We start from the raw sequence: 230,686 nt of genomic DNA, 5'->3' as shown, positions 1-230,686 counted from the left end.
ATTGCGCCTCACCAAAACTTCCGCTTACACCGCGCACTTCAGCGCTGTTACGTTGCTCAATTTCAATATCGGCACCGCATGCCGTATTTACATCAAGGGTAGTAAGCGGGGCCACCACATAAAAAGGGATGTTATGAAAATGCGCCAACACGGCTAAATTATAAGTGCCCACTTTATTTGCAAAGTCGCCGTTAGCTGCGATACGGTCAGCGCCAACAAATATTTTATCAACTTTGCCTGCGGCCATTAAGCTTGCTGCCATATTGTCACAAATAAGCGTATACGGTATCTGCCAGCGCTCGAGTTCAAACGCGGTTAAACGACCGCCTTGTAGCAATGGCCGTGTTTCATCAACCCAGACATGAATATCACCATATTGCTGCTGCGCTTTGTAAATAACCCCCAAAGCAGTACCAATACCTGCAGTCGCTAACGCCCCTGTATTACAATGGGTAAGAATATTATCACCACGGTTAACCAGTGCTGCGCCATGATTTGCCATGCTTTCACACAAGGCGATATCTTCATTAAACAAAGTTACCGCAGCAGTTACAATTGCCGTTACATAATCATCTTGTTGTAACGCAATGCGTAACTTTGCCATGCAATGCATTAAGTTTACTGCGGTTGGTCGGGTGGCTTCTAGATCATCAATTGCCTTGGCTAATGTGGCTTTTGCTGTGCCCTGCTCAGCCAAATGAGCAACCAGTAAACTCGCTCCTAAACCAATCAGCGGTGCACCGCGTATTTTTAAACTTAAAATTAAATCCCGCATAGTGTCGACATCATCACATTCGTGCCATACCTGTTGATGCGGCAGTAGGTATTGGTCTAACACGCTGAGTGTATTGTTTTGATATTTTAAACTGCTTGCGATGAGGTCTTGCATGGTTGGTCCTGAATTATCTTAAGGCTGAGGTTATTTTACAGTAGTTTTTAAAACGCACAACCCAGAAGTGTAGACATCTAAACGGTTGAAGGTATAGAATGCTATCGTTTATCATTTTCTGAGAGTACGCCGATGGCCGAATACGTTGCCTTTAATGCACAGCATGCGATTGATTATATTAAAAATCTTGTAACTAAAGATGGATATGATTTGTTTGATCCTGACCAAACGTTATCGGCGTATGAGTTTGGAGATGGCAATTTAAATCTCGTTTTTAGAATAAGCGACGAGCAAAGTAATAGCGTTATTTTAAAGCAAGCCTTGCCTTATGCGCGCTGTGTGGGTGAATCATGGCCATTAACGCTCGACCGAGCACGCATTGAAGCTGAGGTTTTACTCAATCACGGCGCATTAAGCCCTGACTACACAGCAAAAGTATTGCATCATAATCCAGAGCAAGCACTGACCATTTTAGAAGATCTTGGTCACTTACAAATTTTGCGTAGCGCACAAATAAACGCAGAGCAATTTCCGCTATTAGGTCAACATGTGGCTCACTACTTAAGCCATACCGGTTTTTATAACTCAGACTTTTACCTAACCGCGCAAGATAAAAAAGCCAAAGTCAGTCAGTTTACCAATCCAGAATTGTGCCAAATTACTGAAGACTTATTTTTTAACGATATTCTGCGTGAACATGAGCGCAATAACTACCCAAGCGAACTACAAAGCACAGTTAGTAAATTGCAAAATAATGCCGCACTGCATTTAGCGATTGCAAAACTTAAAGCCAAGTTTTTATCGTGCCCGCAAACCTTGCTACATGGCGATATGCATAGCGGCAGCATTTTTGTGGATCAAAACACGACCAAGATGATCGACCCTGAGTTTGGTTTTTTTGGCCCTATAGGTTTTGATATTGGCTCATTTATCGGCAACTTATTATTAAACTATTGCGCCCAAAATGCCCGTATTAGTGAATTTGTTACGCGCCGTAACTATCACACCCATTTACTGACTTGCCTGCAAGAGAGTTATTCTTTGTTTGAACAACAGTGGCTAAGGCTAATTGCAGAGCAAACAACTGATAACAATTTAAAAGCCGCCGGATACGGTGAGTATTTTATGCAACAAGTACTGCAAGATGCGATTGGTTACTGCGGGACCGAGCTGATTCGCCGTACTATTGGCTTAGCACACGTTGCTGATATAGATGCCATTGAAGATGCGCAGGCGCGTTTAGACGTGCAACGCCATACCTTAGCGCTGGGCGAGCAGTTAGTGCTTAACGCCCATACCTGCAATAGCAAAGAGGCGTTTTTCTCTTTATTGATCAGCCAACTAAATTAGTTTTTATAAAATACAATAAAAAGGCACTTTATTGAGTGCCTTTTATTAATTTATTTTGGTCAGGCCCTATAACCTAGCCGCTTTAAGTCACTGATAATTTTCATACATTTTATCAAGCGGCTCTGACAAGCCGTTTTCTTGCACAACGCGTACATGCTGGCGGCCAAGCTCTCGGGCACTAAATACGCCACATGAGTGGGCAATTAAACCCGCACCATAATGAATATACTTATTATAGTTGGCGACTCGCTGTGCTTTATCATTCACATCTAAGCCACGCTGTAGGCGCTCATTATGCGTAGTAATACCCGTTGGACAAGTATCTTTATTGCACTGCAGTGCTTGAATACATCCTAAAGCAAACATATGACCACGAGCTGATACAACAAAGTCAGCGCCCAATGCGAGTGCCCACGCAACCTTTGACGGCACAATCAGTTTACCTGACGCAATAACTTTAATACGCTCTCGCAATCCATGCTTTTCCAACATATTGACGACTAAAGGTAAGCTTTCTCTTAGCGGTAATCCTACTGAATCCATCAATGGCTGTGGTGCAGCACCGGTACCGCCATCAGCACTATCGATGGTAATAAAATCAGGTGCTGATTCAATACCCCGATGATTGATTTCAGCAAATAGCGTTTCTAGCCACGCATAAGCACCAATCACCGCTTTAAAACCAGTCGGTTTGCCAGTGGTCTCACGCACGGATGCAATCATATCCAGTAAATCGGCAGGCTTTTTAACTTCAGGATGCCCATTTGGGCTGATTGAATCATGGCCTTCAGGGATACCACGGATCGCAGCAATTTCAGCAGTCACTTTTTTGCCTGGTAACATGCCGCCTTTGCCAGGTTTTGCCCCTTGGCTCATTTTAATTTCAAACATTTTTACTTGTTCATGGGCAGCTATTTTTTTAAGCTTCTCATGGCTTAGTTTGCCTTGCTCATCACGCACCCCATATTTCGCCGTGCCTATTTGAAATACGATATCAGCACCACCTTCTAAGTGATAAGGACTTAGCCCCCCTTCACCGGTATTCATCCAGCAACCAGCCAGCTTGGCACCTCTTGATAACGCACGCACGGCCGGTTTTGATAATGCCCCGAAACTCATTCCAGAAATATTGAACAGTGATTTAGTCATATAGGGGTTTGCACAATAAGGCCCTAAGGTAACGGCACTAGGCTCAAGCGCTTCTTCATCTAAGGTAGGAAATGCACAGTTCATAAACATCACTGTACCAGTGACTTCTAGACTTTGGGTTGAGCCAAACGCAGTGGTGCGATCCACATTTTTAGCTGCTTTATAAACCCAACTCCGATCGGCGCGGTTAAATGGCATTTCCTCACGGTCCATTGCAAAAAAATACTGGCGGAAAAACTCGCCTTGGCGTTCAAAAAAATACCTAAACCGGCCAATTACCGGGTAATTACGCCTAATTGCTTGTTTTGATTGAGTAACATCACTAATGTAAAAATAAATCACCAGTAAAACTAAGCAGCCCAATACCACAATAAATAAACTGGCAAACACATCAATACTAAAGACTATAAAATTACTCATGCAACACCCCTTGCTGATTATTATTACAGTAGAGAGCATATAAGCAGATTAAATTTCAAGCAAAGAGTTTTAATGGATCACTGCAGTTATAGCAGTGATCCACCGATGTGAAGGCTAGCTTTTTTGTTTAGCTAACTCTGTTTGAATATATTGATGAATTTGATCTTCTAATACAGACATCGGCACAGAGCCATGACGAAGTATCTGATGATGAAACTCGCGCACATCAAAATCTTGCCCTAATGCTTGCTCAGTTTCTTTGCGTAACCGCTTAATCGTTAGCTCACCAATTTTATACGACAGTGCTTGTGCAGGCCATGAAATATAGCGATCGGTTTCAGTTTTTACGTTGTGTAATGAAAGCGCGGTGTTTTCGCTCATAAACTTCATCGCGCGATCTCGGCTCCAACCATACATATGCATGCCAGTATCAACCACTAAACGGGCTGCTCGCCACATTTCATAAGTTAAACGACCAAAGTCACTGTATGGGTCTTGATAAAAGCCAGCCTCAATCCCTAAGTACTCAGAATATAACCCCCAACCTTCACCAAAAGCAGATAAATAAGCATCTTGGCGGTAACTTGGCAGGTTTTCTAATTCCGCGTTAAGTGAAATTTGTAAATGATGCCCTGGCACCGCTTCATGAAATGTGAGTGCTTCTAACACATATAAAGGGCGTTTATCTAATGCGTAGGTATTAACCCAGTAATAACCCGCTTGGTCATCACGACTTGAACCAGAGTAACGACCCGTAGTGTATTTAGGCGCTATGCTTGCAGGCACAGGCGCTACGCCATAAGGCATGCGTGGTAAGGTATGAAATAGTTTCGGAAGTTGGGCATCCATTTTTTTAGCTATGTAAGAGGCTTCTTTTAAAAGCTCCTCAGGTGTTTTGGCGTAAAATTGTGGATCGGTACGCAAAAAGTGCACAAATTCAGCAAATGTGCCTTTAAATCCAACCTTTTTAATAATTTCATCCATTTCCGCGCGAATACGTGCCACTTCTTGCAAACCCAGTTCATGAATTTCTTTCGGGGTCATATCTGTGGTGGTGTAATACTTAGCGCGATTAGCGTAAAAAGCCTCGCCATTAGGTGTAGAAGAAATACCTATGTCAGTACGTGCACCTGGTTGGTATTCGTCATTAAAAAACGTTAAATAGCCTTGATAAGCAGGGATAACTTGCTCTTTAATCACTTTTTTAGCTTGCTGCTGTAACGCAAAAAACTCACTGTCAGTTAAACCAGCAGTATTATTTAAAAATGGCTTATAAAACTCAGATTTAGTGACATCATCAACAATATAGGCACTGATCGAATCTTGATAACCCACAAGCACTGCTTTAGGTTGCGTTAAACCAACCTCTAACCCTTTGCGCATCCAGCCAATATTTTGCTGAAAAAAGCGGGGAACTTGCTGCAAACGTTGAAGATAAAGCTGATAGTCTGCTGGCTTCTTATAATCTGAACGCGACACCATAAACGATAAGCTTGAGTGAAAGCCATATTCTGAAGTCAATGGCATGTAATGACTATTAAATACATACTCATCGACACTATTTTGTACTTGGCCGCGAATTATAGTGAGATTAATGCGGTTTTCATCGCTGAGCTTATCTTGATCAATTGCGTCTAACTGCGCCAATAATTCGGTGTTATGTTGGTATTTTTTTTCAAGAAATTCAGCAGATAAATTCGTGAGTAAATAGCCATCAACACCTTCAGGGTGGCTATACGGGCTGATACTTTCTCGATAATCAACGATTGATTGCGCAACCTGCGTAAACTGTTGATCGCTATCTACCGTGGTCATTTGGCAAGCTGTTAATGTACATGCCAAGGCAATACTTAATAAAGAATGTCGCACAACTAATGTGGCTGATTTTTTCATAATATAAGGAGTCTGCTACAGAAAACATGATATTTAACCTAACCTAGCTAGCTAAAATAACCAAAAAAATGCGACCAAGGACAGTAAATGCAAGGTTAAATTAACGGCTGTTATCGTCTAGTAGTTAGTCAGCCTCAAAATGATTGAACGAGATTGCCGAGAAAACCAGCGATTGAACAAGAAAATTAGAGTTTTCGACGCCAAATTACATCTTTTTACTTTTAAATATCACCGATACAGATTAATGTAAGCTTATATCAAACGCTAGGATTGCGTAATAATCTCATGGAGGGAGTTCTTTAATTTCACTGTTACGTATATTTAATTGGTGTATACAATGATGTTCCATGATTCCATGGCTATTGCTCAAGAAAAAATGACCAAGGTATGTATCTTTTTAGAGCATCACATATTACCACCGACCCCACTTAATTATCACGTCGTTTATACCTACGTTAGTCAAGCTAATACGAATTTAAACGCCACCCTTGATCGCGCTATTGCTCAAGGCCAAGAAATTGACTGTGTCTACATTGAGCAATTGTATTTCGATTATATGGATCACGCTCACAAAGCCGAAACAAGTATGGTGCGCAATGTGGACGGTATTATCAATTCATTGTCGCGTAGCGCGCATTCAACCGAAAAAGATATTATCCGTTTTGCTAGTCAAGTCAGTGACTGTGTACATTCGCTCGATGAAAATAATGTTTCCCAAAGTCGTCAAGCGCTTGAGACATTAAATAAACAAACAGCCCACTTACTCACCCAACATAAACAATTTAAACAAGAGCTGATCAAAGCAAAGCGATTACAAGAAAAAACCCAACAGCAACTTGTGCAATTACGCAAAAAACATATTACCGACCAGCAAACCGGCTTATTCAAACGCCACTATTTAAATCAACAAACCCAATTATGGTTAGACCAAAATAAATCGGTGTGTGCCATTGCCATCCAAATCGATAATTTAGATCATTTTATTGATAACTATGGTGATGTAATTGGTGAAGTGATTTTAAGTAAGGTCGCTAAGCAGATTCAAAAATATGTCTTTGAAAGTGGCCTACCTGGGCGAACTAGCAAAGATGCTTTTACCATATTATTAGCTGATATTGACCCAGATACAGCCAACGTGATTGCCGAGAAAGTCCGTAATGGTGTAGAAAAACTGCGTTTTGTCAGTTCTAAAAATGGTATTAAACTACCCGCAATCAACCTGTCATTAGGTATTGCTAAACATCAAGATGAAAAAGATTTTAATAACCTTGCCCGCAAAGCATCCAACGCCGCACATAAAGCAAGATCACTTGGTCAAAGCAGCTTTATTGCCGGTCAATAATCGTTAATCAGTTTGATCCACAAGCAATTTAACCAGATTCAAATTGCACCTCACAGGCACAATCAAGTACACTAGTCTTTATTACCACGATAGAGATTAATCATGAACGAGAATCCAGAAAAGACCACACATTTTGGTTATAAAACCGTTGCCGAAACCGAAAAAGCTTCCATGGTTGCCGATGTGTTTCACTCTGTGGCAACTAAATATGATGTAATGAATGATCTCATGTCGTTTGGTATTCACCGCTTATGGAAACGCCAAACCATTGCTAGCTCAGGTGTTCGTAAAGGTCACCATGTACTTGATTTAGCAGGTGGTACCGGCGACTTAACCGCTAAATTCAGCCAACTTGTTGGCGATACCGGGCAAGTTGTTTTAGGTGATATCAATTCATCAATGTTGAAAGTAGGCCGTGAAAAACTGCATAACTTAGGACTAGTTGGTAACATCGACTACGTGCAAATGAATGCCGAAGCACTGCCTTTCCCTGACAACAGCTTTGATTTGATTACCATTGCCTTTGGTCTGCGTAATGTTACAGATCAAAACAAAGCGCTGCGTTCAATGTACCGTATTTTAAAGCCTGGTGGCCGTTTGCTGGTATTGGAGTTCTCTAAGCCAGAACATGAAGTACTCAGTAAAGCCTATGACTTTTACTCATTTAACTTATTACCGAAAATGGGTGAGCTGGTTGCAAATGATGGTGAATCATACAAATATTTAGCTGAATCTATTCGTATGCATCCAGATCAAGAAACACTAAAAGCAATGATGAATGACGCTGGTTTTGAGCAAACGACTTATCAAAATCTCACTGGTGGGATTGTGGCATTACACCGCGGCTTTAAATATTAACAGCCGCCAAGCTCATAACATTTATTGCTAAGGTATTGGTATGTTAAATAATTTTATTGTCGCACTAGTAGAACGTATTTTAAATACAGCGCTTAAGCTCGACCCAACCCTTAGCGATAGACTCGCCCCAATTGCTCAACAACGCCTATTAATTGATATACGCGATTGGCAGCAACAGTTTTTAGTGGTATTTACAGGCCAGCAACTGCATCTTTATAACACCACTGAGCAGCAATTTGATTGCATGATCAGTGCTGATATTCAGACCTTAATGGCACTTAAAAATCCGGCCATGCTCACTCAGTTAATTCGCCAAGATAAACTTGATTTACAAGGCGACTTACATATAGCACAGGGGTTTAGCAATGCTTTTGCAGCACTTGATATCGACTGGCCAGAACATTTATCAACTTATCTAGGTGATGCGCCAGCCCAGCAATTATGGCAGTTGCTTAAGCAAGCAAAGCAACAAGGCAAAAAAACCAACAAACAGCTGGCGACAACGCTAACAACATTATGTCAAGACGAGCTCAAAGTAACTATTCACCCTTTAGAGCTTGAACAATTTAAGCAACACACACGTCAACTGAAAAGTCATACTGCGCAACTTGAGTTGCGAATTAACCAATTACTTCAAGCTAAATAAAATCAGTAAGGATTATTTGTGTCAGCTGCTCGGCTTTATAACATCACTAAAACCCTTCTTAACTATGGTTTAGATGAGTTAATACCACCACAAAAAATACCTTGGTATGGCAAAGTGAGTCGTGCATGTTTGTTTTGGCTAAAGAACAAGCATCCAGAAAAGCCTGCTGGTTTAAGGCTGCGCTTAGCATTGCAACAATTAGGGCCCGTATGGATCAAGTTTGGCCAAATGTTATCTACTCGGCGTGATTTATTACCACTGGATATCGCACTAGAGCTGGCCTTATTACAAGATCAAGTACAGCCGTTTGATGGCGTGTTAGCGCAAAAGTTAATTGAAAACGCGCTTGAGATAAATGACATTAGCGAATACTTTAGCGACTTTGAACAAACGCCTTTAGCATCAGCATCCATTGCGCAAGTGCATACTGCAACCTTAATCGATGAACACAATCAACCACAAAAAGTGGTTATCAAAGTCATTCGCCCTGATATCAGAGAACAAATTGACGCTGATTTGGCATTAATGGAACAATTTGCCAAAGTCGTGGCAAAATTGATCAACGAAGCAAAAAGATTACGCCCTGTTGAGGTTGTTAAAGAGTATAAAAAAACCTTACTTGATGAATTGGATTTACTGCGTGAAGGCGCCAATGCAATTCAGTTAAAACGTAATTTCGAAGGCTCTGAATCCCTTTATATTCCTTTTGTTTATAGCGACTACAGCCGTGTAAATGTACTGGTTATGGAACGAATTTATGGTATTCCAGTGTCTGATACAGATGCATTAGTTGCACAAAACACCAATATGAAATTACTCGCTGAGCGTGGTGTGGAGGTGTTTTTTACCCAAGTTTTTCGAGATAGCTTTTTTCATGCTGACATGCACCCTGGTAATGTGTTTGTCTCTTACGATACCCCTGAAAATCCCAAATTCATCGGTATCGACTGCGGTATTGTTGGCACGTTAAATAAAGAAGATAAACGCTATTTAGCGGAAAACTTTATCGCCTTTTTTAATCGCGACTATCGTCAAGTCGCACAATTGCACGTTGATTCAGGGTGGGTTCCAAAAGATACCAGCGTCGAAGAGTTTGAATTTGCCATTCGCACTGTCTGTGAGCCAATCTTTAATAAACCGCTCGCTGAGATCTCATTTGGTCATGTGCTAGTTAATCTATTTAATACCGCTCGTCGCTTTAATATGCAGGTTCAACCGCAATTAGTTCTACTACAAAAAACCTTACTGTATGTTGAAGGTCTAGGGCGGCAGCTATATCCACAATTAGATTTATGGAAAACAGCAAAACCGTTTTTAGAAGATTGGGTAAAACAGCAGGTAGGTCCTTGGTCGGTGTTTAAGCAAGTGTATGCAAACTTACCATTTTGGGCTGAAAAGATGCCTGAGCTGCCTGATTTAATTTATCAGAACCTAAAGCAGCAACAACAGCACAACAACCAAGCACCATTGCCGCAGCCATCACATAAGCCGTTGTTACTTGGCGTATTTGCAGGCGCAGCAATGATAGTCTCGGGATTATGTTACTTACAGCATGATTTTATCGCGGCAAGTGTTGCTGCAAGCTGTTCAATAATTGGCTTTATTTTAGCGTGGCGAAACGCATAAACTAAGTGCTATTTACATTCTGCTGAGTATAATCAGCGTAAACATACAATAAAATTTGGAGTAAACCATGGGTTTTGGCGGTATTAGTATTTGGCAATTATTAATTGTATTAGCAATCATTGTGTTGCTTTTTGGCACTAAGAAGTTGCGTGGAATTGGCGGTGATTTAGGCAATGCTGTTAAAGGGTTTAAAAAAGCGGTCTCTGAAGATGAGCAAAATAAACCTGCAGAACCTATAGAGCAAGCAAACAACCCAATACAAAATAAAGAATCTGTTGATAAAAGCAAAGAAGACCATAAGGCTTAATTAGCATGGGTATGTGGGAACTGGTTGTAGTTTTAATCGTCGGCTTAGTGGTGCTTGGTCCTGAGCGCTTGCCTGTTGCGATCCGCACGGTAAGCCGCTGGATAAAGACGATAAAGTCTTTGGCAAACTCGGTGAAAGCCGAGGTCAACGAAGAATTAAGAGTGCATGAGTTGCATCAAAATTTAAAAAAAGCTGAACAGCAAGGCATGCAAGATCTCAACCCCGCAATAAAAGACTCAGTTGACGAGCTGCAAAAAGCCGCCGACTCCGTCACCCATAGTTATAAAAAAACCGCCTCGGATCTAACCAAAAAAGCGAATATTGATGAACAAAAATGAAATTATTTTTGTTAGCTGTGGTCTATATATCGGTAACGAGTTAAATTATGACTGAACAAGTAAAATCAGGCTTTGTAAGTCATTTAATTGAATTGCGAAACAGGCTAATGAAAGCCTTACTAACTATTTTGCTTTTTTTTATTGCATTAGTTTATTTCGCAAACGATATATACGGTTTTGTTGCAGCGCCTTTAGTTGCGCACTTACCAAGCACCGCAACTATGATTGCCACAGATGTAACGGCACCCTTTTTTGCACCATTTAAGTTAACCTTATTTGTCGCTTTATTTGCAGCGTTTCCGTTTATATTACACCAAATATGGGGCTTTATTGCACCTGGGTTATACCAGCATGAAAAACGCATGCTAATGCCGATTTTGGCATCAAGTGTTATATTGTTTTATAGTGGTATCGCATTTTGTTACTTTGTAGTACTACCAATCATTCTTGGTTTTTTTACCAGTGTTGGTCCAGAAATGATGACCTTGGCGCCAGATATTAGTAGCTACTTAAGCTTCGCCTTAAAGCTGTTTTTTGCTTTTGGGGTCGCCTTTGAAATTCCGGTGGCTATTATGCTGTTGTGTTTTAGTGGGGCTACGACTACGCAGAGTTTAAAAGAAAAGCGTCCATATATTGTGGTCGGTGTTTTTGTAGTCGCGATGTTTTTGACACCACCCGACGTACTTTCGCAATCATTATTAGCATTTCCCATGCTACTGTTATTTGAATTGGGGTTAATTTTAGCATCCTTTTATAGCGCTAAGCCTCAGCAAAATGAGTCAGAGGAATAAATGAAAAAACAATTACTACCAATACTTGCTTTGCTAAGCATTCCAATGGTACATGCCAGTGAAGTGAATCTACAGGCGTTACAGGCTTGTACGTTTGTTGAAAATGACTTTAACCGCCTGCTTTGTTATGACAACACTATGGCAGGTAAATCGTTAAGCAAACCCACCACCTCGCAAACCTTAACGCCACCGGCAAATAGTGCAGCGCCAGCGGTTGCTGCAGCAACAGGCACAGTTGCTGCGGGCGAGCAGATCGTTAAAACTAAAAACGAAGACTTTGGCCTTGAACACAAAGAAGTCAGCAAAGATAACGACGATGAAATTTCTGCCGTGGTAACCAATGTGGAAGAAGCGCCTTATGGCGAGTTAATTATCACCTTAGACAATGGTCAGCAATGGCGTCAAGTTGGCTCTGATCGTTTACGTTTGACAAATAATGATACCGTTGTGATTGAACGAGGTATGTTCAACTCCTTTTTATTGAAAAAAGCAGGCCAGAATCGTTCGATCCGCGTAAAGCGCACTAATTAATGACCACTCACCTCATTGATGCTGGCGTAAACCTCACCAATCATCAATTTGATGATCAACATTTGGCTATCATAACGCGTGCAAAAGCACACAATGTTAGCCAAATGCTGTTAATTGGCTGCGATATCGATTCCAGCCAACAAGCTTTAAATTTAGCAAAACAGTTCACGTTACTCGCCACCGCAGGTGTTCATCCGCATGATGCCAAGTCAGTCAATGAGCAACTTGAAGAGCAATTACGCTTACTTGCAACAGCCCCAGAAGTGGTCGCTATCGGCGAGTGTGGATTAGATTATAATCGTGACTTTTCCCCCCGTGAAACCCAACGTTCTGTATTACACCGACAGTTAGCTTTAGCGGTAGCATTAAATCTGCCCGTCTATTTACATGAACGCGATGCCAGTGAAGATATGCTAGCAATTTTACAGCAATACTCTGTTCGTGGTGTCTTACATTGTTTCACTGGCGATCAACACGCACTTGAAAAATATTTAGCGTTAGGCTTATACATTGGTATTACTGGCTGGGTATGTGATGAACGCCGTGGCAAACAGTTGCAACAGCTTATCCCAAGCATTCCTCTAGAGCGACTATTAATCGAAACAGATGCGCCATTTTTGATCCCTCGTACGTTAACGCCAAAACCAAAGTCTCGCCGCAATGAACCAAGTTATTTACCACATATCTGCGAAACTATTGCGGCTTTAAAAGGGTTAGAATTTGCAACAGTTGCAAAGCAAACTACACTTAACTTCCAACAGTTATTCAACCACAAGGGCTGATAATGAAGCGTGTTTGGTTGCTGCTATGTAGCTTGTTATTGATTACATTTACCTCTCATGCCACTAATATTGCCTTAGATAACCACTTTAAACACTTACAGGATATTCCTTTTCAGTATTCCCTGCAGTCCTTAACACTGGAGCAAGCTAAACAAGCAACGGGTCCGCAGTGGCAACAGCTTACAGATCAAGCACTCAATTTAGGACTAACCAACCAGGCCGTCTGGTTACGCCTGCAACTGGTTAATACAGAAGATTCAGAGCTAGCTGTTTTATTGTCTATTGATAATCCATTATTAGATAAAGTCGCAGTACATCACTACGTTAAACAGCGCACTTTATTGACTAAAGAAATTGGTGATGCCTTACCCCTAAACAATCGGCAAATTGCAACAGAATCGTTACTAATCAAGCTCACGCTACCACCATCCAGTAATTCCACTGTATTGCTTCATGTTGCAAGTTTAGATGGTGTCAGAGTACCACTGAGCCTATGGCAGCAAGACGAGTATTTAAAAGATAAAAGTAAGTTTAATTTACTGTATGGCTTATTAGTCGGGTTTATTTTATCGTTGGCAATCACAAGCTTAGTTATGTTTAGTTTTTCTAGAAAACGTTACTTTGCTCTGTGCGGCACTATTTTAATCACTTTATGGTTATTGTTAATTTATTTATATGGCTTTGGCTATCGCTATTTCAACCCATCTTTGCCTGCTCTACAGCAATTGACAGTGCCAAGTTTACTCGTATTGGCAACTTGCTTATTCAAACCATTATTTGAACAGTTACGTCAATCAGGAACAACATTATTACAACCCTTATATACATGGGGTAATAGGTTACTGCTTATCAGCCTGTTTTTTATTTGGTTACTGCCGACCAATATCATGTTGAGTTATTGCCTGTTTATACCTCCTATTATTATGCTCTTGCATATAACAGCATTAGTAATCGATATTCGCCAGCAGCAAACACAGCCCCTAAATGCACTTTTATGTGGCATGTTGGTACTCTTTACTGCGCAGCTATATTTGATAACTGTGGTATTTGATATTTATGATTTTAATACCCGTGGCTTGCCGTTTGTATTCTTTAGTTTTTTAATTTGCTCACTCAGTCTGAGCTTTGCCACCATAAAACATTTTTTAATCGAACGTGACGCGCAAGTCGCAGCCCAACAAAGTAAAATAGCTCAAAGTGAAGCGCATGATGCATTACTACAAGAGCGTTTAGCACTACAAGAACAAGCGAGATCAGACCTCGAAGCAAATATTGAAGAGCGCACCTTTGAGCTACAAGTTACCTTACGCGAGCTTGAAGAAAAAAACCGCGCGCTTGAGCAAATTAATATGGAAGACCCACTAACAAAAATCAAAAATCGTCGCTACTTTGATAAAAAGCTAGTCATGGACTTACGTCGCTCACGTAGAGAGCAAACTCCTTTGAGTATAATAATGCTCGATATTGATCACTTTAAAAGTATTAACGATACTTACGGGCACTTAATTGGCGACCAAACGATTCGTGCGGTAGCTGACATTATAAAAAACCGCCTAAAGCGCCCACTCGACGAAGTGGCCCGTTATGGGGGGGAAGAATTTGTAGTTTTATTGCCCAATACAGTGCTCAGCGGTGCCATTGAATTAGCAGAGCAAATACGTCAAGAAATCTTAGATGCTACAATTACCGTAGCAAATACTGAAATTACGTTTACCATTAGTGCTGGTGTGTATAGCGCCATCGCTGAAGACATTAATAACCCAGGATTATTCACAGGCTGCGCCGACAAAGCACTTTATCATGCCAAACAAAGTGGTCGTAATCGTGTAGTTAGCTTTCCAATTTTAGACTAGGAGCAAATAATGGCCCAATCAGGTCTCGACCTTTTCCCTTACACTCGTATGCGTCGTATGCGCCGTAATGATTTCTCTCGCCGTTTGATGGCCGAAAACCAACTGAGTGTGAATGACTTAATTTATCCTGTATTTGTGCTTGAAGGCAATAATCGCCGCGAAGCGATTGAGTCAATGCCAGGTATCGAGCGCTTATCAATTGACTTACTATTACTTGAAGCGAAAGAGCTGGTCGATTTAGGCATTCCTGCTATCGCACTTTTTCCAGTAACACCAAGCGACAAAAAATCATTGCTTGCCGAAGAAGCTTATAACGAAGATGGTTTAGTGCAACGAACTGTCCGCGCTCTTAAAGAAGCCTTCCCTGAGTTGGGAGTGATTACTGATGGTGCTCTTGATCCTTTTACAACACATGGGCAAGACGGCATTATTGATGATGAAGGCTATGTAATTAACGATGTCACTACTGAGATTTTAGTAAAACAAGCACTCTCTCACGCAGAGGCTGGCGCAGACGTTATTGCGCCTTCCGATATGATGGATGGCCGCATTGGCGCAATTCGCGAAGCCCTTGAAGCTGATGGCTTTGTTCATACTCGCATCATGGCTTACTCAGCTAAATACGCCTCTAGTTACTATGGCCCATTTCGAGATGCGATTGGCTCAGCAGGAAATCTAAAAGGCGCGGATAAAAAAACCTACCAAATGGATCCAGCAAACTCTGATGAAGCATTGCGTGAAGTAGCCTTAGACTTACAAGAAGGTGCCGACATGGTGATGGTAAAACCAGGCATGCCGTATTTGGATATCGTCCGCCGGGTTAAAGACGAGTTTGGTGTGCCAACGTTTGCTTACCAAGTCAGCGGTGAATACGCCATGCATAAAGCGGCGATTGATAATGGCTGGCTCGCTGAAGAAGCAACCATTATGGAATCACTACTCGCATTTAAGCGTGCAGGCGCCGATGGTATTTTGACTTACTTCGCTAAACAAGCCGCTCAATTGCTTAAAAAGTAATAATTTCACTATAATTGAAAAAGAGTGCTAACGCGCTCTTTTTATTTTCATCTCATTAACTTTTTGTATTTTATTTGTCATAAATTTTCCTTACACTAACTGTCCCATTCGGGACACAATACACGGGAAAAATAAAAATGTTTAATACAAAAATAACGCCATTGGCGCTTGTTATTGCAAGCCTCAGTGCACCAGCCTCCGCTAATTTAATAATTTCAGAATATGTTGAAGGCGGCGGTTACAATAAAGCGATTGAAATCTATAACACCTCATCAGCAGCTATATCTCTAGACGGTTATACACTTAATTTATTTTCAAATAAAAATGTATCAGCGACATCAAGCGAGGACCTAACGGGTTCTATAGCCGCAAACAGCACATATGTAATTGTTACTTCTGATAGTAGGGCTGTAGATGAATTAAAGAATAAAGCAGATCTATTCAGTAGCGCAGTAAACTTTAATGGTGATGATGCTTTAACCCTTACCTTGGACAACAATGTAGTTGATAGCTTTGGTCAAATAGGAGCTGATGGGGTTTGGAGCAATGGTGGTGTAACAACTAAAGATAAAACTCTACGCCGTAAATCTGATATAACATCAGGCCGCACTGATGCAACTAGCGCGTTTGATCCCAGTGAGCAATGGCTACAATTCGATAAAGATGATTTCAGTGGTCTTGGTTTTCATGGTGAAAACAATCAACCTGAGCCAGAGCCGGAACCAGAACCGGTTACACCACTTGAATGTGGCGCAGCGAAAACCCTTATCAACGCAATTCAAGGTGAAGGTGGTGATAGTCCAGTATTGAATACTGAAGTTGAGCTGGAAGGTGTTGTAACTGCTGATTTTCAAGGTGCAGAGCAATTAAGTGGCTTCTTTATTACATCACTTGATGCAGATGTTGATACAAACCCACTTACTTCTGAAGGGGTCTTTGTGTACTTTGCTGATACCGATGTCAATGTAGGTGACCACGTGCGCGTTAAAGGCAGTGTCGCAGAGTACTTTAATGCCACCCAAATTGGCGATGTCAGCCAAGTTGAAGTCTGTGCTACAGGCCTTACAACCACAGCAACTAAAATATCATTGCCTGTTACCGATGTCGCTGATTTAGAAGCCTATGAAGGCATGCTAGTTACTTTAGAGCAGCCTCTTGTTGTTACCAATAACTATGGCCTAGGTCGTTACGGTGAAGTTGATCTAGCAACAGAGCGCTTATACCAAGGTACACAAATTGCGCTCCCAGGTGATGCTGCTAATGCCGTAGAAGCCGAAAACAGCAAAAAACAAATCTTACTTGATGATGGCTCAACAAAGCAGAATCTTGATCCAATCGCTTACCCAGGCACTGGCTTAGATGCATACAATACGCTGCGCCTAGGCGATACTGTAAATACCGTTACTGGTGTTCTAGGATACAGCTTTGATCGCTATCGTATTCACCCAACCGTACAACCAACTTTTGTTGCAACTAACCCCCGTACTGAGGCACCAGAACTTCATGCTGATGCTGACTTACGTATCGCTAGCTTTAACGTTCTAAACTACTTTAACGGTGATGGTCAAGGTGCAGGCTTCCCAACCAGCCGTGGTGCAGACAGTGAAGCTGAATTTATTCGCCAACAAGCAAAAATTGTCAGTGCAATTGTTGCATTAGAAGCCGATGTTATCGGTTTAATGGAAATCGAAAATGATGGTTTTGACGAGTTTAGCGCGATTGCCAGCTTAGTCACTGCGCTTAATGACGAAGATTCTGTAAATGACTACGCATTTGTTGATTTTAACGTAAATCAAATAGGTACTGATCAAATCACCACGGCATTAATCTACCGTGCAAATAAAGTCGTCGAAGTTGGCAACGCTGCGATTACTACACAAGCACCGTTTGATTACAGTAACCGCGCACCTATTGCGCAAAGCTTTAAGTCATTAACAACTGATGAAGTGTTTACTGTTGCAGTTGCGCACTTAAAATCAAAAGGCAGCTGTGGCAGCGCCGATGGCAATAATGCTGATTTAGGCGATGGCCAAGCATGTTGGAATGAAATTCGAGTGGCTGGTGCCAATGCTTACGCTGACTGGCTAAACACTGCTCCGACTGGTGTCGATGATGAAGATATCATCTTAGTCGGCGACATGAACGCCTACGCAATGGAAGATCCAATCCGCGCGTTTGCTGATAAAGGGTTCAAGAATGTTGTTGCAGAATTAGACGGCAATACCCTTGGCTATTCATATAGCTTCTCAGGCCGACTGGGTAGCCTAGATCACGCTGTAGCTAGCCCAAGCTTGCTAACCAAAGTAGTGGCTGCAACAGACTGGCATATCAATGCCGATGAGCCAATCAGCTTAGACTATAATGTTGAGTTTAAATCAGCTGCACAACAAGTAAGTTTATATGCAAGCGATGCATATAGAGCCTCGGATCATGATCCTGTGATAGTTGATATAAAGTCTGCTGTTGCTGAACAACCAATACCAGAGCCACAAGCGCCTGTACTAACGCCAGAGCAAAGCTTCAGCGTATTAGAAAATAGCGCTATCGGTACTGTTATTGGTCAATTGGAATTCACCGATGCCGATGCCCAATACACGCCAGTTGTTGAATTTATAGTCCAAGGACATAATGCCATCACTATTAACCAACAAGGACAGTTAATTGTGGCGGGCGATTTGGATTTCGAATTTGAAAGAAAAATCACATTGATGGTACAAGCTAAAGACAGTGCTGGTAACTTATCAAATGCACAACTTGTCTATATTAATATCAATAATGATAAATCAGATGATGATGATGATTCTGGCTCACTGTTTTGGCTAACATTACTAGCGTTACCGCTAACCCTGTTACGTCGTAAAAAAGCATAGTAGTAAAATAGAAAAAGGCCGCTAAACAGCGGCCTTCTTTTTATGCATTACACGGTGTTTGTTGTAACTTATTACAACTTGTTTTCTTTTTTCTATACCAACACTTAATTGACTGCTGGGCTTGAGCATCAAACTGCCAGTTATAAAAGCGAACTACCTTTTGGTCTTCTAACGCTACTACAAGCACGGTCAATAGCTTTAATGAATGAAAGTGAATATCAACTATTTCGTCTGCGTTGATATATTTCTTTCCTATACCTTGAGAATAATAGATCCCCGCTTTATAACAGTGCAAAAACCGCAGATTAATTATATTCACAATGGAGATCATAAATACAATCACAGCGATAGTTAAAGCTAAAACAGTTTGATCAACAGTAAAGATAAGTGTTGATGATAAAGCCACCATAGCAACAATGAGTATTATTACTAGCTGTAACAACCAATTTGGGCTCAATTTAATTGCGTTCATATAAACGTCCTAAACAGTACATGTATATGTCTCTTTCTTAGAGAGACTTCCGTTTCTCCTCTATGACCATACAGATGGCCACAGGCTGCTATCTTACCCGTTTTAGCTACCCTCATTCAAGTATTTGTACTACTTTTTCCCTAGTAACAAACAATTAGTTTTTATTTTCTGGATAATCAACATTGAAGCTACTACTTATGAACTGCTGATATTTTTAGAGTAAGTAATAAATGATTAGGTACGTGTGAATGAGGCTACAAAAGGCGTACAGCGGAAAATCACATAGAGCAAAGTCGTCATAACTAAGTAATTAAACGAATCAATTTTTGTGCTGCTTGTTCAAATTATAGCAACAAAAAACCCGCAACAAGTGCGGGTTTTTTAAGAGGTAAAGAGCTAATTACTTAGCTGCTTTTTTCTCTTTTTCTGCAGCGATTACAGTTTCAGCTACGTTTTGTGGACATGGTGCGTAGTGTGAGAACTCCATAGAGAACTGACCACGACCTGATGTCATTGTACGTAATGAACCGATGTAACCGAACATTTCTGATAACGGCACGTCTGCTTTAATACGAACGCCTGTTAAACCAGCTTCTTGGTCTTTCATCATACCACGACGACGGTTAAGGTCACCGATTACGTCACCAACGTGATCTTCTGGAGTGAACACGTCAACTTTCATGATTGGCTCAAGAAGTTGTGCGCCCGCTTTAGGGATCGATTGGCGGAAAGCGCCTTTAGCAGCGATTTCGAATGCGATTGCTGATGAATCCACGGCGTGGAAGCCACCGTCGAAAAGTTCAACTTCAACGTCAAGCACAGGGAAGCCAGCTAGCACACCTTCGCTCATCATTGACTTAAAGCCTTTCTCAACTGCAGGCCAGAATTCTTTAGGTACGTTACCACCAACAACTGTTGATTTAAACGTGAAGCCTGAAGCAACTTCGCCTGGCTTGATACGGTAGTCGATTTTACCGAACTGACCAGAACCACCAGATTGTTTCTTGTGCGTGTAGCTATCTTCGATTTCACGAGTGATAGTTTCACGGTAAGCAACCTGCGGTTGACCAACGATAAGGTCTACGCCGTAAGTACGCTTAAGAATATCTACTTTGATATCTAAGTGCAGCTCACCCATACCTTTAAGGATAGTCTCGCCTGAATCTTCATCAGTCTCAACTTGGAAAGATGGATCTTCTGCAACCATTTTACCGATAGCAACACCCATTTTCTCATTACCGCCTTTATCTTTAGGCTGTACAGCAATCGAGATTACTGGAGTTGGGAATACCATTGGCTCAAGTGTTACTGGGTGCTTAGGATCACAAAGTGTGTGACCAGTTTGCACGTTTTTCATACCTACGATTGCAATGATGTCACCAGCTTGTGCGCTAGTTAATTCGTTACGGTCGTCTGCTTGCATCTCAACCATACGGCCAACACGCTCAGTTTTACCAGTAAACGCGTTAAGGATAGTGTCACCCTTGTTAAGTTTACCTGAGTAGATACGTACGAATGTTAATGCACCAAAACGGTCATCCATGATTTTGAATGCTAGCGCTTTGAAAGGTTCGTCAGCAGATACGATTGCGTATTCACCGTTTTCGTTACCTTCTTCATCCATAAGAGGTTGAGGATCAACTTCTGTAGGAGCCGGCAAGTAATCAACAACAGCGTCAAGCACTAACTGCATACCTTTGTTCTTGAACGCAGAACCACAGTATGTAGGGAAGAAAGCAAGGTCACGAGTACCTTTACGGATACAACGCTTGATATCTTCTAAAGAAGGTGCTTCACCTTCCATGTACGCTTCCATTAGGTCGTCGTCTTGCTCTACAGCAGTTTCAACAAGCATTTCATAGTATTCGTCTACTTTGTCTACCATGTCTGCAGGAACGTCTGTGATTTCATAGTTTTCAGGAAGACCAGTTTCATCCCAGATGTATGCTTTTTTGGTTAAAACATCAACAACACCACAGAATTCATCTTCAATACCGATTGGAAGAGTCATGATTAGTGGGTTTGCGCCAAGTACTTTACGTACTTGCTCAGTTACACGGTAAAAATCAGCACCCATACGGTCTAATTTATTTACGAAAATAACACGTGCAACTTCTGATTCGTTAGCATAACGCCAGTTAGTTTCTGATTGTGGCTCAACACCACCAGAACCACAGAATACACCGATGCCGCCATCAAGTACTTTAAGTGAACGGTAAACTTCAACAGTGAAGTCAACGTGTCCAGGAGTATCGATAACGTTAAAACGGTGATCTTTCCAGAAACAGCTTACAGCCGCAGACTGGATAGTAATACCGCGCTCAGCTTCTTGTTCCATGAAGTCAGTTGTTGATTCACCATCATGAACCTCACCAGTTTTATGGATTTGACCAGTAAGCTTTAGGATACGCTCAGTAGTCGTGGTCTTACCCGCATCAACGTGCGCGAAAATACCAATGTTTCTGTACTTCGATAAATCTGCCATTATTTTACTCTTAATAAAGTCGAAAAATTATTCGGCGGGAGTATAGCATTACTTAATGCGAACATCACCATAGAAGTCGCTTAAAATGCAATCAATTTTATAATATTTTACTTTCCATGCTCTTTAACGCTGATGACTTAACACTTTAGCCCTCATTCGCGCTTCTTAAAAAGCACCTTTGGCCTTTTACATAGGTCGCTTGAATAGTAAAATTACTATCTAAAATAGCAAAGTTTGCTTGTTTCGTAGCTGCTAAAGAGCCCACTTGATCGGCAATATTTAAAAATTGCGCGGGCACAATACTGGCCATATTTATAGCATCGAGTAACGAAACACTGCCTAGTTGATGCATGTTTTTTACGGCCAACTCAAGGGTTAAGGTGCTGCCAGCTAACGAGCCTGAGGCAGTTCTCGCGACCCCATGTTCAACATACACATCCATTTTTCCCAGCTTGTATTGGCCATCATTTAGGCCACCAGCATTAATACAATCACTGATCAAAGCAATTTTTTGCGGGCCTTTTAGCTTATAAATTAACTGTAAAATCGCAGGGTGAAGATGCACACCATCGGCAATCACTTCAACCAGTGCGTCATCATTCATCAATACCGCACCAGCGCAGCCCGGGTCACGATGATGAATACCACGCATGCCATTAAAAACATGCACTCCACCGCATGCACCATGCTCAAGCGCGCTTTGAGTTTGTTCATAATTGGCATCACAATGCCCCAACATCACTCTAATACCTTGCTCGGTAAGAAACTTGATTAACGCATTGGCTCCGGGCTTTTCTGGCGCCAACGCAACCACTTTTAAGCTGCCATTGGCTGCATTAATCATCGCTTCTAAATGCGACTGCGATAGCTCTAAAAAGTAATCTTGATTGTGCGCACCTTTATGAACTTCACTGAAAAACAACCCTTCGCTATAACCACCAAGCACTTGCGCACCGCTGGGTTGTTGTACATATGCCTGGCCAATTACACTCATAGCATTAAGTGTTTGTTGCCAATCGGTGGTGACTGTCGTTGCTAAAAAACCCGTTACGCCATGCTCTGCAAGTGAGCAAGAGATAGTTTCGATACTACTCACTTTACAATCAATCACATCACAGCCTTCACGACCATGAATATGTAAATCAATTAAGCCGGGAATAATTGCAGCATCGCCATAATCATAAATAGGTAGATCTGCTTGCGGGGTTTGCGTAAAGGCACTGATGCGGCCCTTTTCTACCAGCATTACGTGCTCCTTGAGCACACGATCTTGGCAATAAATAGCTGCAGCTTTGACATAATATGCTGATTCACTCACGACAATGCCCCAACCTGTTCTTTTGCTAAAATAGCAGCACCACGGGCACCACTGGCATCACCAAACTCAGCAAGTACAATTTTTGGCACCCGAATACCTGTAAAAACATAGGGTGTGATTGCTTGCTCAAGCTTATCCATTAGCTCGCTTACCAACGACATACCACCACCAACCACGATCACCTCTGGATCGTAGGCCATAATAATTGCTGCAAACGTACTGCCGAGCAAATCGACATAACAGGCAAAACTTTGCTGGCATAACACATCACCTTTTCTGAGCCCTTCAACGATTTCGAACGTAGTTAAAACGTCGCCAGAAAAATGCTGATAAATTTTTGCTAAACCAGGGCCTGCGATATAGCTTTCAACACAGCCCGTTAAGCCACAGCCGCACTTTAAAATTGGCAATTGGTATTTTTGCTGTAACACAGCCGACAGTGCATAGTGGCCATACTCACCTGCAATACCTTGAGCACTTTTATAGAGCTTACCGTCAATACATAATCCACCACCAGCGCCAGTGCCTATAATTGCACCAAACACTCGTGTATGTTGTATGCCTATGTGGCTTTGCGACTCTGATAATGCAAAGCATCGGCAATCATTTTCAATAGCTACAGGGCGATTTATTAACTGAGCTAAATCTTGCGCGGCATTATGTCCGGTTGCATGGGGTACATTCGCCGATAACACTTGCTGGTTTGCGTTAATAATTCCTGGCATACCAATGCCGACCGCACCTTGGCATTGATATTTATGATCTGCACTTAAAATCATACCTACTAACGCATTTAGAAAGTCTTGATAACTAGTTTGTGGAGTCGCAATACGTGATGATTCAAGCTGCTTTAAGGTGGCGTCAAACACCGCAAGTTCAATTTTGCTGCCACCAATATCAATGCCATAAATATACTGCTTAGTCATTAATATCACCTTGTTTAAGCGGGTAAATTGTCACCCCTTGCACTACTCGGTTTACTTCACCGGTTGGGCATGGGTTATCTACTGTAATGCCTAATTGCCATGCTTTATAGAACGACATTATTTGCGCGCAGACCATATAATATAAGCCATTAAATACATCGTCTAATTGCTGCATCACTGCGTCATTTGGAAGCGCTAAGGCATGCACATCAATAGCCTTATTATCGCTACGTAACTCATTCAACAAATCACTATCGTACTGCTTGGTATAGGTATTAGTTGAGCCAAATAAAACAATTAAGGTTTTATCATCAACCAATGATTTGGGGCCGTGACGAAAACCCAGTGGCGATTCAAAATATCCCATAACTTGGCCCGCACTTAATTCCAATAATTTTAACGCTGATTCTTGTGCATAACCCTTTAACGATCCTGCACCTAAATACACCAAACGATGCATAGGTAGTTCAGCCAATGCTTTTAGTTCAGCCAATTTAGCAGGGATATTTTTTTCCACCGTCTCTGCAATGCTTAAAATAGCGTCATCCGCATCACTAAACACTGCAATACTTGCGATCAGCATCGAAGTAAAACTACTGGTCATTGCAAAGCTTTGATCGAGCGTTTGCGCTGGCATTAACAGCGAAAAGCAATTTTCATGCTGTGCCGCTTGCTGATTCAGCGCGCCATCTGGATTACAAGTAATAAACAGGTGAGCGCAGTGCTTCACATAGTTATTTACCACATCAACCGCAGCAACACTTTCAGGGCTATTACCCGAGCGTGCAAACGACACTAATAAAGTTGGCCTGTTTGGCTGTAAATACTGCTCTGGGCAGGCAACAAGCTCTGTGCTGCTAACACTTCGACAAGTAATATCCAATTGTTGATTTAAGTAACCAACCACCACCTCTCCAACATACGCAGAAGTACCGGCACCGGTAAAAATGATTTGCGCATTTGGCTTATCTAATACACCCGCAAGCCAACTATCTAGCTGGGTTCGTGCTGCTTTGACTATCGCCAGTGTTGCTCGCCAACAATCGGGCTGCTGCATAATTTCTTTTGCAGTCCATAAACTATTTTTAGCTTCTAAAAGGGTTTCATCAATTGCTAAATAACTAGACATTACTACCTCACTTACGTCTATTGTTGTTTGAAACACGCATCTGCGTAGCGACTGGTTACTTGCATGATGTGATGAAGTACCAAAGATTTGGGGCTGTTTTCTAAACCATTATTACGTACAGCCAGATACTGCAATGGCATGTATTGGCTTAATAGCGGTAGCGGGATCGGCTGTTTTTGCAGATTGTTGAATAAGGTTTCAACCGCGTTTTGATTTCCTTGCTGTCCCCAGTAATAACGAATGCGATCGCTAAAACTAAAGCGTCGATATAGCTTCTGCAATGAACTATCAACTTGATAAAAACGCTGCCAATTTTTTGGGAATTGCTGCATATCCGCATCAATAACAGTACGTAAATGCGAGCATTGCTCAGGATCAATAAGGGCATCTTCAATATGACTTAACGCAAATAACGCTTCGCGCAAAGCAAAGGTAAGCTCAGGACCCACTTTTAAAATCGCAAAATGGTCGTTGATTAATTGCTTATAGGCTATTGGGGTTTGGTAATCTGTTGAGTGTGCTTCAAAAGCAATGCCATCAACGGTCTTTATATATTGCTTTAGCTGCTGCGCTTTACTGCTGTCGTAATCAAATACTTGTGTATTATCAAATTCAACGCCCGGCTGTACAACTAGGCCAACTACGCGCTGCCAAGCAGCGGATAATCCAAGTTGTAAAAAGGCATCGTGATGCAGCGCCAATGTACTCGCAACATGCTTAGTTTCTGTGACTGCAAGCGTATCAATATGCTCATCGGCCCCGCCTGGTGGCGGTACCTCGGTACCAATAACATAAACTAAGTCACTGTGACCAAACCTAGCTAATGCGGTTTTTTCAGCCACCGCACACAGCTGCGCCGCACGCGTTGCAACTGTTTCATCGGCTAAAATAAGCTCATCATCGGCGCAGCGCATACTGGTATCTAAGTGAATTTTTTTGAACCCTGCCGCTACATAACTGGCAATTAACTGCTCAGCCTTTTGCATCGCAGGTTCTGCGTCCTCATCACACCAACACACTGGTCCTAAATGGTCACCGCCAAGGATCAACTTATCAATTGCAAATTCTTGTTTTGTCGCTAGCTGCTCAATAAATGCCATAAAATCCGCAGGCAACATACCCGTATAACCACCAAACTGATTGACCTGATTAGCGGTTGCTTCGATTAATAAATAACTATTATCTTGCTTGGCTTGCAATATGGCGGCTTCGAGCACCAATGGATGCGCCGAACAAACGGCATAAATCCCCTGTTTTTCGCCGCGTTTATTCGCTGCGATTAATTGCTGTAATATCGTCATTGCAAGCCTCTATATTGATTAGTCTTTGTATAATTACTATGGAAAATTAAAGGTCAATTATGTGTAGCTGAACACCGGCATTTTCGAGGGCGGTTTTAATATCGGCTGGAATGCCGCTGTCCGTCACTACTGTATTTACTTCACTGGCTGAAATAATTTTATGTACCCCTTTACGATTAAATTTACTCGAATCGGTGACAACAATGATCTCTCGTGACACTTCGCACATCACTCGATTTAACAAGGCTTCAAGCTCAAAATGCGTAGTAATGCCAATATCTTTCTCAAAACCATCAACGCCTAAAATCAACTTATCAAAGTGATATTGCTGCAAATGTTGTTCTGCTTGACGACCATAAAAAGACAGTGATTTTTTACGTAATGTGCCCCCCGTCATTAGCACTTCAACAGAGGAGGCATTGAGTAACGAGTGCGCGACATTCAAGCCATTGGTCATCACCACAACACCATGATGATTGGTTAAGTTTTTAGCGACTTCTTCGGTCGTAGTGCCAGAATCTAAAATGATCGATTCACCATCCTTAATTAGACTCGCTGCAAATTTACCTAAACGCTCTTTAATACCGCGATTGGCATCGTGTTTTTCTTTTAGTGACAGCTCTTGAGTTAGCCGATTACTGGCAACCGCTCCACCACGGGACCGTACCAACAAGCCCTTTTCATCCAGCTCATTTAAGTCATTCCGGATTGTCACCGTTGAAACACCAAACAACTGAGCAAGCTCAGGAACCTGTACACGCTCTTGCTTGAAAACCAATTGCACAATTTCATGTCGTCTTTCGATAGTGTTAAGCATGCCCGCTCTCTTTCATAATTAACTTTCATTCATTGTACGCAGCTTTCGTTTACTTTCAATTCAATTTTTTTACATTTCACCTCAAATTGCCAATTAGATAAATAACCAATTGAAATAAAACAATTTAAAATATAAAAATAATTAAACACAAAAACAAATGAAAGCAAATGAAAGATTTTTATCTTGCATTGCTATTTCCTTGCGTGTACAAATAAAAGCCTGTGAAAACAAGTTTACAAATAATCAACACATAAGGGCACTATCATGGGCGATCTAAACCGCAGACGTTTTCTTCAATCTATGGCCGCAATTGCAGCAACCAGCGCGGCGTTAGGTTGTACCTCCACAACCAATGCCAACTCAATGCTAAAAACCGCAACCCAAGGGCGTTCAACACTTGGCTTAACCGTACCTAAAATGGACGTAGTCAGAGTCGGCTTTATTGGCGTGGGTGAGCGTGGTGTTGGCGCTGTTAAACATTTTTGTCATTTAGATGGCGTTGAAATCAAAGCAATTTGTGATACTCATCAGGCCGTTGTAGACAGAGCGGTGAAGATTGTTGTCGATAAAGGTTTTAAAAAACCAGATACCTACGGCAAGAACGACCATGATTATCGCCGTATGCTAGAACGCCAAGATATTGATATTGTAATAATTTCAACACCATGGAAATGGCATACACCAATGGCCGTGGATACCATGGAAAGTGGTAAGCATGCTTTTGTTGAAGTGCCTGCAGCAGTGACCGTTGAAGAAGCATGGCAACTTGTTAATACCTCCGAGCGAACGCAGAAAAACTGCATGATGTTAGAGAATGTCTGCTATGGCCGCGATGAGCTAATGGTGTTGAATATGGTTCGCCAAGGTATTTTTGGTGAATTACTGCACGGTGAAGCAGCATATATCCATGAATTACGCTGGCAAATGAAAGAAATTGACCATAAAACCGGCTCTTGGCGTACTCCTTGGCACGCGGCGGTTGATGGTAATTTATACCCGACTCATGGTTTAGGGCCCGTTTCACAGTATATGAATATCAATCGTGGTGATCGGTTTGATTACATAACATCAATGAGCTCGCCGTCATTAGGCCGTGCAGCGTACGCTAAAAAAGAATTCCCCGCAGATCATGGTCGCAACAAGCTCAACTACATTGCCGGTGATATGAATACCAGCATCATTAAAACGGTGAAAGGCCGTAGCATTATGGTGCAACACGATACAACCACGCCACGCCCTTACTCTCGCCATAACTTAATTCAAGGTACTAATGGCGTATTTGCTGGTTTCCCTAACCGTATAGCCCTTGAACAAGGTGGCAGCAAAAGTTACCACGAATGGGACTACGATATGGCTGATTGGTATAACAAATATGACCACCCACTTTGGCAAAAAATGGGCGCAGAGGCTGAGCGTAACGGCGGCCATGGCGGCATGGATTTTTTAATGTTTTGGCGCATTGTGTTTTGTCTACGTAATGGCGAACCACTTGATCAGGATGTGTATGACGCAGCCGCATGGTCAGCTGTTTTCCCACTATCTGTAGATTCTGTTGCCGATAGGAGTAACAGCAAAGACTTTCCTGACTTCACCCGCGGTCTTTGGCAGCAAGCAAAACCACTTGGCATTATTTCGTAATTAACCTCACGCGTGTTGGAGAAAAACACACCTAACACGCGTGGCTATAACTCAATAAAAAACAACCATCAACAAGTAAAATACAGGTAATTATTATGAAAGCACAACTAAAACTGTCTACCCTGTTTTTGTCCATGAGTGCCATCTTCAGTGGCACTTCGCTGGCTGCTGAAGAAGACAAAAAAACAGAACAAGAAGCTGAAACAGAGCAAGTCGAAGTAATCGAAGTTAGAGGTGTTCGCTCAAGTATTAAAGAATCCCTGTATTTAAAACAGCAAGCTGTGGGGGTTATGGATGCCATTGTAGCGGAAGATATTGGTAAGTTCCCAGATCAGAATATTGCCGAGGCGCTGCAACGTATGACAGGTATCGCCATTACCCGTAACGGTGGCGAGGGCCAAAACGTCACTGTGCGTGGCTTAGGCGGCGACTACAACGTGACCACAGTGAATGGCCGCCGCATGGCCTCTGAGCATTCTAGCCGTAACTTTAACTTTGACTTAATTGCCCCAGAAATAGTGCAATCCCTTGAAGTCTATAAATCTCCTCAAAGTAAAACCCAAGAAGGCGGCATTGGCTCTGTCATTAATATCAAAACCCGTAAGCCCCTCGATTTAGATGGCTTTACCTTATCTGGTAGTGCCAAAGGCATTTATGAAGAACGTACTGGCGACACAAACCCACAAGCTTCGTTTTTAATTAGCGACACCTTTTTTGATGATACTTTTGGTGCGCTCTTCACTGCCGTTTATTCTGAGCGAACACAGCGTGCTGATTCATATGAAGGCGAAGGTTTTTATGATCCTGACGAGAATGTGGATGTACGTATTCCCATTGATAGTAATGGTAACGGTACTTTGGAAGATAACGAGCAATCATATCCGTCGGTTATTCCAGGCTACGTACGCTATTCAAACTGGCAAGATACTCGTGAACGACTTGGTGCAAGCTTAGCATTGCAATGGCGACCTTCAGATAGTGTAGATGTAAACTTTGACAGCATGTATTCACAGTACGAGACCAATGGCGAGCAATATCAAATTTCATTTGTTACTTTTGATGAATCGCATACTCCAGGGATCCCAGCGATAGGCGAAGTAAAGTTCAATGACGATGGTAATGTAAATTATGTAGAGCTAGTTGATGGTGCCATGGCTGAGCTACTTAATGTATCAGTGCCACGTAATACAGATACTTGGCAATGGGGCTTTAATACCGTTTGGTATGCCACAGAAACCCTCACATTTGACTTAGATATTTCACAGTCACAAGCTAAAAATGTCAGCAATGGTAATAATCGCTTTATTGTAGCGCGCGGTTTTGTTGATGGCATTACAATCGACCAAACAGGTAGTAATATGCTGCCCGATGTAACCATGACTCCAGCTCTTAGTGCCGAGCAACCTTTTGGTGCGCATTATAGCTACAACTACGGCACCGATGTAAAAGACAAAATCGAAGAAATACGCCTAGCGGCAACTTACATTCCTACTTTTGAGTTGGTGAAAGATGTGCAATTTGGTCTGCACTACGGCAAACAAATCAAAGAGCGTAGCGTATTTAAATCCAAAAATGCCTCAATGTTCAGTAATGGCGGGGCGTATTTTAAAAACTCAGAATACCCTAGTTTTGATGACTCTAGTGTTGAAGAGCTTGGCGGCTTAAATTTATTTCGCTTGCCTGCGGATGTATTAGTGCCAGCAAACTTTGATAACTTCCTTGACGGGGAGCCTGGTAAACACCCAGATCCATGGGCAAGTTTTGATTATGACAAACTCTATGCTTTTTATGAGTCAATTAATCCACAAGCTGCACAAGATAAGATCGTCGCTAAAAATAGCCCAAATGATTCTTTTGCCCTAACAGAGCAAACCTTAGCCGCTTTTATTGAAACGAATCTACAAGGTGACTTAGGCAAGCTGCCTTTCGCACTTAACATGGGCGTAAGAGTGATTCAAACCGATGTTTCTTCTGATGGCTATACGTTTGATGTTGATAATGTTCGCTACAATGTAACCGAAAAAGATGGTGCGTTGAGCTACCGTGTTGATGGTGAAATTGAAGATTACTACACCCGCGCAACCACAGAAGAAAGTTACACCGACGTTTTACCAAGTTTAAATTTTAAGCTGAATTTACGTGATGATTTACTTTATCGCTTTAGTGCCGCCAAAGTGATCACTCGGCCCAATTTAGATTACCTCTCTCCATACAGTTATCTAGATTTCAATAGCTCTGAATATCATGCATCTAACCCCGGCATTAAGCCACTAAGAGCCAATCAAGTAGATACAACGATTGAATGGTATTTCTCTGATTATGGTGCACTGACCTTCGCTGCTTACTATAAAGATATTGAGTCTGTAATTGCTCGTGGCCGTGTTGGTACTACGCAAGTAGGTAACTATTTTAAAGATGGTGTTGAAATTGAAGGTCCTACATTCACGAAGATTTCACCAACTTCAGAAAGTGGCGCAGAAATTTTAGGCTTTGAAACCGCCTATCAACAATCATTTGATGACATTTTACCTGCGCCATTTGATGGTTTAGGTGTGCAAATAAATTACACCTTCACAGACAGTAGCTATGACGATGAAGAACTAAATGACCTCCCGTTTGTTGGTATGTCTGAGCACTCGTATAACGCCGTTATTTACTATGAAAAAGAAGCATTTCAAACGCGTATAGCCTATAACTGGCGCGATGATTATTTAGTTTATCCTGATGCTTGGGGTGGTCCTGAATGGGCAGCTGATTATGGTCAGTATGATTTTAGTGCCAGCTACAATATTAGCGAAAAAATACGTTTAGACTTAAGCGTCACTAATTTAACTAATGAAAGACAATGGTCATATGTGAAAAACGAAGAACAGATCCGTCGTTTAGCACGCTATGGTCGCTCGTTAAGCCTTGGTTTTTCAGCTTCATTTTAACTATCCCCCTCCTGCTTGCGCCGTTTAACGGCGCTTTTTTATTAGAGTGAATAATGAAATTATTACTAATCACCAACCTCTTTATCTGGCTACTTTTTGCCCCTTTAACTAGTGCCAATACTCATACTGAGTATTTCATTGCCAGCTACGGCAATAGCGCAACACTAACTAGTATTAAAGAAAATAAAACCCTGATAACCGACTCAGGCATTCAAAACTGGCACAGTGCAAGCACACCAATTAGCCACTATTTTTACTTACCTAGCAATAGCTCATTTAATGTAAAGCTACGTGCTAAAGTCGCAACTGGTAGTAGCAAAATTAGAGTTGATTACCACCAGCAAAGCCAAATAATCACGCTTAAAAACCAACAGTTTCAAGATATTGATCTTGGCACATTTAAACCTAGTAAAGCAGGCTATCAACAATTAAAGCTCACCGGAATAACTAAAACCGCCACGACCTTTGCTGATATCCAAGGGATAGTACTCAAAATCGATAAAGAGTCTGCAGCTCCTTTATACGTAAAGGACGACATTTATTGGGGCCGACGTGGGCCGTCAGTACATTTAAATTACCCAATTGCTGATACCAGCAAGGACTACCAATGGTTTTACTCAGAACTCACCGTGCCAAAAGGCTATGATCATCAAGGCTCATATTTTATGGCCAATGGCTTTGCTGAAGGTTATTTTGGTATGCAAGTAAACTCTGCCACTGAACGTCGAGTTTTATTTTCAGTTTGGAGTCCGTTTCAAACCGATGATCCTGCTGCTATCCCTGTGGAAATGAGGATTCAACAATTAGCGAAAGGTAACAATGTATACACGGGCAAGTTTGGTAATGAAGGTTCGGGTGGCCAAAGCTACTTAGTCTTCCCATGGCAAGCAGAGCAACGCTATCGCTTTTTGCTTAAGGTAAATCCCGCTGAGCAAGTCGCTAATCATACCGATTACAGTGCTTATTTTTATGATCCTATCGCCGCAAAGTGGTTGTTCATTGCCTCATTTAGACGCCCAACCACCAGTACCTATGTAGCAAGGCCGCATAGTTTTTTAGAGAACTTTATCCCTGATGCAGGTCAATATGAACGCAAGGCGTTATACAGTAATCAGTGGCTCAGAGACACTCAAGGGCAGTGGCATGCGCTTAACACAGCCGTATTTAGCTATGATGCAACTGCAGCTAAGCAGGCGAGAATGGACTATCAAGGTGGTAGTGAAGGTAGCGGGTTTTACTTACGCAACACTGGCTTTTTTACTGGTCCAACAAAACTACATAGCGAGTTTGAACGCCCAGTTAGTCAAGCGCCGGAGATAAACTTAAGCGCTTTGCCAAATAACTAGCTCATTTTATAACAACGTTCTGGCCGACCTATGCTGCCATAGCTTTGGTCGGCACTTACTTGCTCTGCCTCTAGTAAATACTCTAGATAACGTCGCGCCGTCGAGCGACTTACCCCAACTAAATCGCCCATTTGCTGGGCAGTAAAAGGCGTTTTTTTATGCTCTTTAAAGGCATCAATGATTTTTTTTAAAGTCAGCTGATCAACCCCTTTCGGCAGTCTAACCGGTGCTTTTGTTTGTTCACTTGAGCCAAATAAGGTATCCACCATAGATTGTGTTACTTCATTGGCATCCGATAAGCACTGCTGGCGAGACTCAAAACGAGCTAACGCTTGATCAAGCCGATTAAGCATTAACGGTTTTACCAAAAAGTCGCAAGCGCCCAATTGCATTGCTTTTTCGAGAGTTTCGACTTCTTTGGCAGCAGTCAGTAGCATCACTTCACTTTTAATCGAGCGGCGACGTAAATCAGTCAATAAATCCAGACCGTTACCATCAGGTAGGTGGATATCAAGCAAGATCAAATCGGGCTCTATCGCCTGTAACAACCCGGTAGCAGTGCTGAGATTTGCAGCAATACCAACTACTTGGTACTGACCTTGTCGCAAGCTTTGCCGCGCAGTTTGGTTTCCCGCAACGCCATTAGGTAAAAGCAGGTATTGAGCAAGAAGTTGTGCAACTTCGAGTTCATCTTCGATAATAACTACTGAATATGTCATTTTCTATTACTCATGTTAGGTTAGCGTTGTAATGTCATTGCATTTACTTTTATTGTTGTTGCTTCACTACTGCTGTTCACCCAAATTTAGGGGGTTATTTCGGAATATAGACGCTTAGCCGCGCCCCTTTTAAATCTGATTCTCCGATCTCTAAACTACCCCCACAAGAATCCAAATTGGTTTTCACTAAATATAAACCAATACCGTGTTCGGCACCGCTTTTAGAGCTATATTGGGGCGTAAAAATCACTTCATGATCACTGCCTAAACCAAAACCACTGTCTTCAACATCAAACAATAATGTCTGGCTAGTTTCATCCACCGTTACTCGTACATAAGGCGTGCGCTCTCTACTGGCTCTGATCGCTGCATCTATCGCGTTATCAATTAAGTTACCCAGTATTGATACCACTCGCTCTAACATGTCGGTGCGCTCTATGGCACCGAGCAAACTATCTGGGTTAAGTTCCAGCACCACATTTAACTCACGCGCTTTGTGATATTTCCCTACTAATAACCCTGCTAAAACAGGGTCTTGAATACGTTCTAACAAGTGATGTATTTGTGCTTGCGAGCCTTGGCTTTCTTGGCCAATTAACTCTATTGCTTGCTCATTTTTACCCATTTGAATAAGCGCACCAATTAAGTTGAGCTTATTTGAATAGTCATGCGTTTGCACTCTTAAAAGCTCTGCAAAGGCTTGCACTTTGGTTAACTGCTGACTTAGGTACTCAAGTTCATCAGCGGGACGAAGGGTAAGTAAAATACCATCAGCCTGCCCTTGTACTTGCAATGAAAAGCGCGAGAGTACCAAGCGTTTATCCGCAGCAAACAGCTCAAAGCCGACCATTTTACGGCGCTGGTTGCGCAGTAAAAACTCAGCATGCTCTGGTAGTAAATCTTTCAGCGTGAGTGACTGATTAATACAAGCGGCTGGTTTATCTAAAATTTCACAAGCACGCTGAGTTAGCTTGCGTACTCGGCCATCTGGGTCAAGGGCGATTACGCCACTGCGCATAGTATTTAAAATAGCGTCCTGCTCTGAAAACAACCGTGCAATTTCATCGGGCTGCAAGCCAAAAATAGCATTTCTTACTCGCTGACCAATAAAAATAGCGGCTACAATACTCAAAGCAACTAACAGCAGACCCCAGATCATAATTTCTACAATACGCGCTCTGATCAAGGGCTCAATCGATTGCACTAAAAAGCCCACCGAGACTAAACCTATTATATTTTGTTGTTCATCATAAACCGGCACTTTACCGCGAATAGATTCGCCTAAACTACCCTGTGCTACAGAGATGTAACGCTCACCTCGCAGCGCTGCTTGGCTATCACCACCAACCATTCTTTTGCCCAATTTATTACGATCTGGGTGGGCAATTCGATGGGCATTTTTATCGCCAATAACAATAAAATCTGCGTCAGTAAGCTGGCGCAGATTTTCTATTTCTTGGTTAATTGCTACCAAGTCACTGGGATTTTTTAATGCTTTAACAACCTCATCGCTTGATGCAATACTGGTTGCCACAGCCAGTGCTTTATCACCTATGTGGTTATGCAAACTTTGCGCGGTAATTTGATACACCAAGCCGCCAAATAACACTGCTTGTAATACACATAGCCCCGTTACCCAAATTATTAACCGCGTTTCTAAACGCTTGGGCTTTTTAACTATGTGTTGCAACGGATTTTGCTTCTTGGTGTCAATCATTAGTTACCTCAGCTTTAAGCTCAATTACGCATGCTCTTGCTTCGCTTTAACTGCAGCTTTATCAGCACGGCGCTGAGTTATAAAGTCTTTTAATGGAAATAACAACACTAATAATGAGATAACAAAAATACTCAGTGTTAGTGGGCGTTCCCATAAGAAACTTAATGAACCATCAGAGATCATCATTGAGCGACGGAAATTACGTTCAATCATGTCACCTAAAATAAAGCCTAGTAGTAACGGTGCCATTGGGAAAGCCAACAATCGCAATACCAATGCAACGAGAGCAAATCCAACCATCATAAATAAATCAAAAGTATTAAAGGAGACTAAATACACGCCAATTAAGCTGAAGAACAAAATCATAATGGTTAACACTGATTTTGGCATCGCTAATACTTTTGCAAAATACGGTATCAAAGGTAGATTTAAAATAAGTAATACGATGTTACCAAAATACATACTTACAATAACAGACCAAAATACACTGGGATTTTCTTGCATTAACATTGGACCTGGCTGAATGCCATAGGCAATTAACGCGCCTAACATAATGGCGGTAGTGCCAGAACCGGGGATACCTAAGGTTAATAATGGTACAAACGAGCCAGTACACGCCGCATTATTAGCTGACTCTGGCGCTGCTAAACCACGTAATGATCCTTTACCAAATTTATCTTTTAACGCTTTAGGCGCTAAATTGCGCTCAGTTGCATACGCCATGAAGCTGGCAATCGTTGCACCGGCACCAGGTAATACGCCAATGATAAAACCAAGAATCGATGAACGGCCTACTGTTGGTGCCATCTCTTTTATTTCTGCTTTGGTCAATTTTGTTGAGCCAATTTGCGGGGTATCTGAATCATTGATGCTTTTGATTTCTTTCTTCTCTGGACGTACTACATTGATTAGCGCCTCTGCTAATGCAAAGGTTGCCATTGCCACTAATAAGAAACTAATACCATCAAGTAAATCTGCTTGGCCAAAGGTAAAACGCTCTGTGCCTGATGATGGATCAATACCAACAGTGGCGAGCATTAAGCCGAACACTGTCATCATCATCGCTTTTAAAAATTGCCCTTTATTCGAAAAAGCAGCAATTGCGGTTAGACCTAAAAACATCAGCACTACATAGTCAGGAGATTGAAAGCTCAATGACACTTTTGCCAATAAAGGCGCTGCAACCATCAACAAAATAGCGCCGACCGTTCCGCCTATAAAGGAGGAGTAAGCAGCAATCGCCAATGCTTTACCGGCATGACCTTGTTTTGCCAACGGGTAGCCATCAAAGGAAGAGGCTACCGTGCCGGCAACCCCAGGGGCATTGATCAATATAGATGATGTTGAACCGCCAAAAATGGCCCCATAATAAACCCCGGCCATTAAGATCATGCCGGAATCAGCACCGATGCTATAAGTAATTGGGATCATTAACGCGATTGCAGTAATAGGGCCAAGGCCCGGTAGCATGCCGATAAAGGTACCGACAAAACAACCTACAATCACATAGAGCAAATTGTTCCAGTCGAGTACGGTCGACAAACCCAGCATAATTCCATCAAACATAACTTAACTCCACAGGTTGCCAGGAACCAAATAAATACCGAGTACTTGGGTCATTAAAAACCAAAACACCACAGCAACAGGAATAGATGCCAGCAATAAAATCTTCTTGCGACGCTCTCCCATAACAAAAAAGCCAACTAATAAAAACACACTGGTTGATATTAAAAAGCCAATTGGCTCAAGCGCTGCGCTATAAACCACCATCAATATCAGCAAGCCAAATGTTCTTAGTACATTTGATTTTTCAAGTACATCATCACTATCTGTTTTTTCGGTTGGTTTAAGTAACGTCGCCCCGATTGAAAGTAAGCAAACAATAATGCCAAATGCTGCATAGACCTTAGGTAAAGTAGCAGAGGTGACTGTTTCATACTCTTCAAATGGGAGTAATGGAATTTGCCATGCAACAATGGCGTATAGGGTAAATAGCGCCAAGAATAAACTTGGCCCTAGTAATTCGCGATTCAACATCAGAGCCTCGATTAACGTAACGTACGAATAAAGCCGAGTTCTTCCATAACAACTTTGAGCTGGGCTTCTTGCTGCTCAAGTGACTTTATAAATTGATCTTTTTCTTGAAATAAATTTAACCAACCATTACGTGCACGTACCACTTCCCACTCTGGAGTCGTTTGTAGTTTACGTAGTTTCTCGGTGTATTCTGCAAGTTTGTCGGCTGGTAAATTAGGTGCAGCAAAAAAGCCACGCCAGTTAACAAACTCCATGTCATAACCTAATGATTTTAGCGTTGGAATTTCTGGGTAATCTGGTAATGCATCCCCTGAGGTCACCGCTAAAATGCGTGCCTGACCACCGTTGGCAACTTCAAGCGCTTCGCTTAAACCGGTTGAAAGTAAGTTAACTTCACCAGATAACAAGCCCGCTTTTGCTTTACCGCCGGCATCATAAGGAATATAGCGAAGACGACGGCCATCAATACCCGCCGCTTTAACAGCTTGCGCTGCCACTAAGTGATCCATGCTGCCACGTGCTGAGCCACCAGCCACTTTTACAGAGCTAGGATCTTCTTTCATTGCAGCAATCACATCTTGCCAGCTTTTAAACGGTGAATCATTACGCACCACAAATGCACCATAATCAGCGATCATGCTGGCAACAGGGGTTAAATCACGGTAGCTGTAAGGGATTTTACCGGTTAATGCACGCAACACGATAGGTGTTGAGTTAACCATTAAAATGTCACCTTTCTTGGTACCCGACTCAATTAAATAAGCAATCGCACGACCGCCACCGCCGCCCGACATGTTTTGAAATGACGCATTGTCCTCAATACCTGATTTCACTAAGCCCTCGCCAACACCACGCGCGGTAGTATCCCAACCGCCACCGGGGCCACCCGGTACTAAAAAGTGAATATCAGCCATTGCGAACGGGCTACTTAGTACAAGCGATGCCGCCAGTACTGTAGTTTTAAAAGATTTAAATGATTTTTTAAGTAAATTCATAACGATTTAATCCTAAAATAAGTACTGAATACGCGCAGCTAAGCCAAGGCCATCATCTTCATCACCCACCAAGTCATTAGCACCAGGGCCATCAACTTCAGAGTAAATTACATTGGCCATAAACTTCACGTTTGCCGAGTAGTAGTAGTTTGCACCAGCGGTATAGGTAGTTACTTCAGTACCTTGAAAATCACTGGTTGCATCAGCAGCACTTAAACGCGCCACTAATTCCCACGCATTTTTAATACCTTTAGGTTGAGAGAATACCGCACTGCCTTTTGAGTAACTTCTTTGCGAACCATCTAGGAAATAACTTGCCGTTAATGAGTAGGCATCAAAACGTTCGCCATCGAGTACCGAAGCGCTGTCGAGAGTATCTAGTTCACGTGTTGCATATTCAGCTTCAACACTAAAACCTTTATTTTGGTATGCAGCTTCAAGACCCATTTGCTCAAAACTGTTTAAACGAACTAGCTCACCACCGGCTGCGTAATTAAGTAAGCGTGTATTAGTGCTACGCACTTCACCACGCGCAAGAGCGCCAGTTAATACTCGTCCGCCCATATCACGCTTTGAGTACCAGCTACCTAAGTGCAATACACCGTTATCAAGATCTTTTTGCCACGTTAAGCGACCAGTCAATGATAATGCCAGCGAACCATCGTCATTGTTGTTACCGTTAGCGCCAAACGCTTCATTTTTATAAACACCAACCGCATAACGCAAACCGGTATCTTTAAAGTATTGGTATACCGACGTACCCCATTGGAAATAAGGCGATACGTTATCAGCCAATGAACTACGTTCAATGGTGGTAATGTGCTTAGAGCTGGTTAACGCATTTAATGAGATATCTTCGCGCAACTTACCGACTTGCACTTTTAAACCGTTACCAAAGCCGCTATAACGTAGGCGCGCCATAACAATTTCACCACTGTTATCGGCAAAATCTAATAATAATTTGTTATCCCAATCACCATGCTCACTTTCAACGTATAAACGCGCACGACGCACAAAAAAGTCACTGGCATCTTCGCCTGAGCGGTTAGGACCCGCGTTGTAAGCACCATCAAAGTGGTTATAGTCCACTTGTAAACGGCCGCCAAATTCAAGGTTAAAGGCTTTATTGCCTTTCATTGAGTCGACTTCTTTTTGTAGCTCATCCAGTTGCTGTTGTAATTTTTCAGTATCGGTGGCAGCTAATGCTGAGGTACTTGCTAGAGCTGCTGCAATGGCCAAAGCCAATTGTGTGTTACTTGCTTTCATTATTTTCTCCACACCTGTGTATGATTTTGTTGTCGTTAGATGAGCTACTGCAATCTGCTATCTATCATCGAGCATAGTGTTAACGCTTGATTAACGAAATGTTTAGAAGTTAAGTTTCATTGATGTTTGTTTCGCTCTTTTTACCCATAAAAATCACGAACAAAATGAACAAAACAAGAGGTTGATATAAATAGCATTATTTTATTTATGTGGTGTTTTCTCAGTCTCAGCTAATAAAAACTGATCAAATTGTTGGCGTTGCTCCTCTGTTAAAATTGGATTATTACAACTAAAAATATAAAGCGGGCTCCCATTGCGCTAAATCAAGAGGCATTAGGGTGATGGTTAATTTTCCCGTTTGTGTGGCAACTTCCCATTAATGGGAAGTTTCACTTAGAACAAAGAAAAAATATTGATTAATATCAATACATTAAATATGGCACATTACTGGCTTTAGTCCCCATAACTATTTTACAAGCCAAAGATCAACATATGGATATTGATAGCACCTTAAAACGCAGCACCAAACCGAGTCAGCGTAAAAAACTCATATTTGGCATCTTACTTATTAGCATAGCGTTTATTATTTGGCTGATTTACTCATGGCTAGCCCCTACCACATTGGCGGCTAATCAACTGCAAATAGCCACCGTAACTCAAGCTGATTTTGTAATAAAAATACGTGGCTTTGGCCGTTTAAAATCAAAGTATCAGCGTTATTTAACCAATACCGATAGCGCCATGGTAGAAGCTATTCATGTTTACCCCGGCACCCGCGTCAATAAAGACACCGTTATTTTAACTTTGGTAAATCCACTACAAGCGCAGCGTTTATCAGTCGCACGGCTCGAATTAGCGAGACAAAAAGCCAGCGCTAACGAACAAATAATCAATCAAAAAAGTCAGCTATTAGAGCGCCAAGCAAGCCTGACTATTTTAAAAAGCGAGCTTGAAAGTGCCCAACTGCGTGCACAGGCCGAAAGTAAATTAATCGAGCAAGGCATTGTTTCAAGCCTTGATTACAAGCGCAGTTTATTAACCGTGAAGCAGTTAGAGCAACGTGTCGAAATTGAACAACAGCGCTTAGTCCAATTAGCCGATATGCACCATCAGCGCAGTAAAATTCAACAAGAGCTATTAAGCCAATTTGAATTGAACTATCAAGTACAACAGCAAGCCTTTGATGACTTACAGGTCACCGCCGGCATTGACGGCATGCTGCAAGAGCTTAATGTTGAGCTTGGTCAAAACCTTACATCAGGTACACGGCTCGCCATAGTAGGCTCAGATACCGCTCTCAAGGCTGAGCTTAGTGTGCAACAAAGCGATGCAGAAAAAATAGCTTTAAATATGCCAGCAAGAGTAAACACGTTTAGCGCGGGTAAGAGTAGCGAAGTAATCGCAACTGTCAGCCGTATTGACCCTATCGTCACTGATGGCCGCGTGATGATTGAACTTGATTTAACAGGTTCGTTGCCAGCTAATGCACGCCCCGATTTAAGTATTGAAGGCTATGTAATAAGCCACGTTATACCCAATGCACTCACCATTAACTTACCCAGCAAAGCGCAAGCTGATACTGACGCTACGCTTTTTAAACTCAACCCGACTACCCATTTAGCACACCCCACGCAAATTGAATTTGGTACACTCAGTGATAACAAAATTCAACTGCTGAGCGGCGCTAAGGTGGGTGAACAGCTGATCATTTCAGATCTCTCTAAATGGCAGCATTTGGCAACTATAAAAATAGCACAGGAAAGTTTATGAACACCAATACACTTATCTCATTAAACAATATCGCCAAGGTTTATCGCAGCCAAAATGTTGAAACCTACGCCCTCAAAAATATCGACCTTGAAATAAATCAAAGCGATTATATTTGCATTAGTGGCCCATCAGGTTGTGGTAAATCAACGCTGTTATCTTTACTTGGTTTGCTAGACAGCCCTACCGAGGGGCAATATTTTATTAAAAACGTCGATACCAACACCCTCGACATGGACCAACAGGCAGAGCTGCGTAATTTACATATTGGCTTTATTTTTCAGTCATTTAATTTAATAGATGAACTTTCGGTGTTTGATAACGTAGCATTGCCGCTGACCTATCGTGAGCCTGCTATGAGCCAAGCTGATATTCAGAGCGCAGTAAAGCATGCTCTTGATGAGGTTGAAATGGGGCACCGCGCCCAACATAAACCTAATCAGCTCTCTGGTGGGCAACAACAACGTATTGCTATTGCCCGCGCCCTTGCCGGTAAACCCAGTATTTTATTGGTTGATGAGCCAACCGGTAACCTTGACTCTAAAAATGGTGATGCAGTGATGGACTTGCTCGACGCACTGAATCAAAAAGGCACTACCATTTGTATGGTAACCCATGATTTACGTTACGCAGGACGCGCAAAAACTCAGCTAAAACTACTCGATGGCGAAATTATCTCGTATTCGCAAGCACGCCAAGATACGCACACTGAAAATACCAGCGCTGTATCCGCTGATACTGCCGAGGTGATTTAACATGAGCCGTTTAACTAAAACACGTAGTCAACTGCGCTTGGCGTGGGCATCACTGATGAACGCACCGGGGTTTGTTACCGCCGTTGTAGCCACCTTGGCGCTCACTCTCGCGACGTTATTTGTAGTGCTAAGCCTAGTAAATAGTTACTTTTTAAAACCCCTTGATGTATTTGACGAAACCCGCATGGTGGTGGTTGAGCAAAGCCTAACCTATGACGACTACGATGCGGTTGGCTTTCAAAGTTATCAATCGATGGTGCACTGGCTTAAAAACAATCAAAGCTTTGAGCAAGCTTTTATGATGAATGCCGCTGAAAATGTTTTTTTATACTTAGACGGCCAACCAAAAAAGGATGTGCTGTATGTCGGTGGTGAATATTTTGAGCTCCTACATACTCCTTTTTTACTCGGACATGGCTTTAAAAAGGGCGGAACTTTAGAAGAAGCTGATAATAGCGCGGTCATTTCAGAGAAGTTCTGGAAAGAACATTTTAATAGTGACCCTGATGTAATTGGTAAGCCCTTAAAAACAGCCAGTGAGATTGAAGGTGATGGGCATATAATAACGGGGGTTGTAGCGGCTAATTTCAGCCCACCTTACATGATTAAAGCGGGCTCTGTTGATGTGTGGTATCCAACCAGTTCTGACCGTCGATTTTTCCATAATGATGACTGGCAAAGCCCGTGGACCAACACGTTTAGAAACTTAAAACTGATTGCAGTATTAAAGCCTGGCGTCACTAACGAGCAAGTAAAAACCGACTTAAAAGCCCAAATTGATAACATTAAATCTGAGTGGCTCAATAATGGCGGCATTACTGATGTAAAGCCCGTTGTAACACCGTATCGTGAAGTTGAGCTTGGCAATAACGATCAACTTAGTTTAATGATGCTTGCAGGCGCGGTGGGGCTATTGGTCATCGCTGTACTAAACGTCAGCACCTTGTTTTTTTCACGCGCGTTAGCACAGCATAAAACCTTAGCGCTGCAAGCTGTACTGGGCGCAAAACGTAAAACTTTATTTAGCAGCATTTTACTGCAATCACTCATTTTAATGAGTATATCGGTCAGCATTGCACTGTTTTTATCTATTTGGGGTATTCGGTTATTCAAAGTACTTGCAGAAGGACGCTTGCCACTGGTGAACAGCTTGGCTGTTGACCTTAATTTGGTGCTGATAGCGATAGTTATGTGTATTGCTTTAGCGTACATATTCTCAGTGATCACTGCACGTTTAGTTAACTACAAAACCTTAAATAGCCAAATGCAAAACAGTGGCAAAGGCGGCGTGTCGCAAGTATCTGGTCGTACTGTGCGTATACTAATTGCCACACAAATGTTTGTGGCAGCCTTATTAGTTAGCTTTTCAATTATGATTGTTAGCAAAGCACTCGACACCATTAATCGCCCACTGGGTAGCGACACTGAAAACCTGTACTTTGCACAGTTATTTCAAACCAATAACAATGCAACACTGGCTGAGCGCTACGAGCAAATTAAGCAGTATCAAAAAGTATTACAAAATAGCGAAGGCATTAAAAATGTTGCTCTTGGGCAAAGCCCAGTATCCGCAAGGCAAAATGCCAATACTCTGACCGATGTTGCAGGTAAAAGCTCAATCTTCTTTCCAAGCCAGTGGGTCGGGCCTGATTACTTCGATTTAGTGGGCACAAAAATACTCGCTGGGCGTACTTTTAGTGAGCAAGCTATGCGCGGTGAAACTAACGAGTTATTGGTATCTATCAGTGTCGCTAAATGGCTATTACCCGATCAGGAATACACTAATATTATCGGTAAAAGCTACAAAGGCCTTGAAGATAAAATGTTTGAAATTGTCGGCATAACAGAGGACTTTAACCATCCTAAATACTACGACGAATCATTTGGTCGGCACATGTGGTGGCCCGCACAGCCTTGGAGCTATATGTTTGTTATTGAAACAGAGCAAGGTGTTGAGCTGACTAGCAAGCAAGTTTTAAGTTTATTAAGAAAAGCCAATAGTCACTTAACTTTATGGCAATTTAGAGACTTACAACAAGAGTACGATGATTTATTGTATATGAGTCACCTAACAGTAGCACTGTGTAGTACCTTAGCATTATTTACTCTATTATTAGCAGCAATAGGTATCTTTGGGGTGCTGAGCTACAACTTAGGCTTGCGCCGTTATGAGTTTGGTATTCGCATGGCTCTGGGCGCTAAAAAAGTACGCTTATTTAAACTCATGAGTAAAGAAGCTGTTATCCCTGTACTCATTGGCTTTATTCTGGCCATAGCAACCGTATTGGCGGGTTACTTTATGCTACAAGAACAGCTTATTTCGTGGTTAATTTTAGACGTACGCTTACAATTAATAGCATGGTTTATCACCTTGATTATTGCCATGTTCGCCTGCTTTAGGCCACTATTGCTATTAATTAAAGCCAAACCTATGGCCGCGCTTCGTAACGACTAAGCGAATATTGTTTACCCACCAAGCAAAAGCAAAGGCAATTTGCTTTTGCTTGAAAACAAGAAGAACAAAATGGACACAATTTTAGTTATCGACGACCAAGCCGATGTTCGCATGGCCGCCATCGTTGCATTAAATCAAATTGGCTATCAATGCATTGAAGCACAAGGCCCAGAGCAAGCGCTGGAAATAATCAACAACAGTGCTATTAGCCTGATACTGTTAGATATGAACTTTAGGCTCGATACGACCTCGGGTGAAGAGGGGTTACGATTTTTAAAACAGTTGCAGTCGCTTAGCTCAACTATTCCTGTTATCGTAATGACGGCATGGGCAAGCGTGGATGTTGCCGTAAAAGCGATGCAATTAGGTGCGCTTGATTTTGTTGAAAAACCGTGGAATAACCTGCGCTTAACAGCGGTGGTACAGCAGCAGCTTAAACTAAGCAAAAGCAACCACGACAATGCCTGTTTAAAAGCCTTAAACACCACTCAAAATGCCGATTATATTGCCAACTCCCCCACTATGCAGCAACTACTTGCACGCGCTAAACGCGCAGCAAAAACCGATGCCAGCATTTTAATCACCGGCGAAAATGGCACCGGCAAAAGCTTATTAGCGCAATATATTCATCAGCATTCTAATCGCTGTGAGCAACGTTACGTGAGCGTCAATATCGGCGCTATTGCGCCATCTTTATTTGAAAGTGAATTATTTGGTCATAAAAAAGGCGCGTTTACTGATGCCAAAGAAGACCGCTTAGGCCGCTTTGAAATAGCTAATGGCGGTACCTTATTTTTAGATGAAATAGCCACGCTCCCCCTTGAGCTACAAAGTAAAATGTTGCGCGTACTCGAAAGCCAAGAGTTTGAAGTATTAGGCTCTAGTCAAACCCAAATTGCCGATGTGCGGATCATTGCTGCAACCAATGCCGAACTTGCTAAAGCAATTGAAGAGGGAGAATTTCGCCGCGATTTGCTGTTCAGGCTTAACACCATTGAACTACACATTCCGCCCCTGCGCGAACGCCCGGAAGATATCGTTGAGCTGGCTAATCACTTGTTGGCAACACACAGTAAAAAATATCAGCGCAGCGGCATGACACTGACTGGCGAAGCGACGCTGGCGCTTACCCAGTACCATTGGCCTGGTAATGTAAGAGAGCTTAGCCATTGTGTTGAGCGAGCCGTGATCATGAGCGATAACGACAATATTGACGCCAGTGATTTAACTCTTGAACAACCCAGTAGTGAAGTCAGCAATAGCGCAACAGATAAGCAATCGCTGCCGCTATTACCGTTGGAAGAGCTTGAAAAACAAATGATCCAAAAAGCACTGGCTGAATTTAATGGCAATGTTATTGCTGCTGGAGAATTTTTAGGATTAAGTAAATCAGCTATTTACAGGCGCATCGATAAGCATCAGCTTGATTTAAAAGAAGCAGACAGTTAATGCCAAAAACCACGTCATTTGAACAATACCTAAAGCGTTATCTTTATTTAGTGACCTTTATATTGCTGGTAATATGTATCCTACTCGCAATAAGCTGGGATTTAGATTGGTTTGCCAGTGCTAGTTTAATACTACCAATATTTGCAGTTAGTACTTTTGCTTTAATAAAATGCTATCGGCTCATTACAGATGTGTTAGAGCGTTTTGGTTTACAACTTGATGGTCTCGCTAACGACGAGAATAACAGCTGGCATCTTGCAAAATACCAAAGTGGCCGTATTGCCGGGCTTAAAAGTGATTTTAATAAACTGAGCAGTAAGATTGCCAAAAATAAACGTCATTACATGCAAACCGAAGAATTCGTGTTTGAATTTGCTCGTATGCTTGATTTACCTATTGTTATTTTAGACCCACATGGGCTCATTTACTTTACAAACAAGGCCTTTATTAGCACTTTAGTAACACCAAATGTTGAGGGGTTAAGCTATGCTGACTTAGGGTTAATTTATAACGACGGTAGTTGGCAGATAAAAAAAGAATCTCGTTTTAACCGCCGCTATATCGCCTCTTCGCAAACATTTTGGCGCACAGGGCGAAATTACGAACTCATTACTCTGTTCTCTATTGAGCAACAGCTACGTGCGAATGAACAAGACATTTGGCAGCGCTTAATTCGCGTGCTCAACCATGAAGTACGAAACTCCCTAACGCCGATTTACTCAATGAGCCAATCATTACAAGCCATGAAACAGCAAGGGCAAATAACGACTCAGCCCGACCTTGCCCAAGACATGCTGCAAGTAATTGAAAAACGTGCGCAACATTTGCTTGATTTTGTAAGTAGCTACAGTTCATTTTCAAAACTGCCTACGCCAAACAAACAGCTCATCAATACTGAACAAGTGAACTTACGGCTACAAGCTATCTATCCTGAATTAGTGATTCACTCACCTCAGCCTGTGAATTTTACGGTCGATTTAGGTCAGCTAGAACAAGCACTAATCAACCTCATAAAAAATGCCTTTGAAGCTGGCGGCAACTCACCTCCTATACTCAATTGGCAGCAAAAAGATAACAAAGTAATTATTGAGCTGCTCGATAACGGCACTGGTATTGCGAATCCCGAAAACCTGTTCGTGCCATTTTATTCAACCAAAGCACAAGGTGCAGGTATAGGTTTAGTGATCAGCCGCGAACTCATTCGTAATCAAGGCGGTAAGTTACAGCTACTTACTAACCCACACGCTCAAGGCACGCTCGCCGTAATTACTTTACCAATATATAAAACAAACTAACGCACAAACGTTGCTTTAACACGTTCAGAAATTAGCATATAGGGCACCCAAATAACGACCGTAAGCACCCCGCGAATAATTTCTAATCTAGTTTCGCCATCAAAAACAGGTGCATCTGGGATTATCATTCTTATTGCAAAGGCATCTGCAACAATAAAAACTAAACTCGATACGGCAATGCCAATATACCATTTAGGGAACTGGGCCTTTTTCTTAAAGAACAACACAATTAAATATAAAGATGCGAGGGTGATTAAAGTATTAAACACCATTTCACTCAATAGTAGCGGCTCCCAGTAGGGGTGATAATAATCCCCAAACTGCGAGGTAAGTGACTGCCAAGTACCTGTTGTAAATAACTCAGGGTAAGTATTTAGCATAAATGCAATTAATCGAAATGGTGCTATAACCACACCGATAGCCACCAATATAAGCCAACCTTTAATGCCAACCATATCGTCTGCGATGCCACTTTCAAGCGCTGGTGAAGCTTTCGTTTCTTCCATGATTTTCTCCTGTTTTTTGTTTAACATCGCAGATTTACGTATTATTTACTAGTTTTTAATTTAGCAATAAACCTTATACCTAATTGGCTTATAGCTCTTTGCTTGGTAATCTAATAACAAGAAGGATATCCAGACTTTACCAACAAGAAGAACAATAATGAAATGGACTCAATTAGCAACTCGCATGTTTTGTGCTTTTTTACTCACGATCAGTTTTTTAAGTAGCAGCCAAGAATATCAAATACAGCCAGCCGATGACTGGGTAAAACAGCAGCAATTGATTGCAACTGAAATTCCAACAAACAAAATTTTAGATGGCACATATTATCTACTACTCGATACTCAAATAAAGGTCTCAGCCCAGCAACCTTCACAGCGCTATACTCGCACCGTTATGCAAGCGGTAAATCAAACCGGTATCGACTACATAAGCCAGTTAAATTTAGATTTCGATCCTAGCTATCAAACCCTTACACTAAACGGCTTAGGCGTTATTCGTGACGGGCAATACATAGATAAGTTAGCCAGTGCGCAGTTTAAAGTATTACAGCGTGAAACCGAGTTAGCTAATCGCATTTACAACGGCAGTTTAAGTTTAAATATTATTGTTGATGATATGCGCATTAACGATCAGCTCGACTACAGCTACACTATTACTGGCCGTAATCCTATTTATCAACATTTTGCTGCATCGCGCACTTTGAATTGGTCGGTACCAGTGGCACAACAGTTTATGCGGGTGTTATGGCAAAAGGATACGCCTTTATACATCAATACTGTCAATGGCGAAGTTGAAATAACCGACACCCCACTAGAGCTTGGGCATGACTATCAAATTAGTTTGCAAAACCAACCCACCGTTGCATCCTCAAGCCAAGTACCACAGTGGTATAGCCCTTATAAACAAGTGTTTTTCTCTGAGTTAAAATCATGGCAGGAAGTAGCAAACTGGGCGGCGCCGTTATACCAATCAGCAATAGAAGTAACACCATCCGTCAGCCAGATTGCCGATGAAATAGCACTAAGCAATCCAAAAGTTTCCGATCGCATTGCTGCTGCATTAAAGTTTAGCCAAGACGAAGTGCGCTACTTAGGTCTTGAAATGGGCACTAACTCCCATCAGCCCACCTCAGCTTCGGAAACACTGGCGCTTCGCTATGGTGATTGCAAAGACAAAACTGTACTGCTAATTTCATTACTTAAAGCAATGGGCATTTCAGCTTACCCTGCATTAGTAAACACAGCTGAAGGTAAGCGATTGATTGAGCTTCCTGCCTCTGCACAGCTGTTTGATCATGTGATCGTCACACTTGAGCATGCAGGGCAACGTTATTGGTTAGACCCAACCATAAACTATCAAACTGGCACTCTCGCGCATTTAGCACAACCCAATTATGGTTATGCGCTCATTGTTAAACCTTTTCAACAAAGCCTTACCGCAATGACTCCCGCAGTCGATGCTATTGCCATTAAATCTCAAGATAACTACAGCATTGCGCTTAAACCAGAGCAACCTGCAACATTTCAAACTCGCTACATTTATAGTCAGTTTGAAGCTATCAATAGACGTAGTTCGTTAGCCCGTAATGGGCTTGATCAAATAGCGAAAGATTACCACGAATATTATCAAGGTTACTTTCAAGGTATTACCATTGATAAGCCGATGACGGTGACTGAAAATAAAAATAACGGCGAATTCACAAGCGATGAGTTTTACCTTATTAATGACTTTTGGCAACCCGACGATGAAGGGCTAAGAGCCGACTTTTATGCCTCTGATATACAAAATAGTGTTTACGAACCCGATCAAATTAATCGCACTGCGCCGCTGTATTTTAAGTACCCTAATAATATTAAAACAACCATTAAGGTCAAATTTGAAGAGCCAAATTGGCACTTTGATGATGAACAAAATGAAATTGATAATGCGTTCTTTAATTTCAAAAAAAATATCCACTTTGTAGACAACACTTTAACACTCGATTTTTCATTTAGCGCCAAGCAAGATCATATTCCAGCGGATCAGATTAAACTGTACCTGAGCGAACGGGCCAAATTAATCGACAATTCACAGTTTGGCATTGTTAAATATGTAAGTGCGGATACCACTGACGGCTTTGCGCTAGAAGATGATTGGATCATTTTAGTGTTACTTGTTTATCTGCTTGCTATGCTCTTTTTTATTGTCGCATGGCGTATTGAATCAGCAAAACGCCCGACATTTAGTGATGCGCAGTTTTACCCAGTTACGAATACTAAGTTTATTCTTTATAGTATTTTTACCTTAGGGTTATTTATTAACTACTGGAGTTATCGCAACTGGAAAGCAATTAAAATACAGCAAAATAGTCATATCATGCCGATTGCTCGCGGGATTTTTTCGCTGTTCTTTTTCTATCCTTTATTTTTGGAGCTCCTTGCACACAGTCAAGAGCACCATAAAAAGAACAAAATAATGCCTAATGCGCTAGCTATTGTGGCATGGCTACTCCTTTTAGTACTTACAGTAACAACACGGTTTGACGATTACTCAACTTTTGCGCTGTGTATAATTCCTTTTATTTGGCTGCCATTAGTTAACTACATTCAACACCTAAACCAATCATCTGACGCACTTGCATACAACTCTAAATGGCGAGTAAGAAATATTGTGATCGCCATAATTTGGGCTCCCATTTTATTTTTAAGCTTGCTCGAAGAGGTTTACTTGTTACCGAGTACCGCGATCGTTAAGGGCGATAAATTATGGTCATTTCAAATGCAATTTTTGAAACGTCATCAATTAGTGCCTATTGATGAAGATGTGCTATTTTTTTACAGCGATGCATGGGTAGATTTTCGTAACGACGGCAATGGTATAAGCGACAACTATATTTTTAGTTATTGGAAAAATGAACAAGATCAACTTGAATCAAACTTAAAACACTTTCAGGATATAGCTAGCGTAGAAGTAACTTATGGTAAAACACAACTTGAAAATACGGTTATCAAAGTGATTGATAAGCAAGGCGATCACTTTTTACTTATCGTCGATAGCGAAGGAAGCAAAGATAAAGAGTTAATGGCACAAATAAATCGCAGAGTGAATAACCAGAAAACACCATAATTATAAAGCCCAACACTAGTTTAAATGCCAATACATTGCTTTTATTGAGCTTTTTACAAAGCCACAAATAAATGAGAATTATTTTCAATTGGGTGTTGACAGTTCGACAAATCTAACTGATAATCAATATCAACAAGACGGTAAAGCATCACCACTTGTACAGAATAAACAGTTTGTTTCTCGACCCTGAAACACGTGTGGCGCACGTAAACCGCTAAGGTTTCCTGTTACTAACCGCAACGCCCCTTGATGTTGATAACAGGTAACCGCCCTACTATTTTACTTGCTACATTGCTCATATCGGTGACGGTAGATATGAAACTAAAAAAGCCCTTACGGGCTTTTTTTATGCCTAAAATTCCAGCAACAAAAACTCCACGTAAAATTATTTTTTAACTAACAATATGTATTTTATATATAAATACAAAACCAAACACGGTAATGAGAATTATTTTCAAATAGGTGTTGACACATATTAAGATCTAACTGATAATCAATATCAACAAGGCGATAACGCATTACGGCTTGTACGGAATAAACTGTTTTGTTTCTCGACCCTGAAACACGTGTAGCCCACGTTAAAGCTTGGTTACCTGTTATTAATCGCAACGCCCCTTGATATTGATAACGGGTAACCGCCCTACATTTTACTTGCTACATTGCTCATATCGGTGACGGTAGATATGAAACTAAAAAAGCCCTTACGGGCTTTTTTTATGTCTGTTATTTAGTGAGCTACCTAATGTAAAAACAATTAACGGCGATTTTTACGTGCTCGCGCTCTGCGTTGTTTTTTCTCTTCTTCTTTAGCGGCTTTTTTAGCCTCCGCCGCAGCACGAAGCTCAGCAACCATCACTTCTTCTTCCTCACGCATAGCTGGCGTTTCCATGGTAATACGGCCAATAATGCCATCGCGTAATTCATTGATTAGAATTTCCGACATTTTATAGGTATCAATTTGGTTGCCACCACGAATACAACCACGCTTTTTACCCGCCATTTCAACAAATTCCCAATCATTTTCTGGTAATTCATCAATTTTATAACGGGCTTTTAAAAGCTCAGGATACGCACGTAACAAATATTCAGCGGTATAACTTGCCACTTCTTCATATTCGAGTGCAGTATCACGTATCGCACCTGTAGCACCTAAACGGTAGCCTGAGTTTTCGTTTTCAACTTTTGGCCACAACATACCCGGTGTGTCGTACAGCATGATGCCGTCTTCAAGCTTAATACGTTGCTGTGCTTTAGTAACCGCCGGCTCGTTGCCTGTTTTCGCAACAATACGACCCGCCAACACATTAATTAGCGTTGATTTACCCACGTTTGGAATACCCATGATCATGGCTTTAATTTGCTTATCAGCACCTACTTTGTGTGGCACCAGCTTTTTACACAGCTCATTAATACGATGAACCTCAGCCGCTTTATCATTACCAAACGCAATCGCCTTAACGCCATTTTCTTGCTCAAAGTAATCCTTCCACGCTTGGGTCATTTTAGGATCGGCTAAATCCGCTTTATTCAAAATTTTGATGACCGGCTTACCTTCACGCAAAGTAGCCACCATCGGATTTTCGCTACTGTAAGGAATGCGCGCATCAAGCACTTCAATGATCACATCCATTTGTGGCATGATTTCTTTAATTTCATTACGGGCTTTATTCATATGCCCAGGGAACCACTGGATAGCCATTTTTAAACTCCTACAGATAATTTCACGCTATTTTAACTGGCTAAGCTGTTAATTGCGCTATACTGGCGCAAATTTTTTCAAATAAACTGTTATGGCCCTTAAATCGACGATTATTAAAGCGCAGTTATCGCTAAGCGATATGGACCGCCACGTATACCAAGACTTTAATTTAACCTTGGCACAACACCCTTCTGAAACCGAGCAGCGCTTGATGATCCGCTTGCTTGCATACGCACTCAATGCCTGTGAAGGCTTAGAGTTTACTAAAGGTTTATCGGCTGATGATGAGCCTGAGCTGTGGCATAAAAACTACAGTGAAGAGATTGAGCTGTGGGTTGAACTTGGCTTACCAGACGAGAAGCGTGTTAAAAAAGCCTGTAATAAATCTAAAAAAGTGGTGCTATACACTTATGGTGAGAATAACCAAGCTATTTGGTGGCAAAAACAGCAACCTAAATTATATGAATTTAAAAACTTGAGCATTTATAGCTTAGATTTTGCAGCAACCCAAGCGCTTGCAGCATTAGTTGATCGCAATATATCACTGACGATTACTATTCAAGATGGTGATGTATGGGTGAGCTCTGATTCAGTGAACATTGAAATAAAACCAGTACAATTAATGTAAATTGTATTCTGTAAAAAAGAGGGTGTATGGCTGTTAAACAAGTTGTGGTGTTGCATGGTTTGTATATGTCTGGCTTTGTGATGCGCCCTTTATGCTCGCAGCTCGAAAAGTCTGGGCTGAGCATACTCAACCTTTCATATAATACATTGTCTCCCGATCGTGCCGCTATTTTTGCACAGATTGATGCCTTTATTGATGGTAAAAGCACGGCCCTTGTGTGTCATTCAATGGGCGGACTGGTGGCGCGTGCATACCTTGCTGCAAATTCAGAGCAAAGCCAAAATGTTGAAAAAGTCATCACCTTAGGCACCCCGCACAAGGGCAGCCATATCGCGCGCAGGATGCAGCAAAAAGGCTTTGATGTGTTTTTAAAAAACAGTGTGGAATTTTTACTCACTGAAAATGGTGATTGGCCATTTAACGCAAAGCTCTACAGTATTGCCGGCGATTTACCGATCGGGCTCATGCCGTTAATAGCCAAAGGCAGTCAATCCGATGGCACTGTGTTACTTGACGAAACCAAGCTCAATGGCATGGCAGAGCACAAAGTGTTCCATTTAAGTCACACCAGTATGATCTACTCACGCCAAGTGATGAAGTATATTGTTGAGTTGCTTATTTAACCTGATTATTTATTCTTCTGCACTCGCAGCCACTTTGTAGGCAATAAAAGCAATGATTGCTAAAATTAGCGGTGTAGGTGCTGCGATATAACCAAATGTAGCAAAGTTGGCAAAGCTTGCCCCAGCTAAGTGACCAACTAGCCCAACTACAAATGCTAACAGAGCAATACCTATAACGATCAACTCAAATTTATTTTCTTTGTTAGTTTTAGCCTGCATGTTCTCTCTCCATGTAATTAATCTACGTTGATTATGCGCCGACTAAAAATACAAATTTTGACCTAAATCAAATCCTCACGTGCAGTTAAAAGATGTAATAGCAAAGCTTGTTCTGGATCATGGTTTTGTTCTATTTTTAAGCAATAGACAGTTATTTTGATTTTTGGGGTGGTTTTTTAAAGATTGCAGCCCATCTCTATTAAAGTAACGAGTTTTATTCGAATGGTTTATTTTTGATAGGCTAAAACTATCAATGTCATCGATTTTAACCATTTTACAGATCACTAAAAATGGCTGATACTTGCTATCAGTGTTTAGAAAACATCTTATCAGTTTATTAAGGAGAAGTTATGTCACAGGTAAACGCAATTGGTCTTAACAGCGCGAAAAGTGAAGATATCATCAAGTCACTCAATACCCTGCTAAGTAGTTATCAAATTCAATATATGAATGCCCGCGGTTTTCACTGGAACATCAAAGGGCGTAACTTTTTTGAGCTACACATCAAGTTTGAAGAAATTTATAACCTATTACTTTTAAAAGTAGATGAAATAGCCGAGCGCATTCTCACTCTTGATGGCGCACCACTGCATGCATTCTCAGACTATTTAGAGATCAGTAACATTAAAGAAGCTAAAAATATTAGTGATGGTGAAGCTGCCGTAGAAAACTTACTCGCAGGTTATAGCATCTTAATTAAAATGCAGCGCGATATTTTAGAGCAAGCAAGTGATGCACAAGATGAAGGGACTGCCTCATTAATGGGTGATTATATTACTGAGCAAGAGAAACTAGTGTGGATGCTAAAGGCATATTTGAATTAAGTATTTGAAGATTAAGTTAAACATGTAAAAGCCCTCGTTAGAGGGCTCAAGTAGGGAAGAATCGTTAATTAATAAGCGATTCAATTTGTATATTAAACACCCTATAGCTTAATACAACGCCACTGTTACAAGTGGCGTCTTTGTGGATGTAAGTAGCCTGTTTATAGACACTACTCATTTATATTCAGAGCTAAAAAGCCCTGTGCATATGGAGCTTGATACTTATTGCTAATATTAGAACTTACTTCTAAATCCTATGTAATAAGTTTGCCCAATTGGATCGTAGGTGCCAGCAGCCGTTTCCGTTCCCGTACTTGAACCACTGACACCAGAAATAATTCGTGGCGGCTCTTTATCAAACAAGTTATTTGCCCCCATATACAACTCGACTGAGTCGCTGATGTGGTAGCTTGCCTGTACATCATGGTAAGTCACTGAACCAACGCCAACTGAGCCTGCTGGAATATTATCAAAGCCATTTAAGAATTGATCATCAAAGTCAGCGCTACCGGTATAAGTCATACTCCAGTTAAAATCAAAGTCATTAATTTTATAACCTAAGTTCCAGTTTGCTTTATGTTCTGATGCACCCACCTCACCAGCGAAAGTATCTTTGTCAGCGCCAGGTAATGGGATTGAATAGCCGTCAATTAAATAGGTATATGCTAGACGAGTACGGAAAGAGCCTGGGCCAATATCAGTCGCATAAGTCAATGTTAAATCTACACCTTCAGTACCTAAGCCACCACTGTTTGATACACCACTATCAATAAACTCCAATGAGCCTGCACTATTATTACCTGCGGCGGCACTGCGACGAGTAATAAAGTTACAAAAGCTATCATCTCCACCATAACATTGCGAAAGAATAAACTGACGTGGCGTTGCCACAATGGCATCATCAATTTCAATGTCAAAATAATCGATAGTAATATCAAGGCCTGAAATTAATTCTTCAGGAGTATAAACAACCCCAACTGTTACAGAATTACCAACCTCTTCTTTTAACTCTGGATTACCGCGGTTAAAACCACTGATACCTTGCAAGTCAGATTGATTAAGAGTAAATACACCATTTTGCGCTATATTGCTGGCAACTCCCACATCAGCACGACATGCCGCATCAGCAGCACCACCGCCAGTATTACCAACCCCTACGCATGGATCAGTTAAGCCACTTGGAAAGGTTTGCGAAGGTGGCGAAAATAATTCATCAATGTTCGGAGCTCTCGTTGAACGTGCACGCGTTGCCCGTAAACGAAGCTCATCTGTAACAGCCCAATCAATACCCACATTCCAACTCTCTGTATTACCAACTGTAGAGTAATCAGAAAGACGAATTGCGGCGTTCATCGTTACAGCATCAAGTAATGGTATATTAGCTTCAACATAATACTCAGTAACATCAAATGAGCCTTCTGTAGCAGGGATCGCGTTACCTGCATTTAGCCCCGCTTGCTGTAGAGCATCAAACTCACTTCGTGAAAACTCTTCACGATATTCAAAGCCTGCTGCGATGCCGATCATACCAGCCGGTAACTCATATAAATCACCGGAGACATTACCACCAATAATTTCTTGTTCGACCGAGGTAGATAACATGCTCGGAGCACGAACAAAATCAATCGCACTTTGCGACATTGAATTAAAACCAAAAATATTCACTGGAGCACAGTTAAAGCCGCGCGCTGTTGCATCAATACAAATTGCTTCATTCGTAATACCATCTCCATCCAAATCGAAGCGATCATTAACGGCTTCTAAACCTTGACGAAAACTTTGCACATTAACTAAGCCACCTGAAACTTGTGACTCTTTCGTTTTACCGTAAACGTAATAAGTATCGTAAAACCAACTATCGTTAATCTCACCTTCAAAACCTATAGCCAATCGAAATGTATCTCGCTCTGCTCGTGCACCACGGTTACCAATATCACTTAAGCGTTTAGCAAAGAAAATATCTTTAAATCCATCGCCATCAGTATCGGTTGCAGCATTATAAATATCATCAGGAACGTATGCATTGCGTAATATTTCATCTTGTACTAAAAACTCAATAGGTACTCGCCCATTGGCATAAATATCGTCTGAAGCGAATGGAAATGGCTCTAATTCTGAATTGGTTGTACTGGATGCATAAGTGCCTTCAAAAAAGAAACTGTGCTTATCTGTTAACTGATAACTACCATTTGAGGCAAATAAATAACGCTCTGTAGGAATTGCGATAGTACGCACACCATTTCGGTTAAACCCATCAGGGCCTATAGTGCCGTTACCATTAGTACTGAAACCATTTTGTAAATTATTATTTTGATCATAGGTAAAGCGAGAATCCCCAGCATCAAAACGACCTTGCGGTGGGAATGATGAAAAGAACGGACGAACAGCTTCAAAGATATCACTTGCTTGACCTGTCTCCCGATCTTCAAACGCAATTTGAGCTATTTGATCCACCGATGAGCGCTCGCGATCCCGAGAAAAAACAGCCCCCTGATCAGAGTAACCCAAATGGAACATCGCATGGCCTTTGCCATCATTGCTACTTAATCCAGAAGTAAATGAAAATTGTCGAGACTGATCATCGCCCTCTTTTGACTCACCAAATTGACCTTCGAACTCAATACCTTCAAAATCATCTTTCAGTACAAAGTTAACAACACCGGCCACTGCATCGGAGCCATAAACAGATGATGCCCCACCAGTCATAATCTCAACTCGCTCAATGAATTGGCTTGGAATACTATTTAAATCCACTGCTGAGCTTCCCGGTACACCTGACACATAGCGACGCCCATTAACAAGCACTAATGTTCGCTCTGACCCCAAGTTTCGTAAATCAACAGTCGCCACACCAGCACTTGAGGTGTTGAAATTTGAATTAGTACGGCTAATTGCCGGAGAGCCAAAAGCCGGGTTTTCAAGTAATAAGTCCTGGATGTTTAATGAACCTGATGAATCAATTGCTGCGCTATCAACTACTTGAATTGGTGCTGAAGACATTGCTTCAGCTGAACGAATACGTGAACCTGTAACTTGGATCCGCTCTACAGATTTAACATCATCTTCAGCAGCTGTAAGATTTAAAGACATCCCCGTTAATAATGAACTACTTAGTGCAATACTAAGCGCCGAATACTTAAATTTGTGATTTTTAGACTTTGCTTTTTTGTTCATGAAATTCCCCTGAATTATTATTTTAAGTAACTAAATTGCTACCAATTACTAACACTAAAGGGCTTGAAAGAGCTTCTCTATAAGTATGATTCTAGTGGCCAAAAAGGTGGGATAGATGGCGTGTACGGCGTGATTAATAATGAAAATTAAGTTATTCCATTTTAATATAATTGGAAAGCGGTGTATTCCGGTCTATTATTTTATACGTATAATAGGATTACCCGATGTTTACTGCTTACTTCAATGCATTAACGCTCATTAGCGATGTAAACTTTAATAGTTTGCTAACTATACAACTTTCTGAAAATAGACATTTTAACGTGCATCTTTCAGCAAACTACGATCAACTTACTAAAATCGACACCAGTCAATTTAATGTTGTATTTTTTCAATTGATACATCCCCTTGAGTCAACTCATTTAGTGCAACTTATCGAGTTAAGTAAACATAAAAAATTGGTGATAGTTGCTGATGACGCACACTTCGCTAATCTGGCTTTTGAAATTGGCGCGGTCGATTTTTTAATAACCCAGAGTCCTTCGAACAGGATTCAGCAGTGTTTTGAAAAGTTGATCCATTTATGCCCATTAGCAAGCGCTGTAGAACACGACTACCAAGTTACTAACGCTCGCAGCCATCTCATTGTTAAAGATATTGGTAAAGTAAGATTAATTGAAGTTAACGATATTATTTGGATCAATGGTGCCGGCAACTACGTAGAACTTCATTTTTGGCAGCATGACAAAGTTGTTTTGCATAGAGAAACGATGAAGAAACTAGAGCAACAGTTAGCACCGATAGGGTTTATTCGTATTCATCGCTCAACGCTGGTAAAACAGAATGCCATTTCTGAATTAGCTGCAACCGAAAGCGGTGATTACAAGGTTACTCTTAAAAATGGCGTACTACTGAATTTATCACGACGCTATAAAAGTAGCTTAGCGAGTATTTTTAACTATGCTTAGCTACAACCAATTTTTTACGTGTTGATGCTCAGGATTTTGCTCAAGGTAGCTCTGGGCATTTACACAAAATTGCACATCCATATCGCTACCACGCCAGATGCTTTCCAGCATGCTTTTCGCGACAAAGTTTGGCTTGATATAGGTAACCCGTTTATAACCACGCGCTTTAACGCCATGAAAATACTCGGTTGCAACCGCTAAGCTATCTGCGGTGGTTAATTCGAATTCAGCTAAATTAATCACCGCATATTCAATTGAGTTCGGTGGCAATATTGATAAGTCTGCCTGTACATTTTTCGCAAAAGCAATAACGCCTTCTCGATTAAAGCAGCCTATAACTTTAATATAAATGATTGGCGGCTCAATTGAGTACTGCCAGCGACCATGTACTTCAAACATATCGATACCTCTAAGCTCAATTACAGATAAAAACTACTTTATTTAGCTAAGCTAATAAAAAAGGCCATTTCAAGGGCTTTTTCCTCTAAGCTTTTAAAACGCCCTGATGCGCCGCCGTGACCTGCATCCATATCGGTTTTAAACACTAAAATATTATCGTCAGTTTTATACTCACGCATTTTAGCAACCCATTTCATCGGCTCCCAATATTGCACTTGCGAGTCATGCAGCCCCGTAGTAACTAATATATTTGGATACGCCTGCGCGCTAATATTGTCATACGGTGAGTACTTTGCAATCACATCATAATAGGCTACATCATTTGGATTACCCCACTCATCATATTCATTGGTGGTGAGGGGAATTGATTCATCCAGCATAGTCGTTAGCACATCTAAAAATGGCACATGGCAGCCCACTCCTAAGTACAGCTCTGGAGCTTGATTGACAACGGCGCCCATCAACAAACCACCCGCACTGCCACCAGAGGCAAACACTTTATCTTGCGCGCCATAACCTTGTGCAACGAGTGCTTTGGTCACATCAATAAAGTCGTTAAAACTATTTTGCTTATGCTGCTTTTTACCTTGCTCATACCAATCACGTCCCAGCATTTCACTGCCACGGACATGGGCGATAGCATAGACAAAACCACGGTCGAGTAAGCTGAGTGAAGTGCTCGAAAAACTCGGATCGATAGTGATACCGTAAGCTCCATAACCGTATTGAAATAATGGGTTAGTGCCGTCTTTTTTAAATAACTGTTTACGATAAACCAATGACACAGGTACTTTCACGCCATCTTGGGCGGTGATCATCAATCGTTCGGAAGCATAATTCTCTGCATCAAAACTACCCAGCACCTGTTGTTGTTTAAGCAGTGTTTTCTCTCCAGAGCTTAAGTCAACCTCATAAAGTGACCCTGGTGTGGTCAAGCTTGAATAATAGATACGTGCCGATTGCGAGTTTGGTTCAGGATTCATCGCTACAGATGCGTAAAAACAGGGATCATCGAACGCTAAGGTCATACGCTGTTGTTGCTTATTGATCACCACAAAACGGGTTTGCCCTTGCTCTCGCTCAGTTAACACTAAAAAGTCGTGAAATAGTTCAACCCCTTCAAACAACACTTCCTCTCGGTGAGGCGTGTGTTCAAGCCACTGATTTTTATCTGCAATAGTTGTTTCTGTTGCAGTCATCAAACGAAAGTTTTTAGCTTGCCAATTGGTGACGATATAAAACGTGTCGCCGAGTTTATCAACATCAAACTCGTGACCTTCTTCGCGTGGCATTAATTGAGTAAATTCACCGAGCGGCTGATTGGCATCTAATACCCAGGTATCATTGGTTTCTGTGGTGGCTAAATCAATAATAATGAGACTTTCATCACGACTTTTGCCTAAGCCCATAAAAAAGCTACGATCTTGCTCTTCATAAACCAGCACATCGTGCGCTTGGCTAGTACCAATAACATGGCGGTAAACTTGATAACCGAGCAAGGTTTTTAAATCTTTCTTAACATAAAATACGGTTTTGTTGTCGTTTGCCCAAACTATTTGGCCTTCAGTATTTTCTAATACATCGTCAAGTAAATCATCGCTATCAATAGCCTTAAACTTTACCGTATAAATGCGGCGACCATCGGTATCTTCTGAGTAAGCTAATAATTGCTCATTTGGGCTTATTGCCACTTCGCCCAACTCATAAAATTCATAGCCTTCCGCCAGCAAATTTACGTCTAACAAAAGCTGCTTGTCTGCCGCGGACATTTCACGACTACGGTAGTGACGAGAATACTCATCATCACCACGCACTTCTGAGTGATACCAGTATTGACCATCTTTAACGGGAAAAGTATTGTCATCTTTAACTATACGGTCTTTTAGCTCGTTAAATAATGCGGTTTGCAGTGACTTAATCGGCGCCAACTGCTGCTCGCAATAATCATTTTCAGCGGCTAAATGTGCCAGTATAGTTTGCTCTGTGCGTTCGTCATCACGCATCCAATAATAATCATCAATGCGTGTTTGTTGGTGTGTTGTTAACGTGTGCGGCTGTTTACGCGCAACCGGAGCATTTAAAAGTGAAGACAACGATAAGTTTGATAGAGCCACAGAAAAACCAATAAAAAATTTCGATGGCTGGAGTTTAACATAATTTTCAAAAGTACATAAAAAAGCCCACTCAATGAGTGGGCGAAAAATGCTAAATAGCATTAAGGGGAAACTTGCTGCCAGGCTAAATCCCAACTTTGCCCCACACCGGGCTCATAAAGTGGATTGTTTTCTTCTTTCACATTGCAAAACTGGCTAAAAGGCCACGGTTTGCATTTATAGATTAGGCCGGTTTTTGGCTGTAATACTTTTACTCCTGCATTATAAACACTACACTTTTCAGGGTAGATGTAATCATATGCTGGTTTAACAGATTTAAAATCATCACATTTAGCTATGCATTGAAACGTTAATTCGGCACGATTAATACCACAACCTTCAAGCGCATAGATCTGATTTGAACGATAAGCGACAACTAAACCTTGCTCTGTCATTCTACCGGCTTCAACTAACGGTATATGGGTATTAATATACTCCGCAACATAGCGTGGCCAATTATGTGGCTCACCTTGTTCTTCAGTGATAATTTCATATTTAAATGATAAATCGACTAGCTCTCCTTGCGTGTCATAAAAAGTCACTGTCACCATATCACCCACAAATAATTGGGTATGATGATTTAGACAACCTATTGGCATCCAACTTCCACAGGCCAATGACGTATGCATAAACAAAGCAACACCTTAAGAACATCTAATAGGTACTATCCAGCATTTATTGGATAAAAGAAATACTTTTTCACTACTTTGTAGGGCTAATGACACACAGTGAAGTTAAAATTACCCTGTGCGACGGCCCCGCTATCCTAGTTTTAGCATGCTAAAACCTTAGACCGGAAACTTTGCGTCCTAACCTTTCGATTAGTTTGCCAAAACATCGTGAGTATAATGTGACACAGTACAAAGATCAAACTAAAGAATGTAACCGCCAATAAAAACCAATACTTAGGTCTATAAAACAAAAAAGCCAATACATAAAGTATTGGCTTTTGAAATAGTGAAAACTTAAAACTATCGATCTAACTGCGCTGCTTGTCTACGTTTAAATAGGCGAACTACTTTAGCAAAAATTGCTTTAAACACTTTACCGACATCGCTCATAATAATGTACAAACACGGCACAAGTAGTAATGTGATCAGCGTAGCAAACATCACCGCAAAACCAAGTGCGACAGCCATCGGTATTACAAATCTAGCTTGTAGGCTGGTTTCAAACATGATCGGTAGTACACCCGCAAAGGTGGTGATAGAGGTCAGTAGTATTGGCCTAAAACGTGCGCAACCGGCTTCTATTACCGCATCTTTAATCGCGATACCTTCTCGGCGGGCTTGGTTAACAAAGTCGGTCATCACCAGCGAGTCATTGATAACTACACCCGCAGCGGCAATGATGCCAAAGCCAGACATTAAGGTTAGATCTAAACCAAACCAATAATGCCCCCAAATTGCGCCCGTTAAACTAAATGGAATAACCGACATCACAATCAAAGGTTGTGCATAGCTTTTCAGCGGTACAGCTAACAAGATATACACTAAAATCATGCCACCGACAAAGAACATTATCTGTTGGTTGGCTTGCGCTTGCTGCTCTTCAATTGCACCACCAAGCTCAGATTTAACACTGGGGTATTCTTCTTTAAGTTGCGGCAATAACTTATCTTTAACTTGCTTAATGACTTCTGTTGGCTCTATGAGCTCTTCATCAATATTGCCATACACATAAACGGTACGATAACCACCTTCACGACGAATATAGCTGATACCCGGTGTTTCTGTTAGCTCAACCACATCACCTAGCAGCACTTCTTTGCCTTGTGGGGTTGTAATAACGGCATGCTTAAGCGATGAAAATGCTTCGCGAGTCAGTTTAGGGTAACGCACCATTACGCGTACTTCCTCACCGCGACGAATTACGCGCTGCGCCTCGCCACCGTAAAAACTAGCACCGACTTGATTAGCAATCGACGCTAAATCCAGGCCTAGATCATACGCGACCGGTTTTAAGCTCATTTGCACTTCTTTACTTGCTGGGTCGATAGTCGAACTAATATCAAATAGGCCTTCTTGCTGCTGCAATAATTGAATAAAGCGGCGTCCAGCATCATTTAAAGTGTCGATATCTGAACCATACAACAAGTAACCAAACTCACCATCGCCACCACCTTGAGCATTTACGTCATCATAAATCGTTAACGACTTAACACCGGCAATAACTGGCATCTGCTCACGCCAGCGACGAGAAAGTTCAAAGGCATTATAAGGGCGTAAATCTTCTTCAACTAAAGGCGCAAGTAATTGTGCTTCTGTGCGGCCTTGGTTAAACACCAGTACATCTCTGATCAGCTTTTGCCCATATTCACGCTCAGTTTCTTTATCTACAGCAACCACCATGGCCTCAATTTCGCGAATTGCTTCAATGGTTTGCAAATCTGAAACGTTGTCGTTCATCTCTAGATTAATTTGCGGATAATCATGTGGGATCTTCGGCATAAACCCCGTACGCACTTGGTTTGAGGCGATCAAAGCAAACGTAATAATGAGCAAGGCAACAAACGAGAAAAATACCGCCCAACGCCATTCAACACATTGCACGATAAAGCGTCTGTATGGGCCGTTAACAAAACCAAAAAAGCGTTTATTAAAACGAGCACGCCAGCTATCAGGTTTAATTGGCGGAAAATTAGTATGGGCAATATGTGCAGGTAGAATGAGCTTTGACTCGATTAAGCTGAATATTAAACACAGCATAACGACTACAGCAATACCGTAAAAGAACGCACTTTCAGGACCTGAAGATAAGGTAAATGGCGCAAATACCGCAACAGTAGTTAATACACCAAAGGTAGCAGGAGTTGCGACTTTTTTAGCGCCGTTAACAACATTCACTACACCACCGCCTTTTTTCTCTATCTCAGTGTAGGCGCTTTCCCCGATGACAATGGCGTCATCCACCACAATCCCTAGCACCATAATAAAGGCAAATAATGACAAAATATTAATGGTGACACCAAATAATGGCATCATCATCATCGCACCTAAAAAGCACAACGGTAAGCCAACCATAACCCATAGCGCCAACTTAAAGCGTAAGAATAATGACAGCATAATGGCCACTAAGATAGCACCTTGGATCAAGTTATTTATCATCATGTCTAAACGCGCATTAAGGTAGTAAGTAAAGTCCATTAACGGCTCTAAACGTACACCCGGTGGTAACTCTTTATTTTTTTGATCGATAAATGCCTTTACTGAATCCGCAACAGGAATAATACTTTGATCTTCCGTTGCTTTTACCGATAAATAAACTGCATTTTCACCATTAAATTTGAAATAACGTTCACCTTCTGTGAACTGATCTTTAATGACAGCTATATCCTGCAGTAAAACTTTCGCCCCATTATCACCAATCTTCACTGGTATTTGGCGGAACTCTTCACCTGAATAAAATTGATTTTCAACCCGCACTGAAATCACACCAGCATCGGTTTTTAGCTGTCCAGCTGAAAAGTTGGCCGAATATCGACGCACAGCATTAGCGACTTCACTTAACGTTAAGTTGTATTGGCGTAGGGTGTCAGGTTCAATTTCAATGGCAATTTCATCCAGTGGAACATCATTGACCACTAATGACACATTTGAAAGCTGCAACAACTCATTTTCGATGCGATTAGCTATGGGTTTTAGTTCATTAAGAGGTAAGTCAGCGACTAACGTCATGCCGATTACATCTTGACGAAATTCAATTTGACTAATGGTGACCGGTTCCATCCCAGCAGGAAATGTCGCAATGCCATCTACCCGCAATTTAATTTTATCCAGCACCTCAGTAAGCTCAGCATCAGTGCTTATTTCTAGCTGAGCACTGCCGCCATTACGAAACGCGCGGTACACACCTTTTTTAATTTCCGTAATATCTTTTAAAGATTCCTCAATCTTAATTAAGATACTTTCTTCCATTTCTTGCGGCGATGCCCCAGGGTAATTGGCATTGATAGTAATATAGTTAATTTCAATGTTCGGAAACATCTGACGTTGCATCGTTGCAAAGCTAATAAGCCCCATCGCAATAATGAACACCATCATTAAATTTGCCGCGACAGAGTTATTGGCAAAATAAGCGATTAGGCCTGTTTGTTTTTCACTGTTTGGCAGTTCAGTGTTAGTCATAACGCAGTCTACCTTTTATAGTTTTTCAGTGGCGGCACTATCAAGTGCCTCAACTTTTTTTACATCCTGAACACCAGCGATTTTTACTGCCATGCCCTTTTGTGGATATTCAGGTAAAGTAAGCACTAGCTGATCATTGGCTTCTAAACCATCGCTAATATAAAAGTATTCGCCTTCTTCGCGAATTACTTTTACTTTACGAGGCTCCAGCTGCTGCTCGTCATTTACAATCCACACAGTTTGATTATTTACTAATTCTTGCGGTAAACGATAAATATTTTGCAACGTGGTGCCAGCAAAGCTTACTTGTACATAGCTGCCGTATTTAATCGCATGTTGTTTATTCACTAAACCATAGGGATCTTCAATACGCACCACCAAGCTACTCATGCGCGTGGCGTTATCAACAACCCCTAAATCACGGTCGATCACTGCTTCACGAGTGAAACCATGCAAACCGGTTTTTATAACCGTGGCAGTAATACCTTTCACACGCTCAGGTAAAAACACACTGTCAAAACCTGCAATAGGGATGATCACTTCTGCGGTTTCTATATTATTTAGTTCCGCAACTTGAGTGCCCATATTAATATATTGGCCAACACCAATTTCACGGTTCACAACTAGTGCATCATAAGGAGCGGTAACTTCGCAATTATCTAAATCACGTTGCGCGCGCTTTAACCGTGCTTGTGCAGATTTAACCGATGCTTGTGCACTGAGCACTTGTGGCTCGCGTAAAAATAATGCCGTACGCTCTTTACCTGGAAAACGTTTTGCTTCATCTTCAGCGACTTGTGCTTGCGCTTGCTCTTCAATTAGTTGTGCTTGAGCTTGGGCAAGTTCGGCTTCTGCCTGTAATACAGCAGCCTGATAGTTATCTTTTTCAATACTGAATAATGTTTCGCCGCGGGCTACGATACCGCCCGCCACAAAATTCGGATGCCAACTCACCACTTCACCCGATACTTGTGCTGATAAATAGGTGCTCTCTAATGGCCTAACCTCACCATAGCTATTAATCATAACTTGATGGTCATTAGCGGCGACAGGTTCCACTTTTACAACCGGTCGAGTATCAACGACTTCTTTTTTTTCTGGTTCTTGAGCCATTGCATTTATCCCAGCAAAACCTGCAATTCCTACGCTCAGCGCGACAAAAGGAAGCGCCCATTTCAAAATACTTGTTCGCATAATCAATACCCCTAAATTTCTACTAGGGCCATAATAACAGAGCTGGATGAAACATTAACGTGACATTTGTAAGCAACTGTTACAAAACCTACATATTTTTTACAGCCTTTACTGTCGATCTTTATAACAAGTACTTTAGCTTTATCTGTTAATCTCAAGCGATCAATTATTCACCAGAACAATCACTTTATACACAACATAGACAAACGATGTCATTGTTGTTTTCAAAACCGCACAACCCCGTGTTCGATATCGAACAATCATCATTTTAGAATCACCAAAAATAAAATTAAACAATTGAAAATAAACACTATTTATTTTTGGCATCAAATTTTCATTCACTACACTATCAACCACGCAGATTTGTAGATTATGAATATTAATATTGAGCACACCACCAAACGAAACAAACTCAAAATAACCCTCATTGTTACGGCACTGATACTACTTGCCTGCATCGGGTATTTTACGGTGCAACCAGCTATGCCACAGCTAAATGCTAGTACGCTCAATGTAGTGACCGTCCAACAAGGTGATATTGATATTATGACGCCAGTGTATGGTCAATATACCTCACGCTATGAGCGTCTAATTAGTGCCCCTGCCGTGGGTCAAGTCAGTGAAATTTACCTGCGCGCTGGCGCAGATGTTGAAGCCGACACTGTAATAGCCAAACTCACCAACCCAGATCTAGAACAGCAATTCTATGAAGCCCAAGCCAAGCTTGAGCGAATGCATTCTGAATTCGCGGCATTTAAGTTTCAAAAACAAAATGAGCAACTCACTTTTCAAGCTGAACTTGCTGATATTGATAGCCAAATACAGAGCGCTAAATTAGATGTTGATGTCAATCAGCGCTTATCAGAGCAAGGTATTGCCGCGAAAATTGATTTAGAGCGTGCCACGTTGAAATACCAACAACTGCAGAAGCGCCTTGAGTTTGCAAACTACCGTTTTGAAAAGCAAAAAGAAATGCACAAGTTAGAACTGCAGCAGCAACAAATTTTATTAACACAGCAGCAAAAACAAGTAGATTTAGTCAGTAATAAAGTGACGGCATTAACAATCACCGCAGGAATAGCAGGCACATTACAACGTTTAGATATTGAACTTGGTCAACGTGTCAACCAAGGGCAAGCAATGGCGCGAGTGGGATCAAAAAGCCAACTAATGGCTAAGTTAAATATTCCTCAGCGCATGGCGGAGCGTATTCAACTTGGTGCCCGAGTCGACCTAAAACACCCATCGGGTATGTTAAAAGGCACCGTAAAACAATTGGCATCCGTGGTCGAAAACGGCTTTATTATTGCCGAAGTACACCTAAGTGAACCATTACCGACCAATCTGCGCCCTGCGCAGCCTGTCAATGCATTGGTATTTGTTGAGCGTAAAGAAAACGCCCTCTATGTAAGCCAGCAACCAGGATTAAAACCACTTGGTGCGCAACTGCTCTACAAACACTTAGCGAATCAAGCACAACTACAGCAACAAGAGATCACCTTTGGCGAACTAACAGGCACAGAATTACTCATCATCGCCGGTGCAAACGCCGGTGAAAAAATTATCACAAATGATTTAAGCCAATGGCATACTTACAGCCACTTGGCGCTAGATACAGCAAAACTTTAAGGAACAATACCATGACTGCACTCGTTACCATTAACAACATCAATAAAGTGTATAGCAAAGGCCAAGTTAAAACCCATGCACTACAGGATGTCTCTTTAACAATAAATAAAGGCGAATTTATTGCCATATCAGGCTCATCTGGCTGCGGCAAATCAACCTTACTTAGTATTTTAGGACTGCTAGATACGCCAACCGATGGCCACTATCAACTTGCGAATATTGATACCCACAGCCTTAATGTTGATCAACGCTCAAGTGTACGAAACAAACACATTGGCTATGTATTTCAGTCCTTTAATTTAATCGATAGCTTAACTGTATTTGAAAACGTAGCTCTGCCGCTGGAGCATCGCGGTACGCCAAGCAAAGACATAACAGCCGCTGTAGAACAACAATTAGCAGCAGTTAACATGAGCGCCCGTTTAAATCATAAACCAAGCCAACTCTCTGGCGGGCAGCAGCAACGGGTTGCGATTGCCCGCGCGCTTGTTGGCAACCCAGACTTACTACTTGTCGATGAGCCGACTGGTAACTTAGATAGCCAAAATGGCGATGCTGTTATGCAGCTACTACTTGAGCTAAATAAGCAAGGCGCCACCGTGGTCATGGTGACCCATGACGAACGTTATAGCCAAATGGCGCAGCGTCAAATTCGCTTATTTGATGGCAAGGTGTTAGTTGAGCATCAGGAGGCGGTAGCATGAGTTTTTACCTTCGCGCTCTACGCCATGGCGTTTTGAGGTTATTTACCTTACCACGCTTATCTTTGCCTATTTTAATCACGCTAAGTTTCACGCTGGCAGCGGTGTTAACTGTGGTAGCAATGAGTAGTAATCTGATTTTTAAACCGTTACCCGATATTAAAGACGAACAGAGCCTCTATGCAATTAACCGCACTATGGCTGTCTCAGAGGATATGCGAGTATCAATATTTACCACCAAGCGCCTTGCACTATTAGCTGAACAATATAAAGAGTATGGTCAATTTGCAGGCTTGCAAGTAGATGACAGCGCCATAAAAGTACATGACGTTGCTTACCCTGTATCGCGCTTTGATGCCAGTGATAACTTTATGACTGTCGTCGGCGGTGAACTATTACTCGGCGAACAAGCAAACCAAGAAAACAGCCACAACGCCGTGTGGATTTCCGCAAGCCTGTGGCGCAGCGCATTTCAAAATAATGCTAATGTAATCGGGCAAACCCTGCAACTTGAAGGCCAGTCGCTACAAGTTCGTGGTGTCGTTGCTGATTTTTCGTCTTTCACATCCGAAAATGACGAAAAGTACGCCCAGCAAATATGGTTGTATTATAACTTAGCTGAGCAAGCCGCAAAACCGACCCAAATGACCATTGATGGCAGCCTACAACCGCTGTTTCGACAAACTCAACGAGCAATCACAGCGAACGACATCGAAGAATTCTGGCAGCAATATTACCAACAACAAGCTGATCAACTTGGTCCAATGCAGCAAATGTTTGAAAGTATGAATCCTAAAAGCACTGTCATGCTCTATCGAGAGATCTTAATGGCTGAGCAGCAAACTATGATCTGGTTTTTACTCGCCACTGTTACCATTTTACTCATCATGGCAAGCTTAAACCTGCTCAATTTGTTTATTGCTCACTATCAACAGCGTGAGCAAGAATTTGCTACTCATCTATGTATGGGCGCTACCCGCAATAAGCTCTTGGTGATGAGTTTCTTAGAAAATCTCAGCACCTTTTTACTTGCCGCAGTATTAGGGTTGCTCGGTGCTGCGTGGTTGATCCGCATCTTACCGATAATCAGTGGTGGTAATATCGAAATGCTCGAACTAGTCAAAATTGACGCTTCAACCATGCTAGTTGCGCTAGTGGCGGTTTTAACTATCAATCTATTTTTTGCTTTTTTATCAACCCGACAATTTGATCAAACACAGCTAATTAGTAATTTAAATAACGGTAATAAAGGCGTTAATGCAGGGAAAATAACCATGCTTAGTCGCATACTTTTTATTGCACAATTAAGCTCTGCCGCAGTGATATTAACGGGTACCGCCATGCTAGCGAATGCGGCTTATAACACCTTAAATGTCGATTTAGGTTTTACCCCTGGTAATACACTTATTGCCCAAATAAGCCTACACAATAACGAGAAAGCTCTTTTAACTAATGCCGAGTTGGAAGCACAAAAAGCCGAGCTAGATAATGATCCAGACAGCGAGCAAAAAGCGAAACAACGCTTTTTGGGCACACTCGATATAAAGCGCCAATTAAGTCAAGCTGTAAAAAAGCTTCAACCAACTATAACCATATTACAAAGCCAAGGTGAACCGTTTAATTTTAATACCACAATTAGCATGAATCAGGATGATGAAACCCAAAAAAGGTTCACCTTTATGAATATTAATATAGCGGCTGATTACGTGGATACATTTGGCTTGACCCTACTAGCTGGGCAAAATATTAGCCAAACACAATACCAAGATTTAGATGATGTGGCGCTGATCAACGAGACCTTTGCGAAACAAATCTCGACTGACGGCACGCTTGAATCTGTCATAGATAAAAAAATTGCTAGCCGACGCATCATTGGAGTGGTTGCCGATACCTATACTATTATGGCTAAAAACCAAGGCTACCCAGCTATGCTTTATACTGACAAGAGCAACACCTCAACAATAAACTTAGTGATGCAACTGCCCCAGGGGCAAGAGTTTGCTAAGAGCGCTATTATTCAAGCAATTAAAAGTGCTCATCCACAAGTCAACGAAGTTAAAGCTCGTACACTGACTGAACGCTGGGACGAACAAACAATGCCAGCACGTGTACAGTTTTACTTTATCAGTGCATTATCGGTATTAACGCTACTGTTAGCTGCAGTGGGCAGTAACGGTATGGCAATGAGCTTTACAGAACTAAAACGCTTTGAGCTTGCCATTCGTATGGCAACTGGAGCAAGTCGTAGTAATCTTATGAAACGTACCATTAAAAGCTTTAATGGTTTACTACTGAGCGCACTTGTCATTGCGATTACACTTGCATGTGGTATTTATTTGCTGCTGCAATTACAAATACCTTTATTACCGGCTTTTTCCTGGCAGGCACTTACTATATTCACTAGTTTATTGATTGCTATCGTCTTTATTGCCATTATTTTGGTAGTATGGCGTATCATAAATGCTGATCCTATGCGTGCACTTAGAGAGCAATAAACTTTTAAGGAGTTGGCAGCAAACGCTGCCATTACGACCATTATGAACCAACCCACTATTTTGGTTGTGGATGACGATGACGATATCCGCTTTGCACTAGCATTACTGTTAGAGCAAGCTGGCTATCGCGTGGTTGAAGCTGATGGACCGGTGCAATGCATGCAATTGCTTAGCCGTTTAACGCCAGCATTGGTGTTATTGGATATGAATTTTACCCGTGACACCACCTCAGGCAAAGAAGGACTGGCGTTACTTGCACAAATTAAGCCATTGAATATCCCTGTAATTTTAATGACTGCTTGGGCTAACATTGAGCTGGCAGTCAGCGGCTTACAAAATGGCGCGAAAGACTTTATTGAAAAACCATGGCGTAAAGAAAAACTACTTAGCCAAATTGCCAACCATATAAAACCTATTACCACAAAGCCTGTGGACAATAATTGGATTGCGCAATCCAGTGCGATGCAATCCCTCGATACACTCATCAAGCAACTGGCGCCGACTGATGCAAACCTACTAATTTTAGGTGAAAATGGCACCGGGAAATCGCAATTAGCACAGCGTATTCATCAGCTCAGTAGCCGCTGCGAGGCGCCGCTAGTAAGCCTCAATATGGGCGCATTAGCCGAGTCATTATTTGAAAGTGAGCTATTCGGTCATCATAAAGGTGCCTTCACGGATGCCAAGCAAGACCGCATCGGCGCATTTAGTCGCGCTAAAAATGGCACTTTGTTTATGGATGAAATAGGCACTTTGCCGTTTCATTTACAGCCAAAGTTATTACAGGTACTGGAAACCGGTGAGTTTACTCCCCTTGGCGCAAACGCCAGCGAACAGGTAGATGTGCGACTAATCGCAGCCACCAACCAAGACTTAGCCAGCGCAATTACTAACGGCCAATTTCGCCAAGACTTATATTATCGCTTGAATACTTTTGTTATTCGCCTGCCCGCACTACGTGAACGCAAGGACGATATAGAACCGCTGAGCGAGTATTTTATTAAGCAGTTTGCAGCTAAATACAACAAGCCCAAGTTGCTATTATCAAGCAGTGCCAGCGAGATATTAAAAAATCATGTTTGGCCTGGCAATATCCGTGAATTAAGCCATGTAATGGAACGTGCCGTGCTTATCTGTAGCAGTGAAACGATTGAAGTCAACCATATCATGCTCGATAACCAAGCGACACAAAGCCAATCAATCCCTGCGCTTACTTTAGAGGAGCTAGAAAAACAACGTATCGTTGAGGTATTACAGCAGCATAATCAGCAAATTACAGCGGCGGCTAAAAGCTTAGGTATTTCTCGTAATGCGCTTTATCGGCGGATGGAAAAATACCAACTCGAAGGTCAAGATGAGTCGTTTTAAGATAAGCCATAAAACCAAAGTGGTTGCCATTTTAAGCGCCGTATTTGCCGCAATCCTCACCCCGACTACAGCTTTAGTGTACCAACTAAGTCAAGACTCGCTGCTCACCGTCACTTTAGCTATTTGTTTAAGTTACGCGCTCATCATTTGCGCTTATCGACTCTTTCATAGTCATTTTACGCCAGTCACCCAATTACAAGCGTATATAGATGCAAAACAACAAGGACAAAGTAACCTCAGTTTAGGCTATAGCGATCCCAGTTCACCATGGGCAATACTCGGCGCACAAATTGAAACGTTATTTACAACACCACAACCGCAATCTGAGCACTTAATTGACGGGTTATTCCAACATTGGCCACACCCAATCGCATTATTTAATCAGCAAAGCCAATTGATATTTTTTAATCACCCAATGTACGTACAGCTGAAAACCCCATTATTACGGGGTATGACACTCACGGAGTGCGGTTTTAGCTTTAATAATAAACAGTGCAACCATGCTAAATTAGACCAGAATTGGCAAATACAACGCATTACCCTGAGTGATGCTAAACAAACACTGATCACTGCCAGCTATATAGGCCATCAATTACAAGATGCTAAACGCCAGTCACAAGCTGATTTAATTCGTATTTTGTCTCATGAACTGAATAACTCACTGACGCCAATGGCCTCAATGGCAGATACTTTACTAAATACTAATGAATTAAACGAACAACAAACAAGGCAAGTGCTAACACGGATTAAATCACGCAGCGAATCACTACTACTTTTCATAAAAGCCTATGCAGAGTTAACTCGCTTACCCAGCGCAAAGCCGCAACACTTTGATTTAAAAACACTGGCAACTCTCAATGCCATAGAGCAACACATTCAGCTTAACTATGCTGGCGAATCACAATGTTTTGCAGATAAACTACTGATTGAACAGCTACTCATTAATTTATTTAAAAACGCATCTGAAGCCTGCACTGAGCAAGCTCACATTACGTTACGCTGCTTTGCGCAAGGCGACATGCAAATATTACAGCTAACAGACAACGGCCCCGGTTTTGCCAATATTGAAAACGCCATCCACCCCTTATACACCACCAAAAAAACCGGTAATGGCCTCGGCCTTGCGTTATGTAATGATATTGTGCAAAAACACAACGGCCAACTGCTATTGGCTAACACAGAGCATGGCGCGAAAATCACCATTAAACTTGCGCAAAGTGGTTTGTAATAAAGCAAAACTTACAAATAAATAGTGCCTTTCATATACCGCACAGCATGACCTGTTAAGGTTACGGTGTATTCTGCGACCTCACAGTGTATTTGCCCTCCACGGCTAGAAGCTTGATAAGCACTTAGCGAAGTTTTTCCTAACTCTTGTGCCCAATATGGCGCAAGGCCGGTGTGAATTGAACCCGTTACATAGTCTTCATCACCACCATTAGCAGGCCAAAAGTAACGCGAAATAAAATCGTAATCTGTACTTGGCGCTGTTGCCACTACATCGAGCGGGAACAATGTTTTAAGTAACGCAGAGTCTGTTTTAAGAGTTAAGACATCTTGCTCATTATCGTAAATAGCAAAGTATGCTTGCCTGCTTTTCAACACTTTAACTGGTTGTATAGACAAGCCAGCTAATAGTTCACTGGGTACTTCTTGGCAAGCCTCTGGTGCTTGTTTTGGAAAAGTCATGGCAAAGCTGCCATCACTATTCTTATTAATGATTAACTCACCAACCGCAGCAGCTTGAAAGCGAACCTGCGATAAATTGTGCTGTTCACACAATACAAAAGCAGCGGCCAGCGTAGCATGCCCACAAAAATCGATTTCCATTAACGGTGAAAACCAACGAATGGCATAACTACCGTCGGCTTGACGACAGGTAAACGCAGTTTCGGAAACATTGTTTTCTGCGCCAATCTTGAGCATTAGCTCATCAGCAAGCCAAGTGTCTAAATCAATAACTGCCGCGTAATTACCTTTAAACAGTTCAGTTGTAAAAGCATCAATTTGATGGATAGTCAGTTGCATTGTCAGCTCAATTTAGTGGAAAGTGCGAATAATTTGCCATACATCGAGCTGAATGCGTATTGAATTTATCTCATCATCTAAGCAGCTACAGGGCGCATTTTATAGTACTGAATACAACCAAGTTGTGCGGCATTAGTCAGCAAGATCATCACAAACGTCAACACATGTGAAGTACTTGGTACCGCCATAGCAAGCTCTGCTAATAATCCACACACACCTGCAATAAACTGCAAGCTAAAATAACGAGCACTCAGGTTGCTAATGTCACCACTGCGTAATGTTTTATAGGTTTGTGGCATCACACGCACAGAGCTCATGATCAGTCCCACAAAGGTAAGCCATGTGAGAACCTGCGCGGTTTCTAACTGAGAGTTCAGCAATAGTAAAAATGGTAATAACGAAAAGCCTAGCATGGCAGCTAACTGAATTCGCTCTGTTGTTTTCGCATTATAGCGGGCAAAGTAATATAAAATTAAGCCACTTAAACACCCTGTCACCACAAAAGGCAGCACCATATAAAAGCGTTCAAAGTACAAATTAAAGGTAATAAAGTAGACACTTTGCGCCACGCCAAAGGTCATCATCAGTAATGACAAACCCGATACACTGCGGTTCTTTCTAACTTTATTGAGTAGCGGTAAAAAGCTAAACACTAAAATAAATGATGATAAAATAGGCAAGTAATGCGCCAAAGTAGACCTCGCTCGTTAGTAATTGATTAATAAGTTAGCAATTTATAGATAAAACAAAAATACAATGTAACACACTGATTTTATTTACTTTAAGTAAGGCGCGGCATTGTAAAGATCTAATTCAAACAAGCAACCAATTGCACAAAATTAACTCACCTTCAGCATGGCAAGTAAAGCTTACAGTTAACATCTTTTTGTAGTGAATTGCAGCGAAGTCATAGCTCAAAATTGAACAGAATCAGGAAGAGCGCGTGATCCTGATTAGAAACTGCCAGCAAAGACGTACCACCCAGAATTAAATGCTTGATTAAATAATCACCTCAGAGTACTTTAACCACAGCATGGAGGTTGCTATGAAACTTTTTTTTTCTTTATTATTGATATGCTTATTAACAGCTTGCAAGAGTACAGAGTCGTTAACTCCTGCAGTCCCCTCACTAACGAGCCTATTAAATCACCCGCTTTTTGAGTTACAGCCCGTACCAACTGAACAAGCGATTTTTAAACTGCCGAGCAGCGAAGTCGATACTTTTATAGCTTATGTAGATACTCAGCGCCAAAATGACTTAACCGACGATATTATTCTATATAACTACATTGAACGCGGCTTTAGTAATTTTAGCTATCACGGCGATACCCTCACTGCGCAGCAAACACTTGAATTAGCACATGGTAATTGCATAAGTCTGGCAATATTAACGCAAGCTTATGCGAACTTAATTGATCTGGAAACAGGCTTTCAAGAAATGACTAGCCAACCTGTTTACGCCAAAGAAGGTAATCTGGTATTTATTGCTAATCATTTTCGCACTAAGTTATATCGCCCTTTTATTGAAGAAGAAGGGCAAATTACTTTTATTCGACCAGGCGTACTCATTGACTATTTTCCTTCCCGAGGCAGTTTTTATGTTGGCAGTGCTAGTTATGATGATCTCATTGCCAAATATTATAGTAACTTAGCAGCTGACGCTTTGCTCGAAAGTGATTATAACCAAGTCTATAGCTTGTTAATGAAGGCCAATCAGTACACCCCAAATGATGCTGAGCTTTTTAATCTAGCAGCAATATTGCATCGCCGCGTCAACGATCAAGCAACCAGCCAGCGGATTTATCAAACAGCGCTTGATCAGCAGTTACAAAGTTTAAACTTATTAAGCAATTACAAAGTACTCGCTGAAGATACTGGCAACGAAATGCTAGTTGAACAAATTAATTCATTGTTAGGTGCTCAGGAAAAAGATCCTTATGAATTAATTGCTCTTGGTGAAAGCGAAGCACTCAGTGGACGCTTGATGAGCGCTAAAAAACATATCGATGCAGCCATAGACAAAGCCCCTTATTTAGCGGACCCCTATGTAGCACTTGCTAAAATTCGTTATCAGCAAGGTAATTTAAATGATGCCCATAAATTACTAAAGCAAGCGATGAAGCTGGAAAGAGATAAGCTGCAACGCAGTGTTTATGCCGCAAAACTGGCCGCAATTGAAGGTAAAGAATAGTCCGCCTTGAGTGAATACACTCAAGGCGCTAGAGCTTACAGCGAATAATAAAATCCGAGCCAACCTCTTAGTTCATCATCAAAACTATCGCCCTCGACTCTGACTAAGCCAAAATCAAGCTTCAAATCATTTAATCCCGCTGGGCCTAAACCAAAGCTAAATGCTCCTTGCCACTTAATACCATAGCTTTGCCCATAAACGTGTTGGTCAATTTGGTGCTGTTGGTAATAAAACCATGGCATACCTTCTTCCCAGCTAATACCGCCACCGTAACCTTGGTAACGCTTGCCAACGGCACTATAAAACGGTAACTCAGGAGCAAATACATAATCACTACGAACATTCTTTGATAATAACGAAGAGCTAAAACCACCTAATATCAAGTCGATATCATCTCGATATTGCTGACTATAATTTGCATACATAGGTATCGCCCACGCTTTACCAAATAACTGCGCAGCAACATCATACCCTTGCCAGCTTTGTGCATCACTATCACCACTATACCAGCGTAGATCAACAGCTTGCCCAATAGCATAGTCTTGTCTGTCGTAATTCCATAATTGCTTTAAGCCGACTCTCAGCCACTGTGAGCTATGCTCTTGGTTACTATTTGCATTATCGATGTCTGAGTAGTTATAGGCCAGCTCTGGTTGAATTCTAAACTCCCCAAAGCGTAGTGGTAAACTTGCAGCAAGGTAGCCACCTTGTACTGACTGTTCATTTAACAAGCTACGCTGATATTGCTTACTCGCATCTAAATCATAAGAGAACAACTGAGAGTCAAATTTAACGGCCAGCGCGCTATAGCGCGCTTGGGCATAAATGCCTTTTAACGCGGTGTCATGTAAATCAATGCTGTAACCTAACTGCCAATCAAGCTGCTTGAGTAAATCACTGCCTTTGATGCTCGCACTCAGTACAGCAGATGAAGCTGAGTAATACTGTTCACCTAGTGCAAACGTGGCTTTTTGTTGCCATATATCATAGCTCGTTTGCTCCCCTATAGGCTGCTTATACACTTTTGCTTGCGGTAAAGTGTACTGATTAACTAGTAATAATGGCGCAATGCTCGTAGTCGCAAACTCTGTCACTTCTTCATTGTCATTCATTTGCAATTTCATAATATCAGGGCCATCACTGTTGATTGAAAAATACAGTAATTCGCCGGCTTTAAATGGTAATGGGTTCGCTACCGCTTGCTGACCTTGAGTTAGCTTATACAAACGCTGCGCGGTTAAGTCATAGCGATAAATATCGGTCGCCCCCGTAAAGCCAGCAACAAAATAAAGCTGCTTGCCATCTGCACTCCAACTTGGCTGTGATAAATATTGATATCCTTTAGGCATAGGTACGGCAATTGATTTTTGCCCATTTAGATCTTGTATATACAACTGCCAATTCTGATTAAACTCAGTTTTAAGAAACGCCAGTTGCTGCTGATCAGGGCTAATTATTGGGTAGTCATAAACCGTTGCTAAGCTTTTTTCGAATAATGGCTGGCTTTGCCCTGTTTGCAAGTCAACGCGTACCAATTCAGAGTAGCCGCCTTTCACTTGCTCAGCATATAGTGTTTGCCCGTTATCAGTGATGGTAAAGCGTCTCAATCCAGCTGATTCAGTAAGTTGGGTAACTTCACCAGTTTTCGTATGCCAGCTAAATATGTCAGACAGCCGCAGATGATCAATATGATCAACTCTGCTATAAGCTGAAAAGTACAACACTTCATCATTGAGCCATTGTGGGTTTTGAATACCCGCATTGTTAATCTGGTTTAGTAACGTTTTTTGCTTACGTTTAAATACTTCTGGTGGCTTATCCGCAATATCTTTAGGGTCATCGGCTAGTAACGCTTGCTGTGTTTTTTGAAACTCTTCGGCAGCCTTGAGGTTATCTTCAGTGCCATACAAAGATAACTGCGTTTTGCCGTCTTTATCCCGTTCTACCACGGCAAGTTGTTCGTTATTTGGTGATAAAACAGGATTGCTTGCATATAAATTTAACGCTAACCAAAGCTCACTAGTAAGTGACTGCTCACTTTGCTCTTTACTCATAGCTTGATAGGTATACTCAGCAATAAAGCGCCTGTAGAGTTTACTTGCAGGATCACCAAACACGCCAGCAAAAGCTTCATCAAAATCGCGTTGCTTAACCCCTTGCATGCGCGTCCAAACGGCATCAAGGGTTTGCTCTGAATAGGTTTTTTCTAACCAAGCTAAAAACCGAGCACCCATTAAATACGCCATAGACCCGGCCAAATAACCACCATCGCTACTGCTTAACTGACCATAACTGGGTAATGCACCTTGCTGAGCAAATTCAGTTAGAATTGCTTCGCTGTAATTATCAAATAATCGCCCGCGACCAGTCATTTTTGATTCGAGTAGTGTCGCGTAGCCTTCTGCCGCCCAACGAGGCATCTCGCTGTGTGTTATGTCGTATAAATCCCAAGTATTCCTAAGTTCTTGATGCCATTTGCTGCGGGTTGGTTGGGCTAAGTGTACTAGATGAATATATTCATGCAGGACAAGTAGTTGCTGCCAACCGCTATTATTAGATACCACCGTATCTGACTGTGGGGGCGTAGTAAAAAGCGCCATTAGCGGCTTATTAGAGACAGGTAAAGCAAAACCATTGGCTGCATTAAGTGGATCAAACACCACCACATCCACCGTTTCATCTAAAGCACGATTTTGTTGCTCAAGCACTTTGCTTCGTACTATTTCTAGTTCATTGGCAACAGATCGCGCCCAATCAGCGTTTTCTTGGCTGTAATGCACATTAAAATGTTCAGTATGTATGGTTTGCCACTGAACCGTGGCTTTTGCATGTGCGGATAATAACAACGCTGTAGCGAGTAAGGTTTTTTTCATCATGATCCCTGATTTTATTATTAATACTCATATCACTATTATTGCCATAACTGAGCTGAAAAAGAGAGTGCAAAAATGTAAGAAAACGTGAGTGCTCAAGCTGGCATCAGCAATACAATACCAGCTTTAGGTTATTAATGAGAAGAATTACATCCAGCTGCGTTGATCGAATTCAGCTTGATACAAAGTAAAGTCGATAACCTCATCGGCTTGCGCTGCTTTAAGATAAGGTAGATAAACCGTGCCCGAAGCAAGTTGTATAGACAAGCTCTTTAAACCACCTTTACGCATAAAGTAAGTACTAATACTACGAGTACTTTGGGCTTTATAGAGTTCAAATACACGGTATTGCACGCTCACCATACCACTGCGAAATACACCGTAAAAACGGCCTTCATGCTGATAAAAGTAATAACCATAACGACGATACGATAAATACACTAGGCCACTTAATAGCAGTAAACTCAGTAGCGCATACACAAGTGTTAACATATCACCAACTACGCACAGTACTGCCAAAGCTAAGCTTGGTAGCAGGGCATAAAAAAGCCAATTTTTAATTAATAATGCTTTTTCAACCCCCATAAAGTTCAGAGTTTTCAGATCAAGCCAAGGATAAACCCATTGACACACTTGATTCACCTGCTCACTATCTAGTACTGGCATAACTAAACTTTGTTTGCTTTTCGCACCAGCAAAGCCGCCACTTGAAGCCTGAAAACACTGCACAGTGTAACGCTTTAATAAACGTGCAATTAAATTTTGCTTAATGGTTATCGATTGTACTTTATCTAGGCTCACTGATAACTGATGACGCTCTAAAAGCCCTGCAATACGTTTAAATTTTCCAGCTTGAAAATAAAGCTGATAATTATAAAAACGAATTAACGACATCAATACCGATAGCAACACAGCAATCAATACAACTAGCAGCAGTATTGAAAAAACAGCGAGTGCAGCCGCATCAACCAATATACCTACTTGTTGCTGATAGAAAGACTCTAAACGATTGATCACTGCTTTTTCTAAAAAATCAAACATCACGTTCATAAAAGGCGCCAGTGCTGCCAATGCCAAAATAGCCATGTTCGACATCAAGCCAAACTTTGCTACCTCTTTATTACTCAGCGTTAAGCACTGTTGCGGCTCAGTCGTTGTTAAATCATCAATCTGTTGGTTTGTATGAACTTGTTGTTGCTGAGTTGCTTTATAGGCTAATACCTGTTCGCGAAGCTGCTCTGCATACTGTGTTGTTACCCCAGGTAATACGGCTTCTTGGCTGGTGCTGCCCGCCGCATCAAAAATACAATTAACTAAGCTTAACGGTTTAAAATAAAATGGTTCCGCAATATTAACGTTCTGCACTCTTAAAAAGTTAAGCGTTAAGCGTTCTTTTTTAAACACCCCTTTGTTGAGCAAAATTTCATGCTCATCGGTGATACAAAAACGAAAGTTCAGGTAATAAGCGAGCGAGTAAATTAATAACGCAACAGCCGCGACAGCCACCGCGATTTGCCCCCAAAACAACTTATTTTCAACCTGAGTGACAAACACAACCATAATCGGAAGTAGGTTAAACACACCGTCTTTCACAAACCGAAAAGCAAAATGCACAATAAAATAAACTAACGCCCACGGCGAGACGCGTTGCCAGTTTAGCTTATCCATTTAACGACTCATCGCTATCTAATTGCTGACCATCGGTTTGAGTGTTTGCATTATTTACGGCTTGTGCTCGTTCAGTGTATTTTTGAATAAACTGACGAATATCTTTACAATCATCATGGCTTAAGCCACCAATATTAAGATCGGCACTCATGCCACCGGCACTGTATAAACGCAGGCTCGCTAAGCCCATTTTTCGCTCTAAAGGACCGCGATGTATTTCAGTATGCTGTACCCGTGAAAACGGTAAAATAGTGACTTGTTGCCAAATAACCCCTTTACGATAAGCAATATCATGCTCTCGCATCGCAACACCTTTAAGTCGAATACTGACAATATTATAGAGTAAGGAGATAACTAAAATAATTGGTAGAGCAATCAATAACGGTGTTTGCGCAACTTCCGCAAAGCCTTTATTAAAAAAGCAAATTGCCGCGAGCACCGCCATCAATGGAATATAAAATAACAGCCAATTAAGCTGTGCGTGCAGTAGAGCCTTTGCCGCAAGCGGTTTAAAAATGATTTGTTGGTGTTGGGGTAAAACGTCTAGTTGCTGGTTTTCGAACACTTTGATTCCTTAAAAGCCAAGGTATTGATACGTTGGCTTAGATTTGTAATGCCGCTATAACCGATTTATTAAACCCAACGAATTGTGGTTGTTAAGGTGTGGCTTTCACCTGCCGCTACAACGGCACTGTCATCCATAACATTCGCCGCTTCCAAGCACAGCATTGTATGGTATTCGTCATCTGCAAAATTAGATAAACGTTTTGACTTATCAATCCATGGGTTCCAAAGCACACACGAGCTTGAGTTTTCACGACCCACCTCAATAATGCCATCTGGTGTAATTATACGCTGCGTATCTGCGGCTTGGGTATAAACCATATCCGTTTCACGAGCAAAGCCAACTAACTCATTTTGATCAAATGGCCCCTCGCCAAACTCAATGTATTGTGACCCCTGCAAACCATCTACTTGCGTTTCTGTGATCGCAGGGGTTGGAAAATAGGTATGTAGTGCTTGCGTAAACGTTATAGTTTGATTACTTAAATTTGTTGTTGTTAAACGCACTTCCAGTTTAGTTGTGAGCACAAACTCTACTTTTAGTTTTGATTTATGCGGCCAATAAGTTTCATCCACTTGAGCCATCGGCAAAGTTAAACTAACTTTAACCTGATCATCTTGCTCTGACACTTCATCGGCACGCCACAAGCTAGTGCGCGCAACACCATGAATAGGCCAATCTGGATTTGCATTAACTCCAAACCAAGGCCAACAAATTGGTATACCGCCACGCACGCTTTTACCTTCTTGGTAATCTTCCTCGCTTGATACCCAAATTAAAGGTTTTTTACCGATAGGCGTAAATTCAGTGAGTTGCGCGCCCTGCAGGAAAATTTTAGCGCTGCAAAACTCGCTTGCAACATTAATATACTCTAACCCTGTGTCTGTTTGTTCGATGCTTACAGATGGAGATAACTTCATAATAAGTCCCATAATAATGAAAAGCCTAGCCCACCTTACCCAATACCCAGCCTGTTAGTAAATATTATTTAGTGAGTTTTTATGCCAAATTTATAATTTTTCACTCTGTCGCCACTTGCAAGCAAAATAACTCACAACAACTTTTAATTAAATTATGATGATTTAAGAAAAATTAATTTCAACTCAAATAAAATAAAAAACAACCAAACAACCCAGTAAAGACAATAATACATCATTAATCCCCCTCATCTATTTGAACTCTATTTATTAGATGTGTAATATTTATAGATTGCGATCACGCCTGACAGTACATCTGCTGCTAATGAGATAGAAATGAAAAAATATGACGAGTTATTGGTTTCTCTACGCAAAGTGATCCGTGCGATCGACCTGCATTCTAAGCAATTAAATAAAACTTCAGGGCTCACTGGCCCGCAGCTATTAATTATGACTGAAGTTGCCCAAACTGACGGCATTACCGCCAGTCGTATTGCGCAAAATGTAAACCTAAGCCCAGCTACTGTTACCAATATTTTAGATCGCTTAGAAAATCGAAACTTAGTTACGCGTGTGCGTAGCCAACTAGATAAGCGCCGAGTTAGTTTGTATCTCACCGATAACGGCAAAGAAATCTTGCAACATGCCCCGCAACCTTTACAAGAGCACTTCATCGAGCAGTTTTCAGCGTTAGAAGAGTGGGAGCAAAGCCAACTACTTTCATCAATGCAGCGTATTGCGACTATGATGGACGCACAAAGTATTGATGCCGCCCCTTTGCTAGAAGTAGGTATATTGACTCGTGCTGCCGAAGGAAAGGTGGCAGGATAAATCATCCATAAATATTATATTAAACAAATCATTACCCAAAATCGCCAGCTAGTTAACTTGGGTTAAAGGTACAATTAGTCTATCCTATAGATACTCATACCTAGAATAGCGATTTATCATGCTTAAACTATCAAAGTTAGCTTTCGCGACTATGCTAGGCGCAACTACCAGCGCCTCATACGCTTCAGAAATTGAAACGATGCAAGCTCAACTCAATCAACTGCAACAACAAATGCAGCAACTACAACAGCAACTTGAAGCTGAAAAAGCCAAGCAAGCAAAAGTTAACCAACAGCTTGAACAAAAAAACGAAATTATTGCTAAACAAACGCAAGATAATACAGAAACAGCCCTATCAGGGGTAAAGTTTGGTGGCGCAATTCGTACCAACTACAGTCATACTTCTTACGATGACGGTAATAAAAACCGAGGTGGCGATTTTGACTTTGATATTTTCCGTTTAAATGTTTCAGGTGACATCGGCGGCGTATTAATTGGTGGTGAAATCCGTATTTTTGATTATATGACCGCGATAAAGTCAGCATGGGCTGGCTATCAATTTACTGACGACTGGCAAGTACAAGTTGGTATCACTAAAGTACCGTTTGGTAATGATCCTTATAACTCGCATAATTACTTTTTTAGCGCGAACTATTACATCGGCTTAGAAGACGATCATGACCTAGGCGTCATGTTTAAGCGTAAAATCGCTGATAATTGGCAGCTAGATTTAGGTTTTTTCAAAAATGATGAGCTCGGGGGCGTTGATGGCTATGTAGAAGATCGCAGCCACCGTTATTCATACGATATTGTTGGCAGTCGCACCGCAGACGAAGGTATTTATGCTGAGCCGACAAGAGAACTTGGTGAGTATAATACCTTTACAGGTCGCTACGCTTATTACTTTGAACACGGCGAAGGCATGACCACTGAAGTGGGTATATCTGGCCTAGCCGGTGGCTTACATGACGGTCAAGACCGCGCCGGTAGTTACAACGCTTGGGCATTGCATGTAAACAGTAATATCAATAACTGGAATATTCAGCTGCAACACGGCGAATATGACTACAACATTGATGACACCAACCGTATCGCAGTTGGCGCATACGCGTTTTATGATTCCGTTGCAGCCGATGCAACAACCAGTAGCTTTAACGTTGCATATAGCTTACCGGTTGAATGGGGCCCAGTAAGTAACCTACAGTTTTACAATGATTACAGTACTATTTATAACAAGTCTGATGACACAGCAGATACTTGGATGAATGTGACTGGTGTATCCGTTGCTGCAGGCGGCTTATTTACTTACTTTGATTTAGTACATGCACGTAACCAAGCCTTTGTTGGTGGCTCTGTCGCAGGTGATAGCAATGAAACAGAGCGTCGCTTTAATATCAACGTCGGTTATTACTTTTAATAATATAAATCACCCAGCGATAAATGCTGGGTGATTAAAATATCATTATCACTACCTTTGCATTAACCATTAGCTAAATAGGTACAAAGAAAGACTGTTATTGCTTGCAGTAAACGATAATAATTGTCATTACCTAAATAAACTGTTAGCATCCGACTCCATTTTAGAAACAGACGGGTGCACATTGGAACGATATTACGCTGAGGTTTTAAGCTTTATTTCTCGCTCTGTGGGCTGTCGTAATAAAGCTGAGAACATAGTTCAAGAAGCTTATACTCGCTTACTCAGTGGCCGTATTAGCCGAGCAAGCTTTGATGAAAATCACCAGCGGGCACTATTTTTTACCACGGCAAAAAACATTTTGATTGACCATTATCGTCGTAACCAAAAATTCGTAGACCCCGTTGAAAGTGAACTTGTTGCGCCGTGCGATTATGAACCTGAAGCAAAATTAGCAAGTCAACAACAGCTCGATTTACTTTATACTTGCATTGAGAAACTACCCCTGAAAACCAAACAAGCCTTTGTGTTGTATAAATTTAAAAATCTAAGCTACCAGCAAGTAGCTGAACAAATGGGTATTTCAGTAAGCATGGTTGAAAAACATTTAGCGACGGCTATGCTTGCATGTCGTGATGCATTAAAAAAATAACTACGAGAATAATAATTACAATGACCCGTCATCAAACAGCAGAGCAACTTCAACTGCAGGCAAACCAATGGCTAGAGCTACAGCGAACTGGTTTGAATGAACAACAACAGCAAGCATTTTTACGTTGGCTAAACAAAAGCCCTGAACACCACGCTGTTTATCAGCAAAGTCAGCAAGTTGATCAACTGCTGGCACAATTTGACGACGAACAAACCACTGTATTTACCAGTACCACCAAACACGTTCGCTTTGGTAAAGCCTGGGCTATCGCTGCCTGTGTAGCGATATTGATGATCAGCCTCACCAGTTATCAATTTTGGCCAAGTACTAGCAACCCAAACTTTAACGCCCAATATCAATCAGCCCGGGCACAGCAACTTAATTTTGTGCTACCCGATGGCAGTAAACTCAGTTTAGACGCGCAAACACAACTGGTATTGGAGTTTGATGCGAAGCAAAGAGTTAGCCATTTAACGCAAGGCCGTGCTTTATTTGATGTTACCAAAAATCCGCAGCGACCCTTTATTGTCAATACTAACCGAGCCAATATTACCGTGCTGGGTACTCGCTTTAGCGTTGATAGTAAAAGTAATAGTACACGGATCAGTGTTGAACATGGCCGTGTAAAAGTACAAAGCACTCGCCACGCACAGCACCTTATCGAACTAGTACAAGGCCAGCAAGCGGTGCTCAATGATCAAGGAGTTGATGTACAAAGTATGAACCCGCAACTAGTGGATGCATGGCGTAACGGCCGCTTAGTATTTAATAATGTCCCCCTCAGCGAGGTATGTGCTGAGTTTAATCGATATCATGATGCTAATTTTGAATTTACCGATCTCAGCGTCAGTAACATGATGCTTTCAGGCACCTTTACTGCATCGGAGCTCGATAACTTTTTAGACTTGTTACCACATGTATTACCCATAAAAATTAAAAACAACAGTAATCATATAGTTATTAGTAAAAGCTAATAAAGTTCAAGAAAATTAAAAAAATATTGAGGAATTCTCATTTTCATTCGTTTTCATATAAACCAACTAGCTTTATATGGAACAATTGCAATGCTAACTACTTCGCGACACAGCTCAAAGCTAACCACTGTTACTCTCGCTTTAGGCTTGGTACTCAGTCTGCCTTTAGCGGCTCAACCACAGGCAACTATAGTCACTTTTAATATTGCTCAACAACCACTTGGCCAAGCGCTTAACCAACTAGCAGAACAAGCGAATATGAGCTTAATTGCCGATGCGAGCTTACTTAAGAACTTGCAAGCATCCGCTTTGTATGGGCAAAAAACCGTCCATGATGCATTAATGCAAACCTTGCAAGGCACAACCATAACAGCTGAAATAGTAGGCAATACGATTATCCTCAAAGCAGCCGTCACAACAGCAGCAAGTGTTGCTCCAGCTGTGAAGCGACAACCAAGCTCAGCGAATAGTGAAAACCAACAAGATATCGAAGTCATTGTTGTCAAAGGCGACCAAATACACCTTAATCGCGAGCAGTTAGAACGTACTAAAGGTAGTTCTAACTCTGATATTTTTTCAACCCATACCAGTATTGAAGCCAATAATCTACGCAATGAAGCGGGTGCCCTTGATATTGGTATTCGTGGCGTTCAAGGCGAAGGTCGGGTGCCAGTATTTATTGATGGCAGCCTACAATCAACCCATACCAATCGCGGTTATATGGGCACCTCCGATCGTACTTATATCGACTCAGATCTAATAAGCACAGTCGCGGTCGAAAAAGGATCGTCAATAAAGGGCAGTTTATTCAATGCCGGCGCTATCGGTGGTACGGTAAACATCACCACTTTAAACACTAGCGACATTCTCAAAGCGGGTGAAAATGCAGGGGCATTAATAAAACTAAAAACTTATAACAATAACCATATGCCTACTGTCAGCGATGACGCAAACCAGCAGCAATATTATCAAGTGCGTAATCATAATAGCAGTCGTGATTTCGATAACGGCGGCGTCATGCTCGCTGGTGCATACCAAACCAATAACCTAAAAACAGTGTTTGCTTACAGCAATAAAAAAATTGGTAACTATTTTGCGGGTAGCAATGGCTATGAAAATTTTGTTGAACAATATGAATGGGGGCAAAGACTACCGCCGGTAAATCAAGGTGGTGAAGTGGTAAATACTAGCTTCAAGAGTGAGTCTTATCTAGTAAAAGCACAGTATGCATTTAATGCAGAACATGAAATAGAGTTAAACACTCGCCATCATCAACAACAAGCTGGTGAAGTGCTGGCCTCATATTGGCATAAACAAAGAGAAGGTGACTTTTGGGTGCAACCCGATGGTGAATATGGCTATGTTCCCGCAGGGATTGAAACCATGCCACAATGGCAACCAGGTTCTGCGCTGGTTAACAGCGTCAGCGCTTTGTATCGTTACTTGCCGACTAATAACACATTAGTTGATTTAAAAATTAATGCTTGGGCAACCAATGCAAAATTGGAGCAATACAATGCATTAGGTAGTAATTTTGGCCCTAATGCCCTGCAATATTTCCACGAATACAGTAACCGACGCCAAGGTTTAGGAATATACAATACCTCGTCTTTCAGCGTAGCAGCTATTCCAACAACGTTAATGTATGGTACTTATTGGCAAGACGAAGTGTTAAAGCCAAAGCCAGGCTCTGTAGAGAACTTTTACGGAGACTTAACGACTTCTCGCGATGGTAAACAAACAGTGCGTAGTTTATTCGTCAATGCACACCTTGATCTAGACCCAGTAGAACTATCGCTGAATCTTAATCACCATGATTCAAAAAACACAGATAACCAAACAGGCTTAACCCAAGACTTTGCTGCCAAAACCGATATAACGGCACAGCTTTATTACCAAGTACTGAGTAACACCACCTTAAAAGCCAAGTTTAGCCACGCTTACAGAATGCCAAACTTATACGAGACAACCGTATCAAACGAAGTCTTTTCATATTCACCGTATTATCCTGTGTCACCAGAAAAAACTCACTCATTTGAAACAGGCATAGAAAGTAACTTTAATAACCTATTAATTAATGGCGATAAATTAACATTGTCAGCAACTTACTTTAATACCCAAATTGACGACATGCTGGCAACGGCTAGCCTGCCAAATAAAGATCCAAATGCACAACCTTGGGAAATTTCAAAATACACTTTTACAAACTACGATAGTTTTAAACTGCCGGGAGTTGAGCTGGCATTAGATTATCAGGGTGATTTATTTTATAGCTCTGTTTCTTATACCAATTATACCAATATTGAAATGTGCTCTAGCGAGTTTGCTGATATTGAAGGCGTTGAGCAGTGCAATAACCAAGGCTTTTCTGGCAGCCTTACGCCGCTGCGAATTCCGCCAAAACGTAATCTAGTTGTAACACTGGGCTCTACATTTCTCAACGACACATTCGATATCGGTTTAATTTATAAAGGCCATTCTGAAAAATATCACCCTGCAGGCTTCTTGAGTGGCACAGGCACCAAAGCGATTACCTGGATCCCTGCCAGTTACCAGCTTGATTTTTATATCGACTATCAATTTAACGACAGCATTAGTGGCTATAGCACAATCACTAACTTGACCGATCGCTACATAGTGTCGTCTGGCTCAGTGGTCGCCATGCCAGAGCCTGGGCGCACCATTACGCTTGGCCTTGAGTTTAAATTATAACCAAAGTTCGGCGGCATATTAGCCGCCTACTTACACTTCTATTTAACGCATAAACACCTTTAAAACCGTCAAATACCGTTAAGGAAAAAACATGACAGCAGCAGTAAGCGCCCCATCTCGGGCATTAAAACTTCGTCAAGGCACTGCCGATTTACACGACAATATCGACAAAAGCATTATGGCAAAAGACCCATTTGCTAACGTAGATAACTATGTACAATTTTTATCACTGCAATATTATTTCCTAAAAGATGTAGCCGCATTGTATGAACATAGTGAATTAAGCAAACACATAGATGACTTAGTATCTCGTCGTCGCTTAGGTTTATTAGAGCAAGACTTTGCTGATTTAAAGCAGCCACTGCCAAGCAGCTCTCTAACTCCACTGATTGACAACAATACCGACTTAGCCACCGCACTGGGCTGGCTATATGTTGTTGAAGGTTCAAAAGTAGGAGCCGCTATGTTAGGAAAACAAGTGCAAGCTCGTCTACACTATACTGGTGAGTTTGCTGCGCGCTATTTAGCAGGCCCAGGTGCTGGACGTGGCAGTGCATGGCGTCATTTAGTACAATTGATTGACACAATTGAACTTACACAAGCTCAAGAGCAAGCACTGATCGACGGTGCTCGCCAAGCATTTAGCCGTTTTCAACTTTATCAGGCACAAGTCTATTCATGAATTTAAAGGTAACTTTAGTCACGTATAAAAATGTTGGATACCAACTGTTAGGGCTCGCCTTGGTTGGGCTGGGTATTATTGGCATTGTGTTACCAGTAATGCCCACCACTATTTTTTTCATTTTGGCATTAGCCTGCTTTACTCGCTCATCACCAAAACTCGCGGCTTGGTTACTTAATCACCCTCGCTATGGCGCAACCTTGCGCCATTGGCAAGAGCATAAAGTAGTACCGGTAAAAGCAAAATGGTTCGCAGGTACGGGAATGTTATTTGGCTTTATATTATTGCTGCTTTCTTCACCAGCTTGGTGGGTGTTAGTAATGGTAGCCAGCATAGAAATAGCCGTGATGATTTATTTACTCTCTCGCCCTTCAAAACTCATATAAATGTAAAGTTCGTAAATAAAGTTGTTATAGATAATGCAAATGATTACCATATGGCAATCATTGCAAGCAACCACATTATTTATGCCGTTAATAAATAAACGAACTTTATACAGCACCAGCCGTGCGTTACATATTTACCTATCAACAGCATTACTGTTTTTACTGATCCTATTTTGTGTCAGCGGCATTGTTCTTAACCATGTAGATTGGCTTGAAGGCGATAAAAGTGACGGCCAGCTAACCGTGCAACTACCTGCCGAGCTAGTCGTCCAAGCTAAAGCCAACTTAGACACCTTACCCACATTATATCCGCAAATAGAAGCTTACTTAGCGACTGAACATGGTTTAACTAAAGTAAAAAGCATTGATTGGGAAAAGGAAGACGCCTTAGTCATGCTCGACTACCCACTGCCAGCAGGCTTTGCGTTTGCTGAACTTGATTTTATCAGTGGTGAGCTAAACCTTGAGTACCAAACAGGGGGCTTATTAAGCTTAATTGGTGACTTGCATAAAGGTCGTCATACCGGCGAAGCATGGAGTTGGGTAATTGATATATCAGCCGTGTTAATGATTTTGTTTGCTATCACCGGAATGATTATTTTATTTCAAAATAGAAAAAAACGCCTAGTAGGAATATGGCTAACAGTGCTTGGGGTCGCGACACCGGCAGTCATTTATCTCTGCTGGGTCCCGCAACTTAAAGGAGTATCTTAATGCTAAAACTTAATACCCTAATTGGTGCTGTTGTTTTATTTACAGCTGCTTTGTTTCAACCTCATGCGAATGCCGCAGAGCTTGAAATTGAACTTACCCTACCAGATTTAGATGTACAACCTTATCACCGCCCCTATGTCGCCGTGTGGCTAGAAACCCCCGAGCGTAAACACGTTACCACAGTGGCATTATGGGTTGAAAAGGCTGAATGGTTTAAAGACTTGCGTCAATGGTGGCGAAAAGCCGGAAAAAGTGACGCTAATTTTGATGGTGTAACCGGCGCCACCAAGCGCCCAGGTACTTACACCATTAACTGGAATGGCACTGACTTAGCAGGCAAAACCGTAGCTGCAGGCAAGTATTTACTTAATTTAGAAGTCGTTCGCGAAGAAGGTGGCCGTGATTACACCCGTGTAGAACTTGATCTAAATAAAGACGGTAAAATGACCATCGAAGGTACAAACGAGTTTTCACAAAGCTTCGTCACTATCAAAACCAAATAACTAGCAAGTAAAACAAAGCTGCAGATTATTTAAATAAGGAAAGATTATGAAAATCAATTTACTTAAAAGCGCGTTTATCGGCGCACTTACTTTCACAGCCCTTGCATCTAGCTATGCCAACGCACACGCACGCTGGTTAGTGCCTTCGCACACCTCTCTTTCAGGTGACAAAGCCCATTATGTGATGATCGATGCTAGTATTTCTAATGAAATTTTTGCGCCAGACAAAGCATACCGCCCAGAGCAAAAAGGCGCAGAATATGATGATAACCTGATCATGGCAATCGGCCCTGATGGCAAGCCTGTTACTGACACCATTCGTGCTTATTACCTACAACGTAAAAATTCTGCGGCAGTTAAGTTAAGCGGCGAAGGTACTTATCATATATCAATGAGCCAAGAGCCGCGTCTAATGACTTTTTATAAAGATGCTAAAGGCGAACGTGGCCGTGTGTTTGGCCCTAAAAACAGTAAAGATATCCCAGCTGGCGCAACCGATATTAAAACCACAAAATCGATTGCCACTGTAGACACCTTTGTAAGCCGCAATGGCACCTCAAAACCAGCGTTACTTGGTCAAGGCTTAGAAATAAGCGGCCCAACGCACCCTAATGATTTATTTGTTGGTGAACAGGCGCGTTTTCAGTTATTAAAAGACGGTAAACCTGCAGCAAACGTAGAACTTGCCATCTTAAAAGGTGATACACGTTATCGTAACGAACGTGGCGAAGTTAAAGTAACCACAGATAAAGACGGGTTTTTCACTAACACATGGCAACATCCAGGTTTATACCTGATTGAAGCTAGTGTGAGTGAAGATTCATCTGAAAAAGATATCGATAGCGTACGCTATTCGTTATTTACTACCTTAGATGTGGCACCTGAATAGTTAGGTTTATAAACAAGTGGTTAGCGCCTGCTAACCACTTTTAGTTTCACTATTAATTAGCACTATACACTATTTTATAGTCAGCCCACTTCACCGACATAATAAAAATAATTATAAAACAACCACTTAACTTTTGGCTTCAATTTTGCTATTACTAGCTTATATGCAATGTCTTACTAAAAATGAGTGCACAAAAAAATGACTAATAAATCTCTTTCATTACTAACTAAATCACTGCCTATTGCCACCAGCTTACTATTGCTTAGTGGCTGTGTTGTACATATTTCAACAGCAAATGCCAATATACAACAGCAGCAACAACGCTCAATATCAGCAGCACAATTACAGCGCCTCGACATTGAAAGTGAAGCAGGATCAGTTAGAGTTATAGGCTCAAGCACTGCAACCGAAATCACTGTAGATGCGACGATTTATACTGTAAAAAGTGATGACCCTTACATCCTAACTCTTGAACAAAAAAGCGGTAAAGCAGTACTTACAGCCAAAAATAATCAGTCTTCTGGTATGCAGATATATCAAGGTAATTCACCGAGTATTGATTTAGTCGTTACAGTGCCAAGCTCATTTAGTTTAGATATTGAAGATGGCTCCGGTGATATCGATATTAATGGTGTGCAAGGCGATATAGATATTGATGACGGCTCTGGTAGTATTAATATTATTCAGGGCAATCATATTAAAATTGATGATGGCTCTGGTGATATCAACGTACAGAGTATTACTGGCAACCTCAAAATAAGCGATGGCTCTGGCAGTATTACAATTAACAATGCTGCGGGTAATCTAAAAATCGAAGATGGCTCTGGGGATATCAATTTAGTTGATATCACTGGCAGCGTTGATATCGACGATAACTCAGGAAGTATCTCAGCTAAACAACTGGGTAGTTACTTAACAATTGAAGATGACTCTGGCGATATTTTCGCAGAACATATCAACGGCTTAGTAACCATAGAAGATGGCTCTGGTAGTATTCGGGTTAATCACGCAAAAGGCTTAACCATTATTGACGATGGCTCAGGTGATTTGAGCATCGACAATATCAATGGCCCGGTAAAGCTAGATTAATTACTGATTCTTTTGTGGCCGCGCTTTGCTGTAATCTATAGTGTGGTCACAACTGCCATCATTCTCACACTCGTTTACCCCATCACCATCACTATCCCAGCTTGGGTGCATGGTTTTTACGGGTATATTGTCATCCACATGTTTCATAATGGTCAGCTTGTAGCTACTTGTTTCATTGCGCCGAGCCGCATTACGCATTAAATAAACTCGCACAATGTAATCACCATCTTTGGCAAGTTGATGCTTTACATAATGTCCTTCAATTGAGCCAATAAACACGGCTTCGTTACTACCTGCTGGTAAAATATTAAAATTATTGCTTAAGTTTGAAGGTGTAAGAGTTACATTGAGGATATCTCCTGCATCTCCGCTCACCAAATAATCGTTAAATTCATTACCGGTGATCTGCTGCTCAAATTCAACACGTTGAGTACTTGATTGCGGATCAAACACAACTTTATGCTGCTCAGCTTTAACGGGTTGCGCCATTACAGCAAGCGCAAACACGATTATCAGTATGATTTTATAAAACAACTTACTGTTCATTTTAGTCCCTTACAAAGAGCATTCTATTAAGTGGAATGATATGCGTTAAAATAACTAATATTCATCCTTTTAAAATGAACATAAACTTAATTCATCGCAGCAACATCGCATAATTAATCAACAACAGGAATTAACAGTATGAACATTTTAACCCTTATTTCAAAAAATCCAGCACTCACTAATATTAGCAGCTTACTAGCTCGTGTGGGCTTGGCTGCCTTATTTATCTTAACGAGTTTTAGCAAAATACAATATTTTGATGCCACGGCGCAGTATATGGCATCGGCAGGCTTACCTGAATTTTTGCTACCACTGGTTATCGCGTTCGAGCTAATTGGTGGTTTATTAATAGTACTGGGTTTATTAACGCAACTAACCGCCATTGCCTTTGCTGCTTTTAGCGTTGTTAGTGCCTTGCTATTTCACTTTCAACTTGATGACCAAATGCAGTTTTTAATGTTTTATAAAAATATTGCTATGGCCGGTGGTTTTTTAGCGCTAGCAAGCCTTGGGGCAGGCAAGTTCAGCATTGATCACCTATTGTTAAACCGTAAGCAATAACCTGTAGCACCTTAAGAGCACAGTAAAAACGCTGGGCTCACATTTTTGCTCAACATAAGGGATAAAATAATGGCTAAAGTTCTCAACCCGACCACCCATGATATTGGCGGCTTAGCTGTAAAGCGCGTACTGCCACACTTTGATAAAAAGATGGTTGGCCCATTTATATTTTTCGACCATATGGGACCCAATGACTTTCCGATTGGGCGAGGGATCAATGTCAGACCTCACCCACACATAGGTTTATCAACACTCACCTATTTGTTTCGCGGCAGCATCTTACACCGTGACTCACTGGGTAATAATTTAGAGATCCACCCAGGTGATGTAAATTGGATGACGGCAGGTAAAGGGATTGTTCATTCAGAGCGTGAAAGCTTTGAAGTAAGAGCGAATCCACACCATATCGATGGCTTACAATGTTGGGTCGCGCTACCAGAGAATATGACCGAAATTGAGCCTTCATTTAGTCATGTGAAAAAACAGCAACTACCGCATATTATTCACGAAGGCATTATGATGAGGTTAATTGTTGGCGAAGCCTATGGCTTAAGTTCGCCAGTAAAAACCTATTCACCGATGTTTTATATTGATGTAGTAGGCAGCGCCAATAGCCAAATAAATTCACCTAACCCACAACAAGAAACCGCTTTATATATAATTTATGGTAGCGTTACTGTGGGCCAACAAGCTTACCAAGCCGGTGACTTTATTTTATTTGATAGCCAAGATACGGCTATTCACTTTGCCACAGACGCACGGTTTATTTTGCTCGGCGGTGACAAATTTGAAAAGGTCCCTTACTTGCATTGGAATTTTGTTGCCTACAGCAAAGAGCGCTTAGAGCAAGCCAAGCAAGACTGGCAAGCCCAACGTTTCCCACTAATTCCAGGTGACGACAAAGAATTTATTCCGCTGTAATTAATAATTTAAGGCATAATAAGTTAGCCAATATTAGCAAAGGACAAGCATGTTAGAGATCGCATTAATTTATTTAGCCGCCGCAATTGTTGCGGTGCCTATCGCAAAGCGCCTTGGCTTAGGCTCTGTACTTGGCTATTTATTAGCAGGGATACTAATTGGCCCATTTATACTCGGTTTAGTGGGCGATCAAACCTCAGTAATGCACTTTGCGGAGTTTGGTGTCGTGATGATGCTGTTTTTAGTGGGGTTAGAATTACAGCCTGCACGGCTATGGAAGTTACGTCACTCGATTCTAGGACTTGGAGGCTTACAGGTAACGCTTACCGCCACGGTGATCTTTGCTGTTTGTTATTGGCTGCTGGCGATGCACTGGCAAAGCGCCTTGGCAATTGGCTTAATGCTGGCACTTTCATCAACCGCCATTGTATTGCAAAGCCTTGAAGAAAAAGGCTGGCTGAAGAATGAAGCCGGACAAAACGCCTTCTCGGTGTTGTTGTTCCAAGATATTGCGGTTATTCCCATTCTAGCTTTACTGCCATTGCTTGCATTTGAGCCACCATTAAACGCTACCAGCATGAATCACTCAGTCACCGCAGATTGGCCGGTGTGGGGCCAAGTGACCGCATCAGTTACGGTGATCGCAGCCATTATACTCGCTGGTAAATACATTTCTGCACCGTTATTTAGATACATTGCAGAAACGCGCATGCGCGAGATATTCACTGTGTTTGCGTTATTTTTAGTGGTTGCGATTGCGCTGATCATGCAAAGCGTTGGTCTATCACCTGCGCTGGGCACTTTTTTAGCCGGAGTGGTGCTGGCTGAAAGTGAATTTCGCCATGAGCTAGAGGCCGATATAGAACCTTTTAAAGGCTTGTTGCTTGGCTTATTTTTTGTGGCAGTGGGTGCATCGATTGATTTTGCCTTGTTATTTGATCAATTTGCCATAGTCGCGCTACTTGTTGTTGCGCTGATTTTAGTAAAAGCGGCCGTGCTCTATGCCTTAGCACGGATTTTTAAAATCCATCACACCCAGCAACTGCTGTTTACCTTAGCACTTGCACAAGGCGGTGAATTTGCATTTGTACTCCTCACCATGACTAATACATTGCAAATTTTAACCCCTGAACAAAGCAGTTTAACCACTTTGGTGGTGGCTATTTCCATGTTGATCGCGCCATTACTATTAATGCTTTACGACATCCTACAAAAACGTAGCAACACAACAACCAAACCAGATTTTGATCAGCCTGAGCAGATCAGCCCAGCAAAACATGTGATCATCGCCGGCTACGGTCGCTTTGGGCAAATTATAGGACGCTTATTGAGTACCCAAGGTTATGATATCAGTGTGCTTGACCACAGTCCGAGTCAAATTGATTTACTGCGCCGCTTTGGTAACACAGTGCATTATGGTGATGCCGCCCGTAAAGAGCTACTCGAAGCAGCAGGTGCAGAAACTGCGCAACTATTAGTAATTGCGATTGATAATGCCGATAAAACTTTAGAGATAGTCAAACTTGCCCGCAAACACTTTCCTCAGTTAAAAATTGTTGCCCGTGCAATCGATCGTCGCCATGCTTATCAACTACTGCAATTAGAAGTCGATGCCTTTAACCGCGAAACCGTAGATTCAGCTATCAATCTCGGGGTTGAAACGCTAGAGTTATTAGGTAATTCAACGCAAGATGCACAACGTGCTGGGCACTTATTTAGAGAGCATGACAGAGCCTCGGTGCTACAACTAGCCAAGTTATGGGGCGACGATCACAGCTATGGCGTGGCTGTGCGCCAACGTACAGAAGATCTAAAACAAGTACTCACCCAAGATAAACAGGCACGCGAATCATTAAATACATGCGATCAAGGCGATTGCGAGGACTACAATAAAGATGCTTAGAATTACTTTAGAACAATGGCGTATGTTTCGCGCTGTTGTAGAGCATGGTGGCTTTAATCAAGCTGCGCAAAAAATTCATAAAAGCCAATCAAGTATTCATAATTCGGTAGGAAAAATTGAAGCCGCGTTAGGGATTAAACTATTTACCATCGCAGGGCGTAAAACGGTGATCACCGAAGCTGGCGAAATGATGCTGCGCCGAGCCAATTACCTCTTAGATGAAGCGGCAAAAATAGAAGCAATTGGTCACACACTCAGCGAAGGAGTTGAAAGTAAATTACGTATTGCTATCGATGAAATTTTACCCAGCCAACTATTATATCAAGCACTGAGCAAAACCTCTGAGCAATACCCTTTGCTTCGCATTGAGTTACAAGAAACCGTCTTGCGTGGCGCCAATGAATTACTAGAGCAAGATTTAGTGGATATCACTATTTCAGGGTTTACTCATCAAGATGGTTTTAATGAAGAGTTATGCCATATTGAATTTATTGCTGTCGCCCATCCTGATCACCCATTACACCACCTCGATAGAGCAATTACATTAGAAGATCTAAAGTCGCACAGGCAAATTGTGGTCAGAGACTCCGCAAAAGAAAATAAACAAGATAGTGGCTGGTTAGGAGCAGAGCAACGCTGGACGGTTAGTCATTTACGCACTTCGGTCGATATTATCTGCAATGGGTTGGGTTTTGCGTGGCTACCAATTAGTGCAATTGAAGAGCAATTACAAGCCGGGCAACTAAAGCCATTGAATCTTGCTGCAAACAGTAGTCGCACGGCAAAGCTGCATCTCACCTTTAAAGACGGCGACCGTTTAGGCCCTGCTGCGCGCACCTTTATTGGCGAGCTAAGACATCTTTTGATGTAAAAAAGCCGATCATAGCGACAGTATGATCGGCCAAGGCGCTTTGCCTATGAAAGCGTTAGGGAGTAACGATATTAAACCAATACGAAAACTCAGTTGTCATTTTAAATATTGCAACAAATGCCGCTAAATCACCTTCATGCTTAATGGCACCCGAACTAATCAGCTCTTTTAATCCTTTTTGCTTCATTAGCATCAAGTTTAAGTCACTGCGTTTCATGGTAATAGTGACGTTTGCATCGTCACTATTGATCCCAGCAATATTATTCAGGTGAGAATTTTTTAACTGCAACAGAAACTGCTCGCTGGTATCTGAAAAGTTAATATTAATATCAAGCTTCTTACCCACCGCTTTTTTGCTATCAAGTAGCACGCCTAAATAGTCAAACACCAGCTCACTCGACATCGCTTTGACCATATCAGGCCCTGCTTTAGCGGTATCAATACTGGTTGCTAGCCCATGACGTAACTCGCTGGCACCGGTTAGGTATGTATTTCGCCAACCAGCACTTTCAGCCTGATAACCCATTTGCTCGAACGAATCGGCTAATAAAAGTTTAGCTTCTTTGTTATTTGGCTCTGCAAACACTAAATGGCTTAATAGCTCTGCCGACCAACGATAATCACCATCTTGGTGAGCTGATTGCGCAATCTTAATGACTTTGTCTGCACCGCCTATCGCAGCAACATAACGTTTGCCCTGCTCTGTAGGACTATGCTGATTTAAAGTAGCAGGATTCATATCAAAAAAGCCTAAATACTTATTTAATACGCCACGAACATTGTGCGATACACTGCCATGATAGCCACGGTTATACCACTGCTGTGCTAAGGATTCGGGTACTTCAAATTCATTGTGAATTTCATTAATAGTAACGCCTTGATTAGCAAGGTGTAGTGTATGATCGTGCAAATATCCATACATATCGCGCTGATTCTCCAGCACTTCTGTTAAGTATTTATTCCCCCAACGTGGCCAACTGTGAGATGCGAATAACACGTCGGCGTCTTTAGCATAACCATGGATCAATTTATTTATGTATTTACTCCACCCCAAGGCATCACGAACTTGCGCACCACGTAAGGTATATACATTGTGTAAAGTGCCAATCACATTTTCTGCAGCCCATAAGGCTTTAAACTGCGGTAAGTAGGTGTTCATTTCTGAAGGTGATTCGGTATTGGGAGTGTTTTGCATCACCATAGTAATACCGTCAATGACGATAGTTTCTTCATCTTCTTCAATCACTTTAGTTGGCGCAATTAAACCAATAAAACCATTCGATAAGCCCTTACCAATTGCAGCATCAACAAGCCCTTTTGGTCCTTTAGGTAAAACATTACCGTACTGATAAGCTGCTCTACGTGTCATTGCATTACCTGCTAACACATTTTCTTTAATTGCATGTTCCATAAAGCCACGTGGGGCAATAATTTCTACCTGTCCACTGGCAACTTGTTCATCAGTAACAACCCCCCTCACCCCACCAAAATGATCAGCATGAGCATGGCTATACACCACGGCTTTTACCGGTCGTTCACCAAGTTGTTCGTTCACCAGCTTTAATGCGGCCTTAGCAGTAGGCGCAGTGAGTAAAGTATCAAAAATAATCCAACCGGTATCACCTTGGATCACTGTCATATTCGCTAAATCATAGCCACGAACTTGGTAAATTCGATCAGCGACTTTAAATAAGCCATAGTGCATATTTAAACGCGCTTGGCGCTCCAAGCTCGGGTTAATCGTGTCGTGGTAAGCCTTATCTGCACTTAAAAAATCATACTTACCGAGCTCCCAAACAACTTTTCCTTGAGCATCTTTAATTTCCACCGATTCAGGTCGATGGATCAACCCCTGCTCAGCTAAAGCAAAGTCTTTATCATCAGCAAAAGGTAATTGCTTTTTCAGTCGCTGTTGATGAGCCTTGGTATGCGTTGAGGCATCTTTTGCTAACGCATCTTCAGCATGTGCTGAAGATGTCATTAAGCTACCTGCAATCATAAAGGTCATTAATTTTATATACTTCATTTTTACTTCCTATTCTTTTAGCGACCCAGACGACGCAGTGCAGATGATGAAAAATCACGACGGTTAGCCTCTTTACCCCAAGTCATAAAGCGTGGTTCTTCATTACTTAAGCCTGTCGCTAAATAACGGCCGGAATTTAAGTCATATAATGCTTCAACCGCCATCCAAGGCGTATTTACATCATGGAACATTAGGTTATACGCCTCTGCCATTTTCCACAGCTCACCACGACCATCATAGTGATCAATCACCGATGCGCCCCACGTATCTTCATCAATAAAGAAGGTACGTTTTGCATAAATATGGCGTTCACCCTCTTTTAGTGTTGCTTCAATTTCCCACACACGGTGTAACTCGTAACGCAGGAAGTCAGGATTCATGTGGCCTTTTTGAATGATATCGCTATATTTTGCATTCGTGTCTAGCAACTTGTATGAATTATAAGGAATATACAGCTCTTTTTTACCGATTAGTTTCCAGTCGTAACGATCTGGTGCGCCGTTATACATATCGTAATTATCTGAGGTTCTTAGACCATCAGTTCCTGCTGCTGGGCCATCATAGGCAACATTAGGAGCTCGGCGTACACGACGCTGGCCTGCGTTATAAACCCAGGCACGGCGTGCTTCTTTCACTTGATCGATGGTTTCATGCACTAACAATGCAGTCCCAGTTAAACGGGCTGGCGCAGTAATAAGCTGTAAGTAATAAAACAACACATTGTCATCTTCGCTATTGCGACCCCCTTGTAAAAACTCAGGCCACACTAGCTGATCTTGCATGGTTACTGGAACAAAACTGCCATCTTGTTGTACTGGAATAGCGGCGAATAAACGCTCAGCAGAACCACCTCGATAACGAGTAATGTGATTCCAAATAACTTCTAAGGCATTTTCTGGCACCGGAAACGGAATAGTGGTATCAAAATTAGTTACCCCATTGCCGCCTTTTAACAGCTCAGCTTGGGTCGCATTCTTTTTGATCACCCCATATAAATCATCTGGGTATGCTGCTGTACGGCGGGTCTGATAAACAGGCATTGTGTACTCTGGGTATTTAGCAAACATAGCCAGTTGGCCTGGGCTTAAGTTTGCCTTATACGTCGCTAAATTCGCATTAGAAATGGTAAACAACGGTTTATCATCGGCAAAAGGGTTAGCTGGACGGCCATCATCGGCACTTTTTGCCGTATTAGTTGAATTTAAGCCACCATCCCACGCAGGGATTGTGCCTGCTGTATTACCTGCTTTTACTGCGCCGATAGGAGTAAGCGAGTCACCTAATTGAGCCGCCTGCTCAGCAGTGACTTTAGCATTGCTATAAGTTGTAACGAGGGCGAGCGAAATCGCGCTAACTGTAGTAATAAATTTATTCATCTTGCTGCTCTCTTTATTAGTATGAAACGTTAAAGCTTAAAGAAATAAAGTCTTTATCTTCTAAGATATTATGGCTGCCACCAGTAAACGTTTTATAGCCAAGGGTGGCGCTGTATTTTTGCTTGTAAAGTGCTTCAACCGAGACACCAAACGCTTTGCGCCCTTCATGAAATTGTTGCCCTGGCTCAGGCGAATAACCATTCACATCATGCTGCCAATCAAACGTTGGTTTTAGTGATACGCCAGCAAAAACATTGTCATAATTTAAACTTGCGCGCAGTCGATATCCCCATGCGCTTTCAGATACAAAACCATCTGTACTACAGTCACCGCCAATTGCTCCAGCGGCAACAAGATTAGTACAGTTAAGGCCATTGCCAGCATCAAAATCACCTAAACCAAACACCGCATTACGGCCATATAATTGGTTAGAGTCACTGACGCCATCGGTCAAAATAACACCAGCTTCACCAATTAAAGTTAACCGTGAAGCGCCAAGTACACGCTCCACAAATTGGATTGCTGTTACTTGCAATTGGGTGACATCAAACTCATCCCAACCAGGCACATCTTCACCATAACCCGCTGCAGTAATACGCTCACTAAAGCGTAAGAAAGGCGCTTCACTGAGTGTGCCATTTAGAATTTCAGGGCCATTGATCTGGATTGGCGTATCAGGTTTATAGGACACTTCACCCGATAGTGCGACACCAGCCACATTTGTTGCGAAGCTCGCGCCGTAATATTTAAGATCTTCAGGAAACACAATCCGGTAACCTGGATTAAGCGCGGCTAATTGCCCACCAGTTGGATCTTGCGCTTCGGGAATAAACACGGCTGTCACCCCTGGTACAGAGAGTGTTTGGGTACGAATTGCGTTGATTAGTGGCAAGCGCGAATGAATATTCATGTGGTATAAGCCAAATTCTGTATCATTTAACTCTGCAGCATAATAGCGCAGCGCAATACCATATTGGCCACCATCATCAGGTTCGCCGTCGGCTTGGCGTTTAGCGTAAACACCACCCGCATAGGCTTGAGCGTCGGGAATACCGCCTACCGTTATCGCATTACAACCATCGGCGGCAAAATCTGTTGCTGAAAAATACGTACCACAACCATCAATTTGCGTTTTTTCCCACTCATATTGATAAAAACCTTCAATCGTTAGAGTATCGGTTACCCCGGCGTTAAAATAAGCCATTCCAACTGGTAGTAAGCCTTCTTTCAGCTCAGCACCAGGGCGACGTAACGCACTAACATCAAATGGATTCGTTGAATTAAGCCCGCCCTGAATAAAGGTACTTTCACCCCAGTTAATTACTTGACGGCCAATGCGGATATCAACGGGCATTTCGCCAATACTTAAATTCGCGAAAAAATAAGCATCAAGAATTTCAAAGCCAGAGAACTTAGCATAATCAGAAAAACCTTCATCACTTAAAGGAGTATTCGCTTGATAGGCATTGGCGGAGTTACCATGTGGCCGACTTTCATCTTTTAATTCTTTGTCATACCAATACTTAACTCGGGTAAAAAAGCCATAGTTGTCTTTTTGCAGTAGAATATCGTGCAACCCTTTAACAGACTTTGTATAAGTGTCGCCTTGTAAAAAGTTAAGGTTGCCATCATCAGTTGTGGTTGTCGCGCCTTGCCCGCCATTAGGTGCACCGATAAAACGCGGATCAGCATCCTTTAGTCGCCAGCTAGCCCCAACACTGAACTGTGAAGTTATTTGCAACAGCACATCATCATTTTCACCAAAATAAAAATCGGCTGCATTGCTGTTTGCACTGGCTAATGCCACTGCGCATGCAATTCCTAGCTGTGTTCTTGTTGTATTTTTAATCATTGTGTGCGCCCTTCAAACCATTAAACAAAAGTTAACAGTATTAACATACTCGAGGATTGAGTATTGCCTAGGGCAAAATGCGCCAAATGCTTTTCATTTTGTGCAAAGAGGTAAAAAAGAGTAAGGTTGTAGATAAAGCAACTGCTTTTGTTGTAAATTTAGAAACACAACAATCGCATTAAAAAATAACAAAACTCTCTCAACAGATATAGGTTTAAACAACAATGAGCCAAGCATATTCAACTTTATCTGGATGGTTAATTCCCTTTTCTCGGGCGATGAAAGCCCGTGGTATTGACCCTGAGCAAGCTTTTTCTGACTGTGAAATCAATACCTGCGAATTAAAAGACCAAGAAACACGCCTTGCGGCCGATAAACTCGCGCAACTGATGCGCTATTGTAATAAGAAAATCAATAACAATGACTTTTCGGTGGAAATAGCCAAACATTTTTACCCAGGAATGTTCCACGCATTAGGTTATGCGATGATGTCATCAAACACGTTATACGATGCTTATGAGCGAATTGCGCGGTATAAACGTATCGTGTCGAATTCATGTTTACTCACCGTAAAAGAAAGCGACGATCAGCTCATCTTTGATATGGATATATTTCATTACGAAGACTCTGGTCGTCCAGCATTGTCAGATCCTCTTATAGAGGCCTTTCTAGCGACAATGGTTAGTTTTGGCAGAGAACTAGTAGGGCTCGAGATTGCTCCAGTATGCGTAAAACTAACTCGCAGTGCAGGTAAACAAAGTAATCAATATTTAGAAGATTTTTTTGGCGCACCAGTTAAATTTGAAGCTGACTTTAATGGCTTTGTTTTTGAGCGCTCGATTGCCGATGCTAAATTGATGGTGGGTAATCCACTTATTACTCAAGTACACGAACAAATTCTTGATGACCTATTAAGCCGCATCGACCGCAATGATTTAATCTATCAAATTAAAAATAAAATTTATGAACAGTTACCGATGGGCGCACCTTCGCAACAGCAAATGGCCACAGATCTTGGCATGAGCCTACGTAATTTACAACGTAAGCTACATGAAAAAGACACCGGCTATAAAGAGTTACTAGAAGCGACACGCCGCCGTTTAGCCTTAGATTACCTGACTCAACAACACTTGTCTTTTAGTGAAATAAGCTACTTAGTTGGCTTTTCGAGTGTCGCTAATTTTCATCGAGCGTTTAAGCGCTGGACTGGTAAAACACCAGGTGAATATCGTATAGAAATGCATATTTGATGTTATAAATAGGTTGCTAAAGATAATAGTTTGGCACAGATAACATAAAGCTAATTTACTTTTATAGTGAATAATCATTTTATACCGATCCTATTAGGGCCTATAAGATGAATATAAAAGTATCCCTTTTTGCTGTCGTGAGCTTAATAGCAAGCACCGCAAATGCACTAGAGCTACTTGATTTACCGTCAGCACAAAACCGCCAAGCGAACAAAAGTGTATTATTGGCGATGCAATTATCATCCGCGGGGATCACACTTGTTGGTGAACGCGGTCATATTATTGAATACAAAAATCAAACTGACTGGCAACAAAGTCAATCACCTACCAGCGTCACCCTGACTGACATCACTCAGTTAAGTGATGGCAGTCAAATAGCAGTTGGCCACGATGGCATTATCATTCGCCGCACAAGCGCTGAGCCGACTTGGCAAAAGCAATTTGATGGTTATCAACTTACCAAATTAAATATTAATAATATTGATACCCGAATCAAATCATTAAAGCAGCAACTTGCCAATACAACCGATGAAATTAGCCAAGAAGATCTTAGCTATGCAATTGAAGATTTAGAGTTTGCTAGGGAAGACGCCGATATAGAGCTTAAAGATGGCCCAAATAAGCCGCTATTAAGTGTAACCACACTCAGCGACGACACGTTATTTGCCGTTGGCGCTTATGGCACGTTTCTCAAAAGCAGTGATGCTGGCCAATCTTGGCAGCTAGAGAAAAACAAGCTAGATAACCCTAATAACTTCCACCTAAACGCCATCACTACAGGGCGCAATGATGCACTTTTTATCGTCGGTGAAAACGCGAGCGCGTTTGCATCTTATGATGAAGGACAAACTTGGCAAACAATGGAGCTAGGTTACCATGGCAGCTTTTTTGGCATTAATGCTGACAGCCAATCCTCGGCTGTTATTGCTTATGGTTTACAAGGCCATATTGCGGTTTCACAAGATAACGGCCATAACTGGCAATTACTTTCACAACAAGTTCCAGTGTCATTACTCGGTGGCACTATCCATAACGGCACTGCCTATTTAGTGGGGCAAGGAGGCATCGTTGTTTCGCTTGCCATCAATAACCCGCAGGCACTCAATATTCAAAAGCACCCTAGCGGGGCAATTTTTTCCGATGTCATAGTGCAAGACAATACGCTTTTGCTCAGTGGTCAACATGGGTTGGCACGCTTGCCAATCGCCCCGTAGTTAGGAACTCCCTTTATGAATAATGCACTTGTAGATAATTCAGTCACCTCTATGCTACGTATGCGAATGCTGATTTTAGCTATCATTGGCCTTGCGTTAGTGTGGTTAGGTTACTCAGCGCTTAGCGTTAAACCTGAAGCCAGTTTTAATGACATGATCCCCGCCGATCACCCATATATAGAGAATTATAAACACTATCAAAAAGATCTCGCCGATTTAGGCAATGTGGTTCGTATCGTAGTACAAAGTAAACACGGTGATATTTTTGATGAGCACTTTCAAGAAATACTCAAGCAAGTAACCGATGAAGTATTTTACATTCCCGGTGTTAACCGTGACGGTTTAAAGTCAATCTGGACACCAAATGTGCGCTGGCAAGAAGTTACTGAAGAAGGCTTTGTTGGCGGCACTGTTATTCCAGATGGCTTTGATGCCAGCCCAAGCATGCTAGATCAGCTACGCACTAATATCCTTAAATCAGGGCAAGTAGGCGTGCTTGTGGGCAACGATATGAAATCGGCCATTGTCCTTGCACCATTACAAGAGGTTAATCCAGATACAGGTAAAGCCCTTGATTATCATGCTTTATCAAGCCAACTAGAAGAAAAGATCCGCGAAAAATATGAAGATAACAACATCACCATTCGTATTCTTGGCTTTGCCAAAGTGGTTGGCTCGCTAATTGATGGCGCAGTCAGTGTGGTTGGCTTTTTCGCATTAGCAGTAGTGATTACCTTTATTATGTTACTGGTTTATTCCCGCTGTATTCGTTCAACAATTACTGTGCTGTGCTTCTCTGTATTCGCAGTTATTGCCCAGCTAGGCGTGTTAAGTAAGCTAGGTTTCGGTATTAACCCATATTCTATGCTAGTACCATTTTTAGTTTTTGCGATTGGTGTAAGTCATGGTGTGCAAATTATTAACGCCATGATCCATGCTCGCCAGCTTGGTCATAATAATCATCAAGCCGCCGTTGTGGCTTTTAGCTCATTATTTGCTGCGGGTATCACCGCCTTGATCAGCGATGCAATTGGTTTTACTACGCTTATGGTTATCGACATTGGTGTTATTCAAGAACTCGCTATTGCTGCAAGTATTGGTGTCGCCATCGTAATTTTCACTAATTTAATCGCCATCCCACTAGTGATGAGTTACATCGGCATTTCTAAACGTGCTGTAGAGCACAGTCGTAAAGCCGAGCTGAACCACCCGCTTTTACCAAAATTATTTACCCGCTTTAGCGAGGCCCATGCAGCTAAACAAGCCATTGTAGTTGCTTTAGCTTTACTCGCAGTCGGGTTATACGGCTCAGGCTTCATGAAGATTGGTGATTTAGACGCTGGCGCACCAGAGCTGCGCCCTGACTCTCGTTATAACCAAGATAATGCCTACGTGGTAGATAATTACAGCTCTAGCACCGACGTATTTGTAGTCATGGCCAAAACCGAAAACCAGCAATGCGTGGCTTACGATAACTTAACCTGGATTGACACTTTTAGCTGGCACATGCGAGATGTTGAAGGCGTGCAAGAAGTCAAATCTGTGGTCGATGTATCTAAACTTGGTATTTTTGGTATGAACGAAGGCGCAATCAAATGGTATGGCCTTAATCGTAACCAACTGATGACTAACGCTTCTGTGGCAAAAGCACCGCCAGGGCTGATTAACCAAACCTGCTCTATGGTGCCGGTGCTAATTTACCTTGATGACCATAAAGCCACTACCCTTAAGCGTGTTGGTGCTGCAGTAGAAAAATTTATAGCCGACTACCCGTCTGACTCACTAACACTATTAATGGCAGCAGGAAATGCCGGTATTGAAGCCGCAACCAACCAAGTAATCGAAACAGCGCAACTTAAAATGCTAATTTGGGTTTACTCTGTGGTGATTGTTTTATGTTTCATTACATTTAGAAACTTGCGCATCGTATTAGCCATTATCTTACCGCTCATGCTGACTTCAATTTTAAGCCAAGCGTTGATGGCTGGGTTAGATATTGGCGTAAAAGTAGCAACGCTACCAGTTATCGCACTCGGTGTCGGTATTGGTGTTGATTACGGCATTTATATCTTTAGTAAAATTAATGAAGCATTAAAACAAGGAAAATCACTCGCACAGGCATACAACTTTGCTCTATGTCATACCGGTAAAGCGGTTGCTTTTACAGGCTTCACCTTAGCAATTGGGGTTGCCACTTGGGTGTTCTCACCGATTAAATTCCAAGCCGATATGGGCTTATTACTTACCTTCATGTTTATCTGGAATATGATTGGAGCACTTGTACTCACGCCTGCCTTAGCCTGGTTATTCGGTCTAGGCAAAACAGTAAAATCTGAGGAATAATATGCTAATTACAGATCTTAATATGCTAGCTGCAACGCTAGAAAAACAGCGCACTGCATTTAATTGTGCCCCGTATCCAAGCTTAGATGATCGGCGTAAGTTATTGCTAGCCCTGAAAAAGCAGTTAATTGCCAGGCAGGATGAGTTTGTTAGCACACTCAATGACGACTTTGGCCATCGCGCAAAAGATGACACGCTAATTGGTGACATAGTCACCACTTTAGGGCATTTAAATTACACTTTAAAAAACTTAAAACGTTGGATGAAACCAGAAAAACGCCATATAGCGCTTCACTTTCAGCCAGCTTCTGGGGTGGTCCATTATCAACCTAAAGGAGTGGTTGGCATTATGGTGCCTTGGAACTACCCACTTTTTTTATCATTAGGCCCATTAATTACGGCTCTTGCGGCAGGCAATAGAGCAATGCTCAAAATGTCAGAGTTTACGCCAAAAACGGCAGGCCTACTGGCTGAGGTTTTAGCTGATATTAGTAGCACTGATGAAATCGCCGTATTTGGTGGTGAAGCGGATGTCGCAACAGCATTCAGTGCGCTAAAGTTTGACCACTTATTTTTTACCGGCTCTACCACAGTTGGCCGCTATGTAATGAAAGCAGCGGCAAATAATTTAGTACCCGTCACCTTAGAGTTAGGCGGTAAATCACCAGCCGTCATTGCCGCAGATTGCGATATAAAAATAGCCACAGAGCGCTTTATGCATGGCAAAGTAGTGAACTCTGGGCAAACCTGTGTCGCCCCGGATTACCTATTTTGCCCCAGCAACCTAATTGACGAGCTTATCAGCGAAAGCAAAACCTTATTTAACCGCCTCTACCCTACAGTTAACGATAACCCTGACTACACTAGTATAGTGAACGAAAGCCAATATCAACGAGTGCAATCACTATTGGCAGATGCTAAGGCAAAAGGTGCTCAGATTATCCCTCTGTCAGATGATTCCTGCGAACCTGCGCAAAGAAAAATACCATTAACCTTAGTCACTGGTGTGACTGACGAGATGGCTATTATGCAGCAAGAAATATTTGCCCCTTTATTACCGATCATGAGTTACCAAAGTCACGATGAAGTAATTGCTTATGTACAAAGTAAGCCAAGACCTTTAGCACTTTACTTATATAGTTTTGACAAAGTGCTGCAACAACACTACATCAACACCAGTCATGCTGGCGGCATGTGTATCAATGACGCAGCTTTTCATGTTGCCTGTGATGATTTGCCATTTGGTGGCATTGGCGGCTCAGGCTTAGGTAATTACCACGGCCATGAGGGCTTTAAAACCTTCTCGCACACTAAATCGGTTTTAACCCGAGGCAAACTCAGCTTAAGTTGGATTCTATTTCCGCCGTATGGCAAAACCATCCAGAACTGGCTATATAAATACCTACTACGCTAATAACAAGAACGAGGAGCGACAACATCATGAACACACAATCTAGCTTAGCTGATGTACTTGAACAGAGCATGCAACAACATGCAGCAAAACCCGCGTTTAGTTGCGCAGGTAAAACACTAACTTTTGCCGAAGTAGATGCATTATCGCGTAATTTAGCTGCTTGGTTACAAGCTCAACCTGAACTTCAAGCTGGCGACCGAATTGCCATTCAGTTACCTAACTTATTGCAATATCCTGTTGCAGCTTATGCCGCACTTCGGGCCGGGTTCACTATCGTAAATATTAACCCGCAATACACACCCGCAGAAATGCGTCATCAATTTAAAGACTCTGGCGCCAAGGCATTAATAATCTTACAAGACTTATTGCCAAAATATGAACAAATCAAAGATGATTGCGACATCAGCATCGTCTTAACCACAAATGTTGTTGATTTAATGGCAACTGATGTTGAGTCAACCCCCCTACTCGCAGCAATCAATTCAGGAGAAAAACTCCCCTTACAACCAAGGCCACAGGCTCAAGTAGATGACCTGTGTGTTCTACAATATACTGGTGGCACAACAGGAGTATCAAAAGGAGCAATGTTAAGTAATCAAAACTTACTTAGCAATTCAGAGCAAACTTATGAACGTTTATTTGGGCACCTGACAAAGCAAAACGAAATATTTATTAGCCCATTACCCCTGTATCATATTTACGCCTTTACACTGAACTTAGTGCTCTTTGCAAGCCAAGGTCAACTTAGTGTACTAATACCAAACCCTCGAGACCTTGATGCTTTTGTGAACGCAATAAAGCCACATAAGTTTACTGGATTTTCCGGCATAAATACGCTGTTTGTAGCACTTTGCAATCACCCAGAGTTTAAAAAGCTCGATTTTTCATCACTACGCTTAACGATCTCTGGCGGCAGTACGCTTACCTCCTCAGCGGCATCCCAATGGCAGCAGTTAACAGGGTGCACTATTTCAGAAGGTTATGGACTGTCAGAAACATCACCCGTTGTATGTTTAAATCAGCCAGGTCACGAATTACTCGGCAGCATTGGTCACCCTGTGAAAAATACCGATGTGCGACTGATTGATATTAATGGTGATGACGTTAAACCTGGTGAAGCTGGTGAGCTTATCGTGAAAGGCCCGCAAGTGATGCTTGGTTATTGGCAACGCCCAGAAGCAACAGCCGATACCATGACCAAAGATGGTTATTTCAAAACGGGCGATATTGCAGAAAGGCTCGGCGGCGGTGAATTTAAAATTGTTGACCGTTTAAAAGACATGATTTGCGTATCAGGTTTTAACGTCTACCCGAATGAAGTTGAAGATGTTTTAACTCAGCATCCTAATATCATCGAAGCAGCAGTTGTTGGCAAACCATGTGAGCACAGTGGAGAAAAAGTCTGTGCCTATATAACCGTTGATGCAGAACTATCAGATGAGCAAGTAATAGCCCATTGTCGCCAGCATCTTACTGGCTACAAAATCCCTAAAGTGATTCGTGTTATTGAAGAGCTTCCTAAAAGTACGGTGGGTAAAATACTGCGACGCAGCCTACGTCAACATAGCGAGGAATAAATCATGACGACTGATTATATAATTATTGGAGCAGGTTCAGCTGGTTGCGTGTTGGCAAATCGACTTAGCGAAAACAGTAAACATAACGTATTGATGCTTGAAGCTGGCGGCGAAAACGACTCGTTTTTAGTCAATACTCCCGCAGCTTTTGCTGCATTTATGTTTTTAGATACTTATAACTGGAAATATAACGCAGAGAAAGTCACAGATATTCGCAGTGATACACCTTTATTTGTGCCACGCGGCAAAGGGCTAGGCGGTAGTTCATCAACCAATGCGATGTTGTATATTCGTGGCCAAGCCGAAGATTATGATACTTGGGCTGGCTTAGGTTGCGATGGCTGGAGTTACAACGACATACTGCCATACTTTAAGCGTTCAGAGAGCAATGAACGCGGTAGCAGTGAGTTTCATGGTGACTCAGGACCATTACATGTTAGCGATCGCCCTGTGCTATACCCCATCAGCGAAACCTTTATCACAGCAGCAAAAGAAGTTGGCTATCACTACACTGATGACTTTAATGGTGCTGCTCAAGAAGGAGTCGGTTACTACCAATGTACCATTAAAGATGGTCAACGCTGCAGCGCTGCTCGTGCCTATCTATACCCAGCAATGGGCCGAAAAAATTTACAAATAAAAACTAAAGCTCTAGTAAAGCGCATTGTGTTTGAAGGCAGTAAAGCCACTGGCGTCGAGTTTGAGCAGCATGGCAAGTTGCACATAGCAAAAGCAAATAAAGAGGTTATTTTGAGTGCGGGGGCTATTGGCTCACCACAGATATTGATGCTTTCTGGTATTGGTGACAAGACGCACCTAGAAAGTTTAGGGATCAATTGTGTTCATCATTTAGCGGGGGTGGGTGAAAACCTGCAAGAACACGCAGATGCCTGCATTTTAGTGACCAGTAAGAAAAAAGATGGTTTTTGCGCATCACCTTTGGGGCTGTTAAAAATGGCGCCTGAACTATTTAATTATTTTTCGAGCAAAACCGGTAAACTCGCAAACAGCATGCTTGAAGCTGGCGCTTTCTTAAAAACTTCACCAGATCTTGATAGACCCGACATTCAACTGCATATGCTACCGCTACTCTATGACGATAGTGGTCGTGATTTAAGATTAATGGGTCAGCATGGTTATTCATGTCATGTTTGTGTCTTAAGGCCTGAAAGTAAAGGCACAGTAAAATTGCAAACATCAGACTATAAAACCGCACCGCTCATTGATTTTAACTTTTTCTCTGATGAACATGGTAAAGATCGCCAAGTAATAGTCGCGGGCTTGCGCGTGTTACGTAAAATTCTAGCGGCCGCAGCCTTTGATGATTACCGAGTTGAAGAGATGCACCCAGGCATTAATGCGATGTCAGATGATGAGCTATTTGCTAAAGCAAAAGAACGCTTAGGAATTGTTTATCACCCCGTAGGAACGTGCAAAATGGGCACCGATGACTTAGCGGTCGTAAACCCGCAATTACAAGTGCATGGCGTAAAAAACTTACGTGTTATTGATGCTTCGGTAATGCCAACGCTTATTAGTGGCAACACCAATGCCCCTACAATTGCACTTGCTGAAAAAGCCGCGGATATAATGCTAGATCAAAGTTCTAATTAACTGCTTATTCTATTAAATTAAAAATGGTATTACCCCAAACCTCAAGGGTAATACCATTAAAATATAAACAATACTGACGACATAAACGTATCTACTAGTTAATTACTTTTTACTAAGTTACACTCCCAGCACGCCCCCTATAAAAGAGGTTATCTTGTCAGCTAAACTGCGCAAACCCTTCTCTGTACTGGTTGTTATTTATAAAGAAAATAAAGATTGTTTACTAATTCAACGTACCGATGACGCTAGTTTTTGGCAATCAGTTACCGGTGGTATTGATGAAGGTGAAACACCTATCACAACTGCGTATCGAGAGCTTTTAGAAGAAACAGGAATAGATGCTCATGCCCTTGGTTTAACCATTCATGACCATCAAAAAACCAATCAATATACGATTAGAGAGTCATGGCAACATCGCTATCAAGCCAACGCATTAATTAATACCGAATATGTTTTTAGCGTTTGCGTACCCGATGATATCACCATCACTTTAGATCCGAATGAGCACACAGATTTTATTTGGCTAACACAGCAACAAGCGGCCGCTAAAGCATGGTCGCCAAGTAATCGCGATGAAATACTCGCGTTATAATGCCTCTGCTATTTTGAGCTCAGCCCTAAGCATCAAAAAAACAACACGCAGAGGTATCACCACCTAATAAACGACTACTCTGCTATTGTGCAGAAAGCTGTAAATTCACTTTGAGTATTTTCAAAATCATGTTTTTTAGCCAACTCCCAAGGGCGTTCACATTGCTGTGTTTTACCACACCATTCATAGCCAGCTGACGCCTTGCAACCATATTCGTCAACATCACTTCCAACCGATTTAGGCGCAGGCTCACTGCAGGCAGCAAGCAACACACTTAAGCTAATTAACAATATCTTCGCCATCCTATATTCCTTATAAAAAATAAATTTAACTGATGTAGCCAACAATTATTACTAGCAACAGACAGTGAAAATTTTAGTTAAAAAGCCTCATTTTTACAAATTACCCACAACAGAGAATAATTCTGTAAATTTTCAAACTTATCAGCCATAGTAAAGCATCTAATTTAATCGAAAAAGTATGCCTTATGGATAGTGAGTTTTTTTCCAAACAATTTGAGTCTGTTTGGTTATTGATCCAATCAATGCTTAGCCAACAAGCAACCTATCTGCAATTATTGGTGATCATTACCAGCTATGCTGCCGCCTACTGGATTTATTCTCAAACAGTAAAAAAACGCGTTGATAAACATACCAAAGTGGCGTCTGACCACCCAATAAACATTATGCTGTTTCGACTCAGCAATATTGTTTACCCACTAGTAGCGATTATTTTATTAAAGATATTTACCGCTATTGGCATCACTGCTGACTTTCAAGTGTGGTTAATGAATACCGCGCTCAACATTGCCATACTACTGTTTGCTTACTCAATTATTAAAGAGTTTGTTAGCAGCCCCTTTATGTCGGCGCTGTTTAAGTTAGTTGGCCTGCCCGTTTTGCTGCTGCACTTACTGGGCTTCTTGCCTGCATTTATTAAAACTCTTGAAGCGGTTTCTATTAATTTAGGCAATATTCAAGTCAGTTTATATGGACTCACTCGGGTATTATTTTTTGGCGCTATTTTATTTTGGTTAGGCCGCGCTTCCAGTAATGTTGGTAAAGTTATTATTCGTAACCAGCAAACGCTGGATATCAGCACCCGTGAAGTGTTTACCAAACTCTTTGAAGTAGGCTTATTTTGCGTCATCGCATTATTACTGCTTAATATTATGGGCGTTAACCTCACCGCCCTTGCTGTGTTTGGCGGTGCATTGGGGGTTGGCCTAGGTTTAGGGTTGCAATCAATTGCCTCTAACTTTATTTCTGGCATCATTATTTTACTCGATAAGTCACTCACCATTGGCGACTTTGTTGAGTTAGAGAACGGTAAAAGTGGCTTTGTTAGAGAGTTCAAAATGCGTCATGCAATTTTAGAAACTTACGATGGCAAAGACATACTGGTTCCCAACGAAACCTTTATTTCATCGCTGTTGACCAACTGGACTCATAAAGATCCAAAACAGCGCTACCGAGTTGACTTTAGTGTGGCATACGCCACTGATGTTAGAGCCATGGTAGAAATAATTAAAGAGGCAGTTGCCCAGCACCCACAAGTTATTAGCGGCCCTGAGATACCATTTGAAGAGCGCCCTGACTGTGAAATAGATAGCTTTGGCGACAATGGCATCAATATGTTTGTGGAATTTTGGATGCAAGGAATTGATGACGGTAAAAATCGGGTCGGTGGCGACTTGTTATTAATTATCCTAGAAACCCTTAAAGCCCATGATATTGCAATACCATTCCCGCAACGCGAAGTTAGAGTGCTTAATGAGGGTTTTGTTAGTAAGATTTAAACTAAGCGGTGTACATACACCGCTTATTCTATTTTTTTACCCTTCTTTTTATCTTTTTGTAGCTTGTCAGGCACCACTTCATCCACTTTCTCATCGACGGCATCCGCAGCTTTATCTTTGAGCGTATCATTACGGCCAGTTGCTTTATCAACCGCTTTTCCAGCAACACCTTTATCTGGTAGCGCATTTTCTACCGCTTTTCCTGCGCTATCTTTCGCGGCTTCCGCCGGATTACAACGACCGCCAACACCAACGGCGGCTTTCGTAGCTGCGCTCTTTACTGCTTTTTCTGCGGTGCACTCAGGGTCAACAACTCCCGCTGTAACCGCAAATGGTAATAATAGAATGATTGCTAAACTAAACCTTTTCATACTGTATATCCTTGCTATACCCAACCCTAATAATTAGGTATAGCACATGGATAAATAGCCTGCGAAGTAAGCACTGTATTTTTCCTATAAATACTTTAACCATGGTTTTTTAGCGACCCGTTTATAGTCGCTAAATGCTTTAGTTGGCCAATATAAAGCAACTGCTAAAACCACCGAGATAAGCCACACCCAAGTAATATCATTAACACCAAAATAGCTGCCCTGATTGGTACCCCAAATAGCATTACCCACAGTGTATAAAATCAATAAAACGTAAAGGTGAAGAATATAAAAGAACATAGGTACTGAGCCATATACCCTTAAGGCATTGCTAAAGCGATTTAACGGACGCTCAAATAACCACAGGCCAAAAAACATTACTGCTAAAGTGATCAATAAAAAGCTCAATGAGGGCGGGTATTTAGTCACGTTAAATAGCGACATAGCCGTTTGCGCTGTGCTTGAAAATTGCTGCCAAGGCAAGGTTTCGCCATAGATGTTTAAGCCGCGTAAAATTGCAAATAATGCGACACACGCCAAACCTAAACCAATTAACCACTGTTTGCGATCATCGCTGTCACGAGTATGTGCATACAGCGGGCCTGCGCAATAGCCGAGTAATATCACGCCAATCCACGGTAATACTGGGTAGCTAATTTTTACATCAATTAAGCCACCTTGGGAGATATAACCGCGATCGTGCAGTATTGTCCATAAGGTATAACCCCACTGTTCTGGATTAAAGCTAATTGGTGTAAGTAAATTATGGCCAAAAACGATCAATAGCCCCAATGCTAACAATAGTCGTTGCGGCAAATTAATAAGTAACGCTAAAGTAAGCATGCACAAACCAATTGCCCACATCACTTGCAGCCAAATAGTATGAAAATAACCCATCCACGAAAAACAAATTATGGTTACTTCAAGAGCAATTAAAAACAACCCGCGCTTAATTAAAAAGCTCCGCGCTGAACGAGCTACCCCGTTAGCTGGGTGGCTATAAAGCCACGCCGAAAGCCCAGTTAAAAAGATGAAGGTCGGCGCACAAAAATGTGCAGCAAAGCGACTCCAAAAAAGCCCTGGGCTGGTTGTATCTACATCCATAGGATCAGACACCTGCATATGCAAGAAGAATCGCTCTCGCACATGATCAAGTAGCATAAGTAAGATAACCACACCACGCATAATATCGATACTGTGAATGCGAGCTTTAAGTTGCTCAGAAGTCATAACTTATACCTAACTTAAACTGTGTTGGTGCGCCTGGGTATGCCCATAAGGCATTGTAACTGCTGGCAATGTACGTTTCGTCAAAAATGTTATCAAGATTAAGCGATACAGCCATGCGCTGCGTCGCTTGCCATTTAGTAAATAAACCGACTAACTGGTAGCTTGGTAAACGAAATGTCAAATCCGCAGGATCGCCGAGTCGGTCTGAAATATATTGATAATGGCCACCAATTTTGATGTCTTGCTCAAATACACGGGTATCATGATTTAATGAAAGCGAAAAGTTATTCTCTGGTACGTTAACTAATGGGCTGCCTTTTGGAATTGGTACTAACCAATCAACATTAACAACATCATTTGCTGTTTCAGCTTTTACGTAGGCGTATGAGATTGTGTATTCAGTATTAGCTCCTAAACTGCCAGTTACATCAACTTCCACACCTTTACTGGTCGCTTTACCTACAGGTGCGGAATAGCCAACGTTCACCGGATCGGCCACTAGCATATTGCTTTTGCTGGCATCAAATAGTGCAATCGTACCGCTGATATCATCAAAGCCAAATTTCAAACCCACTTCAAACGAGTCACTTTCTTCAAAACCAAACGGTTCACCTTGCGCATCAGTACCGCTTAATGGCAAAAAACCTTCCGAATAACTGGTATAAAGATTAATCGCATCGTTTAGCTCATACACCATACCAAAGCGAGGGCTGATTCTGTTTTCTTTACTATTTGAGGCAACACCTGACTTAGTTTCAAAAATATCTTGCTCAATTTCATCAAAACGCAAACCTACCATTACCTTAAAGCGCTCAGTAATATCTAGCTGGTCTTGCAAATAGATACCGTATGCGCTTTGCTCTTCGTTGTTTTCATACTGCATTTCAACATCAGGGCCTTGCTCGGTACCGTAATCTGGTTCATAGATATCAATCGTGTAGGTGCCTTTGCCACCACGGTAGCGATAAAGTCCAGTACGCAGTTCATAGTCATAAGCATCAGCCCCCACTAAAACATGATTAGTAATACCCGCCAGTTCAAAGTGACCACTTAATTCAAAACGCAGCGATAAATCATCAGACTTGTAATCGCGATAGCGATGCTGACGCGTTAAAGTTCTGCCATCATCAAACAATGACTGACGAGAGGGTGATAATTCGGCATCCGACGAATAGCCTGTGAGTGTGGCTGTGCGATAGCTACTACCAAGTAAAAGCGACCAATCACGATCAAAATCGTAGCTATAATTAAGTTGATGACCCCGAGAGTGTACTTTAGTTGGTGCATCATTCGGATTGCCTAAAAAACGATTTTCAGGCACGGTATTAAAATCATTATTAAGAACTACAATGCCGCGGTCATACATTTGCTGCTGATCAACATACTCAAATTCATAGGTTAATGATGACTTGTCGTTCAGTTGATAATAAAGCGAAGGCGTGATCACAAACTTATCGTGGTGCACATAATCTCTAAAACTGTCACTATCTTGCCATGCCCCGTTAACTCGAAACGCGATATCATCAGTAAGGCCGTTGGTATAATCACCTTGTACACGCTTATGATTGTCACTACCAAGCTCAGCTTTTAGTTGGCCTTGCTGATAAAACTGTGGCTTTTTAGTAATAATGTTGATTGTGCCACCAGGCTCAGAACGACCATATAAAGCCGAGCCAGGACCTTTAAGCACCTCAATATATTCGATATTTGACACGTCCCGTGGACCCGCAAATCCTCTACCACCACTAAAGCCATTGATTAAGTAACCCGACGGCATATTTTCATTACCTGACAAACCGCGAATAGAATAACTATCCCACAGTGCACCGCCGTTATTTTTACGAGAAATACTGGCTGAAAAATCCAGCGCATCCCTAAACTTGGTAATACCATTATCAACCATCATTTCTTTACTTAATGTGGTAATTGACTGTGGTAATTCTTTAAGCGGAATATCGCCTCTAAAGGCTTGCTTATGTGCAATGGTGATGGTTTCTATATCTGACTCAGAGGCAGCAGAGCCGAAAGAAATTGCTAAAAATGCGAAAGTTAATGCTGAGTACTTCATGATCCACTTTTAATAGTTGCTAGGTTTGCTTGGATATAATATAACATATTATAACAACAATGATATACTATAACGTTTAATTTAAACAAATAAATCTGGCTAAAATTCAAGCTATTAATCATAAGCGGAATACGCTAAAGTTCTATTACTGAGCAATATTTAAGGATAATTATGAAAACTATCGTGTACTGCGCCAGCTTAATTTTTTCATTTGCTGCTTTTTCACAAAGCAATGATATTTCAGACAAAAGGCCCATAGCAGACATTCAAGCTCAGTACCTAGATCAGCAAGGTGTTTGGCAGCGTCTACAAAAAATACCTAACCATGAATACCCGCTAGAATTATTAAATATTCAGGGTAAAGGGTGTGCAGAAACCAGCTTTGTTATTTCAAAAAGCGGCACAGTGAAAGATATAAAAATAAATAATACCGACCCAAAACGCTATGGCCGTCAGTTACAAACAGCTACCCGACAACTTGTTCGTAAATGGCATTGGCCTGAGCAAGAGCAACAGGTTAATCTCACTATGCGGTTTGATTATTGCTTTGATAGCGACCTTACTCGTGATGAAATAATTAACTACTGCATCAAACAATCTGAGCAAGTGTGTAGTTAACTCATTTATTTTGATCAGTATATTGAGCCTAAGGCCTGTATTGCCTACAATGGCGCACAATCTATTCAATGCAGATCACAATTATGACTGATACCAATAAACCAGAATTACCCGATCAACTTTCGATCAACCCACGCAGCAAGTTTTATGTAGAAGAAGTATTCGAACATGAAATTGGTGTAACCCTAAACGGCAAAGAACGTTTTGACGTTGAAGAATACTGCATCAGTGAAGGTTGGATCAAAGTAGCCGCACCTAAAGCGCTAGACCGTCGCGGACAACCACTACTTATGAAAGTAAAAGGCACAGTAGAAGCGTTTTATAAGTAAGCTAACTGTTTACTGTAAATGAAAAAGCCGACTGAAGTCGGCTTTTTTGTGTTTGTTACTTACGGCGCCAGCCGCTCCACACATCATCTTCTTGATTAGCTTTGTTTTTGTTCTTTTTCTTACCTGTGCCTTCAGGCTTGGCCATTGGCTTTTCGTTTTTAAGTGCATCAGCGGCATCAAGGTTAGCTTGGTTTACGGCAAAACCTGTTACCTCTTCGCGCTCTAAACGAAGTTTGTTTTTCTTCTCGATTATTTTAAAGTGATGGAAGTCTTCATAATCAATTAACGATAACGCTAAACCCACTTCCCCTGCACGGCCGCTTCGGCCAATACGATGCATGTAATCAGCAGGGCTACGCGGTAAGTTAAAGTTAATTACCACTGGCAGTTTTTCAATATCTAAACCACGGGCGGCAATGTCTGTAGCAATCAGTACTTCAATCTCACCCGCTTTAAACTTTTCGATTACCCGAGAGCGCTCGCTTTGGCCTTTATCACCATGAAATACCTGCGCGTTAACACCGCGTTTTTCAAGCTTACTGGCTAAGTGCTCACAGTCTTTTTTAGCGTTGACAAAAATAAGCGCCTGACGCCATTTATGCTGCTTAATTAAATGCGCTAAAACCGTGGTTTTTTCACCTTTATTTACCGTAAATACTCGCTGCACTAAGGTGCTTTCTTCTTTGCTTTGTACTTGTATTTCAACAGGGTCGTTTAGTAGCTCTTGCGTTAATAGCTTAACTTGCTCTGGGAAAGTCGCTGAAAACAACATGGTTTGCCTTTTAGCAGGCATAAGCGCTAATAAATTAGCCAACTCTTCGGTAAAGCCTAAGCTTAATAAGCGGTCGGCTTCATCAAGCACTAAAGTTTTTACTTTATCGAGCTTAATCGCATTGCTTGAGATTAAATCAAGTAAACGCCCTGGGGTTGCTACGATAATATCAGCTCCCCCGCGTAGAGCTTGCATCTGGGTATTAACAGACACACCACCAAATACCGCCACCGTTTTAATTGCGCCATTAAAGTTAGCAGAATACGATTTAACACTATCGGCCACCTGCGCTGCCAGCTCACGTGTAGGTACTAAAATCAGCCCTGAAACAAAATTACCTTTGCTAGCAGTTTTTTTAGCGCTTTGTGCTAAAAACAGCGTTTGTAGCATAGGTAATGCAAACGTTGCGGTTTTACCTGAGCCAGTGTTCGCCCCTGCAATTAAATCATTGCCCGCCAAGATATTGGGAATTGCTTGTGCCTGAATTGGCGTAGGTTGCGTGTATTCAAGATCAGACAATCGAGCAATTAGCTCTGGAATTAGGCCAAGTTCGTTGAAATTGCTAGGGTTTGCGGCTGAGGTCATAAAAGGTGCGGGCTCATTACTAAAATAGCCTGTAATTTTAGCGTATTTATTGCCCGTTAAGTAGAGATTAGTGATTTAAATATGGTTTAGTTAATAGCCGCGAGATTCGAGCTACAAGCTGATTAGTGATATTGCTTTAATCAAATTTACGTAATTATAGAGACAACATCCTAAGCTCTCAAAGAAATACAAGTGAATTTGGCTTTCACCGTAAGCGCTGCAAACCTAAAAAGACCTTCATAAAAAGCCAACAACTAAGTGGGCAATATTTTTAGCTCTTGCTCAGCTCTGCTTGCAACCTAGCTTTCGTTTCTTTTAAGTAATTTATATAAGGGTATGAATCATCTGCAATTGCTAATGCAGATTCCATATGTTCAAGCGCTTGACGGATATCACCTTGCATCTCATAGCCATAAGATAAAGCAGAGATCGCACTAACTGATTTTGGGTGATTTTTTATATTGTATTTAAACACCTCAATAGCCCGCTCAAATTGCTGGTTATCCGTTAAGCTGTAACCAAGTAGCCTAACAGCACGGTCTGGTGGCGCTATCTGTTCGCCCCATTGTTGAGATAAGTTTTGGTAATAAGCATCAATAGAGGCTACATCATCAGTTAAAGCACTTATAGGCATTTGTTTAGGTAAAAATAAGCTGTAATAAGCATTAAATATGCCTGCAGCAGAGGTTAAGCCATGCGAGATACCATCAAACGCATCATTAAAAAAGCGTAACCCCCGCACTTTAGGCGATTGCATCGCTTGCAGCAATTCATCATACCTTTCACGCATGATGCCGGCTTCTTCGCCAATATTGATATAAACGTAATTGTTAAGCTCTTTCGTTTTAGCTAAAAACGACTTTGTACTTTTTACCGATGCGCCATAGTTCCACCAAACCGCAGGGCTATAAGCAATGTGCGCTTGAAATAACTCAGGCTTGGCCTGCAACGCATACAGCGCAAATACACCACCAGCGGAGGCACCAGCAATAACCTTATAGTCATGCGTACGATAATTCTTATTAATGAGAGGAATAAGCTCTTGCTCAAAGAACGCTAAAAACGTTGCTGCACCGCCCCCTTCACCAACTGGGCCCTGTGGTTCCTTGTTCACTGTAGGATAAAAATCTCTGAGTCGATTGGTGTTTTCAATAGCGACAATAATAACCTCAGGCGCACGATTATCATTTTGTAAACGCTCAATAACAGCACTAGCAAGGTAAGCGTCTAGCAAAATGCACCTGCCAGTCACTCGTCAAAATGATTAAGCTATTTCCGAATTTCAATGAGGAGATAGCCATGAGAAAAACACGCAGCCTTGAACAATGGCGCAGTATTATTGAAGAACAACAAGCCAGCGATTTAACTATCACTGACTATTGCCAGCAACATGCTTTATCAAAAACAAGCTTCTATGCCGCACGAAGTAAGCTTAATGAATCATCAGGCAGCTTTGTTCGCGCTAAAGTAGCTAAACACGTTGACGTCACCGAACACCAACTGTCGATTACCCTCGAAATCGGAAAAGTAAACGTCAGTTTGCCTCCCACAACGCCTGCATCTTATCTAGGCCAATTACTACGCGAGTTTGCCTGATGAAAATGTTTGTTGAACCAAAGTGTATTTACTTACACCGCGATGCTGTGGATTTTCGAAAATCCATTGATGGTCTGGTCGCAATCGTTGAGGGTGAGCTTGAACGTGATGCCTATACTGGCGCTTTATTTTGCAACAAAGCGAAGGATAAACTCAAGCTGGTTTACTGGGATAAAACGGGCTTTGCTGTGACTGCCATGGATGGCTGGCAGTAGAACAACGCAGGAGCAGTTGTCGAGTACAAACGGTTAGAAAAACAAAAGTTCAAATGGCCAAACAAAGTCAGCCTGCAAGAATTTGAGCTCAGTCCAGAGCAATTGGATTGGTTGTTGTCGGGATATTATGTGCTTGGTCATAAAGAATTGCAGTATCAATCGATGATCTAATCGATCATATTGGCAGTAAATGATCGTTGCCACACAGTCTGTTTTATCTTTGCGTCAAGCAAGAAAACACCGTCAAATTCTGTTAAATTGCGAACATGAAAATTGATGCACACTCACTTCCTGACGACCCAGAAAAACTCAAGCGCATGTTGCTTGAGTTGCAACAGCATATAGATGAAAAGTTAGCTGAAAAAGACGCGAAAATTCACGAATTGCTACAAGCTTATAACGCGAAACCAGCCAAAGAGTACGCTAAGAAATCTGAAAAGATGCCGGGTGCAGGCGAAGTATTCAATGAAGCAGAAGATATTCTCGATGAACATGATAAAGCGCTATTGGCCACATCGGCCTCAGTAAAGAAAGAAAAAGCCAAACCAATCGTTGATGAATTGTATCAATAGTTACTCAAGCATAAAGATAAATCCCACCAAAAATGGCGTTAAGTGAAGCAATTACCTATGCGATAAATCAGTTTGAGAAACTCAGGCGTTACCTTGATGATGGCAGGCTCAGTATTGAAAATAACCGTGCAGAGCGAGCTATAAAACCGTTCGTAATAGGACGAAAAAACTGGTTGTTCTCAAATACCTGCAATGGTGCACATGCCAGCGCCATACTCTATAGTCTTGTTGAAACTGCAAAGGCAAATGACCTTGTGGTGCATGACTATATCTCTACTTGCTTACAGCGTCTTGCTGAGCAGCCAGATAACCTTGAGCCACTGCTACCTTGGAACATTAAGCAAAGCTAGGTGTCGTTAGCTACACGCTTACGTTTAATGAATTATACTCTGGCGGTTCATCAAAGCAGGACATATTGAACGTAACCTATTCTGTGCAACAAGCGAAGGCGTACCACAGGGTGGTGTTATTTCTCCGTTATTGTCAAATATCATGCTCAACGAATGTGATCAGTATTTGGATAAATGCTACTTGAGCAAGAAAGCACGTAAAGATCGCTGTACTGGAGTCGTACAATCCAAGATAAGCGTACCATTGTACTAGAGGAAAATAGACAATGGAAACCTAGGGTTGCTTATTGTCGTTATGCCGATGACTTTGTGTTAATTGTCAAAGGTAACAAACAACAAGTAGAAGCCATTCGTGATCAGTGTCGAAATTTTCTTGAAGGTAAACTTAAACTCACACTTAATATGGAGAAAACCAGAGAAGGGATTGGTGTTTCATTCTGACAGAGGGTCTCAATATACGAGTAAGCGATACCGTAACATGTTGAAGCAGTTTGGTATGCGAGCAAGCATGGGTGATGTGGGAGCTTGTTGGGATAACGCTGTTGTTGAAAAGTTCTTTGGTAGCTTGAAACATGATTGGTTGCTAAAAGTGGCTCAACCAACTCGTGAACATATGAAAAATGATGTTGCTGAATATATGAAGTATTACAATCAGGAAAGGCTGCACTCCGCTAATAACGATCAGTCACCAGTAGAGTATGAGAATTCTTTAAAAAAGTGTCCGGCTGGAGTTGACCAGAACAATAGAGTCTGATTTGATTTACCAAACCCTTACTACCAAATTGATAAACGAGCATTGCAATCAGCAATCATTGCTGAAGCTGATGCCACAACTACCAACCGTTCGAGCAAAAGATTATACAACACAAGAGAACATAGTATTTTGGTCCGCAGCAGGTATGTTTTTTCGGAATCACAAATAAAAAATTTACGATTTCGGGAATTATACATGCAACAATAACCTAAAAACAGTTTTATACATTAAATTCAATAGGTTAAAACTTGGCTTGTTTATTGCTAAACCATGCTAAGTATTTTATAAAAAGAGAATTTACATGGACATAAAGCGTGGCACATCAAGTAAAAAGACGATAAATCACCGCTATCTGTTAGCTGCCGTTTTAATTTTCTTAGTGATCTGGATAATATTCAAATTTCAATCGAGCCAAAATCACAAAGTGGATTCGTCATCGCTTACTATTGCCGAGGTAAAGAGAGGCAATTTACCTTTAGAAGTCAAGGGGTTTGGCGTGTTGGAATCTGAACGAAAACGCTTAATTACGGTGCCCTTTTCAGCTGTAGTGGAAGAAATTCTGTTGAAGCCTGGCGCAACAGTACAATCGGATAGTGTTATTTTACGCATGTCTAATCCGGAAATAGATCAGGCTGTATTACAGGCGCAGCAGATCAGAAATAGCGCGCAGGTCGCATTAAAACAGCTGCAACTTGAACACCAAAAAGAGAATATGCTAAACCAAAATAAATTAGCCGATATACAATTTGATGCTCAAGAGGCTAAAACAAAGTACCTGGCTTTAAAGCCTCTGGCGGAGCAAGGAGTCGTTTCACAATTTGATTTATTAACGAGTGAAATTAAAGTCAAAAAGCTCGAAAGCAGTTTGAAATTCACCCAAAAGAGTATCACCCAGCTCGCTGAGCTCCATCGGCAAGCAGAACAAATACTGCTAGGAAAATTAGAAGAAAAACAAAGCTTATTAGCTTTGGCAATCGATAGACAGCAGCAGCTAGAAGTTAAAGCAGGTATCGAGGGAGTGCTGCAAAATTTACCCGTTGAACTCGGGCAAAACATGCAAAGTGGTGAAAAGCTGGCTTTGGTTGGGGGCACTAAAAAATTGCTCGCTGTTGTACAAATTCCACAACGAGACATCAAAGGAATGAAGGTCGGTATGCCGGCTAATGTCGATACGCGTGGCGGGGTCGCTAAGGCTACCGTGCGAAGAATTGAGCCCGTAGTAAAAGGGGGGAATATTGAAGTCGAGCTGGAACTAATTGGCCAATTACCCGAAAATGCCCGCCCTGCCCTTAATATTGAAGCACAAATAAATTTGGGGGAGCTAAATGATATTCTTTATCTCCAGACACCGGTGAACAGCGAAGAATATTCCCAGAAAAAAGTCTTTCGATTATTCAAAGACAACATCGCCACCGCAACCCAACTCAACTTTGGCGCTCGTAGCGGCAAATACATCGAAATTAAATCGGGTGGCAATGAAAAAGAATCTTTCATTCTCAATGATATGCAAAAATATATTGCACAAGGCACGGTCACTCTAACAAACTAGAGCAAAAGGAAAAAACATGAATAATAATATTTGTTTGCAATTGAAAGGAATTACCAAAGTTTACATTACCGAAGAATTAGAAACTCATGCGCTAAGAGGAACTGATTTAACGATTCATCAAGGTGAGTTTGTTTCAATTTCTGGCCCTTCAGGATGTGGTAAATCTTCACTGTTGGCTATTTTGGGCTTACTTGATACCGCGACTTCCGGTTCATATCATATTGAAGGAAATGATGTCAGCCGACTAAACATAGATGAAAGAGCCATGGTGCGAAATGAACGGATTGGTTTTGTATTTCAATCGTTTAACTTGATCGATGAGCTCAGTGTTTATGAAAATGTCGCTTTGCCGCTGCGCTATAGAGAACCAGAGCCTTCAGAAAGTGAGATTGATATAGCGGTTGGCGAAGCATTGGCGAAAGTGGATATGATTCATCGCCAATCCCATAAACCGAATCAACTCTCTGGTGGTCAACAACAACGTATTGCGATTGCAAGAGCACTGGTAGGAAATCCGGCAATTTTATTGGTAGACGAGCCGACCGGTAACCTGGACTCCAAAAATGGTGATGCTGTAATGAACCTGTTAAAAACGCTCAATAAGCAAGGTTCAACTATATGTATGGTTACCCATGATGCAAGATATGCATCAATCGCCAGTAAACATATGCATCTTTTGGATGGCGAAATTATCACCGAACCCACATTAATGGAGGCCATTAATGAAGCTTAAAAAGGAAATTATTCATGCGGCTGTTGGCCTTAAAAACAACATTGGTTTTACCTTTACCTTTGTTTTTACTTTAACCCTAACATTAAGCCTATTGATTGCAGCTTTTAATCTAAATAATGTGATCTTACTTAAAGCCTTGCCCTATAAAAATGCAGAGAATTTATTCTTACTTAAACAAAAGACCACCCGAAATGGCGAAGAAAGGATTGGTTCGCAAATTATAAATGTGCAATTTGAGTCTTATAAGAAACAAGCGGAAATCGCAACATCAGCAATCACCTATATTGATCGGGGCATTCTTACTAGTCAAAAAAGTGAGCCTAGGCTCAATACCTTATATACCAGCTATGAGTGGTTCGATCTGCTGTCGGTACCTATGCTGATAGGAAAAGGGTTCTCACCGGCGAAAGATTTAAAAGATACCCGAGCAGAAGCCGTTATCAGCTATGACACTTGGCAAACTTACTTTATGGGGCAGCAAGATATTATCGGTCAGGACATTAAATTTGACGATAATTTCTACACCATTGTCGGTGTTGTCGACAACAAGTTCGTTGAACCTTCTCCCTTTTACAATAAAGTGCCGAATGACATCTATCTGCCAATCAGCAAAAGCGCGGCATATCAAAGTATCATTGATGGCCAAGGTGATACCAATACCAGTAATTTATTCAGCTTGATAAAAGTTGCTGATAATACCCAACTTTTACAGGTTCAAAGTCAGTTTAGCCGCGTGTTTCAAGACACTTTGGCATCAACTTATAACAACCAAGCCGATAGCAACATTGAAATAGCAGCGTCTTTGTTCAGTCTTGAAGATGAAATCAAAGGAGACAGTTATCACATTACCTTAATGATTTTCGCTGGAGCTGTCGCATTATTATTTATTGCACTGGTGAATATTATCAACTTGTATTTTTCACATGTCGCCAAAAAACGACATACTTTGGCGATTTGTGCCAGTGTTGGTGCCAGTCGCAAAGCCCTTTTTAAAAAGCTTTTTATTGAAAGCGCCCTACTCACCCTAACTTCAACCTTCTATGCGCTATTACTCGCAACTGGACTACTCAATCTCACACAGAAAGTTGCACAAACAGCCTTACCTCGTGTACAAGAGCTCGGGATAGATGCTACCTCGATAATTTTCAGCTTGTTCATTGCGCTGCTGCTTGCGGCCATTTTAGCTGTTTTAGGCAATAGGTTAATTAACTATAAGATGTTAATCGAACACCTGAATTCCAGCGGTAAGGGGACGAGTATACAAGTGTCAAAAAATGTCAGAAACATACTGACAACCTCGCAAACCGCACTAACAACGCTGCTGTTATTAGCAACTGCGGTGGTGATAAGTACCACGATTCAATTTACCAATAAGCCGCTGGGATTTAATACTGAACACACCATTAGTTTTTCAATTGATGCCAGTACCAGCTACCCTGAACAAGCACAAAAAATCAATTTAATGCATCGTCTCAGGGAACATTTCAACCAGTTACCTCAAATAAAATCAGCATCAACCTCGTTGGTTTCCCCCTTTCGTGTCGGTGATTATCAAACGCAGATTTATGACAAGCATCGTCAACTAGCTGGCACGTTTGGTATGAATGCTATCGATGAAAATTACTTCAGCCTTTTTGAACACCCACTATTACATGGACGGAGCTTCAGCGAGCAAGAAATAATCGACGATGCCAAGGTCGTCATGGTCAGTAAAGGGCTAGCAACACGCTTATTTGGTAAAACCGATGTTGTGGGCGAATTCGTTTATAATAAATCCGGACTTGCAGCAAAAATTATTGGTGTCGTAGCAGATCATTTTAATGGCTCTGCAGCTACACAATTCGATGGCGCTTATATCTACCAGCCATGGAGCCGGCACTTTAAGGGCATTAATCTCAAACTCGAGTCAAACTCTAATATCAGCAAAATTGCCGTTATTGAGCAAGTACGGCAACTTGGCCCCGATATTCGTATTTTAGATTATCAAGAACTAACACAAACCGCAGACAAGGCTTTATATCAGTATAAATTAGCTGAGTGGCTGGCGGCCGCATTTGGCGTATTTGCCTTATTGTTAGCGAGTACGGGTGTGTACGGGGTTTTGAACTATTCAACGCAAATGAGGCGATTTGAGCTGGGTGTGCGTCTTGCATTAGGTGCCAAACAAAACACACTGATTAACATGGTACTCAAAGAAGCTTTTACGCCCTTGTTTTCAGGGCTTATCTGCAGCCTGTTACTAGGCACTCTATTATACTTCTACTTGAATGATAAAATTCAATTATTAGCCCAGCCTAATTGGTTGCATATCTTTGTAGCCATACTTTTGTTAGTGGTATCATCATACATCGCCTGTGTATTACCAGTAAGAAAAATAATAACGAGTGATCCGACAAAAGCACTCCGAAACGAGTAATTTTGATGAAAACTGCTGTATCCTGTCGGGTCGGGATACAGCCAAAGACTTAAAAAATGAATAAAATACAAAAAGTTCTTATTATCGATGATAAAGCTGATATCCGTCTTAGTACCAAATACCTGCTATCTAAGCATAACTTTCAAGTATTAGAAGCTGATTCACCTGAGCTCGGGCTGGCCATCATACACAGTGAAAACATCGACCTTGTTTTACTTGATATGAACTTCACCAGAGACACAACGTCTGGCGAAGAAGGGATCGATTGCCTTAAAAAAATAAAAGCCATTAATGCCGATATTGCCGTGGTGGCAATAACTGCATGGTCATTTGTGGATTTGGTTGTCAAAGCGCTCAAAAACGGGGCAACTGATTTTATAGAAAAGCCTTGGGACAATCAGCGGTTGCTACAAATCGTCCAACAAGCATTAAAATTGGAAGGGTTAGAAAAGCAAAACCGTCTCTTAAAGCAGCAAATTGATGACTTTCAACATACGCCGCAGCTCATCGCGTATTCTGCATCAATGAAACTATTTAAAGCACAGTTAGACGAAGTGACGGACACCCCCGTGACTATTTTACTGACCGGAGAAAATGGCACCGGCAAGAGTACCATTGCACGGTATATACATCAGAATTCATTATTGAAAAATAACCCACTCATTAGTGTCAATATGGGAGCGATCGCAGAGAATTTGTTTGAAAGTGAAATGTTTGGTCATACCAAAGGCGCTTTTACTAATGCTTATAAAGAGCGTATCGGCCGTTTTGAGATGGCGGATAGCGGGACACTTTTTCTGGATGAAATTGCTAATATTCCGCTTAGCCAACAGGCAAAATTACTGCGTGTTCTAGAAACCGGTGAATTTGAAATGGTGGGTTCCAGTAAAACCAAACGCGCAAATGTCAGATTAATCAGCGCAACCAATGCAGATTTCAACACACTGATTGCCAATAACGATTTTCGCCAAGATCTATATTTCAGATTAAATACCGTTGAATTACATGTACCCAGCCTCAAAGACAGGAAAGAAGATATTCCCTATCTGGCTCAACATTTTTTCAATCATGCCTGTCGCAAGTACCACAAACCCGGTCGAGAATTATCAAGCAATGCGCTAGACAAACTGCAACAGCATTCATTTCCTGGTAATTTGCGAGAATTAAGCCACATTATAGAGCGCGCACTGTTACTTAATCGCGACGATTGTATTACCGCCGATCATCTCAACTTAAATGATGAAGCCAAAAGTAAAATTTCATCACCCGATCAACTGCCGTTAATGACCATTGCACAGGCAGAACGCAAGCTATTAACCATGGCGCTTACGAAAGCCCAAGGGCAAAGCCACGAAGCAGCCAACCTGTTAGGCATCAGCAAAAGTTCAATTTATCGTCGTATGGAAAAGTATAATATTGTTGCCAAGCATTTTTTGGAAAATAAATGAGAACTCACAGCCAGGAGCGAGCCTTTACCCTGCTGATGCTATTTGTGCACGGTCTCATTCTGCTGCTAATTTCCGGTAATATATGGCTGTTAAGCCACTCTGTATTACTGGTGCTTTCAGTCATTTCAGTATTGGTACCAATACAGGTATTAATGACATTCAAAATTCAAAAAGCGCTACTCACGCCTTACCATCAGATCCTGACCGCTCTCGATGCCATTAAAGAAAATGATTATTCGGTTAAAAGCATTAGCCCCTACTCGCTCGGTATTTCTGGAAAGGTTTTTAAAGAAATAGAAGACTTATCGCAAACCTTGAGAAAAAAAAGCCTGCTCTATAAAAAACAAAACTTACTGTCTTTTGCGCTTATTCAGCAACTAGATAGCCCCATAGTAATACTCGATGGAGACATGCGCATCAAAGATGGTAACAATGCACTTTCGCTGTGGTTAGGTAAAGAATGGTCATTAATTAATTTAATGCCAGCTTCACATCTACAGCTATTGAAAACCGAGCAAGGCTGGAAGTTCAATGCAACCGAGCTGAACAACAACTATAGCATTCGCTCGGGTCGTTACCATGATGAGTTCGGAGAGCACACCTTACTGATCTTTACCGATATCAGTAAAGAACTGAGGCGAATGCAAAAAGAGTCATGGCAACAGCTGGTTAGAGTACTCAGTCATGAAATTAAAAACTCGTTAACGCCGATACAATCACTGGCTCAATTACTAGAAAGAGACAGTAAAGATGAAAATGACAAGGAAATCCTTAGTGTTATCGTAGACAGAAGTAAAAACCTTAATACTTTTGTGGCTCAGTACAGCAAAATATTTAAGCCACTCACCATCAATAGACAACAAATTGATTTAAAATCTTTTATTCAAACACAGCTATCACTGAATGAACCTCTATCGTTTGAGCTTAATCTTCAAGTTGCCTCTGTTGTTGCCGATCCTGTTTTGTTAGAGCAGGTTTTTATTAACCTTATTGTCAATGCCAAACAAGCAAATGACGATCAATGCCATTTAACAATTACCTCTTACCTGAGATCCAATCAGGTCGTTATTGAATTTACAGATAGTGGGACCGGCATTCAAAATCCGGAAAATCTATTTATTCCTTTTTATACCACCAAACCCGATGGGCAAGGTATTGGACTGCCGCTATGCCAAAACATAATCGAACAACACGGCGGGCAACTCACTCTTACCAATAGAGTGAACAATCAAGGCGCCATAGCGAGTATTCGATTGCCAACAACCGCCGAATTAAACCACGAGTAATAACTATCAACTTAAGTTAAAGAGCTTTCTCACCAATTTCGATATGACAATCAATACGGTTAGCCTTAAATAACCTGAACTTGGGATAATGACCATGCTATAACACTACCAAGTTTATTATCCTAAGCTCAGGTTAAATACTATCCCTTAACGATTGCTTGAATATAACTGAGCTAATTCAGCCAACCCTTGTGGCGTTGCTATGGCATTGAATAAACCACATCTGGCTTGAAATTCTTGTAGCCCATCTGTCATCAATTTGTCCGGTGTTAATGCAAGTGTCGGCTTTCGCCACTCAGCTGAATGGAATGCAGGGATATTTTCAAGCAAATACAAAAATACATCTCTCCAATTCATAAGGTTAACTTGAAGAACGATATGAATGCTACTGTCAATATTTTCAGTTCTGTGCCAATAACCACGGGGCAAAAACATAACGGAACCAGGCTCAAGATCAACCGTATCCCATTCTTTAGGCTCCGCAACAGGCTTTCCTGGCGTCCTAAATTGATGCTTAATATCTGCACGCGATTCAGCGCCAGGTCGGCCACCCAACGTAGGCCAATCGATATCTTCGTTTGGTGCTACGTGCCAGCGTTTTTTACCTTTCACCTGAACAATGAAAATTTCTTGGGAATCCCAATGCCAAGGCAAACCTGTGCCCGATGTTGATGCAAATGCATTCACTTGCGCCCGGCCCGGTATCAGGCCAAATGCTGTATCCAGAGTTTTTTTCCAACTTTGAATAACGTCACTGGCAAAGTTGTTCGTATAGATGGTGCACCCAGAATGATACAACTCCACAGCATGTTCCGGAGTAACTAATCGACTCTGTCTTTGCACACGAGTAAAATCGGCGCGAATATCTCCGATACCAGGCGCTCTCACTAAAGTATCGATACTGTTAAAATCAGGGTGTTCGATCAATTCGGCCAAGCGTTCTACAGGCCCTGTGGAACATTGAAAATTTCCAGGCCATTTATCACGCATAAATTCCTCAATAGATAAAGGATAAAGCAACGCAGATATCCGTTGCATGTCCAATTCATTCAAAGCATTATTTTGATTATTCATTTTTACTCCATTCATATATTTTTATTAATAATTAGCAAAGGGGTATGATCCATCTATTGGCGGTAAAAGCCGCTAAGCTTATTGCTCACTCGTTACTGCACAATACGTCGAATACGCCATACAAGCTGTACCGCTAACGTTTACATCCCAATAAGGGAATAACTACCGTATTTCGGCTTAGTCGTAGCATTGCACTAACCCATAACTCTCTCGTCGCCGGGTAGCGCAGACTGCCAATTTTGTGTAATGGTGAACGAAAGCATTTGGCCAGCGTAATCCCAAAGTCATTGCCGATAGGATCCACAGCGTGCCAGCAATGAGGAGAGATATAAAGTGCATCGCTTTCTTCTACTTCGACCACATACAGGCTCATTTTTTCAGCAAAATCATCTAAACTTGCTGCCTCAACGTAGTCATCTTCTGCACAAATCTTTTTAAAATCATGATAAGAACCATTGTTGCTTTCCATTAACCCTACCCTTTTGGAACCAACGATCTGACACATCAGAGTCTCGTCCATCGGATGGTTATGCCATCCGGTACTGGCATTTCGATAAATGAAAAAACGATTTTTAGGATAACCCAACGGTTTTGGAAGTTTGCTCATAAAAGGAAATGTTGCAATATCGGCATTCAACTCAGAGAATGTACCGACATCACCAAAGGTGACTCCAGGCATGCTAACGACTTCATGTTCGTTTGAATGCAAAAGGTCAATACCCTGCTCGAAGTTACACCTAATAATCCCTTGCTTCATCTTACCTTCGCCATTTACATTCACATGGGGATAAACAGCAATATTGTTCTTACCACTAATGCGCTTCAGGTAACTTGTATTCTGCCATTTCTTTGAAGCTGGCCAATGATTCACCGCTCCCTTTATTAAACATGGGCGATTATATGCAACATATTCGTTCCAAAATTCTTGATCCGACAATTCATGCGCATACAAAATAGGGACATCTTTTGGCTTTTCCTTCTTGGGTAATTTGTCTAAAACGGTAAAACTCATTTTTTAACCTCAATTTTCAACAATTGAATTTATTACGAAAAACTATTCTTATTTACATAAATAGTGCGCTTAAGGAGAGCTCCCTTTTCAGGGCGACTTCACCCTATAATCCAAATTGATATAAAGCCCTACTTGCTGTGTACAAATCATAAAAAAATCAGCCATCCATAGCCCATATTGCTCTATAATTTGATGCGCTCAATAATTGCCAATTGAAATGGTTTTAACGCAAGAATTTGTTCTGTCAATGCTCTCTCTGTTCCATCCAAAGCCTTGATGTTTTTCCGTAGGCTTTTGGCCAAAGCTTCGTTACTTTTGCCAAGAATTCGTTGACGTTCACCGAGCAATTTTTGATAGTCATATCCATTGCTCGTACCATGATCAAATTGACTCAGAATAAGTGACAACTCATGAGTAAAGACTTGCTCTAATCCATCACTAAACTTACCAATGTCACTTGCGTTAAATTGCCCATTTACAGCACTAAAATAATCATCAAGTTTAGCTAGAGTCGTGTTAGTTAATAGATCCAATGCTTTCGCATCAACAGGATGACGTCCCCTATCTGAGAGTAAAGAACTTACGCTACCAAGTAAGCGCATTTCTAAAGAGATGCGTTCGATCTTTATCATACTATTCAGGCCCGTACGCAGTTGCAGATCTAACTGCCGTACTTGCTGCTGTTGCGCAGCGGATAAGGGTTGTGCAAGTTCGTTAACTAACAAGTCCACACCATCTTTAATAGCAAAAGATTGATCTGCGTTGTAAACCCCTACAACAGACTCCGTCCATTGATATTGATATTTAGTATTTAGATCACAAAGATCTACTTCAACCGCCGCCATCGCATTTAATGATAAACATGCGAGTGCAAGCTTGTAGAAATTGTTCAATTTTTCCATTGTTATATCCCTCGTTCCATATTGTATTTCAAATGCTGCCCGCTCTTTGGGCCTTTTCCTATTTTACTTTTGTTTTTACACCCAGCAGACATCACCTAATTTCATCACGATGCTTTTTTCTGGAAGCCATCTATCAATAATTTGAGTGGCCATGCTATTGGAAATAAGAAGTAAAGCAACGACCATATTCTGCTCACATGCCAACAACGTTACACAATACTTAATATGCCTTGAGGTTGTCCCTCAATAGACTCAAGTTTTGTCACTGATCCAGTTTCAAACTTAATATTAATATCGGCCTGATGAAAATAACGATCATCATGGGTAACCGCGATAATGGTTTTCCCCTTCTCTTGCAGCCAGGGAATAATATCTTCATAAAATACTTTTCTAAAATGCGGATCTTGTTCTGCAGCCCATTCATCGAGCACAATAATCTCTCTGTTTTCTGTAATTGATGAAATTAGTGCTAAACGCTTACGCTGCCCCTGAGACAATTTCGTAGAGGAAAAACCATCTTCGGAAACATCAACTTTATTATCCAGTTCAAATCGTTTTAAAAGAGGGATAATGTGTTCATTTTCAACCACATTTCCACTAGCATCGAGCGCAGCGCCAAATAAGTAGTAATCCGAAAGTACCGTTGTAAATAATGACTTATATCTTTCGATGTTCTCATAACTAATCAACTCATCGTCAATGTATATTTGACCGGAAGTTGGATGAATTAACCCCAGCAACAGTTTTACGAATGTAGATTTACCACTACCGTTTCCGCCAGTAATGAAAAGCGTACGACCTTGGTTTATTTCCAAGTTTATGGGGTTCAATGAGAAAGGTACTTCAGTCCCCTCTTTTTCATAGGCAAATTTGACATCGACAAATCGAATAGACTTCCATTGTGGCGCCTTGTCGTATAGAAATAATTCTTCTTCCGTTTGCTCTTTTGAGATAGATAACAATTCGATTTTTTTCAATGAAACATTGGATCGTGCAAACAGTTGAGCAAGGTTTAAAACGACGGCAAAAGGTCCTGCACAATAAGTAATGATTAACACATACGACATTATCATACTGGATTGCCCAAGTAATTGGCCTGCAGTGATGATACCTCCCAATATCATTAATACCTGAATGCCGGTAAAGCTACGATTAATGTCCCAAGCATAGCGAAATTTTTGTTCAGATAAACATAATTGCTCTGCATTTTTCTTAATGACTTCTGCATAGTGATAACGTTTACGCTGTTTGTTGATTAGCAGCTGAGCAAAGCCATGCAGCATTCCTTTATAACTCTCCATGACTCCGTCTTCTGCATCTCGCATGCCTTTAGCAAAGCGACTTAAGCGACGGATCAAACTCATCGATATCAATACAACCAAGAGTATGCCACCAGAAAAAACACCGAATAGCTCAGGTGAAAGGTAGGCTAAATAAGAGAAACAGCTGATTAATAAAATAAGATTGTAGATAAATGTCGGTAATTCCGATATTGAAGTAGAAATGGTATTAACATCATTGATGAGTATGTTGTAAATCTTTTCACTACCTACTTTTTCAAACTTATCATAGTTAGTAGATAAGATTCTCCGTACAAGTGACATTCTGACTTCATAAACCGAATTCGCACTGAGACGTGATAGAAATGCAGGTGAAATAACAGATAACACGAACATACCAAGCAAAGCCAAGCCAAAATACATCCAGTTAAACGATGCGATCCCCTCCCCTCCAACACGGCCTATCATGGCAAATAAGAACACCGATATTAATGCAGTGCAACCACTGACCAGTGTAGCGAAAAGAAGTAATAATTTTTGTTTCTTTATAAAATACATGTACATAATAACTTCCAAATAGTTGAATCAAACACAAAGTGGTGTCAACTCAGTTAATCTCGAACACCTTCGGTGTCAGACAATAATAATTCCGGCTCTTGCGTTATAAATAAGGCAATCATCGAACATATTTCCTTACTTCCTGAATTCACCAGCATTGAATAGTGATCACCTTCAATAACCTTATGAATAACGTTTTCACTTGTTAAACTAGAGACTTGTTTTCTCCCAATAAAAGCTAAAGAATCACTTTCTGAAGCAACCAAATTTAGGATCTCAACATTCAGCCCTTGCAAAGGCTTGTATTCGCTAAACAGCCGAGACTGTTTTGTGAATAAGTTCGTGAGGCTATCGAAGAAAACCTGATCTCCTTGATTACTCAGATCCAGCTCTACAATCTCCTCCATTGAAAGCGTTGGATACATAATCGCTAAAGCCTCTATACGAGTTTCAGCATTTATTTCAGGTGATTGTTCCTGCGTTAATACTTGCGGTTCTAGGTTGTTTTGTTTTCTCCATTCAGACTGCTCGAAGTATGTATCCATCAATATAAGTTTTGCCTGATGGCCTCTGCGCGCTAACTCGTGAACCATTTCCAACACGATTGCACCACCGTAAGAATGTCCCGCAAGAAAATAGGGACCTTCGCTTTGCTGTTGCAAAAGATGTTCGACGTAAAAATTTGCGTTTTCACGAATACTCTCAAATGGTGCTGAATCCGGTAATAACCCACGATGATTGAACGCCCTAACATTGAACAAACCTTTCGATTGCTTCGCAATATCCAAAAATGTAGTCGCCATCGCCGCAACACCAGGAACAAAGTAAACAGTTTCAAGTCCGGTCACATCCCTACTCAATATTTCAGATATTTGATAGCTTGAGTTGGTTGTTTTAATTGCCCCTGTAATAAGTGCAGCTTGCTCACTTATCTGTTGAAACTCAAAAACACTTCTAATCAATATCGGCTCAGCCATATCAAATGTCGAGTTCAATCGAGAAGCAAGTTTAACCGCTAGCAATGAATGTCCTCCCACGTCAAAAAAGTTTGCTTGAGTACTAATGCTAGTGCCATCAATGCTTAGGAGTTCCGACCATATTGCAACTATCTGCAGCTCAATATCACTTTGTGGTGCCACATAGTTGTCCTGAAAGACCGCCATATCAGGCAGAGGTAACAACTTTTTATCTATTTTGCCATTGGTGGTTAGCGGAAACTCATCAAGTATGATGATCGCTGCAGGTATCATATATTCCGGTAATTTGCTTTTGAGCCACTGACGAAGTTCATGAATAAATTCATTTTCACTAGTCGCCATTTCTACCGGAACAACGTAGAGTCGTATTTGCTTTGCCGCTTTACAAACATCCACGATACAAGACTTAATTTGAGAATTTAGCGTTGCAACCTGCTCTATTTCACCTAACTCTATTCTAAAACCGCGTACCTTGACTTGGTCATCTATTCGGCCTTCAAACTGCAAGTTTCCAGTCGGTAAATAGCGCACTAAATCTCCAGTACGGTACATACGTGCTGTTTTATTTTTTGTGAAGGGATTTTTAACGAAACGTTGCTTTGTAAGTTCAGGCTGGTTCAAGTAACCTCTCGCCAAACCAACTCCGCCCACATAAAGCTCTGCTACCGCTCCGTATGGCGCAAGCTGTAACTTATCATCAAGTAAATAAACTTGGACATTATTGAGTGGTCTTCCAATATGTGTTTGTGTTCCGGCTACCCTACAATAGGTGGTGTTTACTGTGCATTCGGTCGGTCCATAGACATTCCAAGCTCTACACCCATTAACCTGCCAAGCTCTTAACCTGGTCCATAACTCTTCGCTTATAGCTTCCCCACCGATGACAAGATTAGGTAACGCATCCGCAATGCCTGCATTAAACCACAACTCCAGCAATGAAGGCGTACAATCCATCACACCTATATTATTCTGTGTTATCCAGTTAGCAACTTCTTCGGGATTTAGTTTTATCGCGCTGGGCAGTAGCACGACCATACGACCGTATAAAACTTGCAATACGGCCTGTAGTGATGCATCAAAAGCAAAACTAGCACACCATCCCCAGGCTTTATCTTTATCCATTGCAGGTTCAAACAAATTCCAAGCTTGCATTTCCTCAGCTAAATTTTGTAATCCCTTATGTTCGATCATCACCCCTTTAGGTTGCCCTGTGGAGCCCGAGGTATATATAACATAGGCAAGATTAGTATTATTTTGTGAGCCAATACGCCCAAGATTCAATGTTGGGTATAATTTAAGGCGTTTTAAATTAGACATTGACTTGAGGTCAATGACTTGGATGCTATTTGGTAAATTCACCCCGTCAAGAACTCCAGACTGGGTCAATACTTGCGTAATACCCGTATCCTCCAGAATGTACCTCAGTCGCGCTGGTGGATTTTTTGAATCGAGAGCCACATAGGCTCCCCCGGCTTTTAGTATGCCTAAAATGCTTATCAACATTTCTGGGCATTGTTCAAAACACACACCCACTAAAGTATCGGTCTGAACACCTTGCTCCCTAAGGTAATGGGCCAATTGATTCGAGGCCTCATTTAAAGCTTGATAGGAAAGCTGTACATCACCAACTACCACGGCTATTTTTTCTGGCGAGCGTTCGGCTTGTTCCTCGAACAATTCTTGCAATAGTTTCTCGCCTTTATACTCATTTGCAGTCGTGTTGTTTAGCTTATGTATCAAAAACTCTCGCTCTGTATCAGTAAGCATTGATAAATCACTAATTGCCGCATCCGGTGCTGCTATTACATTAGACATCAAACGTTGCAAATGTATATTCATAGTTTCGATAGTCTCGCGCAGAAAGAGCCCTTTATCATAAATCCAGGAGAAATAGATTCCATCAGATGTCACTTGAACATTAATCTGCAAATCAAATTTCGCGACCACTTCACCCCTATCAATAGACGAAATATGTAACCCAGATATTGCTCGTATATCTTTCTCGTTGGTATCCATGCTCAACATGATCTGAAACAGTGGGTTATGCTGGCTGCTACGTACTACATTCAAATTACCAACCAACTGCTCAAAGGGTACATCCTGATGGGTCTGCGCAGCCAAATTAACGCTTTTGATATGCTTTAGATAATCATCAAAAGTAACGCAGTTTTCAGTGTTAGTCCGCAAAACAATAGTGTTAGAAAAGTAACCGATTAACGGCTCCAATTCAGTTAGAGTGCGGTTTGCGACTGGAGTCCCCAATAAAATATCAGCACTGTTGCTATGACGAGACAAAACAAGGCTTAAAACAGCATGCACAAGCATAAAAGGTGTAGCGCCTTTTTCTCGCCCTATCGCCATCAACTGCACCGCTTGTTCCGCCGACATCTGACCTTTAACTTCTCTACCTTGTTGAGAAGGTTCTGCCGCCCTTTTAAAATCTAAGGGTAAGCTATGCATGATAGGTGCTTCGCATAGCTGCTTCATCCAGTAGTCCAATTGCTTTTTATATTCGTCACTTTGCAAATATTTATTCTGCCAAAGGGCAAAATCTGCGTATTGAATAGGAAGATCAGGCAGTGAGCTATCCAGGTCAGCCTCAAATGACTGGTAAAAATGCATAAACTCTTTGATCAGCACCCCCATGGACCAACCATCGAAAGCAATATGGTGCACATTAAGTAACAGCACGCTTTGAAATGAGCCAAGAAACAACCAGCTGGCACGAAAGATCACATCTTTATTAAGGATAAAATCTTGATTCGCATCTTCCTGAATTATGCGATTAACTTCATCTTGTTGTTTCTTTCCTTCCAGATGGCGCAGATCTACTTGCCTAAATGGACACACAACGTTTTCTTCAATACATTGAACTACACCATCATCCGTTTCTTGGTAAATAGTTCGCAGGATTTCATGACGATCCACTATCGCCTGCAATGCCTGCTCTGCAACTGCAACGTTGAACTTTCCTTCAACCTTAAAGGCCATCGGTGTATTGTAGTTCACTGATCCTCCTTGAAGCTTGTCAATAAACCACATCCGGTGCTGAGGGAAAGACAAAGGAATAAGATCCTTATCTTGTCTTTCTGTACGAACAATTCTTGATGCTCTCGACTTAGTTCTCTTTAGGTGTTCGATAAGCTCATTTTTATGGCTTTTAATAACTTCCAGAAGACTTGGTGGTACCGCTCCTTTCGGAGCGCTCAATGATAATTCGCCATTTTCTAACGATAACTTAACACGAGCAAGCGACAACTTTTTGAACAATTCAAATAGAGTCATAACGATAAATTTTCCCAAACTATTTTTATGTGATAGTAATGTTCAACATCATCATCATCTTAATTATGCAAATGCGGCCACAACTTGTCGACCACCAGAACCGGGCGTCCAATTAGCTGTTGAATGCGTCCAAGTTAAGTTGTTCTGGATGATCAAATCACCGCTCACGAGCTTGCGGGTAATCTTTGATTTAAACAGTCCATTAAACATCACTCCCGATGACCAAACCCTTCGCCCTGTCGCATTGTCCATTTTTTCAAGCGGTAACTCCGTCTCAGGTTCTTTTAACAAACCACTATTCTTCAGAAATTGTAAATATTCTTGCGCTGAGTCATGGTCACAGCTAGCAACAGAGTCCCAATAAACCCTGACGTCCTTCCTTAAAATTTGCGAGTACTTAAGTTTCGGCTTTGTTAGCACCTCATAAAGTTCAAACCCTAGATTTTTTGTATCTATTTTTCTCAATATTTCGTCTTCGTCGCACAATATATCGACATTAGCGTCAACCTTGAATAACAGCTTCGCTCGAGCAATCTCGTTTTGCGTCAATGGTCTAGTACCAATTTTTATTCTTGGCGCCACCTCCCGTAAACATTGCCAAGCACTGCCATCTTGATCAATGTTCATTAAAACGGATTCACCGCCATCGGTGCTATTCTCATAGCTATACAATGATGCAATTTGCATATTGGTGGTGCTATTTCCCTCTGAATGCGGGGGTATAAATTCATAATCAGAACGTTTATTTACGCTCATAAAATATTGGCCTACATTCTCTCTAAAGCCATTAATTGATGCAAAGGCTGCCTGTAACTCCAAGGATTCTTTCAAACCGAGCTCTTCTGCAATACTCAGGATAATTCTATCTGCATCCGCAGGCTTAACATTTTCAACTAGCACTACATTGTCTTGCTTTAAGGATTTCAATGCGAAATCTAAATTGAACTTTTCAACATCGATAATTGATAATTTGCTGGAATCCTCTGGAATAATGCAATTAGCTGCTGTTTGCATACTGTGTGCGACAGTGTTCTGGTATCCAGTGTTAACTACACTCGTACTCATTTAATATGTTCCCTATTGTTTTATCACCAATTTATTACAACTCTGTTAGAGGTTGCTATACCTATTCCATAACAGCCACCGAAGAACGTCATGTTACAAATGGAATATTTCTAACTCTTCCTTTTTTCCCTCATCTTGGAAAGTTTCCATCGAATTATCAGTACCAAGTATATCGATATAGGCCGCAAGGCTTTTTAAATCCGGGCAATCAAAAACTTCTGTGATAGCCACCTGAACTCCAAATAGCTCCTCGATTTCTTTAACCAACTTGACGACCAATAATGAATGACCGCCTAAGTGAAAAAAGTTATCAGCGCTACCAACACGTTCTACTCCCAAGAGTTTCTGCCAAATCTCACACAACTGTATTTCTGACTCCACTGTGGGTGCTACGTAAGTGACCAACATCTGAGAAAAGTCAGCCTCTGGCAATGTCTTACGATTCACTTTACCTGATGAGGTTAAGGGTAACTCTTTCAGCAAAACAAATACCGAAGGCACCATATAGTCAGGCAATAAATGGACAAGGTGATTGCGCAAACGTTCAGTAACAGCTTTACGTTCATCTACCGCTAATTCACTCATGTCTTGGCAGTCGTGCGCCATATCTGAACATACGATATAACCGACTAGGCGCTTATCATTCTCCATAAATTCTTTTACAATTACTGCCGCTTCTCTGACTTCATCTATTGACTTTATAACAAGCTCAATTTCTGCCAACTCTACACGAAACCCGCGAACCTTGACTTGATTATCGGTGCGGCCATGATAGGCCAGATCTCCAGTCTCCAGATATTGAACAAGATCTCCCGTTCGATACAAAACTCCCGCAGCAAATGGGTTTTGAATAAATTTATCTTGTGTCAATGTCGTGTTGTTCAGGTAGCCCGCCGCCAAACCATCGCCTCCTATACACAGCTCACCGACACAGCCAAAGGGTGCAGGAGTGCCATCTTTAGCTAACACATAGGCCTGTGTGCCATTAATTGGGCGCCCAAGAGGTAATGCTCTGTCAGGGTTATTAGGTCTTGGCACTGAATAACAACAAGTGAATGTCGTATTCTCTGTCGGGCCATATCCATTCACTACCCTTGCCCCTTCAAGACTCTCCTGTACTTGTCTAACCGCAGCAGGACTCACAACATCACCACCGGCGATTATGTGAATAAGTGATGGCATGTCTCTCGCGTATTCACTCCATTGCTCAAACAGCCCTGCGGTTAGCCAGATATCTGTCACCGCGTTTTCTTGAATAACCTGGTTAATTTTCAATGGCTCTACTTTCTCATCAGGATAGAGAACAACACAGCCACCATTTAATAAAGGAGCCCATATTTCCAGTGTTGCTGCATCAAATGAAATCGACGCAGCCTGAAGAAAACGGGTCTGCTCATTGAGTTCGATGAAGCCAGGATTAGAAACTAATCGGACAACTCCCAAATGTCGCACCATCACGCCTTTAGGTTTGCCCATAGAACCTGAGGTATAGTTAACATAAGCCAAGTCAGATGCTTGAAATGACATATCGAGGTTATCGTTTGGTAGCGAACTATAAAGATGCTCAATTTCGTCTAACACTAGGCAGTCTACTGCTACATTTTGAAACCTGTCAGTGAGATGTCGCTGTGTCAGTAGCGTTTTTATCTGACAATCAGCAAGCATGTATTCCAAACGGGTATCGGGATAGCCGGGATCTAGTGGCACATAAACACCACCGACTTTCAGTATCGCGAGTATTCCGACGATCATATCAAACGATCTATCCACAGCAATACCGATAAAGTCATTCGGACTGACCCCCTGAGCCAGCATATATCGTGCTAATCGGTTAGCACTATGATTCAGCTCTTCGTAGTTATAGGCGACGCCATTATACCTAACGGCTTCATGCTTTGGTGTACGCAAGACCTGCTCAGAAAACAACTGATGAATCGACTTAGTCTTAGGATAATCACGCCCTGCGGTGTCCAATTGATTGAATAGATAATCGGCCTCAGCATTAGACAACATCAATAATTCACTTAATTTTGCATCAGGTGCAGATACAATCGTTTCTAACAAGGTTAGAAGGTGTTGGCTCAATCGCTCGACAGTATCCTCTTTGAACAATGCTTTGTCATACAACCAGTTGATCTGTACTTGCTCATCTGAAACAGTCGCGTCAACTAGCAGGTCAAATTTTGCACTCAAGTGTTCATTTTCAAACTGGCTGATAGATACGTTATCCAGATTCAAATTAAGTGGTACATTGGTATTCATGGTAAACATAATCTGAAACAACGGGGTATGGTTGCGTTGACGGGGTACATTCAAATGTTCAACTACTTGCTCAAAAGGTACATCCTGATTTGCTTGCGCAGAAAAGTTGACTTCCTTGATATGAGCCAAGTAATCCGTAAATGATTCGCAACCTTCGCTATTACTGCGAAGCACCAAGTTATTCACAAAAAAGCCTATCAATGGTTCAAGTTCAGGTTGGTGACGATTTGCTACGGGGGTACCCAATACAACATCTGTACTATAACTGTGACGGGAAAGAACCAAACTCAAAACGGCATGGATTAGCATAAACGGGGTTACCCCCTGGCGACGAGCTAAAGCAATGGTCTGTGCCCCAATCCGACCGGGCAAAGTTCCTGTAACCATTGCACCTTTATGCTCTGGTGTCTCAGGCCGTTTGAAATCCAAAGGTAAACCATGAATCGCAGGAATATCTGCCAGTTGTTGTTGCCAATATTCCAATTGTTGTTGTAAAAACTCACCATTTAGGTTTGCACGCTGCCATGCCGCAAAATCGGCATATTGAATTTGCAATGGCGATAATGATATTAATTCCTTGCTACTCAACGCCTGATAAAGTTGCATGAATTCTCTAACCATAACCCCCATAGACCAGCCGTCTGAGGCAATATGATGCATATTAAATAGCAAAACATATTGCTCAGAGTTAAGTGCAATACAACTTGCTCTTAACATGACATCCTTACTCAAATCAAAACGTCTGTTAAGATCATCCTGCACCAAACGCTCCACTTCAGTAGCCTGATCCTCTGCATTGATATGATTTAGATCAATAATAGCGAATGGACATACAATATCGCTATTAATAACTTGTACCACGCCATCATCTGTTTCCTTATACGTAGTACGTAATATTTCATGGCGTTCCACAATCAGTTTCAACGCTTGTTCAGTCGCTATAACATCTAAGGAACCTTCTACCTTGAGTGCCACCGGCACGTTATAAATAGTCGAACCATTTTGCATCTTATCGATGAACCACAACCTTTGCTGAGCAAAAGAACATGGAATATCTTGATCTCTATCTATAACAGGTATTTTACTGGCATTTCTACTTTCATTGGCTTGTGCCTGCGTCAGAAACTTCACAAGTGCATCTTTATTTAACTTAATCAGCTCGACTAAATCTTCTGTTAACGCGCCTTTTTCTGCTTTAGTTTTTAAGCTACCGCCAACGGTATGAATAAATATATTTTTTTCAGCAAGTAAACTTATTATCCGATACGCATTCATTTTTAAAACTCCATCTCTTCAATATTTTTTTTGTTAGAGTGTGCTACGCTCATCCCTTCAGACATCTGCCTTTTTGCAGAAATTAGCGCAGCCATATCAATAATCGTAAAAGCTTGTAGATTAAGTACTTCGCTAGTCAAAAGGGCTGAATCAAATTGCTCGCAAATTCGCATGATCAAACGGGTTAACAACAACGAGTGTCCGCCAATCTCAAAGAAATTTGCAGAGGCACTCAACCGTTGAGTATCAACACCAAGCATTTCACCCCAGATTGCAGTCAGTTGAATTTCCAGATTGCTCTTAGGTGGGACATATTGCTCTTGAGCGCTGAGTTTATCCGGTACCGGCAAAACCTTTTTATCTACCTTTCCATGAGTGGTTAATGGCCATTGTTCCATCACAACAAAAAAAGACGGGATCATGTAGTCAGGTATTGTCTTGCGTAACTCTTGACGCAACCTAGATTGCAATGCAGAACTACCCTGCGAGTCATCCGCGATAATGTAAGCAACTAGGTACTTTTCTTGCGGAGAGTCTTCAACAAGCAGCACCAATGCAGATTGCACTTCATCGATTTTGCGTAAATGTTGTTCTATCTCACCCAATTCGACACGAAATCCTTTGATATTAATCTGACTATCAACGCGACCGATAAACTCCAGACTGCCATTATTTAACATTCTGACTAAATCCCCAGTCCGATATAAGGATTCAGCACATCCATTAATGTTAAGCTCAATAAATTTTTCTCTGGTCAATTCAGGTTTAGCCAAATACCCCTGAGCTAAACCATCACCAGCAATGAAAAGTTCGCCAATCACCCCAGAAGGAACAGGCGTGAAATTTGCATCCAACACATAGGCGCGAATGTTATCGATGGGATATCCAACGGTAATTGGGGCATCTGCCGAGATTTTTGCAATATGAGTGCACACCGTGCATTCGGAGGGACCATAAGCATTAAAAACATTATATTTTGCCGCCCATTGCTTTGCTTCCTGCTCGTCACAACTCTCACCCGCGACAATTAACGTCTCTAAATAATAACTGGCGTCTATCTCCAAAGTAGTTAGCAAGACAGGAGGAATCGTCGCATGACTAATTTTATGTTGCAGGAGAAATTCATGGAGCAACAGAGACGACTGTCTTGTCGCCTCGTCACAAACATATAACCCGGCTCCTGATAGCAAGGCCATAAGCCATTCAGAAGTAGCCGCATCAAAACCTATCGAAGCAAAGTGTAAGACACGCGAATTATCCTGCACATTAAAGACTTTTTGTTGCGCCAGCGTCATATTGACTGCACCCTTATGAGCAAGTGCAACCCCTTTAGGCACGCCAGTTGACCCCGATGTATACACAATATAAGCCGTACTTTCTGAACAGGAATTTTTCAATTCAGGTGTTAAAGCACTATAGCCTTGCAGCTCATCATCGAGTTGATCAAGAAATGCCGAAATGATATTTCCCGGTATTCCGGCTGATAATAGGTCACTCTGCGCTTTTTCTGTGAGAATACAGGCAATGTGACTATCGCTTATCATATGGGAAAGCCTTGCGATTGGATAAGTAGGATCCAAAGGAACATAAGTGGCCCCGGCTTTTAACACCGCAAGAATGCTAATGATCATTTTTGAGGAGCGTTCTAGTGCAATACCAACTCTGCCACCTTCACTTACCCCCAAGCCTTGAATATAATGTGCTAATCGATTCGACTGCTGATCCAGCTCCTGATAAGTCCACTGTTCATCAGCAAATACCAATGCAATGTTCGATGGCGTTTTTTCAACTTGTTCCTTAAAAAGTTGCCCTAATGTTTTGTCTTTGGGGTAAGTTTTTTCTGTTTGATTAATTAAATTAAGCTGCTGAACGTCACTTTCGATCATTAGATTAACCGGCGCAGTGATATCTGCCGCGATGGATTCCAGTGCTAATAATAAATACTCAAAAACCCGGCTTGCCAGAGCATGATCAAACAGTGATGAATCGTAATCCACTTGCAACATGCATTGGTTTTTTTCCATATCCTGAACCAAAAAAGCAACGCCAAGAGAAAAATTGCTCACTTCATATGCGTCTCTTTCCCGATCGGCCTGTAATCCCAGTTCGCTTGCTTCATCAGTGATATGAAAATTGTTGAAAGTGAACGCTGTTTCAAACAACTCCTGATGCTGGCTGTGTTTTATGATTTCAGCCAACGGGTAATAGCGATGTGCCCAAATCTTTTGCTCCTGATGAAAACATTCTTTGATCAAATCTTCCCAGCATTTTGTCTTCATCGACATGACAAGTGGTAAGGTTGTCACATAGAGTCCCAGCAGGTGATTGCTATCTAATGTATCGGGGCGACAATGGCCACTAACGCCTGCCATGACTTCAGTCTTACCGCTAAACAGGCTAATCACCTTCATATACGCAGTTAAAAAGAGGGTTTTGAATGGAACCTCCATCTGTTTAGCTAATTGATTCAAGTGAGAAAAAAGCTCAGTTGGTAACATCTCGCTGACAATTGGACGACAGCTTTCATGTTTTTTATCTACACGGGATATGCGAGTAAATTCAGCATCAGCAACATAACTTTGCCAGAATGCTCGTTGCTCATCACTCGCTACAGCTAGCTGCTCTTGTTTGATAAAAGATCGATACGTTCCCTCAGGAATAGTCACATCATTGACTTGGTCATTTTTCAAAGCCATATATTCGTTACTGATCTGAGTCATTAAACTGGCCAGTGACCAACCATCGAGAATAGCGTGATGCTCCACCCAAAATAACTCAAACTTATTGTCACTCAAACAGTATATGACGCACTTAAATAACGGAGCCTTATTCAGGTCAAACCGGCTTTGCCGCAACTCCAGCATTGCCTGCGCTAATCTTCTTTCCTGCTCCTGCGCACTCATGTTTTTTACATCGATCACTTGTAACGGCGGAGCAACATCTTCGTGCACCAATTGCAAAGGCACCGAAACACCTTGCATCAAGAAAGATGTGCGAAGAATTTCATGACGTTTCATCACGTTTACTATTGTCTGGCGCCATATAACTCCATCAAAACTCCCGATAAAGCTTTGATTAATGACATTGTGAAAAACAGAGTTGTCCTCACTTGCCAGATTATGGTAAACCATGCCTTGCTGCAACGACGACATAGGATACGCTGACACTATTCCGTCCGGTAGTTTTGCTCTATCCTGCGTCAAAACCAACTCAAACTCGCCAATATATTCGAATTTTTCGACAGCGTCTTGCTGTACGGCTCTAGCAAGTTCAGCAATAGTACGCGACGAAAAAACATCAGAAATTGAAAAATGTAATCCTTGTTCAGCAGCCTTAGCAACCAGATTAACCGTCTGTAGAGAATCACCGCCGAGAGCGAAGAAGCTATCTCCGGTGCCAACGCTATCAAGCTGAAATAATTCTGCAAAAATTTCACATAGACTGTTTTCTATATCATTACATGGAGCGACATATTTTTGTGTCCAGTAATCCTCCGGCAATGGCATAGGAAAAGCTTCAGAATCTACCTTGCCATTGATATTTAATGGTAAGGCAGACACACAGACAACCGCCGACGGAATCATGTACTCAGGCAAGCTAAAGCTCAGGTGTGCATGTAAAGCAGGCTTCCATTGTTCCTTGGTATGCTCGTTAATTAAATCGTTAGAAACTATATAAGCAACAATTTTCCGCTCATCCGATTCACCTTTAACCACACAAACGGCTTCTGTTATGCCCTTATAGCTAAAGAGCTTACTGGTAATTTCATCCAGCTCAATACGAAAGCCACGTAGCTTAACCTGATTGTCAATTCGACCTATGTACTCTAATTCTCCATTCGCTAATTGCCGCACTTGATCGCCTGTTTTATACACTAGCTCGCTACGGGAAAAAGGATTTTCAATAAAGCGCTGAGAAGTGAGTAATGCTTGATTTAAATACCCGCGAGTGAGGCCTCCACCGCCAATGTATAGTTCACCAATGGCGCCCTCAGGCACTTGTCGCATTTTGCTATCAAGCAGTAAATAACTCAAATCACTCAATGGTCGACCAATGTTGCTGATATTCGATTCCAAATCTTTGTGACTGAGTTTTTTATAAGTCACATGTACTGTTGTTTCGGTAATACCGTACATATTGATTAAAGCGGGATTTTGATCGCCGAATCGTTCAAACCACGAGGCAAGAAAATTAGGCTCTAGTGCTTCTCCGCCAAATATGACATATCGCAGTGAAAGCACATGTGCGCCATGTAAAACTTGCTTTTGTAAGTTTGAGAAGGCTGAAGGTGTTTGATTGAGTACAGTCACCTTTTCTTTAGCCAATAATTCGTAAAATTTTTCCGGTGAACGAGAGACTAAATAAGGAACAACAACCAATTTCGCACCATTTAGCAAAGCCCCCCATATTTCCCATACCGAAAAATCAAACGCATATGAATGAAATAACGTCCAGACATCATTCTCATTAAATCCAAACTGAGTTTCTGTTGCTGTCAATAATCGAGTTACATTATGATGCTCCACCATGACCCCTTTGGGTTTACCGGTAGAGCCCGAAGTATAAATGATATAGGCTAAATCTCCTGGCCTTATATGCTGACTTGGTTGTACGTTATTATCCGTTGTGCGGGTCGCCAGGCTAAGGGCCAATTCGTCCTTGTCCAAGGTAAGTACCACGCCTTCGCTGGCAGCAAAAATATCGAGAAACTCGCTCTCGGTAATAACATACTGTGCCTTCGCGTCATCCAGTATGCCATTGATCCGCTCGTTCGGCGACATGGGATCTAAAGGTAAGTATGCCGCTCCCGCCTTTAAAGTCGCTAAAATAGCAACAATGAGATCGATACTACGATTTAATGAAATCGCTACGATATCCCCCACTCGCACACCTTCGGCGATGAGTTCTCCTGCTAGTTGATTCGCCCGGCCATTTAATTGCGCATAAGTCGTTTGTTGTCCTTCACATTCAATGGCGATTTTATCGGGCGTTTTAGCCACCTGAGCTTCAAAAATTTGATGAATAATCGTTTTCGATTGGCTCTTTTTCTTCATCAACAAAGCACGTAATTTTTCCTTTTGTATTGGATCTGTGCTATCCAATTTTTTTCTCAATTGTTCTTTTACTGCTTGATTCATCATTATTACCTTTATATAAACGCGCCCTTAAGAGATTTCAGCCATTAACATTTCTAAATCTTCTTCCGAAACACCATTTAGTAGCTGCTCTAGCTCATCAGACTCCTGCTCTTGATTTCCTACCATCAAATCTATATCCCCCAGCATTTGATTAGCATTATCTACCATGTTGTCCAGGATAAGATTTACCGTACTCAACAGCTGACAAACCCTAGAATGGCGGTATAAATCTGCGCGATACATCATCTGAAGCTTTATCTGTTCACCCGGGTGTACAACAAGGGTCAGATCAAAGTTAGTCCCTTCATTTGCCTGCGCATTCTCAACAGATAAAGAGAATCCCTCAGGCTGTTCTTCTGCCAGACTTGCTACCGGGTAATTTTCAAAGACCATGATGCTGTTAAACATCACCTCTCCTTTCGCCAGCATTGTCATTTGTTTCAGCGATGCAAGTGGTACAAAACCATATTGCTCTCGCTCAGCATGCTGGGTATGAATCTGCTTCAGCCAATCGCCAACCTTTTTCTTGTCATCCAGCGTAACGGAGACAGGAATGGTGTTGATGAAATTACCAATCATATTATCTGCATCTTGCAAATCAGATGGTCTTCCCGCTATTGTGGTACCAAACAAAACGCTATTGCTACCTGAATATCGATGAAGTAAATATGCCCACGCAGCTTGTATGAGAGAAGCCATAGTTACAGCATTATCTTTGGCAAATCTGATAATTTTCTGAGTTAAAATAGCCGGTACTGATATATTTTCAACGGCGTATTCAGGTTCATTGGAATCGCCAAAATCGGCTCTTAACAAACAGCCATTACTGACATGACCAAGTGCATTTTGCCAAAAAGCCAATGCCTTACTTTTATCCTGATGATGCAACCACTCAATATAAGCTTTAAAAGGCTTGCGTGCCGATGGCACAATATCGCAGTAATACTGTATGACATCCTTAAAGACGTGAGGAACGCTCCAACCATCAATAATGGCATGATGCATTGTTAACAATACACGATGACAACCAGGCTCCATTTGCCAAATGCTCACTCTCAACAGACAAGGTGATGAAAGCTCAAAACCGCGCTGTCTATCATTTTCTCGATATCGTTCGTACTCAATAAGCTGTTGACTATTATTCTTATTCTCTAGCCCAAAATAATTGAATTCAAGCTCTGCATTGGCATAAAGAGCCTGAACATAGCCATCATTCTTTAATGGGACAAATGCGGTACGGAAAATGTCATTCTCCTGCACAAGTTGCTTCCAAGAAAATTTAAACTGCTGCAAATCTAATTCACCACGTAAATCTAAATGCAACTGATTACAGTAGGCGACATCACGACTTTTCTTTGCCATCGCCGTATGAAGAACCATTCCTTTTTGCGCTGGTGTAGCTGGATATATATCGATTAACTCAGTATCTTTCTGCAAGTCCGCCAGCTCGGCGTCTGTTAAATTTACAAGTGGGAAATCCGCATGGGTAAAATGTCTATCCGAAGTATTAGTACAATGCGCGACAAAATCTGTCACTACTTGCTTAAACTGGCCGGCTAGCGCCTCGATCATTTCATCTGCAAATTTTTGAGAACTATAGCGAATACTAAAACGAAGAGTGCCACCACTGATCATCCCATCAAAGCTCAATAAACAATCACGTTGCCGTTGTGGCGAAACCAAGGCTCCTGTTTTTTCCTTACCGGGCGCAAAAATGGTGTCTTCATTGACACTTTGATCAAACTGTCCCAAATAGTTAAACACCAACGCATCGCTACTATTTGGCCAATGACTATCAGGCAGTAAATCCGTCATATATCGCAGTAAGCCAAAATTTGCTCCCTTCATGGGAACGCTACAATACTTGTCCTTCACACTAACCAATTGCTCATGGATAGAATTTTGATGGCTTAAATGCAATGGATACAGTGCCGTAAACCAACCTACCGTGTCACTAACATCTAGTTTATCAACGGCAATATCACGCCCATGGCTCTCTAAGGTGAGACGAATATTTTTTTGTCCCTGCCAACGATAAATAGTTTCACTCAACGCCGCCAGAAGTAGCTCCTCAATCCCCATATGATAGGCACGCTGAGACTCAACTAAAAGTTGCGAACTGAGATCGGGATCAAATACGACCGAAACCGACTTTTCATATTCCACGCGATTGGAACCAAGCGAATTATGCCGGATCGTTTGAGCCGTTTTATGCAATTCTTTTTGCCAAAACGGTACTTCCTTCAATACTTCCTCTGACATCGAACGAGACTGCAATGCTTCGCCCCATTGCTGCATAGAAGTGGTTTTAGGTGCCAGTTCAATAGTCTTATTCTCGACGGCTTGCTGATAAGCCGTCATTAAATCTGACATCAAGATACGCCAAGAAACCCCATCAACAATCAAATGATGACCGATCAACAACAGTCGACAGCTATTATCTGGTAAAAAAAACAGAGCAATCTTAAATAATTGCCCTGATAAGGACAGATTAGACTGAATAGCTGCGGCTCTCAGCTCTAACTCCTCGGGTTCACTCACGTCTTCGACCACCAGCATTGAATCGATCAATTCATCATTCAAAGCAAGATAATTTCCATACCATTGCGCACCGCCCGCATGCTCTTGAATTTCAGTAGCTTGAGAATCAGAGTTCCGTACAAACGCAAGGCGTAAAGCATCATGGCGTTTAACTAATGCCATCACAACCTTGCGCAATAACTGACTATCGATTACCTGATCACTGCTTAATATCACGGCTTGATTAAAGTGATGGATAGCCTGTTCATCAAGACCGAAGAACCAATGTTGCGCCGGTAATAAAACTTGCTTACCTTCGCTCATTGCTTGAGTTCGTTCATCACTGCCATTAACCTCAATGATCTGCGCTAACATCGCAATGGTTGGCTTGCGATAGAACACTGGTACCGGGAAATTTTTCCCCTGACGCTTAAGCAACGACTTCAGTTTTAACACTAGAATAGAATCACCACCAAGACGGAAAAAATCATCCTCAATACTAAAACCAGTTTCTCCTAACAACTCTACCCAAATATTACGAATGTCAGCTTGCAGTTCAGTTAACGACTGAACACTGGTGATTACGCTTTGCTGAGACGTCGACTCCAATAAACGTTTGCGATCGATCTTTCCATTAGGTGACATAGGCCAATCATCCACAATAAAAAATGCGGATGGGATCATATATTCGGGTAATTTCTCGGCTAAATCGGCTCTGATTTGTTGTTTCAGCTCATCACCCGATATATTGGCATCAACATTTAATTCTCGCTCAGTTAATTGAACATAGGCTAATACACTCTTATGTCCACTTTCAGCTTTATGAATAGTGACCACCGAAAATTTGACCTGAGCCAGTTGATTAAGCTGTTGTTCAACCTCCCCTAATTCTACACGAAAGCCACGAATTTTAACCTGATTGTCACTACGGCCAATATAATCAAGGGCTCCATCCTCACGATAGCGAACTAAATCACCGGTCCGATAGAGGCGTTTTGATGTAAATGGAAGGTGAACAAATTTCTCAGCCGTTAACTCAGGACTGTTTAGATATCCTAGAGCGACGCCAGCTCCGCTAACAAGAAGCTCCCCATCGCTTCCCCAAGGTGCTAGGGAACCATCCGGTGCAACCACAAAAGATTGGCTGCCATTAATGTCAAAACCGATCGAAACATCATCTTTCGGATTTCGTTCTCGAGGAATGGCATAACAAGTCGAGAATGTTGTATTTTCAGTTGGCCCGTAGCCATTGATTACAACAACCTGATCTAACTGCTCTTGTACCCGTTGTACCGCTGCAGGGTTAACCACATCACCACCCGCAAGAATATATTTCAGCGATGGAAATTCATGAAGTGACTCACTCCATTGGTTGAACAAGCCCGAGGTTAACCACATTGTCGTCACACTATCCTCAACAATGACCTTGTTAAGAATATCAAAATCCATGTAGGCTTCTGGATAAGCGACAGCACTACCGCCATTAAGTAATGGCCCCCATATTTCTATTGTTATGACATCAAATGAAATTGAAGAGAATATAAGAAAACGTGTCGACTCATCCATTGGCAGGAAATTCTGCTCTGTCACCAAACGTATCACACCACAATGAGGTACCAATACTCCTTTAGGTTTTCCCGTTGAACCAGAGGTGTAGTTTACATAAGCCAATGCCTGCCCATCAGATTCAGTGATTTCAACAGGCGCACAGGAATAGGATGACAATGTTTCTTCCAGCTCTTCCATAACCAAGGTCTTGATGTTTTCGCCAACAAAAGCATCCCAGTAAACTGACTGAGTTATAAGCACCTTAACACCGCTATCCTTGCGCATATGTTCAATGCGAGATTGAGGATACTCAGGATCGATAGGGACATAAGCTGCGCCAGTTTTTAAAATAGCAAGGAGCGTCACTATCATATTAATCGAACGATCCATGGCCATTCCAACCATATCGCCAGCGTGTACATCCACATCTAGTAAATATCTGGCTAACCTATTGGCTCTTTGATCAAGTTCCCTGTAAGTGACTTTTTCTTGCTTATAAATAACGGCAATATTGTTCGGAGTTTTCGTTACTTGCTTGGCAAAGCGTGCTTGTATCGATGTATCGTAGATTTCTTCAAGTGGGTTTTCCTGAGCGTTGCCATGCAAAGCCTGGTATTCACTTTCATCCAACATCGACAGAGCAGCAAGCTCCGCTTCCGGATTTGCAATAATAGCCGAAACCAAATTAGTAAAATGTTGGCTCAAACGCGTTATTGATGACTGCTCAAACAATTTGCCATTATAAAGCCATGTTATCTCCACGACTTCATTACTGATACTGATTTGAATGTTGATATCTAATGGATAGGCCAAATCGTCCAAAGAATAATGCTGCAGATCTGCATCAAGCGATAACATGATCTGAAAAACAGGGTGCTGGTTGCTCGATGCATCTAATGATAACGCGTCGACCAGATGGGCAAATGCCACATCATTATGCTCTTGTGCCTGAGCATTTATCTCTTCGATATGCGCTAAATAATCACTAAAAGTGCGTATACCATTAAGATTGCTGCGAAGGCTTAGCAGATTCTTAGCGTCTGCATAGCTGCTCGGCGTGCCAATAACAATATCGGTATTATTACTATATCGGGTAAGTAACAAGGAAAGTGCCGCATGCCATATAGAAAACTGACTAACATCTTGAGCTTCAGCTAACTCCTCTATCGCTTTAGCTACTTCTGGATTCATTTTGTCAGTCAGGCATACGCCACTATAGGTATGATTAGACGTTCTAACATGATCTAAAGTCAAACCATGTACTGCAGGCGCATCCAGTAACTGAGTCTTCCAATAGGCAATCGAAGCTTGATGTTTCAATCGTGCCTGTTCTTGCTGATTAAATATTGAAATGTCCATGACACTAGTCGTTGCACAATCACAGATAGCATCTATAAGCAGCTCAAACTTGTCCGCCATTTGATCAATCGTTTCCCGATCAAACAGATCGGTATTGAAGTACCAGTCCGCTAGTAAACCTTCGCTTGACTCGGCGGTCATCAACATTAAATCCACTTTGGTAGCAACTTTATGTGCAACCTTCTCAAACTCCAGATCGGCCAGCATTACCGTTGACTGCTCATAACTTTGTAGAGCGAATAGTACTTGGAACACCGGTGAATAACTCGGGCTTCTTTCGATATCAAGTCGCTCGACCAACATGTCGAATGGAACATGTTCATGGGCAAAAGCAGATAACGCCATCTCCTTCGTTCGCGCCAGTAAGGTTTTAAAATCAGGGTTGCCACTTAGATCATTTCTTAACACCAGAGTGTTAACAAAAAAGCCTATCAACGATTCAAGGTTTCTATCGCCTCGTCCGGCTATCGGGGTACCAATGATTATATCTTCGCTACAGCTAACACGAGATAGTAAAAGTGCAAAAACGGATTGCAACGCCATAAATAATGTCGCACCAGATTGCTGCGCAATCCCGCTTAATCGAGCCATTTTTTCCTGGTTAATTGAGCGACGGAATACTTCCCCACTATAAGTTTGCATTTCAGGTCGGGCTCTGTCTAAAGGAATGTTGTGAACAGACGGAATTCCTTTAAGTTGAGATTGCCAATACCCTAACTCACTTTCTAATCGCTCACCGGTAAATTCATTTCTTTGCCAAGCAGCAAAATCAATATACTGTAACGGCAGCGCTGGAAGTTGTGGCTCTCTGGCTTCGACATAAGCGCTATAGAGTTCACACAACTCTTTCACCATAATAATCTCCGACCAACCATCAGACACAATATGGTGTATGTTAAACAACAGCAGGTGTTTCTTATCATTGATTTTCACAATCGAAGCACGCAACATCAAATCATTTTGTAAATCAAATGGAGCCAAAGCATCATCATCGATCAGCTTTTGCATCTGGGCCTGGCTTTCTGTTTCATCCAGTGACGATAAATCGATGAAACTGAATTCTACCGGGGCTACAGGCCTCACAATGAGATGAGATTCCCCCTCAATATCAATGAAATTTGTACGCAGCGATTCATGACGTTCAACAATATGATTGACCGCCTGTTGCAATCGTTCCATATCCAATTCACCACGTAAAATAAAGGGTGCTGGCATATTATATTGGGCACTTCCGCCATCAAGTTGATCGATCAACCACAAGCGGCGCTGTTGAAAACTAGCTAAGACAGGCTTATCTCTGCTTACGCGGACAATTCTGTTTGTCATACTCTGACTATCATAAGTCTCAATTCGTTGCACCAGCCCAGCTATCGTTGAGTACTCAAATATATCATTGATTTTCATATCAACATCAAAGCTTTCTAAGACAAAGCTTAATACTCGTGTCGCTAACAATGAATGACCACCAAGCTCGAAAAAGTTATCCTCTACGCCAACCTCATCTAAGGTAAATAATTTTCTCCAAAAAGCGGACAAAACTTCTTCTGCTTCGTTTCTGGGAGCCACCATCGCCGTGCTTAACTCTGGGCGAGGATGGGTAATACGAACGACTTTTTTCTCAACTTTTGCTGTTGAATCCATTGCCGTTTCCTGATTCCCGGCAATCTGGCCAAACTGTTTCGGCGTAAAACTATAAGCTGGTAAAGGAACCTGCCGGCATTGCTGGTGTTGATTATAAACGGCCCAATCAATGTCAATACCCTTGCAATACAAACGGGATAATAATTGATGAAACAGCAAGTCGTCTTCGATTTTTTCTTTCGGATGTCGCAAGCTATTCACAATCAAATTGTTTGATTTAAGGTTATGATTGTTACGAACAAAGGTACTTAAGCTATTACCCGGCCCTACCTCAATAAATAATAATCCCTGCTCTTCCAGTATGTTGTTTATGGAGGAAACAAAATTTACGGGGTTACGTAAGTGAGAAACCCAATAGTCGGGATCAACAGCTTGTTCTGCTGTAATAAGTTCACCGCTAAAATTGGAATAAAAGGGCAATACAGGTGCTTGCAATTCAATACCTTCAAATAAATTAGCGAATTCATTAAGCACATCATTCATCAGATACGAATGATAGGCATGTGAAGTATGTAACCGACTGCATTTAATGGCTCGTTGCTGGCAAACGTCGATAGCATGGTCGACTGCTTTCAGACTTCCCGATAATACATATAATTCTGTGCTGTTACAGGCCGCCAGTTCAAGTTCATCATTTAGCAACTCTTCAACGGTTTCAATTGGAGCAGCAATACTTAACATTGCCCCTGCAGATGTCCGAGCCATTAAGCGACCACGTTCTGCCACGATAATTAAAGCATCCTTTAAGGTGAATACTCCTGCCAGACAGGCAGCAACATATTCTCCTAGGCTATGCCCCAGCATATAATCAGGCTGAATTCCCAAGTCCATTAGGTATCGCGCCAAACTATACTCAATGATGAACAACAGCGGCTGTGCGTTATCCGTTTGCATCATTTGTTCGCTCTGCATAGGATCGTCACTAAACAAAAGCGATTTCAGCGTTTGCGATAGCTCAGTGTTTAAAAGAGCACAACAATTATTGACTAACGCACGAAATCCACGTTCAAATTCATACAAATCCGCCGCCATACGCAGGTATTGTCCACCTTGCCCCGGAAACATAAAGACTAACTTTGAGTCTGCTACATCATTTGGGGAAGAGAAAAAATACCCGTTAAGATTCTCAGATACCGCTTGATGGCTTTTTTCCAAAGTATTAGCAACTACAGCACGTCGGTGAACAAATCTGGCATCTTTATTTTGCATACTATAGGCCGTATCTGCCAGTAAGCTAGTTTGCTCAGATGAAAGCTGAGTAGAAAAATGCTTTGCTAATTTGTGACCATAATTATCTGCGGAGATTTTGCTTTTAGCCGAATATGGTAATAACTGCCATCGACGCTCATTATATCGATAAACACGGCGTTCAACGTACTCTTCTAAAATAACATGGGCATTAGTGCCGCCAATCCCAAAAGAGCTAACAGCTCCCCTTAAGGGTCTTTCCTCATTATTGAGCGTTGTTTGTTCGGTATTTACCGATAATCTTGTCTTTGAGAAATCAATATTGCCGTTAGACGAGTTATAATGCAGCGATGCGGGCAATACTTCATGCTTAAGAGCAAGAGCGGCTTTAATGAAACCTATCACACCTGCTGCTGAATCAAGATGACCCACATTCGACTTAACAGAACCAATATAACAATTATCACCCTGAGTTCCATAGGCCTGATTCAAAGCTTCTACTTCAATCGGATCACCAATTTTTGTTGCTGTGCCATGACACTCAATAAAATCAACCTGCTCAACATCGACACCGGCAGCTTCAATAGCACTTTCGATAACCCGCTTTTGCCCCTTAACTGAAGGTGCTGTATAGCCAGGTTTCGCATGGCCATCATTATTAATCGCAGATCCTTTTAATACCGCATAGATATGGTTTCCATCTACAATAGCATCCTCCAATCGTTTCAATGCAACTATACCAACACCATTACCTGGCACGGTACCATTTGCACCCGCATCAAATGCACGACAATGTCCATCTGGCGACTGGATCATCCCCTCGTGATAGCTATATCCTTTAACCAGAGGGCTAATACATACTCCCCCTGACAACGCAAGATCACAGTCTCCACTTAACAATCCTTGCACCGCCATATGAATTGCAACCAATGAGGTAGAACAGCTGCTATCAATAGTGATGGCAGGCCCTTGAAGATTCATATTATAAGCCATGCGCGTATTGAAAAACTCTCTTTGAAACAGCATCTGCAGCTCATAAACCTCACCAACACTTTCCCCGAGATGCTGAGATACCAAACGCAACCAATTCATATTTTGTGCTGAACCACAATACAGCCCAATCGCATCACTTGTTGATTCCGGATTACAACCGGCATCTTGAAGGGCTTGCCAACTACATTCATGGAGCAACCTAAGTTGTGGATCCATAAACTCGGCCTCTCGCGCTACATAATTAAAAAAATCAGCGTCAAATTGAAACGGATTATCAAGAAATGCACCGGCTTTTACATAATTTTTCTGACCTAGTTCTTCGGAACTAACGCCGTATCTAGTCATCTCGTCATCGTTATAAAATTTGATGAGCTCAGAGCCTTGACTAAGTGCTTGCCAAAACTCGTCTACCGTTTCACAATGCGGGAGTCGTAGCGACATTCCAACGACCGCGACTTCCAGACCATTTGGCTCTATTTTTTTAGTCATAATAAATTCCTTAATGCACTCGCTGTACACGACGTTGAGCTAATTTATTTACCCGCTTTGATTTCGTCGCTGAATTTTTTCTTTCCTGCCCTGATTGGGATTCATCAATAAAGCGAGCCATTTCCCTAACCGTAGAATGCTCAAACAACGACACGACACTAAAATCGGTTCCCATCAAGGCGTTGATCTTTGCTACAACCTGGATTAAGTGTACCGAGCTACCACCGAGTTCAAAAAAGTTGGTTTCAACGCCAATACTTTCCTGTTCGAGAATAGCGCCCCAGACCTCAGCCATAAGTTTCTCTGTCTTGGTCTTTGGTGGTGAAATTTGTCTACTCCCACTATCCCAGGATGGCTCAGGCAGGCGATTTCGATCCACTTTGCCATTAGCGCTAAGCGGTAAATTATCCAACAAAATGAACTTACTGGGCACCATATAGCTAGGCAGTTTCGACAACAAATAGCTACGGATGCGTTGACTGTCGGTATTGGAAATTCCAGACTTATTATTAACGACCAGATAGGCGACTAGCTGTTGAACTTGCCGATGATCTTGTCGAACCATCACAATGGCATCATTAATGTCTTGATGATCAGACAATACCGCCTCAATCTCGCCCAACTCAATCCTGAAGCCGCGTATCTTGACTTGATGATCGATACGCCCAGCAAATTCAATATTGCCATCTTCCATAAAGCGACCCATATCCCCCGTTTTATACAATCGCTCTTTAAGTTCAGGATGCTGAATGTAGCTTGCATCTGTACGTTCTCTATCATGGTAATAACAGCGCGCAACACCTACACCACCAATGTGTAGTTCACCCATTACCCCAACGGGACAAGGTTCCAAATCAGAAGTTAAAATAAAGAATTTCTGATTTGCCATGGGTTTACCATAAGGAATACTTTTTAGGTGACTGCTATCTTCGATAATTGGATACATGATTGACCAGATAGATCCTTCTGTCGCACCACCTAAGCTATATACTTCGCAGTCTGAAAAACGATTCCACAGACGTTGTGGCAATCCTGGTGGGATCCAATCACCACTCATCATCACCAATCGAATGCTTGATTGCGCCTGCTCCGCATATTCATATTCTGAAACCAACAATTCCGCTGAGACCGGCACGGTATTCCAAATTGTAACGCCATGCTGTTCCACCATTGTCAGCCAATGCCGCGGGTCCTTTTCTCTGGCTTCATCAGGAAACACCACAGAGCCCCCAACCGCTAATAAACCGAAAAGGTCGTATACCGACAAATCAAAGCTTAATGCAGAGACAGTTAATACCTTATCTTTACTGCTAACATTGAACCTTTTATTGATATCGAACAAGGTATTAACCACAGATCGATGTTCAATCGCGACTCCTTTCGGTTTTCCTGTCGAACCGGAAGTAAAGATGACGTAAGCCAAATTATCTGGCTGTTGACGATAAACAAAATTCTTCGCATCCGCCAATACATAGATATTATCCTTCAGCGCTTGAGTGACATTTAGCTGAGGAACCGATTCAAGCAATTCATCTTGCGTTTGCCCGTCGGTAAGTACCATCACAGCTTGAGCATGTTGCATAATCTGATTACAACGCTCTGCCGGCCAATTTGAATCGAGAGGCAGATAAGCCGAACCAGACATCATGATCGCTAACGTTGCTATCAGCTGTTGCCGCCCTTTTGGCAAACGCACTGCAATTAAGCTTTCGACAGTAAAACCATGTGCAGCAATTTTTTCATTGATAGCTCGCGCAGCCTGATATAACTCCAGGTAACTTAACTCTCCCTCACTATCTACGACTGCAATAGCCGTTGGTGTCTTGCTGACTTGCTCAATAAATAACTGGTGCATTAGTTTATCTTGAGGAAAAAGCTCAAGCGTATCATTCCAGTTGACTAACATCTTTTGGCGCTCAGTTGCCGGAAGGAGATTCATTCCCTGTACATGAGTATCAGGTTCAGACAAAATATTGTCCAACAGACAAACAAAACCATCGCTGAGACGGGCGATAGAAGATTCAACAAACAAATCGCTATTGTAGTCCCAGGACAACAATAACTCGCCATCTTCTTCCATTGCCGCCAGTAATAAATCAAATTTGGCAACAATCTCCCCCCGCTCAGCGGGAGTTAGCTCAACCCCAGGTAATTTAAGCGTTTCCTGGTGATGATTCTGCAACACAAACATAATTTGAAATATCGGCAAATGGCTTGCACTACGTTCAGGTTTGAGTTGCTCTACCAATAATTCAAATGGGTAGTCTTGATGATCAAATGCTGAAAGTACCATATCTTTGGTCGCTTGCAGAAAATCGCTGAATTTTGGATTTTCACTTAAATCATTACGCATCACCAATGTATTTAAAAAGAATCCTATCATTGGCTCCAATGCTTGCTCGGTTCGTCCCGCGACAGGTGTACCTATCACAATATCCTGTTCATTGCTCCAACGAGCAAGTAAAACAGCAAGCACTGCCTGCAAAGTCATAAACAACGTCACATCATACTGTTTCGAAAACTCGTTTAACCTACTCAAGGTCTCCCGATTGACGCGACGTTCTATTAACGCACCTTGATAGGTTTGTCGCGCCGGGCGAATTTTATCAAGCGGTAAACTATGAATTTGCGGTATCCCTGACAACTGCTCTAACCAATACTTAGATTCAATATCCTGTTTTTGTTTCGCCTCAGGTAATTGCTGCGCATAAGCATAATCCCGGTAGCTTGCTTTTAATTCAGCTAGCTGAGCAACTTCGCCCTTAACATAAGCACTATATAGGGTCGTAAACTCCTTAACTAACACACTAATTGACCAGCCGTCAGAAGCGATATGATGCATATTAAACATCATAACGTGATGCTTAGCACTGAGCTTAATAAGGCTTACCCGAAGCATTAAATCATTTTTCAAATCAAAGGGAGCTTGTGCCTCTAAACCAATGAGCGTACTTAAACAACTTGCTAACTCATCTTCTTTCAGTTTCGACAAATCTTTGAGCTCAATCGGCACATGATTTACGGAACGCACTTCTTGATAAGGTCCATTATCACCAACCACTACTACGGTACGTAAAGCCTCATGTCGCTCAATTATCCTTTGTAAAGCAGAATAGACCGCGTCTATATTTAAATCCCCCTGAAGATGGAATGCTGCTGGGATATTATAATGACTGCTGCCCTCCTCCATTTGGTCGATCAACCACATACGCTGTTGCGCAAATGATAATGGGACTTGGGCGCTTTCAGGGGCTTTACAAATCTCGACACATGCTGCTGCAAAAGTGCCTGCTAAATCTGAAATTATCCTTGCTTGGGCTGCAATCGTTGGAAATTCAAAGAAGATCTTCAATGTCATAGCACAACTGAAGCTTTCTTTAAACGCACTAATCGTACGAATTGCCAATAATGAATGTCCGCCTAAAGCAAAGAAATTATCGTCCGTGGAAAGTGAGGAAACATTCAACAACCTCCCCCAGATATCATATACGGCCTGTTCAATTGATGTGACCGGCAAAGTATATTGTCGTTGCTCATTCACCTCAGGTGAAGGCAATGCTTTAATATTAACTTTCCCATTGGATGTTACTGGAATCTCGTCCAGGTACATATAATGTTCGGGGATCATATATTCAGGAAGACACTGACGAAGATGCATATCAATATCACTGACCTGTAATCCTGACTCTTTAACCACCAGATAGGCAATCAATTGTTGCGATTCCTGGTTAACTGCTACAACGGCTTGCTCAATGCCGGATAATTCAGATATATTTTGCTCGATTTCTTTTAGTTCAATTCGGTATCCTCGCAGTTTCACCTGATGATCAATGCGTCCAAGGTAATCAAGACAATGATCGGGACGCCACCTAACTAAATCGCCACTTCGATAAATCCGAACCCGTTCACTATTACCCAAGACAATATGGGAATACTTGTCCTTAGTTAACTCTGGCAAGTTAAGATAGCCCTGACTCACCGATGGTCCTTCGATACAACACTCACCAACCATCCCTAGTGGTACCAATTGACCTCGCTCATCGACGACATGTATACGGGTATTTGACAATGGCATGCCGATATTGCTTGTCGTTTCAGGAGAAATGACTGCACAAGTCGCATTTATTGTCGTCTCTGTTGGACCGTATGCGTTGATGGCAAATCGCTTATGCTTTTGACAATGAAGCCCTATCTGCTGCCAAAGTTCATTATGAATGGCCTCTCCACCAACGATCATGGAAGGCAAAGCAACATTTCTTGTCTCTGCCTCATTTAGCAAAAGCTCAGCGATTGCTGGTGTGCAATCATAGATATCAATTTTGTTACGGTCTAACAACGTCACGAACGCCTCAGGGCTAACCCGAGTGTCATCATCAATTAATACGAGCTGCGCGCCAAAACCCAACTGACTGTATGCCTGCAAAGAAGCATCAAACATCAGTGGTGCATTCCATCCCCAACGATACGGCTGCTGCAATCCTTGTTCCTTCAGCAGCCCTGAAAAACTTTCTGCCAAGCTTGCCAGATTAACATGGCTTACTCGCACACCTTTTGGCTTGCCGCTAGTACCTGAAGTGTAAAGTATATACGCAGTATCAGCACTATCTATTGCTTCGCTAGTCTGTGAAGACAAAGTTTCATATCCAGCTAACCAATCATCATTAGCGGCGCCACCATCGAGCATAAAGACTTCTACATCGGCGATATCGAAATGTTCTGCGTCGACACTACTCACCAAAACCGCGCTGATCTCACTATCTTCAATGATGAACGCAAGACGATCCTGTGGTGCCTTGTAATCCATAGGGACAAAAATAGCACCTAATTTTCCAAGCGCCACCATGGAGATAACTTGCTCCAAACAGCGTCGACTGGATATACCAACGGCCTGCCCTTTGCCAATACCAGATTCACGGAGTAGACCAGCTAACCGATCAGACTTTTTAAGCAATTGAGCAAAACTCACGCTTTCTGAGCCAAATTCGATGGCTGTTGCCTCAGGATATGCCAAAGCATAGGCAGAAATATTATCAACCACAGTGCGAGTAGCTGGTTTTGGTTGTTGCTTTTGCCTAAGCTCCAACAAGACCTTTTGCTGTTTTCCATTCAATAATGAATAGTGATTAAGACACTGATCTTGATTAATCAGTATCTCATCAACCAAGTGACTAAAACTGTCGGCTAAGGTCATGATCGTTTGTTGTTCAAATAACGCGGTGTTGTACACCCAATGCAAGTCTAGCCCCTGCTCATCTTCAGTCGCGCTTAGCATGAGATCAAACTTGGCATTACATCCTGCTGGCTTTAATTGCGTGAGTTCCAGCCCTGGCCATGCAAGTTGGCCAACTTCCATGTTTTGCAGTACAAACCACAACTGAAATATCGGCAGGTGGCTGTTGCTCCGAGGTGGATTAATAGCTTCAACCAGCAGCTCAAAAGGGACATCTTGATGATCGAAATCACTAAGAATATGGTCTTTATTTTGCGCAAGGAATTGGTTAAACGTAAGGCTACTATCCACATTGTTGCGAATAACCATGGTATTAACAAAACAACCAACCAAGTCTTCCAGAGCTTTGTCATTACGACCGGCCAACGGTGTGCCTATCACTATGTCACGCTCTCTGCTCCATCGCCCTATCGTAAGCGCATAGATAGATTGCAACAACATGAACAACGTCACACCGTTTACATCAGCAAAGTTTTGTAAACTGTCTAATTTGGACTTGTCGAAACGTTGCCAGAATTGATGACCCGTTGTAGTCATTTGAGCCGGACGCACTTTGTCTAAAGGCAAACTGTGAACTACCGGAATATCAGCCAACCTAGCCAACCAGTAGCGTTTCTGATTTTCAAGAAAATCCACCGTCAGGTGTTGTTTTTGCCATAGAGAATAATCCGCATACTGCAGCGCCAACGGTTTCAATACGACCTGTGAGTCAGAGTTCAACGCACTATAAAGTTGGTTCAACTCTTTAACCAAAATCCCCATCGACCATCCATCACAGGCAATATGATGAATATTAATCAGTAACCTATGATCATCCTGCGCCAACTTAAATAAGTGCACACGGATCATCAGATCAACACTTAAATTAAACACCTCATTCTCGGCATCGATTAACGATGCAGCAAGTTGAGTATTCCTTTGTTCATCTGCTAAATTTGATAAGTCAACAATACGTAGTGGAACTTTCTTCGCAGCCTGGACAACCTGAACATACTGACCTTGGTTTTCTTCATAACGTGTGCGTAATATTTCATGCTGCTCCACTATAGAATCAAACGCTGTTTGAAGTGCATCAATATTTAGTTCGCCACGAATAGCAAAACAAGCCGGCATATTGTATTGACTGCTGCCAGCCCCAACCAAATCAATAAACCACAATCTATTCTGCTCAAAAGACAAAGGAATTGCCTGTTTGTTGGCAATAGATTTTATCGCGGGCAATGCTTTTTTAAGCTGATTATTTTCAATCCAGTGTGCCAACTGTGAAACGCTAGGCTGCGAAAATATTTCGCGGATAGGCACGACCTTTTCCAGTTGTAATTTTAATTCACTTGCCAGCTGAACAGCCAGCAATGAGTGCCCACCTAAACTAAAGAAGTTGCCATGACGGCTAACGCTCGCACGTTTTAACAAATGACAGAAGATATTGGCGATAGAAATCTCAAGCTCGCCAACTGGTTCCTTAAAATCAATAGGATTTTCCATCAGTTCAGGAACGATTAACTTATTTCGGTCAACCTTACCATTTTCATTTAACGGCAATTGCTCCATCACCACAAACTGACTAGGGATCATATAATCAGGTAATATTTCTGATATCTCAGCGCGAACGTGCTGGCAAAAGTCTTCATGTTCAACCAAATTGAAACTTGCGGAAGGCGTCAGGTAGGCAACAAGTCGCTTAGTATTCGATGCATCGCTGATCGCCATCACATGCGACTCATTAACCAGCTCAAGTAAACTGAGTTTTGTTTCAATTTCACCAAGCTCGACCCGAAAACCGCGGATCTTAACCTGATGATCAATACGTCCCAGATATTCCAACGTACCATCATACTTCCAGCGCACCAGATCGCCAGTGCGATACAGGTAGCTAGGTGCTAATCGTTCATCCTTGAAAAAACGTTCCGCCGTTAACTCAGGGCGAGAAATATAACCAAGAGCAACGCCCAGACCACCAACATAGAGCTCGCCAACTGCGCCCCGAGGAAGTAATTCACGGTTATCGTCAAGGATAAAGCAATCGGTACCGCGTACTGGAAAGCCAATGGGATAAGCCTGCTCGGATGCTATTTGAATATCAAAAACAGCACTGAATGTCGTATTTTCGGTCGGACCATAACCATTTAGTAAATGATCTGGCTTGCCATATTTTAGGACTTTGTTCACCGCTGCAACACCAATAGCTTCGCCACCAACAACAAGGTATTTCAAACGTTCAAAAGCCGTCGGCATTGCATTGGCAATTTGATGAAATAACGATGTCGTCAAGAACATTGTCGAGATAGAAGCATCAGATATTAGTGAAGGTAATCTGTTGGGATCTAACATATCCTCTTTACTCACAAAATGCAGGCGAGCACCATTAGCTAAAGCTCCCCAAATTTCCAGAGTTGCAGCATCAAATGAGCAATTTGACGTTTGGGCGACACAACATTCGGCATCAAACTCAATAAAGTTAGTATCAATAACCAGGCGGATGATGGCACGGTGAGGCACCATAACGCCTTTGGGTTTACCTGTTGAACCGGAAGTAAAATTAACATAGGCACAAGTATGACAACCCAGCTCAGCATGTTGAATATTGCCTTTAGCATTATCGCGCAAACGCTGCTGCACAAACTCGTCATCATAGGCAAGACAATTGGTTTGAAATTCAGCAAAAATCGGCAACATCGCCTTATGGCAGATAATCATTGCCAGATCGCAATCCTCGACCATATCTTTTATACGTGCCGACGGATAATCAGGATCTAATGGCACATACGCGGCACCAACCTTTAATATGGCTAGCATTGCTACCACCATATCGCAATTCCGTTCACAGCTTAATCCGATCAATGCTTGCGCTTTGATCCCTCGGTCAATCATTTCGGCAGCTAATTGGTTAGCCGCTTCATTTAACTGCCTGTAGCTCATAACAGCCCGCTCAGTACTTAACGCAATACTCTCACCATTTGACAGCGCTTGTGCTTCAACATATTGATGAATGAGAGGATGCACCGTTTGAAGCTGAGGCGCAGGGTTCAGCGCGATCAACTCGACAACTTCATCCGCATCAGGGATCAATAATCTATCAACGCTGCAATCTGGATCAGCCACAATACGATGCAAAATAAGTTCAAAAGATTTTGCATAACCGGCAATGGTTTCGGCATTAAACAAATCGCTGTTATACAGAAAAGTCAGGCTTAGCCCCTGTTCACTGTCGCGACCATTAAGCAATAAATCAAATTTCGATGGCAGCCCTTCGATCGGTAACGGGGTCAGCTCTGCATTTTCAAGCCGAGTTATCGGCATATCATAATTACTCATACTCATCATGATTTGACACAAGGGTGCATGACTGGCACTACGTACGGGGTTAATCTTTTCAACTAAATATTCAAATGGAATATCTTGATTTTCCAAGGCATCCAAATTCACGGAACGAATTTGTTGCAATAACTGGCGAAAGCTGACTCCATGCTGATGTTGCGTACGTAAAAGTAACGTATTTATAAAGAAGCCGATTAAAGTTTCAAGCTGGCTATCTAACCGATTGGCGACAGGTGTACCTATAACAATGTCTTTTTGTCCTGAATAGCCGCTTAGCAAAATAGAAAACGCCGCATGTAACACCATAAACAGAGTCGAATCATGGCTATTTGCTAATCGCTGTAAAGCATCAACCCGCTCTTTGTCTATTACAAGTTCATGCATACTACCGGCAAAGGTTTGCTTCTGTGGTCTCGCTCTATCAAGCGGCAGGTTATGTACTTGTGGCAAACCATTAAGCTGTTTTAACCAATAATCCTTCTGGGATTGAGAATCCTGTAATTTTTGCGTTTGCCAAACGGCAAAATCTCCATATTGCACACTAAGATTTGGCAGGTTTACTTCTCGCCCTATGAGTAAGGCATCATAGATTTCTTTAAATTCATTCATCAAATTGCTCAACGACCAACCGTCGCTCGCAATATGATGTAAATTAACTAATAAAATTCCACACTGTTCCTGGGTATGAATGTAACTGGCCCGAATCATCAAATCCAATACCAGATCAAACTCGTAGTTCGTATTCTCTGCAATAAGCGCATCAATCGCTTTTTGTTGTTCACCTCCTTGCAACTCACCAAGGTCATGAACTTTTAGTTCAAACTCAGGGTTACAATTGACCAACTGAACTGGACCTTCATTTTTCTTTACAAAGTTAGTTCGTAATGCTCGATGACGTTCAATGATAAGCTGGAATGCCTGCTCTGCGATACTCAGATTTAAGCGGCCATCTATTCTCATGGCAAAGGGCATGTTGTAATGCGAACTACCACCTTCATATTGTTCGATAAACCACAAGCGCTGTTGAGCATACGAAAGTGGAACTTCATCAACTTCGCTGGTAACCGCCAGCACATTTTTATAATTGGACGTTTCCTGAGTATCTATTAGCTGCGCCAGCTCATTCAATACAGGGCAACTGAAGATATCGTTTATCGTGAGATCAACATTAAATGAATCCCGAATACGCGATAACAAACGAGTCGTAAGTAATGAATGACCTCCTAACTCAAAAAAATCACCATTTGCACTGACAGTTTCAAGCTTTAACAATTCCTGATAAATCGTTTGTAGGCCTTGTTCCGTTTTGCTGCTTGGCGCAAGATAAGAAACTGTGTCTCCCCCCTCCAAAGATGAAAGGGCACGGCGATCTAGCTTACCATTTGCAGTGAGCGGTAATGTTTTAAATACATGTATCCGATCAGGAAGCATATGCCCTAAAAGCAGTAGCTTTAATTCCTTTGCGATCTGCTCATTCGATTTCACTGTGGCAACATAAGCCGATAATTTAGATACGTCTCCATCTTGATGCAGCAAAACCGCCGCTTGAGATACAGATTCGATTGATAATAACGCATTTTCGATCTCTCCAATTTCCACTCGAAAACCGCGTATTCTTACTTGTTCATCCTGCCGTCCAATAAATGTGATGTCACCATTTGCATCCTGCACTGACTGATCACCGGTACGATAAGCGTTAAGCACTTGTCCATTGTCTAAAGCTATTTGAAAATATTTAACTTGCTCATCACCACCATTTAAATAACCCGATGTAACAGAAGGTCCTGCAATTACCAGCTCTCCGATAACACCACACGGAACCGCCTGGCCATCCTGCATAATGATAGCCGCCATATTTCCCAATGGCTGACCGACAGGTATCGAACAACCTTTCTCATTTCCGTTGACCTCGTAAGTCAAACAACCAATAGTTGTTTCCGTGGGGCCATAATGATTAATAATACGACATGCTGTATTAGCGCAACGACTTTGGATTGTCCTCAACAAAGCGCTGCTAAAAACTTCACCACCGAAAATTAAATATTTATTAGGCAACAGTAGAGGAAGTCCGTCCTCAGCAATAAGGGCGCTATAATGGCTTGGAGTAAACTTTGCGACATCTATATCATGCTGGGCAAAATACTCCCACATTAACTTAGCATCGACAGCAGTATTATGATTGATAACATGCAAACAGCCACTTTTTACCATAGATGTAAAAAGAATTGTATTACCTAAATCTGTGGCCAATGTTGCAGTCAGAGCATAATTTAGCCCAGGTGAAAACGGATATCGTTGAGACAACTGGCTAACATAGTGCACTAAATTATGATGACTTACCGGCACTCCTTTAGGTTGTCCTGTTGAACCTGAAGTATAGATGACATAAGCTGGATCCTCTGCACTAAACTGACCACAATTCAATTCATAATTGTCATAGTCTTCTAACCACTGCTTTTCTTCTGCACCACTTAGCACCAAAATTTCGACATCAGACAATGGAAATGTATTGACGGCTTCACTGGTAAGTAACACTAAATCAACCGATGCATTCTCAACAACATACCGCAACCGGGCTTCTGGGTATGAAGGCTCCATCGGCACATAAGCAGCACCAGATTTAAGGATTGCTAACAGACCAACAATCGCTTCAACAGAGCGATTACCACACAAACCAATCCGCTCTCCAGAGCCAATGCCCTGTTCCTGAAGGAATGCCGCCAGTTTATGACTCTGCCGGTCAAGCTGTGAGAACGTCAATCGCTGTTTGCCTTCAATAATCGCAAATTGCTCTGGCGTTGCAACAGCAGCCTCAGCAAACCATTGTTCTAGCCGACAATGCGGATAGTCAGACACACTGACACTTGGGTGCAGTTGTTCAGTCGCTAGTGGCAATTGCCAAACCGAAGTTTCAGGCGCTTGTAGTGCAGCTTCCATCAGATACAGGTACATATCCGCCATATTATCAATGGTGCTTTCGGTAAATAGATCTGTGTTGTACTCCCAGACAAGGTTCAAATCTGTAGCACGGTTCGAAATATCAAGCTTTAAATCGTAGGCAGTGATAGTGCTTTTTGGTCGAATTAGTTCCGCATTCAATAAATTGTGCTCATCTTGAATTAGCGGCGCTTTTGACATGGAAAAGAAAATTTGACATAGAGGATTTGCAGCCAACGACTGAGGTACACCAAGCTTAGATAATAGCAGTTCATTAGGCAGCAACTGATGACCAGATGCGGCATTAAAATACTCGCGATTCTGTTGCAAAAGCTCAGTTAAATGCATCGATTTATTCACTTGCGAGCGAATAATCAATGTATTGGATAATTGTCCGATAACATCGTCAAACGGCCCTTGCACTCGATTGTCAGCATTGATACCAACAACTACTTCTGTATTAGCACTTATTCGAGCCAGTAGTACAGAAAATAGAGTATACATAAACTCAAACGGCTTACATTCACTATCCAAAGCAGCTTTTTCTACTCGTTTCATCAGGCTTAATGGCAAAGGTTTGGTAATAACCGCAGCGCGATGACGGTTCTCGATAGGACGCACATAATCAGTAGGCAGGTTATGAATTTGAGGAACATCCTTGAGAGCCTTCAACCAAAATTCAAAATCATTATTGAGCTTTTCGCTACTTAGCGAGCGATTTTCCCACTCGACATATTCGGCAAACTGCAAAGATAGTTCAGGAAGCTGCGGCAGATTTTCCCCAGACTCATGCTGATAAATAGAGATAAGGTCACGTAATAACAGGGGATGGGACTGCGCATCAGCAATAAGGCTATGAGTCACGAGTACGAGTATATGCTCATTGTTTGTCAACTGAATCAGTGTCACTTTAAACAATAAGTCGACATTGAGATCAAATGGTGATTCAGAAACACTCGCGATAATACGCTCGAGCTCGCTATCGGCAATTTTCTCTTCATGAAAATCTTGGACTGGTAAATTAAACGATGAAACTTCAACTAATTGTTGCCAGACTTCCGTATCATCCGAATTAAATCTGGTGCGAAGACTTTCGTGTCGTTGCTGCAATTTAAGCAACGCTATTTCCAACTTCTTCAAATCGCATTGGCCACGCATGTGAATACAAGTAGCGTGATGATTCAAAGGTGAATCACCATCACGTTGAATACTGAGCCATAATCGGCGTTGTTTGTAAGACAAAGGAAAAGCATTATATTTGTCACTATCAGATAAACGTGCAGTAACATTGTCGTCAGCTTCTTTTTGTGAACTGAGATATTCCACTAATTGCGGTTTATGTTTTTGTATAGCCGCTACGATTTCAGCATCCAGCGCCTGTTTGTCACCGCGGATTTTTAACTTGTCACCTTCAAGACGAAGATCGATATTCTTATCCGAGATTGTTTTTAGCAACTCAAGCACATTCATTTTCGACTCCACACTTTTCCTGTTGTTTGATTGAGTTGGCTTCAGCCATAGAAACGAGGATGCGACGATTACCTTCAAAAGGTTCACGACCATGACAATAAAGCATATTATCAATGAGCAAGAGATCACCTCGTTGCCATGAAAACATTATTTTTTCTGAAAGAAAAACCTGACGAATAACGTCAAGATACTCTTCTTCAATAGGCTCCCCATCACCATAAAAACTATGACGAGGTAAAGCATCTAAACTAAATGTCTCTAACAGCGCCTTTCTATTCTCAGCCGTATGATTGCTGACATGAAATAAATGCGCTTGATTAAACCAAACTTTTTCTCCTGTAACAGGATGTATTTGTACCGCAGGGCATCTTTGTAAGGTCTTTAACGTGCCATCTTCTTGCCACTCAAAATGGATCCCTGCATTTCGGCAACATTCGTCTACCTCAGCCTGAGTTTCCACCTGAAACACTTCCTGCCATGGCAACCCGACTTTGCCATAATTTCGTTGATACAGAACACCCTTTTGCTCAAATTTTTCCCGAATGTGTGCAGGAATACTTCGATAAACACTACGACTGTCGGCAATTGGCGTTTGCCCCCCGACAGATGGCGCAATTAAGCAAAGAAAAGCCAATTTCATTGGCCACGTGTGAGAGTATGCATTTTCATTATGCAAAGGTATTGATTCTTCTGGCGGATATTCGGTCGATGTATATACATTTCCCTTAAGCTCTTTGCGTGGCGTTGAACGATTACTATATGACACCAGTTCAGAGCCGAATAATTCCTGAGTTCTCATGCCAAACTGCATACTACTTATAATGTTCAGTCCTCGTAGCAGAACGGCTCCTTCTCTTTCCAATTTACTGACAATATCAGTCCGATGTTGCTCAATCCATTGTGTTAGTGTTTTGCCTGATAATTCCACCGGATATTCTATCGTATCAATTATATTTTCCATTTCCTGCTATTTCCTTAAAACTCTAGTTCTATACTGTCTTCGACAAGTTTCTGTTTGGGCATCGAAAGCTCTTCTGCTATCAACAATTCTAATTGTTCAATTGTTGGATTCCCCATCAAAATACTCTGCGGTATATCCACGCCTGCAACCAATTTAAGTTCATTACAGAACTCATTTGCCAGCAAAGCGTTGGCACCAGCATCGAGAAAACCCGTTGTGGCACTAATAGTGTCCGTTTTAAATAAAGCCTTCCAGATAGCCTGAATTTCATTTTGTAATTGTTTTTCCGGTATGTTCTTGGATGTTACAATTTGAGTTTTCTCACTTTTAATATCAACACAATCGTTTTCTGAGCGAGGCGGTTGCTCTAACAAACTAAACAGCTCCCCTACAGGACGATTAGGATCGTTTAGCGTCAGTTTCAGTAGCTCAGCCATAACAACCGAGAGTTTATTAATACTATCGGCAGTAAATAGATCCTCGCTATATTGCCATTCCAAGCAAAGCTGATTATCACAAATACTCGCACTCAACATTAAATCAAATTTAACCATACGCTGAGTTGATAATCTTTGCTCTATCTCAACGCCAGGTAACGTAAATGCTTGCCCTGGAGCCGCTTGATCATGTAATACAAACCAAATTTGAAAAACCGGATGAACACCCTGCACTCTTTTCAACTGCAAAGCACTGAGTATTTCATCAAATGGTACTTGTTGATGTTCTAAATTATTTAACCATCCTTGATGAGACATTTTTAACAACTGCAAAAAGCTCATTCGCGAGTCAATATTATTGCGCAACACCATGGTATTTGTAAAACACCCAACAAGGTCGACTAGCTCTTGTTGTTCCCTTCCAGCAATAGGCGTACCTAAAACAACATCATCCTGTTGCCCCCAATGGCCAAGTAGCATAGAAAACATTAATTGAAGAAAATTAAATGTGGTCGTTCTTTGCTCTACGACCAAATTATTTATACCTTCCAATACCGTGCGATCATAATATTGATAATGTATTACACCTTGATGACTCGTTTGGCGTGGTCGCTTAAAATCAGTTGGTAACGAGTGAACCTGCGGGATATTTTCCAAATACCTTTCCCAATACGAAATATGTTCATCATGTTTCTTCCCTTTCAAATACTGAGACTGCCAGTGAGAAAAATCGGAATATTGAAGTGCCGGCAACTTGTATCTAGCAACACCAGAATTGAGAATATCGCGATAATACAACTCAAGTTCAGAAAATATTATATTTAATGACCACCCATCCACCGCAATGTGATGAAGAGTAAGGCAAAGAAAACATTGCGTATCGCTGATTACCATGACTTGCCCACGAATCATCTTATCCGTTGCTAAATTAAATGGTGTTTGGATCTCTTGTTGAAAAATCTCGTCCACCCGTAATAGCTGTTGATCATTGGATATATGGCGAAAATCGTGTTGCACCAAGCGTAACTTACAATCGGCATTAACCGTGGCCACAGGGGATTCAGCCGTACCAGAGTATGTGGTGCGAAGCACCTGATGCCGTTCAATGAGCACCTCAACCGCTTGCTCAAAAGCTAGAATGTCAAATGACCCATTAATTTGAAAACACCCTGGTAAATTGTATTTTGACGTTTCACCAAACAGCGCATGCTCTTGCCAAAACTGTTGCTGTATTAGCGCCAGTGGAACAACACCAGAATGACCGAGCGCACGTATTTGTGTCTTTTCAGGCGTTTCAGTACCATGCAAAGACGCGATATAATTTGCCATCACCTCAACGCTAGGGTATTTAAAAATACTGGAGGTAGTAACTTCCACATTTAAACGTTGAGTTATATCGCCAACCATTCTCATCGCTGTAATTGAGTTACCACCAAGATCGAAAAAATTTGCCTTGATACTGACTCTTTCACCCAGGTACTGCTGGCAAATACTTTGGATCGCTTCCTCGATAGAATTGCCTGGCGCTACATAATCTTCAAAATCATTGATTTGTTGGGCTCGTAGCAAAAGAGGCTTTCTGTCTAACTTCCCATTAGCCGTTACGGGCAATGCATCAATCGATATTATTCGACTTGGTAACATGTAAGCCGGTAAATTTTCCTGCGCAAAATCGTAAACTGTTTTTATAAAATCAGCGTCTTGAGCACTGGTATACTCAGCGTTATCTACCATGGCCTCTCTGACAACAAAGGCAATTAACTGGATACCACCTTTACACACCACGGCACTATCTTTTACGATATCCATAGACGCCAAACGGGTTTCTATTTCCGCGAGTTCAATGCGAAACCCTCTGACTTTTACCTGTTGATCTCCTCGGCCAACATATTCAATGTTTCCATCCTGTTTCCTATAGACCAAATCACCGGTTCGATATACTGCCTCGGAGCCCAGACCAAAATCACGTACAATAAATCGTTCTTTTGTCAGTTCCTCAGCATTTAAATATCCTGTCGCCAGACCATGTCCACCAACTAATAGCTCCCCAACAACGCCGATCGGTTGTAACTGCTCAGATTCATTGACCACATACACGCTTGACCCTGCAATGGGTTGGCCTATCGGAATTTTCGTGCCTATTTTTGCGCGGCCATCAAACGTGCAACAAGTACTAAATGTCGTATTCTCCGTTGGACCATAGCCATTGATGAATGCCACTTTGGGGTGTAGTGCAAAAAGCTTTCTTACAGAATGCGGAGAAAAAACATCACCGCCAGCCATAACATATTCTAGATTTTCAGGTACTACATCCGTCGATTGTATCCAGCCATCAAATAAAGCGGCGGTTAACCACAATGTATTGACGTTCTTCTCCGTCAAGACCTCAGTCAAATGAGAAAACGTCAAATCACAATCAGGATATATCACTAACTGACCACCATTAAGCAATGGAGCCCATATCTCAAAAGTGCTCACGTCAAAAGATAGCTTACATAGCAGAAGCGTACGGGTTTGTTCACTTAGGGAAATATAATCAGGATTGATGACCAGACGCACGATACCTTTATGTGGTACAACCACTCCCTTCGGCTTTCCTGTAGAGCCCGAAGTAAACATAACGTAAGCAATGTCACTTTCATTATCGACAACGTTTAGGGCAACGGGATATTTGGACAATGTTTGTTGCCATTGAGACTCGCCAATGTACTGTATGTTGGCATCCGCATTTTCTTTCGCGAAACTCTGATGATCTGTAAGCGCAAACTCCATTTTGCTTAACTCAATCATTTGTCGAAGCCTAGACTGAGGATAAGTACGATCCAAGGGCATATAGGCTCTGCCCGCTTTTAATACGGCAAGCATAGCAATAATAAATGCAGGAGAGCTTTTATAAGCTAGGCCTATCGGTGCTTGATTATTACTCGTTTGTTCATTAATCCAGTTAGCAAGCTGATTCGATTTTTGCTCCAGTTCTTTATACGTCAGTTGCTCATCATTTTGAACAACTGCAATTTTATTGGGGTAACGGTGAGCAATGTCATCAAAGAGTTGCTCTAATCGTTTGTTAAGTGGTGCCGTTGTCTCTTTATAAGCCCAGCTATTGATCTTGCTTATTTCTTTCGCCGGTATAATTTCAATATCTGAAGACAAAACCTCACTGTCCGAACTTACTTGTTCCAGCATGTGAAGAAAGCGCTCCATTAATAACTCACCTTCCCCCGGCTCAAAGTATGCGTCATTGGTATCAATTTGCAGCTGAACGTCTTGATGCTCTCCATACTCACAAATATTGAAAGTAAATGGTGTTCTTTCACAATTATTGGATAAGAAATACGTCGCGGTAGGACAGTGTTCATTACCAATATTATAATCCAGCAATTGATAATTAAACTGAATATCAAAGAGTCGTCCATTATTCAAGCGACCAGCGTCGATAGACTCAATGATTTTATGCAAAGGCACTTTTTGATGACGAGAATTTGTGGTGAGTTTCTTTTTCAACATATTAATGATGTCTCTAACACCAGCATCGCTCTTGGCCGTCATACATAATGGCCGAACACTAACAAAAGACCCTACTACATCTTTTTCGCGCCCACTACGATTTCGGGAGGGTAATCCGATGGCAATAACCTCTTTTCCTGAAGTGCGCCGGAAATAAATATAAAGCAATGCCAATATAAGATGATGCACTTGACCATTCATCGCTTCAGCAACAAGCTGCCACTGTTGATAGATGTCATGCGATATATTTTTAACGACTCGGCGGCTGGATAAAGCAAGTTCAACCGAATTATCCTTAGGTTCTAATACTGAGTCGCTCAATTCGTTAATTTCCGAAACCCAATATTGCAATGAATTTTGGTATTTTTCACTCTTGATATAATCGACTTGCTTTGCAATATTTTCGATAAACGAAATGGGCTCATTACTCGGTGCGTCTGTGTCTAGTTCGACCAAATACATGTAGCGCTGGATCAGATTTTTAACCCAAATGGCGTATGCCCAGCCATCCATTATTAAGTGATGTGAAACGCTATAATACCAATATCTCGCTTCCCCAAGCTTAATCAGCCCAGAGTGATGTAATATGCTCTTTTCGATATTAAATATTTGTTGGTAACACTGCTTAAATAGCGCTTGGGCTTCGATTTCAGGATCCGTATGATTTGAGAAGTCGTGCACTAACAGCTCTATTTCGTCTGTAGATACGTACTGCTCAATGCCCCCATTAGCCTTTATAAAACGTAGATAGAAAGCATCATGCAGTTTAACTTGCTGCGAAAACGCCTGCTTAAACTTATCTAAAGAAACGGCTGACGCTATTTCGACATAACCACCGACGTTATACAATGGCAACGTAGGATACTTATCCTGATCCAGAAATATATCCAACTGTGTTAGTGTCAAGCCATGTTTCTTAAACCGCATGTTTACTTCCTTTTAGCTTTCTGTGTGATAAAACCCAATGACGATATGGGCGCACCCCAAACGTTTAGTGCTTACCTAGATGAGCGTCATACTTATTAATTCAAAAAACTACATATCATTTGTATGTCAAACAATTACTCAACCTGAGACGATTTCGGCTGAAGTGCGAGTTTATAAATCGGTGCACCCGGAAGAAATGGCAATGTCTGCCCCGTTCTCCATTGCTCATGGCCATTGCCATAATAAGGAGCAAATGGATTACCCGCCTGCCCAACTGGCATGGTTAACGAGCCTTTTTCTTCCTGACCAGGAGAAACAACGATGCGTACGGAAGCACCAAAGTTTAATAACTGGGCAACAGGCACATTTTTATCTCCACTTTGCGCTTGCTCCGGAAAGTTCAATAACCAGCCTAACGGTAAAACATTTGCTAATGGATGAGACAATTTTAACCGATTAACCGTTCCCCAAGTTGCCGCAGTCAAATCACCATTATAGGCTTTGATGTAAAAGTTATATGTTTCTTCAATTGCCACCGTTGTTAAAAATTCGTCCCAAGTTGCACGGTTATCTGGCACATAATCCTCTGGCTGCGCCTGCAACAGAGCCCATACTGGTGACTCCCATTGCTTAGTAAGATCTGACCATTGTATGGCTGGGTTCTTTGCCAGTAGCTTTGCGCCTAACATCTTCATTGTACGCTCAGCGACTATACTGCGGAATGCTCTGATCATACGATAGCCCACAGAATCTTTATTAGCCGTTCCATCCCAAGATGAGACATTTTTATGCAATTGTTCCCGAATAGTTTTATCTTCGATTTTTCCGATTGTTTTTAGCATAAGAGCTTGCCATCGATTCATCAAAATCGCAGTTTTGTCCAATTGCAATTCTTGCATCGCTTGTTCGTTAACGGCCGGCATGGAATCAAGTACATTTCTAATTCGACTAGCTCGAACACCTAGCGCATATTGTGCACCAACGCCCATAGGAAGCAATTCTTCTCCCCCAACAACACGATTGTTCGCAGTCCAAATGACGGGAGAATTTGTTGAATTTAAGGTTGGATATTCATCAGCTTCAAGCCAGCCATCCCAATACTGTTTGCCAGTATGACGCTCACTCGGTAACTCACCACTGTACCCCACACGACGAGGAATTCTTCCAAGGATTGTCCAAGCTGTATTCCCGGAATCATCAGCAAACACGATATTCATTTGAGGTATACCAGAGCGCGCAGCGATATTAACCGCGTCATTAATAGAGTCCGCTGTAGATAAATACCAGGCGTTTAAGTTATTTGCCTCAGGAAAATGCGCAACCCAGCTCATGGCATACTGCTTCTCATCTGACTTCGAACTGATAATTGGCCCCCAATCAGTTTCACGAACCTTCAATACAACAGGAGAGCTCCCTTTTACTGCGATCGTTTCTTCTGTCACTGATATTTTTTGTACACCATTATCCGTCTTGTAGGAATCCTCTCCCACTAGCTCCAATTCAACGAGATCATTCCAGTCACCATTTGAATTTGACAATCCCCACGCCAATTGGCCGTTGCTACCAGCAGCTATAACAGGCATTCCAGGGATAGTAACACCAGTTGCTTTATGGGCTTGCCCCCCCTCTTCAAATTCAACAGTCATTGCGTACCAGCTATTAGGCACCGTGAGAGGCAAGTGCATATCATTTGCAAGAATTGCCCTGCCGTTATTCTTAAATGCGGAGGAAACAACCCAGCTGTTACTACCAACTTGGGATTCGTTGTGACCAGACGTTTCGTCGTATTTGTCAAGATTATCACGATTAGCAGCTACATTAGCTGAGGCCATCAGCCCTCGAATGGCATCAAAGCCAGCTAAAGGCATTACGGATTTATCTACGGGTGCGTCCCAATCTGAAGTTTTTGCCAGGAGAAAATCTGAATAATCTTTACCGTAAATTTGCTGAGCAGTTTGATTAATCAATTCAGGATCCAGCTTCGAGTGAGGCTGGAGCAACATATACATCACCATATTAACCAGTAAAGAATCCTCTTCTTGCCAGGGCTGTGGCGTAGAGAATAAAATGCGATATTCATATGGGATACCATCAAGTTGAGTCAAACCTTCATTGATACCACGAGTGTAAAATTTTAATAGGTTTCTTTGTTCTTTAGGTAACTTGGAAAGCGCGATTTTTGCACGGTGACGAAAGCGATGTAATCTAGCTTGTTTATCTTTTTCTACAACCCCACTTCCAAATAGTTCTGCTAACTCCCCCGCTGCAGTCCGCCGGTACATGTCCATTTGAAAGAAACGTTCTTGCGCATGCAGAAATCCCATACTGAACATTGCATCATGGGTATTTTTCGCCTTTATCGTGGGATAACCGCGTTCATCCCGTGCTATTGATACGCCTTGCTGGAGAGAGTCTACGGTTAACGTACCATCAAGTTCAGGTACGCTTAATTGCACGATGGTAAACAAATATGCGATTAAACCTGAGCCGATAACAAGCAAAGTCGCAATCGCAATTTTAAAATACTTAAACATTACTAATCCCTTTTATTATGGTCTCTTCAGAAAATTCTGAGGATCAATTCCTGCTACCCAAAATGTGTGTAATAGCGCTTAAACCCAGAGAGGTTTAATCTATTTAATTAACTGTATGCTTTTCTTAACAAGAAAAAACAGAATGACATTTGATTTTTCACTCAACGCCTCAACGCCTCAACGCCTCAAACTTCCAAAAATCTAACTAAATATGAATAAAAACTTAACAAATTCAATAATACATTTTATCAAATTGACCGTCAATCAATAATCTTACCCACGAAATAAAGTGCTACGCTCGCGTACCATAATTTTAAACATGCATTAAAAACAAGACAACAACTCGGTAAAATAAGCTCTAAGCAAAGCGTTAGTGGTGTTTTAACCAACTTTCATTATTTGGCAGTAACACGTCTCACGCGTGAGATTTCACATGAGTCTATCAAGCTCTTAATCCGCATGAGTGACTAATTTGAATTACAACAGTCGCGTTATATATTCCGCTTATTAGCATTTCAAAGCCAAGAACCACAATTACTGATACTCAAAATTCAAATTGAGGTAACTTACACATAAAACAATGGGAGTCTACATTAGGTGATATTATTTTGAGATATTTGATCATTGCATAAATACTGTGTGAAACCACATTGTATACCTCTAGCTTATAAATTACAGCATAGGCTCAACAGCTTATAAGCCATCAATTATAACTGTGTTTAAAGTTAATGGGTTGACATAGCGCATTCGCTTCTATAGATTTAAGCTAATAGAAAAATAATATTTTTCAACATACAAATGGTATGCCCTATTAAATGTGGTTGTTATGCTCTTTAGGTATTTTCTCTCAGTTAGCTACATCGCAATGATAAAATGGATATTTAATGTCAACTTCAAACTGGTTTATGATACCGCAACCAATTAATGATCCCTTATTAAGAATCATATGTTTTCCCTACGCAGGAGGAAATGCATCAACTTATTTGCATTGGGAGAAATGGTTACCTGAAAATGTAGAACTAATAGCCGTACAACCACCTGGCCGAGCTGCCCGGATGTTTGAGCCTTGCTATACAGATATGGGAAGTTTAGTTAACGAGCTTCTAACAATAGTAAGTGATTTATTTGATAGACCATATATCTTATTTGGCCATAGCCTCGGAAGCAGAATTGCGTTCGAATTAATGATACAATGCAAAATAGCAGGATTTCGTTTACCACAGCATTTAATTGCTTCCGGTAGTAGAGGACCCCATATTCCATCCAAAAAAGAACCAATTCACCACTTAGCGTATGATGATTTTGTTGCACGGTTGACCGAGCTTAATGGTACACCCACAGAAATACTTGAGAACAAAGAATTAATGGAACTTTACCTCCCCTTACTAAGAGCTGATTTTAAGCTAGCTGAAACCTATAGTTGCACATCTAATCATAGATTCGACTGCTCAATATCGGTGTTAGGAGGAGATAACGATACCGATGTAACTAATGACGACCTGCAAAGCTGGGGAGACTTCTTTTCGAATCCAGCAAATGTCCACTTAATTGCTGGTGGCCATTTTTTTATCGAAACTAACAAGTCACAAATTGAAAAAAAAGTCACCATGATTATCCAAAATGAATTGCTTAACCTTGAAGGCGGGAAATCACAAAGCTTATGTACTATATAACCCCTATTTTAAAACTTAGAATAATGTAACTCCTGATGAGCTCACTGCTAGTAAAAATAAATCACAAAAATAATTTTTTTGAGTTGGGCCAGTTTATTTCTGTGTTTGATTTAGAACAGTTGGTCGTATTTCGCTGTAATTATAATGCGCATTATTATCAGCGTAATTTATTTAATATGGTAAAGATCAGATTTCCTTCGTCATTAAGAAACTCTGTCAACAAAAGGCAGGCTGAATATCTAGCTGGTAGATACGCAGCAAAACAGGCACTCACAAAACTGGGAATTGCAAACTATGATATTGCAATTGGTAAACATCGAAGTCCAATGTGGCCAGAGCATATAGTCGCAACAATAACACATACAAGCGCATCTGCATTATGTGCAGCGGCAAATAAGCGAGATTTTGATTATCTGGGAATTGATTTGGAATATTGGTTACCGAGCAACACAATAAAAGAAATAGAACACAGCATAATTAACAACAAAGAACATGAATTATTACAACTAAACTCAATGGGTTTTGCAAAAGCATTTACTTTGCTTTTTTCTGCAAAAGAAAGTTTATTTAAAGCTTTGTATCCCAAAGTTGGTTATTATTTCGACTTTAGCGCCGCTGAAATCACAGAGATTTCGTTAGAACAAAAAACATTCAAATTAATACTTCGACAAGACTTGAGCCCATGCCTGACCTCAGGAACCTGCTTTAGAGGCATTTTTGACATCGATTTTGACAGCGTTCTTACATTAATCATCAGCCCAACCTAACAAAAAGCAAGGTTACACTTTGTCTTTCCCCTATTAAATCGACTACAGAAGTTGCTAAAGACATCAATTCAGTGTCACCAACAAAAAAACACAAGATATTGATATATAATACCATGTGTTTTCTCATGGCATCTTATTGACTACAGGGCTCATCAGCGCCCCACCCTACCCATTACGAGTACATTACATCAAATGTATCCATACTCAGACTGCTGTTGTTTTGTTACGCGAGGCCTAGAACCGGTTTCAGCCCATAAATTTTGTTGCCCACCCGTGCTTCATCTTGAAACCAAACATCAATGCGATCTAAAGGTAGATGCCTTGGGGTGTTAAGGATCACTTCCACTTGCAACTTTTTTAATAGGTGCTTAGGATAGCTTGAGATCCAGATAAACCCAAGTTTCTTAAGCAGTTTGTAAATATGATCAGTGTGATACCGTACATTGAACTAATCATAAATATTGAGTAATATCTTTCCCCACTAGTCTGTCTCATTCTTAAGAACTTGCAGACTGTTTTACATGCTCTGACAGTGTGTCCAGTTGTAGTGAGGTTAATTTAGCTGGAGGGCGGTTTATTGCTCAAGCCAGCAACGCCATTCTTAAGGCAATCTGAAACCCATTTATTGACACTACCACTTTGTATTTAGGCGCTTAGCAATATTCGGTCTATTTTCACCCTCAAAAAGTAATGAAACAGCAAGCAGGCGTATGCGCTTTCTTGAATTAGGCTCTTCACGCGATAAAGCTAAAAGTTGTTTGGATTATTCTAAGTTTAATTTAGTAAAAGTAGATAAGTATCGGTGCGCTAATTAGATCACATGTTACTGCACGAGCGAGTGTCTTATGTAGCTCGCCAGTTGAATCAGATAAGAAGCAGGCATTGTGGGTGGCAAGCTAACTTTCACGTTGCCGATAGTAAGAGTGATCGGCTGTTGCAGTTCAGTGACATTAAAGTGTTTAGTCACTTTTGCTCTAACAAAACTGCCTGATGATTCATTAAGCTTATTTCGTGCGGCATAGAAGGTTGCTTTTGCTGGCAAAATTCAGCAATAGTTAAATCACTGGCTTGTTATTCTTCGTTGATGTTATGCCACAGCTCAAGGCTACGCCTTTTTCTCATGGCTACCTCCTAACTGAAATTCGGAAATAGTTTAATTATTTTGGCGAGTGACTGACAGGTGCGTTTTGCAAGACGCTTACGGGTTATAGTAATTATCAAGAAGCTGAAAAAAATATTAGCAATTATTTGATGAGTTATTATAATTGGCGCAGGCCACATAGCCATAATCTGTGTGATTCATAGCCAGTCCTAAACGTTCAGTATCAACAATACTGTAGGCCAATAAAAAAAGCTAAGTTGTTTGTTGTTTTGAATCGACTGCATATAGATATTCCACAACGATCTTAAGAGCATCATTAAGCTCTTCCGGATTATTCCAATCAATTGAAGACCAATCTACACCGCACTGCAGTTCACAAATATTAGTTGTTAACAAGGTTTTTATTACATTTGATGATTCGATATTCCCCAATTTGTAAACTTTAGGTTTAGAGACTACTCTTGGTTCGTCGAACTTTATGTTTTGGTCTGCAGATTCAAAACAAATAGATAGTAAATTATTTATTTTATTCTTGTCTTCAATATTTAAGTTAGTCTTGTTATATCTTTTTTGATACGCTCTTTCCGTTTTAAGTACTAATTTTTTAACCTTTAATAAAGGTTCGCTGTTTCCATCTTCAAAAGATTTAATGACGGAGGGGTATCGAGTAAGTACATTGTAGTTATCAAATGTCCCCATAGAAATACCAAGAAAATTAGCTTTATCTCTTACCGTTAAAGTTTTTTTTCCAAGTTTTTGTTTAGTTTTATTTAAAATTTCTACTTCATTCAATGCATCAAGAAAAGCAATTAGCTTACCGTATTGAGGCAACTCTTCACGACTAGCATTTTCTTGAAACTGTTTTGTTTTCAATAGCAGCGGTTTAGTATTATATACTTTAAAATGTGCCGCACCATCAATACCATCATTATAAACCATAGCAAAAAATCGCCTATGGCCCGTTAAAATTCTGTATAGTTGATTATCTATAGGGTATATCGTTGGAACCTGAATAATTTCAGAAACAGCAACGTTTTCAGCTAACTCAAGAATAGATTCAATGCTCTTACTGGCCTTTATCCATTGAGAACTGCCATATTTAAAGCAATTTACAATACATGACTTACCAATGAGTACATTATCCTCTCCACCATAAATGTTGATCAGTTGCTTTTTACTCAGCTGTCTAGAGGAGAATTGATAAGCATGAATATCAGAAATAATTATGGATGGAAAAAATCTTGGATTAGATTCATCAGGTTGAATTTTAGTAATAAAAATTGATTCGTAGCTATATAGTTCATCTTTTGCAAAATTACCAGATTGGCTATTCAATACACTTATCAATCTACTTTCAAGTGAATTAGGTATCAAATTTTATCTCCTAATAATAAAATAAACACGCTGAAATTATGTAGTTTATATTAAATATAAACTACATAGTCAGTTATAATTTAAAACATGGCGAAGTTAAAGCTCTTAATTTTCACCAAAGATATGATTTAGGTTTAACATGAATGGTTAATATTCAATATGATTTGAATCAATCTTCCATAAGTAAAGGCAGCTTTAATGTTAACCCCACTCAAGTATAAACAATCGATTTTCTGAGCCCCCCCTTAAAGCTGATATACATATTTTTTTAGTCAAAGCAATAGGAGAATCACAGTTCTCTTTTTTAAATTCACTCAGCTCTCTTGATTGAAGCTCAAATTGAAAGTAATTACCAATATCATTGCGAAATAAAATTTTATCGTCCCCAACAAACCAGTAATACGCACTAGAGGTGAGTTTCAGCACCAGAGAATCATCTTTATTCTTATTATAACGCCAAATTCCAGGCAATAATTTTTTTGAATAATATAATTCGCTATTATAATGTTTTACTAACTCAGCCCCTTTTATACCAAAATCTGCGGGCTGTAGGCTTTCTAATGAAAGTGATTTAACATTATCATTATCTGAGTACAATAACAAGTCGGAAAAGAATTCTGGATTAATCCCATTTACTGTAGCTAATTTATTTATCATATTTTCTAACGAGTAAAGCTCTACGTTATTACCTACCTGCAGAGCTAGCATTTGGTTGTTAGGATTCAAAGCCAGCTTTTGGATTTTTTTAGCCACTGTAAATTTACTAATTTGTTTAGATTTATTTGATAGTATGCTGTATGACCAGACTTGATTTAACCCTGTTCTATTTGAAATATAAAAAATTAAAGTTTCCTCCCCAGAAAGTATAGCATTTTTATTTATCGCATGCGTACCTGCTGTTAAATTAATTACTTTATCATGTGAATCATCCAAGTATATAATGTCTTGGCTAAAAAGCTCTCCGCTCGTTAGCATGATACCATTTTTCGCTGTACTTATATTATATGTAGGCGCTAACGTTGGGATATTCACCCTATTGATCTCTTCACCTGAATGGAAGTCAACTACCGAAATTCCACCTTTGTCATTCTTAAAAGACAAAGAACTTCCATCCCAACCTACTGAAAAATTAATTGTTTCAAGTTCAATCTTCCAAATTTCTTCCCATCTATTACTTGGATCGACAAGCTGAATATGGAACTTAACACCATCTGGACTTGATAATAAAGCGACAATATCAGTGTTAGCCGTTGTAATAACATTATAGAACCCAGCTCCGCCACCATTATCTATTTCTACCTCTTTAACTAATCCTGTTTGCAAATCACCAATAAATAATCTAGCCGAGGTATCATTGAAAAGCGAATCTGTAATCAATAACTTATTCTTTCCGAATGAAGCTAGGGCAGATGCATATGAGTTGGGATTACAAGGAAACAGCTTTATAGTCTCAGGAGGAATTCCATCTGAACTAATTAATGCCTTCTGAATCGAGCACTCTCTTTCATTGTATTGCCTATAAACAAGTTCATTTGGTCCTAACCATGTCGCTTTATTTAAGCTATGATCTTTTTTTCTTATATTTAGCTTTTTACCATCATAGCGATTTAGAATTTCAATTTCCCAATAGTCATTGCCAATGCTCTTCTTTGTGTAAGCAATCTGATCTAGCCAATTGTTATATGCCAGCTCAATTTTGATATCTTTATTAGATAGTAGTTCGATATTGCTCGTTTCTCGCACCTTAACCGAAATATCATTTCCATTGCTAATAAAAATTAAAGTTACTATTAGCATAAGAAAGTGTGCCACGATGATAAAAGTAACTACTGGTTTCTTGTTACTGAAAGTTGACTGGAGGTTTAATTTATCTAGGCTGGGATTTATTGAAGAAACTTTAGCACCTTGTCCATCGGACTTCTCAACTTGGGCAACTAATGTGTAACCTTTTTTAGCAGTATTGATAATTACACTATCTGTTAAGCCAGCTTGTTTCATTTTTTTTCTTAACATTGAAACAACTCGACTTAACGAGTTATCAGTAACTTCAGAACTTCTCCAGTTAGAAAAAAACTCATCATACTTGACCAACTGATTTTTTTTGCTGATGAGTAGATCAAGAGCAATAGATTCCAAGTAGTCTAGCTTAACGTCTGACGACTCTTCATTTGAAATCGATGATAGTGATGCATTGCATGGGTCATAACTAATTTTATTATTAATAAAAAACATTTCCATTAAACTCTTAGCTTTCCCTTAAGCAATATTTATAAGGACTTTATAAGGTTTTTGTAAACACTTCAACAGAAAAAAAGCCTAAATTGAATTTGTAATTTTTGACTTGTCTTGCTTGCAACTAACTAAAAAGGAATACCAAATATGCAACTGCTTTACACTACTATATTACTTGCTATGGTTGGAAAACCAACCATGGAACAGCCACTTCAATCATATACTAACATTAGTAAAGAAACATCCAATCACCAAATAGGTGAAAATACTCTGCAAATCTGTAAAGGTTTCCCTTTTTGTCAAGTTGAGAAGACTTCAGATAAGAAATCATCAAACAGCTAAAAAATAAAAGAAGGGTAAAATGGATTTTAATGAATTTCTAGAAACTTTATTCTTAGAAGCTTATAAATCAGGAAGAGTCGATGGCCAAGATGGAGTATTTATAAAGCCAGAGGTGGTTTTTAAGAACTATTTAAAAAACTTTAATAAGCATGACTCACAATCATTACACTATTCCATTCTAGAATATAATAACAAATCAAAGGATTTACATTGATTTAAAAGATAAAAGTCGCGGAAACATTAAATCCGTGACTTTTTATTTGTATTATTCATAGAACTCGTTTCAATATAATACGGCCTTATGAACAAAGAAATTGGACAGCACTTAAAGTGGGTTGAGCTTTACGAAGAAAAAACTTAAAATTGTAGAGGTCAACTAATTTTAGCCACAGTTTTAGAGTTTTGGTATCTAACCTCAGGTTCATTTGGTAAACCAGCATTATAATGATGTGGTCTAACGTTGTTGTAATATCCGTTGATATAATCACTCACACTATATTTAGCATCTTTAAAGTTTTCATAGGTAGTGTTCAAAGATCTGTGTCATTTCAGTAAACTGATAAAAACAGGAATGACAAATCAATTCAACTTCGAAGATGCAGTTAAGGCACTTCAATCAGGTAAAAAACTTAATGGTAAAGATGGTGTGCTCACATCACTTATCAAACAGCTAACCGAGTCAGCACTTCTGGCTGAGCTTGAACAACATCTTGCTAATGAGCAGGAGCCCAACCCTAGAAATGGCTCTAGCACTAAAACAGTTAAGTCATCGGTTGGCAATTTTGAGCTAGATACTCCAAGAGATCGAAGTGGTAGCTTTGAGCCTCAACTCGTCAAAAAAATCAAACCACGCTTAGTGATGAAATAGACTCAAAAATCCTATCTATGTTCAGCATGGGAATGAGTTATCGAGACATCAATAAGCACATCGAAGATATGTACGGCATGAACGTTGCCACAGGTAAGATAAGTGCTATTACCGATAAACTTATACCGGAGCTCAAAGCATGGCAGCAACGGTCACTTGATAGTCACTATCCGATTGTTTGGCTTGATGCTATTCATTACAAGGTCAAAGAAGATGGCAGCTATACTAGTAAAGCTGTTTATACGTTATTAGGGCTAAATGTTCATGGCAAAAAAGAAATACTTGGCTTGCATTTATCTGAAAATGAAGGCGCTAACTACTGGTTGTCGGTTCTTGCTGATTTAAATAATCGAGGCGTTAAAGATATACTAATTGCATGTGTTGACGGGCTAACAGGCTTTCCTGAAGCCATTGCTGCTATTTTTCCAGAGACTGAAGTTCAATTATGCATTGTTCATCAGATACGAAATTCAATGAAGTATGTTGCCTCTAAAAATCAAAAGGCGTTCATGGCTGACTTAAAGCCAGTATATCGTGCAGCAACGAAGGAGGCTGCTGAGCTAGCGCTTGATGAACTTGAGGCCAAATGGGGTAGTTCTTACCCGCTTGTGATTAATTCCTGGCGCAATAAATGGCATAATTTGTCGGCATACTTCAAGTATCCAGAGCATATTCGCAAGGTAATTTATACGACGAATGCTGTTGAGGCTGTACATGCCAGTTTAGAAAATTAACGAAGACGAAAGGCGCTTTTCCAAACGAAAACAGCTTGTTGAAATTACTTTATGCTGGCATATTAAACGCCACTGAGAAATGGACCATGCCAATCCACAATTGGAGCTTGTGTTTATCTCAGTTGGCCATTTATTTTGAAGGACGCTTAGACAGCGTACTCGATATTTAAGAATTTAAGCTGACACAGAATTTTGAACGCCCTCTTTTCATATCCAACCTTTGGTATTCACTCCGTTTTAAAGCTTCTAAAAAATCGCTCCATTGGCGCATTATCCCAACAATTTCCGCGTCGACTCATACTTTGTGTAATTTTATAGCACCATAAACGCTGGCGGTATTTCAAGCTTGTATATGACTACCTTGGTCTGAGTACTTGGCCTACTTCTGCTTTCATATGCGATTTCAAGCGCTTTCAGCGTCAAATTAGTATCTGACAACAATGACATTGCCCAACCAACGACTTTACACGAAAACAAATCGATAACGACCGCTAAATAAGCCCAGCGATTATCTATCGACATATTACTAAAGTCAAAGCCTTCTCGAATAAGCAGCGCAAATAGGGTGAGCTTTTTTTGCGCTCCGCTGGTAAATGCAGCAATCGCTTCTGTTCTGCCTCAGCCTCTTTTTTAGTTGTTCTGCATTCAAGTATTTCTGTATCGGCTGACTTACTTATTAGTTTAGGACTTATTTTAGGTACTTCACCTGAATCATTTTGCTCGACAGATATCGCCATATATACATAGTAGCCATGACGAAAAAAGCCTGTATTTCTGGCACGTTTATTAGCTACTCTGTAGGGATTAGTGATTTTAAAAATGGCTTTGATGAAAATATTCGACCCATCAGTAAGAATAAAGCAACGTTGTTCATTAATTTAGCTAAATAAAAACCATAACACGACAGCTAAAGTAACTCTATCTGACTTCAGGTTAGAGAAAACTGATAGAAACAGACAATACGCTACACATACTTTTGAGCTAATAGGTATTTACTAATTTATCTAAAAATGAATAGAGTTTTTGGTTCATTGCATCATAGTCATGAGCAAGTAATACTTCTGGCTCATCCACAAAGCGGTATTTTGCAGCTTCACTAAGATCATCATGCTCAATTAGCAAGGCTACAACCTCTTTAGTTAGCTCCATATGACATTGAAAACCAAATACTCGCTCATTATAAGCAACGATTTGCCTTGGGCAGCCCTCGCTATATGCGATGATCTTTGCATCAGATGTCAGCCCCGGCATATCATTGTGCCAATGACCTACCTCTAACACTTTATCGAAGTGCTCAAACAAGGGATGCGCTAAACCTGCTGGTGTTAAAGTAATTGGAAATTTACCAATCTCACGCTCAGGACTATGTTCATAATGAGCACCTAACGCTTCGCCAATCAACTGCGCTCCTAAACAAACGCCAAGTACAATTTTCCCAGCAACAACCGCTTTTAAGATCAAGGCTTGTTCACCTTTTGCATCAAAATAAGGGCATTGATCAATTGTTGTATTAGGGCTTTGGGGGCCACCCATTACTATTAAAATATCAATATCTTTAATCGTCTCTAACAGAGGGCTACCTTCATACACCTTAGAATAGCTAATATTATAACCATGCATTCTAGCCCAAGTTTCGTATGCACCTGGCGCTTCAAAATGCTCATGGATAATAAAGTGAATATGCATTTTTTTGCCTTTTAAATAACAGAAGCTCACGATGATATACCAAATCGGAGCTATGCGTTTTATACTAACTGACACAAAACATCGATAAACCGCCACCATGCAAGCTAACGAGCTAATCCAAAGCTATACACATAAACAGCTAATAACAAAAACAATTAATATGCCTGCTGGTTACGTTGATGATTTTCACTCACATCCATGGCATCAAATAGTGTTCCCATTTAAAGGTTTACTACAATCAAGCATTGGTGGTAAAAGCATAATCGTGCCTCACAATGCAATGCTATACATACCCGCAAACACGTCTCATAAATCTGTAGCAGTTACAAATACTGAATTTTTAGCCGTTTATCTTAATCCTGATGTATGGGTGGAGTATGCAAGTGAAGCTAAATCCTGCCTTGTAACGCCATTCATTAAACAGCTCATATTGCTCTTGTTTGAAAATGAAATGAGCCAACAATCAGAATCCAATATTACTCATTTATTACTCGTGCTTAGAGATCAAATCGTCATGGCGAATAGTTATGACATCCCATTATTACTGCCAACCGATAAGCGCCTGCTAGCAATTTTCAAGCAACTTAAGCAACAACCTGATTTGTCATTCACGCTAAAAGAATGGGCTAAAAAAGTAGGCGCATCGGAGCGCACTTTATCGAGAGTTTGCGCAAAAGAATTTAGTCAATCTTTCTCATTGTGGCGGCAAAATATAAGGCTCGTTTTATCTTTACAACTTTTGGATTCAAAAAGGTCTATTCAAGATATTGCCTTAGATTTAGGCTATACATCTGATTCAGCTTACATTTACGCATTTAAAAAATTATTTAATCAGACCCCGAGTAAATATCGTCGCGATAGTTTAGCGCATAACTTAACGTTAAGGGTTTAGGACAAATTAATTGAGAATGTTAAACGTGTCTGTCAAAAAGCGCCACGAAAAGTGGCGCTTACTATTAACTATAGCTGGTAGTTAACCCCTACGTAATAGGTTGAGCCAAACTCAGTGGTGTTGTACAAACGATCGTCTGAGTCACTATATTGCTCTTCGCGTTGATTCGTTAAATTAACGGCCTCAAAAGTGACTTTTAACTTCTCACTTATATTATAAAAAGCTGAAAAATCCACATAAGTCGTACCATGAAAACCAGCTTCATCTTGGTCTGAATCCAATGGCGAAGCTATCTCTGTTAAGTACTCACTACGATACGATGACGATACCCGCATACCCCACTGCTCTGTTTCGTAATATAACGTGGCATTCGCTGAGTGCTCAGATAAACCTGGGAATGCTTTCGTAGTAAAGTACTCATCGCCATCATAGTAATCCATGTCGCCGTCAGCATAAGTGTAGTTGGCGATTACCCCCATATTGTTAAATGGCGCAGGTAAAAAGGTAAAGTCTAATTGGCCGCCTAACTCTAAACCTTGAATACTGGTTTTTTCACCATTTACGCTGGTGTAATAAGTAAATTCTGTGTCTGCAGTTTGTCCTGGTGCTAACAAAGACTCTGAAAAGCCTGTTTGCCCATACGGCATTTTAGAGCTGCTACCTATCACAAAGTTATCGATGTCTTTGTAAAATAAGCCTGCGGTGATAAAACCAGTATCATCGATATACCATTCAATTGCAGTGTCGTAGTTTATTGATTCATAAGGTGACAGGCCGGGGTTACCTGAGCTTAGCTCTAGCTTGTCGGTGTTAACAGACCCTGAAATAGCAAGTGACCCCAAAGATGGTCGTGTTAGATTTTTACTCACACTTCCTCTTACCTGAACCCCCTCAGCAGCATACCAAACTAAATTTAGCGCAGGTAAAAACTCTGAATAATCTTGCTCAACCTGAGTTTCTACATTGTCGTCGCCAGTTGATATATAACCTGTTGAAGTAATATCTGTCTGTACATATCGCACACCTAGATTTCCACCAAACAGATCATTTTGCCATTGATATTCAAACCATGCCGAACGAGTTTCTTCAGTTAGATCATAAATACTGTTTATCAGTAAATCTTGCTCTGATAGCTCAGAGCTTACACCAAAATAATCCTGCGTCTTGGCAACATTTGCAGCAGCCCAGTTTGCTTTGTCATGGCCGTTATAAACACTGAAAAAACTAGCATCTAACCTATTATCAATTTCTCCAGATTCAAACTCTCCTTTTAGTGCGTCTTTAACTTGGTAGCTTTTACCGTCAGAGCTAAACTTTTTATTTAATACGCCATACTTTAATTCACCCGTGTCGCCTACAAATGTATTGAACGAGAGTTTAATCGTGTCATAGCTAGAGTTCTGTTCGCTTTCATCCAGATCAAACTCGTGCATTTTCCAATTATCGATTGAGGCTGTATCAAAGTCATAAGTATGCTTAGCATAAAAACGATCTTGCACATAATCAGAGGTCACTCTACCAAAGCCTTCATAAAACACTTTATCACTAACAGGAATAGTAAATTTATTCTCCGAATGACCTAGTAGTAACTCAAGTGCTGTAGATTCACTTAACTGCCAATCAGTTAAAAATGATACTTGGCTAAACGTTGTGTCCATTTGCTGTACGCGGCTTTCTGTTGCTAAGGTTGCGTTACTAATATCTGTGTAAACAGCTTCACCGTTCTCGTTATAACGCAGCTCATTGACCACAGCACCGCCAACAGTTTGTCCACCAGCAGTTGTTGCTGCGCCCAAACCACTTAACCCTGCGCCACGCGTTGCTATATGATGCTCATTTTTATCATTGTTAAGCTCCGCATATAAAACATCAAAATCAAACGACAAGCTGTCACTAACTTTATACTGAAAAGCAGAGGTAACACCCAAGCGCTCTTGTTCGTTTTCCCATGCTGAGTAACGATTACCACGAGCAAAGCGCAACTCTTTATTAGTCACTTTATCTTGCGTTGCTTGATCTAAAGCACTCAAGTCAGAGCCTGCGCCATCAAGTGGGCGCCAACGATACGTATTTGTACCTTGCTCCATCGTATCGCGCTTAGAGTAAGCTAATGAGAATAATGCGCCAAAGTTATCCCAGATATTTGAGATCAACCCAGCCAAACGAGGGCTGGTGCCATGTGCCATAGAGTTAGATCCTGCTTGAGCCGAAATAGCCCCTTTTAGACCATCGTAATCAAACGGCTTACTTGGGCGCAGAGCAACTGTACCGCCTATACCACCTTCTTCCATACTTGCCGAGAAGGACTTTTTCACATCAATTTGGCTAAATAGTTCAGAGGCAAAAACGTTAAAATCAAATCCACGAGAGCGGTTAGCCTGCCCTCGGCTATCCATACTACTGCCACTCGTTGCGAGTACATCTAAACCATTCAGCTCTACTCGAGTAAAATCAGGACCCAAGCCACGTAGCGATATTTGTCGACCTTCTCCCCCTTCACGAGTAATAGTTACCCCCGGTACACGTTGCAATGATTCAGCGAGGTTTAGATCTGGAAAATCAGCAATATCTTCAGCAACAATACTGTCTTGAACCATTAAAGAGTCACGCTTTACGTCACGGTTTTTTAATAAGCTTTGGCGAAAGCCTTTAACAACTATATTTTCCATCTCTTGCGCTTGCTCGCCTTGCTCTGCTGCAAAAGTTGACGAACTGGTACTGGCTATACCCGCTAAAATTGCCAAGGTTAAGTAGCGTTTTGTTAATTGCGGTTTCATGGTTTTCTCCGATTAAAATTAAAAGTTAAAGTGGGCAATCAGTGACAGATCTCAAACAGCGTACAAACGGATTTATAGGCTGTTGATCATCTTGCTTGTTCACTAATTTAAAACTGACAAAGGGGGCATTTAGGGGCGCTTGCTTTGCACCTAAATAAAAATCGCTTGAAATGATCTGTGCACCAGAGCTGATGGAGCTAATAGCGCGGTTGCTTGGTGACTTTGTTGCATTAAACTCATCGGCACGGGTTCTGACGATAAAGCCTTGTGTAACAGCCTGCGATATCAATTGCTGCTGTTGCTGGGGATTGTTAAACAATAGAAAAGTGGCATCTGGATGAGTAATCGGCCACGCTGCAAACATGTTGGGCTTTGGTACTTGAGCAAACAGCTGTAGCTGGCGTTGATTTGCATCAAAAATAAATACAAACTTACCTCTTACGCTCTCCAATTCAGGCCAGCCCTGACTTTTTATCGATTCTGCTAAACCTTGATTTGGCTGTTTGATGTCTGCTGGAGTGAGTAATTTATCTTGCCCTAGCACTTTACTAATAACGTTACTCAAGGCTTGATAGTGATCCACTGAAAAAAGCTCAGGCTGAACGCCTGCAATTTTTTCCCAGCGCGATTCTTTAACATTAAATAAGATATAAATAGGTAGATGATCAGGGTGCTGATTTGACCAGTTTTTTAATTGCGTTAAACACTCAGTAAATAAAACACAATGACTGCTCACATCAATATCGGGAATATGCAGTACTTTAAAACCAGGCTTTGCAAGCTGCTGCTTTTGCACGTCACTGTATAGTTGATTTTTAGTCCATGTTTGAGCTAAAGGGTTTGAATATCGACCACCTTGATTATCTGCAAGTACATCGATCTCAAGCTGTCTTAACCCTAAATCTAGCTGCTCACTAAGCGTAGGGTGTGCATAACTAACTTTGTCTGCAAACCCACCTTGTAATTCATCAAGCTTATTGACAATCTGCTCATCAAGCCCTGTTTTATAACTGTTATGACTACCAATTACCTGTAACTGATTAAGTTTTACTGCTGCTTTTACTGGCAAGCTGACGGCACATAAAAAAACGATGCCACTAATAACTTGCAACCCTTTAATAAACATATCGACCCTTCATTTACTTAAAAGCGAGTTGTTAATGCCTGTAAAGAGAGAGTAAAAGTTAAAAAGGCGCCAAAAAAATTTAATTTTTTTTAATTATTCATAGTTCGATAAAAGTTAATTTAGTTGTCATATTTGTCTGTCAGCATAGGGTAGATTTTTTAATTAAAAATAAGAATATAGCCGTGAATAAACGCGAATTTTCAATTACAACTGAGTTGTTAAAAGATGAGCTAAAATTGAAAGCCGCAATCCGTAAATGGGTCAAAGTGCCTGAAGATGAGGCTGATGTGTTTCAAGAAACATTTGCCACTGTTATCGAGCAAGATAAACATAAAAAAATCGATAATCCTCTGGCTTATGCAGTAACGGTTGCGCGTCACTTTGCATGGAAATTATCGGCTAAAAAAAGCGAACCTTACGATGAAACGCTTGATACCCGAGAGTCTGAATGTATTGAGCAGCGCTATTCACAGCACCAACAAATATCAACAATCCAGGCGGTACTAAAAAATATGCCGCCTATGCGCCAACAAGTTTTTATCCGCCGTCGTTTATACAACCAAAGCAGAGGGCACATAGCCAAAGAGTTGGATTTAAGCGAAGATGCTGTAAAAAAACATATAAATCGCGCACTCGCGCAACTTGCTATGCATGCTGAATAACCTGCTTGGTAATGAAAGCTTCATAATAAAAATTGTCTCCTTGGTATTTTTAGTTTGCTCTTTAATAGGACATTCAAACTAAACTCAAGGAAACGTAGAATGAAAAAATTATTCTTTATCTATACCTTAGCTTTTGTAAGTACAACCCTTTTCTGTCAGGCAGTACAAGCTGCTCCACCGCCAAAAATTAAAGAATTCACAACCAGTGATGCTAAAAAGTGGGCCCCTCGCTTTGATTATGATACTGATGGCTGCTACCCATCGGTTGGGATTGGCCGTAATGGTCAAGCTAATGGCGGATTAAAGCCCACAGGCAGCATTGGAGGGGGTTGCCGGGATAACTCTGATTTAGCTAACTCAAACACCAACCATCGTAGTACCTGCGTTAATAATGGTAGTATTCAATATTGTGCTCATATGTATGCGTTGTACTTTGAGAAAGATCAGGCGATAGATAACGCATGGTTTGATGATGTTTTCAGCCATAGACATGACTGGGAATACGTAATTGTATGGCTTACCAATAACAATTTAACTCATATTAGTTACTCCAAGCATCGCGGTGCTGTTACTGCGGCCAAAAGCGATTACGCTTACGATGATGCTCAGCAACAGCACGTACGAATTGTCTATCATAAAGATGGCGCATCAACTCACGTATTTAGACCAGGTGGTGCGCAAGAGCTGGCAGAAAACGCAACTGGGGCATGGCATACACCAACACTAGCTTCGTGGCAGTTAATGCAAGGCGATGTAGGAACAACAAATGCCGATTTACAGTATTTATTTAATACCACCAGCTTTGATAAAGCTAACACTCCTTTTAATGAAGGTAACTTTATCAATAAGCTTAACTCATCGCTGCCTACTGGTTATCCGGGCTTCTAATCGCATCAAAATTAAAAACGTTACAGCATCAATATAAAGCGAAGATAATACTGCCTTCCTGCTTGAGTGGTGTTGTATATCGCATGGTGTTGGCCTGCATACTCTCGGTAATATTCATTACTAAGGTTATTCACGCCAACATTTAATTCAAGCACATCGTTTAAAGCAAAATAAGAAGACCAGTTAATACGCTTAAATGGTAAAAACCCCGTTTCAAACTGATCAACCCATATCTGCTGATAATTGATTTCACTAATATAACCACTACGATAATTCAGCTGTAGTCGGCTGCCCCATGTTGGTTGTTGGTAATCTACTGAAAAATTAGCAACATGTTTAGATAATCCTTCTAACTGCCCGGTATACTTAAACATATCAGCAAAACGATAGTCTCGTTCGCTATCAGCGTAACTGTAAGCCGCATTCAGTGTTATATGTGGTTGCAAGTGATGGGTTAAATCAATATCGATACCCTTCACCCAAGCCGTTGCTTGGTTCACCCGCTGATATAAATTCTTATCATCAGCAAGTTGCTGATAATTGATTAATCCTGATAATTTTTTAGCATACACACTGCTCACAAGTTGAGTGTGTGAATCGACATTACCAATCAACTGCAGTGTAAATTGCTGACTTTCATAAGCAGATAGCGCTGTATTACTCACTTCATAACCAGTAATACCTGATAACGGTTGTTTCGTTGGATTAAAGTATTTGGTGGCAACAGGCGTTAGGTTCTCACTTAAATTTAAACGGGCTTGCCAATTAGCTGAAAGTGCATATCTAAAATTAGCTGAAAAGAGCGGCCGTGAATAACGGTTACTTGTGCTTGCAAAGTTTTTTGCATGATAGACTTGCTCATCAAAATGTTCGATCCGCATACCTAAATCAACACTATAATCACTCTGCTGATACTCATACTGCAACCAAGCAGCGCTGTTAATTCGCTCTAGGCTATAACTTTGCGAATCTAAAATATTAGCACTATCAAGGCTAATATCGGTTAAGTAACGCTTAGCCACATTACTATTATTGACGCCTAACCAAGATACTTCTTTATGGTAATCAACAATCTGGCTAATCTCATTATCAAGTGCACTATCTAAAAGACCTGTATTAAATTCTCTTTTATAAAGGTCATCTTGTTGCTTTTGAACTCGCTCATCTACAAAACGCTTATACTGGACACCAAATTGCCAAAGCGTTGCGTCATACTGGTAGCTAAAGCCTATGTTCCCCTGTTGTTGCTCAATTAATGATTGATTAGCCTGAATATCGATTTCGTCGAGTTGCCATTGTCTACTCGACTGTAAATCCATACCGTAACTATTATGAGGATGAGCCAGTTGAGGGGAGTAGTCGGTTGTTAAATTGCTAAATCCTTTTAAAAATACTTTTTCATCTTTTGGCACATCTAACTCGTTTTTCGAGCTTCCTAACAACCAATTCAACTTAAACTTATGAGAAAGCCAATAATCACCTCGCCAAGTGAGCTGCGAAAATTGTGTTTTTTTGTTTATTTGCCGACTCTCAGTAGCTATTTGCGCATTTTCAAACTCTGCAAAGCGCAAGTAATCATGTTCATCAATTTCAAGCTGCGTAATTTTACTCGGCTGGTCGCCACCGGCTACGAGTGCCGAGGAGCTGATCCCTCGAGTTGAAAGGTGATACTCCTGCTTTTGGTTATTAAGCTCTGCATATAACCAATCAAGCTTATGGCTAAAGTTATCACCATGGTAATGTACAGCAGCGGTAACCCCTTGCTGTTTAATATTATTATTCCAAATGGAATATCGATTTCCACGCGGAAAGTAAACCTCTTGTGCTTGTAGCTTTTGCTGTATGTCAGTACTAAGTTGGCTAATGTCAGTACTTGCAATATCTAAATGCCGCCACCGATAGGTATTGTATCCCTGCTCTTGCGTTACTTTGTGATTTATACTGCCGCCGAGCATATAAAACCAATGTCGCTGTTTGTATTGCCAAGAAAACGCACCACGATATGTGGGCCCATCAACAAAGTCTGTTTGGCTGTATTCAAACATGGTATTTAATTGCGACTCTTCATCCATAAGCTGTTCAGCGCTGCTCGTATAGAGATTAATGTTGCCCGCAATTCCTCCGCTATCCTGAACAACACTATATTCTTTAACGATATCGACCTTTTCAAATAACTCACTTGGCAACACATTAAAATCAAATGCAATCGCACGTTCATTTTGTCCTCTGCTATCAAGCGAAGAACCATGTATAGCAAGGGTCTGCATACCGTTTAATGCAACATGAATAAAATCACCACTTAATCCTCGCATTGCAACCTGCCTTGCCTCAGCACTGTCGTAACTGGCCGATATTCCTGCAACATTAAGTAATGAATCAGCTAAATTATTAGTCGCAAAGCTCGCGGCATTCATTAATGATATTGATTCAACTCGCACAGCGTCATCGGGGTTCACATCGTTATTAACTGAATATCTACGAGCCCTTTTAGTCTGTACTGACGAAGCACTAATGATCACTTCTTCAAGGGGGATATCTTTTTTTTCGGGCAGGCTTGGCGCATTATTAATAGATTTATCATTTTCAACTGCATTTATTGTTAACTGAGAGACGATTAGAGAGCCCTCTAATTGCTCAATATTAACTTGGTAGTGAGTCGCTATTAACCGGATGATGCTTGTTAAATCATTGTCACCGGAGTAATAAAAATCTGCAGATATATTAGCCAAATCAGCGGCAAAAAAAACGGCTGCACCGGTTTGCTCTGAAAGCATTTTTAGACTGCCAAATAAATCTTTCGCCTGAACGGCTACTAATTTCTCATCAGAATTAGAGGTAGTTATAGCTTGTTGACTAAAGCTAAGTTGGCTATTGCAGAGACAGAGTAACAGCAATAAACCGCTTACTCTTTGCATGTTAGTTATTACGTATAATAATTTGCTCGGAGTATTGCGATACTCTTAATTTATTGGCTAAAGCAAGCATCTGCAGCGTTTGCTTTGGTGTGTTGAGATCGAACCGACCTGTAACAAGCATTGATTTGAGGGCATTATCTTCTAAGCTAATTTGCTCGCTCATTTGTCGATCAAGTTTTGCAAGCACAGAGCCCAAACTCATTTGATACGCATCCAGCCACTGTGGTTGTGTGCTATCTAGATCTAAGTAATGATTGTATGACTTAGGCAGGTGCTTTACTTCCCCCATTTTTCCATCAATGATTTCAACACTTTGTCCAGCTGTTAACTCAACGCTAGTGTTATCTAACTGATTTGCTACATGAACACTGCCATGAACAACAATAACTTGAGTACCAAAGTCACTTTTATCTACCGAGAATTCAGTCCCTGTTACTGTAACTTGCGTATCTCCAGCATCAACAATAAATGGTTGGTTATCACTTAAATGCTGCACAGAAAAAAGCGACTCACCTTGGCTTAGCTCAACTTTACGAGACTGCTTTGTAAACAAATAACTAAGGGTACTTTGCGGGCCAACCTTCATGGCTGAACCATCAGGTAAATCAACATAGCGCGATTGTGAAGTGTTTGTTTTTGCGATTATACTTTCTGGTTTAGCGGGTGACTGTATAGCTAAAAAATTAACCGCGATGAGTAAAAAAACTGAACAAAATGCACTTGCCCATAACCACTTAGTCATTGGCTTTTTACTGCTTACAGGAAGTTGCTCTGCTTGTTCTTCAAGCATATTTTCAAGTTCATCAGAGCGCCACATTTTAAGACATTTTTGATAAGCATCACGATGTTCAGGCGCCTCATCCAGCCAAGCCTTAAGTTGTTGCTGTTGTTCGTCTGACAAGCTACTTGATAACTCAGCCCAATTGGCTGCTTGCTCGAAAATGGCGATTTTATCTGTCATGTGCAATTTATTAAATAAAGTTCATGGCAGCATAACAACCATATATGACAATTTGGCTACAACCACCGAGCTTGAGCTATATAAAACAGTATTATTATGAAGCTAAAAAACAATCATTTTGCTTTCCCATCTAACAGCCTTTGTAGCCTTATTTTCGTCTCTTGTAAGTAATTTATATAAGGATATGAGTCATCAGCAATCGCTAAAGCAGATCCCATCTGTTCAAGTGCTTGACGAGTATCACCTTGCATTTCATAGCCATAAGATAAAGCAGAAAGCGCATCAACTGATTTTGGGTAGTTTTTTAAATTGTACTTAAACACCTCAATAGCACGAGTAAACTGCTTGCTGCCCGTTAAGTTATAACCGAGTGATCTAACAGCGCGATCCGGTGGCGCAATCTGCTCACCCCATTGTTGAGATAATGTTTTATAGTATGCATCAATCGATGCTACATCGTCAGTCAAAGCACTTATGGGCATTTGTTTAGGTAAAAATAAGTTGTAGTAGGCATTAAATACGCCAGCAGCAGTGGTTAAGCCATGCGAGATACCATCAAATGCATCATTAAAAAAGCGTAACCCTCGCACTTCAGGCGATTGTAGTGATTGCAGCAATTCATCATACCTTTCTCGCATGATGCCGGCTTCTTCGCCGATATTTATATAAACGTAATTATTAAGCTCTTTGCTTTTAGCTAAAAACGACTTTGTACTTTTTACCGATGCGCCATAGTTCCACCAAACCGCAGGGCTATACGCAATATGCGCTTGGAATAACTCAGGTTTGGCTTGCAACGCATATAACGAAAATACACCACCAGCAGAGGCACCAGCAATAACCTTATAGTCATGCGTACGATAATTCTTATTTACTAAAGGAATTAGCTCTTGTTCAAAGAACGCTAAAAACTTTGCCGCGCCGCCCCCTTCACCGACAGGACCCTGCGGCTCCTTGTTCACTGTAGGATACATATCTCTAAGTCGATTTGTGTTTTCAATAGCGACAATAATAACCTCAGGCGCACGATTATCATTTTGTAAACGCTCAATAACAGCACTAGCAAGCGGTATATTACCCGCTCCATCTAAGCGATATAAGACCGGATAAACCTTCTTTGGCTCAGCTTGGTAGCTCTTTGGTAACTGTACAACAACTGTGCGTTCTTCGTTTAAAACAGCCGATTTAATAGTGTGCGTGAACTGAGAATAATCAGCTGTTTGTTGTTTAACATCAGATTGTGCAAAGGCACTTAGTGAACTAAAAATACTAAAGCTAATAAAACACAGAGCGGTGATTAAGCGCATAACTAATCCCTTAGAGAATAATGAGTTACTTAAGTTAACAGAGTTTCAGACACAAAAAAAGCGCATAAAGCGCTATTTATCGTCTTTAGGTTTATTTTCGAATATTTCGAATGTTGACTTTATTGCGAATATTTCGGATACTTACAACATTGTACAATTTGTACTCGTCAATAGTAAGAGAGAAAAATGAACACAGCTACAAAATTACCCAGTGCTGAAGAAATAGCACTCGCTAAGCTTGGTAGCCAAGAGCTATCAGCTGTTATACAAGCCAATGGTGAGGCGCAAAGAATTAATGTGGTTGATCAACTAGGTAAATTTCATGAAGTAACGATCCCTGCAAGCGCATTAAATATGATGATCGAAGTACTTACTCAATTAGGGCAAGGCAACTCCGTTAGCATTACCCCTATTCATGCAGAACTAACAACGCAGGAAGGTGCTGATATGCTAAATATGTCACGCCCAACATTTATAAAACTCCTTGATTCACAAGAAATCCCATTTACTCGCACGGGAAATCGTAGGAAAGTCGCTTTTGCCGATCTTATGCAATATAAACAACGCTTAGAAGAACAGCGTTTAGCATCACTTGCTGAATTATCAGCTTTAGATCAAGAAATGGATATGGGCTATTAATGTCATCCTATACAGTAATCTTAGATGCATGTGTTATGTACCCTGCTCCACTTCGTAGCTATTTGATGTACTTAGCCAATACAGGTTTATTCCGAGCTCGATGGACAGAGCAAATACATGATGAATGGACTCGAAACCTGCTTAAGAACAACCCAAGTATTGAGCATACAGCACTTGAAAGAATCAAAACGCTCATGAATGCTAATGTTCCTGATTGTTTGGTTGAAGGCTATGAGCCTTTAATTAATGGGCTAAGCTTACCCGATCAAGATGATAGGCATGTAGTTGCAGCAGCCATTAAAGGCCAAGCAGAATTAAACCAATTCGATAAGTGGTATCAGAACATTGGTAGTTGAAACCAAAAATGCCATGATTGATAAGAATTTCATACTTTGATCAGCAAGGCCCACTAAGCATCCTTTTGCATTCTCAAGCGTTACAACCGCCGCTTATTTGCCTTCACCATAAACCCGATAAAGTAACAAACAACTCATTTAAAACCCTGCTATGAAAAGCAAATGAAATTTTTATAATTTTTCACTTATTTTAATTTTAATTTTAACAACATTAATCTTATCTATACCCATTAAAAAAGCCAAAATAACGCCGATTAATTTTAAATCACTCAACAATCCCCCCCCTTAATAGGAACACCATTGATTAACAGTAGGTTGTGCTAAAAACGAGATAATGTTTATATGAAATTGAATACAAAATAAGGAAAATAACGTATGAAAAAAACCATGGTTTTATTGTCAACTACCGCATTAACTTCAGCACTGTATGCACACGCGCAAGTGGGTTCACAAGAACTGAATTTAAAACCAGCGGGAGAAGTCAAACTCTCGCAAAAAAAGCTCACCTTTAATACCGCTAAAAAACGAAATAAAAAAGCGCTGTCCAGTGTGGCAAATACCGAGGTGTCAACAACCAGTATTACGCCACAATGCCCAACGCTTGCTACTGGCAATTTGTATACTTTATCTGGCTTAAATGTTAGCGGCACGGCCTGCTACCATTTTGAAATTACTGAACGCAGCAAGACAACAGCCTTACTACTCAATCAAGAAACCGGAAACAACATTGATCTCAGCATCATACGACACAATGAAGATAATACCTACACAACTCTAGGCACCTCGAGTAATGCCGCAAATGCCGATGAAACAGTTGTTGTTTTGACCGTTCCGGGACATTACTACTGGTTTATGGAGGCACAAGAATCCACCGGTGCGGCATTTAACTTTGGCGCAGCTGTGACGACTGAGTTAGATGATTATGAGTTTAATGATACAGCTGCAACGGCCACTGTGTTAGCAGACAAACAGCATAAGATCAGTGCCAATATGGATTCAGCGACTGATATAGATATCTATAAATTCACCTCGGTACGAGGCCAAGATGTGCTACTTAATTTCTCTGATAACAATTTAGATGAGTGGATTGTGGAATACTATAGCGCTGGTTGGCAAACCTTTACCATAAACGCCGATAATACATTGGGCAACTTACAGCCCAATCAGGAAATTTATGTCAGAGTTCGTCCCAACTTAGCGCTGCCTGTTAATCCAAACAATTACTACGGACTCACATTCGGCAGCAAAGTAGTGTCGGCATCGAATCATTATGTCTCTGGTGAAAGCAATGTAAACCGTGTGCCTTATTCATCATTCGTTTCTGACCTACCTTATGCGACAACCCAAGCTTATCGCAAGCTCACTTGGGGCATTACACTTCAAGACTCGACGGGTCAACCAATTGAAGGCGCAAGCGCTGTACTGAAGTTTGACCAAGACATTAGAGAGCCTGAAGGTGTCATTGAATATACAGACTATGAGATGGTTTCTAACAGTATCGGTGTAGTTTCAGGCACAATAAACTTAGGTTCATGTTATAGCGATCTAACGCTAAGACATACAGAATATAGCTTAGGTTACAAAAATATATGGGATACTGACTTGGTGTATGGTGTGTGGCGACTGGAAGTACCACACTCTGTTGGACTCGGAGTTGGCGGTGACAACGTCGAGTACGTCTGGTTTAGTCATTTATGCGATCAAGATTTAGTGAGCAGCAACCCATCGTAATTCTTTGAATTATAAGAGCAGTGTGCAAGCACTGCTCTGTTTTTATTTTCAGTTACTTGGTATAAATGAAAAAAGTGTTAAATTTTACTAAAGTAATTATAAGAACCTACCGATAAATAAGACCTCTTCACTTATAAGGAATATGTTATGAAGATAGCTAACTCAGCCATTAATCAGGCCCAACTCAGCACGACAAAGCAAGTAACAGACAGCAAGCAGCCTATTACTGAAGAGCTCAACACTGCAGCCAAACAACAGCATGCCCAAAGCGATATCAGCAATGAACCAGCCCTTGCTAACAACCAAAACCTGCACAATGTTGAAGTCACTTCTGTGAGCGTGTACGAACCAGATCGGTTTGCGAAGGTGTCGCAAACACTTTATTTTGGTGAACTACCCAGTTTATTCAGAGATATGCAATCTCATTACCAAGACTTTATGAGCGAACTGCAAAAATCAGATCCACAGCTAGCTAAACAGGATTGGGGCTTTTCTGTTGACGAAGGCGGCCAACTGGTTGTGAATGGCCCTATCAGTGACGAAAGCAAAGCTTTTCTTGAAGAAAAACTGAATGAAAACACTGAACTTGTAGAATTAGCCAAACAAGTACCCGATGTAATGATGAAAGGACTGGCCTACGACAGAGGCGCTGATGGTAAAGCCAATGCATGGGGCAAGTATGATGTAAACACTGAGAACCTAAAAGATATTCTAGATTTTAGAGAAGTGTTAGACAGCACTTACATTGAACGGGATGATATTTCCTACTTTAAGGACAACTTTAACACCTTTGAATTTGCTGAAAACGTTGCTAGCCAGTTAAAAAGAAAAGCAGAGGTTAAATTTAGCTATTAAGTTTAAGTAAGTACCGAGCCTATCTTAGAGCAAATATGCACTTACTCCTGCATGCAGAACCAAACCTGTAGTAAAGTGCACATTTCCCTATTTTAAGGCAGAGTTTTACGCAGAATTAATGATGTTTCTTATTAATAATCATGAAGTAAGTAAAAGCATAAAAGGTAAAGTCGCTGGACAGGTGTTTATCGCCCTCCGAACATTTGGGTGTTTTTGATCGCAGATTCAGCTAACTCTACCGTTATTTCACGATCAAGCGAAAATTGCTCATTTACTTGCAGCACATCCTGCCGCCACTCGAGCAAATAGAACATAGATAGTTCAAGGTCGGATAATAAATGGTGTGTTCGCTTGGATTTATAACCAAAGACTCGATGTACACGGCCATCGGATGGCGCATCATAAACCGTTAACCACGGCTTGTAATCTTGGTAATCACCACTACCACGCCCCTCTTTAATCCACTTACGATATTGCGCCTCAGTATGGCCAATCTTCCTAGACATAATATACCGCTATAACTGATTGAAATTTCAGCATAGCGTAAGATATGTCAATAGTTCAACTCAGGCTCTATATGAAGAATGTGTTCAAGGTGATTAGATAAATATTGATTTTAACCAGAAACCAGTAACTTAGCATAAGCAAATGATTTCTTTCTTTGCTCTTGAAATAGCTCACCTATTGACTGAGGGTCGTAAGACTCAGTGGTAATTGCCTGCACAACTTTATAGCCCTCTGAAGCACTAAGTGATTTTACTGGAATATCACTAACTTTAAGAGTTGGTGTTTCAACTTTCTTATCAGACATCATCATCACCTTCTATTAGATTACCATTATGAGCTAGAAACGCTTCAACTGCCGCAAGGTATATTGCAAAAAATTTTACAACGATATTCAAAAATTGTAGATCTCTAATGTCCTCAAATTGCTCACTAGTCGCACTAGTTAAGACCAATACACCAAATGGAAGTTCACCATTACCAACATCGCCATTGTCTTTACAGCGTAATATTGGAATAGAGAAAAAACTTTTATATTTTGTCTCACCACCAGACGCATCAGAGTAATTCATCAGTTCGTTGCTTTTCGTTATATCTGGACAAATTTTAATTCGTTTGTGCAAGAATGCTAAACCAACATGACCATGTCCAGGACCCCATTCTCGATTCCTTTTCTGAAGCCTATTATCACAATCTCGCACTAAAACTTTTAACTTTTCATCACTCTTATCGTAGTGATACAACGCTATATTGTAAAGGCTTTCAGATGTATACCCGAATAGAGCTTCACGCTCCAAAGACAATAGACGAATCATCTGCTCATACCGTGATTTTATTATGTCATCGAATTTATCGACACTACAACGCGTTTTATTCAACTCCATTTCATGTAATTCACCAACTGCTGTGTCTACAATATTAGCTAGACAAAATATTGTAGTTGTTTGATTTGCATGTAAGTTTGATACATCTTTCAAGGCATGCAGGTGCTTTGCTAGATTATCTCGCGTCTTCTGAACTTCATTCTCTAACCCCAGTACCTCAGACACTAATGAGTATTTACGGCTATTCAAATGCTGCAAGAATGCAACTCCAAAGTGAACTGTCGCAAACATAATAAGTAAAATCCAAAATACCCAAGAAATGTTTTCATCTTTATCCAGTGTGTATAAATAAGAAATACCTATACCTATAAGAGCTGGAGCAAAGAAAGTTGTCCATATATTGGAAAAAAACAACACTCTGTTGATTAAGTCATCAGATATATTATTATTTTCCTTAGCTTTTTTTATAAACTCGTCAAAGACCATCTCTATACCTACACTTCCATGTTTCTTATTTCACGGCTTAATTAATGAACGCCTTCTTTTGTGCCATAAAGAATGTTCAATTGCTAGATTTTATTTAGCATGAAACTTTATTGTTTGGAATGATACTTTATTGTGTAGGGTGAAACTTTATTGTTCACCCACAATGTTTAAACTTTAACCTATTGATTTTACTCAACTGTAACCGACTTAGCTAGATTACGTGGTTGATCAACGTCTGTGCCTTTAATTACCGCTACGTAGTACGACAGTAACTGTAATGGCAAGGTATAAACAACTGGTGCAATCACGTCATCTACATGGTTTACGTTGATCACTCGCATTGTGTCGTCTGACTCAAAGTGTGAATCTTTATCTGCGAATACATAGATGATGCCGCCGCGGGCACGTACTTCTTCTACGTTTGATTTAAGCTTTTCTAATAGCTCATTGTTTGGTGCTACAACAATAATAGGCATGTCGGCATCAATTAACGCAAGCGGACCATGTTTGAGCTCGCCAGCTGCGTATGCTTCAGCGTGAATGTATGAAATTTCTTTAAGCTTAAGCGCGCCTTCCATTGCAATTGGGTATTGTGAACCACGACCTAAAAACAGTGAGTGGTGCTTGTCGGCAAACTCTTCTGCAAGGTCGGCAATGCCATCAGCAAGTAATAAAGTTTCTTCTAATTTAGCTGGCAGCAATTTAATAGCGTTAACAATCGTGCTTTGATCTAAGCCTTTCTCTTGCGCGATAGACGCAGTAAGCATTAACAAACCAACCAATTGCGTGGTAAATGCTTTAGTAGAAGCAACACCAATTTCAGCGCCGGCTTTGGTCATAAAGGCAAGGTCTGATTCGCGCACAAGTGATGAGCCAGGTACGTTACAAATGGTCATTGATGCCATGTAACCTTGCTGTTTTGCTAAACGCAGTGCTGCTAAAGTATCAGCCGTTTCACCCGATTGAGAAATAGTAACCAGTAAGCTGTTTTCATGTACAAACGACTGGCGGTAACGGAACTCAGAGGCAATTTCTACGTTACAGCTAACACCTGCAAATTGCTCAAGCCAGTAACGTGCAACCATACCTGAGTGGTAAGACGTACCACAGGCAATAATTTGTACGTGTTTTACATCTTTAAATATTTGCTGTGCACTGTCGCCAAAGGCATCAATCGCTACGCGGTCGTCATTTAAACGTCCTTCAAGAGTATTACGTACTGCAAGTGGCTGTTCGTAAATCTCTTTAAGCATGTAGTGACGGTACTCACCTTTACCTGATGCATCTTGTGTGATGTTTGACTCAATGACTTCACGTTCAACGGCATTGCCGTCTACATCAAAAATTTCCACACTGTTACGGGTGATACGCGCTACATCACCTTCTTCAAGGTAGATAAAGGTACGAGTTACTGGTAATAATGCTAATTGGTCAGAGGCAATAAAGTTTTCGCCAAGGCCTAAGCCAATAACTAATGGACTGCCTGAACGGGCAACAATAATTTCATTATCGTTGGCTTTATCAAATACTACTGTACCAAATGCGCCTTCAAACTGTTTAACAGCCGCTTGTACTGCTGCAAGTAAAGTGGTGTGTTGCTGGCGAAGTTGATGAATTAAATGCACCATTACTTCGGTATCTGTGTCTGATAAAAACTCGTAACCATCGCCTTTCAGCGCTTCACGTAAGCTGGCGTGGTTTTCAATAATACCATTGTGCACTAAGGCAATTTCGCTGTTTGAAATATGCGGGTGCGCGTTTGCTTTCGTCACGCCGCCGTGAGTTGCCCAGCGAGTGTGTGCAATACCGGTAGTACCTTTTACGCCAGCTTCATCAAGCGCGTTTTCAAGGTTAACTACTTTACCCACTGCTTTTACGGTATTAAGTGTATTACCATCTAAAAGTGCCACACCAGCTGAGTCGTAACCACGGTACTCAAGGCGCTTTAAACCTTCGACTAAAATTTTATTTACTGGGCGTTCTGCAACAGCCCCAACGATTCCACACATATTATCTCCTTTTGCACATGCCAAAGCGTCAACTTTGGGTTTGTATGTGTTGTTTAATATTTAAATGTACATCACAAGTGTTGTCGGCCTGTGATAAACACGAATTTGTAAGTTTATAGCTCAGCGCAAATCAACTGCACACCGCATGCCTCGATAGCTTGGCGAGCATCAAGCGCCAAGTTGCTGTCGGTGATAAGCGTAGTCACTTGCTGCCAAGGTAGTTCTAAATTAGGGATTTTTCGGCCAATTTTTTCTGACTCCACCAGCACAATAACTTCACGGGCAGCGCCTGCCATTACTTGGCTTAAGCCCACAAGCTCATTGAAGGTAGTAGTACCGCGCTCAACATCAATGCCATCAGCACCAATAAAGAGCTGATCAAAGTCATATGAGCGTAAAACGTTTTCTGCCACTTGCCCCTGAAACGACTCTGAATGTGGGTCCCAAGTGCCACCGGTCATCAAAAGTGTTGGCTCGTTTTCCAGCGCTAATAACCGGTTAGCGACCTTAATGGCATTGGTCATCACCACTAAACCGCGCTTATTGCCAAGCTCAGGGATCATTGCCGCCGTTGTGCGGCCACTGTCGATAATGATGCGATTGTGATCTTTGATGAGTGCTGCTGCGGCTTTTGCAATCGCCACTTTACGCTTTGAATCAATGTCATCGCTTACAATTTCTTGCGGTAGCGCAATTGCACCACCATAGCGGCGCAGTAATAGTCCGCTTTTTTCAAGAGCTGTTAGGTCTTTACGAATGGTCACTTCAGAGGTTTGAAATTGTTCAGCAAGTACATCAACAGCTACTTCTCCTAGCTCATTAATTTGAGTAAGAATAAGGTGACGACGTTGCTGGGTGTTTCGTTTAGTCATTAAGTGAATCATTTAAGTTTCGTTTCGAAAGTTACGAGATTTTAAACGAAACTATATAAATGGCAAGTGAATGTATAAAAATACCGCTCATTTCATCAAAATATAATAACCTCCTTCAAGCGTTGACCTTATTAGCAATCAAGTTAAGCTAAGTGCAATTATAAATAACGACGTTACTTCATGAATAAATTCAATAGCCTTGATAAGTCATACTTAGAGCAACGCAAAACTGCCCATGAGACTTGCCGCATGTTTGCAAAGAGCCCCAGCAAAGGCAATTTGAAACGTATTAAAAGCATGTTTGCTGAGTGTGGCGAAGGCGTGATTATTGAAGCGGGGTTACACTTTGACTATGGCAGTCAAATGCAAATTGGTGATCGTACTTTTATAAACATTAACTGCACTGTATTAGATGCGCCAATTAATGAGGGTGCTATAACTATTGGCAGTGATTGTTTAATTGGTCCCAATGTACAGCTATTAGCGGTCTCTCATGCAGTAAATCCCATAGAGCGGCTCAATAAAGAAAACTTTGCAGCCCCCATTACCATAGGCAATAACGTCTGGATTGGCGCGAGTGTTATTGTATTAGCAGGTATTACCATTGCTGATAACGCTGTTATTGGCGCAGGCTCAGTAGTGACCAAAGATATTGCTGCAAATACAGTGGTTGCTGGTAATCCGGCGATAAGAATTAAAGATATTTAAACTTTACAACTCAAGTTTGCGAGCAAAAAGCTCGATTTAAATTCCTGTCGCGGGATAAACCCGCTGCTATCTATCCCCCTCAAATTGTAGCTCGTCATTTATGGCGACAATAGGCCTCTCGATAAACGAAAGGCCTTGGTTTGAATGTTGTAACTAATTTTTTATCACACCTACCTACTCATCGCGTAAAACAAGCGAAGGCCGTGTACTGGCGGCTTTAAAGGCAAGGCTGGCAACGGTGAGCCAAGTAAAGAGTGCGACCACAAGCGCCGCAGCGCCATATACCCAAATGGTTTGCTCAATACGGTCGTTAAAACCTTGCAACCAGTTATCCATTAACCAATAAGCTAGAGGTAAAGCAATTGCCGCCGCTGCGAACACTATGATTAAAAACTCACGGGCAAGTAGATTAACTAAACTTAAACGGGTTGCACCTAATACTTTTCGAATAGCTAATTGCTTTTGCTGACTTTTCGCTGCAAACGCTGCAAGTCCAAATAAACCTAAGCCACTTAAAAACATGGCCAGCACAGAGAAATTTCGAATGAGCACAAACAAATCTTGCTCAACGCGATAAACCTTGGCTAAGTCTTGCTGCATCAGGCTAAATTGCGGATCGGCGGTTAAATTAAACTGCTTTAAAAGCTGGCGTAACTGATTAAATAATTGAGGAAAGTTTGCTTTTTCGGTGCTTATCACCAATCGAACGGTTGATTGCGAGCTATACCCTGCTGAAAATGACACAGGTAGCCAATCATCTTTCGCCGAGCCGACTTTAATGTCTTTTACCACACCGACAATGGTTGCATTAATATTGCGATAAAGCCCCTGAACTTGCAGACCCACCACCTCATCCACATTATCGTAGCCTGCACGCTTTGCCATTTGTTCGGTCACCAAAATAGCCATTGCTTGAGGATTGCCTTCGCCTTGCTGCGGCCCAGTATGCTCATTGGTAGAGTGCAACCAATCGCTCTGAAACTGTGGTGAAAAATCTCGACCTGCAAGTAGTGTCAGACCCAAGGTTTCAACGGCATGGAAACCTGTGCCTATGGTCGGTGGCAGTTCGCTTTCTTCATAGCCATTGGGCCAACGGAAATAAAAGCTTTCAAGAATGCTGTCGCTTAAATCTGTATCTGTGGTGGTCACTTGCACAACACCGGGCAGCGCACGGATCTCATTGAGTATCGCGTGTTCTTTTTCCATCAATAGCTTGCTGCTTAAATCGTGTATCACAATACGATCTGTCGCATCATAACCAAGCGACAAGTTTTGCAAGAACGTTAACTGTTGTAAGCTCACCATAGTACAAACAATTAAGGCCATTGCCATGGCTGATTGAAATACTAACAGGCCTTTACGCACCACCTGACCTGTTTGCAATTGCCCTGCAAGTAAACTTTTCAGCGGTGCGCGTGCGACACAAAAAGCCGGATAAGCACCAGATATAAAAGCCAATAAAAACACCACACCCAATACAGCTAGCAATTGTGACCAGCCCCAAACTAGCTGCAATGGGCGGTTTGCTAAGCTACTAAAACTTGGTAATAACATCTCAACCCAACACAACGCTAACACCGTAGCAAGGGCAACCATTAGCAAGGCCTCTAACAAAAATTGCAGCATTAATTGTCGCTTACTCGCCCCCAAGGTTTTGCGCATGGCAATTTCTTTGCTGCGATAAAGCAATTGCGATACCGCAATATTAATGTAATTGGCTGCGGCAATGGCAAGCAGTAAGACACATAGCACTATGCTCAAGTTCACTAAAAATGCCGACCCGCCAGGTTTAAATTCAAAGGGCGAATGGGCTTTAAAGTACACCTCTCGCATCGGCACTAAACGATACTCAAGTTGGCTATTCTTTAACTGATATTTTTCGATAAGACGGCTAGCTAACTGCTTTTCTATGTCTTTTAAATCAGCTCCTTGCTGAGTTTTTAGATAAACATAACTCGATATATCATTATGTTCGGTGAAATCAACAGACACTAAAGCATGAAACAAAAAGTGGCTGTTATTGGGTAAATCATCAAAAACAGCACCCACAGTGATACTTTGCTCGCCCATCAATAACGTTTGTCTGAACGCTTTACTGGCGCTACCAAACAGCCTTGTGGCTTCACTGTCACTCAGGGCGATTTGATTGGGCAAAGAGAGTGCTTGTTCTAGGTTGCCAAGCATTACCTCTAAATGAATAAAATCGCGAATATTAGCCGATGTGCCATATAAATTACGCAGCTTAAATGCTTGCCCTGCAACATTAATATGATCGGAAAGCAAATCGCTATCGACCACATCTGCCAGCACCAATAAGTCGCTTACATCGCTACGTGAAGACACTGTTTGCGCAATGCTTACGACCGTTAATGGGATCTCATCTAAGCCTGGTACATTTACATCAACATGCAAACGATATACTTGCTGATGATCGGGCTGCATTTTATCAAACGACAACTCGTACTCTGCGAATAACGCCACTAACAGCGCCGCGGCAAGACCTATGCCTAACCCAAAGACATTCAAAAACGCGTACAACTTATGCAGCTTAAATACCCTAAACGCCATGGTAATGTGTGATACTAACATTTTTACCTTTAACCTTACCTGTTCTACCTAAAAATGCCCCATCAGCTACGCCGATAGACCTTGGTTTTGACTAAAACCTCAATTTATTCATAACGTAAAGTAAGTGATGGCCGTGTACTGGCGGCTTTAAAGGCAAGGCTGGCAACGGTGAGCCAAGTGATCGCAGCAACACTCAAAGCAGCAACCAAATAAACCCATAGCGCTTGATCAACCCGCTCATTAAAATTTGCGAGCCAATCACCCACCAGCCAATAAGTAAGCGGGTATGCAATAGCTACACTACCCAACACTAAAATCAAAAACTCTTTGGCCAGAAGGTTCATAATGCTGATGCGTGATGCGCCAAGTACTTTGCGTACCGCGACTTCTTTTTGGCGGCGTAATACTGAGAATGATGCTAACCCAAAGGTCCCCACACACGCTAAGAATACAGCTAAGCCAGAGAACAAAGTGACAAACTCAGTGGCGCGTTCGTCATTACGATAAAGCGCACGGTAATTGTCAGCCATCATTTCTATTTTTGGGTCATAAATATCAAGCGTTTCGGCCAAAATATTAGCAAGCTGTGACTTAACATGCGGGAGCTGTGTTAAATCCAGATTAACGATAATTCTACCAACCCAGCTACTGGTGTAACCGCAAATAAAGATGGTGGAGGGCTGTGTATCTTTAACGCTACCTACTTTTATATCTTTAACAACGCCAACAACCGTTATGGTAAGTTTTTGGCCGTAACCTGTGTCAGTACGCCAAATGCTGCCAATTGCATCTTCTGCGGTTGCATAGCCCGCTTGTTTAGCTAAAGATTCGGTCAATATTGCTGACGCGGTCGCTTGAGTATCACTGACTTTATTAAACCAATCAGCTCCCATTTTTGCACTAAAGTCACGCCCAGCTACCAGCGATAAGTCCAAAGCACTCACAGCATCATTACCCACACCAATAAAGGGTAATGTTTGTTTAGTAAACTGACCGTTATCAGCCGTAAATGTCCGTGACGAGTTATAAGCACCGGTTAGTGAAATATCTATTACGCTGGCTTGTTTCACACCATCAATAGCGTTAATGCGATCTAACAGCACATTGTTTTGGTTATAGAATATATCTCCTGCATCAATATCACTGATCATCAGCTTGCCTTCTTTTGCGTAACCAACAGGGAGTGATTGCAAATGTGCTAGCTGCTGTTGTAGCAATAAGGCGGCAATGATCAATGCGACCGACAACGCAGACTGTAAAACCAATAAGCTTTTTCTCACCGCTATGGCTGTGCGACCGCGTTGTATGTCACCACTAAGTACTCGTTTGGCACTAAACGCCGACATAAACATCGCAGGATAAATCCCCGCAAGCAAACCTACCAACAAGGTAACAACTGCAATTGCTGCGCCTAAAGCTGAACTGTAATTAAGCGCTAGCTGACGATCAACTAATTGATTAAAAGCAGGCGTTACCAATTCAACCAACATGCACGCTATCAGTGCTGCAAAAACGGTTATAAGTAATGATTCAACTAAAAATTGGCAAACAATTTGTGATTTGCTCGCGCCAAGCGCCTTACGAACACCGACTTCTTTTGCGCGCTTTGCAGATTGCGCAATACTCATATTGATAAAATTAAAAGCCGCTAGCAACACCAACAAAATACTTAAACCAATACAAATACGCAGCGTTGAAAGCGAGCCATTCATTTTCATTTCAAAATTAGAGCTGGCAGTTAAATGTAGGGCTGTTAAAGGGTTCAACGTAAGCTGCGCTGAGTCATAATCAGAGTCTTTATAAACAACCTCTCTATAACGTTGCTCAATAGCTTTTGCAAGCTTGCCAGCATCAGCGCCAGGAGTAACTCGGATATATGTATAGCCATTATTATTCTGATAATTATTATTTGCTGGTGGCTCTTTAATTAATGCTTGAAAGAAAAAATGAGTGTTATCTGGCAGATCGGCAAATACCGCACCGACTTGCCAACGTTTATTACCCTGTATTAAGGTCTCACCAATAATAGCCGTGCTGCCAAAAATCCGTATTGCGTACTGCTCACTGAGAGCAATCATATTTGGCGTAGTGAGTACTTTTGCCAGATCCCCTGCTGCAATATCGATATTGATAAAATCAGTCACGTTACTACGCGCCGCGAGTACATTTTCTAATTTGTAGCCAACCCCATCACGAACAAACTCAGAGCCAGGCGGAACCAGATCAAGTGAGAGTATGTCTTCAATTTCAGCCATGTCTTTAAAAGACGCGATCACATCTTTATTGACTACGGGTGCCCCCATTCCAAGTGATGGAAAATATTGATATACACGATACACACGATCCGCATTCGGTTGCTGTTCATCATAAGAAGCTTCATTAAAGGCAAACAGTGCCACTAAAATTGCCGCAGCTAAGCCAACACTTAAGCCAATAATATTAAGTAAAAAATGCTGTTTTTGCTGTTTAAATGCCCGTAGGGCTGTCACTAAATAATTAATAAACATGTTAAGCAACCTCAGCAGCGCTTTGCTGCACAACATTCGCTTTATCAAGCATTACTTGGCCATCTAGTAGGCGCACTAAACGATCAGCATAGGCACCTTCTTTTTCTGAGTGAGTCACCATAATTACCGTGGTACCTTCTTTATTTAATTCGCGTAGCATGGCCATCACTTCATCACCGTTTTTAGAATCGAGGTTACCAGTTGGCTCATCGGCTAAAATTAGTTTGGGATTAATCACCAATGCACGCGCAACGGCTACCCGTTGTTGCTGACCACCCGACAATTGTTGTGGTAAATGCTCGCCGCGGTGATCAATACCTACCCGTTTTAAAATCGCTTCAACGCGTTGCTTACGCTCACTTTTTGATATTTTTTGATACTGTAATGGCAACTCTACGTTTTCATAAACGGTTAGCTCATCAATTAAGTTAAAGCTTTGAAATACAAAGCCAATTGAAGCTTTGCGAAGTTCTGACAGCTGCTTTTCGCTGTACCCTGCGATGTCAGTACCAGCAAAATCAAAACTGCCAGAGCTTGGCGAATCCAACATGCCTAAAATAGACAGTAAAGTTGACTTACCGCAGCCAGAAGGTCCCATAATCGCTAAAAAATCACCTTCATTTACAGTTAGATTGATATTACTTAACGCTGTTGTTTCAACATCTTGAGTACGAAATACGCGGCTTAAATTAGTTAGTTTGATCATTGTTATTTTCCTTAAAATTGTAGTTGCTGTGCTTTATCAAAGTTGCTGTAGCTAGAGGTAATTACTTGATCCCCAGCGTTTAGCCCTTCAAGCACTTCAAAATAGTTTTGATTCTTTTTGCCTAAGCGAATATCACGGCGCACTGCTTTATCACCACCTTGCTCAATAACATAAACCCAGTTACCGCCAGAATTAGTAAAGAAAGCGCCACGTTTAAGCAGTAAGGCATTGTTTTTATCGCCTCCCAGCATTAACTCAATATCAATACTTTGGCCGCGTTTAATGCTTTTGGTGTTACTGGGTAAATCCACTTCAATTTGAAATTGCGACTGTTGTACGCGACTATCAATTTTGCTCACCTTGGCGTTCACTGTGCCGCTTTCAAGCTCAATCATCACGGTCATGTCACGCTGTACTTGGTTTAAATAAAACTCATCAAGGCGTACCACTAATTTATATTCATTTGGAATATCTATTTGGCCTAATCGCGCGCCACTGTTTTTAGATTCACCAATTTCCACATCAAGCTCGCTTAAATAACCCGATACCGGTGCTTTGATTAATAAGTTATCGAGGTTTCTACGCGCAAACTGCAGGTTCTTTTCAAGCATTTTAGCGCTGTCTGCAAGCTGTGCGACTTGCACCTCACGGATTGAGTTTTCTTGCTTTTGGCGCTCAAGGGTAAGTTCTTTACGAGCTTGGTAATAATTTAAATCTTCTTCCAGCTCTGCAAGTTGCTCCTGCGCTAATACGCCACTTTTAACTAACGGTTTAGTTTGTTTTAATCGACGAGTTAAGTGGGTAATTTTTAATTCGATTTCTAATAAGTCGCGGCGTAAATTCAAACGACTCGTTTCCATCGTCATTTGCGTATTACGTAAAAAGTTAAGCTGCTCGGTAACTTGAGCTTCTCGGCTCATTACATCAAGTTGTAAGTTAGTGTTGCTTAAGCGCACTAGCGGTTGGCCTTTCTCAACGTATTCGCCTTGTTCTACTAATCGCTCTTCTACTTGACCACCGGCGATGGTATCAAGGTAAATGCTGGTTTTTGGCACTACTTGACCACGTAAGCTTAAGGCATCTTTAAATGCACCTTGTTTAACCGTGCTAACCGTAAGACTGCTACGATCAATATGCTGGCTACGGCCGGTATCGCTACTTTGTGTAAAACCATATGCAGCCGCTGCAACACCTAAAGCAAGCGCAGCTAAAGTGAATTTTTTTAAATATTTTTGAGTAAATGAGCGTTCTATTTTTTTGTCCATGTCGGCTACCTTGATACAGGTTTAATAACTAATTACCGATAGTTATTACAATCACTATGCCAACTTTAATTTAATTTAAAATTCAAATGGTTAGCTATTTAATTAGCTGTTCACATATTTGTAGTGTCCGCTAATAGAACACTTTGCTATTTTATAAACGTCCATTTATGGACACTGTTCCCTTTTTGTTTTAGGCTAAATAAAACTCTATAAAAATAACAATCATGAAACACACAGGCTCACTTTTAATTGTTGATGACAACCCAGATATTCTCATCGCCGCACGGTTATTGCTAAAACAGCATTACCAAAGCGTTAAAACCACTGACAACCCATTTGATATTGCAGACATCATTAACGAGCAACGCAAAGTTGATCAGCCAATCGATGTGATCTTACTTGATATGAACTTTACCCAAGACTCCATCAGCGGCAAAGAAGGCTTTTATTGGCTAAAAAAAATCATCGAGCAAGATGCTAATATTGTTGTATTACTAATGACTGCCTACGGCGATATTCAACTTGCAGTAGATGCAATTAAAGCGGGCGCCTCTGATTTTATTGCTAAGCCTTGGCAAAACGAGCAATTACTTGGCGCCGTTGCCGCCGCGTTTTCACACGCCAAAGATAAACAGCAAGTGGGCACTCTGACCCGCCAAAAGCAAGGTCTAAACCAAGCCTTAAACACCCCCAACTTTGAATTTTTAGGTCAAAGTGCAGCGATGCAACATGTATTTGCCACCATCGAAAAAGCCGCACAAACAGATGCCAATATATTAATAACTGGCGAAAGTGGCACAGGAAAAGAGCTCACCGCCCATGCCCTTCATCAGGCAAGTATGCGCCATAATCAAACCTTTATGAGCTTAGACATGGGCGCAGTGGCGCAGAGCCTCTTTGAAAGTGAATTATTCGGTCATAAAAAAGGCGCGTTTACTGATGCAAAAAGCGATCGCATTGGTAAGTTTGAACTTGCCCAAGGCGGTAGCTTATTTTTAGATGAGCTGGGTAATTTAGCACTTGAACACCAAGCTAAATTACTGGCTGCACTACAAAATAGGCAAATAACACCAGTTGGCGGCAGTAAAGCGGTTGATATTGATATTCGCCTGATTTGCGCCACTAACGACAACCTCGAACAAGCAGTTATTGACGGGCGCTTTCGCCAAGATTTGCTATACCGAATAAACACCGTTGAAATTCGGCTACCGGCACTGAGAGAGCGCAGTGATGACATTCCATTATTAGCTAATTACTATCTAAAACACTTTGCGCAAAAATATAAACGCGACTTAACCATTAGCGATGATGATATGAATGCACTTTGCCAGTACCCGTGGCCAGGTAATGTACGTGAATTGGCTCATGCTATAGAGCGTGCGGTTATTTTAACTGAAGGGGATAAACTCGATATAAGCTCAGTGGTCGGTAACTCAGCATCAGTTAGTACTGGCAATAATCAAAACACGGAAACTTTTAACAATCAGGTACAGTACGACACCTTTGATTTAGAAATACTCGAACAACGCACTGTACGAGCCGCGCTTAAGCATCATCAGGGAAATGTAAGCCATGCCGCCAAAGCGCTTGGTTTAACCCGTGGCGCTATGTATCGCCGCCTTGAAAAGTATGGGTTATAAACATGCGTGCTAATTTATTATTAATGATTAATATAATAGCGCTTGTTAGTACGAGTGCATTGCTGAGTTACTTATTCCAAAATAGCAGCTTTTCAGCAACCTCACTATTGCTGATACTAGTGGCGACGGCGTTAATAGTGCATATTTTTTCTCTGTTTAAACGCCAGCAAAAACAAGCTGAAATGGTGATACGTGCTTTAGCGAATGGCGACAGCACCTTAGGGCTTGGTCAACAACACCCAATGCTTAAGCAATTTGAGCAAGTAAAAACACAAATGCAAACGGCACGTTTTAATGCCGAGCAACAAGCACAGTTTCTACAAGCTTTGCTCATCCATGTTGATTTAGCCGTTATGGTCTGTGATGACAATGGCAAAGTGATCGAGTCAAACCCAGCCGTTAGTAAGTTACTGGGGAAAAATTTTCAACATTTGCAAGAGTTAGGCGCTGTTGGTGAGCTAATTTTGAACGCCAGTAATAATATTCGCAGCACCACCTATTGGCAAAACGGCGAGCAGCACGACACCCTCTCTATTCAACTGAGTATTGCCGAAATACAAGGTAAAGTACGCCGAGTAGTGAGCTTGCAATCAATCCATGATCAATTACAACTTAAAGAACAACAAGCTTATAAACGCTTAACTAAGGTACTTACACACGAAATTGCCAACTCCATTACCCCACTTTCATCGTTAGCTGATACGTGCAGCAATTTACTACCACAAGAACTGTGTTTTATTGATATTGAAGATAAACAAGATTTACAGCTTGCACTAAGCACCTTAGCATCAAGAACGGCACATTTAGGCGACTTTATTGCTCGTTTTCGCCAAGTTAGTAGCTTACCTAAACCTAATTTAGCGCCTGAAAATTTAGCCAATATGCTAGCGCGTATTGTCACCTTGCATCAACAACAAGCACGCGAACAACACACCCATATTGAACTGTCGATTAAAAATCAGCAGTTAGTAATGCTTGATAGCAGCCAAGTAGAACAGGTATTAGTAAACTTAATAAAAAATGCTCTTGAAGTACTAAAGAGTAGCCAAAAGTACAGCGTTGAGAATGTCGTTCAACCAAGGATCGAAATTAGCTTGGCACAAAACACTAGCCAACAACTCTATATAGAAATTAGCGACAACGGCCCAGGCATTAGCGAACATGTGGTAGATATGATCTTCGTGCCATTTTTTACCACCAAGCAGCAAGGCTCTGGCATTGGCTTGAGCCTATCAAGGCAAATTATGCTCAACCACGGCGGTGATTTAATTTATGTACAAAAACCACAAGGCGCATGTTTTAGGTGTGTGTTTGGTTAAATTCAGCCACCGCTAATTTTTAACTCACCTTATGTTAAGCTAACTTGCTTTAGGTTAGCCGCATTCATTTTTTCGGAGTAGTTTAGTACGTGTCTTTAAATCGATTTATCCGCATTCTGCCATTGATTGTTATTTTATCAGGTTGTGAAACCACACCAGAACAACCATCGTCTCAACCAGCGGTTAAGGCTGAATCTGCCACTATTGTTAGTAAACAAAGCGAACCCATTGAGAAAATAGCACCGTTAAATGCAAAAGAACTTGATGATGTGTGGCAACGTATTCGTGCGCAGTTAACATTTGCCAATTCTAGCCACCCTGATGTACAAAAGCGCATTGCTTGGTATTTATCGCACCCAAATTACATGGATGAAATAAGTCGCCGTGCTGAGCCTTACCTTTACTATATAGTCACTGAGGTTGAAAAGCGGGATCTACCGATAGAATTAGCGCTAATGCCGCTGATTGAAAGCGACTTTGATGCCAGTGCCTATTCGCACAAGCATGCATCTGGGCTTTGGCAATTAACCCCTTCAATAGCTAAGTATTTTAAGGTAAAAATTAGCCCTTGGTACGATGGTCGCCAAGATGTGATAGACAGTACCCGTGCTGCTCTGGATTTTATGGAGTACTTATACAAACGCTTTGATGGCGATTGGTATCACGCTATAGCAGCCTATAACTTAGGTGAAGGCCGTGTACTTAGAGCAATCAGCAACAATAAAAAGCAAGGCAAACCGACTGACTTTTTTAGTTTAAAATTACCTAAACAAACCAGTCAATATGTACCAAAGCTACTTGCTGCTGCGCAATTATTAAAAAACCAAAAGATGGTCTTCCCTGCAATCGCAAATAAAGATGCGATAGCCAAAGTGGCCATTTCTGGCTCAGTTATTTTAGATAATAAAGCCCAATGGCAACAGTTAGAGTCTTTAAATTACGGGGTTATTCGCTTCCCAGCAATTATTGATGCGCCGCATATCGTCGTTCCTGCCAGCGAGAAAGTACAATTTGAAACCATGATCGCAAATCAAAAAAGCAACGATTACAGCCAATGGCAGCATTACACTGTTAAACGTGGCGATAGTTTGAGTGTTATTGCAAAACGCTACAAAGTGAGTGTGAGTCAGCTTAAAGCATTCAATAATTTAAAAAGTAGTACCATACGTATTGGCCAAAAGTTGGTGCTGCCGCAGTTAGCCGATACACAAATAGAGCATAAGGTAAAATCTGGTGAAAGCTTATGGAAAATAGCCAACCATTACAAAGTCAGCATCACTAAGCTAAAGCAATGGAACAGCCTTTCAGGCGACCGCTTAAAAGTAGGTGAGAAGCTAACCGTATTTTTATCAAATAGCTAACTATAAGAAAATGTTTGCGAGTAGCTCGCTACCCGCAATTTTATCTACACTTTATCAAACACTATAGTAATTAATTACTCTCATAAAAATAAAAACTAACGATATGGATGATCAACACTCAAAGCCGTCACTGCCGGTGCCTGTAACAAACACTAAACAGCAAGCTTGGTTCACTAACGAACGTCTCAATTTACTTCTAGCACTGTGTGCTATTGTTATTTCAGCCGCATCATTTTATGCCACCTACTTACAAGCAAGTGCCGCCGAGCGACAGGTAAAAGCCGCAACTTGGCCCTGGTTAGAAGTGATATCTGGTAATTTCAATGATCAAGAGAAAGTAGCTGAAATCGCCCTTAAAATAACAAACTCAGGCTCAGGCCCTGCTATCATTAAATATGTACAGTATTTTCATAATGACCAGTCGTACGTAGACATTTTCTCGCTTATAAAAGATTGCTGCTTCGATGTATACGCCTATGAAAAACAGCTTCTAGAACTACAAGAAAAGTCGCCCAAGATAAACTTTTTCGAACAATTTGGTTGGCTATTTACCAGTGAGAGTCAAAATAGGCTATTAGCCGCTGGCACAAGTATTAGCTTGCTAAACTTTAAAAGAACCAGCTTTAATGACACACAATGGCAAACTGTAGATAAGCAACGCTTTAAAATTTCAACATCAATCTGCTATTGTTCACTGCTTGAACAATGCTATATCAGTGATGGACGCGGTACAGTTAGCGAGGTAGAACATTGCGCACTAAACGATTAATATAAAAAGGGTGGGACGCGTTACCGTCTCACCCTTATTTGGAATTTTATTCTTCCTCAGCTTTACCACGATACCAATTAACTTGTCTGGTCAGCATCATAATCAAACTCAGCACTACAAACACCAGTAAACTGCCCATCAACAATGCATAATCTTCTGCACTTAATAGCCCGTACAGTAAGCTGTATAAAAACAGTATGCCGATCAGAAATAACCCCCCATGCTTAGTATTTTTCAACATACCGGCCACATAAATACTTAGTAATAATGAAGAAGCAAGCGCTGACAATAAGTAGGCAAGGTTAAAACCAAGATGCTCACCTAGCGATATCAACAATAAGTAAAAAACGGCTAATGCTAAACCTACAAAGCCATATTGCACCGGATGAACAGGTTCGCTGCGTAGCACTTCAAGTAAAAAGAAGCTGGCAAATACCAATATCAACACTAAAATTGCGTAGTTACTGGCGCGATAGCTTTTTAAATAATGATCAACCCCATCAACAAGATTAACTCCCATGCTACGTTGCTTAAATTGTTCGCACTGATTTTGAAAAACACAATGCTGAAACAGCTCTTTTAAGTTGGTAGCAAAGTAATTTGTTTGCCAGTTGGCAGTAAAGCCTTGTTCTGAAATACTTGAGTCGATAGGTAAATAATCACCAACGAAACTTGGATGTGGCCAATCTGCTTGCATGTTAAGACTGGTTTCTTTACCGATAGGAGCAATAGCTAGTTTTCGCATTCCTTGTAGATTTAAATCAATTTGATAATCCAATGTTTGTTGCTCAAGCAAAGCACTAAAATCAAGCTCAATATTAACGCCTTCAGGCAATTGCGCCAGCTTAGTGCCTGGCTGCAACGCATATTCTTGGTTATTTATGCGCATAGCACTACCTTGACCAATACCGCGAATATCTTTAATCGCCATGATCATATGCACCTGCTTTATCTTTTTATCGGCTAATTCATTTAAAGCCTCGGTATTAAATTGCCCTGCAAAGTGATTCGCGGAGCGATATAGCAATGCCTTATAAATACCTCGATATTTTTCAAAAGAAGATAATTCACTGTTTATTGTTAAGGTTTCAGGTAGCAACAACAGCGTTCTTAACTGTTCAGTGGTTTTACCTTCCAAAGTATGTGTTTCTATAAATTGTACTTGAATAAACGGCCCAATGACTTGTTGCTCGCCGCTGCTACTTTTAGCAATATCAGCTTGCACTTGTTGCTGTAGTTCTGCACGTTCATCTATTAGGTTTTGGATCATAAAAATAGGCACTAATAACAGTACAATTAGGCCTATGATAATTACCAATTTTGTTTCCAGTTTTTGCTTCATTGTTATTTACTCCCTATTTAATATAGGAACTAGAGTAATCGACAAAAGTGGATTTTAAATGGTGCTTATGTGGAGTCTTTATGGAGTTGGTAAAAACAGCTTAACGGATACGCCCTGCGGGGTATTATGGATGTCTAACTTTCCTTTATGCAACTTAACCACTTGTTCTACAAAATTAAGCCCAAGGCCGGTACTTTTTTGTCCGTTACTTCTGGCAAGCGAATAAAAGCGTTCGGTTACTCTCTCTAAAGCATAATCAGGTATATTCGGGCCAGTGTTCTCGACATTGATGCAAAGCTCGCCTGCGGTTTGCGTTACCGTAATATCTATATTGCCTTGCTCACATACAAAATCCAGCGCGTTTTCAAGCAAATTATACAAGGCTTGCTGTATTAAAAATTGATCCCCCACAAAAGCGACTTTGTTATCACATACAACGCTTAACTCTGCTTGCCTGGTCATTAATCTGCTAATACAAGAAGCTTTTATCTGCTCAATCAAAGCTGGTAAATCAATTAATTGCCGCTGTTCAAGCTCAGGGAGTTGCTCAAGCCTAGTTAATGCTAGCAACTTATCGATCAATTGCTGCATTCGCGTGGCTTCGGTTTCAATATTCTGAGCAAACAACTGTTGTTTATCTACCGTGGTAGGGGTTTGTAGTATTTCACTAGCCCCTTTGATCGCTGACAATGGGCTTTTTAACTCATGTGTTAGAGTTTGCACATAATTTTCTACGTATCGTTTACCATCGAGCTGACGACGCATATTTTCAAGTGCATCACTAAGTAAGCTATATTCATAAAAAACTCTAAAGGTGGGTTTACTGGTTTTTTCACCTCGGCCCATTTTATCAGCGTAGTCTGCCAGCTTATATAACGCCGTATTTATACGCCACGCGATTAACGCTCCAATTATAAGCGCGAGTACACTCATTAACGCTAACCAAGTTAATACCCGATACTTGGAAATATCAATAAATGGCTGTACCGAGCGGTTCGCTTTAGCAACTGTGACACTGCCAATTATTTCATTGTTATAGAGAATAGGTGCCGCTACATGCATGACGGTTGATAGCGGATCATTAGGGTCTAATGCAGTTGAGCGTGCCCCGTACTCACCACGTAGGGTGAGGTAAACGTCATTCCATTTAGAAAAATCATTACCAACATCCTGCAGCCATGAATCCAGCACCACAATGCCTTGTTGATCAGTTATATAAACTCGATGATTAACTGATTTTTTTTCAATTCCCCAAATAGCAGCATCAGGGTCACGTAAACCATAAAAGTTGATTTGCTTAGCAAAAGCGCTCTGAGCAATATCCCCGTTCGCCATTGGGTTGCTTGCCATTACAGCCAGTATGTTTGCCATATCGACCAGCGTTTCTTCGCTCGCTTGGCGTACCGTTGGTTTGATCTCTCTCATAACTGTCGAGCTAACCAAGTAAGCGGTTAAAATCACTAACACAAAATAGAGTAAAAATAGCCTCAGTCCAAGCGGGATCTTAGGCCATCTTTTAAGACGAGAGAATACTGTCTTTGTTGGCTTAGGTGGATTCATAGTAATAACCAAAGCCACGTTTAGTATGAATACATTCAGGAGCCGATACCGCACGCAGTTTATTGCGAATAGCCTTAATGTGACTATCTACATTACGGGCATAGATAGCATCTTGGTGATTTTGCGCCGCCAACAATAATTGCTCGCGGGAGAATACTTGGCGCGGATGACTAATTAGCTTATCCAGCAATTTAAATTCCAATGCTGTGAGAGCCAATGCTTGGTTTTGGAAATGATAATCGAAATTTTCAGCATAAAGTCCTGAGACAGGTTCTGAGGAGGTAGATGCTTTGATTGCAGGTTCGCTATGTCTAATTCTAAGTTTAACCCTTGCAAGTACTTCTCGCGGGCTAAATGGCTTAGTCACATAATCATCTGCGCCTATTTCTAATCCCACTACACGGTCTATTTCATCATTACGGGCTGTAAGAAAGATAATCGGAACCGCGGAGAACTCTCTTATCTTTTTGCATAACTCAAAGCCATTAGCATCAGGTAAGCCAATATCTAAAATCAACAAGGATGGCATGCTGTTTTTAATATACTCAAGCCCCTCACCCGCCGTAGCAAACCACTGCACAGCAAAGCCATCAATTTCTAGAGTGTGGATCAGTGTATCAGCAATCGCTTTTTCATCTTCAATGATCACAACCCGACTGCTAGACATACGCAACTATTCCATTTTACAAACTGAGTTAACAGCTTTTAATAGTTACAGTTAGCAAGCATGTAGTCAATTGCTAGATACCACTACATGGCCTATCCTAGTTCCTAGCGACCTAGCCCCTAGAACTTTTTTTAGGACAAACAAAAAACCCGCTTCATTTCTGAAACGGGTTTCTTCAATTAGGATCCTGGCGATGACCTACTTTCACATAACAAATGCTACACTATCATCGGCGCTGTTTCGTTTCACTACTGAGTTCGGCATGGGGTCAGGTGGGTCCAAAACGCTATTGTCACCAAGAAAATTCTTTTCAATTTTCTTATTCTAATTTTTAAGGTTAAAGTTCTTCAACTAAATTTGGAGCCTGGCGATGACCTACTTTCACATAACAAATGCTACACTATCATCGGCGCTGTTTCGTTTCACTACTGAGTTCGGCATGGGGTCAGGTGGGTCCAAAACGCTATTGTCACCAAGCAAATTTGGTGTAAGTTCGATTTAATCAAACTTACTAAAATTTGGAATTTCTGATAATAAAAAGTCTTCAGTAATCTACTTTAGTTATATTAACTTCTTCGCTTAAACTGTCGCATAAAACGCGTTTGGCGTTGTATGGTTAAGCCTCACGGGTAATTAGTACAAGTTAGCTTAACATATCACTATGCTTCCACA

General features: G+C 41.3%; 154 protein-coding genes, 2 rRNA genes, 6 pseudogenes and 1 riboswitch (1 of these 163 cut by a window edge). Of the genes and pseudogenes, 84 read left to right on the top strand and 78 right to left on the bottom strand.

The window, feature by feature from the left end; translation table 11 throughout:
- Positions 1–889, bottom strand: the 5' portion of a protein-coding gene (mtnA, locus tag A7968_RS11850) for an S-methyl-5-thioribose-1-phosphate isomerase (protein WP_064666792.1). Its footprint begins 137 nt before the window's first position; only the first 889 of its 1,026 coding nucleotides appear in the window; its start codon is at positions 887–889; its stop codon lies off the left edge, out of view.
- A gap of 132 nt (positions 890–1,021) precedes the next feature.
- Between mtnA and mtnK the strand changes: the two genes are divergently transcribed.
- The gene (gene mtnK / locus A7968_RS11845) at positions 1,022–2,239 is read left to right on the top strand and encodes an S-methyl-5-thioribose kinase (RefSeq protein WP_064666791.1); all 1,218 of its coding nucleotides are present in this window, start codon (positions 1,022–1,024) and stop codon (positions 2,237–2,239) included.
- Between the two features lie 87 nt (positions 2,240–2,326).
- Here the strand turns inward: mtnK and A7968_RS11840 are convergent, their stop codons facing one another.
- Both A7968_RS11840 and A7968_RS11835 read right to left on the bottom strand, forming a co-directional pair.
- Entirely contained in the window at positions 2,327–3,808 is a 1,482-nt protein-coding gene (locus A7968_RS11840; protein ID WP_064666790.1) for an FMN-binding glutamate synthase family protein, read from the bottom strand.
- Positions 3,809–3,922: 114 nt separating this feature from the next.
- Complete coding sequence (locus A7968_RS11835) at positions 3,923–5,701, bottom strand: DUF885 domain-containing protein (protein WP_064666789.1); 1,779 nt, start codon at positions 5,699–5,701, stop codon at positions 3,923–3,925.
- A 355-nt stretch (positions 5,702–6,056) separates the two neighbouring features.
- On the opposite strand from A7968_RS11835, the gene A7968_RS11830 reads away from it, so the two are divergent.
- The 12 genes from A7968_RS11830 to A7968_RS11775 all read left to right on the top strand — a co-directional run bounded on the left by A7968_RS11830 (position 6,057) and on the right by A7968_RS11775 (position 18,662).
- Positions 6,057–7,043, top strand: coding sequence for a GGDEF domain-containing protein (locus A7968_RS11830; protein WP_064666788.1), 987 nt, complete (start codon positions 6,057–6,059; stop codon positions 7,041–7,043).
- A gap of 102 nt (positions 7,044–7,145) precedes the next feature.
- Positions 7,146–7,901 (top strand): bifunctional demethylmenaquinone methyltransferase/2-methoxy-6-polyprenyl-1,4-benzoquinol methylase UbiE, encoded by a 756-nt coding sequence (gene ubiE / locus A7968_RS11825; RefSeq protein ID WP_064666787.1) that lies wholly within the window; start codon positions 7,146–7,148, stop codon positions 7,899–7,901.
- A gap of 40 nt (positions 7,902–7,941) precedes the next feature.
- On the top strand, positions 7,942–8,547 hold the full coding sequence (locus tag A7968_RS11820; RefSeq protein WP_064666786.1) for a ubiquinone biosynthesis accessory factor UbiJ: 606 nt from the start codon (positions 7,942–7,944) through the stop codon (positions 8,545–8,547).
- An 18-nt stretch (positions 8,548–8,565) separates the two neighbouring features.
- Entirely contained in the window at positions 8,566–10,173 is a 1,608-nt protein-coding gene (gene ubiB / locus A7968_RS11815; protein WP_064666785.1) for a ubiquinone biosynthesis regulatory protein kinase UbiB, read from the top strand.
- A 67-nt stretch (positions 10,174–10,240) separates the two neighbouring features.
- Positions 10,241–10,480, top strand: a complete 240-nt coding sequence (tatA, locus tag A7968_RS11810) for a Sec-independent protein translocase subunit TatA (protein WP_064666784.1) — start codon at positions 10,241–10,243, stop codon at positions 10,478–10,480.
- A 5-nt stretch (positions 10,481–10,485) separates the two neighbouring features.
- On the top strand, positions 10,486–10,818 hold the full coding sequence (gene tatB / locus A7968_RS11805) for a Sec-independent protein translocase protein TatB (RefSeq protein ID WP_064666783.1): 333 nt from the start codon (positions 10,486–10,488) through the stop codon (positions 10,816–10,818).
- Between the two features lie 47 nt (positions 10,819–10,865).
- The gene (tatC, locus tag A7968_RS11800; protein ID WP_064666782.1) at positions 10,866–11,609 is read left to right on the top strand and encodes a twin-arginine translocase subunit TatC; all 744 of its coding nucleotides are present in this window, start codon (positions 10,866–10,868) and stop codon (positions 11,607–11,609) included.
- Complete coding sequence (locus A7968_RS11795; RefSeq protein WP_064666781.1) at positions 11,610–12,140, top strand: hypothetical protein; 531 nt, start codon at positions 11,610–11,612, stop codon at positions 12,138–12,140.
- Positions 12,140–12,922, top strand: coding sequence for a TatD family hydrolase (locus A7968_RS11790; protein ID WP_064666780.1), 783 nt, complete (start codon positions 12,140–12,142; stop codon positions 12,920–12,922). Before A7968_RS11795 ends, A7968_RS11790 begins: the two co-directional genes overlap by 1 nt.
- Positions 12,923–12,924: 2 nt before the next feature.
- Positions 12,925–14,775, top strand: coding sequence for a sensor domain-containing diguanylate cyclase (locus tag A7968_RS11785; protein ID WP_064666779.1), 1,851 nt, complete (start codon positions 12,925–12,927; stop codon positions 14,773–14,775).
- 9 nt (positions 14,776–14,784) lie between these two features.
- The gene (gene hemB / locus A7968_RS11780) at positions 14,785–15,792 is read left to right on the top strand and encodes a porphobilinogen synthase (protein WP_064666778.1); all 1,008 of its coding nucleotides are present in this window, start codon (positions 14,785–14,787) and stop codon (positions 15,790–15,792) included.
- 137 nt (positions 15,793–15,929) lie between these two features.
- Positions 15,930–18,662 carry an ExeM/NucH family extracellular endonuclease gene (locus A7968_RS11775; protein ID WP_064666777.1) on the top strand — a complete coding sequence of 911 codons (2,733 nt, stop codon included), beginning with the start codon at positions 15,930–15,932 and terminating at the stop codon, positions 18,660–18,662.
- A gap of 40 nt (positions 18,663–18,702) precedes the next feature.
- Here the strand turns inward: A7968_RS11775 and A7968_RS11770 are convergent, their stop codons facing one another.
- From A7968_RS11770 to agaR, 7 genes are all read right to left on the bottom strand, one after another.
- The gene (locus A7968_RS11770; protein ID WP_064666776.1) at positions 18,703–19,134 is read right to left on the bottom strand and encodes a hypothetical protein; all 432 of its coding nucleotides are present in this window, start codon (positions 19,132–19,134) and stop codon (positions 18,703–18,705) included.
- Positions 19,135–19,534: 400 nt separating this feature from the next.
- Positions 19,535–21,619, bottom strand: a complete 2,085-nt coding sequence (fusA, locus tag A7968_RS11765) for an elongation factor G (protein WP_064666775.1) — start codon at positions 21,617–21,619, stop codon at positions 19,535–19,537.
- A 145-nt stretch (positions 21,620–21,764) separates the two neighbouring features.
- Positions 21,765–22,937, bottom strand: a complete 1,173-nt coding sequence (nagA, locus tag A7968_RS11760; RefSeq protein WP_064666774.1) for an N-acetylglucosamine-6-phosphate deacetylase — start codon at positions 22,935–22,937, stop codon at positions 21,765–21,767.
- Positions 22,934–23,863, bottom strand: a complete 930-nt coding sequence (locus A7968_RS11755; RefSeq protein WP_064666773.1) for an ROK family protein — start codon at positions 23,861–23,863, stop codon at positions 22,934–22,936. Before A7968_RS11755 ends, nagA begins: the two co-directional genes overlap by 4 nt.
- Positions 23,856–24,992: an SIS domain-containing protein gene (locus A7968_RS11750; RefSeq protein ID WP_064666772.1), complete on the bottom strand. Its 1,137-nt coding sequence runs from the start codon at positions 24,990–24,992 to the stop codon at positions 23,856–23,858. Before A7968_RS11750 ends, A7968_RS11755 begins: the two co-directional genes overlap by 8 nt.
- A gap of 17 nt (positions 24,993–25,009) precedes the next feature.
- Positions 25,010–26,293 carry a D-tagatose-bisphosphate aldolase, class II, non-catalytic subunit gene (locus A7968_RS11745; protein WP_064666771.1) on the bottom strand — a complete coding sequence of 428 codons (1,284 nt, stop codon included), beginning with the start codon at positions 26,291–26,293 and terminating at the stop codon, positions 25,010–25,012.
- A gap of 46 nt (positions 26,294–26,339) precedes the next feature.
- A complete protein-coding gene (gene agaR, locus A7968_RS11740) occupies positions 26,340–27,110 on the bottom strand; it encodes a transcriptional repressor AgaR (RefSeq protein ID WP_064666770.1) in 771 nt (256 codons plus the stop codon).
- Positions 27,111–27,374: 264 nt separating this feature from the next.
- On the opposite strand from agaR, the gene A7968_RS11735 reads away from it, so the two are divergent.
- The 3 genes from A7968_RS11735 (at position 27,375) to A7968_RS11725 (ending at position 33,027) form a co-directional block, all read left to right on the top strand.
- Entirely contained in the window at positions 27,375–28,748 is a 1,374-nt protein-coding gene (locus A7968_RS11735; protein WP_064666769.1) for a Gfo/Idh/MocA family protein, read from the top strand.
- A 95-nt stretch (positions 28,749–28,843) separates the two neighbouring features.
- On the top strand, positions 28,844–31,681 hold the full coding sequence (locus tag A7968_RS11730) for a TonB-dependent receptor (RefSeq protein WP_064666768.1): 2,838 nt from the start codon (positions 28,844–28,846) through the stop codon (positions 31,679–31,681).
- A 53-nt stretch (positions 31,682–31,734) separates the two neighbouring features.
- A complete protein-coding gene (locus A7968_RS11725; protein ID WP_064666767.1) occupies positions 31,735–33,027 on the top strand; it encodes a DUF3472 domain-containing protein in 1,293 nt (430 codons plus the stop codon).
- Here the strand turns inward: A7968_RS11725 and A7968_RS11720 are convergent.
- The 6 genes from A7968_RS11720 to A7968_RS11695 form a co-directional block, all read right to left on the bottom strand.
- Positions 33,024–33,746 carry a response regulator gene (locus A7968_RS11720; protein WP_064666766.1) on the bottom strand — a complete coding sequence of 241 codons (723 nt, stop codon included), beginning with the start codon at positions 33,744–33,746 and terminating at the stop codon, positions 33,024–33,026. The two genes, A7968_RS11725 and A7968_RS11720, sit on opposite strands and share 4 nt — an antisense overlap.
- Before the next feature lie 94 nt (positions 33,747–33,840).
- Positions 33,841–35,463, bottom strand: a complete 1,623-nt coding sequence (locus A7968_RS11715) for an ATP-binding protein (RefSeq protein ID WP_064666765.1) — start codon at positions 35,461–35,463, stop codon at positions 33,841–33,843.
- 24 nt (positions 35,464–35,487) lie between these two features.
- Positions 35,488–37,029, bottom strand: coding sequence for a tripartite tricarboxylate transporter permease (locus A7968_RS11710; protein ID WP_064666764.1), 1,542 nt, complete (start codon positions 37,027–37,029; stop codon positions 35,488–35,490).
- A 3-nt stretch (positions 37,030–37,032) separates the two neighbouring features.
- Complete coding sequence (locus A7968_RS11705; RefSeq protein ID WP_064666763.1) at positions 37,033–37,500, bottom strand: tripartite tricarboxylate transporter TctB family protein; 468 nt, start codon at positions 37,498–37,500, stop codon at positions 37,033–37,035.
- An 11-nt stretch (positions 37,501–37,511) separates the two neighbouring features.
- Positions 37,512–38,495, bottom strand: a complete 984-nt coding sequence (locus A7968_RS11700; RefSeq protein ID WP_064666762.1) for a Bug family tripartite tricarboxylate transporter substrate binding protein — start codon at positions 38,493–38,495, stop codon at positions 37,512–37,514.
- A gap of 12 nt (positions 38,496–38,507) precedes the next feature.
- A complete protein-coding gene (locus tag A7968_RS11695) occupies positions 38,508–39,761 on the bottom strand; it encodes an OprO/OprP family phosphate-selective porin (RefSeq protein WP_064666761.1) in 1,254 nt (417 codons plus the stop codon).
- Positions 39,762–40,253: 492 nt separating this feature from the next.
- Here A7968_RS11695 and A7968_RS11690 point away from each other — a divergent pair, with 492 nt between their 5' ends.
- From A7968_RS11690 to A7968_RS11670, 5 genes are all read left to right on the top strand, one after another.
- A complete protein-coding gene (locus A7968_RS11690) occupies positions 40,254–41,531 on the top strand; it encodes an efflux RND transporter periplasmic adaptor subunit (protein ID WP_064666760.1) in 1,278 nt (425 codons plus the stop codon).
- Positions 41,528–42,283: an ABC transporter ATP-binding protein gene (locus tag A7968_RS11685; RefSeq protein ID WP_064666759.1), complete on the top strand. Its 756-nt coding sequence runs from the start codon at positions 41,528–41,530 to the stop codon at positions 42,281–42,283. The genes A7968_RS11690 and A7968_RS11685 overlap by 4 nt, the downstream gene beginning before the upstream one ends.
- A gap of 1 nt (position 42,284) precedes the next feature.
- Positions 42,285–44,738, top strand: coding sequence for an ABC transporter permease (locus A7968_RS11680; RefSeq protein ID WP_064666758.1), 2,454 nt, complete (start codon positions 42,285–42,287; stop codon positions 44,736–44,738).
- Between the two features lie 69 nt (positions 44,739–44,807).
- The gene (locus A7968_RS11675; RefSeq protein WP_064666757.1) at positions 44,808–46,187 is read left to right on the top strand and encodes a sigma-54-dependent transcriptional regulator; all 1,380 of its coding nucleotides are present in this window, start codon (positions 44,808–44,810) and stop codon (positions 46,185–46,187) included.
- Positions 46,187–47,482, top strand: a complete 1,296-nt coding sequence (locus tag A7968_RS11670) for a sensor histidine kinase (RefSeq protein ID WP_064666756.1) — start codon at positions 46,187–46,189, stop codon at positions 47,480–47,482. Before A7968_RS11675 ends, A7968_RS11670 begins: the two co-directional genes overlap by 1 nt.
- On the opposite strand, the gene A7968_RS11665 is transcribed toward A7968_RS11670, so the two are convergent.
- Positions 47,479–47,988, bottom strand: a complete 510-nt coding sequence (locus A7968_RS11665; RefSeq protein WP_064666755.1) for a DUF2569 domain-containing protein — start codon at positions 47,986–47,988, stop codon at positions 47,479–47,481. The two genes, A7968_RS11670 and A7968_RS11665, sit on opposite strands and share 4 nt — an antisense overlap.
- A gap of 157 nt (positions 47,989–48,145) precedes the next feature.
- On the opposite strand from A7968_RS11665, the gene A7968_RS11660 reads away from it, so the two are divergent.
- A complete protein-coding gene (locus A7968_RS11660) occupies positions 48,146–51,094 on the top strand; it encodes a DUF3857 domain-containing transglutaminase family protein (protein WP_064666754.1) in 2,949 nt (982 codons plus the stop codon).
- A gap of 754 nt (positions 51,095–51,848) precedes the next feature.
- Here A7968_RS11660 and ylqF read toward each other — a convergent pair.
- On the bottom strand, positions 51,849–52,793 hold the full coding sequence (ylqF, locus tag A7968_RS11655; RefSeq protein WP_064666753.1) for a ribosome biogenesis GTPase YlqF: 945 nt from the start codon (positions 52,791–52,793) through the stop codon (positions 51,849–51,851).
- Between the two features lie 91 nt (positions 52,794–52,884).
- Here ylqF and A7968_RS11650 point away from each other — a divergent pair, with 91 nt between their 5' ends.
- Both A7968_RS11650 and A7968_RS11645 read left to right on the top strand, forming a co-directional pair.
- Entirely contained in the window at positions 52,885–53,421 is a 537-nt protein-coding gene (locus A7968_RS11650; protein WP_064666752.1) for a YaeQ family protein, read from the top strand.
- Between the two features lie 26 nt (positions 53,422–53,447).
- Complete coding sequence (locus tag A7968_RS11645) at positions 53,448–54,044, top strand: lipase family alpha/beta hydrolase (RefSeq protein ID WP_064666751.1); 597 nt, start codon at positions 53,448–53,450, stop codon at positions 54,042–54,044.
- A gap of 9 nt (positions 54,045–54,053) precedes the next feature.
- On the opposite strand, the gene A7968_RS11640 is transcribed toward A7968_RS11645, so the two are convergent.
- Positions 54,054–54,263 carry a hypothetical protein gene (locus tag A7968_RS11640; protein ID WP_064666750.1) on the bottom strand — a complete coding sequence of 70 codons (210 nt, stop codon included), beginning with the start codon at positions 54,261–54,263 and terminating at the stop codon, positions 54,054–54,056.
- A 350-nt stretch (positions 54,264–54,613) separates the two neighbouring features.
- Between A7968_RS11640 and A7968_RS11635 the strand changes: the two genes are divergently transcribed.
- The gene (locus A7968_RS11635; protein ID WP_064666749.1) at positions 54,614–55,087 is read left to right on the top strand and encodes a Dps family protein; all 474 of its coding nucleotides are present in this window, start codon (positions 54,614–54,616) and stop codon (positions 55,085–55,087) included.
- A 234-nt stretch (positions 55,088–55,321) separates the two neighbouring features.
- On the opposite strand, the gene A7968_RS11630 is transcribed toward A7968_RS11635, so the two are convergent.
- Positions 55,322–58,261, bottom strand: a complete 2,940-nt coding sequence (locus A7968_RS11630) for a TonB-dependent receptor domain-containing protein (protein ID WP_064666748.1) — start codon at positions 58,259–58,261, stop codon at positions 55,322–55,324.
- A gap of 224 nt (positions 58,262–58,485) precedes the next feature.
- Between A7968_RS11630 and A7968_RS11625 the strand changes: the two genes are divergently transcribed.
- A complete protein-coding gene (locus A7968_RS11625) occupies positions 58,486–59,226 on the top strand; it encodes a LytR/AlgR family response regulator transcription factor (protein ID WP_064666747.1) in 741 nt (246 codons plus the stop codon).
- On the opposite strand, the gene A7968_RS11620 is transcribed toward A7968_RS11625, so the two are convergent.
- The 5 genes from A7968_RS11620 to A7968_RS11600 form a co-directional block, all read right to left on the bottom strand.
- The gene (locus tag A7968_RS11620; RefSeq protein ID WP_064666746.1) at positions 59,227–59,625 is read right to left on the bottom strand and encodes a hypothetical protein; all 399 of its coding nucleotides are present in this window, start codon (positions 59,623–59,625) and stop codon (positions 59,227–59,229) included. It abuts the gene before it with no gap.
- Between the two features lie 38 nt (positions 59,626–59,663).
- Complete coding sequence (locus A7968_RS11615) at positions 59,664–61,841, bottom strand: S9 family peptidase (RefSeq protein ID WP_371850148.1); 2,178 nt, start codon at positions 61,839–61,841, stop codon at positions 59,664–59,666.
- Positions 61,841–62,407 (bottom strand): hypothetical protein, encoded by a 567-nt coding sequence (locus A7968_RS11610; RefSeq protein ID WP_064666745.1) that lies wholly within the window; start codon positions 62,405–62,407, stop codon positions 61,841–61,843. The genes A7968_RS11615 and A7968_RS11610 overlap by 1 nt, the downstream gene beginning before the upstream one ends.
- A gap of 119 nt (positions 62,408–62,526) precedes the next feature.
- Positions 62,527–62,619: riboswitch (cyclic di-GMP riboswitch) on the bottom strand.
- A 130-nt stretch (positions 62,620–62,749) separates the two neighbouring features.
- Positions 62,750–65,905, bottom strand: a complete 3,156-nt coding sequence (locus A7968_RS11605; RefSeq protein WP_064666744.1) for an efflux RND transporter permease subunit — start codon at positions 65,903–65,905, stop codon at positions 62,750–62,752.
- A gap of 15 nt (positions 65,906–65,920) precedes the next feature.
- Positions 65,921–67,099, bottom strand: coding sequence for an efflux RND transporter periplasmic adaptor subunit (locus A7968_RS11600; protein WP_064666743.1), 1,179 nt, complete (start codon positions 67,097–67,099; stop codon positions 65,921–65,923).
- Between the two features lie 372 nt (positions 67,100–67,471).
- Between A7968_RS11600 and A7968_RS11595 the strand changes: the two genes are divergently transcribed.
- From A7968_RS11595 to A7968_RS11575, 5 genes are read left to right on the top strand one after another with little or no spacing between them, the layout of a single operon-like run.
- On the top strand, positions 67,472–68,728 hold the full coding sequence (locus A7968_RS11595; protein ID WP_064666742.1) for an HlyD family secretion protein: 1,257 nt from the start codon (positions 67,472–67,474) through the stop codon (positions 68,726–68,728).
- Positions 68,729–68,739: 11 nt separating this feature from the next.
- A complete protein-coding gene (locus A7968_RS11590) occupies positions 68,740–69,432 on the top strand; it encodes an ABC transporter ATP-binding protein (RefSeq protein WP_064666741.1) in 693 nt (230 codons plus the stop codon).
- Positions 69,429–71,924, top strand: coding sequence for an ABC transporter permease (locus tag A7968_RS11585; protein WP_064666740.1), 2,496 nt, complete (start codon positions 69,429–69,431; stop codon positions 71,922–71,924). Before A7968_RS11590 ends, A7968_RS11585 begins: the two co-directional genes overlap by 4 nt.
- 12 nt (positions 71,925–71,936) lie before the next feature.
- Positions 71,937–73,292 (top strand): sigma-54-dependent transcriptional regulator, encoded by a 1,356-nt coding sequence (locus tag A7968_RS11580; protein ID WP_244270408.1) that lies wholly within the window; start codon positions 71,937–71,939, stop codon positions 73,290–73,292.
- On the top strand, positions 73,279–74,520 hold the full coding sequence (locus A7968_RS11575) for a sensor histidine kinase (RefSeq protein WP_064666738.1): 1,242 nt from the start codon (positions 73,279–73,281) through the stop codon (positions 74,518–74,520). The genes A7968_RS11580 and A7968_RS11575 overlap by 14 nt, the downstream gene beginning before the upstream one ends.
- Positions 74,521–74,531: 11 nt before the next feature.
- Here A7968_RS11575 and A7968_RS11570 read toward each other — a convergent pair whose 3' ends face one another.
- Complete coding sequence (locus A7968_RS11570; RefSeq protein WP_064666737.1) at positions 74,532–75,320, bottom strand: PhzF family phenazine biosynthesis protein; 789 nt, start codon at positions 75,318–75,320, stop codon at positions 74,532–74,534.
- 77 nt (positions 75,321–75,397) lie between these two features.
- Positions 75,398–76,012 carry a hypothetical protein gene (locus tag A7968_RS11565; RefSeq protein ID WP_064666736.1) on the bottom strand — a complete coding sequence of 205 codons (615 nt, stop codon included), beginning with the start codon at positions 76,010–76,012 and terminating at the stop codon, positions 75,398–75,400.
- A 353-nt stretch (positions 76,013–76,365) separates the two neighbouring features.
- On the opposite strand from A7968_RS11565, the gene A7968_RS11560 reads away from it, so the two are divergent.
- Positions 76,366–77,511: a tetratricopeptide repeat protein gene (locus A7968_RS11560; RefSeq protein ID WP_064666735.1), complete on the top strand. Its 1,146-nt coding sequence runs from the start codon at positions 76,366–76,368 to the stop codon at positions 77,509–77,511.
- A 35-nt stretch (positions 77,512–77,546) separates the two neighbouring features.
- On the opposite strand, the gene A7968_RS11555 is transcribed toward A7968_RS11560, so the two are convergent.
- The 4 genes from A7968_RS11555 to A7968_RS11540 form a co-directional block, all read right to left on the bottom strand.
- The gene (locus A7968_RS11555) at positions 77,547–80,384 is read right to left on the bottom strand and encodes a TolB family protein (protein ID WP_064666734.1); all 2,838 of its coding nucleotides are present in this window, start codon (positions 80,382–80,384) and stop codon (positions 77,547–77,549) included.
- Between the two features lie 147 nt (positions 80,385–80,531).
- Entirely contained in the window at positions 80,532–82,052 is a 1,521-nt protein-coding gene (locus tag A7968_RS11550) for a PH domain-containing protein (RefSeq protein WP_064666733.1), read from the bottom strand.
- Positions 82,045–82,617, bottom strand: coding sequence for a PH domain-containing protein (locus A7968_RS11545; RefSeq protein ID WP_064666732.1), 573 nt, complete (start codon positions 82,615–82,617; stop codon positions 82,045–82,047). Before A7968_RS11545 ends, A7968_RS11550 begins: the two co-directional genes overlap by 8 nt.
- Positions 82,618–82,685: 68 nt before the next feature.
- On the bottom strand, positions 82,686–83,537 hold the full coding sequence (locus A7968_RS11540; protein ID WP_064666731.1) for a D-hexose-6-phosphate mutarotase: 852 nt from the start codon (positions 83,535–83,537) through the stop codon (positions 82,686–82,688).
- A 333-nt stretch (positions 83,538–83,870) separates the two neighbouring features.
- Here A7968_RS11540 and A7968_RS11535 point away from each other — a divergent pair, with 333 nt between their 5' ends.
- From A7968_RS11535 to A7968_RS11485, 11 genes are all read left to right on the top strand, one after another.
- On the top strand, positions 83,871–84,365 hold the full coding sequence (locus A7968_RS11535) for a MarR family winged helix-turn-helix transcriptional regulator (protein WP_064666730.1): 495 nt from the start codon (positions 83,871–83,873) through the stop codon (positions 84,363–84,365).
- A gap of 118 nt (positions 84,366–84,483) precedes the next feature.
- Positions 84,484–85,782, top strand: coding sequence for a putative porin (locus A7968_RS11530; protein WP_064666729.1), 1,299 nt, complete (start codon positions 84,484–84,486; stop codon positions 85,780–85,782).
- Positions 85,783–85,966: 184 nt separating this feature from the next.
- Positions 85,967–86,434, top strand: coding sequence for an RNA polymerase sigma factor (locus A7968_RS11525; RefSeq protein WP_064666873.1), 468 nt, complete (start codon positions 85,967–85,969; stop codon positions 86,432–86,434).
- A 20-nt stretch (positions 86,435–86,454) separates the two neighbouring features.
- Entirely contained in the window at positions 86,455–87,408 is a 954-nt protein-coding gene (locus A7968_RS11520; RefSeq protein ID WP_064666728.1) for a FecR family protein, read from the top strand.
- 90 nt (positions 87,409–87,498) lie between these two features.
- On the top strand, positions 87,499–90,120 hold the full coding sequence (locus A7968_RS11515; RefSeq protein WP_064666727.1) for a TonB-dependent receptor: 2,622 nt from the start codon (positions 87,499–87,501) through the stop codon (positions 90,118–90,120).
- Between the two features lie 91 nt (positions 90,121–90,211).
- Positions 90,212–90,802, top strand: a complete 591-nt coding sequence (locus A7968_RS11510; protein WP_064666726.1) for a biliverdin-producing heme oxygenase — start codon at positions 90,212–90,214, stop codon at positions 90,800–90,802.
- Positions 90,799–91,188, top strand: a complete 390-nt coding sequence (locus A7968_RS11505) for a YbaN family protein (protein WP_064666725.1) — start codon at positions 90,799–90,801, stop codon at positions 91,186–91,188. Before A7968_RS11510 ends, A7968_RS11505 begins: the two co-directional genes overlap by 4 nt.
- 81 nt (positions 91,189–91,269) lie before the next feature.
- Positions 91,270–91,902: a PepSY-associated TM helix domain-containing protein gene (locus A7968_RS11500; protein WP_064666872.1), complete on the top strand. Its 633-nt coding sequence runs from the start codon at positions 91,270–91,272 to the stop codon at positions 91,900–91,902.
- The gene (locus A7968_RS11495; RefSeq protein WP_064666724.1) at positions 91,902–92,405 is read left to right on the top strand and encodes a DUF2271 domain-containing protein; all 504 of its coding nucleotides are present in this window, start codon (positions 91,902–91,904) and stop codon (positions 92,403–92,405) included. The genes A7968_RS11500 and A7968_RS11495 overlap by 1 nt, the downstream gene beginning before the upstream one ends.
- A gap of 46 nt (positions 92,406–92,451) precedes the next feature.
- Entirely contained in the window at positions 92,452–93,294 is an 843-nt protein-coding gene (locus A7968_RS11490; protein ID WP_064666723.1) for a DUF4198 domain-containing protein, read from the top strand.
- A 198-nt stretch (positions 93,295–93,492) separates the two neighbouring features.
- The gene (locus tag A7968_RS11485; protein ID WP_064666722.1) at positions 93,493–94,383 is read left to right on the top strand and encodes a DUF4097 family beta strand repeat-containing protein; all 891 of its coding nucleotides are present in this window, start codon (positions 93,493–93,495) and stop codon (positions 94,381–94,383) included.
- Here the strand turns inward: A7968_RS11485 and A7968_RS11480 are convergent, their stop codons facing one another.
- Positions 94,384–94,929: a hypothetical protein gene (locus tag A7968_RS11480; protein ID WP_064666721.1), complete on the bottom strand. Its 546-nt coding sequence runs from the start codon at positions 94,927–94,929 to the stop codon at positions 94,384–94,386.
- 138 nt (positions 94,930–95,067) lie between these two features.
- Here A7968_RS11480 and A7968_RS11475 point away from each other — a divergent pair, with 138 nt between their 5' ends.
- The 4 genes from A7968_RS11475 (at position 95,068) to A7968_RS11460 (ending at position 99,185) form a co-directional block, all read left to right on the top strand.
- Positions 95,068–95,490: a DoxX family protein gene (locus A7968_RS11475; RefSeq protein ID WP_064666720.1), complete on the top strand. Its 423-nt coding sequence runs from the start codon at positions 95,068–95,070 to the stop codon at positions 95,488–95,490.
- A 69-nt stretch (positions 95,491–95,559) separates the two neighbouring features.
- Positions 95,560–96,411, top strand: coding sequence for a pirin family protein (locus A7968_RS11470; RefSeq protein WP_064666719.1), 852 nt, complete (start codon positions 95,560–95,562; stop codon positions 96,409–96,411).
- A gap of 49 nt (positions 96,412–96,460) precedes the next feature.
- On the top strand, positions 96,461–98,314 hold the full coding sequence (locus A7968_RS11465; RefSeq protein ID WP_064666718.1) for a monovalent cation:proton antiporter-2 (CPA2) family protein: 1,854 nt from the start codon (positions 96,461–96,463) through the stop codon (positions 98,312–98,314).
- Positions 98,307–99,185, top strand: a complete 879-nt coding sequence (locus A7968_RS11460) for a LysR family transcriptional regulator (RefSeq protein ID WP_064666717.1) — start codon at positions 98,307–98,309, stop codon at positions 99,183–99,185. Before A7968_RS11465 ends, A7968_RS11460 begins: the two co-directional genes overlap by 8 nt.
- 55 nt (positions 99,186–99,240) lie before the next feature.
- Here the strand turns inward: A7968_RS11460 and A7968_RS11455 are convergent, their stop codons facing one another.
- The 3 genes from A7968_RS11455 to A7968_RS11445 are packed head-to-tail and all read right to left on the bottom strand — an operon-like array spanning position 99,241 to position 104,439.
- Positions 99,241–101,211 (bottom strand): alkyl/aryl-sulfatase, encoded by a 1,971-nt coding sequence (locus tag A7968_RS11455; RefSeq protein ID WP_064666716.1) that lies wholly within the window; start codon positions 101,209–101,211, stop codon positions 99,241–99,243.
- 17 nt (positions 101,212–101,228) lie between these two features.
- The gene (locus A7968_RS11450) at positions 101,229–102,587 is read right to left on the bottom strand and encodes a DUF1329 domain-containing protein (RefSeq protein ID WP_064666715.1); all 1,359 of its coding nucleotides are present in this window, start codon (positions 102,585–102,587) and stop codon (positions 101,229–101,231) included.
- A 16-nt stretch (positions 102,588–102,603) separates the two neighbouring features.
- A complete protein-coding gene (locus A7968_RS11445) occupies positions 102,604–104,439 on the bottom strand; it encodes a DUF1302 domain-containing protein (protein ID WP_064666714.1) in 1,836 nt (611 codons plus the stop codon).
- Positions 104,440–104,663: 224 nt separating this feature from the next.
- On the opposite strand from A7968_RS11445, the gene A7968_RS11440 reads away from it, so the two are divergent.
- The 7 genes from A7968_RS11440 to nudB all read left to right on the top strand — a co-directional run bounded on the left by A7968_RS11440 (position 104,664) and on the right by nudB (position 114,443).
- A complete protein-coding gene (locus A7968_RS11440; RefSeq protein WP_064666713.1) occupies positions 104,664–105,689 on the top strand; it encodes an AraC family transcriptional regulator in 1,026 nt (341 codons plus the stop codon).
- A 107-nt stretch (positions 105,690–105,796) separates the two neighbouring features.
- On the top strand, positions 105,797–106,903 hold the full coding sequence (locus A7968_RS11435; RefSeq protein WP_064666712.1) for a WD40/YVTN/BNR-like repeat-containing protein: 1,107 nt from the start codon (positions 105,797–105,799) through the stop codon (positions 106,901–106,903).
- 15 nt (positions 106,904–106,918) lie between these two features.
- On the top strand, positions 106,919–109,246 hold the full coding sequence (locus A7968_RS11430) for an efflux RND transporter permease subunit (protein WP_064666711.1): 2,328 nt from the start codon (positions 106,919–106,921) through the stop codon (positions 109,244–109,246).
- A gap of 1 nt (position 109,247) precedes the next feature.
- On the top strand, positions 109,248–110,660 hold the full coding sequence (locus A7968_RS11425; RefSeq protein WP_064666710.1) for a coniferyl aldehyde dehydrogenase: 1,413 nt from the start codon (positions 109,248–109,250) through the stop codon (positions 110,658–110,660).
- Positions 110,661–110,686: 26 nt separating this feature from the next.
- Complete coding sequence (locus A7968_RS11420; protein ID WP_064666709.1) at positions 110,687–112,237, top strand: long-chain-fatty-acid--CoA ligase; 1,551 nt, start codon at positions 110,687–110,689, stop codon at positions 112,235–112,237.
- A gap of 3 nt (positions 112,238–112,240) precedes the next feature.
- Positions 112,241–113,851 carry a GMC family oxidoreductase gene (locus tag A7968_RS11415; RefSeq protein ID WP_064666708.1) on the top strand — a complete coding sequence of 537 codons (1,611 nt, stop codon included), beginning with the start codon at positions 112,241–112,243 and terminating at the stop codon, positions 113,849–113,851.
- Positions 113,852–114,005: 154 nt separating this feature from the next.
- Positions 114,006–114,443, top strand: coding sequence for a dihydroneopterin triphosphate diphosphatase (gene nudB / locus A7968_RS11410; RefSeq protein ID WP_064666707.1), 438 nt, complete (start codon positions 114,006–114,008; stop codon positions 114,441–114,443).
- A gap of 74 nt (positions 114,444–114,517) precedes the next feature.
- Here nudB and A7968_RS11405 read toward each other — a convergent pair whose 3' ends face one another.
- Positions 114,518–114,745 (bottom strand): hypothetical protein, encoded by a 228-nt coding sequence (locus A7968_RS11405; protein ID WP_064666706.1) that lies wholly within the window; start codon positions 114,743–114,745, stop codon positions 114,518–114,520.
- 185 nt (positions 114,746–114,930) lie between these two features.
- Between A7968_RS11405 and A7968_RS11400 the strand changes: the two genes are divergently transcribed.
- A complete protein-coding gene (locus A7968_RS11400; RefSeq protein WP_064666705.1) occupies positions 114,931–116,241 on the top strand; it encodes a mechanosensitive ion channel family protein in 1,311 nt (436 codons plus the stop codon).
- A 23-nt stretch (positions 116,242–116,264) separates the two neighbouring features.
- On the opposite strand, the gene A7968_RS11395 is transcribed toward A7968_RS11400, so the two are convergent.
- The 3 genes from A7968_RS11395 to A7968_RS11385 all read right to left on the bottom strand — a co-directional run bounded on the left by A7968_RS11395 (position 116,265) and on the right by A7968_RS11385 (position 119,910).
- Positions 116,265–116,612, bottom strand: coding sequence for a hypothetical protein (locus tag A7968_RS11395; RefSeq protein ID WP_064666704.1), 348 nt, complete (start codon positions 116,610–116,612; stop codon positions 116,265–116,267).
- Between the two features lie 84 nt (positions 116,613–116,696).
- The gene (locus tag A7968_RS11390) at positions 116,697–117,842 is read right to left on the bottom strand and encodes an acetyltransferase domain-containing protein (RefSeq protein WP_064666703.1); all 1,146 of its coding nucleotides are present in this window, start codon (positions 117,840–117,842) and stop codon (positions 116,697–116,699) included.
- Positions 117,832–119,910: a TonB-dependent siderophore receptor gene (locus A7968_RS11385; RefSeq protein WP_064666702.1), complete on the bottom strand. Its 2,079-nt coding sequence runs from the start codon at positions 119,908–119,910 to the stop codon at positions 117,832–117,834. The genes A7968_RS11390 and A7968_RS11385 overlap by 11 nt, the downstream gene beginning before the upstream one ends.
- Positions 119,911–120,081: 171 nt before the next feature.
- Between A7968_RS11385 and A7968_RS11380 the strand changes: the two genes are divergently transcribed.
- Together A7968_RS11380 and A7968_RS11375 are read left to right on the top strand one after the other, a co-directional pair.
- Positions 120,082–120,528, top strand: coding sequence for an energy transducer TonB (locus A7968_RS11380; protein ID WP_064666701.1), 447 nt, complete (start codon positions 120,082–120,084; stop codon positions 120,526–120,528).
- Between the two features lie 83 nt (positions 120,529–120,611).
- On the top strand, positions 120,612–120,857 hold the full coding sequence (locus A7968_RS11375; RefSeq protein ID WP_193330399.1) for a DUF3297 family protein: 246 nt from the start codon (positions 120,612–120,614) through the stop codon (positions 120,855–120,857).
- A 55-nt stretch (positions 120,858–120,912) separates the two neighbouring features.
- On the opposite strand, the gene A7968_RS11370 is transcribed toward A7968_RS11375, so the two are convergent.
- Together A7968_RS11370 and A7968_RS11365 are read right to left on the bottom strand one after the other, a co-directional pair.
- On the bottom strand, positions 120,913–122,214 hold the full coding sequence (locus tag A7968_RS11370) for a DEAD/DEAH box helicase (protein WP_064666699.1): 1,302 nt from the start codon (positions 122,212–122,214) through the stop codon (positions 120,913–120,915).
- A 271-nt stretch (positions 122,215–122,485) separates the two neighbouring features.
- On the bottom strand, positions 122,486–123,448 hold the full coding sequence (locus A7968_RS11365; RefSeq protein ID WP_227008872.1) for an alpha/beta hydrolase-fold protein: 963 nt from the start codon (positions 123,446–123,448) through the stop codon (positions 122,486–122,488).
- 65 nt (positions 123,449–123,513) lie between these two features.
- Here A7968_RS11365 and tnpA point away from each other — a divergent pair, with 65 nt between their 5' ends.
- The 10 genes and pseudogenes from tnpA to A7968_RS11315 all read left to right on the top strand — a co-directional run bounded on the left by tnpA (position 123,514) and on the right by A7968_RS11315 (position 133,133).
- Complete coding sequence (gene tnpA / locus A7968_RS11360; protein WP_064666698.1) at positions 123,514–123,810, top strand: IS66 family insertion sequence element accessory protein TnpA; 297 nt, start codon at positions 123,514–123,516, stop codon at positions 123,808–123,810.
- Positions 123,810–124,196: pseudogene (tnpB, locus tag A7968_RS23805) on the top strand (IS66 family insertion sequence element accessory protein TnpB). Before tnpA ends, tnpB begins: the two are co-directional and overlap by 1 nt.
- 95 nt (positions 124,197–124,291) lie before the next feature.
- Complete coding sequence (locus A7968_RS23575; protein WP_064666697.1) at positions 124,292–124,597, top strand: hypothetical protein; 306 nt, start codon at positions 124,292–124,294, stop codon at positions 124,595–124,597.
- A gap of 38 nt (positions 124,598–124,635) precedes the next feature.
- Positions 124,636–124,947 (top strand): annotated as a pseudogene (locus A7968_RS23570) (IS66 family transposase); the annotation flags it as partial.
- A gap of 406 nt (positions 124,948–125,353) precedes the next feature.
- Positions 125,354–125,701 (top strand): annotated as a pseudogene (locus A7968_RS23170) (integrase core domain-containing protein); the annotation flags it as partial.
- A 301-nt stretch (positions 125,702–126,002) separates the two neighbouring features.
- Entirely contained in the window at positions 126,003–127,250 is a 1,248-nt protein-coding gene (locus tag A7968_RS11335) for an HlyD family secretion protein (protein ID WP_064666695.1), read from the top strand.
- Positions 127,251–127,266: 16 nt separating this feature from the next.
- Positions 127,267–127,983, top strand: a complete 717-nt coding sequence (locus A7968_RS11330) for an ABC transporter ATP-binding protein (protein ID WP_064666694.1) — start codon at positions 127,267–127,269, stop codon at positions 127,981–127,983.
- Complete coding sequence (locus A7968_RS11325) at positions 127,973–130,399, top strand: ABC transporter permease (RefSeq protein ID WP_064666693.1); 2,427 nt, start codon at positions 127,973–127,975, stop codon at positions 130,397–130,399. Before A7968_RS11330 ends, A7968_RS11325 begins: the two co-directional genes overlap by 11 nt.
- A gap of 56 nt (positions 130,400–130,455) precedes the next feature.
- Positions 130,456–131,847, top strand: coding sequence for a sigma-54-dependent transcriptional regulator (locus A7968_RS11320; RefSeq protein ID WP_064666692.1), 1,392 nt, complete (start codon positions 130,456–130,458; stop codon positions 131,845–131,847).
- On the top strand, positions 131,844–133,133 hold the full coding sequence (locus tag A7968_RS11315; RefSeq protein ID WP_064666691.1) for a sensor histidine kinase: 1,290 nt from the start codon (positions 131,844–131,846) through the stop codon (positions 133,131–133,133). Before A7968_RS11320 ends, A7968_RS11315 begins: the two co-directional genes overlap by 4 nt.
- A gap of 147 nt (positions 133,134–133,280) precedes the next feature.
- On the opposite strand, the gene A7968_RS11310 is transcribed toward A7968_RS11315, so the two are convergent.
- From A7968_RS11310 to A7968_RS11250, 13 genes are all read right to left on the bottom strand, one after another.
- On the bottom strand, positions 133,281–134,207 hold the full coding sequence (locus A7968_RS11310) for a JmjC domain-containing protein (RefSeq protein ID WP_064666690.1): 927 nt from the start codon (positions 134,205–134,207) through the stop codon (positions 133,281–133,283).
- Positions 134,208–134,340: 133 nt separating this feature from the next.
- The gene (locus tag A7968_RS11305; protein ID WP_064666689.1) at positions 134,341–135,219 is read right to left on the bottom strand and encodes a cupin-like domain-containing protein; all 879 of its coding nucleotides are present in this window, start codon (positions 135,217–135,219) and stop codon (positions 134,341–134,343) included.
- Positions 135,220–135,401: 182 nt separating this feature from the next.
- Positions 135,402–136,121, bottom strand: coding sequence for a hypothetical protein (locus tag A7968_RS11300; RefSeq protein WP_064666688.1), 720 nt, complete (start codon positions 136,119–136,121; stop codon positions 135,402–135,404).
- Between the two features lie 209 nt (positions 136,122–136,330).
- Positions 136,331–137,965: a cyclic peptide export ABC transporter gene (locus A7968_RS11295; protein WP_064666687.1), complete on the bottom strand. Its 1,635-nt coding sequence runs from the start codon at positions 137,963–137,965 to the stop codon at positions 136,331–136,333.
- 47 nt (positions 137,966–138,012) lie between these two features.
- Positions 138,013–142,221, bottom strand: a complete 4,209-nt coding sequence (locus tag A7968_RS11290) for a non-ribosomal peptide synthetase (protein ID WP_064666686.1) — start codon at positions 142,219–142,221, stop codon at positions 138,013–138,015.
- A 63-nt stretch (positions 142,222–142,284) separates the two neighbouring features.
- Positions 142,285–143,235, bottom strand: a complete 951-nt coding sequence (locus A7968_RS11285) for a hypothetical protein (RefSeq protein ID WP_157586731.1) — start codon at positions 143,233–143,235, stop codon at positions 142,285–142,287.
- Between the two features lie 144 nt (positions 143,236–143,379).
- Entirely contained in the window at positions 143,380–146,823 is a 3,444-nt protein-coding gene (locus A7968_RS11280) for a non-ribosomal peptide synthetase (RefSeq protein WP_064666684.1), read from the bottom strand.
- Positions 146,824–146,825: 2 nt separating this feature from the next.
- Positions 146,826–151,961 carry a non-ribosomal peptide synthetase gene (locus tag A7968_RS11275; protein ID WP_064666683.1) on the bottom strand — a complete coding sequence of 1,712 codons (5,136 nt, stop codon included), beginning with the start codon at positions 151,959–151,961 and terminating at the stop codon, positions 146,826–146,828.
- Positions 151,962–151,988: 27 nt separating this feature from the next.
- A complete protein-coding gene (locus A7968_RS11270; RefSeq protein WP_064666682.1) occupies positions 151,989–161,699 on the bottom strand; it encodes a hybrid non-ribosomal peptide synthetase/type I polyketide synthase in 9,711 nt (3,236 codons plus the stop codon).
- 10 nt (positions 161,700–161,709) lie between these two features.
- A complete protein-coding gene (locus tag A7968_RS11265; protein ID WP_064666681.1) occupies positions 161,710–174,654 on the bottom strand; it encodes a non-ribosomal peptide synthetase in 12,945 nt (4,314 codons plus the stop codon).
- Entirely contained in the window at positions 174,641–175,615 is a 975-nt protein-coding gene (locus A7968_RS11260) for a TauD/TfdA family dioxygenase (RefSeq protein ID WP_064666680.1), read from the bottom strand. The genes A7968_RS11265 and A7968_RS11260 overlap by 14 nt, the downstream gene beginning before the upstream one ends.
- A 14-nt stretch (positions 175,616–175,629) precedes the next feature.
- Positions 175,630–180,486: a non-ribosomal peptide synthetase gene (locus tag A7968_RS11255; RefSeq protein ID WP_064666679.1), complete on the bottom strand. Its 4,857-nt coding sequence runs from the start codon at positions 180,484–180,486 to the stop codon at positions 175,630–175,632.
- 134 nt (positions 180,487–180,620) lie between these two features.
- Complete coding sequence (locus tag A7968_RS11250) at positions 180,621–183,020, bottom strand: penicillin acylase family protein (protein WP_064666678.1); 2,400 nt, start codon at positions 183,018–183,020, stop codon at positions 180,621–180,623.
- A gap of 884 nt (positions 183,021–183,904) precedes the next feature.
- Here A7968_RS11250 and A7968_RS11245 point away from each other — a divergent pair.
- A complete protein-coding gene (locus tag A7968_RS11245; protein ID WP_064666677.1) occupies positions 183,905–184,693 on the top strand; it encodes a thioesterase II family protein in 789 nt (262 codons plus the stop codon).
- A gap of 35 nt (positions 184,694–184,728) precedes the next feature.
- Positions 184,729–185,460, top strand: coding sequence for a 4'-phosphopantetheinyl transferase family protein (locus A7968_RS11240; protein ID WP_084448159.1), 732 nt, complete (start codon positions 184,729–184,731; stop codon positions 185,458–185,460).
- A gap of 1,354 nt (positions 185,461–186,814) precedes the next feature.
- Here A7968_RS11240 and A7968_RS11235 read toward each other — a convergent pair.
- A complete protein-coding gene (locus A7968_RS11235) occupies positions 186,815–187,936 on the bottom strand; it encodes a ParB/RepB/Spo0J family partition protein (RefSeq protein ID WP_227008871.1) in 1,122 nt (373 codons plus the stop codon).
- 201 nt (positions 187,937–188,137) lie between these two features.
- Complete coding sequence (locus tag A7968_RS11230) at positions 188,138–190,174, bottom strand: winged helix-turn-helix domain-containing protein (protein ID WP_064666676.1); 2,037 nt, start codon at positions 190,172–190,174, stop codon at positions 188,138–188,140.
- 355 nt (positions 190,175–190,529) lie between these two features.
- Here A7968_RS11230 and A7968_RS11220 point away from each other — a divergent pair, with 355 nt between their 5' ends.
- On the top strand, positions 190,530–190,724 hold the full coding sequence (locus A7968_RS11220) for a hypothetical protein (RefSeq protein WP_064666674.1): 195 nt from the start codon (positions 190,530–190,532) through the stop codon (positions 190,722–190,724).
- Positions 190,725–190,882: 158 nt separating this feature from the next.
- Here the strand turns inward: A7968_RS11220 and A7968_RS23565 are convergent.
- Positions 190,883–191,032, bottom strand: a pseudogene (locus A7968_RS23565) (IS3 family transposase); the annotation flags it as partial.
- A 49-nt stretch (positions 191,033–191,081) separates the two neighbouring features.
- Between A7968_RS23565 and A7968_RS11215 the strand changes: the two are divergent.
- A pseudogene (locus tag A7968_RS11215) lies at positions 191,082–192,282 on the top strand (IS256 family transposase).
- Positions 192,283–192,342: 60 nt separating this feature from the next.
- Here the strand turns inward: A7968_RS11215 and A7968_RS11210 are convergent.
- Positions 192,343–192,622 (bottom strand): annotated as a pseudogene (locus A7968_RS11210) (DDE-type integrase/transposase/recombinase); the annotation flags it as partial.
- 242 nt (positions 192,623–192,864) lie between these two features.
- Between A7968_RS11210 and A7968_RS23165 the strand changes: the two are divergent.
- Positions 192,865–193,002 carry a hypothetical protein gene (locus A7968_RS23165; RefSeq protein WP_157586729.1) on the top strand — a complete coding sequence of 46 codons (138 nt, stop codon included), beginning with the start codon at positions 192,865–192,867 and terminating at the stop codon, positions 193,000–193,002.
- A gap of 91 nt (positions 193,003–193,093) precedes the next feature.
- On the opposite strand, the gene A7968_RS11200 is transcribed toward A7968_RS23165, so the two are convergent.
- Positions 193,094–193,798, bottom strand: a complete 705-nt coding sequence (locus tag A7968_RS11200; protein ID WP_064666671.1) for a type 1 glutamine amidotransferase — start codon at positions 193,796–193,798, stop codon at positions 193,094–193,096.
- Positions 193,799–193,895: 97 nt separating this feature from the next.
- Between A7968_RS11200 and A7968_RS11195 the strand changes: the two genes are divergently transcribed.
- Positions 193,896–194,690, top strand: coding sequence for an AraC family transcriptional regulator (locus tag A7968_RS11195; protein ID WP_064666670.1), 795 nt, complete (start codon positions 193,896–193,898; stop codon positions 194,688–194,690).
- A gap of 68 nt (positions 194,691–194,758) precedes the next feature.
- Here A7968_RS11195 and A7968_RS11190 read toward each other — a convergent pair whose 3' ends face one another.
- Positions 194,759–197,467: a TonB-dependent receptor gene (locus A7968_RS11190; RefSeq protein ID WP_064666669.1), complete on the bottom strand. Its 2,709-nt coding sequence runs from the start codon at positions 197,465–197,467 to the stop codon at positions 194,759–194,761.
- A 25-nt stretch (positions 197,468–197,492) separates the two neighbouring features.
- Entirely contained in the window at positions 197,493–198,593 is a 1,101-nt protein-coding gene (locus A7968_RS11185) for a Ca2+-dependent phosphoinositide-specific phospholipase C (protein ID WP_064666668.1), read from the bottom strand.
- A 182-nt stretch (positions 198,594–198,775) separates the two neighbouring features.
- Between A7968_RS11185 and A7968_RS11180 the strand changes: the two genes are divergently transcribed.
- Positions 198,776–199,255 (top strand): RNA polymerase sigma factor, encoded by a 480-nt coding sequence (locus A7968_RS11180; protein WP_064666667.1) that lies wholly within the window; start codon positions 198,776–198,778, stop codon positions 199,253–199,255.
- A gap of 99 nt (positions 199,256–199,354) precedes the next feature.
- Entirely contained in the window at positions 199,355–200,143 is a 789-nt protein-coding gene (locus A7968_RS11175) for an NPP1 family protein (RefSeq protein WP_064666666.1), read from the top strand.
- 20 nt (positions 200,144–200,163) lie between these two features.
- Here A7968_RS11175 and A7968_RS11170 read toward each other — a convergent pair whose 3' ends face one another.
- The 3 genes from A7968_RS11170 to A7968_RS11160 form a co-directional block, all read right to left on the bottom strand.
- Positions 200,164–203,058 (bottom strand): TonB-dependent receptor plug domain-containing protein, encoded by a 2,895-nt coding sequence (locus A7968_RS11170; protein ID WP_064666665.1) that lies wholly within the window; start codon positions 203,056–203,058, stop codon positions 200,164–200,166.
- A 1-nt stretch (position 203,059) separates the two neighbouring features.
- Positions 203,060–204,019 carry a FecR family protein gene (locus tag A7968_RS11165; RefSeq protein WP_064666664.1) on the bottom strand — a complete coding sequence of 320 codons (960 nt, stop codon included), beginning with the start codon at positions 204,017–204,019 and terminating at the stop codon, positions 203,060–203,062.
- 113 nt (positions 204,020–204,132) lie between these two features.
- Positions 204,133–205,326: an alpha/beta hydrolase-fold protein gene (locus tag A7968_RS11160; protein ID WP_064666663.1), complete on the bottom strand. Its 1,194-nt coding sequence runs from the start codon at positions 205,324–205,326 to the stop codon at positions 204,133–204,135.
- 186 nt (positions 205,327–205,512) lie between these two features.
- On the opposite strand from A7968_RS11160, the gene A7968_RS11155 reads away from it, so the two are divergent.
- The 4 genes from A7968_RS11155 to A7968_RS11140 all read left to right on the top strand — a co-directional run bounded on the left by A7968_RS11155 (position 205,513) and on the right by A7968_RS11140 (position 208,907).
- Positions 205,513–205,965: an excisionase family DNA-binding protein gene (locus tag A7968_RS11155; protein WP_064666662.1), complete on the top strand. Its 453-nt coding sequence runs from the start codon at positions 205,513–205,515 to the stop codon at positions 205,963–205,965.
- Positions 205,965–206,321 carry a PIN domain-containing protein gene (locus A7968_RS11150; RefSeq protein WP_208855839.1) on the top strand — a complete coding sequence of 119 codons (357 nt, stop codon included), beginning with the start codon at positions 205,965–205,967 and terminating at the stop codon, positions 206,319–206,321. Before A7968_RS11155 ends, A7968_RS11150 begins: the two co-directional genes overlap by 1 nt.
- 375 nt (positions 206,322–206,696) lie before the next feature.
- Complete coding sequence (locus A7968_RS11145) at positions 206,697–208,052, top strand: hypothetical protein (protein ID WP_064666661.1); 1,356 nt, start codon at positions 206,697–206,699, stop codon at positions 208,050–208,052.
- 147 nt (positions 208,053–208,199) lie between these two features.
- On the top strand, positions 208,200–208,907 hold the full coding sequence (locus tag A7968_RS11140) for a hypothetical protein (protein WP_064666660.1): 708 nt from the start codon (positions 208,200–208,202) through the stop codon (positions 208,905–208,907).
- Between the two features lie 185 nt (positions 208,908–209,092).
- Here the strand turns inward: A7968_RS11140 and A7968_RS11135 are convergent, their stop codons facing one another.
- The 5 genes from A7968_RS11135 to A7968_RS11115 all read right to left on the bottom strand — a co-directional run bounded on the left by A7968_RS11135 (position 209,093) and on the right by A7968_RS11115 (position 213,602).
- Positions 209,093–209,413: a PDDEXK family nuclease gene (locus tag A7968_RS11135; protein WP_227008870.1), complete on the bottom strand. Its 321-nt coding sequence runs from the start codon at positions 209,411–209,413 to the stop codon at positions 209,093–209,095.
- A gap of 110 nt (positions 209,414–209,523) precedes the next feature.
- Positions 209,524–209,718 carry a hypothetical protein gene (locus A7968_RS11130; RefSeq protein ID WP_064666659.1) on the bottom strand — a complete coding sequence of 65 codons (195 nt, stop codon included), beginning with the start codon at positions 209,716–209,718 and terminating at the stop codon, positions 209,524–209,526.
- Positions 209,711–210,721, bottom strand: a complete 1,011-nt coding sequence (locus tag A7968_RS11125) for a GAF domain-containing protein (RefSeq protein ID WP_064666658.1) — start codon at positions 210,719–210,721, stop codon at positions 209,711–209,713. Before A7968_RS11125 ends, A7968_RS11130 begins: the two co-directional genes overlap by 8 nt.
- A gap of 188 nt (positions 210,722–210,909) precedes the next feature.
- Positions 210,910–212,730, bottom strand: a complete 1,821-nt coding sequence (gene glmS / locus A7968_RS11120) for a glutamine--fructose-6-phosphate transaminase (isomerizing) (RefSeq protein WP_064666657.1) — start codon at positions 212,728–212,730, stop codon at positions 210,910–210,912.
- A gap of 113 nt (positions 212,731–212,843) precedes the next feature.
- Positions 212,844–213,602 (bottom strand): DeoR/GlpR family DNA-binding transcription regulator, encoded by a 759-nt coding sequence (locus A7968_RS11115; RefSeq protein WP_064666869.1) that lies wholly within the window; start codon positions 213,600–213,602, stop codon positions 212,844–212,846.
- A gap of 180 nt (positions 213,603–213,782) precedes the next feature.
- On the opposite strand from A7968_RS11115, the gene A7968_RS11110 reads away from it, so the two are divergent.
- Positions 213,783–214,310: a sugar O-acetyltransferase gene (locus A7968_RS11110; RefSeq protein ID WP_064666656.1), complete on the top strand. Its 528-nt coding sequence runs from the start codon at positions 213,783–213,785 to the stop codon at positions 214,308–214,310.
- Positions 214,311–214,484: 174 nt separating this feature from the next.
- Here A7968_RS11110 and A7968_RS11105 read toward each other — a convergent pair whose 3' ends face one another.
- From A7968_RS11105 to A7968_RS11090, 4 genes are all read right to left on the bottom strand, one after another.
- A complete protein-coding gene (locus A7968_RS11105) occupies positions 214,485–216,899 on the bottom strand; it encodes an ABC transporter permease (RefSeq protein WP_064666655.1) in 2,415 nt (804 codons plus the stop codon).
- An 83-nt stretch (positions 216,900–216,982) separates the two neighbouring features.
- A complete protein-coding gene (locus tag A7968_RS11100) occupies positions 216,983–219,385 on the bottom strand; it encodes an ABC transporter permease (protein ID WP_064666654.1) in 2,403 nt (800 codons plus the stop codon).
- Position 219,386: 1 nt separating this feature from the next.
- On the bottom strand, positions 219,387–220,091 hold the full coding sequence (locus A7968_RS11095) for an ABC transporter ATP-binding protein (protein ID WP_064666653.1): 705 nt from the start codon (positions 220,089–220,091) through the stop codon (positions 219,387–219,389).
- A gap of 11 nt (positions 220,092–220,102) precedes the next feature.
- Complete coding sequence (locus tag A7968_RS11090) at positions 220,103–221,356, bottom strand: efflux RND transporter periplasmic adaptor subunit (protein ID WP_064666652.1); 1,254 nt, start codon at positions 221,354–221,356, stop codon at positions 220,103–220,105.
- 224 nt (positions 221,357–221,580) lie between these two features.
- On the opposite strand from A7968_RS11090, the gene A7968_RS11085 reads away from it, so the two are divergent.
- The 4 genes from A7968_RS11085 (at position 221,581) to A7968_RS11070 (ending at position 226,445) form a co-directional block, all read left to right on the top strand.
- Positions 221,581–222,996, top strand: a complete 1,416-nt coding sequence (locus A7968_RS11085) for a sigma-54-dependent transcriptional regulator (RefSeq protein ID WP_064666651.1) — start codon at positions 221,581–221,583, stop codon at positions 222,994–222,996.
- 2 nt (positions 222,997–222,998) lie between these two features.
- Positions 222,999–224,315: a sensor histidine kinase gene (locus tag A7968_RS11080; RefSeq protein WP_064666650.1), complete on the top strand. Its 1,317-nt coding sequence runs from the start codon at positions 222,999–223,001 to the stop codon at positions 224,313–224,315.
- Between the two features lie 89 nt (positions 224,316–224,404).
- Positions 224,405–225,676, top strand: coding sequence for a LysM peptidoglycan-binding domain-containing protein (locus A7968_RS11075; protein ID WP_064666649.1), 1,272 nt, complete (start codon positions 224,405–224,407; stop codon positions 225,674–225,676).
- A gap of 103 nt (positions 225,677–225,779) precedes the next feature.
- Positions 225,780–226,445, top strand: coding sequence for a hypothetical protein (locus A7968_RS11070; RefSeq protein ID WP_064666648.1), 666 nt, complete (start codon positions 225,780–225,782; stop codon positions 226,443–226,445).
- Between the two features lie 46 nt (positions 226,446–226,491).
- Here A7968_RS11070 and creD read toward each other — a convergent pair whose 3' ends face one another.
- The 5 genes from creD to rrf (A7968_RS11045) form a co-directional block, all read right to left on the bottom strand.
- Complete coding sequence (gene creD / locus A7968_RS11065) at positions 226,492–227,787, bottom strand: cell envelope integrity protein CreD (protein WP_064666647.1); 1,296 nt, start codon at positions 227,785–227,787, stop codon at positions 226,492–226,494.
- 78 nt (positions 227,788–227,865) lie between these two features.
- Complete coding sequence (gene creC / locus A7968_RS11060) at positions 227,866–229,347, bottom strand: two-component system sensor histidine kinase CreC (protein ID WP_064666646.1); 1,482 nt, start codon at positions 229,345–229,347, stop codon at positions 227,866–227,868.
- Complete coding sequence (locus tag A7968_RS11055; protein ID WP_064666645.1) at positions 229,334–230,014, bottom strand: response regulator; 681 nt, start codon at positions 230,012–230,014, stop codon at positions 229,334–229,336. The genes creC and A7968_RS11055 overlap by 14 nt, the downstream gene beginning before the upstream one ends.
- A 185-nt stretch (positions 230,015–230,199) precedes the next feature.
- Positions 230,200–230,314, bottom strand: a 5S ribosomal RNA gene (gene rrf / locus A7968_RS11050).
- A gap of 62 nt (positions 230,315–230,376) precedes the next feature.
- Positions 230,377–230,491: ribosomal RNA gene (gene rrf / locus A7968_RS11045) — 5S ribosomal RNA — on the bottom strand.
- Between the last annotated feature and the right edge of the window lie 195 nt (positions 230,492–230,686).

The organism is Pseudoalteromonas prydzensis (assembly GCF_001661495.1).
Classification (GTDB): Bacteria; Pseudomonadota; Gammaproteobacteria; order Enterobacterales; family Alteromonadaceae; genus Pseudoalteromonas; species Pseudoalteromonas prydzensis.
The sequence above is the reverse complement of the archived record's forward strand: the minus strand, read 5'-3'. Positions and strand labels throughout refer to the sequence as shown.

Bases quoted from the DNA above. Each gene is read 5' to 3' on its own strand.
- A7968_RS11515 (WP_064666727.1), top strand. From the start codon at position 87,499: ATGCTAACTACTTCGCGACACAGCTCAAAGCTAACCACTGTTACTCTC.
- A7968_RS11145 (WP_064666661.1), top strand. From the start codon at position 206,697: ATGAAAAAAACCATGGTTTTATTGTCAACTACCGCATTAACTTCAGCA.
- tatB (WP_064666783.1), top strand. From the start codon at position 10,486: ATGGGTATGTGGGAACTGGTTGTAGTTTTAATCGTCGGCTTAGTGGTG.
- A7968_RS11255 (WP_064666679.1), bottom strand. From the start codon at position 180,486: ATGCGGTTTAAGAAACATGGCTTGACACTAACACAGTTGGATATATTT.
- A7968_RS11460 (WP_064666717.1), top strand. From the start codon at position 98,307: ATGCTTAGAATTACTTTAGAACAATGGCGTATGTTTCGCGCTGTTGTA.
- tatA (WP_064666784.1), top strand. From the start codon at position 10,241: ATGGGTTTTGGCGGTATTAGTATTTGGCAATTATTAATTGTATTAGCA.
- hemB (WP_064666778.1), top strand. From the start codon at position 14,785: ATGGCCCAATCAGGTCTCGACCTTTTCCCTTACACTCGTATGCGTCGT.
- A7968_RS11425 (WP_064666710.1), top strand. From the start codon at position 109,248: ATGCTAATTACAGATCTTAATATGCTAGCTGCAACGCTAGAAAAACAG.
- A7968_RS11430 (WP_064666711.1), top strand. From the start codon at position 106,919: ATGAATAATGCACTTGTAGATAATTCAGTCACCTCTATGCTACGTATG.
- A7968_RS11265 (WP_064666681.1), bottom strand. From the start codon at position 174,654: ATGAATGTGCTTGAGTTGCTAAAAACAATCTCGGATAAGAATATCGAT.
- A7968_RS11155 (WP_064666662.1), top strand. From the start codon at position 205,513: ATGAACACAGCTACAAAATTACCCAGTGCTGAAGAAATAGCACTCGCT.
- A7968_RS11285 (WP_157586731.1), bottom strand. From the start codon at position 143,235: ATGCAAACAGCAGCTAATTGCATTATTCCAGAGGATTCCAGCAAATTA.
- A7968_RS11705 (WP_064666763.1), bottom strand. From the start codon at position 37,500: ATGTTGAATCGCGAATTACTAGGGCCAAGTTTATTCTTGGCGCTATTT.
- A7968_RS11380 (WP_064666701.1), top strand. From the start codon at position 120,082: ATGAAAACTATCGTGTACTGCGCCAGCTTAATTTTTTCATTTGCTGCT.
- A7968_RS11540 (WP_064666731.1), bottom strand. From the start codon at position 83,537: ATGAAGTTATCTCCATCTGTAAGCATCGAACAAACAGACACAGGGTTA.
- A7968_RS11405 (WP_064666706.1), bottom strand. From the start codon at position 114,745: ATGGCGAAGATATTGTTAATTAGCTTAAGTGTGTTGCTTGCTGCCTGC.
- A7968_RS11295 (WP_064666687.1), bottom strand. From the start codon at position 137,965: ATGTACATGTATTTTATAAAGAAACAAAAATTATTACTTCTTTTCGCT.
- A7968_RS11290 (WP_064666686.1), bottom strand. From the start codon at position 142,221: ATGACTCTATTTGAATTGTTCAAAAAGTTGTCGCTTGCTCGTGTTAAG.
- A7968_RS11600 (WP_064666743.1), bottom strand. From the start codon at position 67,099: ATGCGAACAAGTATTTTGAAATGGGCGCTTCCTTTTGTCGCGCTGAGC.
- A7968_RS11150 (WP_208855839.1), top strand. From the start codon at position 205,965: ATGTCATCCTATACAGTAATCTTAGATGCATGTGTTATGTACCCTGCT.
- A7968_RS11270 (WP_064666682.1), bottom strand. From the start codon at position 161,699: ATGACTAAAAAAATAGAGCCAAATGGTCTGGAAGTCGCGGTCGTTGGA.
- A7968_RS11795 (WP_064666781.1), top strand. From the start codon at position 11,610: ATGAAAAAACAATTACTACCAATACTTGCTTTGCTAAGCATTCCAATG.
- ylqF (WP_064666753.1), bottom strand. From the start codon at position 52,793: ATGGCTATCCAGTGGTTCCCTGGGCATATGAATAAAGCCCGTAATGAA.
- A7968_RS11730 (WP_064666768.1), top strand. From the start codon at position 28,844: ATGAAAGCACAACTAAAACTGTCTACCCTGTTTTTGTCCATGAGTGCC.
- A7968_RS11605 (WP_064666744.1), bottom strand. From the start codon at position 65,905: ATGACTAACACTGAACTGCCAAACAGTGAAAAACAAACAGGCCTAATC.
- A7968_RS11465 (WP_064666718.1), top strand. From the start codon at position 96,461: ATGTTAGAGATCGCATTAATTTATTTAGCCGCCGCAATTGTTGCGGTG.
- A7968_RS11125 (WP_064666658.1), bottom strand. From the start codon at position 210,721: ATGGTCTTTGACGAGTTTATAAAAAAAGCTAAGGAAAATAATAATATA.
- A7968_RS11840 (WP_064666790.1), bottom strand. From the start codon at position 3,808: ATGAGTAATTTTATAGTCTTTAGTATTGATGTGTTTGCCAGTTTATTT.
- A7968_RS11305 (WP_064666689.1), bottom strand. From the start codon at position 135,219: ATGAGTTTTACCGTTTTAGACAAATTACCCAAGAAGGAAAAGCCAAAA.
- A7968_RS11700 (WP_064666762.1), bottom strand. From the start codon at position 38,495: ATGAATTTACTTAAAAAATCATTTAAATCTTTTAAAACTACAGTACTG.
- A7968_RS11435 (WP_064666712.1), top strand. From the start codon at position 105,797: ATGAATATAAAAGTATCCCTTTTTGCTGTCGTGAGCTTAATAGCAAGC.
- A7968_RS11715 (WP_064666765.1), bottom strand. From the start codon at position 35,463: ATGATTGACACCAAGAAGCAAAATCCGTTGCAACACATAGTTAAAAAG.
- A7968_RS11110 (WP_064666656.1), top strand. From the start codon at position 213,783: ATGAATAAATTCAATAGCCTTGATAAGTCATACTTAGAGCAACGCAAA.
- A7968_RS11550 (WP_064666733.1), bottom strand. From the start codon at position 82,052: ATGGATAAGCTAAACTGGCAACGCGTCTCGCCGTGGGCGTTAGTTTAT.
- A7968_RS11170 (WP_064666665.1), bottom strand. From the start codon at position 203,058: ATGCAAAGAGTAAGCGGTTTATTGCTGTTACTCTGTCTCTGCAATAGC.
- fusA (WP_064666775.1), bottom strand. From the start codon at position 21,619: ATGGCAGATTTATCGAAGTACAGAAACATTGGTATTTTCGCGCACGTT.
- A7968_RS23165 (WP_157586729.1), top strand. From the start codon at position 192,865: ATGACGAAAAAAGCCTGTATTTCTGGCACGTTTATTAGCTACTCTGTA.
- A7968_RS11630 (WP_064666748.1), bottom strand. From the start codon at position 58,261: ATGAACAAAAAAGCAAAGTCTAAAAATCACAAATTTAAGTATTCGGCG.
- A7968_RS11395 (WP_064666704.1), bottom strand. From the start codon at position 116,612: ATGAAAAGGTTTAGTTTAGCAATCATTCTATTATTACCATTTGCGGTT.
- A7968_RS11770 (WP_064666776.1), bottom strand. From the start codon at position 19,134: ATGAACGCAATTAAATTGAGCCCAAATTGGTTGTTACAGCTAGTAATA.
- A7968_RS11830 (WP_064666788.1), top strand. From the start codon at position 6,057: ATGGCTATTGCTCAAGAAAAAATGACCAAGGTATGTATCTTTTTAGAG.
- A7968_RS11320 (WP_064666692.1), top strand. From the start codon at position 130,456: ATGAATAAAATACAAAAAGTTCTTATTATCGATGATAAAGCTGATATC.
- A7968_RS11695 (WP_064666761.1), bottom strand. From the start codon at position 39,761: ATGAAAGCAAGTAACACACAATTGGCTTTGGCCATTGCAGCAGCTCTA.
- A7968_RS11785 (WP_064666779.1), top strand. From the start codon at position 12,925: ATGAAGCGTGTTTGGTTGCTGCTATGTAGCTTGTTATTGATTACATTT.
- A7968_RS11420 (WP_064666709.1), top strand. From the start codon at position 110,687: ATGAACACACAATCTAGCTTAGCTGATGTACTTGAACAGAGCATGCAA.
- tatC (WP_064666782.1), top strand. From the start codon at position 10,866: ATGACTGAACAAGTAAAATCAGGCTTTGTAAGTCATTTAATTGAATTG.
- A7968_RS11415 (WP_064666708.1), top strand. From the start codon at position 112,241: ATGACGACTGATTATATAATTATTGGAGCAGGTTCAGCTGGTTGCGTG.
- A7968_RS11470 (WP_064666719.1), top strand. From the start codon at position 95,560: ATGGCTAAAGTTCTCAACCCGACCACCCATGATATTGGCGGCTTAGCT.
- A7968_RS11400 (WP_064666705.1), top strand. From the start codon at position 114,931: ATGGATAGTGAGTTTTTTTCCAAACAATTTGAGTCTGTTTGGTTATTG.
- A7968_RS11200 (WP_064666671.1), bottom strand. From the start codon at position 193,798: ATGCATATTCACTTTATTATCCATGAGCATTTTGAAGCGCCAGGTGCA.
- A7968_RS11625 (WP_064666747.1), top strand. From the start codon at position 58,486: ATGTTTACTGCTTACTTCAATGCATTAACGCTCATTAGCGATGTAAAC.
- A7968_RS11725 (WP_064666767.1), top strand. From the start codon at position 31,735: ATGAAATTATTACTAATCACCAACCTCTTTATCTGGCTACTTTTTGCC.
- A7968_RS11640 (WP_064666750.1), bottom strand. From the start codon at position 54,263: ATGCAGGCTAAAACTAACAAAGAAAATAAATTTGAGTTGATCGTTATA.
- A7968_RS11140 (WP_064666660.1), top strand. From the start codon at position 208,200: ATGAAGATAGCTAACTCAGCCATTAATCAGGCCCAACTCAGCACGACA.
- A7968_RS11665 (WP_064666755.1), bottom strand. From the start codon at position 47,988: ATGGAAGAAACGAAAGCTTCACCAGCGCTTGAAAGTGGCATCGCAGAC.
- A7968_RS11160 (WP_064666663.1), bottom strand. From the start codon at position 205,326: ATGCGCTTAATCACCGCTCTGTGTTTTATTAGCTTTAGTATTTTTAGT.
- A7968_RS11220 (WP_064666674.1), top strand. From the start codon at position 190,530: ATGGATTTTAATGAATTTCTAGAAACTTTATTCTTAGAAGCTTATAAA.
- A7968_RS11085 (WP_064666651.1), top strand. From the start codon at position 221,581: ATGAAACACACAGGCTCACTTTTAATTGTTGATGACAACCCAGATATT.
- A7968_RS11530 (WP_064666729.1), top strand. From the start codon at position 84,484: ATGCTTAAACTATCAAAGTTAGCTTTCGCGACTATGCTAGGCGCAACT.
- A7968_RS11650 (WP_064666752.1), top strand. From the start codon at position 52,885: ATGGCCCTTAAATCGACGATTATTAAAGCGCAGTTATCGCTAAGCGAT.
- ubiE (WP_064666787.1), top strand. From the start codon at position 7,146: ATGAACGAGAATCCAGAAAAGACCACACATTTTGGTTATAAAACCGTT.
- A7968_RS11175 (WP_064666666.1), top strand. From the start codon at position 199,355: ATGAAAAAATTATTCTTTATCTATACCTTAGCTTTTGTAAGTACAACC.
- A7968_RS11260 (WP_064666680.1), bottom strand. From the start codon at position 175,615: ATGGAAAATATAATTGATACGATAGAATATCCGGTGGAATTATCAGGC.
- A7968_RS11375 (WP_193330399.1), top strand. From the start codon at position 120,612: ATGACTGATACCAATAAACCAGAATTACCCGATCAACTTTCGATCAAC.
- A7968_RS11615 (WP_371850148.1), bottom strand. From the start codon at position 61,841: ATGCTATTTAGCATTTTTCGCCCACTCATTGAGTGGGCTTTTTTATGT.
- A7968_RS11520 (WP_064666728.1), top strand. From the start codon at position 86,455: ATGACCCGTCATCAAACAGCAGAGCAACTTCAACTGCAGGCAAACCAA.
- A7968_RS11790 (WP_064666780.1), top strand. From the start codon at position 12,140: ATGACCACTCACCTCATTGATGCTGGCGTAAACCTCACCAATCATCAA.
- A7968_RS11165 (WP_064666664.1), bottom strand. From the start codon at position 204,019: ATGACAGATAAAATCGCCATTTTCGAGCAAGCAGCCAATTGGGCTGAG.
- A7968_RS11560 (WP_064666735.1), top strand. From the start codon at position 76,366: ATGAAACTTTTTTTTTCTTTATTATTGATATGCTTATTAACAGCTTGC.
- mtnK (WP_064666791.1), top strand. From the start codon at position 1,022: ATGGCCGAATACGTTGCCTTTAATGCACAGCATGCGATTGATTATATT.
- A7968_RS11275 (WP_064666683.1), bottom strand. From the start codon at position 151,961: ATGAATCAAGCAGTAAAAGAACAATTGAGAAAAAAATTGGATAGCACA.
- A7968_RS11755 (WP_064666773.1), bottom strand. From the start codon at position 23,863: ATGACTAAGCAGTATATTTATGGCATTGATATTGGTGGCAGCAAAATT.
- tnpA (WP_064666698.1), top strand. From the start codon at position 123,514: ATGAGAAAAACACGCAGCCTTGAACAATGGCGCAGTATTATTGAAGAA.
- A7968_RS11450 (WP_064666715.1), bottom strand. From the start codon at position 102,587: ATGAATAAATTTATTACTACAGTTAGCGCGATTTCGCTCGCCCTCGTT.
- A7968_RS11240 (WP_084448159.1), top strand. From the start codon at position 184,729: ATGAGCTCACTGCTAGTAAAAATAAATCACAAAAATAATTTTTTTGAG.
- A7968_RS11080 (WP_064666650.1), top strand. From the start codon at position 222,999: ATGCGTGCTAATTTATTATTAATGATTAATATAATAGCGCTTGTTAGT.
- A7968_RS11735 (WP_064666769.1), top strand. From the start codon at position 27,375: ATGGGCGATCTAAACCGCAGACGTTTTCTTCAATCTATGGCCGCAATT.
- A7968_RS11280 (WP_064666684.1), bottom strand. From the start codon at position 146,823: ATGAATGCGTATCGGATAATAAGTTTACTTGCTGAAAAAAATATATTT.
- A7968_RS11485 (WP_064666722.1), top strand. From the start codon at position 93,493: ATGACTAATAAATCTCTTTCATTACTAACTAAATCACTGCCTATTGCC.
- agaR (WP_064666770.1), bottom strand. From the start codon at position 27,110: ATGCTTAACACTATCGAAAGACGACATGAAATTGTGCAATTGGTTTTC.
- A7968_RS11505 (WP_064666725.1), top strand. From the start codon at position 90,799: ATGAATTTAAAGGTAACTTTAGTCACGTATAAAAATGTTGGATACCAA.
- A7968_RS11610 (WP_064666745.1), bottom strand. From the start codon at position 62,407: ATGCATACGTCATTGGCCTGTGGAAGTTGGATGCCAATAGGTTGTCTA.
- A7968_RS11690 (WP_064666760.1), top strand. From the start codon at position 40,254: ATGGATATTGATAGCACCTTAAAACGCAGCACCAAACCGAGTCAGCGT.
- A7968_RS11100 (WP_064666654.1), bottom strand. From the start codon at position 219,385: ATGTTTATTAATTATTTAGTGACAGCCCTACGGGCATTTAAACAGCAA.
- A7968_RS11835 (WP_064666789.1), bottom strand. From the start codon at position 5,701: ATGAAAAAATCAGCCACATTAGTTGTGCGACATTCTTTATTAAGTATT.
- A7968_RS11455 (WP_064666716.1), bottom strand. From the start codon at position 101,211: ATGAAGTATATAAAATTAATGACCTTTATGATTGCAGGTAGCTTAATG.
- A7968_RS11300 (WP_064666688.1), bottom strand. From the start codon at position 136,121: ATGGAAAAATTGAACAATTTCTACAAGCTTGCACTCGCATGTTTATCA.
- A7968_RS11245 (WP_064666677.1), top strand. From the start codon at position 183,905: ATGTCAACTTCAAACTGGTTTATGATACCGCAACCAATTAATGATCCC.
- A7968_RS11775 (WP_064666777.1), top strand. From the start codon at position 15,930: ATGTTTAATACAAAAATAACGCCATTGGCGCTTGTTATTGCAAGCCTC.
- glmS (WP_064666657.1), bottom strand. From the start codon at position 212,730: ATGTGTGGAATCGTTGGGGCTGTTGCAGAACGCCCAGTAAATAAAATT.
- A7968_RS11330 (WP_064666694.1), top strand. From the start codon at position 127,267: ATGAATAATAATATTTGTTTGCAATTGAAAGGAATTACCAAAGTTTAC.
- A7968_RS11480 (WP_064666721.1), bottom strand. From the start codon at position 94,929: ATGAACAGTAAGTTGTTTTATAAAATCATACTGATAATCGTGTTTGCG.
- A7968_RS11645 (WP_064666751.1), top strand. From the start codon at position 53,448: ATGGCTGTTAAACAAGTTGTGGTGTTGCATGGTTTGTATATGTCTGGC.
- A7968_RS11710 (WP_064666764.1), bottom strand. From the start codon at position 37,029: ATGTTTGATGGAATTATGCTGGGTTTGTCGACCGTACTCGACTGGAAC.
- A7968_RS11500 (WP_064666872.1), top strand. From the start codon at position 91,270: ATGCCGTTAATAAATAAACGAACTTTATACAGCACCAGCCGTGCGTTA.
- A7968_RS23575 (WP_064666697.1), top strand. From the start codon at position 124,292: ATGAAAATTGATGCACACTCACTTCCTGACGACCCAGAAAAACTCAAG.
- A7968_RS11105 (WP_064666655.1), bottom strand. From the start codon at position 216,899: ATGTTAGTATCACACATTACCATGGCGTTTAGGGTATTTAAGCTGCAT.
- A7968_RS11475 (WP_064666720.1), top strand. From the start codon at position 95,068: ATGAACATTTTAACCCTTATTTCAAAAAATCCAGCACTCACTAATATT.
- A7968_RS11670 (WP_064666756.1), top strand. From the start codon at position 46,187: ATGCCAAAAACCACGTCATTTGAACAATACCTAAAGCGTTATCTTTAT.
- A7968_RS11115 (WP_064666869.1), bottom strand. From the start codon at position 213,602: ATGACTAAACGAAACACCCAGCAACGTCGTCACCTTATTCTTACTCAA.
- A7968_RS11750 (WP_064666772.1), bottom strand. From the start codon at position 24,992: ATGTCTAGTTATTTAGCAATTGATGAAACCCTTTTAGAAGCTAAAAAT.
- A7968_RS11195 (WP_064666670.1), top strand. From the start codon at position 193,896: ATGCAAGCTAACGAGCTAATCCAAAGCTATACACATAAACAGCTAATA.
- A7968_RS11510 (WP_064666726.1), top strand. From the start codon at position 90,212: ATGACAGCAGCAGTAAGCGCCCCATCTCGGGCATTAAAACTTCGTCAA.
- A7968_RS11055 (WP_064666645.1), bottom strand. From the start codon at position 230,014: ATGTCTAGCAGTCGGGTTGTGATCATTGAAGATGAAAAAGCGATTGCT.
- A7968_RS11720 (WP_064666766.1), bottom strand. From the start codon at position 33,746: ATGACATATTCAGTAGTTATTATCGAAGATGAACTCGAAGTTGCACAA.
- A7968_RS11315 (WP_064666691.1), top strand. From the start codon at position 131,844: ATGAGAACTCACAGCCAGGAGCGAGCCTTTACCCTGCTGATGCTATTT.
- A7968_RS11185 (WP_064666668.1), bottom strand. From the start codon at position 198,593: ATGTTTATTAAAGGGTTGCAAGTTATTAGTGGCATCGTTTTTTTATGT.
- A7968_RS11335 (WP_064666695.1), top strand. From the start codon at position 126,003: ATGGACATAAAGCGTGGCACATCAAGTAAAAAGACGATAAATCACCGC.
- A7968_RS11680 (WP_064666758.1), top strand. From the start codon at position 42,285: ATGAGCCGTTTAACTAAAACACGTAGTCAACTGCGCTTGGCGTGGGCA.
- creC (WP_064666646.1), bottom strand. From the start codon at position 229,347: ATGAATCCACCTAAGCCAACAAAGACAGTATTCTCTCGTCTTAAAAGA.
- A7968_RS11440 (WP_064666713.1), top strand. From the start codon at position 104,664: ATGAGCCAAGCATATTCAACTTTATCTGGATGGTTAATTCCCTTTTCT.
- A7968_RS11660 (WP_064666754.1), top strand. From the start codon at position 48,146: ATGAAATGGACTCAATTAGCAACTCGCATGTTTTGTGCTTTTTTACTC.
- A7968_RS11595 (WP_064666742.1), top strand. From the start codon at position 67,472: ATGAATATTAATATTGAGCACACCACCAAACGAAACAAACTCAAAATA.
- A7968_RS11250 (WP_064666678.1), bottom strand. From the start codon at position 183,020: ATGTTTAAGTATTTTAAAATTGCGATTGCGACTTTGCTTGTTATCGGC.
- A7968_RS11230 (WP_064666676.1), bottom strand. From the start codon at position 190,174: ATGGAAATGTTTTTTATTAATAATAAAATTAGTTATGACCCATGCAAT.
- A7968_RS11635 (WP_064666749.1), top strand. From the start codon at position 54,614: ATGTCACAGGTAAACGCAATTGGTCTTAACAGCGCGAAAAGTGAAGAT.
- A7968_RS11445 (WP_064666714.1), bottom strand. From the start codon at position 104,439: ATGATTAAAAATACAACAAGAACACAGCTAGGAATTGCATGCGCAGTG.
- A7968_RS11620 (WP_064666746.1), bottom strand. From the start codon at position 59,625: ATGTTTGAAGTACATGGTCGCTGGCAGTACTCAATTGAGCCGCCAATC.
- A7968_RS11135 (WP_227008870.1), bottom strand. From the start codon at position 209,413: ATGTCTAGGAAGATTGGCCATACTGAGGCGCAATATCGTAAGTGGATT.
- A7968_RS11570 (WP_064666737.1), bottom strand. From the start codon at position 75,320: ATGCAACTGACTATCCATCAAATTGATGCTTTTACAACTGAACTGTTT.
- A7968_RS11575 (WP_064666738.1), top strand. From the start codon at position 73,279: ATGAGTCGTTTTAAGATAAGCCATAAAACCAAAGTGGTTGCCATTTTA.
- A7968_RS11325 (WP_064666693.1), top strand. From the start codon at position 127,973: ATGAAGCTTAAAAAGGAAATTATTCATGCGGCTGTTGGCCTTAAAAAC.
- A7968_RS11745 (WP_064666771.1), bottom strand. From the start codon at position 26,293: ATGACGATATTACAGCAATTAATCGCAGCGAATAAACGCGGCGAAAAA.
- A7968_RS11685 (WP_064666759.1), top strand. From the start codon at position 41,528: ATGAACACCAATACACTTATCTCATTAAACAATATCGCCAAGGTTTAT.
- A7968_RS11190 (WP_064666669.1), bottom strand. From the start codon at position 197,467: ATGAAACCGCAATTAACAAAACGCTACTTAACCTTGGCAATTTTAGCG.
- A7968_RS11590 (WP_064666741.1), top strand. From the start codon at position 68,740: ATGACTGCACTCGTTACCATTAACAACATCAATAAAGTGTATAGCAAA.
- A7968_RS11495 (WP_064666724.1), top strand. From the start codon at position 91,902: ATGCTAAAACTTAATACCCTAATTGGTGCTGTTGTTTTATTTACAGCT.
- A7968_RS11675 (WP_064666757.1), top strand. From the start codon at position 44,808: ATGGACACAATTTTAGTTATCGACGACCAAGCCGATGTTCGCATGGCC.
- A7968_RS11535 (WP_064666730.1), top strand. From the start codon at position 83,871: ATGAAAAAATATGACGAGTTATTGGTTTCTCTACGCAAAGTGATCCGT.
- A7968_RS11555 (WP_064666734.1), bottom strand. From the start codon at position 80,384: ATGAAAAAAACCTTACTCGCTACAGCGTTGTTATTATCCGCACATGCA.
- A7968_RS11070 (WP_064666648.1), top strand. From the start codon at position 225,780: ATGGATGATCAACACTCAAAGCCGTCACTGCCGGTGCCTGTAACAAAC.
- A7968_RS11370 (WP_064666699.1), bottom strand. From the start codon at position 122,214: ATGACCTCAGCCGCAAACCCTAGCAATTTCAACGAACTTGGCCTAATT.
- A7968_RS11095 (WP_064666653.1), bottom strand. From the start codon at position 220,091: ATGATCAAACTAACTAATTTAAGCCGCGTATTTCGTACTCAAGATGTT.
- A7968_RS11820 (WP_064666786.1), top strand. From the start codon at position 7,942: ATGTTAAATAATTTTATTGTCGCACTAGTAGAACGTATTTTAAATACA.
- creD (WP_064666647.1), bottom strand. From the start codon at position 227,787: ATGAAGCAAAAACTGGAAACAAAATTGGTAATTATCATAGGCCTAATT.
- A7968_RS11310 (WP_064666690.1), bottom strand. From the start codon at position 134,207: ATGAATAATCAAAATAATGCTTTGAATGAATTGGACATGCAACGGATA.
- A7968_RS11490 (WP_064666723.1), top strand. From the start codon at position 92,452: ATGAAAATCAATTTACTTAAAAGCGCGTTTATCGGCGCACTTACTTTC.
- A7968_RS11585 (WP_064666740.1), top strand. From the start codon at position 69,429: ATGAGTTTTTACCTTCGCGCTCTACGCCATGGCGTTTTGAGGTTATTT.
- A7968_RS11090 (WP_064666652.1), bottom strand. From the start codon at position 221,356: ATGGACAAAAAAATAGAACGCTCATTTACTCAAAAATATTTAAAAAAA.
- A7968_RS11385 (WP_064666702.1), bottom strand. From the start codon at position 119,910: ATGAAGTACTCAGCATTAACTTTCGCATTTTTAGCAATTTCTTTCGGC.
- A7968_RS11130 (WP_064666659.1), bottom strand. From the start codon at position 209,718: ATGTCTGATAAGAAAGTTGAAACACCAACTCTTAAAGTTAGTGATATT.
- A7968_RS11390 (WP_064666703.1), bottom strand. From the start codon at position 117,842: ATGACTTCTGAGCAACTTAAAGCTCGCATTCACAGTATCGATATTATG.